The organism is Actinoallomurus iriomotensis (genome assembly GCF_030269445.1).
GTDB classification, from domain to species: Bacteria; Actinomycetota; Actinomycetes; order Streptosporangiales; family Streptosporangiaceae; genus Actinoallomurus; species Actinoallomurus iriomotensis.
In genome coordinates, this window is record NZ_BSTJ01000003.1 from 280972 (window position 1) to 511657 (window position 230686).

General features: G+C 70.1%; 211 protein-coding genes, 1 tRNA gene and 4 pseudogenes (1 of these 216 cut by a window edge). 109 read left to right on the top strand and 107 right to left on the bottom strand.

The genetic code is table 11. The features are described 5' to 3' along the window. The first annotated feature begins 625 nt into the window (after positions 1–625). From QSK37_RS14375 to QSK37_RS14395, 5 genes and pseudogenes are all read left to right on the top strand, one after another. Positions 626–1222, top strand: coding sequence for a hypothetical protein (locus QSK37_RS14375; RefSeq protein WP_285620585.1), 597 nt, complete (start codon positions 626–628; stop codon positions 1220–1222). Between the two features lie 440 nt (positions 1223–1662). Beyond that, positions 1663–1818 carry a hypothetical protein gene (locus tag QSK37_RS14380; protein ID WP_285620590.1) on the top strand — a complete coding sequence of 52 codons (156 nt, stop codon included), beginning with the start codon at positions 1663–1665 and terminating at the stop codon, positions 1816–1818. Between the two features lie 2008 nt (positions 1819–3826). Further along, on the top strand, positions 3827–4051 hold the full coding sequence (locus QSK37_RS14385; protein WP_285620592.1) for a hypothetical protein: 225 nt from the start codon (positions 3827–3829) through the stop codon (positions 4049–4051). Positions 4052–4111: 60 nt separating this feature from the next. Further along, on the top strand, positions 4112–4540 hold the full coding sequence (locus QSK37_RS14390; RefSeq protein ID WP_285620594.1) for a hypothetical protein: 429 nt from the start codon (positions 4112–4114) through the stop codon (positions 4538–4540). Positions 4541–4755: 215 nt separating this feature from the next. Then, positions 4756–5242 (top strand): annotated as a pseudogene (locus tag QSK37_RS14395) (IS5 family transposase); the annotation flags it as partial. 673 nt (positions 5243–5915) lie between these two features. Here the strand turns inward: QSK37_RS14395 and QSK37_RS51735 are convergent. After that, positions 5916–6110: a tetratricopeptide repeat protein gene (locus QSK37_RS51735; RefSeq protein WP_432705572.1), complete on the bottom strand. Its 195-nt coding sequence runs from the start codon at positions 6108–6110 to the stop codon at positions 5916–5918. Here QSK37_RS51735 and QSK37_RS14400 point away from each other — a divergent pair. Further along, positions 6065–6820, top strand: a pseudogene (locus QSK37_RS14400) (IS5 family transposase); the annotation flags it as partial. The gene QSK37_RS51735 and the pseudogene QSK37_RS14400 sit on opposite strands and share 46 nt — an antisense overlap. A gap of 80 nt (positions 6821–6900) precedes the next feature. Here QSK37_RS14400 and QSK37_RS14405 read toward each other — a convergent pair. Next, a complete protein-coding gene (locus QSK37_RS14405) occupies positions 6901–7935 on the bottom strand; it encodes a helix-turn-helix transcriptional regulator (RefSeq protein WP_285620597.1) in 1035 nt (344 codons plus the stop codon). A gap of 102 nt (positions 7936–8037) precedes the next feature. Between QSK37_RS14405 and QSK37_RS14410 the strand changes: the two genes are divergently transcribed. Together QSK37_RS14410 and QSK37_RS14415 are read left to right on the top strand one after the other, a co-directional pair. Beyond that, positions 8038–8442, top strand: a complete 405-nt coding sequence (locus QSK37_RS14410; protein ID WP_285568351.1) for a hypothetical protein — start codon at positions 8038–8040, stop codon at positions 8440–8442. A gap of 281 nt (positions 8443–8723) precedes the next feature. Beyond that, a complete protein-coding gene (locus QSK37_RS14415; protein WP_285620598.1) occupies positions 8724–8945 on the top strand; it encodes a hypothetical protein in 222 nt (73 codons plus the stop codon). A 108-nt stretch (positions 8946–9053) separates the two neighbouring features. Here QSK37_RS14415 and QSK37_RS14420 read toward each other — a convergent pair whose 3' ends face one another. After that, positions 9054–9680 (bottom strand): TetR family transcriptional regulator, encoded by a 627-nt coding sequence (locus tag QSK37_RS14420; RefSeq protein WP_285568347.1) that lies wholly within the window; start codon positions 9678–9680, stop codon positions 9054–9056. 65 nt (positions 9681–9745) lie between these two features. Between QSK37_RS14420 and QSK37_RS14425 the strand changes: the two genes are divergently transcribed. Further along, positions 9746–10378 (top strand): hemerythrin domain-containing protein, encoded by a 633-nt coding sequence (locus QSK37_RS14425; RefSeq protein WP_285620600.1) that lies wholly within the window; start codon positions 9746–9748, stop codon positions 10376–10378. A gap of 163 nt (positions 10379–10541) precedes the next feature. Here QSK37_RS14425 and QSK37_RS14430 read toward each other — a convergent pair whose 3' ends face one another. The 3 genes from QSK37_RS14430 to QSK37_RS14440 form a co-directional block, all read right to left on the bottom strand. Beyond that, positions 10542–11546, bottom strand: coding sequence for an IS481 family transposase (locus QSK37_RS14430; protein WP_285620602.1), 1005 nt, complete (start codon positions 11544–11546; stop codon positions 10542–10544). 728 nt (positions 11547–12274) lie between these two features. Continuing rightward, a complete protein-coding gene (locus tag QSK37_RS14435) occupies positions 12275–12469 on the bottom strand; it encodes a hypothetical protein (RefSeq protein ID WP_285568344.1) in 195 nt (64 codons plus the stop codon). Positions 12470–12952: 483 nt separating this feature from the next. After that, on the bottom strand, positions 12953–13465 hold the full coding sequence (locus tag QSK37_RS14440; protein ID WP_285568342.1) for a cupin domain-containing protein: 513 nt from the start codon (positions 13463–13465) through the stop codon (positions 12953–12955). Positions 13466–13635: 170 nt separating this feature from the next. On the opposite strand from QSK37_RS14440, the gene QSK37_RS14445 reads away from it, so the two are divergent. Then, positions 13636–14469: a helix-turn-helix transcriptional regulator gene (locus tag QSK37_RS14445; RefSeq protein WP_285620606.1), complete on the top strand. Its 834-nt coding sequence runs from the start codon at positions 13636–13638 to the stop codon at positions 14467–14469. Positions 14470–14527: 58 nt separating this feature from the next. Here the strand turns inward: QSK37_RS14445 and QSK37_RS14450 are convergent, their stop codons facing one another. Next, complete coding sequence (locus QSK37_RS14450) at positions 14528–14767, bottom strand: hypothetical protein (RefSeq protein ID WP_285620609.1); 240 nt, start codon at positions 14765–14767, stop codon at positions 14528–14530. Between the two features lie 203 nt (positions 14768–14970). On the opposite strand from QSK37_RS14450, the gene QSK37_RS14455 reads away from it, so the two are divergent. Then, the gene (locus QSK37_RS14455) at positions 14971–15387 is read left to right on the top strand and encodes a tyrosine-type recombinase/integrase (RefSeq protein WP_285620612.1); all 417 of its coding nucleotides are present in this window, start codon (positions 14971–14973) and stop codon (positions 15385–15387) included. Positions 15388–15912: 525 nt separating this feature from the next. Here the strand turns inward: QSK37_RS14455 and QSK37_RS14460 are convergent. The 4 genes and pseudogenes from QSK37_RS14460 to QSK37_RS14475 form a co-directional block, all read right to left on the bottom strand. After that, positions 15913–16422: a hypothetical protein gene (locus QSK37_RS14460; RefSeq protein ID WP_285620615.1), complete on the bottom strand. Its 510-nt coding sequence runs from the start codon at positions 16420–16422 to the stop codon at positions 15913–15915. Between the two features lie 66 nt (positions 16423–16488). Continuing rightward, the gene (locus tag QSK37_RS14465; RefSeq protein ID WP_285620617.1) at positions 16489–17298 is read right to left on the bottom strand and encodes an ArsR/SmtB family transcription factor; all 810 of its coding nucleotides are present in this window, start codon (positions 17296–17298) and stop codon (positions 16489–16491) included. A 233-nt stretch (positions 17299–17531) separates the two neighbouring features. Next, positions 17532–18710 (bottom strand): annotated as a pseudogene (locus tag QSK37_RS14470) (IS3 family transposase). Positions 18711–18875: 165 nt separating this feature from the next. Continuing rightward, on the bottom strand, positions 18876–19634 hold the full coding sequence (locus tag QSK37_RS14475; protein ID WP_285620618.1) for a hypothetical protein: 759 nt from the start codon (positions 19632–19634) through the stop codon (positions 18876–18878). 754 nt (positions 19635–20388) lie between these two features. Here QSK37_RS14475 and QSK37_RS14480 point away from each other — a divergent pair. Together QSK37_RS14480 and QSK37_RS14485 are read left to right on the top strand one after the other, a co-directional pair. Next, positions 20389–21390 (top strand): pentapeptide repeat-containing protein, encoded by a 1002-nt coding sequence (locus QSK37_RS14480; protein ID WP_285620621.1) that lies wholly within the window; start codon positions 20389–20391, stop codon positions 21388–21390. A gap of 45 nt (positions 21391–21435) precedes the next feature. Next, positions 21436–21753: a tyrosine-type recombinase/integrase gene (locus QSK37_RS14485; RefSeq protein WP_432705573.1), complete on the top strand. Its 318-nt coding sequence runs from the start codon at positions 21436–21438 to the stop codon at positions 21751–21753. Positions 21754–22526: 773 nt separating this feature from the next. Here QSK37_RS14485 and QSK37_RS14490 read toward each other — a convergent pair. Continuing rightward, complete coding sequence (locus QSK37_RS14490; RefSeq protein ID WP_285620624.1) at positions 22527–23777, bottom strand: WD40 repeat domain-containing protein; 1251 nt, start codon at positions 23775–23777, stop codon at positions 22527–22529. Positions 23778–24109: 332 nt separating this feature from the next. On the opposite strand from QSK37_RS14490, the gene QSK37_RS14495 reads away from it, so the two are divergent. From QSK37_RS14495 to QSK37_RS14505, 3 genes are all read left to right on the top strand, one after another. Then, positions 24110–25297, top strand: coding sequence for a Clp protease N-terminal domain-containing protein (locus QSK37_RS14495; RefSeq protein ID WP_285620627.1), 1188 nt, complete (start codon positions 24110–24112; stop codon positions 25295–25297). Between the two features lie 587 nt (positions 25298–25884). Beyond that, entirely contained in the window at positions 25885–27156 is a 1272-nt protein-coding gene (locus QSK37_RS14500; protein ID WP_285620630.1) for an MFS transporter, read from the top strand. Between the two features lie 1212 nt (positions 27157–28368). Next, on the top strand, positions 28369–29187 hold the full coding sequence (locus QSK37_RS14505) for a S1 RNA-binding domain-containing protein (protein WP_285620632.1): 819 nt from the start codon (positions 28369–28371) through the stop codon (positions 29185–29187). A 181-nt stretch (positions 29188–29368) separates the two neighbouring features. Here QSK37_RS14505 and QSK37_RS14510 read toward each other — a convergent pair whose 3' ends face one another. Together QSK37_RS14510 and QSK37_RS14515 are read right to left on the bottom strand one after the other, a co-directional pair. Then, positions 29369–29698 (bottom strand): helix-turn-helix domain-containing protein, encoded by a 330-nt coding sequence (locus QSK37_RS14510; protein WP_285620634.1) that lies wholly within the window; start codon positions 29696–29698, stop codon positions 29369–29371. Then, a complete protein-coding gene (locus QSK37_RS14515; RefSeq protein ID WP_285620636.1) occupies positions 29695–30069 on the bottom strand; it encodes a type II toxin-antitoxin system RelE/ParE family toxin in 375 nt (124 codons plus the stop codon). The genes QSK37_RS14510 and QSK37_RS14515 overlap by 4 nt, the downstream gene beginning before the upstream one ends. 506 nt (positions 30070–30575) lie before the next feature. Between QSK37_RS14515 and QSK37_RS14520 the strand changes: the two genes are divergently transcribed. Further along, the gene (locus tag QSK37_RS14520; protein WP_285620638.1) at positions 30576–30941 is read left to right on the top strand and encodes a hypothetical protein; all 366 of its coding nucleotides are present in this window, start codon (positions 30576–30578) and stop codon (positions 30939–30941) included. Next, positions 30938–31375, top strand: a complete 438-nt coding sequence (locus QSK37_RS14525; RefSeq protein WP_285620640.1) for a hypothetical protein — start codon at positions 30938–30940, stop codon at positions 31373–31375. The genes QSK37_RS14520 and QSK37_RS14525 overlap by 4 nt, the downstream gene beginning before the upstream one ends. A 268-nt stretch (positions 31376–31643) precedes the next feature. Here QSK37_RS14525 and QSK37_RS14530 read toward each other — a convergent pair. After that, a tRNA-Thr gene (locus QSK37_RS14530) sits at positions 31644–31716 on the bottom strand. A 114-nt stretch (positions 31717–31830) separates the two neighbouring features. On the opposite strand from QSK37_RS14530, the gene QSK37_RS14535 reads away from it, so the two are divergent. From QSK37_RS14535 to QSK37_RS14545, 3 genes are all read left to right on the top strand, one after another. Further along, positions 31831–32430 (top strand): TetR/AcrR family transcriptional regulator, encoded by a 600-nt coding sequence (locus QSK37_RS14535; protein WP_285620642.1) that lies wholly within the window; start codon positions 31831–31833, stop codon positions 32428–32430. Then, a complete protein-coding gene (locus QSK37_RS14540) occupies positions 32427–33335 on the top strand; it encodes an SDR family oxidoreductase (RefSeq protein ID WP_285620644.1) in 909 nt (302 codons plus the stop codon). The genes QSK37_RS14535 and QSK37_RS14540 overlap by 4 nt, the downstream gene beginning before the upstream one ends. Positions 33336–33566: 231 nt before the next feature. After that, positions 33567–34286, top strand: coding sequence for a hypothetical protein (locus QSK37_RS14545; RefSeq protein WP_285620649.1), 720 nt, complete (start codon positions 33567–33569; stop codon positions 34284–34286). A gap of 62 nt (positions 34287–34348) precedes the next feature. On the opposite strand, the gene rlmB is transcribed toward QSK37_RS14545, so the two are convergent. From rlmB to QSK37_RS14565, 4 genes are all read right to left on the bottom strand, one after another. After that, positions 34349–35260 (bottom strand): 23S rRNA (guanosine(2251)-2'-O)-methyltransferase RlmB, encoded by a 912-nt coding sequence (gene rlmB, locus QSK37_RS14550; RefSeq protein ID WP_285620652.1) that lies wholly within the window; start codon positions 35258–35260, stop codon positions 34349–34351. A 46-nt stretch (positions 35261–35306) separates the two neighbouring features. Beyond that, positions 35307–35888 carry a Clp protease N-terminal domain-containing protein gene (locus QSK37_RS14555; protein ID WP_285620656.1) on the bottom strand — a complete coding sequence of 194 codons (582 nt, stop codon included), beginning with the start codon at positions 35886–35888 and terminating at the stop codon, positions 35307–35309. A 75-nt stretch (positions 35889–35963) separates the two neighbouring features. Further along, complete coding sequence (cysS, locus tag QSK37_RS14560) at positions 35964–37355, bottom strand: cysteine--tRNA ligase (protein WP_285568325.1); 1392 nt, start codon at positions 37353–37355, stop codon at positions 35964–35966. Between the two features lie 79 nt (positions 37356–37434). After that, positions 37435–38199 (bottom strand): DUF6585 family protein, encoded by a 765-nt coding sequence (locus QSK37_RS14565; RefSeq protein ID WP_285620659.1) that lies wholly within the window; start codon positions 38197–38199, stop codon positions 37435–37437. A gap of 270 nt (positions 38200–38469) precedes the next feature. Between QSK37_RS14565 and QSK37_RS14570 the strand changes: the two genes are divergently transcribed. After that, on the top strand, positions 38470–40119 hold the full coding sequence (locus QSK37_RS14570) for a DUF2637 domain-containing protein (RefSeq protein ID WP_285620661.1): 1650 nt from the start codon (positions 38470–38472) through the stop codon (positions 40117–40119). Positions 40120–40221: 102 nt separating this feature from the next. Beyond that, complete coding sequence (gene fahA / locus QSK37_RS14575) at positions 40222–41427, top strand: fumarylacetoacetase (protein ID WP_285620666.1); 1206 nt, start codon at positions 40222–40224, stop codon at positions 41425–41427. Between the two features lie 37 nt (positions 41428–41464). Here fahA and ispF read toward each other — a convergent pair whose 3' ends face one another. Together ispF and QSK37_RS14585 are read right to left on the bottom strand one after the other, a co-directional pair. Further along, positions 41465–41926, bottom strand: coding sequence for a 2-C-methyl-D-erythritol 2,4-cyclodiphosphate synthase (gene ispF / locus QSK37_RS14580; RefSeq protein ID WP_285568319.1), 462 nt, complete (start codon positions 41924–41926; stop codon positions 41465–41467). A gap of 25 nt (positions 41927–41951) precedes the next feature. Continuing rightward, positions 41952–42434 (bottom strand): CarD family transcriptional regulator, encoded by a 483-nt coding sequence (locus QSK37_RS14585; RefSeq protein ID WP_285568317.1) that lies wholly within the window; start codon positions 42432–42434, stop codon positions 41952–41954. Positions 42435–42719: 285 nt separating this feature from the next. Here QSK37_RS14585 and QSK37_RS14590 point away from each other — a divergent pair, with 285 nt between their 5' ends. Then, positions 42720–43442: a hypothetical protein gene (locus QSK37_RS14590; protein ID WP_285620669.1), complete on the top strand. Its 723-nt coding sequence runs from the start codon at positions 42720–42722 to the stop codon at positions 43440–43442. A 203-nt stretch (positions 43443–43645) separates the two neighbouring features. Beyond that, positions 43646–44494, top strand: coding sequence for a hypothetical protein (locus QSK37_RS14595; protein WP_285620671.1), 849 nt, complete (start codon positions 43646–43648; stop codon positions 44492–44494). A gap of 103 nt (positions 44495–44597) precedes the next feature. Here QSK37_RS14595 and QSK37_RS14600 read toward each other — a convergent pair whose 3' ends face one another. Both QSK37_RS14600 and QSK37_RS14605 read right to left on the bottom strand, forming a co-directional pair. After that, a complete protein-coding gene (locus QSK37_RS14600; RefSeq protein WP_490246480.1) occupies positions 44598–45275 on the bottom strand; it encodes a response regulator in 678 nt (225 codons plus the stop codon). A gap of 5 nt (positions 45276–45280) precedes the next feature. Then, positions 45281–46462, bottom strand: coding sequence for a sensor histidine kinase (locus QSK37_RS14605; RefSeq protein ID WP_285620673.1), 1182 nt, complete (start codon positions 46460–46462; stop codon positions 45281–45283). Positions 46463–46630: 168 nt separating this feature from the next. Between QSK37_RS14605 and phoU the strand changes: the two genes are divergently transcribed. Further along, positions 46631–47296, top strand: a complete 666-nt coding sequence (gene phoU, locus QSK37_RS14610) for a phosphate signaling complex protein PhoU (RefSeq protein ID WP_285620675.1) — start codon at positions 46631–46633, stop codon at positions 47294–47296. Positions 47297–47380: 84 nt separating this feature from the next. On the opposite strand, the gene QSK37_RS14615 is transcribed toward phoU, so the two are convergent. After that, the gene (locus QSK37_RS14615) at positions 47381–47758 is read right to left on the bottom strand and encodes a VOC family protein (RefSeq protein ID WP_285620677.1); all 378 of its coding nucleotides are present in this window, start codon (positions 47756–47758) and stop codon (positions 47381–47383) included. A 194-nt stretch (positions 47759–47952) separates the two neighbouring features. Between QSK37_RS14615 and QSK37_RS14620 the strand changes: the two genes are divergently transcribed. Beyond that, positions 47953–48600: a hypothetical protein gene (locus QSK37_RS14620; RefSeq protein ID WP_285620679.1), complete on the top strand. Its 648-nt coding sequence runs from the start codon at positions 47953–47955 to the stop codon at positions 48598–48600. 164 nt (positions 48601–48764) lie between these two features. Here QSK37_RS14620 and QSK37_RS14625 read toward each other — a convergent pair whose 3' ends face one another. The 4 genes from QSK37_RS14625 to mshA all read right to left on the bottom strand — a co-directional run bounded on the left by QSK37_RS14625 (position 48765) and on the right by mshA (position 52294). Further along, positions 48765–49511: a phosphoglyceromutase gene (locus QSK37_RS14625; protein WP_285620681.1), complete on the bottom strand. Its 747-nt coding sequence runs from the start codon at positions 49509–49511 to the stop codon at positions 48765–48767. Positions 49512–49583: 72 nt separating this feature from the next. Then, positions 49584–50396 (bottom strand): SAM-dependent methyltransferase, encoded by an 813-nt coding sequence (locus QSK37_RS14630; protein WP_285620683.1) that lies wholly within the window; start codon positions 50394–50396, stop codon positions 49584–49586. Between the two features lie 93 nt (positions 50397–50489). Further along, complete coding sequence (locus tag QSK37_RS14635) at positions 50490–50981, bottom strand: type III secretion system chaperone family protein (RefSeq protein ID WP_285620685.1); 492 nt, start codon at positions 50979–50981, stop codon at positions 50490–50492. Positions 50982–51031: 50 nt separating this feature from the next. Beyond that, entirely contained in the window at positions 51032–52294 is a 1263-nt protein-coding gene (mshA, locus tag QSK37_RS14640; RefSeq protein ID WP_432705565.1) for a D-inositol-3-phosphate glycosyltransferase, read from the bottom strand. Positions 52295–52397: 103 nt separating this feature from the next. On the opposite strand from mshA, the gene QSK37_RS14645 reads away from it, so the two are divergent. Next, a complete protein-coding gene (locus QSK37_RS14645) occupies positions 52398–53159 on the top strand; it encodes an SDR family NAD(P)-dependent oxidoreductase (protein WP_285568293.1) in 762 nt (253 codons plus the stop codon). A gap of 16 nt (positions 53160–53175) precedes the next feature. Next, positions 53176–54309, top strand: a complete 1134-nt coding sequence (locus QSK37_RS14650; RefSeq protein ID WP_285620689.1) for a class I SAM-dependent methyltransferase — start codon at positions 53176–53178, stop codon at positions 54307–54309. Between the two features lie 409 nt (positions 54310–54718). Here QSK37_RS14650 and QSK37_RS14655 read toward each other — a convergent pair whose 3' ends face one another. Next, positions 54719–55228 carry an O-acetyl-ADP-ribose deacetylase gene (locus QSK37_RS14655; protein WP_285620691.1) on the bottom strand — a complete coding sequence of 170 codons (510 nt, stop codon included), beginning with the start codon at positions 55226–55228 and terminating at the stop codon, positions 54719–54721. A gap of 113 nt (positions 55229–55341) precedes the next feature. On the opposite strand from QSK37_RS14655, the gene QSK37_RS14660 reads away from it, so the two are divergent. The 8 genes from QSK37_RS14660 to QSK37_RS14695 all read left to right on the top strand — a co-directional run bounded on the left by QSK37_RS14660 (position 55342) and on the right by QSK37_RS14695 (position 67257). Continuing rightward, positions 55342–57471 (top strand): protein kinase domain-containing protein, encoded by a 2130-nt coding sequence (locus QSK37_RS14660; RefSeq protein ID WP_285620695.1) that lies wholly within the window; start codon positions 55342–55344, stop codon positions 57469–57471. Next, positions 57471–59576: a serine/threonine-protein kinase gene (locus QSK37_RS14665; RefSeq protein ID WP_285620697.1), complete on the top strand. Its 2106-nt coding sequence runs from the start codon at positions 57471–57473 to the stop codon at positions 59574–59576. The genes QSK37_RS14660 and QSK37_RS14665 overlap by 1 nt, the downstream gene beginning before the upstream one ends. A 600-nt stretch (positions 59577–60176) precedes the next feature. Continuing rightward, positions 60177–61472: a nucleotide sugar dehydrogenase gene (locus tag QSK37_RS14670; protein ID WP_285620699.1), complete on the top strand. Its 1296-nt coding sequence runs from the start codon at positions 60177–60179 to the stop codon at positions 61470–61472. Continuing rightward, positions 61469–62785 (top strand): glycosyltransferase family 2 protein, encoded by a 1317-nt coding sequence (locus QSK37_RS14675; protein WP_285620701.1) that lies wholly within the window; start codon positions 61469–61471, stop codon positions 62783–62785. Before QSK37_RS14670 ends, QSK37_RS14675 begins: the two co-directional genes overlap by 4 nt. Continuing rightward, positions 62778–64307 (top strand): polysaccharide deacetylase family protein, encoded by a 1530-nt coding sequence (locus QSK37_RS14680; RefSeq protein WP_285620704.1) that lies wholly within the window; start codon positions 62778–62780, stop codon positions 64305–64307. Before QSK37_RS14675 ends, QSK37_RS14680 begins: the two co-directional genes overlap by 8 nt. A 14-nt stretch (positions 64308–64321) precedes the next feature. Next, positions 64322–65653 (top strand): polysaccharide deacetylase family protein, encoded by a 1332-nt coding sequence (locus tag QSK37_RS14685; protein ID WP_285620706.1) that lies wholly within the window; start codon positions 64322–64324, stop codon positions 65651–65653. Beyond that, on the top strand, positions 65650–66378 hold the full coding sequence (locus tag QSK37_RS14690; RefSeq protein ID WP_285620708.1) for a polysaccharide deacetylase family protein: 729 nt from the start codon (positions 65650–65652) through the stop codon (positions 66376–66378). Before QSK37_RS14685 ends, QSK37_RS14690 begins: the two co-directional genes overlap by 4 nt. 21 nt (positions 66379–66399) lie before the next feature. Next, the gene (locus QSK37_RS14695) at positions 66400–67257 is read left to right on the top strand and encodes a hypothetical protein (protein WP_285620709.1); all 858 of its coding nucleotides are present in this window, start codon (positions 66400–66402) and stop codon (positions 67255–67257) included. On the opposite strand, the gene QSK37_RS14700 is transcribed toward QSK37_RS14695, so the two are convergent. Continuing rightward, on the bottom strand, positions 67244–68653 hold the full coding sequence (locus tag QSK37_RS14700; protein WP_285620711.1) for an FAD-binding oxidoreductase: 1410 nt from the start codon (positions 68651–68653) through the stop codon (positions 67244–67246). The genes QSK37_RS14695 and QSK37_RS14700 overlap by 14 nt on opposite strands. A 70-nt stretch (positions 68654–68723) precedes the next feature. Between QSK37_RS14700 and QSK37_RS14705 the strand changes: the two genes are divergently transcribed. Further along, positions 68724–69683 (top strand): LysR family transcriptional regulator, encoded by a 960-nt coding sequence (locus QSK37_RS14705; RefSeq protein ID WP_285620713.1) that lies wholly within the window; start codon positions 68724–68726, stop codon positions 69681–69683. A 54-nt stretch (positions 69684–69737) separates the two neighbouring features. Here the strand turns inward: QSK37_RS14705 and QSK37_RS14710 are convergent, their stop codons facing one another. Together QSK37_RS14710 and QSK37_RS14715 are read right to left on the bottom strand one after the other, a co-directional pair. After that, complete coding sequence (locus QSK37_RS14710; RefSeq protein WP_285620715.1) at positions 69738–70934, bottom strand: ABC transporter ATP-binding protein; 1197 nt, start codon at positions 70932–70934, stop codon at positions 69738–69740. A 103-nt stretch (positions 70935–71037) separates the two neighbouring features. Next, on the bottom strand, positions 71038–71586 hold the full coding sequence (locus QSK37_RS14715; protein WP_285568273.1) for an ATP-binding protein: 549 nt from the start codon (positions 71584–71586) through the stop codon (positions 71038–71040). Between the two features lie 331 nt (positions 71587–71917). Between QSK37_RS14715 and QSK37_RS14720 the strand changes: the two genes are divergently transcribed. Further along, positions 71918–72424, top strand: coding sequence for a PadR family transcriptional regulator (locus tag QSK37_RS14720; RefSeq protein ID WP_285568272.1), 507 nt, complete (start codon positions 71918–71920; stop codon positions 72422–72424). A 117-nt stretch (positions 72425–72541) separates the two neighbouring features. Here QSK37_RS14720 and QSK37_RS14725 read toward each other — a convergent pair whose 3' ends face one another. The 4 genes from QSK37_RS14725 to QSK37_RS14740 all read right to left on the bottom strand — a co-directional run bounded on the left by QSK37_RS14725 (position 72542) and on the right by QSK37_RS14740 (position 77572). Beyond that, the gene (locus tag QSK37_RS14725; protein ID WP_285568271.1) at positions 72542–73462 is read right to left on the bottom strand and encodes a carbohydrate ABC transporter permease; all 921 of its coding nucleotides are present in this window, start codon (positions 73460–73462) and stop codon (positions 72542–72544) included. Continuing rightward, positions 73459–74820: an ABC transporter permease gene (locus QSK37_RS14730; RefSeq protein ID WP_432705566.1), complete on the bottom strand. Its 1362-nt coding sequence runs from the start codon at positions 74818–74820 to the stop codon at positions 73459–73461. The genes QSK37_RS14725 and QSK37_RS14730 overlap by 4 nt, the downstream gene beginning before the upstream one ends. 11 nt (positions 74821–74831) lie before the next feature. After that, positions 74832–76154, bottom strand: coding sequence for an ABC transporter substrate-binding protein (locus QSK37_RS14735; RefSeq protein WP_285620717.1), 1323 nt, complete (start codon positions 76152–76154; stop codon positions 74832–74834). A gap of 146 nt (positions 76155–76300) precedes the next feature. Further along, a complete protein-coding gene (locus QSK37_RS14740) occupies positions 76301–77572 on the bottom strand; it encodes an ABC transporter substrate-binding protein (RefSeq protein ID WP_285620718.1) in 1272 nt (423 codons plus the stop codon). A gap of 158 nt (positions 77573–77730) precedes the next feature. Between QSK37_RS14740 and QSK37_RS14745 the strand changes: the two genes are divergently transcribed. From QSK37_RS14745 to QSK37_RS14755, 3 genes are read left to right on the top strand one after another with little or no spacing between them, the layout of a single operon-like run. Continuing rightward, on the top strand, positions 77731–78018 hold the full coding sequence (locus QSK37_RS14745) for a hypothetical protein (protein WP_285620720.1): 288 nt from the start codon (positions 77731–77733) through the stop codon (positions 78016–78018). Continuing rightward, positions 78015–78773: an ABC transporter ATP-binding protein gene (locus tag QSK37_RS14750; RefSeq protein ID WP_285568264.1), complete on the top strand. Its 759-nt coding sequence runs from the start codon at positions 78015–78017 to the stop codon at positions 78771–78773. The genes QSK37_RS14745 and QSK37_RS14750 overlap by 4 nt, the downstream gene beginning before the upstream one ends. A gap of 4 nt (positions 78774–78777) precedes the next feature. Next, positions 78778–81081 carry an ABC transporter permease gene (locus QSK37_RS14755; protein ID WP_285620724.1) on the top strand — a complete coding sequence of 768 codons (2304 nt, stop codon included), beginning with the start codon at positions 78778–78780 and terminating at the stop codon, positions 81079–81081. Between the two features lie 2 nt (positions 81082–81083). Here the strand turns inward: QSK37_RS14755 and QSK37_RS14760 are convergent, their stop codons facing one another. Together QSK37_RS14760 and QSK37_RS14765 are read right to left on the bottom strand one after the other, a co-directional pair. Continuing rightward, entirely contained in the window at positions 81084–81677 is a 594-nt protein-coding gene (locus QSK37_RS14760) for a hypothetical protein (protein ID WP_285620726.1), read from the bottom strand. Between the two features lie 23 nt (positions 81678–81700). Further along, the gene (locus tag QSK37_RS14765) at positions 81701–82219 is read right to left on the bottom strand and encodes a hypothetical protein (protein WP_285620728.1); all 519 of its coding nucleotides are present in this window, start codon (positions 82217–82219) and stop codon (positions 81701–81703) included. 106 nt (positions 82220–82325) lie between these two features. Here QSK37_RS14765 and QSK37_RS14770 point away from each other — a divergent pair, with 106 nt between their 5' ends. The 7 genes from QSK37_RS14770 (at position 82326) to QSK37_RS14800 (ending at position 95870) form a co-directional block, all read left to right on the top strand. Further along, entirely contained in the window at positions 82326–83210 is an 885-nt protein-coding gene (locus QSK37_RS14770) for an SseB family protein (RefSeq protein ID WP_285620730.1), read from the top strand. After that, the gene (locus QSK37_RS14775; RefSeq protein WP_285568253.1) at positions 83207–83602 is read left to right on the top strand and encodes a hypothetical protein; all 396 of its coding nucleotides are present in this window, start codon (positions 83207–83209) and stop codon (positions 83600–83602) included. The genes QSK37_RS14770 and QSK37_RS14775 overlap by 4 nt, the downstream gene beginning before the upstream one ends. Positions 83603–83675: 73 nt before the next feature. Then, a complete protein-coding gene (locus QSK37_RS14780; RefSeq protein WP_285568251.1) occupies positions 83676–84116 on the top strand; it encodes a YbaB/EbfC family nucleoid-associated protein in 441 nt (146 codons plus the stop codon). Between the two features lie 5 nt (positions 84117–84121). After that, the gene (locus QSK37_RS14785) at positions 84122–84460 is read left to right on the top strand and encodes a hypothetical protein (RefSeq protein WP_285568249.1); all 339 of its coding nucleotides are present in this window, start codon (positions 84122–84124) and stop codon (positions 84458–84460) included. Between the two features lie 70 nt (positions 84461–84530). Further along, a complete protein-coding gene (locus QSK37_RS14790) occupies positions 84531–94514 on the top strand; it encodes a WXG100-like domain-containing protein (protein WP_490246500.1) in 9984 nt (3327 codons plus the stop codon). A gap of 85 nt (positions 94515–94599) precedes the next feature. Further along, on the top strand, positions 94600–94959 hold the full coding sequence (locus tag QSK37_RS14795) for a BlaI/MecI/CopY family transcriptional regulator (protein ID WP_285568922.1): 360 nt from the start codon (positions 94600–94602) through the stop codon (positions 94957–94959). Between the two features lie 5 nt (positions 94960–94964). Further along, entirely contained in the window at positions 94965–95870 is a 906-nt protein-coding gene (locus tag QSK37_RS14800) for a M56 family metallopeptidase (RefSeq protein WP_285620733.1), read from the top strand. Positions 95871–95874: 4 nt separating this feature from the next. On the opposite strand, the gene QSK37_RS14805 is transcribed toward QSK37_RS14800, so the two are convergent. Genes QSK37_RS14805 through QSK37_RS14815 form a run of 3 tightly spaced genes read right to left on the bottom strand, consistent with a single transcriptional unit; the run spans position 95875 to position 99575 of the window. Continuing rightward, entirely contained in the window at positions 95875–96315 is a 441-nt protein-coding gene (locus tag QSK37_RS14805) for a hypothetical protein (protein ID WP_285620735.1), read from the bottom strand. Between the two features lie 35 nt (positions 96316–96350). Further along, positions 96351–97283, bottom strand: a complete 933-nt coding sequence (locus QSK37_RS14810) for a DUF5996 family protein (protein WP_285620738.1) — start codon at positions 97281–97283, stop codon at positions 96351–96353. Positions 97284–97313: 30 nt separating this feature from the next. After that, a complete protein-coding gene (locus tag QSK37_RS14815; protein ID WP_285620741.1) occupies positions 97314–99575 on the bottom strand; it encodes an MMPL family transporter in 2262 nt (753 codons plus the stop codon). 72 nt (positions 99576–99647) lie between these two features. Here QSK37_RS14815 and QSK37_RS14820 point away from each other — a divergent pair, with 72 nt between their 5' ends. From QSK37_RS14820 to QSK37_RS14835, 4 genes are all read left to right on the top strand, one after another. After that, complete coding sequence (locus tag QSK37_RS14820) at positions 99648–100277, top strand: TetR family transcriptional regulator (protein WP_285620744.1); 630 nt, start codon at positions 99648–99650, stop codon at positions 100275–100277. A gap of 153 nt (positions 100278–100430) precedes the next feature. Beyond that, a complete protein-coding gene (locus QSK37_RS14825) occupies positions 100431–100958 on the top strand; it encodes a hypothetical protein (RefSeq protein WP_285620750.1) in 528 nt (175 codons plus the stop codon). Positions 100959–101360: 402 nt separating this feature from the next. Further along, positions 101361–101624, top strand: a complete 264-nt coding sequence (locus tag QSK37_RS14830) for a hypothetical protein (RefSeq protein ID WP_285620752.1) — start codon at positions 101361–101363, stop codon at positions 101622–101624. Continuing rightward, positions 101621–102325 (top strand): Clp protease N-terminal domain-containing protein, encoded by a 705-nt coding sequence (locus tag QSK37_RS14835; protein ID WP_285620756.1) that lies wholly within the window; start codon positions 101621–101623, stop codon positions 102323–102325. The genes QSK37_RS14830 and QSK37_RS14835 overlap by 4 nt, the downstream gene beginning before the upstream one ends. Before the next feature lie 228 nt (positions 102326–102553). On the opposite strand, the gene QSK37_RS14840 is transcribed toward QSK37_RS14835, so the two are convergent. Continuing rightward, entirely contained in the window at positions 102554–103273 is a 720-nt protein-coding gene (locus QSK37_RS14840) for an alanyl-tRNA editing protein (RefSeq protein ID WP_285568235.1), read from the bottom strand. Between the two features lie 50 nt (positions 103274–103323). On the opposite strand from QSK37_RS14840, the gene QSK37_RS14845 reads away from it, so the two are divergent. After that, positions 103324–104043 (top strand): SGNH/GDSL hydrolase family protein, encoded by a 720-nt coding sequence (locus QSK37_RS14845; protein ID WP_285620757.1) that lies wholly within the window; start codon positions 103324–103326, stop codon positions 104041–104043. A 60-nt stretch (positions 104044–104103) separates the two neighbouring features. Here QSK37_RS14845 and QSK37_RS14850 read toward each other — a convergent pair whose 3' ends face one another. The 5 genes from QSK37_RS14850 to QSK37_RS14870 all read right to left on the bottom strand — a co-directional run bounded on the left by QSK37_RS14850 (position 104104) and on the right by QSK37_RS14870 (position 107897). Then, complete coding sequence (locus QSK37_RS14850; RefSeq protein ID WP_285568233.1) at positions 104104–104436, bottom strand: DUF2516 family protein; 333 nt, start codon at positions 104434–104436, stop codon at positions 104104–104106. Between the two features lie 188 nt (positions 104437–104624). Next, positions 104625–105005, bottom strand: a complete 381-nt coding sequence (locus QSK37_RS14855; protein ID WP_285620759.1) for a hypothetical protein — start codon at positions 105003–105005, stop codon at positions 104625–104627. Then, entirely contained in the window at positions 105002–105409 is a 408-nt protein-coding gene (locus QSK37_RS14860) for a helix-turn-helix domain-containing protein (RefSeq protein ID WP_285568230.1), read from the bottom strand. Before QSK37_RS14860 ends, QSK37_RS14855 begins: the two co-directional genes overlap by 4 nt. Before the next feature lie 84 nt (positions 105410–105493). Continuing rightward, the gene (locus QSK37_RS14865) at positions 105494–106921 is read right to left on the bottom strand and encodes a serine hydrolase domain-containing protein (RefSeq protein ID WP_285620761.1); all 1428 of its coding nucleotides are present in this window, start codon (positions 106919–106921) and stop codon (positions 105494–105496) included. 10 nt (positions 106922–106931) lie between these two features. Then, positions 106932–107897: a neutral zinc metallopeptidase gene (locus QSK37_RS14870; RefSeq protein WP_285620763.1), complete on the bottom strand. Its 966-nt coding sequence runs from the start codon at positions 107895–107897 to the stop codon at positions 106932–106934. A gap of 166 nt (positions 107898–108063) precedes the next feature. Between QSK37_RS14870 and QSK37_RS14875 the strand changes: the two genes are divergently transcribed. Both QSK37_RS14875 and QSK37_RS14880 read left to right on the top strand, forming a co-directional pair. Then, the gene (locus tag QSK37_RS14875; RefSeq protein WP_285620768.1) at positions 108064–109719 is read left to right on the top strand and encodes a DUF2207 domain-containing protein; all 1656 of its coding nucleotides are present in this window, start codon (positions 108064–108066) and stop codon (positions 109717–109719) included. Positions 109720–109749: 30 nt separating this feature from the next. Next, positions 109750–110322: pseudogene (locus QSK37_RS14880) on the top strand (RNA-guided endonuclease InsQ/TnpB family protein); the annotation flags it as partial. Positions 110323–111081: 759 nt separating this feature from the next. Here the strand turns inward: QSK37_RS14880 and QSK37_RS14885 are convergent. The 3 genes from QSK37_RS14885 to QSK37_RS14895 form a co-directional block, all read right to left on the bottom strand. Beyond that, on the bottom strand, positions 111082–112005 hold the full coding sequence (locus tag QSK37_RS14885; RefSeq protein ID WP_285620770.1) for an asparaginase: 924 nt from the start codon (positions 112003–112005) through the stop codon (positions 111082–111084). A 200-nt stretch (positions 112006–112205) separates the two neighbouring features. Further along, positions 112206–113666 carry a serine/threonine-protein kinase gene (locus tag QSK37_RS14890; protein ID WP_285620773.1) on the bottom strand — a complete coding sequence of 487 codons (1461 nt, stop codon included), beginning with the start codon at positions 113664–113666 and terminating at the stop codon, positions 112206–112208. Between the two features lie 111 nt (positions 113667–113777). Then, the gene (locus QSK37_RS14895) at positions 113778–114602 is read right to left on the bottom strand and encodes a beta-keto acid cleavage family enzyme (RefSeq protein WP_285620775.1); all 825 of its coding nucleotides are present in this window, start codon (positions 114600–114602) and stop codon (positions 113778–113780) included. An 88-nt stretch (positions 114603–114690) separates the two neighbouring features. On the opposite strand from QSK37_RS14895, the gene dtd reads away from it, so the two are divergent. After that, positions 114691–115125, top strand: coding sequence for a D-aminoacyl-tRNA deacylase (dtd, locus tag QSK37_RS14900; RefSeq protein ID WP_285568921.1), 435 nt, complete (start codon positions 114691–114693; stop codon positions 115123–115125). A 16-nt stretch (positions 115126–115141) separates the two neighbouring features. On the opposite strand, the gene QSK37_RS14905 is transcribed toward dtd, so the two are convergent. From QSK37_RS14905 to QSK37_RS14920, 4 genes are all read right to left on the bottom strand, one after another. After that, a complete protein-coding gene (locus QSK37_RS14905; RefSeq protein WP_285620777.1) occupies positions 115142–115591 on the bottom strand; it encodes a hypothetical protein in 450 nt (149 codons plus the stop codon). A 120-nt stretch (positions 115592–115711) separates the two neighbouring features. Next, complete coding sequence (gene ygfZ / locus QSK37_RS14910) at positions 115712–116674, bottom strand: CAF17-like 4Fe-4S cluster assembly/insertion protein YgfZ (RefSeq protein WP_285620779.1); 963 nt, start codon at positions 116672–116674, stop codon at positions 115712–115714. A 10-nt stretch (positions 116675–116684) separates the two neighbouring features. After that, a complete protein-coding gene (locus tag QSK37_RS14915) occupies positions 116685–117101 on the bottom strand; it encodes a Fur family transcriptional regulator (RefSeq protein ID WP_285568210.1) in 417 nt (138 codons plus the stop codon). A gap of 479 nt (positions 117102–117580) precedes the next feature. Beyond that, on the bottom strand, positions 117581–118066 hold the full coding sequence (locus tag QSK37_RS14920; RefSeq protein ID WP_285620782.1) for a heme-binding beta-barrel domain-containing protein: 486 nt from the start codon (positions 118064–118066) through the stop codon (positions 117581–117583). Between the two features lie 140 nt (positions 118067–118206). On the opposite strand from QSK37_RS14920, the gene QSK37_RS14925 reads away from it, so the two are divergent. Together QSK37_RS14925 and QSK37_RS14930 are read left to right on the top strand one after the other, a co-directional pair. Further along, positions 118207–118848, top strand: a complete 642-nt coding sequence (locus QSK37_RS14925; RefSeq protein ID WP_285620784.1) for a GIDE domain-containing protein — start codon at positions 118207–118209, stop codon at positions 118846–118848. A gap of 10 nt (positions 118849–118858) precedes the next feature. Continuing rightward, positions 118859–119221, top strand: coding sequence for a DsrE family protein (locus QSK37_RS14930; RefSeq protein WP_285620785.1), 363 nt, complete (start codon positions 118859–118861; stop codon positions 119219–119221). Here the strand turns inward: QSK37_RS14930 and QSK37_RS14935 are convergent. Both QSK37_RS14935 and QSK37_RS14940 read right to left on the bottom strand, forming a co-directional pair. Further along, positions 119215–119715 carry a thermonuclease family protein gene (locus tag QSK37_RS14935; RefSeq protein ID WP_285620787.1) on the bottom strand — a complete coding sequence of 167 codons (501 nt, stop codon included), beginning with the start codon at positions 119713–119715 and terminating at the stop codon, positions 119215–119217. The two genes, QSK37_RS14930 and QSK37_RS14935, sit on opposite strands and share 7 nt — an antisense overlap. 44 nt (positions 119716–119759) lie before the next feature. Further along, positions 119760–120623 (bottom strand): NAD(P)H-binding protein, encoded by an 864-nt coding sequence (locus QSK37_RS14940; RefSeq protein WP_285620790.1) that lies wholly within the window; start codon positions 120621–120623, stop codon positions 119760–119762. Between the two features lie 116 nt (positions 120624–120739). Here QSK37_RS14940 and QSK37_RS14945 point away from each other — a divergent pair, with 116 nt between their 5' ends. After that, positions 120740–121696 carry an Lrp/AsnC family transcriptional regulator gene (locus tag QSK37_RS14945; RefSeq protein WP_285620792.1) on the top strand — a complete coding sequence of 319 codons (957 nt, stop codon included), beginning with the start codon at positions 120740–120742 and terminating at the stop codon, positions 121694–121696. Positions 121697–121720: 24 nt separating this feature from the next. Here QSK37_RS14945 and QSK37_RS14950 read toward each other — a convergent pair whose 3' ends face one another. Beyond that, on the bottom strand, positions 121721–124582 hold the full coding sequence (locus tag QSK37_RS14950; RefSeq protein ID WP_285620794.1) for an ATP-binding protein: 2862 nt from the start codon (positions 124580–124582) through the stop codon (positions 121721–121723). A gap of 197 nt (positions 124583–124779) precedes the next feature. Here QSK37_RS14950 and QSK37_RS14955 point away from each other — a divergent pair, with 197 nt between their 5' ends. Further along, a complete protein-coding gene (locus QSK37_RS14955; protein WP_285620797.1) occupies positions 124780–125169 on the top strand; it encodes a hypothetical protein in 390 nt (129 codons plus the stop codon). 50 nt (positions 125170–125219) lie between these two features. On the opposite strand, the gene QSK37_RS14960 is transcribed toward QSK37_RS14955, so the two are convergent. The 8 genes from QSK37_RS14960 to eccB all read right to left on the bottom strand — a co-directional run bounded on the left by QSK37_RS14960 (position 125220) and on the right by eccB (position 133895). Further along, positions 125220–127148, bottom strand: coding sequence for a hypothetical protein (locus QSK37_RS14960; protein ID WP_285568191.1), 1929 nt, complete (start codon positions 127146–127148; stop codon positions 125220–125222). Positions 127149–127307: 159 nt separating this feature from the next. Further along, on the bottom strand, positions 127308–127700 hold the full coding sequence (locus QSK37_RS14965) for a hypothetical protein (RefSeq protein ID WP_285620800.1): 393 nt from the start codon (positions 127698–127700) through the stop codon (positions 127308–127310). Positions 127701–127903: 203 nt separating this feature from the next. Then, positions 127904–129184, bottom strand: coding sequence for a S8 family serine peptidase (locus QSK37_RS14970; RefSeq protein WP_285620803.1), 1281 nt, complete (start codon positions 129182–129184; stop codon positions 127904–127906). A 73-nt stretch (positions 129185–129257) separates the two neighbouring features. Continuing rightward, a complete protein-coding gene (locus QSK37_RS14975) occupies positions 129258–130685 on the bottom strand; it encodes a hypothetical protein (protein WP_285620805.1) in 1428 nt (475 codons plus the stop codon). Positions 130686–130695: 10 nt separating this feature from the next. Next, entirely contained in the window at positions 130696–131238 is a 543-nt protein-coding gene (locus QSK37_RS14980) for a hypothetical protein (RefSeq protein WP_285620807.1), read from the bottom strand. 274 nt (positions 131239–131512) lie between these two features. Continuing rightward, positions 131513–131830, bottom strand: a complete 318-nt coding sequence (locus QSK37_RS14985; RefSeq protein WP_285568183.1) for a WXG100 family type VII secretion target — start codon at positions 131828–131830, stop codon at positions 131513–131515. A 64-nt stretch (positions 131831–131894) separates the two neighbouring features. Beyond that, positions 131895–132206, bottom strand: coding sequence for a WXG100 family type VII secretion target (locus QSK37_RS14990; RefSeq protein WP_285568181.1), 312 nt, complete (start codon positions 132204–132206; stop codon positions 131895–131897). 237 nt (positions 132207–132443) lie between these two features. After that, positions 132444–133895 carry a type VII secretion protein EccB gene (eccB, locus tag QSK37_RS14995; RefSeq protein WP_285620809.1) on the bottom strand — a complete coding sequence of 484 codons (1452 nt, stop codon included), beginning with the start codon at positions 133893–133895 and terminating at the stop codon, positions 132444–132446. A gap of 102 nt (positions 133896–133997) precedes the next feature. On the opposite strand from eccB, the gene QSK37_RS15000 reads away from it, so the two are divergent. Together QSK37_RS15000 and QSK37_RS15005 are read left to right on the top strand one after the other, a co-directional pair. Beyond that, the gene (locus QSK37_RS15000; RefSeq protein ID WP_285620813.1) at positions 133998–135632 is read left to right on the top strand and encodes a hypothetical protein; all 1635 of its coding nucleotides are present in this window, start codon (positions 133998–134000) and stop codon (positions 135630–135632) included. Further along, positions 135622–136329 carry a hypothetical protein gene (locus QSK37_RS15005; protein ID WP_285620816.1) on the top strand — a complete coding sequence of 236 codons (708 nt, stop codon included), beginning with the start codon at positions 135622–135624 and terminating at the stop codon, positions 136327–136329. Before QSK37_RS15000 ends, QSK37_RS15005 begins: the two co-directional genes overlap by 11 nt. A gap of 43 nt (positions 136330–136372) precedes the next feature. On the opposite strand, the gene QSK37_RS15010 is transcribed toward QSK37_RS15005, so the two are convergent. Further along, positions 136373–136819 carry a YbaB/EbfC family nucleoid-associated protein gene (locus tag QSK37_RS15010; protein ID WP_285620818.1) on the bottom strand — a complete coding sequence of 149 codons (447 nt, stop codon included), beginning with the start codon at positions 136817–136819 and terminating at the stop codon, positions 136373–136375. An 83-nt stretch (positions 136820–136902) separates the two neighbouring features. Further along, positions 136903–138315, bottom strand: coding sequence for a type VII secretion integral membrane protein EccD (gene eccD, locus QSK37_RS15015; protein WP_285620820.1), 1413 nt, complete (start codon positions 138313–138315; stop codon positions 136903–136905). Between the two features lie 135 nt (positions 138316–138450). Here eccD and eccCa point away from each other — a divergent pair, with 135 nt between their 5' ends. After that, positions 138451–142377 carry a type VII secretion protein EccCa gene (gene eccCa / locus QSK37_RS15020; RefSeq protein WP_285622010.1) on the top strand — a complete coding sequence of 1309 codons (3927 nt, stop codon included), beginning with the start codon at positions 138451–138453 and terminating at the stop codon, positions 142375–142377. Between the two features lie 42 nt (positions 142378–142419). Here eccCa and QSK37_RS15025 read toward each other — a convergent pair whose 3' ends face one another. The 3 genes from QSK37_RS15025 to QSK37_RS15035 all read right to left on the bottom strand — a co-directional run bounded on the left by QSK37_RS15025 (position 142420) and on the right by QSK37_RS15035 (position 145392). Then, on the bottom strand, positions 142420–143715 hold the full coding sequence (locus QSK37_RS15025; RefSeq protein WP_285620822.1) for a S8 family serine peptidase: 1296 nt from the start codon (positions 143713–143715) through the stop codon (positions 142420–142422). Positions 143716–143804: 89 nt separating this feature from the next. Beyond that, a complete protein-coding gene (locus tag QSK37_RS15030; protein WP_285620823.1) occupies positions 143805–145028 on the bottom strand; it encodes an RNA polymerase sigma factor in 1224 nt (407 codons plus the stop codon). A 7-nt stretch (positions 145029–145035) separates the two neighbouring features. Continuing rightward, positions 145036–145392, bottom strand: coding sequence for a YciI family protein (locus tag QSK37_RS15035; RefSeq protein WP_285568168.1), 357 nt, complete (start codon positions 145390–145392; stop codon positions 145036–145038). A 248-nt stretch (positions 145393–145640) separates the two neighbouring features. Between QSK37_RS15035 and QSK37_RS15040 the strand changes: the two genes are divergently transcribed. The 5 genes from QSK37_RS15040 to QSK37_RS15060 all read left to right on the top strand — a co-directional run bounded on the left by QSK37_RS15040 (position 145641) and on the right by QSK37_RS15060 (position 148784). After that, a complete protein-coding gene (locus QSK37_RS15040; protein WP_285620825.1) occupies positions 145641–146009 on the top strand; it encodes a YbaB/EbfC family nucleoid-associated protein in 369 nt (122 codons plus the stop codon). Between the two features lie 222 nt (positions 146010–146231). Continuing rightward, the gene (locus tag QSK37_RS15045) at positions 146232–146837 is read left to right on the top strand and encodes a hypothetical protein (protein WP_285620828.1); all 606 of its coding nucleotides are present in this window, start codon (positions 146232–146234) and stop codon (positions 146835–146837) included. Between the two features lie 72 nt (positions 146838–146909). Continuing rightward, complete coding sequence (locus tag QSK37_RS15050) at positions 146910–147536, top strand: hypothetical protein (RefSeq protein ID WP_285620830.1); 627 nt, start codon at positions 146910–146912, stop codon at positions 147534–147536. Further along, positions 147533–148117: a hypothetical protein gene (locus tag QSK37_RS15055; protein WP_285620833.1), complete on the top strand. Its 585-nt coding sequence runs from the start codon at positions 147533–147535 to the stop codon at positions 148115–148117. Before QSK37_RS15050 ends, QSK37_RS15055 begins: the two co-directional genes overlap by 4 nt. Positions 148118–148181: 64 nt before the next feature. Then, on the top strand, positions 148182–148784 hold the full coding sequence (locus QSK37_RS15060; protein ID WP_285620836.1) for a hypothetical protein: 603 nt from the start codon (positions 148182–148184) through the stop codon (positions 148782–148784). On the opposite strand, the gene QSK37_RS15065 is transcribed toward QSK37_RS15060, so the two are convergent. The 10 genes from QSK37_RS15065 to QSK37_RS15110 all read right to left on the bottom strand — a co-directional run bounded on the left by QSK37_RS15065 (position 148696) and on the right by QSK37_RS15110 (position 154997). Then, on the bottom strand, positions 148696–149961 hold the full coding sequence (locus QSK37_RS15065; RefSeq protein WP_285620839.1) for a hypothetical protein: 1266 nt from the start codon (positions 149959–149961) through the stop codon (positions 148696–148698). The genes QSK37_RS15060 and QSK37_RS15065 overlap by 89 nt on opposite strands. 114 nt (positions 149962–150075) lie before the next feature. Next, a complete protein-coding gene (locus QSK37_RS15070) occupies positions 150076–150384 on the bottom strand; it encodes a DUF1416 domain-containing protein (RefSeq protein ID WP_285620841.1) in 309 nt (102 codons plus the stop codon). Next, positions 150381–151220, bottom strand: coding sequence for a sulfurtransferase (locus QSK37_RS15075; protein WP_285568150.1), 840 nt, complete (start codon positions 151218–151220; stop codon positions 150381–150383). Before QSK37_RS15075 ends, QSK37_RS15070 begins: the two co-directional genes overlap by 4 nt. Before the next feature lie 94 nt (positions 151221–151314). After that, positions 151315–151737 (bottom strand): DUF4395 domain-containing protein, encoded by a 423-nt coding sequence (locus QSK37_RS15080; RefSeq protein WP_285620843.1) that lies wholly within the window; start codon positions 151735–151737, stop codon positions 151315–151317. Positions 151738–151795: 58 nt separating this feature from the next. After that, a complete protein-coding gene (locus tag QSK37_RS15085; RefSeq protein WP_285568146.1) occupies positions 151796–151984 on the bottom strand; it encodes a putative leader peptide in 189 nt (62 codons plus the stop codon). A gap of 9 nt (positions 151985–151993) precedes the next feature. Further along, positions 151994–152419, bottom strand: a complete 426-nt coding sequence (locus QSK37_RS15090; RefSeq protein WP_285568144.1) for a thioredoxin family protein — start codon at positions 152417–152419, stop codon at positions 151994–151996. 37 nt (positions 152420–152456) lie between these two features. Beyond that, positions 152457–153173: an anti-sigma factor family protein gene (locus tag QSK37_RS15095; protein ID WP_285620846.1), complete on the bottom strand. Its 717-nt coding sequence runs from the start codon at positions 153171–153173 to the stop codon at positions 152457–152459. Beyond that, positions 153170–153679: a sigma-70 family RNA polymerase sigma factor gene (locus QSK37_RS15100; protein ID WP_285620847.1), complete on the bottom strand. Its 510-nt coding sequence runs from the start codon at positions 153677–153679 to the stop codon at positions 153170–153172. Before QSK37_RS15100 ends, QSK37_RS15095 begins: the two co-directional genes overlap by 4 nt. Positions 153680–153759: 80 nt before the next feature. Beyond that, entirely contained in the window at positions 153760–154455 is a 696-nt protein-coding gene (locus QSK37_RS15105) for an LmeA family phospholipid-binding protein (protein ID WP_285620850.1), read from the bottom strand. Positions 154456–154742: 287 nt separating this feature from the next. Then, positions 154743–154997: a MoaD/ThiS family protein gene (locus tag QSK37_RS15110; protein ID WP_285620853.1), complete on the bottom strand. Its 255-nt coding sequence runs from the start codon at positions 154995–154997 to the stop codon at positions 154743–154745. A gap of 142 nt (positions 154998–155139) precedes the next feature. On the opposite strand from QSK37_RS15110, the gene QSK37_RS15115 reads away from it, so the two are divergent. After that, complete coding sequence (locus QSK37_RS15115; protein ID WP_285568135.1) at positions 155140–155841, top strand: winged helix-turn-helix transcriptional regulator; 702 nt, start codon at positions 155140–155142, stop codon at positions 155839–155841. Between the two features lie 6 nt (positions 155842–155847). On the opposite strand, the gene QSK37_RS15120 is transcribed toward QSK37_RS15115, so the two are convergent. The 3 genes from QSK37_RS15120 to QSK37_RS15130 form a co-directional block, all read right to left on the bottom strand. Further along, complete coding sequence (locus tag QSK37_RS15120) at positions 155848–156309, bottom strand: LppU/SCO3897 family protein (protein ID WP_285620856.1); 462 nt, start codon at positions 156307–156309, stop codon at positions 155848–155850. 280 nt (positions 156310–156589) lie between these two features. Then, positions 156590–156844 (bottom strand): hypothetical protein, encoded by a 255-nt coding sequence (locus QSK37_RS15125; RefSeq protein ID WP_285620859.1) that lies wholly within the window; start codon positions 156842–156844, stop codon positions 156590–156592. Between the two features lie 12 nt (positions 156845–156856). Further along, on the bottom strand, positions 156857–157375 hold the full coding sequence (locus tag QSK37_RS15130; RefSeq protein ID WP_285620862.1) for a hypothetical protein: 519 nt from the start codon (positions 157373–157375) through the stop codon (positions 156857–156859). A 146-nt stretch (positions 157376–157521) separates the two neighbouring features. Between QSK37_RS15130 and mshD the strand changes: the two genes are divergently transcribed. The 5 genes from mshD (at position 157522) to pstB (ending at position 162452) form a co-directional block, all read left to right on the top strand. Beyond that, positions 157522–158400: a mycothiol synthase gene (gene mshD / locus QSK37_RS15135; RefSeq protein ID WP_285620866.1), complete on the top strand. Its 879-nt coding sequence runs from the start codon at positions 157522–157524 to the stop codon at positions 158398–158400. 226 nt (positions 158401–158626) lie between these two features. Then, positions 158627–159715 carry a phosphate ABC transporter substrate-binding protein PstS gene (gene pstS / locus QSK37_RS15140; RefSeq protein WP_285620868.1) on the top strand — a complete coding sequence of 363 codons (1089 nt, stop codon included), beginning with the start codon at positions 158627–158629 and terminating at the stop codon, positions 159713–159715. Between the two features lie 85 nt (positions 159716–159800). Further along, entirely contained in the window at positions 159801–160778 is a 978-nt protein-coding gene (pstC, locus tag QSK37_RS15145; protein ID WP_432705567.1) for a phosphate ABC transporter permease subunit PstC, read from the top strand. Further along, a complete protein-coding gene (gene pstA, locus QSK37_RS15150; protein ID WP_285620869.1) occupies positions 160775–161662 on the top strand; it encodes a phosphate ABC transporter permease PstA in 888 nt (295 codons plus the stop codon). Before pstC ends, pstA begins: the two co-directional genes overlap by 4 nt. A 13-nt stretch (positions 161663–161675) precedes the next feature. After that, positions 161676–162452, top strand: coding sequence for a phosphate ABC transporter ATP-binding protein PstB (pstB, locus tag QSK37_RS15155; protein ID WP_285568126.1), 777 nt, complete (start codon positions 161676–161678; stop codon positions 162450–162452). 62 nt (positions 162453–162514) lie between these two features. Here the strand turns inward: pstB and QSK37_RS15160 are convergent, their stop codons facing one another. Together QSK37_RS15160 and QSK37_RS15165 are read right to left on the bottom strand one after the other, a co-directional pair. After that, positions 162515–163513, bottom strand: a complete 999-nt coding sequence (locus QSK37_RS15160; protein ID WP_285620871.1) for an inorganic phosphate transporter — start codon at positions 163511–163513, stop codon at positions 162515–162517. A 46-nt stretch (positions 163514–163559) separates the two neighbouring features. Further along, positions 163560–164177, bottom strand: a complete 618-nt coding sequence (locus QSK37_RS15165; RefSeq protein ID WP_285620872.1) for a DUF47 domain-containing protein — start codon at positions 164175–164177, stop codon at positions 163560–163562. A gap of 222 nt (positions 164178–164399) precedes the next feature. Here QSK37_RS15165 and QSK37_RS15170 point away from each other — a divergent pair, with 222 nt between their 5' ends. Beyond that, a complete protein-coding gene (locus QSK37_RS15170; protein ID WP_285568123.1) occupies positions 164400–164681 on the top strand; it encodes a metal-sensitive transcriptional regulator in 282 nt (93 codons plus the stop codon). Positions 164682–164754: 73 nt separating this feature from the next. Here QSK37_RS15170 and QSK37_RS15175 read toward each other — a convergent pair whose 3' ends face one another. The 3 genes from QSK37_RS15175 to QSK37_RS15185 form a co-directional block, all read right to left on the bottom strand. Next, positions 164755–164925, bottom strand: coding sequence for a hypothetical protein (locus QSK37_RS15175; protein WP_285568121.1), 171 nt, complete (start codon positions 164923–164925; stop codon positions 164755–164757). 210 nt (positions 164926–165135) lie between these two features. Beyond that, a complete protein-coding gene (locus tag QSK37_RS15180; RefSeq protein ID WP_285620875.1) occupies positions 165136–172011 on the bottom strand; it encodes a hypothetical protein in 6876 nt (2291 codons plus the stop codon). Between the two features lie 49 nt (positions 172012–172060). Next, positions 172061–172588: a gamma carbonic anhydrase family protein gene (locus QSK37_RS15185; RefSeq protein ID WP_285620878.1), complete on the bottom strand. Its 528-nt coding sequence runs from the start codon at positions 172586–172588 to the stop codon at positions 172061–172063. Between the two features lie 262 nt (positions 172589–172850). Between QSK37_RS15185 and QSK37_RS15190 the strand changes: the two genes are divergently transcribed. Together QSK37_RS15190 and def are read left to right on the top strand one after the other, a co-directional pair. After that, positions 172851–173804 carry a DivIVA domain-containing protein gene (locus QSK37_RS15190; RefSeq protein ID WP_285620880.1) on the top strand — a complete coding sequence of 318 codons (954 nt, stop codon included), beginning with the start codon at positions 172851–172853 and terminating at the stop codon, positions 173802–173804. Between the two features lie 91 nt (positions 173805–173895). Continuing rightward, positions 173896–174438, top strand: a complete 543-nt coding sequence (gene def, locus QSK37_RS15195) for a peptide deformylase (RefSeq protein WP_285620883.1) — start codon at positions 173896–173898, stop codon at positions 174436–174438. A gap of 3 nt (positions 174439–174441) precedes the next feature. Here the strand turns inward: def and arfB are convergent, their stop codons facing one another. After that, positions 174442–174870, bottom strand: coding sequence for an alternative ribosome rescue aminoacyl-tRNA hydrolase ArfB (arfB, locus tag QSK37_RS15200; protein ID WP_285568109.1), 429 nt, complete (start codon positions 174868–174870; stop codon positions 174442–174444). 98 nt (positions 174871–174968) lie between these two features. Here arfB and QSK37_RS15205 point away from each other — a divergent pair, with 98 nt between their 5' ends. Further along, positions 174969–175772: an oxygenase MpaB family protein gene (locus QSK37_RS15205; protein WP_285620885.1), complete on the top strand. Its 804-nt coding sequence runs from the start codon at positions 174969–174971 to the stop codon at positions 175770–175772. A gap of 37 nt (positions 175773–175809) precedes the next feature. On the opposite strand, the gene QSK37_RS15210 is transcribed toward QSK37_RS15205, so the two are convergent. From QSK37_RS15210 to QSK37_RS15220, 3 genes are read right to left on the bottom strand one after another with little or no spacing between them, the layout of a single operon-like run. After that, on the bottom strand, positions 175810–176574 hold the full coding sequence (locus QSK37_RS15210) for a crotonase/enoyl-CoA hydratase family protein (RefSeq protein WP_285620887.1): 765 nt from the start codon (positions 176572–176574) through the stop codon (positions 175810–175812). Positions 176575–176584: 10 nt separating this feature from the next. After that, a complete protein-coding gene (locus QSK37_RS15215; RefSeq protein ID WP_285568102.1) occupies positions 176585–177358 on the bottom strand; it encodes an SDR family NAD(P)-dependent oxidoreductase in 774 nt (257 codons plus the stop codon). A 57-nt stretch (positions 177359–177415) separates the two neighbouring features. Beyond that, positions 177416–177871 (bottom strand): hypothetical protein, encoded by a 456-nt coding sequence (locus QSK37_RS15220; protein WP_285620890.1) that lies wholly within the window; start codon positions 177869–177871, stop codon positions 177416–177418. A 31-nt stretch (positions 177872–177902) separates the two neighbouring features. On the opposite strand from QSK37_RS15220, the gene QSK37_RS15225 reads away from it, so the two are divergent. Both QSK37_RS15225 and QSK37_RS15230 read left to right on the top strand, forming a co-directional pair. Next, positions 177903–178583: a response regulator transcription factor gene (locus tag QSK37_RS15225; RefSeq protein ID WP_285568098.1), complete on the top strand. Its 681-nt coding sequence runs from the start codon at positions 177903–177905 to the stop codon at positions 178581–178583. An 18-nt stretch (positions 178584–178601) separates the two neighbouring features. Next, complete coding sequence (locus QSK37_RS15230; protein WP_285620891.1) at positions 178602–179891, top strand: HAMP domain-containing sensor histidine kinase; 1290 nt, start codon at positions 178602–178604, stop codon at positions 179889–179891. 311 nt (positions 179892–180202) lie between these two features. Here the strand turns inward: QSK37_RS15230 and QSK37_RS15235 are convergent, their stop codons facing one another. After that, on the bottom strand, positions 180203–181588 hold the full coding sequence (locus QSK37_RS15235; protein ID WP_285620893.1) for an NsdA family TPR-like regulatory protein: 1386 nt from the start codon (positions 181586–181588) through the stop codon (positions 180203–180205). Positions 181589–181812: 224 nt separating this feature from the next. Between QSK37_RS15235 and QSK37_RS15240 the strand changes: the two genes are divergently transcribed. Genes QSK37_RS15240 through QSK37_RS15255 form a run of 4 tightly spaced genes read left to right on the top strand, consistent with a single transcriptional unit; the run spans position 181813 to position 187613 of the window. Beyond that, positions 181813–184131 carry an MMPL family transporter gene (locus QSK37_RS15240; protein ID WP_285620896.1) on the top strand — a complete coding sequence of 773 codons (2319 nt, stop codon included), beginning with the start codon at positions 181813–181815 and terminating at the stop codon, positions 184129–184131. A gap of 4 nt (positions 184132–184135) precedes the next feature. Beyond that, positions 184136–185485 (top strand): WS/DGAT domain-containing protein, encoded by a 1350-nt coding sequence (locus QSK37_RS15245; protein WP_285620899.1) that lies wholly within the window; start codon positions 184136–184138, stop codon positions 185483–185485. An 8-nt stretch (positions 185486–185493) separates the two neighbouring features. Next, complete coding sequence (locus QSK37_RS15250) at positions 185494–186474, top strand: AurF N-oxygenase family protein (RefSeq protein WP_285620902.1); 981 nt, start codon at positions 185494–185496, stop codon at positions 186472–186474. Beyond that, on the top strand, positions 186471–187613 hold the full coding sequence (locus QSK37_RS15255; RefSeq protein WP_285620905.1) for an SDR family oxidoreductase: 1143 nt from the start codon (positions 186471–186473) through the stop codon (positions 187611–187613). The genes QSK37_RS15250 and QSK37_RS15255 overlap by 4 nt, the downstream gene beginning before the upstream one ends. 43 nt (positions 187614–187656) lie before the next feature. Here QSK37_RS15255 and QSK37_RS15260 read toward each other — a convergent pair whose 3' ends face one another. Beyond that, positions 187657–188625 carry an RNA-guided endonuclease InsQ/TnpB family protein gene (locus QSK37_RS15260; protein WP_285620907.1) on the bottom strand — a complete coding sequence of 323 codons (969 nt, stop codon included), beginning with the start codon at positions 188623–188625 and terminating at the stop codon, positions 187657–187659. A gap of 92 nt (positions 188626–188717) precedes the next feature. Between QSK37_RS15260 and QSK37_RS15265 the strand changes: the two genes are divergently transcribed. From QSK37_RS15265 to QSK37_RS15340, 16 genes are all read left to right on the top strand, one after another. After that, the gene (locus QSK37_RS15265) at positions 188718–189032 is read left to right on the top strand and encodes an acyl carrier protein (protein WP_285620910.1); all 315 of its coding nucleotides are present in this window, start codon (positions 188718–188720) and stop codon (positions 189030–189032) included. After that, positions 189029–190249 (top strand): beta-ketoacyl-[acyl-carrier-protein] synthase family protein, encoded by a 1221-nt coding sequence (locus QSK37_RS15270; RefSeq protein WP_285620913.1) that lies wholly within the window; start codon positions 189029–189031, stop codon positions 190247–190249. The genes QSK37_RS15265 and QSK37_RS15270 overlap by 4 nt, the downstream gene beginning before the upstream one ends. 55 nt (positions 190250–190304) lie before the next feature. Continuing rightward, positions 190305–191084, top strand: coding sequence for an enoyl-ACP reductase FabI (gene fabI, locus QSK37_RS15275; protein WP_285620916.1), 780 nt, complete (start codon positions 190305–190307; stop codon positions 191082–191084). Between the two features lie 117 nt (positions 191085–191201). Beyond that, on the top strand, positions 191202–191807 hold the full coding sequence (locus QSK37_RS15280; RefSeq protein ID WP_285620918.1) for a hypothetical protein: 606 nt from the start codon (positions 191202–191204) through the stop codon (positions 191805–191807). Between the two features lie 392 nt (positions 191808–192199). After that, the gene (locus tag QSK37_RS15285) at positions 192200–193006 is read left to right on the top strand and encodes a glycosyltransferase family 2 protein (RefSeq protein ID WP_285620921.1); all 807 of its coding nucleotides are present in this window, start codon (positions 192200–192202) and stop codon (positions 193004–193006) included. Then, positions 193006–194085: a GNAT family N-acetyltransferase gene (locus QSK37_RS15290; protein ID WP_285620924.1), complete on the top strand. Its 1080-nt coding sequence runs from the start codon at positions 193006–193008 to the stop codon at positions 194083–194085. The genes QSK37_RS15285 and QSK37_RS15290 overlap by 1 nt, the downstream gene beginning before the upstream one ends. Beyond that, complete coding sequence (locus tag QSK37_RS15295) at positions 194082–195059, top strand: glycosyltransferase family 2 protein (protein WP_285620927.1); 978 nt, start codon at positions 194082–194084, stop codon at positions 195057–195059. The genes QSK37_RS15290 and QSK37_RS15295 overlap by 4 nt, the downstream gene beginning before the upstream one ends. Next, on the top strand, positions 195056–195823 hold the full coding sequence (locus QSK37_RS15300; protein ID WP_285620930.1) for a polysaccharide deacetylase family protein: 768 nt from the start codon (positions 195056–195058) through the stop codon (positions 195821–195823). The genes QSK37_RS15295 and QSK37_RS15300 overlap by 4 nt, the downstream gene beginning before the upstream one ends. Before the next feature lie 50 nt (positions 195824–195873). Continuing rightward, positions 195874–199293 carry a lipopolysaccharide biosynthesis protein gene (locus tag QSK37_RS15305; protein WP_285620935.1) on the top strand — a complete coding sequence of 1140 codons (3420 nt, stop codon included), beginning with the start codon at positions 195874–195876 and terminating at the stop codon, positions 199291–199293. A 2-nt stretch (positions 199294–199295) separates the two neighbouring features. Next, the gene (locus tag QSK37_RS15310; protein ID WP_285620938.1) at positions 199296–199682 is read left to right on the top strand and encodes a hypothetical protein; all 387 of its coding nucleotides are present in this window, start codon (positions 199296–199298) and stop codon (positions 199680–199682) included. A gap of 234 nt (positions 199683–199916) precedes the next feature. Further along, positions 199917–200246 carry a hypothetical protein gene (locus tag QSK37_RS15315; protein WP_285620940.1) on the top strand — a complete coding sequence of 110 codons (330 nt, stop codon included), beginning with the start codon at positions 199917–199919 and terminating at the stop codon, positions 200244–200246. A gap of 1405 nt (positions 200247–201651) precedes the next feature. Then, a complete protein-coding gene (locus tag QSK37_RS15320; RefSeq protein WP_285620944.1) occupies positions 201652–201936 on the top strand; it encodes a hypothetical protein in 285 nt (94 codons plus the stop codon). Between the two features lie 285 nt (positions 201937–202221). Next, complete coding sequence (locus QSK37_RS15325; RefSeq protein WP_285620948.1) at positions 202222–202896, top strand: hypothetical protein; 675 nt, start codon at positions 202222–202224, stop codon at positions 202894–202896. A gap of 222 nt (positions 202897–203118) precedes the next feature. Next, entirely contained in the window at positions 203119–203418 is a 300-nt protein-coding gene (locus QSK37_RS15330; RefSeq protein ID WP_285620951.1) for a hypothetical protein, read from the top strand. Positions 203419–203761: 343 nt separating this feature from the next. Further along, entirely contained in the window at positions 203762–204064 is a 303-nt protein-coding gene (locus tag QSK37_RS15335; protein WP_285620953.1) for a hypothetical protein, read from the top strand. Positions 204065–204288: 224 nt separating this feature from the next. Continuing rightward, positions 204289–204810 carry a hypothetical protein gene (locus QSK37_RS15340; protein WP_285620955.1) on the top strand — a complete coding sequence of 174 codons (522 nt, stop codon included), beginning with the start codon at positions 204289–204291 and terminating at the stop codon, positions 204808–204810. A gap of 111 nt (positions 204811–204921) precedes the next feature. On the opposite strand, the gene QSK37_RS15345 is transcribed toward QSK37_RS15340, so the two are convergent. Beyond that, the gene (locus QSK37_RS15345; RefSeq protein ID WP_285620958.1) at positions 204922–205671 is read right to left on the bottom strand and encodes an aquaporin; all 750 of its coding nucleotides are present in this window, start codon (positions 205669–205671) and stop codon (positions 204922–204924) included. Between the two features lie 24 nt (positions 205672–205695). After that, positions 205696–206952 (bottom strand): SLC13 family permease, encoded by a 1257-nt coding sequence (locus tag QSK37_RS15350; protein ID WP_285620961.1) that lies wholly within the window; start codon positions 206950–206952, stop codon positions 205696–205698. Between the two features lie 1101 nt (positions 206953–208053). Between QSK37_RS15350 and QSK37_RS15355 the strand changes: the two genes are divergently transcribed. Together QSK37_RS15355 and QSK37_RS15360 are read left to right on the top strand one after the other, a co-directional pair. Beyond that, positions 208054–208266, top strand: coding sequence for a hypothetical protein (locus QSK37_RS15355; protein ID WP_285620963.1), 213 nt, complete (start codon positions 208054–208056; stop codon positions 208264–208266). Continuing rightward, positions 208263–209699, top strand: coding sequence for a CNNM metal transporter family protein (locus QSK37_RS15360; protein WP_285620967.1), 1437 nt, complete (start codon positions 208263–208265; stop codon positions 209697–209699). Before QSK37_RS15355 ends, QSK37_RS15360 begins: the two co-directional genes overlap by 4 nt. 78 nt (positions 209700–209777) lie before the next feature. On the opposite strand, the gene QSK37_RS15365 is transcribed toward QSK37_RS15360, so the two are convergent. The 5 genes from QSK37_RS15365 to QSK37_RS15385 form a co-directional block, all read right to left on the bottom strand. After that, entirely contained in the window at positions 209778–211568 is a 1791-nt protein-coding gene (locus QSK37_RS15365) for an ABC transporter ATP-binding protein (RefSeq protein WP_285620968.1), read from the bottom strand. 79 nt (positions 211569–211647) lie between these two features. After that, the gene (locus QSK37_RS15370; protein WP_285620971.1) at positions 211648–213003 is read right to left on the bottom strand and encodes an SLC13 family permease; all 1356 of its coding nucleotides are present in this window, start codon (positions 213001–213003) and stop codon (positions 211648–211650) included. Beyond that, entirely contained in the window at positions 213000–213623 is a 624-nt protein-coding gene (locus QSK37_RS15375) for a hypothetical protein (protein WP_285620973.1), read from the bottom strand. The genes QSK37_RS15370 and QSK37_RS15375 overlap by 4 nt, the downstream gene beginning before the upstream one ends. Continuing rightward, positions 213623–213847: a hypothetical protein gene (locus tag QSK37_RS15380; RefSeq protein ID WP_285620975.1), complete on the bottom strand. Its 225-nt coding sequence runs from the start codon at positions 213845–213847 to the stop codon at positions 213623–213625. Before QSK37_RS15380 ends, QSK37_RS15375 begins: the two co-directional genes overlap by 1 nt. A gap of 334 nt (positions 213848–214181) precedes the next feature. Continuing rightward, positions 214182–214469 carry a hypothetical protein gene (locus tag QSK37_RS15385; RefSeq protein ID WP_285620977.1) on the bottom strand — a complete coding sequence of 96 codons (288 nt, stop codon included), beginning with the start codon at positions 214467–214469 and terminating at the stop codon, positions 214182–214184. A gap of 175 nt (positions 214470–214644) precedes the next feature. Here QSK37_RS15385 and QSK37_RS15390 point away from each other — a divergent pair, with 175 nt between their 5' ends. Continuing rightward, a complete protein-coding gene (locus tag QSK37_RS15390) occupies positions 214645–215898 on the top strand; it encodes a helix-turn-helix domain-containing protein (protein WP_285620979.1) in 1254 nt (417 codons plus the stop codon). A gap of 60 nt (positions 215899–215958) precedes the next feature. Here the strand turns inward: QSK37_RS15390 and QSK37_RS15395 are convergent, their stop codons facing one another. After that, positions 215959–218205 carry a fused MFS/spermidine synthase gene (locus QSK37_RS15395; RefSeq protein WP_285620980.1) on the bottom strand — a complete coding sequence of 749 codons (2247 nt, stop codon included), beginning with the start codon at positions 218203–218205 and terminating at the stop codon, positions 215959–215961. A 533-nt stretch (positions 218206–218738) separates the two neighbouring features. Between QSK37_RS15395 and QSK37_RS15400 the strand changes: the two genes are divergently transcribed. Together QSK37_RS15400 and QSK37_RS15405 are read left to right on the top strand one after the other, a co-directional pair. Beyond that, positions 218739–219029, top strand: a complete 291-nt coding sequence (locus tag QSK37_RS15400; protein ID WP_285620981.1) for a hypothetical protein — start codon at positions 218739–218741, stop codon at positions 219027–219029. 946 nt (positions 219030–219975) lie between these two features. Beyond that, positions 219976–220392: a hypothetical protein gene (locus QSK37_RS15405; RefSeq protein WP_285620984.1), complete on the top strand. Its 417-nt coding sequence runs from the start codon at positions 219976–219978 to the stop codon at positions 220390–220392. Between the two features lie 263 nt (positions 220393–220655). On the opposite strand, the gene QSK37_RS15410 is transcribed toward QSK37_RS15405, so the two are convergent. Both QSK37_RS15410 and QSK37_RS15415 read right to left on the bottom strand, forming a co-directional pair. Beyond that, complete coding sequence (locus QSK37_RS15410; RefSeq protein ID WP_285620986.1) at positions 220656–221891, bottom strand: cytochrome P450; 1236 nt, start codon at positions 221889–221891, stop codon at positions 220656–220658. 224 nt (positions 221892–222115) lie between these two features. Then, positions 222116–223171, bottom strand: coding sequence for a sulfite oxidase (locus QSK37_RS15415; protein ID WP_285620989.1), 1056 nt, complete (start codon positions 223169–223171; stop codon positions 222116–222118). 130 nt (positions 223172–223301) lie between these two features. Between QSK37_RS15415 and QSK37_RS15420 the strand changes: the two genes are divergently transcribed. Genes QSK37_RS15420 through QSK37_RS15430 form a run of 3 tightly spaced genes read left to right on the top strand, consistent with a single transcriptional unit; the run spans position 223302 to position 226030 of the window. Beyond that, positions 223302–223775: an RrF2 family transcriptional regulator gene (locus tag QSK37_RS15420; RefSeq protein WP_285620991.1), complete on the top strand. Its 474-nt coding sequence runs from the start codon at positions 223302–223304 to the stop codon at positions 223773–223775. 43 nt (positions 223776–223818) lie between these two features. After that, positions 223819–225285, top strand: coding sequence for a sensor histidine kinase (locus tag QSK37_RS15425; RefSeq protein WP_285620993.1), 1467 nt, complete (start codon positions 223819–223821; stop codon positions 225283–225285). 31 nt (positions 225286–225316) lie between these two features. Beyond that, a complete protein-coding gene (locus QSK37_RS15430) occupies positions 225317–226030 on the top strand; it encodes an MgtC/SapB family protein (RefSeq protein WP_285620996.1) in 714 nt (237 codons plus the stop codon). Between the two features lie 33 nt (positions 226031–226063). On the opposite strand, the gene QSK37_RS15435 is transcribed toward QSK37_RS15430, so the two are convergent. The 3 genes from QSK37_RS15435 to QSK37_RS15445 all read right to left on the bottom strand — a co-directional run. Beyond that, on the bottom strand, positions 226064–228457 hold the full coding sequence (locus QSK37_RS15435; RefSeq protein ID WP_285620999.1) for a thioesterase domain-containing protein: 2394 nt from the start codon (positions 228455–228457) through the stop codon (positions 226064–226066). 188 nt (positions 228458–228645) lie between these two features. Then, positions 228646–229560 carry an RICIN domain-containing protein gene (locus tag QSK37_RS15440; protein ID WP_285621002.1) on the bottom strand — a complete coding sequence of 305 codons (915 nt, stop codon included), beginning with the start codon at positions 229558–229560 and terminating at the stop codon, positions 228646–228648. 140 nt (positions 229561–229700) lie between these two features. Further along, positions 229701–230686, bottom strand: the 3' end of a protein-coding gene (locus tag QSK37_RS15445; RefSeq protein WP_285621003.1) for a scabin-related ADP-ribosyltransferase. Its footprint extends 17710 nt past the window's final position; only the last 986 of its 18696 coding nucleotides appear in the window; its start codon lies beyond the right edge, outside the window — the gene reads right to left on this strand; the stop codon is at positions 229701–229703.

The window sequence follows — 230686 nt, forward strand, 5'->3', positions numbered from 1 at the left end:
GAAGGCTGAAACATAGGGGCAGCCGGCCCACTGTTTCAGCACGGCAAGGTGTCCCCCAGGTCTGCGCAGGTCAGGCGCAGCTGGGGGACAAGGGGATGCGCGCGCGCCTGTTACGCCGAGGCCAAGATCACGGCTTGCCTACGTTCTGGTTCCCTGTCCCCAGCGGTCCCTCTGCACGCGACAACATGATCACGGTCAGCGGTATCGGCGCTGACGCAGATGGTGGCCGACACCGATCGTTTAGGAAGAACGCTAGTGAATACCGACTTGCCGTCGGCTCTGGCACGTCGCCGCCCGAGCGTACTCCTGGTCCTGGCCTCGGCGCAGCTGGTGGCGGCCGTCACCAGCCTTGTCTGCGCCGTCGTTCAGGGGATCCGGGAGCAGCCGTTCCTTCCCGTGCTCGGACAGTGGGGCGGTGTGCCTGCGCCCCTGGTGATCATCGGGTCTGCGGTCGCCGCTGTCATCCTCATCAAGCGGGGCCGTTTCAGTTGTGCCGTGACGGCGGCGGGCCTCCCGCTCGCGGTTCACATACTGGCGATGGTCTCCTACCTCCCCTTTCCCAGGCGGATTCCGCTGGGCCCCTGGGTGCGTCAGGCGCTGACATCGCCGTTCGGACAACTGCAAAGTGCTGCCGACTCCGGTGCTGTTGAGGATCAGCGCTTGGGTTTCCATGGCCGCCATCGTCCTCGGTGTCGTGGTCGCGGTCGGCCTCGCCGGAGCGGTGCCGCACCAGGAGCGGCGATCACCAGTGCGACCGGGAGCACTGGTGGTGGTCGCGGTGACGTCGGTGCTGGCGATCGCTGCGTACTGGACAGGTGTGCGGCTGGTGGGGCCGACGCAGCCGGCGTTCGTCGCGCTGGCCGCCGCGACGGTGACGGCGCTGATCGATGTGCACACCCGCCGGGCCGCCCGCGAAGGCATGATCGCGGTTGCGGCGGTGTCGGCGGGCGTGTCCGGTGCGGTGCTGATCGTGCCGCTGGGGTGGCAGATGTGGCCGTTGGTGCAGCGTTGGCTGAGGCCCCCGGAACGCCTGCGTGTCATCGGCATCGGGCGAGTGGGCTTGACCCGCTGGCAGGGCCTTTCGGAAAGCCTCATCTCCCTTGGCTCGGTGCTTGTTCTGGCCACGGTGGCGGCGGCAGCGCTCACAGCGGTGCATTCGAGCAGCCGCCGTCCGCGGAACGGCCCCCGTACCAAGGCTGAACCGGGAGCGCCGTCACAGTGAACCGCCTCATGCCGTACGGCGAGCAACTCGCGGCAACTACCGATCATGAAGACTGGCCACCGGCAAGGCGACTTATACCGATATTCTGCCAGCACCCTTGGCGCTGATGGCTGCTCTGGCAGTCCCACACCACGCGGGAGCGTCCGTCGTCGTTCGTCGCGGTTGTCACGCAGTTAGTCACCCACGACAAGAGAGCTGGAACAGAGCGCGCAGCGCCCCCCGCTGTTCCAGCCTCCGGCGTACGCGGGTACAAACAAGGCAGCGTGTCCCCCACCGTATCCCCCAAGTTTGCACAGGTCAGGAATAGTTGGGGCCATAGGGGCCGTGGGGGACACATACCCCTGACCGCCGAACATGAGAGCCTGCGCGTCCGCTGGCCACTGATCTGCACACGAGCGGTTGTCTTCGGTCGTTACCGGTCCCAAGCGACCGTGAGTGCGGTGACGATGCCGAGGCTGCGCCCGCCTTCCTTCTGCGTGCTGATGGTGGATCCGAACTTGGATGGTCCGCCGTTGTCCTGGACCTCGATGCGGATCGTGTTGTCCGGTCGGCGGCAGGCTTCGACGGTGAAGGTGCCGCCCGGTGTGCCGGTGTGACCGGACCGGTCCCATTGGGGAGGACGTTGTGGCCGCACGAAGCTGCGGAAAGTTGAGTATTACGACTCATGTGGACGACGTCGCACGAGCTGACGATTTAGGTATGAGCACAACGATCAAACCAAGTACCACGGCCACGTTCCTACGCGTCGGCTCGGTGGTGATCGGGCTGACATGCCTGCTTGCCGCTGCCGCGTTATCGGGGTGCTCCTCGCAATCCGCAGAGGATAAGGCGGTGGCTGATGCGACCAAGCTCGCTCACGGCGACATCGAACGGACCGCGAATCGCATGAGCTCCTGGTTGCGGTCGTCGGCTGGCGGGCGCAGCGGTTACGAGCTCGCGAAAAAGAACCTGTCGGAAAGAACGTTCGTAGCTCAGGTGACTCTTCTCGGGAGCCATTTCTCGAAAAGCGTCCAGACATACGATGTCACGACGACGGAACGAGGAGGGGGAGATAATGGGTTCGGTGGAGGGCACACAGAGAAAACAGTGCGCATGTGCGCCCGGTTGACCGCCCATTTCTCTCCCCGGACCCTCCGCGTCGAAATCTCCGGGCTTCATTGCCCTCCCGGACTTCCAAGCAGAGGGGACGGTGGTCCGGTCGACAGGATCATCCCCTGGAAAAGGTAGTCAGGCCACGAGCCTGGCGCACGGACCGCCAGTTGGGGAACGGAACCGCCGGTGTCGCTGGCAGCGTCACTCAGTTGGTCACCTGCTTATGACGGCATCTTCCGCGTAGCCTGGACGGTTCCGGACTTGCGTAGGGCGGGGCGTCATAGCCTTGTCGGCCGGCTGGGCTGGCACCTGCCTGCCGCCGAACCCGTGATGTTTCGGCGCGTCATGGTCCGCCCCCCGAAGTGCATCCAGCGGTGCGGAGCGCTCGCTGGGGCCTATCCATCCTTGCCGCCGGGCGGCTGGTCGTGCTCGTCGAGCATCTGGCGGGCATGGTTGGGGTGCGTACTCACAGGTGAGCGCTCCTTTCGTGAGGTGCCACCGGAGGCGTCCTCGAACCGGCCCGGCACCGGTTCGCTCGCGGGCCGCCCAGGGGGCCCGGCCAAGCGCAGCCTCCGACCTCAACCCGTGGGGGGCGTGGGGGGCGGCAGCCCCTCACATCGGGGGGCTCCGGGGGCGTCCCCCGGGCCGGCACTGAGCCTCCGGCCGGATTCGAACCGGCGACCTGCCGCTTACAAGGAATGCGGACACCCCAGCTCCCGCCGCGTCCGCCGAGGTATGCGGTGTTGAACGTATGCCGGTGGCTGTCCCTGGTTGCCGTCGTTGCCGTCAGCCTCCCTACCGGCGACGGCTTCACAGAGGATCGGGTGATCCTGCGCTCGCTCCCCCACTGGCCTGGGTTTCCATCCGGTCGCTGGTCCATGCGCGCAGGTTCATCCCGCTTATATTCCGGGCCGACAGCGGCTCGGCTCACCCGTCAGTCGCAACTCCTTCTACGAAATAGAGGAGCCCTTCTTCTGGTGGCGGACAACCAAGAGTCTCGATGATGCGGGGCCACATCTCGGGTTTACCTCATAGCAGTAGACCATCAAGTGATCGGAAGGGTCGTCCGCAACCACTCATCTTTGCTGTCGTAGGCAGCGAGCCGCCATCCCATGCGGCGCTCCGTTGGTAGCCGACGGCGTCGTATCTGTGCTTCTGTGCTTGGAAACGGTAACGATGCTCTCCTGCACTGTCAGCTTGGGAAGCCGGTACCACTGATTGTTGATCACCTGCGTCACTGCTGAGCTGCACCTCCCGCCGTTCTTCCCGTGAGCGACGGTCGCAACCGTGATCGTCCGTGCTGACGGGCACGCAACGGGCACGGCATTGACCGAGCTGAGACGAGTCTCTTGCGCGTTCTCGCACAGTTCGCCCTGCGCCTCATCCCCGGGCCTGAGTGTCCCCGCCGGAGGCATATTCGGTTAGCACCTTATAAAGCGTTCATGTCCACGAGGGTGATGTATAGAGATCCGTGCCCTCTCGTCCGGTTTCTTCCTCGATAGGCGAATCGCCGTGTCGCGAGACGGCCACTCCGCGATCCTTCTCGATGCGAATCGTCAGTCGAAGGAGAGCGAAGTGGCCGCAGGGGACATTGCGCCGGTGACGGGCGAGCGGTTCGAGCAGACCCTGGCCTCGGCGTCGCCGTCCGCTGCAGCCCCACCAAAGCCGGCCAGCCATCTCGTCAAGGCCATCGCCGTCCTGCAGAACCACCGCGGCACTCAAACCGACCGCAGATGAAATGGGTTCATTTGTATACTCTCGCATGTTTCGTGATGGATCATGAAAGCGAGAAAGTCTTTGCGCAAGTTCAAGCAGAAAGCAGTGCTCGCACTGACCACTGCGGCAATGATTGCCGGTTCCGTGGCTGTGAGCAGCCCGGCAAGCGCGGCGTCATCACCGATCGCCGCATGCGGTGGCGGCAGCTACCACGAAATCGACCACCAGCCCCTGCCCGGCTACGGCACCATCTACCTGATGTACGACGGCAGCACCGACTGCGTGGTCACCTGGAAGACCGCCTACGTGGGCACCCCCACCCTCGTTGGTGCCTATGTCTGGAGGGAAAGCCCCAGCGCTGAGGATGCTGACGCCGACAACTACTCCTACTACGCCGGTCCGGTGAAACTGAACGCTCCGGGAACGTGCATCATGTGGGGTGGCTACGCCTACTCGCCGAGCGGCTCGGCGTACTCGGCGTGGAGGTCCCCCTGGGAACACTGCCTCTGATCATGTGGGCACCGGGAAGCTCGAGGGTCGTGTCACCGGCGCTGGCGCGCACGGGGCTCCGGGTCCGCTGCCCGGCCGACCGTGCCTATCTTCATCTCCGGTCGAACCCTCTCAGCCGCCAGCGGTCTTCATAGCGCACCCCTTGGCGTCCCTCCAGGGTGTCAGGGCCGGACGGGACCTGTGATCGTAGGACTGTCCGGCCCTGGCGCGGCCTGCGGGGACCCAAGACCGGACGAAGCCCAGTCGATCGGGGCAAGACGGGCAGCAAACATCACCTGATCGCCGACGCCAGCGGCATCCCGCTCGCCGCCACGCTGACCGGCGGCAACCGCAACGACGTCACTCGACTCATCCCGCTGCTTCAAGCGACACCAGGCGTGCGCGGCAGGCGCGGCCGGCCTCGACGCCGCCCCGATCTGGCGCTCGGCGACCGCGGCTACGATCACGACAAATACCGCCGCCTCGTCTGGGACCTCGGAGTGAAGCCAATGATCGCTCGACGCGGCACCGAGCACGGCTCCGGACCCGGCACCCAGCGCTGGGTCGTGGAACGTGCCTTCGCTCACCTGCATTGGTTTCCGCCACCTGCGGATACGTTGGGAAATCCGCGACGACATCTGCGAAGCCTTCCTCGTCCTCGGATGCGCCCTTATCTGCTGGCGGTGCCTCTCAAAGCCGACCCAAGGCGCCTCCACTCATTAGCCATTCCCTGACGCTCGGGGTGCTGTTCAAGAGCCGGCTGACTTGCGTTCCCTCATCACGTGCGGTCACTTTCGGCAGAGGGGTGAAGTCATCGGGCAAGACGTCCAGCAGGCCCCTCACACGATCTCCCGCACGAAGCGTGATCAGGATCTCGCACCGCAACTGACGAGGGACATCGGGACAACAAGTCGTGCCACAAGGCCGGCCACAGGTAGTGAGCTCCATCAGGAGCCGCGTTCGCCTGCACCCACGCCGGGTCCAGCCGCTGACTGAGGCTAAGTTCGCATGCCCGCTCCTCCAGCCTGAGCAGCGAGGCCGTATTAAAGACCTTCAACTCCCGAGGCACCGGCTGATCCGAGTTCATCGCCCCATGCTGCCCGGCAGGATCCCAAGACCAGGAACCGCCCCATTAAAGATCAATTCGTTAGAGGTTTTAAGCCCCTCCCCCGACACCAGCCCCTGGGGGGCGTGGGGGGCGGAGCCCCTCACATCGGGGGGTCCGGGGGGTCGTCCCCCCGGACCGGCACTGAGCCTCCGGCCGGATTCGAACCGGCGACCTGCCGCTTACAAGGAATACGGACACCCGTGCTCACGCAGCGTCGGCCGAGGTCAAGGGTGCTGACCGTGCGCTAACGGCTGTCTCCGGCTGCCGTTGTTGCCGTCACCGTTGCCGTCAGACACTTCCGCAGTGTCGGCCGATCACCGCTTGCCTCACTGTTGCCAGGTTGCCCCGCACCGTCTTGGTGGCCGAGTGGCTCGCGCCCAGCACACGCTCGCAGTCGGCCAAGGCCTGCTCATACAGCGAGATGGCCCTACCGAGATCCCCCGCCGACTCGTACGCGTAGGCGAGGTTGTTGCGTGAGGTCAGAGTGTGGGGGTGCCGCTCTGCGGGGCATCGTGTATGTGCTGTGCAAGGGTGTGAGCTGGCGGGACGTTCCCGCGGAACGAGTCGGCTGCAGTGGGGTGACGGCCTGGCGCCGTCTTCGGGACTGGACCGAGGCGGGGGTCTGGCCGCAGCTCCACGAGGTCCTGCTGGCGGAACTCCGCAGAGAGGGCCTGCTGGAGCTGGACGATGCCGCGATCGACGGCTCGCACGTCCGGGCGCTCAAGGGGGGGCTCACACCGGACCTTCGCCGGTCGACCGTGCCCGGCCCGGCAGCAAGCACCACATCATCGTCGACCGGCTTGGAACCCCACTTGCTGTCTCGCTGACCAGCGGAAACCGCCATGACGTCACCCAGCTCATGCCACTGCTAAACGGCATCCCCCGCATTCGCGGCCGGCGCGGACGACCCCGCCACCGGCCCCGGCGCCTGTTCGCCGACCGCGGCTACGACTACGACAAGTACCGGCGCCTCGTCCGAGCTCGAGGAATCACCCCCAAGATCGCTCGACGCGGCGCCCCGCACGGCTCTGGCCTGGGCAAGACCCGCTGGGTGGTAGAGCGGACGTTCGCCTGGCTCCACCAGTTCAAACGACTCCGCATCCGCTACGAGATACGCGCCGACCTACACCTCGCACTACTCCCTACTCGCCTGCAGCATCATCTGCTTGAGACGACTCAGAACCTCATCCTGAAATGATCAGTAAGAGCCGGCGGGCGGTGCAAAGGATTCACACGAGTTGGGTCGTGGCAAGCGGAACCGTGGAACGTTCGCTCATAGGTCCAGCATGGTCGCTTCCAGCTCGCGGCGGCTGCGGACACCGGTCTTCGCGAAGACGCTCTTCAGGTGGTCCTGCACGGTGGCTGCGGTGATATGCAGTTCCATGGCGATGGCCCGCGAGGGCAGGCCGGCGACGACCCTCGCCAGGACGTCCCGCTCGCGCGGCGTGAGCCCGTACACGAGCAGCAGCACCTCGGCCACGTCGGCGGCCGACGCCGGGTGCATCGTCACGGCGAGGGGCGCCGGGTACTGGCCACCGCTCAACGGCGAGGCGTGGACCGAGAGCCACCGGCCCGACCGGCCACGGATCCGCCCGTAGGCCGGCAGCGCCGTGCCTCTCCCCCGTGCGGCGACCTCCATGACCGCGATGGGCAGCTCCGCCCCGGACCAGGCCAGTTCGTCCCGCCAGAGTTTCGCGGCCGGATTCTCCGAGAGCAGCCGCAGGTCCTGATCGAGCAGGAGCACACCCGCCTCGGCCGGGCCGGGAGCGGAGTCGGTGGGCGCCCGGTGGGCGGCCCGGCGCAGGGCCGCACCGACCGGGGCGGACAGCCGCCGCAGAACGTCGACGGCGGCCGGGGTGAAGTCGGGCCGCCCACCGCCGCCGAACAGGGCGATGGCGCCCCAGCACCGGCGGTCCACCACGAAGCACGCCCGCAGCTCGTGCCGCGCGTCGATCATCGGGAGCACAGCACGGTACCGGTGGCTGGACTCCGGGTCACCGCCGGTGGCCGCACCGAGCGTGCCTGCGGGCACCTCGGAGCGGGCGAGCGCCGCGAACTTCAGTACGTCGTCCACCAGGTACTCGTTGTGCGCGGCGGCTGCGGCCGCGGCCGGTGTGAGCCCGGCACTCACGTCGTCGGTGATCAACAACGTTGTGGGGTCGATCGTGCCGAAACAGTAGGAGTCGGCCGGGACAAGCCGCGTCAGCCGCTCGGCGATCCGGCGTCGCAGCTCCCGGGAGCCGAGATCGAGACGGCAGATCGCCTCGATATCACGCCCGGTCTCGCGCCGGGCCATCGGGGAACTCACCGGCCGAACGGTACCCCAGAAGTGTGGGATGCCCGCGCGGCTGCCCTGATGCCTACCCTCAGTCCGGAAACCGGAAGACAAAGGCACAGGAGGTATCGCGGCATGTCCCCGTCCATGCTCACCGTCGGACTTGATCCCGCGCTGGTAGACGACGCGCCCTCGTCGCGGGCGGCGTTCCCCGAGATCGACGCCGAAGCGGTCCGGGCAGGCGTGGCCGCCGGGCGGGCCCGGCTGGAGGAACTCGGCTTCACAGTCGACGTCTGCCTGCTCGACTACGGCCGCACGGCCGAGGCGGTCTACCGCGCCGCGCTGTCCCGGAAGGACTACGACATCGTGATGATCGGCGCCGGCGTCCGGCTGGACCCGGCGCTGACCCCGCTCTTCGAGGCCCTGGTCGACGCCACCCACGAACTGGCACCCGGTGCGAAGCTCTGCTTCAACGTGAGCCCATCGACAACCGTCGAGGCCGTCCAGCGGTGGTGGCCCGAACGCAAGCCACTCGTCTAGTACTTCGACCTCGGCCGCGACCGCGTGATCTGTGTCTGCGCCGTCGGCTACCGATCGCACTTCAAGCCGCTGACCATCCGCGTCATACAGCGGACGCAAAGTGGCCGGCTCCCACTGACCTCGCTGTTCTACGCGGACTCCCGCCTCCAGCAGCCGCTGGCCGTCGACGCCCCGCCGTTCGCGTCGTTCGGCGTACCTACGAGGCCTGCCAATGGTCGCCTTCGGCCTTCAACGGCCAGACCACGCGCGGCGTCGCGGTCACCGACGACACCGGACTGGTGATGAAGCGCCTGGACTTCTTCACGACCACCGCGTCGCGGTTCTACGCCCCGGCGGCGCTGGGGATCTGGTGCGCGAACTGGGAAACCGGCTGCGAGGCGCTCGGCATCCCGGGGAGGTTCCAGGTTCTGACTCCCGAGGAGCGGGGCGTACGTGATGCTCCGGACCTGCCGCGGTACCACGTGAGCTGGATCGGCAGGGCAACCGACGCCGTCGCGGCCTGAACCCCCGAAGCGCTGCTGTACTTCCCTGCTGTAAGGCACGCACGAGCTCCGTCCGGTCATCACCGAGGGAGCCGAGATCATCGGCAAGGCGTTCGAGTCGATGCCGGCCTAGCGAGACGCGTCGGAATCGCGCAGCAGTGCTCGGCGGGCGGAGGCGGCCAGCCACTCCTCGGCCCGGTCGAAGTCCCATCCGCGCTCGCCGACGAGGAGGAACCACGAGCGCTGGCCGAGGTAGAACCAGAGGAGGTCGACGGCCAGCGTGTGGTCCACGTCCGGCCGCAGGGCCTCCAGCTTCACGAGCCGGTCGGCGACCTTCGTCAGCGTCGCGACGAAGGCGTCGACGCCTTCCTTTTGCACCTGTGTCGCGGCAGGTTCGCCGAGGCCGTCGTGCAGCAACCCGAACAGGACATCCCAGTGCCGCTCGTGCGTCCGGCGGACGCCCGCGGCCGTGATGTCGATGACCTCCTGCGGGTCTGTCGCCGCCGCCATCGAGTCGAGGGACTCGTCGACGATCGGGTCATGCACGGCGCGGGCCAGCAGGTCGGCCAGGATCGCCGTCTTGCCCCCGGCGCTGCTGTAGACCGTCTGGACGGCGACACCTGCCGCGGCGGCGATCTGCGCCACGGTGACCGAAGAGTATCCCGAGGCGAGGAACAGCTCCCGCGCGCTGGACAGGATCGCCGCACGAGTCTGCGCGGCCGCGTCCGCACGACGCTGGGAGCGGTACTTGGTCACGCCGTCATTATGGCATCATCGTGACTGGTTCATTAAAGACGTCTTTATTGAATAGGGGAAGTTCCATGCAAAGTGCGCACACCGAACCCGTGGCGGTCATCGAGACCCGTCTCTCCCACGACATGCACCGCGCGGCCACCTCGCTGCTGGTCGAGGTGGCCGGACGGCCCGCCGTACCGAGCGCGGCACTGGCCGAGCTGCGCGACTTCCTCGTCGCGAACCTGCACCACCACCACGAGAGCGAGGACGGGCTGCTCTGGCCGATGATCACCACGACGGCACCGGAGGTCGCCGAGTCTCTCGCCGCCCTCAGCACCGAGCACGACCGGCTCGACGCGGCCCTCGACGTCCTCGCCGCCGCGCCGATCGGCGACGGAGCCGACCGCGCCGCGCTGACCGAGGCCGCAACCGCCGTACGCGACCTGATCCGGCATCACCTGGAGCACGAGGAGCCGCTGCTCTTCCCGGCGCTGCGCACCCTCGTGTCGCCGGAGGCATGGGACGACTTCTCCCAGAAGGTCATCGCGACGTCGCCGCCCCAGGGGGCGCACCTCATGATCGGGTTCTTCGACGAGACCGGCACGCCGGACGAGGTGGACCTCGTGCTGGACCGCCTCCCCGAGCCGGTGCGGCCGCTCATCCCAGAGATGCGGCGGCAGGCGCGGGAGGCGCTCCGCGTGCTGCGCGTAGCCGCCTGACGGCGCACGCCACGGCACGTGCGCCGACGCGTTCCGCCCGGATACGGCGGCTAGCCAGAGGCGATAGGCAGCCCTTGAGGCGGCCTAGCCCAGAGGCCCTGTACCGCACGGTACAGGGCCTCTGGGCTGGTCGGGGTGGCGCTGTGCATCTGCCGGAGGGTGGTTACACCGGGGTCTGGGTTTTCTGCTTGAGGCGTTCGTAGGGGGTTTGGCCGTCGAGGGCGCCGTGGGGGCGATGGTAGTTGTAGTAGTCCTCCCACTCGCGAAGTTTGTCGTTGAAGACGCCGGTGTCGTCGATGACGATGCCGTCGAGCATGCGGTAGAACTCTTCGGCGTCGATGCGGTGGGAGCGTTCGACCTTGCCGTTGAGGTGCGGGGATGCTGGCTTGATGTAGGAGTGGGCGAGTCCCTTGTCCAGGGCGTGCCAGTGGAAGCCGGATTGGAATTCGGCGCCGTTGTCGGTCTGGATGGTCTCGACGCGGAACGGCAGGCGTTCCAGGACGTAGTCCAGGAACTGGATCGCGGTCTTTTGATCACAGCGGGGGTAGACGCGCAGGATGCGTAGCCGTGTGCAGTCGTCGATGGCGGTGAACTGGTAGTACTTGGCGCGTCGCCGGATCTTCGGGGCTTTGGTGATGGGTCTGGTGTCAGAGGTCTGCCCTGTGGTCTGGTCGTCCTCGGTGGGGATGCCGATCGGTTCGATGAACTTCACATCGATCTGGATCCGGTTGCCGGGCAGCTGTTTCTCATAGCGTTTCCAGCGTTTGTCGCAGCGGGCGTAGCGCTGGGAGGCCGGCAGGCGGTTCAGGCCCAGGCGTTTGAGGATGTTGTAGAAAGCGGAGTGGCCAATCTGGATGTCGTGGTAGCGCTTGAGGTACATCGCGATCTTCAGCGGTCCGAAGTGATAGTTCTGCCGCAGGTAGACGATCTTGTTGACGATGTCGGCCTGGGTGGCGTTCGGGCTGTGGTGTGGCCGGCTGGAGCGGTCCCGCAGCCCGTCGATGCCTTCGTCTTGGTATCGGCGTAGCCACCGGTAGAAGCAGGTGCGGCTGATCCCGTAATACCGGCAGGTCAGTGCCACGTTGCCGGTGACTTCCTCGGCGTGGCGAAGGACCGCCAGACCTCGCTGGGCCTGGCGGTCGAGCTGTTGTTGCGGTGATGGGGGCATGGCAGGTCTCCGTAGTCATCGGAGACCCCGAGTGTCAACAACGTCCGACAGTTTTAGAGCTAGGCGTGGCCGAAGGTCCAGCCGCGGGCTCAGTTTCGGTCAGCACCGATGCGAACTCATCACCCGCGCCCCGTGGACGGCCACGAGAACGGCCGATCCGACGTCGGGTCACGGCGCCGGGCTGTCGAGATCGCGTTCCGGGTCGAGGTCTCGACCCGGACGCTCCCCCGCTGGCTGCCGACTCCAACGACGTCTACCACGTGGACTTCTCCCCGCGCCGTCGTACGGCTCCGCCCGCACGGTACGGTCGCACGCCACTAGCCGCCGCGATCCGGATCGGGAAGGCGCTCTGCGCGTCGGCCCGCTGGGACTATACCGGGCGGCGATGCACCTGGACCGTTCGATCCGGCCAGCTCGGTGGGCCGGCGGTCACCGGCCGCGCCCCGCCTGACCGCAGTCGAGATCTCGCACCACATCCGGCGGCACTGGGGCACTGCGAACCTCACCCACCACCCCCGCTACACCGTCGGGCGGCAAGACGACCAGCAGGCCTATCTCGGCAACGGCCCCCGCGTAATGGCGACCTTCCGGAACCTGAGATGGACGTATCCGGAACCGTCCGGGTCGGCCAAAGGTCGGCAAGGAGATCCGTGTCTTGGTGCTCCAGCTGGCGCGGGAGAACCCGGCTGGGGCTACCGGACGGTGCACGGCGAGTTGGTTCGGCTCGGTTACCAGGTCGGTGAATCGATCGCACCGGCGAATCCTGCGGAGCCGCCGGTGCGGTCCGGCGCCGCGAGACGTGGATACTTCCTGGCGGGCGTTCCTGCGCGCTCAGGCAGCACTCGGCTCACGGTTTGCTGGCCTGCGACTTCATTCGGTGTGGAAACGATCGTGTTGAATCGGTTGTACGTCTTGTCCGTCATGAAGGTCACCGCAGCCGATGAGGTTTTCTCGATGAGGGCATCGAGATAGTGAAGACTCCTCCGCGGACGCCACGGGCGAACTGTTATGCCGAGCGGTGGGTACGTACCGCGCGGGCCGGGTGCACCAATCGGATGCTGATCTAAACGAGCGGCACCTGCGATCGGTAATCGACGCGTACACGGGCCGTTACAACGGCCACCGGCCTCACCAGTCTCGGCGACAGCGACCGCCCGACTCCGAACGGCCAGTCGTCATCTCGCTAGATGCACCGATCCGGCGGCGGAAAGTATACGGCGGCATGGCCAATGAGTGATCACAGGGCCGCATAGATGATCTTATGAACCACCAGGTCAGTCCACCGTGACGAGTTTTGGACCACTACACCGCCCCGGGGAGCGTCCGGACCGAAGGATCCTTCTCCGGGATCGGCTCGACAGGCGTTTCGACCTTGTGGGCCCATGCTGGAACAGTGGCCCGTCGGATCAGCTCTCTGGGAGTGCGTTGTCGTATTTCTCCAGCAGGCTCAGCAGGTGCTCGTCGAGGCGTTCAGGGCCCCATGGCTGCACCTGTACGCCCGGTTGCGGTGTGTCGCCGGCCTCGATGAACAGGCCTTCCGCGCCACCCGGCGTGTAGATGAAGATCATCCTTGCTGGCTGGATGCCGGTGTTCGTGAACCGGTGCGTGATGCCCCGCGGGCAGAAAACGAGTTCTCCCGTACCCGCGGTGAGCACTCGCTCGCCTTGGAGGAACTCCAGTTCACCGGAGATCATGTAGAAGGTCTCGTCGGTGTTGGGGTGCACGTGCGGTACGGGCCCGCCGCCCGGCGGAACGGTCGCCTCGATGAGGCCCAGTGCTCCGCTGGACTGCTCGGCGGTCAGCTTCGTGGTGAGGATGTCACCGTTGAACCACGTCGTAATTCCTTCTCCGGCGCCGATGTGGAGACCTGACCGTCCGCCGGGTCCGCCGAGCCCTTCGGGTGCTGCGGCAAAGCTCATGGCACTACTCCGAACCTGTCTTGGGGATAAATAAGCGGCGTGATCGGATGCCCCGCTTCCGCCGCTCGGACAGTCAATCAGCGTTCAAGTGGCGTATCCTGGCCCCGATATGGCCAGGATTGATCACCTCACCATCCTCAGCCGCATGACGGCTGGGGCCGGGCACGCCGATGGGTGAGCGGCGCAACGCCGAGCTGGGTGAGTTCCTACGGACCCGTCGATCTCGACTCGAACCGCACAAGGTCGGGCTTTCGGTCACCTCTCGTCGTCGGGTTCCGGGACTGCGCAGGGAAGAACTCGCCGAGATCGCCGGAGTCAGCCCGGACTATTACACCCGGCTCGAGCAAGGCCGGCATCCGACTGCCTCCTCGGGTGTGCTGGACGCGCTGGCGAGGGCGCTGCGCCTGTCCACCGACGAGCGCGAGCATCTGTACAACCTGGCTCAGGTGGTCGACGCGAAGCCGTCCCAGATCCCATCCACAACGGATCCCAGCGCACTCGATCACATGCTCGATGTCTTCGGCCATACCCCCGCCGTGCTGTGCGGACCGTTCAGCGACATCCTTGCCGCCAACGACGCGGCGTGTTTCCTCTACGACACCGACTTCGGCGGCCTTCCGGCCGCCGAGCGCAACAGCATCCACTGGATCCTCACGACGCCGACGGCCCGTGCGCTGTACGGGGAGTCGTGGGAAGAGGCGGCCACGGAGATGGTCGGAAAGCTCAGAATGGAAACCGGCCAGCGTCCGTCGCACCCGCGGGCCCGTGCGCTGGTGGCGCAGCTGAACCGAGAGAGTTCGCTGTTCCGCCATGTCTGGCGGCAGCACGAAATCTCCACCTGCGTGCAGGGCGTCAAGACTTTGCACCACAGACTCGGCGGCGAGCTGCGGTTGCGCAGTGAGGCGATGACCGTCCACAGCTCACAGGGCCAGGTCTTCTATCTCATGCTGCCAGTCGACGCAGCCTTCCAAGTGGCCTACGCGAGCTACGCGGCGGGCCGGTGAGAGAATCCCCGACGAGCGCTGTTGCGACGCCTTGAACCGCTTTATCCGACGCGCGGCTTCACCGTCGCACTCCCGCCGTGTAAAGGTTGACGGACTCCCTCGGTGAGAAGCCACCGGCAACGTCAAGGGTCCGTGCCCTGTCCGCAAGCGAGCCCAGGGGCGAGACGATGACGTCGGTGGCGCTGGCGTCGCGGAACCGGGCCAAGGCATCGACGATGACCGACTCATCACCGACGACCACAGTGTCGGCCGGGCCGGAGAGTCCGGCACGGTCGAGAGAGGCACGGTAGGCGGGCATGTCACCGACTGCCGTGAAGTCGCGGGCGATGGTGTCTCGCGCCCGGTCCGGCTCGGTGGTCAGCTGCCTGCGGGGACGCCCACGCCGCAAACCCCGGCGCCTCTACGCCGACCGGGGCTACGACTTCGACAAATACCGCCGCCTGCTCTCGGCTTCATCACCCCGACGTATGGCGGTCGGTCCGGAAGACGGGCGACACCAAGATGGTCAAGTCGCGCCGCTCGCTCCTGCTGCCTCAGCGATGCGTCGAAGTCCTAAGGGCGCTCAAGGCGGAGCGGGACCGCGCCCGTGAGGCGGCGGGCACGGCGTGGCACGGCAGCGACTTGGTGTTCTGCACGAAGAACGGAACCGCGCTCAGCGCCGAGAACGTGCGCCGCGACCTCCGGAAGGTTCTCGACCGCGCCGGCCTGGTCGCTACGGACTGGACTCCGCGCGTGCTGCGGCACAGCTTCGTGTCTCTGCTCTCGGCCCATGACGTGCCGCTGGAGAACATCTCCCGGCTGGTCGGCCACACGAACACCATCGTGGCGGAGACGGTCTACCGGAAGCAGATTCACCCCGTGATGCAGGAGGGCGCCCGCGCCATGGACGCCATCTTCCCCACGGAGCCGGAGGGGTAGTCACCCAGTTGGACACTCAGGCCCCGTCTCCCCCCGTCGGAGGCGGGGCGTCTTGCCTGGTAGGGATGGAGCCTCCGGCCGGATTCGAACCGGCGACCTGCCGCTTACAAGGAATACGCACACCCCTGCTCACACGACATCCGCCGAGGTAGACGGCGCTGGACATGTGCCGGTGGCTGTCCCCGGCTGCCGTGGTTGCCGTCACCGTTGCCGTCAGCCGCACCTGCATTGTTCGACAACAAGCCGACCTGGACCGCAGGATCTGCCAGGCACCAAGGCACGACCTCCGAAGCGGCGTGTTGCCGCACCGTACAGCAGCCGGGCGGGCCTCCCCTCATGTGGCGGACACGCTGATACTGGATCTTGCTTGATCCGGAGGAAGCGAGAAGACCGCCGATCGCGATGAAGGGCGACTCGGAGGAGTTCAAGGCCGATGCCGTGGCCATATACGAGTCCAGGCCCGGGGCGACCTACAAGGGCATCGCCGCACTGGCCGCATGACACAACGAACGCGAACGGCGATGATCAGGCCGTGGTGTCGGCTGGTGCGCGGACTGGGAGGAGGGCCAGGAGCTGTTGCGTGTGGCCGGGCAGTTCTGTCTCGGCGAGGCCCGCGAGGAGGTCCCGCAGCGGCATGGGCTGATCGACCAGGCAGGCGTCGTTAGACAGCAGCCGGGTGGGCACGGGGGTGTCGAGTTCGGCCTCGCTCAGCGCCGTCCCGCCGAGCGCGCATAGGGCGCCTGCCTGGTGTTGGATGCGCTCGAGGAGCCCGGCGGTCCCGCCCGCAAGCGTGATGACGCGGTTGATGGTCCAGGCGTCGAGCGCGATGCGGTTGTCGTATGTGGCGTGGGCGCCGGAGGCGATGGCCGAGGCGGAGGCGATGCTAGTCGCCGTGATGAGCGAGACGTGCGCCAGGATCTGGTCGGCGGTCCACTCGCCGGGTGGCGGGACGATGCTCGCGCCGCCGGAGTCGGCCACGGTGGTGGCGGCGTCGAGCAGCGCGCGATAGGCCGCTTGGAGCTGGGTGGATTCCATGGGAGGGCGTTCTCTTTCTGCAGGTGGGCGTGGAGTCACGCGCGCAGGGTGGCGGCGAGGGCCGGTTCAAGCGTGCGGACGGGACATGTCCCAGGGCGCCTGCGGGAGGACCTCGCCGGTCTCGAGCAGGGACTTGAGGTTCGCTAGGACGGCGGGCCAGCCGTGCGAAATCCCGTTGAGCATCTCCTGGTTGGGGAGGTTCTCGTGGGTCACGGTCAGACGGACGATGTCTTGGTGCGGCTCGATGAGGAAGGTGACCACCGACGGGTCCCGCAGTGATGCGGCGTCCGGCTTGTCCTCGAAGGTGATCACAAGACGGGTCGGAGGCTCCGCGGCGAGCACCCGACCGACGACGTCGACGGCCTCTGATCCATCGGCGCGCCGGTGTTCCCAGGACGAGCCCGGCTGCCAGTCGGAGAGGTTAGCGTGCCCCCAATAACGCGCGGTCAGATCGGCGTCCGTCAGAGCACGCCACACCTGCTCGGCGCCCGCACGGATGTAGGTGACGTAGACGTAGGTCGGCACGGAGACGGATGTCTCGGTCATGGCGTACTCCTCGGCTTGACTCCGGATGGCGCTGAGCGCCAGTAGTCGTGGCCTGTCGAACCCCGCGATCCAGCGCTGTTCGATCTCGTGGATCGGTGCCGGGTTGAGGTAGTGCAGCCGTTGCCGTCCGCGCCGTACCACGGTCACGAGGTTGGCGTCGACAAGGACGTCGAGATGCTGCGTCACCGACTGGCGCGCCATCTCCAGGCGTTCGCACAGCTCGCCCAGCGTCTGGCCGTTGCGCTCACGCAGCCGGTCGAGCAGCAGGCGCCGGGTGGGGTCGGCCAGTGCTTTGAAGGCTGCGTCCATCGCTTTGGCTTCCAGGCTCACCGTAGCATTATGCAGGTAACTACCTGCATAATGTCAAGCGGGTGCACCACCGCTGGTCAGGTCGGTGGCCGTGGTCGTCGTACCGCGAGCGGGCAGCTCAGCCCATCGCCTGCGAGCACCAGCACCAGCAAAGATCAACTGAGCTGACGCGCTGGCCGCATGACAAAACGAACGCGTGTCCACACTCGCGGGGTGATGTTGCCCCGGTTCTGTGGACATGTCGGGGCTTGTGGCTACGCGGCAGCGTGGCCCGGTGGTTGGTCGTTCCTCCGTTCGTATTCGGCAGGGCTGAGCATGCCCAGGCTGGAGTGACGGCGGCGGGGGTTATAGAAGCCTTCGATGAAGTCGAAACAGGCCGCCTTGGCCTGGGCGCGGGTGGTGAAGTGGTGCCGGTCGAGCAGCTCGGTCTCCAGCGTGGCGAAGAAGCTTTCGGTGACGGCGTTATCGAAGCAGTCCGCGACGCTGCCGGTCGAGGTGCGGATACCCGCTGACCTGCACCGGCGACTGAACGACAGTGACGTATATTGCGTCCCCTGGTCGCTGTGATGAATCAGCCCAGGGCCCGGGCCGACGGTTCCAGATCGCCATCTCCAGCGCCTCGATGACCAGTTCGGTGCGCAGGTGGCCGGCCATCGCCCAGCCCACGATGCGGCGCGAGAACACATCGAGCACCACCGCCAGATACAGGCACCCCTCACCGGTCGGGACGTAGGTGATGTCTGCGGTCCACACCTGGTTCGGCGCCGGAGCACTGAAGTCGCGGTTCACCAGGTCTCCTGGCGGCACCGCCTCCGGGTCGCGGCGGGTCAGCCCGCGCCGCCGGCGCCGGTGCACGCCCTCAAGTTGAGCGGTGCGCATCAGCCGGGCCACCCGCTTGCGGCCCACATGCACGCCGAAGTCATCACGTAGTTCAGCGTGAATGCGCGGGGCACCGTAGGTGTGCCGCGACCGGGTGTGGATCTTGACGATCGTTTCGGTCAGTGCCTGGTCCTGACGCGTCCACCGGGACGGGCCGCGGGTCTTCCAGGCGTAGTAGCCCTGGCGCGACACACCCAGCACCCGAGCCAGAAGGGAGACGCCATGGTGTGTCTTCTCCGCGTCGATCAGCCGGTACTTCACTTCGGCCGATCCGTCTCCCGCGCGAAGAAAACCGCCTCCTTCTTCAAGATCTCCCGCTCCTCACGGAGCTGCCGGACCTCACGGCGCAACCGGGCCAGCTCATCCTTCTCAGCGCTGGTCACCCCATCGGCCCGGCGGCCGGCATCACGATCGGCCTGGACCACCCAGTTCCGGATCGATTGCGCGGTCGGTTCGAACTCCTCGGCCAGCTCCTCGGGCGTGCGGCCGGCCCGCACCAGCTCCACCATCTGCCGCCGAAACTCCGGCGGATACGGCGGTCGTGACATCGGCACTTGTGAACTCCTCCCGGGACCCATCGTCCCAAGCGATCAGCTGTCCACAAGACCGGGGCAACTTCATGATCATCTCCTCGGCCCCTGCTCCTGGACCGCTTTCGACGGCCCATCCCATCCACTCGTGGTGGTGCGGGTCCACTCATTTACCGCCGCCGCGTGTCGTCAGTGTTCGCTGGCGTTGCGAAAGGTGAGGGCGAGGCTCGCCAGATGTGGCGCGTCGATCTTCGGGGCGACGAGCAGGCCCAGGGTGGAACCGTCGGCCCAGACGCACGTCGAGGACGGGTTGGACTTCGACTTGCTGGTCGCGCAGCGGAGGACTCCCCCCAGAGGGCCGGCGGCGAAGTCGCTCGTGCCCGTGAGACCGCCCTCGGCATGGAGGACCCGGTCGGCTCTGGCCAAGGGGGAACGCGACCGGAATTCCTCGGCCACCCCGAGGTCGGATCTCCCGGTCACGCCGAAGAAGGCGAAGCGCTGGTCGAAGTCGTGGTTCTTCTCGTACACGGCGATGATCGCCTTTTGGGCGATCGATTTCTGCGTGGTCGACTCATCGCCCGCAGACGTCCGCATGCTCGTCATGAGCTTGTCGGCGACTTTATCGGTCGCGCGCTCGTACTCGCCCGTGTAGGTGTCGAGCGAGGGCGGCGGTGTGATCTCGCGCTGTGGTCCGATGGCGTGGGAGGCCTTGTCGGCCTTCTGCCACGCGCTGACCGCGCCGCCCACGGCGAGTATCAGGAGCGCGACGACACCGACGAGGATGCGCGGCCAGATCTCCCGCACGACGTCGCGCTTGCGCGGGCGCTGGGGGAGGTCCCCGTACGGAGGCTGAGCCGTATGTGGCGCGGAGCCGAGGTACGGGCCCGGGGACGACCGGAAACCGGCGGACGGCTCGGGGGCCTGCGCCTGCTCGTTCTCTGAATTCATCTTCACCTTGCACGTTGATCGACAGTTTGTGCCCCGCGCGTGAGGGGCGGGCGAAGTGGGACGACGAGATCGGCCCGCTGGACACACCGCGAGCGAAACCGGGAAGGGTCGATCGGCGCGCGGGGGCACATCGGATTGACGCCGTGCTCAGGGAATGCGTTTACCCCTACTTGGGAGAAACAGGCAAATGCGTCCGTGTAGAGACCGGACGGCCCATGCGATAAGCAGGTCGTGACGAAGACCGGGGGTGAGGGACACAGACAGCCGCAGGTGTCCACGTGGATCTCGGGGGGCCTTCGGCGATAGGAATGTGCCTGGATGAGCTCCAGTGCGGAGAGCTGTTCGGCGAGCAAGTGAACCTCTGGCCGGAATCGAACCGGCGACCTGCCGCTTACAAGGAATACGGACCCCTCGGCTCTCGCCGCATCCGCCGAGGCAGACGGTGTTGAGTGTAGGTCGATGGCAGTCCCCGGTCGCCGTCGCTGCCGTCAGCCTCCCTCGCGCCGACGGCTTTACACAGAGTCGGCGATCGGTCCTCCACTCGTTGGTTGACCTGCGCTCAAGCCGTCAGTCCTGCCGTGCGTGTCCGGCGCCATCCCGCGTATATCCCGAAAGCCACCTGCGTCCCTCGCTCGCCAATCGAGGCCGCGTCCGATGCAATAGCGGCATGGCTCGGATCCGTCGGCGTCGAGGCTCGCGTGGCACCCATCGCTCGTTGGTCCGTATCGGAGTGGCGGTCTTAGCGGCGGTGGCCGTGGTCACGATTCTGGGACTGCTGCTTGGGCCGGTGACGTCGTGGGCTGGTGGGGCAGTCGTGCGGCATCTCCATGACAAGGAGAAGGCAGACGCGATCAACGGAGTGCGGCAGACCTTGCTGCAAGCCGCCGCCGGCACAGTCGCGCTGACGGTGCTGGTGTTCACCGGCCTCACATGGAGCCTGAACCGTCGAGGCCAAGTCACCGACCGATACGTAAAGGCCATTGGCCTGCTCTCCTCGGAGAAGCTGGACGAGCGCATCGGTGGCATCTATGCACTCGAACACATCATGATCGAATCGGAGCGCGACCACGAAACGGTGGTTCAAGTCTTGGCCGCGTTCGTCCGCGAACACGCCGCTGCCGCTCCGACACGGCCTGACCTCTGGATCGACCCGCCGCCGAAGGCGCACGCTGGCCAAGTGACGCGTGAGCCTGAGCCGGCGACGGACGTGCGAACTGCGCTGACCGTCCTCGGCCGTCGTCCAAAACGAAAAGAGAACCAGCCTCTCGATCTTCGCCGAAGCGACCTTCGAGGTGCGGATCTGCGCCGAGCGCATCTCGAAGGCGCGGACTTGGGCGAGGCGTGTCTTGACGGCGCGAACCTGCGCGAGGCGCATCTCGCAGGGGCCAACCTGACGCGGGCGCGTCTCGCACGAGCCAATCTGACGCGGGCACATCTCGAAGGCGCGACCCTGTGGCGAACGCATCTCAAAGGCGCGGACCTGTGCGAGTCGCATCTCGAAGGCGCAGACCTCTGGCAGGCGCAGTTCGAAGACGCGGACTTGCGCGAGGCTCATCTCGAGGGTGCGGACCTGTGGCGTGCGCATCTCAAGGGCGCGGATCTATGGCAGGCGCATCTCGAAGGCGCAAAGCTCTCGGACGTCGAGAACTTGGTGCAACTACAACTCGAAGGTGTGTTCCTTGACGCACATACTGAGTTGCCTGCGCAGCTGACGCCCAGGCAGGCCAATGGCTCGTCTAAGAAGTCACCGTCATAGGGTCTGTCTCATCTCCGCGCACCTGCGCAAGCGTTCCGCCGGGGCATCCCCTCTGCCGTCGTCCTCCGGCGGAGCTGGGGCCGGATTCGCGAGAAGGCGGAGCTGAACGCCGTACGCTTCCACGACACCCGGCACACCTGCGTGTCACTGCTGCTCGACCTCGGCGTCCCGCCTCACATCGTCCGCGACAGCGTCGGCCACAGCGACATCGAGGTCACGATGGCGATCTACGCGCACGCCGCGCTCGACGAGAAGCAGCCTGCGGAGGCTGGGGAATGCGCTCAGCTGAAAGGTCCAGCTGGGAGGATGCCTCGGACGATTCGGCTCCGGGGCCTTCCTTCAGTGGTCTGCGCGTCCGGCTGATGCTCGGGCGCACCGTACTGCCGGTACACGCAGCCGACCTCTGTTTCCGGTGATGAATGCGTGCGCTGAGAGGGCCTTGGCGACACGCGAGCCTGTTTGGACATGTGACGGATCGTTCAGTTGCCAGGAGTAGCAGGCTACGAGGCGGACGATGACCCAACCCCCACGGTCGAACTGCATGCTTATGCCGGCCTTGCCCCGCACGGTCGGTCAGACGCGTTCGTATGCCCTCCGGTTACTCGGACGTGACAGTTGGAGTCGATGGGCAACACCGTCGAACTGGCACATCCTCTCCAGTACGCGGCAATGGCGGGCGTACGGCAAACCCTTTGAGGTCGCCAGACAGCCAGCGTAGAACTGGGCACGGCACGGCCTGCTGCCGAGCAGCTCAGGGTCGCCTCGCAGAACAACCCCTGACTGCGAGCGGCCACAGGCCCCTCATGTCCACGCAAGTCGACTCATGCGTGCACGAGGCGCTCGACCAGCCCCTCCTCAGACACCAGCCCGTGGGGGGCGTGGGGGGCGACAGCCCCCCACATCGGGGGGCCCCGGGGGGTCGTCCCCCCGGGCCAGCACGAGCCTCCGGCCGGATTCGAACCGGCGACCTGCCGCTTACAAGGAATACGGACACCCCTGCTCCCCCAACATCCGCCGAGGTAGACGGTGACGGGCGTATGCCGGTGGCTGTCCACGGCCGGCGTCGTTGCCGTCACCGTTGCCGTCAGCCCCGTTGTCCGAGGAGAAGCCGACCCCGACCGCAGGACGGCCACAGATCACCATGCGACGCCCGGTGCGTCGCCCTTGCCCTGCCGCTGCCCGGTCGGAACGGGGAACGACACCGTACGTCCGGTCGTGAGGTCGACGCGGTGGATGCGCCAGCTTTGGGTATACAGCGCGAAGCGGCCTGAACCGTCCAGGGTCAGACCGCCGAGGCCGTCGGCGCTGTTCCTCAGGCGCGCGAGTGTCCGTGCGGCCCCGCCCTGCAGGGGTCGCCGTTCGATGCGCGACCCATTGAAGACGATCATCGCTTGGTCGTCCGGGGTGACCACTCCGTCGAACGCTCCGGAGAGGGTGGCGACCGCTCGTACCACGTGCGTCAGTTCGGTTCCGGGAAGCGTCGTGTCCAGCACCTGCAGCGTCTCCCCCGTCCTCAGCCACAGGCGACGCCCGTCCTTCGACCACTTCAGGCCGTCCACGTGCGATCCGCGACCGGTCCACGTGCGCCCCAGGCCCGTGACGATGTCCATCACCGTGATGCCGCCAGAGGCCATCGAGGTGTAGGCGAGCCGCCGGCCGTCCGGACTCAGCGCGCACACGAGCCCGCCGTCAGCGGAGCTCGGACCGACCTCCGGCATCCTTGCGGCGATCTTGCGGGCGGTTCCCGGCCGACCCTTGTCGTCCAGCCGCACCGTGTAGAAGGCGAAGCCGGCGCTCGGTCCGGTCGTGCCACCGATGACGAAGGTCCGATCGTCCGGGGCCGCGGCGACCGCCGGCCACGAGGAGAAGATCCCCCGCGGTGCCGTGATCGTGTGGAGTACCCGCCCGGTCTCCGCATCGAGTACGACGGCATGCGCGGGAATAATGGATGTCGCGTCTTTGGCACTCGGCGGGTCGAACACCGCCACCGGCGCCGCAGCCGCGACGATGAACTTCGGCGTCCTCGACGGCCGCAAGGCCGGGTACACGCGGAATTTCCGCTCGGCCGGTGTGTTCTGCGCCGCCACCGGCGTCGACCCTGAGTGCCCCGGCGGTATCGCCGGCTCAGTGGGATGATCACTGCAGCCGGTGAGCACCGATGCCACAGCGATGACGGAGAAAACCGAGAGCCGTGCGGCCCGACCACCTGAATTCGACGATGTCATCGTCTCTGCCGCCTCCCCGCGACCGGCGGACACCTTATGAGCCTGAGACGGATCATCGTCCGGCGCGGAGCCGCATCGCAAGCACGGCCTGTCCAAATGACCCTCCTTCCGCCGCCCATAAATCGACCTCTCTCGCCTCCGACGCCGCATCGGCGGACTCACATCGGCGACTCTACGGAGAGACGACTACGACGGCGTCCAGGCCAGCAGTTTGCTACATCACCGCGACCTGTTCCTCCGAGTGAAGCTAGCCATGTCCTTGGCGGTCCAGATCTGACCGCCGACCTGGCCGCCCGCCTCTGACGAGTCCATGTGTGTCCATCGTTGTCCATAGCAGCTATTAGCAATCGCGTTAGCAACGCGTCGGCGCCAACTCCGACCTTCTGAACGTTTCCCTGCGCCGGACAGGGCGACTGGAAAAGAAAAAGGGTAATCTGATCGCGGAAGTGAGATGGCTGGTCCGCGCGCTACACCACGTCCGGAAAGGACGCGAGATGGCAACTCGGCCCCAATCCGCTCCACGGCTGTCGAAGGGCGCGGGCACATGTCTGAGCGGAGCACTGGCGTTCGCCTGGTATCGCGGGTCCGCCGTCGTCGGCACCCACCAGCTGCTGCTGGCGCTCATCGCCCGCGGCGACCCGATCTCCTCGCGGGTGCTGGCCGAGTCGGGTGTCACCTACCGTGCGGTGTGCGATGTGCTGGAGGCGGCGGGCCAGTGGGAAGACGGCGGTATCGGGACCGCCGAGAGCGCCGCCGCGCGCACCCTGGCCGAGGCCGCCAAGGGCTTTCGCCCTCCAGGCCGGTTGGCGCGCCTGCTGGGGACGTACGGGTCGCCGTCGCGTCGGCCGCTGCCGCCATGGAGCCGAAACATCGAGACGGTCATCGACGAAGCGTTTTTCTCGGCTCAGGCCGCGGGGCGGGACGCACCGTGCCGCGCCGACCTGACGGTGGCGTGGTTGTCCCAGGATAACGGCGCGGCCGCCGACGTCCTGGAGCGGCTCGGGGCGGATCGCGAGTGGCTGCGAAATCGGCTCGCCGAGGCGTTCGCACCACAGGGCCCGGCACCGACGAGCGCGACGGATTCGGAGATCCGCCCCTCCGGGTGGGTTCTGGGATACCTGCTGAGACAGGGCACCTGTTCCTTGCCCGGCACGTACGACTCCACCCCCTGGCGTGGCGGACTGACGGCAATAATGCTGGAAAAGCTCTTGCAGGTCAGCGCCGACCTTGAGGTCGCCGAGTTGCGACCGGAACACGTGCTGCTCGCCATCATCGCGACCTATGAGGATCTCGCCGCCGACCGTGAGCAGTTCGGCCCAGGGTGGGAGGCGTGTTTTCCCGCCGGACGGGCGCTGGCAAGCTACGGCATCACCTACGAACGTGCCCGGCAGATGACCCTCGCGCTCAGCCCGGAGACAAAGACCAGCGGCCCGGACGACCAGCGTGGCTTCGTGCAACGGGCCCGAGAGCTTTTCCTTTTCACTCCCACCATGAAGGACGGCGTCGACGAAGCCGTACGCCTACTCGGCCACCGGCCACGAGGGAAAGGGGCCATGGCAACCCCCGAGGTCAATCTGCTCGGCGTCATGCATGAAGAGAATGAATTGGCCAACCGGATCCTGGCCGGCTTCCATGTCGACCGAGAGCGATTGCGCCACGACCTCATCGACGCGTTGCGCTGAGCGCGGACCATGGCGGTCCGCGTTTCACCGGCCACGAGCACCGCGCCCTGGCGCAGGACGCGTCCACCGATCACCGCACTGCGGTAGCCCACACGGACCCTGTCAGACCCCCGCCGCAAACCCGCGCTGCCAGCTTGGGAATCGTCTGGTTCCGCGCCGTCATGGGCGCTGACCTGGGCTTCGGCATGACACCGAGTGACCGCTGTTGCCCCCTGTTCACCGGGGCTAACGGCCCGGACCGCCGAACCGGACGGGACCGGTGGGACCTTCTAATCCGTAGGCACCCAAACGATCTCCGAAGCCGTTCGGATCAGTTCGCACGCTCGGACGACGTCATCTGGGCCGTCCGCATCCGTACGGCCGCAATCAAGATCGTTCGCCCGGGTGGCTCCTGGGAGCCACGACGGATCACCAGTTTGGAAAATTTCGGAACGCGGTCGGCTATCTGCGCCGTGCGGGCTGGCGCGTCGAAGGCGAGACGGCGCTGGTATGCCCCAGCTGCCGCGGCTGACGGCTTCGCCGGCGGGTCACGGGAAGATGACGCTCGTGCGCGTGGTCTGATGGTCCCGAGCCGAAGGGAGTCTGAGGTGGGCGGGACTTCATCGGTGGCGGCTCGCTCGATGCCGTTTGCCCGCTACTGGTGCGCAGCGACCATAAGCTCCTTCGGCACCGCCGTGACGGCTGTTGCGATGCCTGTGCTCGTCGTACGGACACTCGCCTCGACGCCGGTAGAAGTCGGAATGGTCAACGCAGCCCAGTTCGTGCCCTATGCCCTCCTCGGACTGATTGCAGGCGTCTACGTCGATCGCTGGCGTCGTAGGACCGTCCTCGTCTGGTCGAGCGTCGGCCGAGCGCTTGCTCTCGGAGCGATACCCGTGCTCTGGGCACTCGGTTCGTTGCATGTATGGATGCTGGTCATCCTTCTGCTGGCCTTCGGGGCCTTCTCGGTCTTCGGCTTCGCCGCGACGCAATCTCTGCTTCCACGGCTCGTTCCTACATCCCAGCTCGTCATTGCGAACGCACGCCTGGACCAGACCGACACAGCCGCCCAGACGCTCGGCCCTGTCCTCGGCGGCGGAATGGTCGGTGTGCTCGGTGCACCCGTCACGATCGCTGTCGATGCGGTCAGCTACGTCGTCGACGCCGCCCTGAACGCCGGCTTGCGGGTCGAGGAGCCACGATCCTCAACTGCTGACCGGCGCGACCTTCTCGGCGAGGTCCGTGAAGGCGTCAACTGGACCTACCGTCATCGCACGCTCGGTCCACTCGCGGTATCGACGCATGTGTGGTTCCTCGCCAACTCGGCGAGCTTCACGGCACTTGCCGTCATCGCATTGCGAACGCTCGGCTTCTCGTCGCTGTCCTACAGCCTTCTGTTGACCACGAGCGGACTCGCCGGCTTGGTGGGGGCAACGCTCGCCCCCAAGATCGGACTCCGTTGGGGCGCCGGCCGTACGATCATCTGCGCTCGTGCCGCCTATCCCGTCGCGTGGCTCGTCGTCGCACTCACGCTGACCACCTCTGCTCACACGGCAGCTCTCTTCGTCGCGCTCGCGGTGCACGGGCTCGCAGCAGGTGTGGAGAACGCCAACGAGATGGGCTATTGGCAAGCAGCCACGCCCGACGGTCTGCTCGGCAGAGTGAACGCGACGAGGCGCTCGGCGAACCGCACCGTCGCAGTGCTCGGCTCACTTCTCGGCGGTACGGTGCTGGCCACCGCCGGCGACCGAGCTACGATCTTGAGCGTGGCGACAGTGTTCGGCGTCGCTGCAGCTATCGCCGCGTTCTCTCAGCTGAGAACCAATCCGGAGACGCAAACATCAGCTGCCGCGGCGCACGGTCCTTCCCCGAGCCCGTAACGCTGGCGCGGCAATTACTGCCACTGACGCCGAGGCACCGAGTCCGCGCCAAGAACAGGCAAGCTGCACGCGCCGTCGGAGCACTGTGGCTGGAGGGCCTGCACTTCCACGACCTTCGGCACACCGGGAACACCCTCGCTGCACAGAGCGGGGCAGGTCTCTCATGGTGCCGGATCGGGCAGAAGCCGAAGAAGGCTTCCTGGCTGTTGAGGACGTACAGCTTGAACAACGGCGGGACACCGTGAACCCGGATCTCCGCACGGGCGTTCCGACCATGCCCAGGTCGGACAGCTCCTCCACTGAGTCCAGGATGGCTGGGCTTGGCGGAGCATGATCCGGCCGGCGCGTTGGCGGAACTCCGGGTCATCGGACAGGTCCTCACTGCTGCACGGGACGGCCATCGGTTCGGAGGTGTCGGGGACCAGCATCCGTACGATCAGGCTGCGGGGCTTGAGTGTCGCGGAGCCGGCCGACGCGGATCTTGTCCAGCGGCTCTTGGATGACGCGGCCGCCTCAACATACGGGCGGATGCTGATCGGCGACAAGGCGATCGCCGTCTCTGGCAGGCCCATGGCAGCGGGCACAATCGGACGGGCCTCGCCCGCGGGCGGTTCAGCGCCAGTGCCACCCGGCTCGAAGAGCTGGTCGGCGGTCCACCCCAGGCACATCTTCTCCAGCACCCGGCAATGATGCGGGTACGGCATGCCTTTGACCTCGCCGGACAGCCAGCGGTGGAACTGGGAGCGATCAAGCCCTCTTCCGACCTCAACCCGTGGGGGGCGTGGGGGGCGGCAGCCCCCCACATCGGACTTCGGTTCTAGGAGTCGTCCCCCCGGGCCAACACGAGCCTCCGGCCGGATTCGAACCGGCGACCTGGCTTAGAAGGAGGAGCGCCCACCCTGATGGCGATCCATCCGTCGAGGTGGAGGCCAGTCGGCGTGCGTTTCGTGGCAGGCGGTGGTTGCCGTCGTTGCCGTCACCATTGCCGTCAGGTGTCGGCGTACGGCTTCCAGCGCAGAGCCAGGTACGGGTAAACGTGCAGAGTGATCGGCATGTCTGCTGCTACGACGAGTGGTGATCTTGAAGCCTGCCGAGTGTTGGCGATCTTCCTTCGCTGCACGCATCCATACGCCAGCCCTGCCCTTTAAGGAAGTATGCCGATCTCAAGAGCGACTATGTCCGATTTTGGCGGCTCGTGGGAGTCTTGGAATCATGGGGACAGCGGAAGACGATCAGTCCCTCGCCGCGTTTCTCGCGACCGTGAGCGTCGGCGACATCCTCACCGGGACCCTGGCGGGGGTCACGCGATCGCAGACAACGGTGCTCTTGGACGACTTCGCTGACGATCCGATCGGCATCATCGACTCGCTCGATCTTTCCTGGCGGTCCTTCCGACGATCGGACCTCAAGGCCGGCGACCGGATCTCCGCCGGAGTCATCGCCCTCGATCCGCCAGGACGGCGGGTCTGGCTCTCCCGGTCAGCGACCGAGAACCCGCAGTTGTGGGCATACCTCAAAGCGCTCCTTCCGGGACAGCGGTTGTCCGGCACCGTGGCGGCCATTGAGCGCTTCGGCGTCTTCGTCGATCTGGACGAGGGACCGAACCATCCCGTCTTCCCCGGCGTCGGCTTTATCACCATGCCCGAGCTGTCCTGGCAGTGGTTCGAGGACCCGGCTGAGATTGTCTCCGTGGGACAGCACATCACCTGCGAATTCCTTGCCTTCGACACCCACAACGGCGAAGCTCGGCTGTCGCTGCGTGCTACCCAGCCTGATCCGTTCCAGCAGTTCGCCCGGGACGTTCATGTGGGGCAGATCCTGCACGGTCCGGTCATCAAACTGGTGCCCTTCGGTGTCTTCGTCCGTGTCGCGGACGGCGTCGAAGGCCTGGTCCACCTCAGCGAGCTCGCTGCATCGCCCATCGAGACGCCAGACCAAGCAGTGCAGATCGGCGACGAGGTCACGGTCGTCATCACTGACATCGACGCACCACGGCGCCGACTCTCCCTATCACGCCGCCAAGCCCGATAACAGACCTCGGCCGCAACGGCCCTACAGCGCCAGCACCAACCAGTCCCGGCCAACACCCTCTGCACGTTTATCCGTACTCAGCTCTGCACTCCAAGGAGTACGCCGACAGTCAGGCGACGTGACAACGACCCGGTCCGATTCCGCTAGCCGCCCCACGTCATATGAACGATCCGGCCGATCATCAGGCCACCTTGACGGAGTGAGGTCCGACACTGACGGTGATGTCCAGATGTCCGCCCAGCGCGATCGCATAAGCTCGCAGCGTCTCAAGCTCCATCGCTTCGATCTTGCCGTTCTCGATCTGCGAGATGCGAGACTGGGACACACCGAGGACTTTGGCAAGCTCAGCCTGCGTCTTCCCGACGGCCTTGCGCAGCTCCCTGAGATGATGGCCTGCAACGTAGGCATCGAGTTCGGCGCGCGCCTTCGCCTGCCGCTCAGGGTCGGCCAACTCAGGATGCCGGCGGTGGGCCTCAGCCTTGACGTCTTGCCAGTTGCGTCCAGTACTCATCGGCCGCCCTCCTTGTCCTTCTCTGCCCGGTAGTCGGCATACCGGGCTTCAGCGAGTGGGATCGCTTCCTCATACCAACGCGACCATCGCCCCGCCTTGTCACCGGCGACCAGGAAGATCGCCGCGCGATCTGGGTCGAAGACGAACAGCATCCGGATCTCCGAACGACCGCGAGAGCCGGGCCTCAACTCCTTCAGGTTGCGCAGTGCACTGTGCTCCAACGTGTCGACGAGCGGCCGACCCAGCGCGGGGCCCACAGCGGCCAACCGGTCGATGGCCTGCTCGATCAGCGCGGCCGAGTCCGGCTCGGACTCGCAAAGCTTCAGGAACCACGTCTCGACGGGCTCTAAGAGGATGACGTCCCACTCCACTGGGCCAATATAACCCCTGGCTCATACCCGCAGCACCTGGCCCCGAATCCACGTGCCTGAACAAGACCCCGAGCGTCCGCCGTAGCATCCTCGCCGTTGCCGTCAGGGACGAGCCTCAAGGAGTAGCATTCGAATCCCGCTACCTGGGAAAACGAGAGCCTCCGGCCGGATTCGAACCGGCGACCTGCCGCTTACAAGGAATACGGACACCCCAGCTCGCGCACCGTCCGCTGAGGTGGACGGTGTTGAACGTATGCCGATGGCTGTCCCCGGTTGGCGTCGTTGCCGTCACCGTTGCCGTCAGCCTTCCCTATCGCCGATGGCTTTACAGGACGCCATGGATCTTGGCGCCGCTCCCCCGCGGACCTGCACGGAGCCCCGAGCAGCTCCCGCAATGCCGCCGACGCATTCCGCGCATACTCCGGATCTTGAAACAGGCGCGCGGGTCTCACGGCTGTCGGCAAGTGGGGCCGCACGGGTTGCTTGACCTGATGCACCATATGCCCATGGCGCACCCTGCCCAGCAGTACTACAACCCAGACCTCACCGAAGAGGAGGAGCGAGCACTGCTTCGGCGGAACTACCTCCTTCTCCAGGCCGGTCAAGCCGCGCTGGGACTCATCAGCGCGGACATGCTCGCGCTAGCGGTAGAGCCTCGACCTGATGCTGTGGTGATCCATGTCGCGGTCAGCCGGGAGACACCAGAACTCGCAGAGGACATCGACGACATCGTGTCCGATCTGAAAGCGTTCCTCTCCGGCGGCCCTGATCAGAACTCGACTATCACCGCGCGAGTCCATCTCGGCCCACCCGACGCCACCTGGCCCGGCTCCACCCAGGCGCTCCTATATGTGGCCAAGCCAGCGTCATGAATCACTCGCTGCGCCGAATCCTGGCCGTCAAGCCCACAGGCCCCTGGTTGGCGGTAGTCGACGGAGCCTGGCATGTCGAGTCGCCCGCCGGGGTCACTGATATCCCCTGGGAAAGATCACGCATGTGGCTACTCCCACTCCTAGAACGGCCACGTCCCGAAGCGGAGAGCGAGGCCAGAAAGGTCCTCGATCCCGGTGATCCAGACCTCGCCGAAGCGCTGCGAGCGATCGTGCACAGGGGGCTGACGGCATGGTCGGACTACTGGATCTTGCTCGCGCTGGATTGGATGAACAATGACGAGGTCGAGCGCTTCGCAGAACAGTTGCACAAGATCGCTCACGACCAGCGCTGGTCGCAGGCTTCGCGGCACACTGCGAAACGGCTCTTGAAGCAGCGTGGGCTCTGGCCACCCGAACATCACCGACTTGCTTAGCCGACGGCTGGTCCCGCGCACGCGACGGATCCCCCTACCTGGTCACCCCGTCTGCCGACGGCCAGTATTACTTCGAGCTCAAACAGATCGAGGTCTTCAACCGCTGAGCATTACGGCCGCCGGTAAGCCAAGAAGGAAACGCGGGCCCCCTCTTTTCGCCAGGGGGATCGGCTAAGCGCCTCCTCCGACCTCAACCCGTGGGGGGCGTGGGGGGCGGCAGCCCCTCACATCGGGGGGCTCCGGGGGGCCGCCCCCCGGACCGGCACTGAGCCTCCGGCCGGATTCGAACCGGCGACCTGCCGCTTACAAGGCGGACGCTCTGCCAGCTGAGCTACGGAGGCTTGCTTCTTACAGCGTCACAACGATAGCGCGTGCGGCGGGGCCGGTGGGCTGGTCGGCGATCACGTCGGCTCGCCCCGGTGCCGCTCATTAATGAATCGTGGTTCAATAATGCCGTGGCACGTCCCAGGGAGATTTCGGATGAGCGGTTGCTGGATGCCGCCGCTCTTGTCATCAGTCGGCTCGGGCCGGCGTTCAAGCTCGCCGACGTCGCGGCGGAGGCTCGGGTGGCCGTGGGGACGGTGGCTCAGCGGTTCGGGTCCAAGCACGGGCTGCTCGTCGCCATGACCAGGACGGCCATCGAGCGGATGCGTGCCGGGACGCCGGACGAGAGTTCGCCCGTGGAGGCGCTCGTCTCCTCGTACGCGCCGCTGGACGATCCGCACACCGCCGCGCATCACCTCGCTCAGCTCGCCTTCGATCTCGCCGACGAGGAGCTTCGGGCGCTGATGGCCGAGTTCTACGCGGTCATGGAGGCCCGGATCGCCGTCCTGGTGCAGCGGGCAAAGGACGACGGGCGGCTCGGCGAGGCGCCCCCGGCCGAGGTCGCCGCTCGGATCCTCACCGCGACGGCGGACGGCACGGCCGTTCACTGGTCCGCTCGGCCGCGCGGCAGGCTCACCGAGCGCATGAAGGCCGACCTCGGCGCGATCGTGGCCGGATGGCGCACCAGAGAAGAACACGACACCGGGAACGAGCAGAGGAGCGAGACATGACGCTGGACGGACAGGTCGCGGTGGTCACCGGTGGCACGCGAGGCGCCGGGCGCGGGATGGCGATCGAGCTGGGGGCGGCCGGGGCGACCGTGTACGTCACCGGGCGGAGTACGCGGCGGGAACGGAGTCCGCTGGGCCGCCGGGAGACGATCGAGGAGACCGCCGAGCTCGTCACCGAGGCCGGTGGCCGCGGCGTCGCCGTGCGCTGTGACCACATGGATCGGCAGGACGTACGGGCGCTCGCCGCGCGGATCGAGGACGAGCAGGACGGGCGGCTCGACATTCTCGTCGACGACACGTGGGGCGGGGACCAGTGGATCGAGTGGAAACCGCTCTGGGAGCACGACCTCGACAAGGGGCTCCAGGCGGTGCGCAACGGGCTCGAGACGCATCTGATCACGCTGCACACCCTGCTTCCGCTGCTCGTACGGCGGCGGGGCGGCCTGGTGGTGGAGATCACCGACGGCGATGACATGTTCAACGAGCGCTACCGGGGCTCGATGTTCTTCGACATGGTCAAGGTGGCCCTGACCCGGCTGGGCAAGATGCTCAAGGACGAGCTCGACCCGCACGGGGTCACGTCCGTCGCGCTGACGCCCGGCTTCCTGCGCTCGGAGGAGATGCTGGAGCATTTCGGCGTCACCGAGGAGACCTGGCGGGACGGCATCGCCAAGGACCGGTGGTTCGCGATCTCCGAGACGCCTCGCTACATCGGGCGGGCGGTCGCCGCCCTGGCCGCCGACCCCGACCGGGCCCGCTGGTCCGGGCAGGCGCTCTCCTCCGGCGTCCTCGCCAAGCACTACGGCTTCACCGACCTGGACGGCTCACAGCCGGAGGCGAGCCGGTACTTCGCCGAGGTCTACTTCGGCGACAAGAAGGACGCCGACGTCGCCGACTACCGATGAGAAGAACTGTGACACCGCTCGACTAATGTGACGGAGGCATTCCACCGGCTCGCCGGCTCATACGTAGTACGCGAAAAGAGATCCCCCAGCATGAGCATGCCCCCCGGTCCCCCCGGCCCCCAGGGCCCCTGGCAGGGACCCCCACCTCAGGGACCGCCGCCTCAGGGACCGATGCCCCAGGGACCGATGCCTCAAGGACCGATGCCCCAGGGACCGATGCCTCAAGGACCGATGCCCCAGGGTCCGCCTCCGGGACCGCCCGGCGCCTACCAGGGTCCGCCGGGACCGCCAGGTTTCCCCGGCCCCCAGGCGCCCTGGGCGGGGCCGGGAGCACCCCCGTACGGGATGCCCCCGCGCCGGAACAAGCGGGCCAGGATCATCGTGGCCGTCGCCGCGCCCGTCGTGATCCTGTTGCTCATCGTGGTCGCCAACCTGCTCCCCAACACCTCGGCGCCGACCGGCGAGTGGAAGGCGGGACAGTGCGTGTCGCCCGCCGGGCAGGTGGGAGACCAGGAGGGCAAGGCGTTCCACCGCGTCGGCTGCGACGCGTCCGACGCCGCGGCCAAGATCACCAAGATGACGTCCGCCGGGCTGACCGGGTTGGAGCCGACCGACTGCCCCGACGACACCGACGCCATGGTCAAGGTCGACCAGTCCGGCGGCCACCTGGACCTCACGCACAATGTCGCGTGCATCCGCAACATCAAGGCGCCGCACCCCGGTGACGTGGGGCAGGGCGGCGGGCTGTTCCGGGCCGGCGACTGCATCTCCGATCCGGCGGCCTCCTCCAGCCTGAAGGAGGTTCCCTGCGCCCAGTCGCACTGGGGCACGGTCGTACGGTGGGCGGACAGCGCCTCGGCCTGCCCACAGGGCGCCGACTACGACGCCGTCCGTACGCTCGGCGGCTCACGGGCCCTGTGCGTACGCCGGGCCTCGGGCCAGACCAGCTGAGGCCTGTCCCGAAGTCCCCGCAGGGCAGCGGGGCGGCGAGACAGGCCCGGCCGGCACCGGCCCTATGACGCGCGGTGGCGGGCGATCTCGTACAGCGCGATTCCGCCCGCCACGCCGGCGTTCAGCGACTCGGCCTTGCCCGGCATCGGAATGTTGACGAGCAGGTCGCAGGTCTCGGCGACCAGGCGGGACAGGCCCTTGCCCTCCGAGCCCACGACGAGCACGAGCGGGCCGGTCGCGGCGTCCAGGGAGTCGATCCCGTTCGCGCCGCGCGCGTCGAGGCCGGCCACGAACACGCCCGCCTTCTGGTACGCCTTCAGCGCCCGTACGAGGTTGGTCGCGCGGGCGACCGGCACCGAGGCGAGCGTGCCCGCCGAGGTCTTCCACGCTCCGGCGGTGACTCCGGCCGCGCGCCGCTCCGGTACGAGCACGCCGTGCGCGCCGAAGGCCGCGGCGGAGCGTACGACGGCGCCGAGGTTGCGCGGGTCGGTGACGCCGTCGAGGGCGACGATCAGCGTGGGCGAGCCGCGGTGCAGCAGGTCGTCGGGGTGCGCGTAGTCGTACTCGGGCACCTGCAGGGCGATGCCCTGGTGGACGGCGCGGTCGGTCAGCCGGTCGAGCTCGGCCTTGCCGGTCTCCAGGAGCGGCACGCCGGCGTCGGTCGCCAGCTTGATCGACTCACGGATGCGGTCGTCGGCGGCGCCCGTCATGACGTAGAGCGTGCTGGCGGGGATGCCGGCCCGCAGGGCCTCGACGACCGGGTTGCGGCCGGTGACGATCTCGGGGCCGTCCGGCGCGGACCGCCGGGACGGACGGTCGGCGGTGGCCGTGGCCGACTCGCGCCGGGGGCCGGTCGTGGCCGTCCCCGTCCGGGTGGCCGACTTGGCGGCGCGCGCCGTCTGACGCTGGCCGTACCAATGCCGGTCCTCGGCCTTCGGGGTGTGGCTCGACCCCTTCTTACGACGCTTGGCCATCCATGTCCTCCGCTGGTGCGCGGGGCGGTCTCGCCCCCGGCCCAGACTACGCGGAGTCGCGGCCCGAACCGTCCCGCAAAAGGCGTTCGATGCGCTCCAGGCGGTCCTCGATCGCGGTCAGGCGGCTCTCCATCGCGGACATGCCTCCGCCGCCGAAGACACCCGGCGACGGCCGCGTCTGCTGACCGGCACGGAGCACGGCCAGGATGCCGTGCCGCACCTCCTCGGTGTCGACCTTGAGCCGGCGGAGCACCTCCACGCCGCCGTCGCCCTCGCGTTCGCCCTCGCGGAGCAGGCCGAGCAGGATGTGCTCGCTGCCGATGTAGTTGTGGCCGAGCTGCAGGGCCTCGCGGAGGGAGAGTTCGAGCACCTTCTTCGCCCGCGCGGTGAACGGGATCTCGGCGGCGGGCGGCTGCTCGCCGCGGCCCAGCATCTCCTCCACCTGGTACTGGGCGGGCGCGAGCCCGGCGCCGAGCGACGTGAGCACGCGTACGGCCGTCTCGGTGTCATCGCGCAGGAGGCCGAGCAGGATGTGCTCGGTGCCGATGAAGTCGTGGTCGAGCAGCAGGGCCTCTTCCTTGGCGTAGACCACGACGCGGCGGGCGGTGTCGGTGAACCGCTCGAACAACTGGACCACCTCGGATGCGGTGGGGTGTGAAGCCTCTCGAACGTTACGTCCCCGGACTCCTGCCCACCAACCGTCTCAGGAGCGCTTGAGTTCCCATCGCGGACCGCGCGGGGTGTCCTCGATGATGACGCCGGCGGCGGTGAGACGGTCGCGGATCGCGTCGGCGGCGGCATAGTCCTTGCGGGCCCGGGCCGCCTGCCGCTGTTCGAGCGCCACCGAGACGAGCGCGTCGACGACGTCGCTGAGGTCGTCGCCGGCACTCTCCCACTGCGACGACAGCGGGTCGAGACCGAGCACGCCGAGCATCGCCCGCAGCTCGCCGAGGACGCGGACGAGGCCGTCCTTGTCGCCTGCGGCCATCGCGGTGTTGCCCTCGCGTACCGACTCGTGGACGACGGCGAGCGCCTGCGGCACGCCGAGGTCGTCGTCCATCGCGTCGGCGAACGCCTGCGGAACCGTGCCGGGCTCGACGCGTCCGGCCATCTCCACGGCGCGTACGACGAACGCCTCGATGCGGCGGTACGCGGCGGCGGCGTCGTGCAGGGCCTCGTCGGTGTAGTCGATCTTCGAGCGGTAGTGCGCCGAGCCGAGGTAGTAGCGCACCTCGGCCGGGCGCGCCTTGTCGAGCAGGTCGGACAGCAGCACGACGTTGCCGACGGACTTGCTCATCTTCTCGCCGGCGACCGTGAGCAGCCCGTTGTGCATCCAGTACTGCGCGAACGCGTCACCGGCCGCGGTGGACTGGGCCAGCTCGTTCTCGTGGTGCGGGAAGATCAGGTCGACGCCGCCGCCGTGGATGTCGAAGGCCGGGCCGAGGTACTTGGTGGCCATCGCCGAGCACTCCAGGTGCCAGCCGGGACGGCCCGGACCCCAGGGCGTCTCCCAGCTCGGCTCCCCCGGCTTGGCGCCCTTCCACAGCGCGAAGTCGCGCGGGTCGCGCTTGCGGTCGTCGCCCACCGAGTCGCCGGCGGGCCGCATGTTGTCGAGCTTCTGGTTCGACAGCGAGCCGTACCGGTCGGCCCAGGACAGCACGTCGAAGTAGACGTCGTCGCCGACGTTGTAGGCGTGCCCCTGCTCGATGAGCCGCCGCATCAGCACGATCATCTCCGGGACGTGCCCGGTGGCGCGCGGCTCGACGGTCGGCGGAAGGCAGCCGAGCACGTCGTACCCGCGGTTGAACACGCGCTGGTTGGCCTCGGCGACGGCGAACCACGGCACGTCCGTCTGCGCGGCGACGTTGATGATCTTGTCGTCGACGTCGGTGACGTTGCGGACGAAGGTCACGTCGTACCCGGAGGCGACCAGCCAGCGGTACAGCAGGTCGTACGTCACGCCGGAGCGCATATGGCCGATGTGCGGCGCGGCCTGCGGCGTGGCACCACAGACGTACACACCCGCCCGGCCCGCCGTCAGCGGGGCGAAGTCGCGGATGGTACGGGTGCCGGTGTCGTAGAGGCGCAGGCTCACGCGTAAAAGGCTATTCGATGACGGTCGGCGTCCGGCACGGAAATCGACTTTGTTGGCTGATCCCGGCCGCCGGCGATGCTCATTCCGTACGGGCCTGCCGTACGTAACGCGCCAATTCACTGAAGGCCACGGCATTCGGGACCTCCCCGGCCGTGGCCGTCATGCCGGCCAGCCGGTCGCGCCGGTCCACGCGGACCATGCCGTTGCTGATCTCCACCTCGGCCACGTCGTGCCAGGGCACCTTGTCCCCGTCCTTGGCGATGCCCTCACGGGAGAGCGTGAACGGGCCGAAGCGCACCTCGCCGCCCGTCTCGATCCGGGACATGTACCTGGGCAGCAGGCGCTCGGTCACGGCCGCCGACACGGTCTCCACGACGTTTTGGATGTCGGGGAACTCCGGGCCCATGACCACCTCGGTGCCGTCGTCGCGCACCAGCGCGCAGCGCCAGCTGACCGCGTCCGCCGACCCCATCCGCACGCCGGAGACGCGCAGCTCGCGGATGGCGTCCCAGGCGAAGGCGTTCGCCTCGCGGCCCGCGACCAGGATCAGGCCGCCCTCGTAGAGGTACAGCATCCGGCCGTAGCCCGGAAGGACGTCGCGGACCAGTACGCGGCCGGCGGCGCCGAGATAGCCGACGGTCAGCAGGACGCTGAGCACCGTCGCCCAGCCGAACCCGTGGATCAGGAACCGCACCGCGAACGGCAGCAGCACGAGACCGGGCAGCCCGAGGAACACCAGCCACCTGCGGGAGCGGGGATTGACGATGCGCGGATCGTGCACGCTGTGCAGTTCTCCGAGCCGTTCGTCCTTCGCGAGGTCGTCGATGGGGGAAGGGGGAGTCACGTCTCTCAAGGGGGACACCAGATCAGGACCGTGGCCGACAGAACAGCACGAATGGCCGCATACCAACTAGCGTCCACCCGAAGCGACAACATCCTTCCGGTCGGCTTCCCCGTGCCGCAACAGGGGTATGCCGTGCGTGGCGAGCGTGACCGGCGAGTGGCCGTCATGCGGGTTCGGACGGCGACACGCGGCCCGCGCTCACCCCGAGATCCGTTGGTTACGGCCAAGATGGTGTCACCCCGTACGCCCTGATGGTTGGCTGCCTCCCAAATGACAATCACCCCCGCGCAATATTCGAAGGCACAGCGACGGCTCCTCACCACGCTCGGCGGCCTCGGCGTCGCCGCGCTGGCCGCGGGCACGTTCGTGCTGTCCTATGACGACCTGCGGCTGCTCGCGCTCCGCGGCGGTGCCGCCCGGCACTGGGCGTTCCTGTACCCCGGGATGCTCGACGGCCTGGTCGTCGTGATCATCCTGGCGATCCTGAGCGCCCGGCGGTCGGGCTGGTTCTCCCGCGCGGTGCGCTGGCTGCTGCTGGTGGTCCTGATCGCCGGCGCCGGCGCGGCCGGCGTCCAGCGTGCCGTCAAGGGGTACGCGGTCCTGGCGGACACCCCGGTCGACGTCGGCGTCGCCGTGGCGCCCTGGGCGATCCTGATCCTCGCGGTGTGGCTGTGGATCGGCATGATCAAGCAGGTGCTGAGCCGTCGGACGCGACGTGAGCGGCGCGGCGATCCGGCCGAGCCCGTCGAGCCGGCGGCGGCCGCGCCCCAGGCGGAGCCGGTGCCCGCGACCGTCGTGGACGGCTCGATCATTCCGGGCCTGGACGGCGAGACGCGTCCGCTGCCGCGCCCGGCGTCGGTACGGGAGCTGGGGCCCGTACGCGAGCCCGCTCCGCCCGAGGAGAACCCCTGGGAGGCCGCGCGACTCAAGCCTGAGCCGTGGGAGGAGGACACCGAACCGGTGCCGGCGGCGTCCCCGGCCGGCAAGCCGACGGCGTGGGACGCACTGTCGGGCTCCTCGCCGGAGGCCGAGTCCGGCGAGCGGTCCGCTGCGGCCCGGCCTGAGGAGGAGAGGTCCGGCGCACCCGCACTCGGTGGGACCTGGCAGGACCCCGAGCCGGCACCGCACGCGGAGCCGGGCGAACCGGTCCCGGCGTCGTGGCGCGCCGCGGGGCCGGACGCGGACGACGACGGGGGCTCCTCGCCGGGCGACCCGGCCGCCGGCTCCCGGAAGCCCGCCGAGCCGGCCCCGGACGCGGACGACGGCGTGGACTCCTCCTCGAGCGGCCCGGCCACCGGCTCCTGGAAGGTCGCGGAGCCGGCCGGCCGTGAGGCGGACGAGCCCGCCGGCGGAGAGGCGACCGGCGCGGAGCCGGACGGCTCCGTTCCGCCGTCGTGGGGCGGCGGGGAGGCCGAGCACGGCCGTGAGCCCGCCTCGCCGGAGGCGCGCCGCGATGAGCACGACGACGAACCCGATGACGAGCCCGCTCCCCTGCTCCCGCCGACCCCCGGCCGGGCCGCGCCGCGTCCGGAGACGTCCGCCGGGCGCGCCGGGTCGTCCGGTGAAGGCGCGGCCGAGCCCGAATCCGACGTGGAGGCACCCGTGAACGACAAACCCGCCCAGCCCGCCGAAGAGGAGCCCAGACCCCGCTACGTCGCCCGTACCTCGCTGCCGACCGACGTCCGGCTGGTCGGCGGCCCGAAGACCCGTACGCCTCTCGCCGACACCCAGCCGGACGGGATCAAGCTGCCGGACACCCAGCCGGACGGCATCCCGATCGTGACCGCGTCGTCTTCAACGTCCTCGGACGAGGAGGACGACGCCTACCCCGACGAACGCGCCGAGGACCCGGACGCCGGCATGGAGTCCACCCCGCCGTCGAGCAAGTTCCGCAGCGGTCCCATGCCGCCTCGCGGCTGACCCGCCGGGTTCCGGGCGTCGCCCAGCGCCCGGGGCACGAGCATGTCCGGAATGCGCCGGGGCGGCTTGGTGAAAGCCGGTCTGAGAGGGAACGCTGAGGAGATGAGAACCTGGGTGCCCGTGCCTGAGGGCAGCGGCTTCGGCGTGCACAACCTTCCGTACGGTGTGTTCTCCCAGCGGGGCGAGCTGCCACGCGTCGGTGTGGCCATCGGTGAGCAGGTGCTCGACCTGGCCGAGCTGGCGTCGTCCGGGCTGCTCGCCGACCGGCGGTGGTTCGCCGCCGGATCGCTGAACGCCTTCATGGCCGCCGGGCGCGCGGTGTGGCAGCCGACGCGGGACCGCGTCATCACGCTGCTCACCGACATGTCCTACCGCGACGAGGTCGAGCCCGCGCTCTATCCGATGAGCGACGTCGAGCTGCACATGCCGTTCGAGGTGGCGGACTACGTCGACTTCTACTCCTCGCGCGAGCACGCGACGAACCTCGGGCGGATCCTGCGCCCCGGGGGCGAGCCGCTGCTGCCGAACTGGACCCGCCTGCCGGTCGGCTACCACGGCCGCGCCGGCACGGTGGTGCCGTCGGGCACGCCGATCGTACGGCCGCGGGGGCAGCGCAAGGGCGAACCGGAGCCGGTGTTCGGGCCGACGGCGAAGCTCGACGTCGAGGCCGAGGTCGGGTTCGTGATCGGGGTGCCGTCGGCGCTCGGGCAGTCGGTTTCGACGGGCGCGTTCCGCGACCACGTGTTCGGCTTCGTGCTGGTCAACGACTGGAGCGCACGCGACATCCAGGCGTGGGAGTACCAGCCGCTGGGGCCGTTCCTGGCCAAGTCGTTCGCGACGTCCGTCTCGCCGTGGGTGGTCCCGGTCGACGCGCTGGGGGCCGCCCGCGTACGCCCGCCGGAGCAGGACCCGGAGCCGCTGCCGTACCTGCGCTGCGACGAGCCGTGGGGCCTGGACCTGACGCTGCGGATCGAGCTGAACGGGCAGGTGGTGAGCCGCCCGCCGTTCGCCGGGATGTACTGGACGGCGCCGCAGCAACTCGCCCACGCGACCGCGAACGGCGCCGCGCTGCGCACGGGCGACCTGATGGCCTCGGGCACGGTCTCCGGCCCGCGGCGCGACCAGCGCGGCAGCCTCATCGAGCTGACATGGAACGGCACCGAGCCGCTCGAACTGCCCGACGGCACGAAACGCGTCTTCCTGGAGGACGGCGACACCGTACGCATCACCGCCACGGCGCCTTCGCCGGACGTCGACCCGATCGGCTTCGGCGACGTCATCGGCACGGTCTACCCGTCGCCCGCCTGACCGGCGTACGGTCCGGGCGCGGCGGCCCGCCGCGTCGTTACCGGTAGACGAGAGCGGTGGCGACCGCGGCGATGCCCTCGCCGCGACCCGTCAGGCCCAGGCCGTCGGTCGTGGTGGCCGAGATGCCCACCTCCGCGCCGCCCAGGGCCTCGCTGAGAGCCTTTTCCGCCTCCGGGCGGCGGGGTGCCAGCCTGGGGCGGTTGCCGATGATCTGGACCGCGACGTTACCTATGGTGTATCCGGCCTCGTCCAGGCGGCGGTGGACCTCCTGGAGCAGAGAGACGCCCGAGGCGCCCGACCAACGACGGTCGCTCGTGCCGAAGACGGCGCCCAGGTCGCCCAGGCCCGCGGCCGTCAGCAGCGCGTCGCAGATGGCGTGCGCCGCCGCGTCTCCGTCGGAGTGGCCTTCGAGCCCGTCGCCCTCACCGGGCCAGTCGAGGCCGGCGAGCCTGAGCGGGCGACCAGAACCGAACGGGTGGACGTCGACACCGACGCCCACCCGTGGAAGATGCGTGACCAAGCCTTCAGCCCGCGAGGACTTCGTCGAGCAGCGCCTCGGCCTTGTCCTCGTTGGTCTTCTCGGCCAGTGCCAGCTCGCTGACCAGTATCTGCCGCGCCTTGGCCAGCATGCGCTTCTCACCGGCCGACAGGCCGCGTTCCTTGTCGCGCCGCCAAAGATCACGGACAACCTCGGCGACCTTGTTGACGTCGCCGGACGCGAGCTTCTCGAGGTTCGCCTTGTAGCGTCGCGACCAGTTGGTGGGCTCTTCGGTGTAGGGTGCCCGCAGCACCTCGAACACCCTCTCCAGCCCTTCCTGGCCTACCACGTCACGAACGCCGACGAGCTCGGCGTTCTCCGCAGGGACACGAACTGTGAGATCGCCCTTGTCGACCTTCAACACCAGGTAGGTCTTGTCCTGACCCTTGATGGCACGAGTCTCGATGGCTTCGATCCGAGCAGCCCCATGATGGGGGTAGACGACAGTGTCGCCGACCTTGAAAGTCATGTGACAAGTACCCCTTCCGCTATGGATAGGGTAGCACGCTGCACGGACCCTCTGAACCGCCGTTCTCGGCATATGCGCAGGTCAGCACGGTTATTAGGGTATTGACAAAGGTTGAATCGCGTGCAATAGGCACCCTCGTGGATCGGATTGGCCCGCACCGCGCACACAGCGGGGGAAGCGGCTCATACTGGAGGTGGACGGATCCGCAGCGGGTCGCCCGCCCCCGCGTCGCGGGGGGCCCGGCTCCCGCGCGCGATCACGGCGGTCCGAGAAGGTAGGTGTGGCGTGGGGCTTCACGGCGACCATGACGACTACGGGCTGCCCAAGGTCGACGTCGTCGTACCGGACGACGCGCGGGAGCTCGATCGTGACGTCATCGCATACCGGCGCGAGCAGCGCCAGCGGCGCCGTCGCGAGCGCTGGCAGCGCATCGGCCGACCCTTCACGCGTTACGGCATCGCCGCGCCCTTCATCGCGAGCGCCGTGCTCGTCGCCCTCATCAGCGGCGTGCTCATGACCGTCATCTCCCCCCGTCCGGGCCCGCGGACGATCCAGGTGCCGCCGACCGGGCCGCAACGCCTGCGCCCCGGTGACGTCGGCGGCGGGCTGCCCGCCGGCAACGTGATCTACCGTCATAAATCCGTCCCGGTGACCGAGCTCATCAATGTTGCCGGAGTCGTCCTGGTCGTACCCCGTGAGTGCGGATGTGACGCCGTTGTCCAGGGCATCATCCGGCAAGCCGGAGGCCAGCGGCTCCAGGTGTGGCTCATCGCCGACGACCGCGCGGACAAGGACGACGGCGACGTGGCGCGCCTGGCCGACGGCGCCGCTCCCGGCACGGCCCTCCTCGCCGACGATCCCGGCCGGGTGCTCTCCTCGACCTACAAGGCCTCGGGCCTGACCGCGGTGCTCGTCCGTACCGACCGCATCGTCCGTAAGATCCTGAGAGGCCTCCAGACGGGCCGCGACCTCACCGCCGACCTCCGGCCCCTCCAGACGCCGAGCTGACCCTGAGCCGCCTCTGAGCCGCTCCTGGGCCGGGGCCCGCGGAGCGGGCGCGAAACCCCGAGGCTCGCGGTCCCGGCGGTCCGCCGGAGGCGCCCTCGTCGGCCCCCCGCGTTTCTCCGTCACGGCTAGCGCTACGCTTCCGTGTGGCGTTTCGCGCGCCTGTCGAAACATCCCGGAATAACCCGCAAGGAGAGTAGGCCGCCGTGAGCCGCAACAGCCGCCGGGCGCTCGCCACCGCCGTCGCCGGCGTCTTCGCCATCGCCCCGCTGGTGACCGCTTGCGCCGCCGGACGGCATCCGCAGAGCGCGATGCCCACCCGCCTGGCCGAGGGCGTCAACGCCTCCGTGCACGCGGTCGACGTCCGCAACGCGTTCGTGCTCGGGCCCGCGCCGGGCAAGAAGCTGGCCGCCGGTGCCGACGCGCCGCTCTACGCGTGGTTCGTCAACAACGCCGCGACTCCGGACCGGCTCGTCGCGGCCGAGGCCCCGGGGGTGGCCCAGTCGGTGCAGATCGCCGGTGGAGCCCTCGCCCTGCCTCCGAACCAGCTCGTGGACACGGTCGAGAAGACCCCGCCGGCGCCACCGTCGGCGCCCACGCCGAGCGTGAGCCCGAGCCGTACGCCCAAGGCCCGCACGCACACCCCCACGGGCGGCGACGCCCCGAACACCACGAGCACGCCGCCGCAGCGGCCGCTGGCCAACCGGAGCCGCGCGGTCGCCCCGGCCACGACGCCGGCCGCCGCCCCCTCGTCGTCCTCGAAGCTGATCATCAAGGGCCTGGCGAAGGAGTACTCCGGCGGCGAGACGGTGCACGTGATCCTGCACTTCCAGCAGGCCGGCACGCTGAACGTCGACCTGCCGGTCGTGCCCTGGAACGGCTACTACTCGACGTACTCCCCGGCGCCGGTCGCACCGGCTCCGCCGGCCACGCCGACCATGACGCCGCAGTCCACGCCGTCGGCCTCCAGCCCGGCCTCGCAGCCGACCGCCACCTCTTCCAAAGCGCACAAGGCGAAGACGCGGAAGAAGGCCTCGGCCACTCCGTCAGCCTGACACACAGCCTGAGACACGACTGGAAAACCCCGCCGTCGCCGAGCGACGCGCGGGGTTCTTCATGTCCACGGGCGCCGGCGTGGAGCCGGCGCCCGTGAGGGGCTCACTCGTCGGGCTCGAACTTGTAGCCCAGTCCCCGTACGGTGATGATGAAACGCGGTGTCGAGGGGGCCGGCTCGATCTTGGCCCGCAGCCGCTTGATGTGGACGTCGAGGGTCTTGGTGTCCCCCACGTAGTCCGCGCCCCACACCCGGTCGATGAGCTGCATGCGGGTCAGCACCCGGCCGGCGTTGCGGAGCAGCACCTCCAGCAGCTCGAACTCCTTCAGCGGGAGCGGCACCTCGCGGCCCGAGACGGTGACGACATGGCGTTCGACGTCCATGCGCACCGGCCCGGCCTCGAGCGTAGGCGGGGCGAGCTCCTCGACGTCGCCCCGGCGCCGCAGGACGGCGCGGATGCGGGCCACGAGCTCACGTGAGGAGAACGGCTTGGTGACGTAGTCGTCCGCGCCCAGTTCGAGGCCGACGACCTTGTCCACCTCGCTGTCCTTGGCGGTCAGCATGATCACTGGGACGTTGGACTTGGTACGCAGTTCCCGGCACACCTCGGTGCCGGGCAATCCGGGCAACATCAGGTCGAGGAGGACGAGGTCGGCACCGGCGCGGTCGAAGGAGTCGAGGGCGTCGGGTCCGGTCGCCGCGACGGCGACCTCGAAGCCCTCCTTCCGCAACATGTACGACAGTGCGTCGCTGAACGACTCCTCGTCTTCCACGACGAGCACTCGAGTCACTGGGGGGCCTCCCGTACGGTGGCTGGCTCAGGGATTTCCTTCGCGGTCGCGGAGGTTGTCAACAACGGCAGGCGGATGGTGAACGTCGATCCGGAGCCTTCCTTGCTCCAGACGTTGACCTCGCCCCGATGCCGGGTCGCGGCGTGTTTGACGATGGCGAGCCCGAGGCCGGTGCCGCCGGTCTGGCGGGACCGCGCCGGGTCGACCCGATAGAAGCGTTCGAAGATGCGCTGCAGGTCCGCCTCCGGGATGCCGATGCCCTGGTCGGTCACGCTGATCTCCGCGTGCCGCTCATCGGCGAGCCGGGTGCAGACCACCACGCGTGTGTGCTCGGGGCTGTAGGCGACGGCGTTGTCGATGAAGTTGCGCACCGCGGTGATGAGCAGTTCTTCGTCGCCGTGGACGTTGAGCCCCTCACGGCCACCGATGGCGAGGGTGATGTCCTTGGGTTCGGCCTTGAGCCGGCAGCGGTCCACGGCTTCGTGGACGACGTCGTCGAGGGACACCACCTTGGGTTCGGCCACCGGCTCGCCGCCCTGGAGGCGGGAGAGGGTGATCAGGTCCTGGACGACGTTCGTGAGGCGTACGGACTCGTGCTGCATGCGCTTGGCGAAGCGGCGCACGGCCTCGGGGTCGTCGGAGGCGTCCTCGATCGTCTCCGCCAGGAGCGAGAGGGCGCCGACCGGTGTCTTGAGCTCGTGGCTGACGTTGGCCACGAAGTCGCGGCGGATGGCCTCGACGCGGCGGAGCTCGGTCAGGTCCTCCGCGAGCACGAGGACGAGCCCGTTCGTGCCCATCGGCGCGACGCGGACCGCGAACCAGCGGCCCTCCCGCCGGCCGTGGATGACCTCGATCTCCTCCTCGCGGATCTCTCCGTCGCGGCGTACGAGGCGGGCCATGGCCAGGAGGGCGTCGACGACGAGCCGATCACCGCTGACGAGGCCGAAGGCACGCGCGGCCGAGCTGGCCCGCAGGACGCGGTCCTCACGGTCGATCACCACCGCGGACGAGCGCAGGACGCTGAGCACCGAGGCGACGCCCGCGGGAACTCCCCCGGCCTGCGCGGGAGCGGCGGCTGGGCGCTGGGCACGCTCGCTGACGCGCACGGCCAGGGCGGTCACCAGACCGGTCACCAGGCCAGCGGCGCCGGCAAGAGTCGCGACAACCTCCACATCCACATCTTGGATCGTAGGCGGGGCCGTGGCCAGCTCTGGCCCCGCATGCGCCTACCTGCAAGTACGTTCGCACAAAGTTAACCTGTCCCTCCACAGCCGTTCACGGCCGACGACCATCCTGCTATCCGGATAAAACTGCCTACTGAGCCGCCAAAAACCGTAAGGAATCAGATGCGAGACGCTTACCACGAGGAGCTGGACGGTCTCTCCGACAAGCTCGTGGAGATGACGCGGTTGGTGCGGTCGGCGATGGCCCGCGCCAGCACCGCCCTGCTCGACGCCGACCTGCGCCTCGCCGAAGAAGTGATCAGCGCCGACGAGCACGTCAACAAGCTCGAGACGGACATCGAGGAGACCGTCTTCGAGCTGATGGCCCGCCAGCAGCCGGTCGCCAGCGACCTGCGGACCCTCATCACCTCCCTGCGCATGAGCGGTGACCTGGAGCGGATGGGCGATCTCGCCGTCCACCTGGCCAAGACCGCGCGGCGGCGCCACCCGGAGTCGGCCATCCCGCCGGAGCTGCACGCGACCGTCCTGGAGATGGGCCAGATCGCCGAGCGCATGATCGCCAAGGCCGGCAGCGTGATCGCCTCGCAGGACGTCCAGATGGGCCTCGAACTGGACGCCGACGACGACCAGATGGACCGGCTGCACCGCCGGCTGTTCGACTCGATGCTGTCGCCGAAGTGGCGGCACGGCGTAGAGCCGGCCGTGGACATCTCGCTGGCCGGGCGCTACTTCGAACGCTTCGCCGACCACGCGGTGCACGTCGCGGAGGACGTCGTCTACCTGGTCACCGGGCAGCACCCCGAGGACATCGGCGAAGTCGCGGACTGACCCGCCGCCCGTACGCGAGAGGCCCCGGCGATCGCCGGGGCCTCTTCCGTCGCGGAGTCCCGCCCCGGCCGGGGATCGCGCCGCTCACCAGCCGAGCAGGAAGAGGCAGAACAGGTGCCCGTGCGGGTCCCGCATCACCCGGACGCCCTCCGGCGTGGGCTGGTGCTCCTCCACCGTCGCCCCCAACGCCACGGCCCGCGCCACCTCGGCGTCGAGGTCGTCGACGAGGACGTCGAGGTGCGCCTGCATCTGAGGGGTCCCGGGGCGCGGCGGCCAGACCGGCGGGACGTGGTCCGGTTCGAGCTGGAAGCTCAGGCCGGGCCGCTCCTCGTCGGCGAAGCGCAGCCGGACCCACTCCGGCTCGCGGCTCACCTCGGTCATGCCGAGCAGGTCACGGTAGAAGTCGGCGAGCGCGGGCGGATCCGGCGTGCCGAGGACGAAGGCCCTGAGTGTCGTGCTCATCGCGGCATGCTTCCAGCCGGAAACCGACGGCACAACACGCCCACGTCCGGTACGGACACGCGGCGCCGGCTCGGCGGAGGGGCGGCCGACCTCGGCCGAACGGTGGCGGCGATCGATCTTCTCGGGGTGAGATCGTCCGGGTGAGGGCGGCGCCTGACGCGTCGCCGGGTAATGACGGGGAGCGAGGCGACGCCATGGTCAGCGGACGAGAGCCGGTCCGCCGCCGGACGGGCGGGTGGTCCTGGGCCGGACCGGCCGTCGTCGCGGGCCTCGTACTCGCACCGGCGGGCGGATGCACGACGGAAAGATCCAGCGTGGCGAATCCGCCCAAGGCCCACGAAGCGCCGTTACCGACGGTGCACTACTCGTTCGGGACACAGCCCCCGCCGTGGACCAAGCCGCTCAACGAGGCGGGTGGCGCCGACGCCGCCGGGCTCGCCATGGGCCCGGCGGCGGGCACCGCCCGGCGCTTCGACAGCCATCTCGACATCTTCGCGAACGGCAGGCCCATCCGGGTCACCCCCGGTCTGGGGGTGGATGGAAGGCTCCTCTCCGAGGTGCGCACGCGCGGCAAGGGCATCCTGGTCGTCGCGTCCTCGGACCCCGGCAAACGCTTCACCCTGGGGCAGGTGTTCATGGAGTGGGGCGTGCGCCTCGAGCCGGCGCACCTCGGCGGGTTCACGGCCGACGCGGAGCACTCGCTCACCGCCTACGTCGACGGCGTCGAGCGGACCGGCGACCCGGCGATGATCGCGCTTCTTCCGCACCGTGAGATAACGCTGGTCTACGGAGCGCCCCCGCGCAGGATCCCCACGAGCTACGCCTTCCCGCGAGGGGAGTGAGGATCGCGGCGCCCTCCCGGGAGAGGTGGTCACCCGCGATGGCGGCCGGTGCGACGAGGGGCGAGGCCGCGAACGCCGCCGCGACGGCCGTGGAAACCAGTCGCGCACGCGGCCCTCTCATCTGCGGAAGATACGCAGGTGAGAGGGCCTTTTCATGATCAGAACTACTTCTTGCCCTGGTTCTTGACCGCCTCGATGGACGCCTCCGCGGCCGCCGGGTCGAGGTACTCGCCGCCCTTCTTGCGCGGCTCGAAGTCGTCGTCGAGCTCGTACAGCAGCGGGATGCCGGTCGGGATGTTCAGGCCCGCGATGTCCTCGTCGGAGATGCCGTCGAGGTGCTTGACGAGCGCCCGGATGGAGTTGCCGTGCGCCGCGAGCAGCACGGTCCTGCCTGCGGCGAGGTCCGGGACGATCGCGTCGTACCAGTACGGCAGCAGCCGGTCCACCACGTCCGCGAGGCACTCGGTGCGCGGGATGAGCTCCGACGGCAGGAGCGCGTAGCGCGCGTCGTTGACCTGGGAGAGCGGGTCGTCGTCCGCGATCGGCGGAGGCGGCGTGTCGTAGGAGCGGCGCCAGGTCATGAACTGCTCCTCGCCGAACTCCTCGAGCGTCTGCTTCTTGTTCTTGCCCTGCAGCGCGCCGTAGTGCCGCTCGTTGAGCCGCCAGGACCGCCGGACCGGGATCCACAGCTGCTCCGCCGCGTCGAGCGCGATGTTGGCCGTGCGGATCGCGCGCTTGAGCACCGACGTGTGCACGACGTCGAGCTTCAGGTCGGCGTCGAGCAGCAGGTCACCCCCGTTGACCGCCTCTTCTTCGCCCTTCTCGGACAGGTCGACGTCAACCCAGCCGGTGAACAGGTTCTCGGCGTTCCAGACGCTCTCTCCGTGCCGGAGAAGTACCAATGTCGCCATAGCCAGCGAGCCTACTGGGTGGACCTTCTCCGCCGGAAAACGCGGGTCGCCCTCGGCGTACGCGCCGCGGGCTCAGGCCTTGCGGGCGACCCCGGCCAGGAAGTACGGACGGCGGTACTTGTCGGCGATACGGCGGGTCTCCACCGAGTCCGGGCGCCACTGGGCGACGTTGACCACGCCGGGTTCGAGGAGTTCCAGATCGCCGAAGAAGCCGCGGATGCGGTCCGGCGTACGGGCCACGATGGGCATCGTGGAGTGGCGGTAGACCTCGGTGACGCCGGGCACCGAGTCGGGAAGCGCGTCGCCGCAGACATGGCTCAGCACGAGGTGACCGCCCGGCGGCAGCGCTTCGCGGAACCGCGCCACGACCGCCTCGGGGTCGTCGGCGTCCGTGAGGAAGTGCACGATCGCCAGCAGCAGGATCGCGATCGGCTGGTCGAAGTCGAGGCGCTTGCGCACCTCGGGGTCGTCCAGGATCTCCTCGGGGTGGCGCATGTCGGCCTGGACGATGTCGACGTTCTGGGCGCCGCCGAGGATGGCGCGGCCGTGGGTGAGCACGACCGGGTCGTTGTCCACGTAGACCACGCGGGCGTCCGGAGCGACGCGCTGGGCCACCTCGTGGACGTTGTTCTGGGTCGGCAGGCCCGTGCCGACATCGAGGAACTGCCGGGTGCCGGTCTCGGCCAGGTGGCGTACGGCGCGGCCCATGAACGCCCGGTTCTGCTGGGCCGCGAGCCGGATCTGCGGCGCGAACTCCAGGGCCTTCTCGGCGGCCTCCCGGTCGGCGCCGAAATTGTCCTTGCCGCCCAGGTAGTAGTCGTACATCCGGGCGACGTTGGGGGTGCTCAGGTCGACCTCGCGTGGCTCCCCGGCCCGGTCATCCATGACGTACCCCCGTTCGATCCGAGCTGCCGGACAGAACTCAACCACCACTCGCCACGATCAGTAACGGAACCGTACAGAAAACTGAAACGCGTTTCAATCGCCCGCACCGAGGATGATCCGGGCGAACGGCTGGAGGTTGGCGAGGCTCTCACCGCGCTTGACCCGCCAGTCCCACTCCCGCTGGATCGAGCCGGCGAATCCGATCTCCAGCGCGCGGTCGAAGTTGTCGTCGGAGTAGGTGAGCACGCAGCCGAGGATGCGGTCGATCTCCTCGGGCGTCACCGCCGACAGGGGCAGCCGGCCGACCAGGTAGACGTCACCGGTCTCGTCCAGCGCGAACGCCACGCCGTACATCCCGCCGTTCTTGCGGAGCAGGAACCGGTAGAACTCCTCGTGGTTCTCGTCCGGCTGACGGCAGAAGAACGCCTCGACGTGCAGGCTGTGCCCGCCGACGATGAGCCAGGTCATCGTGGCGAGCTTGTGCTGCCCGGGCAGCTTGACCAGGTAGGCGCCGGCGCGCGGCCGTTCGTACTCCAGCCCCTGATCGTCCAGGATCGCCTTGAGTGACGTGTCCGCCTCGCTCATCATCGCTCCTCGGGTCGCTCTGGAAAGCCTCCATCATGTACGACGGGCGCTCACGCCGACGCGGCCATCGCCCGCTCCCCCACCGCCTGGGTGTAGACCTCCAGCAGCCGGTCGACCGTCGTCTGCCAGCCGAACGCCCTGCTGTGCCGTACGGCGGCAGCGGACATCCGGCGCAGCCGGCCCGGAGCGCCGAGCAGGTCGGCCAGCACGCGGGCGTAGTCGACCGGGTCGTGTCCGCGGACGAGCACCCCGGACTCGCCGTCGCGCACGGCCGTGCGCAGGCCGCCGACCCCGGCCGCGACCACGGGCGTGCCGCACGCCTGCGACTCGACCGCGACCAGCCCGAACGACTCGCTGTGCGACGGCACGACGGTGACGTCGGCCGCGCGGTACCAGTCGGCCAGCTCGGCCTGGGGACACGGCGGCTCGAAGCGCATGACGTCGGCGACGCCCAGGCGCGCGGCGAGTTCGACCAGCTCCGTGGGCCGCGTACGGCCCGAGCCGCTGGGGCCGCCCACGACGGTGACGAGCAGGCGCTCGCGCAGGCGCGGTTCGCGCTCCACCAGCGCGGCCGCGGCGCGGACGAGCACGTCCGGGGCCTTCAGCGGCTGGATGCGGCCGACGAACAGCAGCATCGCGCGGTCCCGCGGCACACCGAGGCGATGGCGCGCCTCCTCGGTGTCCTCCGGCGTGAACGTCCGCAGGTCGACGCCGGGCAGGACGGTCTGCACCTGATGCGGATCGGCGTCGTACAGCGTGCGGAGCTGCTCCGCCTCGTCGGCCGTGTTGGCGATCAGGCGGTCGGCGCTCTCGACGACCCGCTGCTCGCCCAGGACCCGGCCGAGCGGCTCCGGCGCGTCGCCGTCGGCGAGCGCGGCGTTCTTGACCTTGGCGAGCGTGTGCATCGAGTGGACCAGCGGGACACCCCAGCGCAGGCGCGCGGCGTGGCCCGCCTGCCCGGAGAGCCAGTAGTGGGAGTGGATCAGGTCGTAGTGGCCGGGCTCATGGGCGGCCTCGGTGCGCAGCAGGCCCGAGGTGAACGCGCACATCTGGCGCGGCAGCTCCGACTTGTCCAGTTCCTCCAGCGGTCCGGCGGTGACGTGCCGGACCATCACGCCAGGTGCCAGCTCGACGTCCGGCGGCAGCGCCCGTGAGGTCGCCCGCGTGAACAGGTCGACCTCGATGCCGCGTTCCGCCAGCCGCTTGGCGACCTCGACGATGTAGACGTTCATTCCCCCGGCGTCCCCCGTACCCGGCTGGTCCAGGGGCGACGTATGAACACTGATCGTCGCCACCCGGGCAAGACGTGACACGGACACCACCTCCGATAAGAGAACCTATCCACCGCAACGCGACATTCCCCCGCCGGGTGTCCCCGGTCGGCCCGGCCGCAAACGGGCTGCGATGATGGCTCCCGTGCGTAAGACAGCAGTGGTGACCGGGGCGAGCAGCGGCATCGGCGCGGCGACCGCACGCCGGCTCGCCGCCGAGGGATTCGACGTCGTACTGGCCGCGCGCCGGCTCGACCGCCTCGAGAAGCTCAAGGTGGAGATCGACGCCGCGGATCCGGCCGGGCGCCGTCCCGCCACGGTTCACGCGCTCGACGTGACCTCGGCGGAGTCGGTCGCCGCCCTGGCCGAGGCCGTGCGCGGCTGCCACGTGCTGGTCAACAACGCCGGTGGGGCGTTCGGCCTGGACCCGGTGTCGGCCGCCGACCCCGACGACTGGCAGCGCATGTACGACACCAACGTGCTCGGCCTGATGCGCATCACGAAGGCGCTGCTGCCGAAGCTGGTCGAGAGCGGCGCCGGCCACATCGTCAACATCACCTCGCTCGCCGGGCACGCGGTGTACGAGGGCGGCGCCGGCTACACCGCCGCCAAGCACGCCGCCGCCGCGGTCAACGACACGCTCCGCCTGGAGCTGTACGACCAGCCGGTCCGCGTCACCGAGATCGCGCCCGGCATGGTGGAGACCGAGGAGTTCTCGCTGGTCCGTTTCAAGGGCGACGCGGACAAGGCGGCCAAGACGTACGAGGGCGTCGCCGAGCCGCTGGTCGCCGATGACATCGCCGACTGCGTCGCCTGGGCGGTGACCCGGCCCGCGCACGTCAACATCGACCGCATCGACGTGAAGCCGCGCGCCCAGGCCGCCCCGCACAAGGTCCACCGGGTCTGAGGGACCGCGCCGGCGCATGCCTCGGGCACGGCGTCCCGAGGGGACGATCACACGGGGGAAGACGGCGCCCAACCGGCTGCGCCGCGTCGACCGCTGGATCGTCCGCGTTCACGGCCCGCAACTGCGCCGCCAGGAACGGCCGCTCGTCGTGGACCTGGGGTACGGCGCGTCACCGATCACGACCGTCGAGCTGTTCGGCCGGCTCCGCGCGGTGCATCCGCGGGTCGAGGTCGTCGGCATCGAGATCGACCCGGACCGCGTCGCGGCGGCCCGGCCGTACGAACGGGAGGGGCTGTCGTTCCGGCTCGGCGGCTTCGAGCTGCCGGTGGAACGGCCGCCGGCGCTGATCCGTGCGTTCAACGTGCTGCGGCAGTACGAGGAGGCCGAGGCCTGGCAGGCCTGGGACCGCCTGTGCGCGGGCCTGGCCCCCGGCGGTGTGCTCGTGGAGGGCACCTGCGACGAGATCGGCCGCCGCGCGGTGTGGGTGTCCCTGCGCCGTACGACCGGTGAGGCCCCGGCCCGCGCGGACGTGCCGGCGGCGCGTGGCCCGGTGGAGGCCGGCGGCCTGTGGGGACGGAGCGGCAGGTGGGAACAGAGTGCCCGGCGGGAGCCCGGAAGCTCGTGGGAGGCGGAAGGTGGGCCAGCGGCGGCCGGCCCGTGGGAACCGAGCGGCCGAGGGGAATCCGGTAGCGCGCGGGAGGCGGGAGGCAGGCCAGAGACGGCCGGCCCGTGGGAGTCCGGCAACGCGCGCGAGGCGTCCCGGCGTCGTGGGCCGGGCGGCCGGCGGACGGTGCCGCGCCCGCGCGACGGCGAGCCGGCCGGCGTACCGCAGACGATCACGTTCGCGGCGCACCTCCCGACGCTGTCCCGTCCCTCGGACCTGACCGAACGGCTGCCCAAGACGCTGATCCACCGCAACGTGCCCGGAGAGCCGGTGCACGCGCTGCTGACCGCCTTCGACCGCGCGTGGGCCAGTGCGGCGCCCCGCTCGGTGTTCGGCCCGCGCCAGCGGTGGATCGCGGCGGTGGAGTTGCTCTCCCGCGAGTTCCCGGTGCACACCACCCCGCCACTCGGCGGCCGGGGACGGTGGCGTCTCGGCGAGGTGACCGTCCCCTGGCCCACCGTCGCTCCACGACCAGGTGGCCTTTGACCGGCCGCAGGAGGCCGCCGGGCGCGGGCCCCTCCCGCTCCGGGGCTCCGCGTCATCGTCAACGGCGGGGACGCCCCCTCGATCGGCGAGGGCGACTTCTCGTCCGCTCCGGCGATCACCTTCGGCTCGGCCGGCTTCGCAGGACGGCGCCGACTCCTCGTACCGGCGCGGCGCCGTCGCACCGATCAGCGGCGCGTACGCCTTCCGCGACGCCGAGATTCCGGCTCTCCTCGCCGGCCGTGGGATCAACCCGAAGACGGCCGTTGCGTACACGACCTACCTGCTGGTCGCGTGGAACCGCCACGACTACGAGGGTTCCCGGCACCTCGGGACCGCGGTCCGTGGCACTGCGGCAATCGTTGACTGGTTCGCCCACCTGCCCGCCTGCCCTATGAGGGCCTGAGGCAGGTCAGCCCTTCAGCGCGCGGGCGAAGGCCGCGTACACGTCGTCGCTGAACAGCACGAAACGGGCCTCCTCCACCGGGGATTCGGTTTCGCGGACGGTGCCGACCGCGATGCGGGCCGCGTCGTCGAGGGGCCACCCGTAGATGCCGGCCGAGACCGCCGGGAAGGCGACCGTGCGGGCGCCCAGTTCGGCGGCGACCCGGAGCGACTCGCGGTAGCAGGAGGCGAGCAGCGCGGACCGGTCCTCCGACTTGGCGTACACCGGGCCGACGGTGTGGATCACCCAGCGGGCGGGCAGTCGTCCGGCGGTCGTGGCCACCGCCTGTCCGGTCGGCAGGCCCTTGCCGTACTTCGACGCCCGCAGTTGCCGGCACTCCGCCAGAATCTCCGGTCCGCCCCTGCGGTGGATCGCCCCGTCCACCCCACCGCCGCCGAGCAGCGAGGAGTTCGCCGCGTTGACGACCGCGTCGGTGTCCTGCTCCGTGATGTCCCCGAGGACCAACGTGATGCGCATGTCCCCAGCCTCCCAGTGACGCACGCCCACGGGCCCGTCCTCCTTATAGACAGCGGTATCTGTTTGCTTGTTAGGCTGCTCCTCCAGGCCTGACCTTCGCTGGAGGACGTGCGTTGCATCCGCTTCAAGCCGGAGATCCGGCCTGGGTCGGCCAGTACCGGCTGCTCGCCCGCCTGGGCGCCGGCGGCATGGGAACGGTCTTCCTCGCCCGGTCGCCGGGCGCCCGGCTCGCCGCCCTCAAGATCGTACGGCCGGAGTACGCCGAGGACGAGGGTTTCCGTGCGCGGTTCCGGCGGGAGATCACCGCCGCCCGCAGGGTCAGCGGCCTCTACACCGCGCCGGTGCTGGACGGCGACGCCGACGCGCCGCTGCCCTGGCTCGCCGTCGGCTACGTGGCCGCGCCCACGCTGGCCGAGGCCGTCAACGCCCTCGGCCCGATGCCGGAGGCCGGGCTGCGTTCGCTGGGCGCCGGGCTGGCCGAGGCGCTGCTGGCCGTCCACGCGGCGGGCCTGGTCCACCGCGACCTCAAGCCGGGCAACATCCTGCTGGCCGACGACGGCCCCAAGGTCATCGACTTCGGCATCAGCAAGGACCTCGACGCCTCACGGCTCACCGGTAGCGGCGGCATGGTCGGGACACCGGCGTACATGTCGCCCGAGCAGATCACCGCCCGCGCGGACGTCGGCCCGCCGTCCGACGTGTTCTCGCTGGCGGGGGTGCTGGTGTACGCGGCCACCGGCGTCGGTCCCTTCGACTCCGCGGACTCGGCCTCCCTGCTCTACCAGGTGCTGTACGGAGAGCCGCGGCTGGACGGGGTGCCCGCGCCGCTGCGCGGGCTGCTGGCCGCCTGCCTGGACAAGGAGCCGGCCGGCCGCCCGGAGCCGGCGGCGCTGCTGGAGGCGTTCGCCCCCTCCGATCCGGCGGCGCTCATCTCCCCCGCGCTCCGCCGGGAGGTGGCCGTACGGGAGGCGGAGGCCGCCGCGGTGTCGAACGCGCCGGTCACCACGCCTCCGCCGCGGGTCGAAGAAACGGCCGCGAACCACCCGAGCCGACGACGCGTCCTGCGCCTGGCGGCCGTCGCGGCCGTCGGCGTGGTGGGCGCCGGCGGCGGCGCCACGGCGTGGGCGCTGACGCGCCGGAGCGCGAGGCCCGCCGAGCCGGCCCCGCGAGCGACCGGCCTCGTGGCGGCGCCCGGGCCCGCCTGGTCCCTGGCCTGGCCCGGGGACCTCGCCGACGGCCTCGATCTGGGTCTCTCGGTGGCGGGCGACGTGCTGGTATGGCGCGGACGCGAGGGGTTCTGCGGGATCGAGGCCGCCTCGGGGCGCCGGCTCTGGACCCTCAGCCGCCCGAACGGTGACACGTTCGGCCCCGGCTATCGGGCCTTCGGAAGCACGGTCCTCGGTCTCGGCGCGCGGGACACCTCCGAGGCGGACGTCGTTCACGTCATCGACGCGAGGACGGGGGACGCCAGGCCGGTCGAGCTGCCCGGCGAGGTCACCGACGCGTACGGGATGACCGGTGACACGGCGTTCGTGGGCGTGCGCGGGGACGGCGACCGGACGACCGTGCTCGCCGTGGACCTGGGCGACGGGCGCGTCCGGTGGCGCCATCCGAGCGACGCCGAGTCGGTCACCGGCGTCACCGACGGCGGCTCGCTGTACGTCATGACTCCCTCGAAGATCATCGGTCTCGACGCCGCCACCGGGGCGCGGCGCTGGACCCATACCTGGTTCACCGGTGAGGCGAGCAGATCCAAGGCGTACCCTCTGACGCTCGGCGACGGCCTGCTGTTCTTCGGCGCCTCCGGCCAATCCAGCTTCCAGGCGATCAGCACTCGCGACGGGACCCCGGCGTGGAAGAAGCCCGCCGACGACCTTCAACGCCCCGTGCTGCCCCTGGCTCCCGCCGTGTACATGGCCGGGCAGAAGGGGTTCTACGCCTATGACCAGGCCACCGGGGCCCTTCGGTGGCAGCAGACCTCCAGCCCCACCGACCTGGACTTCCTGCCCGGCGCCTCCGCCGGTGGCTCCTCTCGCCTTCTCGCCGCGACGTTCACCGGCAGTTCGAACTCGGCCCACGTCACCGAGCACGCCGGCTTCTTCGTCGCCGGCACCGGCGGCGGGCCGGCCTGGGCGCACTGGGGGCCGTCCTACAACGCCGGCGAGTGGGGTCTGGCCGTGTCCGGGTCGGCGGTCTACGCGACCGACAACCGGCGGTTGTACTGCTTCCGGGGCGCTTCCTGATGGCGGCTCTGAAGCCTGGCGATCCCGGCCGGGTGGGCCGGTACCGGCTGCTGCGGCGGCTGGGTGAGGGCGGCATGGGCCGCGTCTACCTGGGCGTGTCCCCCGCGGGCCGGGCGGTGGCGGTCAAGGTCGTACGGCCCGAGGTGGCGGACGACCCGATGTTCCGGGCCCGGTTCCGCGCCGAGGTGGAGGCCGCGAAAATGGTCAGCGGCGCCTTCACCAGCCCGGTCGTGGACGCCGACCCGGACGGGACCGTGCCCTGGCTGGCGACCGCGTACGTGAACGGGCTCAACCTGAAGGACGCCGTCGAGCGGCACGGCCCGATGCCCGAGCAGGTGCTGCGGACGCTCGGCGCGGGGCTCGGCGAGGCGCTGGTCGCCATCCACCGGGCGGGGCTGCTGCACCGCGACCTCAAGCCGGCCAACATCCTGCTGGCCAAGGACGGCCCACGGGTCATCGACTTCGGCATCAGCAGGGCCGCCGACCGCACCCGGCTCACCTCCGAGGGCCAGTTCATCGGCTCGCCGGGTTACATGTCGCCCGAACAGATCCGGGGAGCGGACCTGTCTCCGGCCGGCGACGTGTTCGCCTTCGGCGCGGTGCTGGCCTTCGCCGCCACCGGTCGCCCGCCGTTCGGAACCGGGCCCGTGCACACCGTCATCCACCGGACCCTGCACGAGCCGCCCGACCTGGACGGCGTGCCGCCGTCGCTGACGGCGATGGTCACCGCCTGTCTGAGCGCCGACCCCGGCCGTCGTCCGCCCGCCGCGCTGCTGCCCCGGCTGCTGGCCGCTCGGCCGCTCGCGGACGGCTGGCTGCCCGACACCATCGACCATGAACTCGGGCAGCGCGAGCACACGCTCGTCCTGGACCTGCGAGCGGTCACCCGCGCCCGGGCGCGGCGCCGGCTGCTGCTGGGCGGGGCCGCGGCGGCCGGTCTCGCGGCGGCCGGCGGCGGCACCGCGGCGGCGCTGGCGGCGACGGCCCGGGGCGGGCGGGCGACGCCCCCGCCCCGGTTCCTGTGGCGAGCCACCCTGCCCACCGGCGGCGACATCATGACGCCGCAGGTCTTCGCCCGCGCGGTCGTCGTCTTCGGGTCCGTCACGACGTCGTCGGCCTACGACGCCGCCACGGGACGGAGCCTGTGGTCGGCCCCGATGCGCGGCGTCGCCACCGACCGCACTCTCATCTACACGGTCCAGGGCGACGAGATCGTGGCGATGGACCCCTCCTCACGGGCACGGCGCTGGAGCTCGTCCCTGCCGTCCGGCTTCACCGTGCACGGCCTGTGCGGCCCGGCCGGCGGGCTGCTCGCGCTGATCGACCGGGACGGGACGATCATCGGCCTCGACGCCCGTACCGGCAGGCGGCGGTGGACCCACCACGCTCCGGCGGCGACCGAGCTCCGGGGGATCCAGAACGGCGGCCTCATCGCCGCGTCCGGCGAGGGCACCGACAACGAGCAGCACCTCTTCGCGCTCGACGCCGGGACCGGCGCGGTCCGCTGGACCCGCGCGTACGCCACGTCGGGAATGACCTTTCCCGGCACGGGAGACCTGGTCTTCGCCGGCACGACCGCGAACGCGCTCGAGGCCCTGTCGGCCGCCACCGGCCGGACGGTGTGGACCGGTGATCCCGGCGGCGAGAACGGCACGATCACGGTGGCGAACGGCACGGCCTACGTGGGCGGCGCCGTCCTCCACGCCCTGGACCTGGCCACCGGCCGGGAGAAGTGGCAGTACCGGCCGGCCGTGCCGGGAGGCCAGGACCGGACCTCTCTGGTGAGCGGCGGGCGCGCCTACGTTCTCGACAACCGGCGCCTGATCGCGCTCGACGCCCGCACCGGACGCCGTCTCTGGTCGGCCGGCACCCCCGCCGACGACACCGCTCCCCTGGTCGCCGCCGGCGGGCTGGTCTGCACCGGCGTGGCCGGAACCACGGGCCCGGGCCTGTACGGCTGGAACGCGGTCACCGGCGAGCCGGCGTGGAACCGCCCCATGGCCTCGCCGAACCTCACCGACCAGTGGACCCTGACCACCGGCGGCACCGTTCTGGCGGCCGTGCAGAACACCACCGTGGCCGTCTTCCGCTTCTCCCGCGCCTGAGGAATGTTCTGACGCGGAGGGAATTCCGTTCGGCATATAATCGGTCACCGAAGATCGGCAAGCGTTTTCCATCGACGCGAATCGTCTTACCGATAACGCCCGAAAGTCATTTCCTCAAGACGGCCGCCGTCACGATCAGGCATTGGCCGCAGACGGCCATCCTGCGCACGACGACGGCGCCCGCACCGGCGGTGACGGGCGACGCGACCCCCGGACGGACGGCCCACCGGGCCGCCGGCGTTCAGCCGACCCGCAGGAGATATCGCCTGACATTTCGCAGCTCACCGGGTTTCGGTCGCCACGCCAAGGTGGACATAAGTTAATTTTCGTTTACCGCAATAACGCGAAATTTGGTTTCTACCACCCCACACGTCAGGTGATTTAGCCCCAGCAACCGTCACAGGCATCCCGAATCGGACGTAGTGGTCTGCGTCGAGTGACGGATTTCGCGTACCGGCGGCCCCACGCACCATTCCTAAGGCGCCACGCACCGGTCCGGTGGTGGGCGCGGGGGAACCTCTCGAAAAAAGCGGGGAGAACACCAATGCCGGTCAAGCGCATCGAGTATGTCCTTGCCGAAAACGCTGGTCGGGTGAACGCGTGACCGCGGCGGGGCCCGAGACGACATGGCCCGCGCCGGCCTGCGGCACGTACGACGTGGCGATCATCGGTCTGGGGTACGTGGGTCTGCCGACCGCTCTGGCGTTCCACGCGGCGGGGGGCCGGGTGCTGGCCGTCGACGTCAGCGCGGAGCGGCTCGCGAAGGTACGGGACGGCGCGGTCGACCTGCTCGAGTCGGACCGCGCGCGGCTGGAGGCCGCCCTGAACGACGACGGCTTCGCGCTGGTGACGGATCCGTCCTACGCCTCGTGGGCGCGCGCCGTGATCATCTGTGTGCCCACGCCGGTCACCGCGCAGCTGGTGCCCGACCTGCGGGCGCTGGCGGTGGCCTGTGACGCCGCGGTGCGGCAGGCCGTACCCGGACAGGTGATCATCCTGACGTCGACCAGTTACGTCGGCTGCACGGAGGACCTGCTCGCCGCGCCGCTGGCCGCCCGCGGGCTGCGCGCCGGGCAGGACGTGTTCGTGGCGTTCAGCCCCGAGCGCATCGACCCGGGGAACGACCGGTACACCCACGAGGTCGTGCCGCGGGTCGTCGGCGGGACCACGCCCCAGTGCACGGCCGCGGCGGCGAAGGTCCTCGCGCACTGCACCCGCAACGTGCACGAGGTGTCCTCCACGGGCGCGGCGGAGCTGACCAAGCTCTTCGAGAACACCTTCCGCGCGGTGAACATCGCGCTGGCCAACGAGATGGCCGAGGTGGGCCGGACGCTGGGCCTGGACATCATGGAGGTCATCAAGGCGGCCGCGACCAAGCCGTACGGGTTCATGCCGTTCTTTCCCGGGCCGGGGGCCGGCGGGCACTGCATCCCGTGCGACCCGCACTACCTGCTCTGGCAGTTACGCGAGAAGCGGTTGCAGACCCCGGTGGTCACCGAGGCGATGGCCGCGATCGCGGGCCGCCCCCATCGGGTCGTGGAGCGGGTCCGCGAGGTGCTGTCGGACGCCGGCCTGGGCCTGGCCGGGGCGCGCGTGCTCGTGCTGGGCGTCACGTACAAGCCGGACGTGGAGGACGTGCGCGAGTCGCCGGCGCTGGAGATCATGACCAGCCTGCTGGCGGGCGGCGCCACGGTCGCCTATCACGACCCGCACGTGCCCGAGGTACGGGTCGGTGACCGGGTGCTCCACAGTGAGGATCCGGCGGCCGCGGCCACGGATCTGGTGATCGTGCACACCCGGCACCGCGCGATGGACCTGGGCTGGCTCGGCGAGGACCGGCTCGTCCTGGACACCACCTACCGGCTGTCCGGGCCGATCCGCCGGGCGGTGCTGTGACGGCCCGGCTCGCGTCCCTGGCCGCGCTGGCCGGGACGCTGCTGATCTGCGTGCTGATCGGCTGGCACGTGGGAGTGAAGGTCGCCTTCCTGCGCGGCAACATCGTCACGCCGCTGTACACGATCCTCGTCAGCAGCTACGTACTGAGCAGGTTCGTGCTCGCCGCCTTCTACCGGGCGCCGCGCGACGCGGGGCTGACCCCGTACGTGGCGATCGTCGTCCCGGCGTTCAACGAGGGCGCGGCCGTGGCGCGCACGATCCACTCGTGCATGGCGCTGGACTACCCGGCGGACCGGATGGAGCTCGTCGTCGTCAACGACGGTTCCACCGACGACACGTGGGAGCGGATGCTCGCGGCGGCGGCCGACTACCCGCGCGGCGCGGTCCGCTGCGTCGACCTCGGGGAGAACCTCGGCAAGCGGGCCGCGATGGCGGCCGGCATCCGCGCCACCTCCGCGGAGATCCTGGTCTTCGTCGACTCGGACTCGATGCCGGCGCCCGGCGCGGTGCGCAAGCTCGTGCAGGGCTTCGCCGACCCCCGGGTCGGGGCGATCTCCGGGCTGACGTACGTGCGCAACGCGGAGACCAACACGCTGACCCGGATGCAGGCCGCGCGGTACTACGTGTCGTTCCAGCTGCTGAAGAGCGCCGAGTCGGTGCTGGGCGCGGTGACGTGCTGCTCCGGCTGCTTCGCCGCCTACCGGCGGGCGGCGGTGGCGCCGCTGCTGGACCGCTGGGAGCACCAGCGGTTCCTCGGCACGGCATGCACGTACGGGGACGACCGGGCCCTGACCAACCGGGTCGTCAAGGCCGGCTGGATCACCCGGTACGACTCCGAGGCCGAGGCGTGGACCGATGCGCCGGACCGCTACCGCAAGTTCTTCCGGCAGCAGCTCCGCTGGAAGAAGTCGTGGAGCCGGGAGGGGCCGCTGCTCCTCTCCCACGTGTGGCGGAGCCGCACCCGCGCGCTGCCGTCGGTGGCGGTGCAGACCTGCGCGGGCCTGCTCAGCCCGATCGTCATCGGGCTGACCCTGGCCAGGACCGTGGTCGGCGGGCACTCACCGCTGATCTACTTCCTCGGCCTCTACCTGGTGTCCATGGGATACGCGCTGGTCTACCGCACGCTCCGCAACGACGGGATGTGGCTCTACGCCTTCCTCGGCACCTTCTTTTACATCGCCTTCTCACCGCAGCTCCTCTGGGCGATCGCCCGCATCCGGGACGGCAAGTGGGGCACCCGGGCCGTCGACGAGGACGCCCCGCCCGCGTACCCGCGTGTGGTGGCGCCGACCGGGGCGGTGCGAGATGGCTGAGCCACGGCAGCTGGTCCGCCGGCCGTCCACGGGCGTCCGGCTGGCCCGTACGGTCACCGGCGCGGTCTTCGTCGCCTCGCTCGCGGTGGTGGTCCTGGTGTGGATCGCGGTCAGCCGCCCGTTCGACCCGCACCAGCGCCCCCCGGTGCCCGCGGTCATCGACGCGGCGACCACACGCGCGGCGGAGGAGCTGCCGGCCTACCCCGGCACGGTCGTCGCGCTGACGTACCACGCGGTGTCCGACGACGACCACGCCGGCAGCACGCTGACCCGGCGCCTGTTCGGCCAGCACATGGCCGCGCTGGCGGCGGCGGGCTACCACACGGTCCGCCTCTCGGACGTGGAGAAGCTGATCTCGCACCAGCCGGTGCGGCTGCCCGCCAGGGCGCTGCTGCTCACCTTCGACGACGGCACGCTCACGGACTGGACGACCGTCGACCCGGTGCTGAAGAAGTACCACTTCAACGCGGTCGCGTTCCTCACCACGTCCAAGATCGTCTCGGCCGGCACCCCGTCCTACTACCTGTCCACACGGCAACTCCGGGGTCTGCGAGCGAACGGCCGCTGGGAGTTCGGCTCGCATTCCTACGCGCTGCACTCCCAGACCACGGTGCCCGGCGACCTGGCGCCGCCGATGAGCAACCGGATCCTGGTCCACGGGCACGAGGAGTCGATGTCCGCCTGGCGCTCCCGGGTCGCCGCGGACCTGGCGAAGAGCCAGGGTTTCTTCCGCCAGGTGTTCGGCCGGCCGGCGAGCGCGTTCTCCTACCCGTTCGGCGACACCGGCAGCACCGGCAACACCCCGGCCATCGCCACGGCGATGCCGGGGGTGCTCAGAGACGCCGGCTTCGGCGCGGCGTTCGTCGGCGAGAACGTGCCGACCGAGCACGTGAACGCCATCTCCGCGCAGTCCGCGCGCTGGACGCTGGAGCGCATCGGCGTACGGGCCACCACGTCGGTGGCGGACCTGCTGGAGATGATCCGCGACGCCGTGCCGGTGGCCCCGCCGACCAGGCTGGCCGGACTGCCGTGGCTGGGCGACCTGGCGACCTGCCACCACGGGCCGGCGGCACTGGCCGTCAGCAGCGACACCTACGGCACCTGCCTGCTCAGCGGCGTCAACACCAGCCAGTGGGTGGACTACACACTGGTCACCACCGTGCGCGGCATCTCACGCCACGCCTCCGCCGTCATCGCGGTCCGCGACGGCGCGGGCGCCGGCCACCGGGGCCGGCTGGAGATCGTCCTCGGCGAGGGCTCGCTGGTCGTCCGCGAACAGATCGGCGACGCCTCCCGCGTCGTACTCGCCCGGACCAGGCTCGCCCCGGGCGGCGCCGTACGGGGGATCCGCATCCTCCTGCGGCGCGACACCGCCGATGTCCGTGTCGGGAGCACGCGGCATCTCAAAGTCGTCTTCGACCGCCGGCTGCACGAAGGCGGCGTGAAGTTCGCCGTCGCCGCCGACGGCGGACGGCACACGCTCGTCTACGGCTCACCACATCTGATCACCGGCACCACCTGACAGGGAGACCGTTCATGTCCCCTCCGGCATCCCTTCGACTCGCGACACTGGGCGCCCTCGCCCTGCTCGCGTTCCTGATCCCCTGCCTGCCGCGCGCGGCGCACGCGGACACGCACACCACCGTCTCGCTCACCTTCGACGACGGCATCAAGGACCAGTTCACCAACGCGCGGCCGCTGCTGCAGTCGCACGGCATGCACGGCACCTTCTACATCATCAGCGGCCAGACCAACCTGAGCGGCTACATGTCGAAGGACGACATCTCCGCGCTCGCCGCCGACGGCGACGAGATCGGCGGCCACACGGTCGACCATCCGGACCTGACCACCCTGTCCTCCGACGACGTCAAGCGTGAGATCTGCAACGACCGGGTCACCCTGTTGAACTGGGGCTTCACGGCCAAGAACTTCGCCTACCCGTTCGGCTCGGCCAACACGTCGGTGGAGCAGGCCGCCGCGTACTGCGGCTACAACAGCGCCCGCACGGTCGGCGGAGTGGTCTCGCCCGGCTCGTGCGACGGCTGCGGGTACGCCGAGACGATCCCGCCCGCCGACCCGTACTACACGCAGACGCCCGACTCGATCCAGACCAGCACGAGCCTCGCGCAGATGAAGGGACTCGTCACCCAGGCCGAGCAGCACGGCGGCGGCTGGGTGCAGCTCGTCATCCACCACGTCTGCGACGGGTGCGACAACCAGTACGCGGTCTCGCCGAGCGAGCTGTCGGACTTCCTGGACTGGCTCGCGCCCCGGTCGGCCGCCGGGACGGTCGTCAAGACCGTCGACCAGGTGATCGGCGGCACCTTGAAGCCCGGCGTGAACGGGCCGCCGCTCAACCCGCCGACCAGCGGGAACCTGGTGCAGAACCCCTCGCTGGAGAGCGCCGTGGGCAGCGTGCCGCGCTGCTTCCAGTACGGCGGGTACGGCACGAACACCTTCGCCTGGACCCGGTCCACCGACGCGCACACGGGCGCGTACTCCCAGAAGCTCGCCGTGACCGCCTGGACCAGCGGTGACCGGAAACTGGTCACAACGCAGGACGCCAACACGTGCGCGCCGGTCGCCACTCCGGGCCACACCTACACGTCCTCCATCTGGTACAAGGGCAGCTGGGCGGCCGGCGTCGAGGTCAAGCTGACGCTCTACTACCGCACCACGGCGGGCACCTGGGTGTACTGGACGAGCGGCCCGGCCGTGCCGGCCACCACCACCTGGACCAGCACGCCCGCCTTCACCAGCCCACCGGCGCCCGCGGGCGCCACGGGCCTCAGCGTCGGACTGTCCCTCGCCGGCACCGGGACGATCTACACCGACGACTACAACGTCACCGACACGGCGAATCCATGACCGGACGGAGGACTCTCGTAGAGCTCGGGGTGGGGGTGGGCTTCCTGGCCCTCACCTCGGCGCTCGCCGTGAACGTACTGACACCACCGGCCAAGCCCGTCGAACGGGCCCGCCGGATCGTGACCAACGCGATGCTGCAGCAGGCGAGCACCGGCAACCGCTGTGCCCGCGGACGGGTCGCGCTCACCTTCGACGACGGCCCCGATATTTACACTCCGCAGATCCTCCGGGTCCTCGCCGCGTACCGGGTGCATGCCACCTTCTTCGTCATGGGCAAGAAGGCGACCGCGCGGCCCGACCTCATCCGGGCGGAGATCGGGGCCGGGCATCTCGTGGAGAACCACAGCTGGGACCACCCGCACATGGCGGACCTGGATCCGGCCCAGATCCGGTGGCAGCTCGCGGCCACCCAGCACGCGGTCACGGCCGCCGGGGCGCCCGCGCCCGAGCTGTTCCGGCCACCGTTCGGCAACACCAACGCCCAGGTCGACACGACGGCCAAGACGCTCGGGATGCGCGTCATCCGCTGGTCGATCGACACCAACGACTGGCGCGGCCGCGCGCCGGGCGACATCGCGGCCTCCGTCATCGACCAGGTGGTCCCCGGTTCGGTGGTGCTGATGCACGACGGCGTGCGTCAGTCCGCGGCCACCGTCCAGGCACTGCCCACGATCATCCGCAGTCTGCGGGCCCGTGGGTTCTGCACCGCTCTCGCCACCGGCTGATCAGGGGAACGTGAGACCAACGTGAGACCACAGAGCCATGGAGCCGACCAGCCGCCGCGGCTCCGGCTGGCGCCCGCGCCTCCCGCGTCGCCGGACCCGCCACGCCGGGGGCGGGGGCGCGTCCTGGTCACCGCCGCCGCCGCGCTCGTCCTCGCGGGCACGGCGGCCGGCGTGGCGTTCGGCCGGCCGCGGCCGGCGCTCTTCGCTCCCGACCTTTCCGGGCCGGACCGGCTGGTGACCAACGAGTACACCCACTGGAACCCGGGGGCGCGGGACGGCCGCAGGTCCAAGGACTGGGACGTCACCAGCGGCTCGCTGTTCGTCCGCGACGGCGTGGCCTGGTCCGGCAGTCCCGACCGGGCCACGCCGAACGCCGCCTCCTCCAACGGGAGCGGATCGAGCGTGTTCCGGATGACCACCCGCCGCCACGACTTCGGCGACGTGACGGTCTCGCTGAACCTGCGCAACCTCGGGCTGACCTCCTCCGGGCGCGCCGCCCCGTCCGAGATCGACGGAGTGCACGTCTTCCTGCGCTGGCAGAGCCCGGCCGAGCTGTACGTGGTCTCGCTCAACCGGCGCGACGACCTCGTCGTGATCAAGAAGAAACGGCCCGGCGGGACCACGAACGGCGGCACGTACGTCACGCTCGGCCAGACGCGTTACGCCGTGCCGTACGGCGCGTGGCAGCGGTTCGCCGTGCGGATCCGGACGTCCGGCGGCGACCTCGTCGCCATCAGCGTCCGGCACGGTGACCGCGAGGTGCTCTCGGCGGTGGACGACGGCGCCGAGGGCCCGGCCATCCTCGCCCGCGGCGCGGTCGGGCTGCGCGGCGACAACTGTGACTTCGAGTTCAAGGACTTCCGCGTCACCCACGCCTGAGGGAGGCCGTCGCCTCGGCCGGTGGGATGTTGTGGTTCAGGCGGAACAGGTTCGCCGGGTCGTAGCCGGCCTTCAGCTCGGCGAGCCGCCGGTGGTCCGCCGGCTCGTACGCCTCGCGCACCTGGTCCGCGGTCCCGTCGCCGTAGATGAAGTTGAGGGAGCGGCCGCCGGCGCTCCACGGCTCCATCGCGTCGAACACCCGCCGGTGCGCGGCGCGTACGACGTCGAGGCCGGCCCCGGTCAGGGGCGACAGGACGCGCAGGATGAACCGCGCGTCCCGGTACCCGACCGCGTTCGGCACGCCGGGCGTACGGGCGAGCGCGCCGCCCAGGTGACGCAGGTCGACCACGCACGGCACCGGCGCGCCCGGACCGGCCAGCTCGTGCACGGTGCGCACGGCCCGGTCGTCGAGGTCGCGCAGCAGAAGGTTGGACCCGGAGTACCCGTGCGGCTCGGCCGGGTCGTTGTAGATCGAGCCACCCTCGGCGTACGGCAGTTCGGCGAGGGTGTCGCGCAGCGGCGTGCCGGCGGTCCGCAGCGGCGCGACGAGCCGCTCCCCCTCGGCCGCGTCGCCGAGATGGGCGATGCGCACATGCGTGATGTGCCGGCCCCGCATCGGTTCCGGCACGCCCGGCACGTCCGGGAACGGGATCATCCCCACTGAGGCGGTCATCGTCTCGGGCACCGTGGCCGTCCAGCTCCGGAAGGCCTCCAGCACGTCCACCGCCTGGTCGGCGGGGAAGAACAGACCGCCGCCGTACAGCCGGTCGACCGGCACGAGACCGACGCGCATCCCGGTCACCACGCCGAAGTTGTCCCGGCCGCCGCGCAGCGCCCAGAACAGGTCCGGCTCGCTGTCGGCGGTGACGTGCCGCAGCCGGCCGTCGGGCGTGACGACGTCGAGCGCCCGTACGTGGTCCGCGGCGTACCCGTACGCGCGGGCCAGCAGCCCGAGCCCGCCGCCGAGCGTGTAACCGACCGCGCCGGTGTGCGGCGCGCTGCCGTTCAGCGGCGCGAGCCCGTACGGGGTGGTCGCGCGCAGGACCTGGTCCCAGCGGGCGCCCGCCTCGATCCAGGCCGTACGCGCGCCGGGGTCCACCGTGACCCCGGTCATCCGGCGCGTGCCGATCAGCAGGCCGCCTTCGGCGGGGACGGACAGCCCGTGCCCGGTCGCCTGCACCGCCACCGGAAGCGCAAGGGCGGCGGCGTACGCCACGGCCGCCTGGACGTCGGCCGCTCCCGTCGCACCGACGGCCACGGCGGGCCGGTGCCGCCAGGCGGTCTGGAAGCCGTTCCGTTCGGCGTCGTACGCCTCGTCGCCGGGCACCAGCACCGGTCCGCGCACCCGCTCCCTGAGCGCGGCGAGCATGTCGATGGATCCCTCTGGATGAGTCACCCGTCCACCGTGGCCGTCCGCGAGCCATAAGTCCAAGAGCTGGTTCGTCTGGCGGCTAGCATCATTCGTTATGGAGCTTCGGCAGCTTGAGTACTTCGTGACGGTGGTCGAGGAGGCGAACTTCACGCGTGCCGCCGAGCGGCTGCACGTGGCGCAGCCCGGCGTGAGTGCGCAGATCCGGCGGCTGGAGCGGGAGCTCGGCGAAGAACTGCTCGACCGCTCGGGCCGTACGGTCCGCCTGACGGAGGTGGGGGCCGCGGTGCTGCCGTACGCGCGGGCGGCGCTGGAGGCGGTCTCCGGTGCCCGCGACGCGGCGGCGGAGTTCACCGGGCTGGTGCGCGGGCACGTCACCATCGGCATGGTGTCCTCGGCCGCCACGCATGACGTGGACCTGCCCGGGCTGCTGGCGGAGTTCCACCGGCGTCACCCGGCGGTGGAGATCACGCTGTCCGAGGCGGGCTCGGGTCCCCTGCTCGGCGCGCTGCGCGCCGGCCGGATCGACGTGGCGTTCGCCGGCCTGGCGGCGGACCCGCCTCCGGGCGTCGACGTCCAGGTCATCACCGACGAGCCGCTCGTCGCCATCGTCGGCCGGGACGACCCGCTGGCCGGTACGGAGACGATGACGCTGCGGTCACTCGCTTCGCGGCCGCTCATGTGCCTGCCTCCCGGCACCGGCATCCGCGCCTGCGTGGACGACGCCTTCGGCGCGGCGGGGCACCGGCCGCGCTTCGTGTTCGAGGCGGGCGACCCGCGGTTCCTCGCCGCGCTGGCCGCCCAGGGGCTCGGCGTCGCCGTCCTGCCGGAGTCGATCATGGGTGGCCGGGAGGACGCGCTGCACGCGATCCGGCTGCGGCCCGCGGTCCGCGGGCGCCTGGTGTTCGCGTGGCGGTCCGAGGGCCCGGTCGGCCCGGCGGCGCGGACGTTCGTGCGGCACGCCCGTACGTCGCTGGCGGCGCGCTTCCCCCTAAGGCCTGTCTCGAAGTCCCCGTCCGTAGTAGGACAGCGGGGCTTTGAGACAGGCCCTGGATGAGCCAGGGCCCGCCGGAGCGTGGTCGCGTCCGGCGGGCCCTGAGATCGGGGGTGATCAGTCGGTGATGGACAGACCCGTCTGGGGGTCGAAGAAGTGCAGGCTGCGGTTGTCGACGGCCAGCTCGATCTTCTGCCCGGCCTCGACGCGCGCCCGGGCGTTGACGCGGGCGGTCCACAGCGCCTTGTTGTCCGACAGCGGCAGTGACGCGCCCTCGTCGCCGTCGGTGGCGTCCTGCGCGAGGTCGGCGGCGTCCTTGTGCTGTACGGGCGGCGCGTCGATCGAGAAGATGACGTTGATCTCGCTGCCCAGCTCCTCGGTCAGGTCGGCCGTGGCCTGGATCCGCGCCCGGTCGTTGCTGGCGTGGGCGGAGTCCTCGAAGTCGGAGGGACGCACGCCGAGGATGATGTCCCGGTCGAAGTAGCCGTCGAGGCCCGGCCGCGCCGACAGCGTCTCCTCCGGAATCGGCAGCTTGTACCCGGCGAAGGTCACGTGCGGACCGTCGTCGCGGACCAGCTTGGCGCCCACGAAGTTCATCGCGGGCGAGCCGATGAAGCCGGCGACGAACAGGTTCACCGGGTTGTCGAACAGCCGCTGGGGCGTGTCGACCTGCTGGAGCTTGCCCTCGCGCAGCACGCAGACGCGGTCGCCCAGGGTCATGGCCTCGACCTGGTCGTGCGTGACGTACACCGTCGTGACGCCCAGGCGCTCGTGCAGCTGGCCCAGGGAGGCACGCATCGAGACGCGGAGCTTGGCGTCGAGGTTGGACAGCGGCTCGTCCATCAGGAACGCCTGCGGCTCGCGGACGATCGCCCGGCCCATCGCGACGCGCTGCCGCTGACCACCGGACAGGTTGCGGGGCTTGCGCTCCAGGAACTCGGTGAGGCCGAGGACCTCGGCGACCTCGTCCACGCGCTTGCGGATCTCCGCCTTGGGCACCTTGCGGAGCGTCAGCCCGAATCCGATGTTCTGGCGCACCGACAGGTGCGGGTACAGCGCATAGCTCTGGAACACCATCGCGACGTCGCGGTCACGCGCCGGCGTCCGGTTCATGACCCGGTCACCGATCCGGAGCTCACCGCCGGTGATCTCCTCAAGTCCGGCGACCATGCGCAGTGCCGTCGACTTGCCGCACCCGGACGGCCCGACGAGCACCATGAACTCACCGTCCTTGATCTCCAGGCTCAATGAGTCCACGGCCTTGTTGCCGGCCGGGTAGGTCTTGTCAAGGCGATCCAGCGTGATCGCAGTCATAGGGACGGTCTCCTTTCGAGCGGGCCGCGGCCGAGATACGAGTTGGGGGTGGCGGCCCAGAAGCAAGGCGGATAAATAGGGGTGTCGGCGAATGACGTGCCGACTACTTTCGATCAACAGCGTTGAAACGCGTGGGCCCGGCGCCGGGCGGGACATCCCAGTGGATCTCCGCCCAGGACACCTGGCCGCCGTTCTCCGGCCCGCGGCCGGATCGGTCGGCGAGCATCTGGATGATGCCCAGCCCCCGGCCGCGTTCGTCCTCCGCGGCCGCGGGCCCCGGCTCGGCCCAGGAGGGGCTGCCCAGGTCGGCGACCTCGACTCGGGCCCATCCGGCGCGGCCCCGGATCCGGAGGGTCACCAGGGAGCCCGCCTCACCACTCGGTGTGTGGCGGATGGCGTTGGTCATGAGCTCGCTGGTGACGAGCTCGATGTCGTCGCAGCGAGGCGAGTGCTCGAGCGCCGCACGGACGAGTCCGCGCGCGACCGCCACGATGGCGGGAACGCCCGGGACCGAGATGCGCCAGTCGATGACGGCGTCCCGGCCACGAGAGTCGTCGTTGGGTGCGTCGGTGGGTTGGGTCCGGCTCATCGGGATCGATTCCTGGGCCGCCGGACGTCGACCGGCCGCCCGTACGCGGTGGTTCGCGGTCACTCGCCCTCCTTCGTCGGAGGTGACCACTGGGGCCGTGCCTTCGATTCCCTCGCTTCGCTCGGTCACGGGGCCACCTCCGTGGCTCGATCGCAGGCCCCGGAGAACCCGGAGTCCGTCCCCCCGATTCGGGCAGACCGTCGTCATGGGGGTTTTGATCATGGAACGCATCTCGACTACTCCCATGGCGGCCGCCTATACTCGATACATGCTTGTTATATATTGACGTTATCTAGTAGTCAATAGAGGATGCCGAGTTTGTGGGCATCGCAGGCGCTTGACAGACCGACCTAACATGGCTGACATGTAGGTAGGAGAAAGGGGGTGGCGCTAGGTGCGACCGCTGTTGTTGGCGCTGCTGGCCAAAGAGCCGGCTCACGGGTATGAGCTCAAGCAGGCGCTCGAGCAGACCTTCGGAGGCGCTTACCCCTCGCCGAACATCGGTCAGATCTACGTGACCCTGGGACGGCTCGAGAAGGACGGCCTGGTCCGCAGCCAGGACGTGGAGCAGACCAGCCGGCCGAACAAGAAGGTCTACGAGCTGACCCCCGCCGGCCGCGACGCCCTCGCCTCCTGGGTCGACGAGCAGAGCGACGGTCCCAAGCTGCGCGATGACTTCTTCGTGAAGCTCGCGCTGGCCCCGATGACCGGGGCCGCCGACCGGATGACGCTGATCAACCGGCAACGACGTCACCTCTTGAACCTCATGCGCGGCCTGTCCGACCTCGCGGCGACGACCGACCGGAACAACACCGTCGCGCTCCTCCTCATCGAGGGTGCCCGCCTGCACCTCCAGGCCGACCTCGAGTGGCTCGAGCGCTGCCAGGAGGAGCTCACCTGAGCCTGCCGCGTACGGCACGGCGGACGAGCCCGGCGCATTCTCTTTCGAGAGCACGCCCCCTTGACTGAATGTCACGCGAACCGTGTTGCGATTCGCGTGACATTCAGCCTGCCATTCTTATTTGACGGATCCGGCGAGGACGCCCTGCACGAAGTACCGCTGAAAGGCGAAGAAGACCACCAGCGGGACGACGAGTGAGACGAACGCGCCCGGGGCGAGGATGTCGATGTTCCCGGTGAACTGCCGCATCTGCGACTGCAGCCACTTGGTCATGGGCTGGGAACTCGTGTTGGCGAACACCAGCGAGACCAGCATGTCGTTCCAGACCCACAGGAACTGGAAGATCCCCAGCGAGGCGATCGCGGGCCCGCCGAGCGGGAAGATCACCTTGATGAAGATCGTCCATTCCTTCCCACCGTCCATCCGCGCGGCCTCCAGCAGGTCACGCGGGATCCCGGCGAAGAAGTTCCGCAGCAAGAAGATCGCGAACGGCAACCCGAACGCCACGTGGAAGGCCACGACACTCGGGATCGATCCGAAGATCCCTATCCACCCGTACAGCTTGGCGACCGGGATCAGCCCGACCTGGACCGGCACGACCAGCAGCGCCACCACGATCAGGAACAGCCAGTCCCGGCCGGGGAACTCCAGCCACGCGAACGCGTACGCCGCCAGCGAGGCGATCCCCACCACCAGCAACGTGGCCGGCACCGCGATCAACACGGTGTTCCAGAAGGAGTCCACGAAGTCCGGCTTGGCCAGAAGGTCGCCGTAGGCCTTGAAGGTCAGCTGCGAGGGCGCGGTGAACACGTGCCACCAGCCGCTGGAGTTGTCATCCTGCTGCGAACGCAGCGACGCCACGAACAACCCCAGCGTCGGCACCAGCCAGATGACGGCGACCAGGATCAGCACGACCTGGACCACACCGCCCCCGACCTTGGAGACGATGCGAGAGGCGATGCTGCGCCGGGGTGCGCCGCTGTAGTCCGAGCGGGATTCGTCGATCGCGGCCGGCGCGGCCGCGGTGTCGGTGCTCATCGGTTCTCCTGTCGAAAGCGCCGCAGGTTGAACAACATCGCGGGCACGACCAGCAAGAACAACAGGATCGCGACCGCCGAGCCGGCCCCTTGGTTGTTGCCGCCGCCAAAGGACTCGGTCCACATCCGCATCGCCAGAACACTGGCGTTCGGATCACCGCCGCCGATGATGAACACCAGGTCGAACACCTTCAGCGCGTAGATCAGCAACGTCACGAACACCACGGTCAGGACCGGCGCCAGCAGCGGGATCGTCACCCGTCTGAACACCTGCCACTCGGTGGCGCCGTCGACCCGCGCCGCCTCCAGCGCGTCCCGTGGGATCGCCGCCAGCCCGGCCGCGATCAACACCATCGCGAACCCGGCCCACACCCACAGATACGACGCGATGATCGCCGGAGTGATCAACGTCGACCCCAGCCAGTCCACTCCCCCGTACGCCGCCGTGAAATTGTCCTTCGGCAACTTGAGGGTGTAGGCCCCGGCGGGGAGTTTCTTGATCAGGAACGATCCATCGTCCTTGGTGGTGGTCGACCCGACCACCTTCCCGGAGGCGGAGACGGCTTGGACCTTCATCCCGCCCAGGCCGGCCTCGGTGGCGTCGGGGCTGTTGAGCGTGCCCCCACCGCCCTTGGTGAAGTCGAACCACACCAGCCCCGAGATCCCGCCCGCGGCGGCCTGCGGAGCCTTGGCCGGGGTGGGCTTCTTCGGAAGGTTCTCCGGCTTGACCCCGACCAGGGGAAGAAGCGCGGTCTGGCCGGCCTGCACCGGGGTTCGGGTCGTCACCGCGCCCGCCTGCGCCACATCGGGGCTCTTGTCCCCGTCGCGGACCGAGGCGCCGGGATAGCGGGAGCCGCCGTCGAAGGTGTCGTGCACGCTCGTCACCACGGCGTTCGCCACACCCATCGAGGGGTCCTGCTCGTACACCAGGCGGAAGATGACACCCGAGGCCAGGAACGAGACGGCCATCGGCATGAACACGACCATCTTGAACGCCGTCGACCAGCGGATCCGCTCGGTCAGAACAGCGAACAGCAGGCCCAGGATCGTCACGACGGTCGGGGCGACCACCACCCAGATCGCGGTGTTCCGCACCGCGGTCAACGAGTCGTGGTCAGTGAAGATGGCGGTGTAGTTGTCCAGCCCCACCATCTTCTTGCCGGTGGCGTCGAAGAGGCTGCGGATCGCGGTGTAGATGATCGGGTAGACCACCAGCGCACCCAGCAGCAGCAACGCGGGAAGCAGGAAGCCCAGCGCGAGCCAGGACGGCGGGCCGAGCCGGCCCGAGCCCTCGTCGGGGGGCGTTCCGGCCTCGCCGCCGTCTTGCGGCGAGGCCATCTCTTCGGTAATCGCGGTCATGATCCCAGCGCCTACTTGAACGCCTTGGCCGCGTCGGACTCCAGCTTGGCCTGGGCGCCCTTGATGTCACCGGGGTTCTTCACCAGGGCCCGCAGGTCCTCCCACTCGCCCTGACCCGGCGTGCCACCGAACGCGGCCGGCGTCTGGTCGGACATGTCGTACCGGGCCGAGTCGCCGGCCGCCTGCAGCTGGGAGACCAGCTGCTTGGTCAGCGCGTCCGGGTAGGCGTCCGGCTTGACGTTCTTGCTCGGGGAGATGTAGCCGCCACCCTTGGCCCACACCGTGCCGGCCTCCGGGGAGGCCAGGTACTTGATCAGCGCCATCGCGCCCTTGGAGTCCTTCATCGCCACCGCGGTGTCACCACCGAGGACGGCCGGGGTGGTGGTGCCGGCCTTGGGGAACGCGAACACCTTCGCGTCCGTGCCGACCTTCGCCGAGGTCGTGCCGATGTTCGCGGCGGCGAAGTCACCGCCGTAGACCATCGCGGCCTTGTTCTTGCCGAACGTGTCGGTGACCGAGGCGTCGAACTTCTGCTGCAGCGCGCCCGCGCTGCCGCCGGCGATCATGTTGGACTTGCCCCAGATCTGCACCAGCGCCTGCAGCGCCTTGGTCACCGAGGGGTCGGTCCACTTGATCTCGTGCTTGGTCAGCTTGTCGTACATGTCCGGGCCCGCCTGGGACAGGTACACGTTCTCGAACCAGTCCGTCAGCGTCCAGGAGTCACCCGACCCCGCCGCCAGCTCGAACGGCGTCGAGCCCGCGTCCGACAGCGTCTGCGCGGCCTTGGTGAAGGAGGCCCAGTCCGCCGGCGGCTGCACGCCCGCGTCGTCGAACGCCTTGGTGCGGTACCAGATGATCGACTTGTACGCCGCCTTCACCAGCACGCCGTAGGCCTTGCCGTCCACCGAGCCGAGCTGCTTCCAGTACGGCGTGTAATTCGCATCGATCGTCGCCGTCACATCCGCCGACAACGGCTTCAGGTCGTTCTTCTTCGCGTACTGCGCCACCAGACCCGGCTGCGGAAGAATCGCCACATCCGGCGGCTGGTGAGCCTGCAGGCGTGGCCCAAGGTAGGCATCCGTATTCTCACCGGTCGAGGCGTAATTCACCTTCGCGCCGGTCTTCTTCTCAAAGGCCGACAGCACCTTCTGGAAGTTCTGCTGCTCAACGCCCGTCCACTTGGCCGCGACCTCGATCGTCACGCCCTTCAGTTCCTGACCGCCAGCGCCGGAGCTGGACGAGTCGGAGGTCTTGTCATCACTGCCACCACACGCGGCGGTGGCGACGAGCAGGCCCGCGGTCACCGCGGTCGCCCAGAAACCTCTTGCTTGCATCTGCGTACCTTTCTGCATTCTTTCGGGCCCCCGAGTCGGCCGTTCAGGTATTCAGGGCATGCCACGAAGAACTCCTGGCGTTGCCTTTTGGGTCCCCCTGAAAAAGGCCAGGGGGTACCCCGGTGAATACCGTCGTTCTAAGAAAATCAGCGGTTGGTGATGACGCTCCCGAGGTCTCCGGCCATCTGGGAGATGGCCGCGTCGGGCGTTTGCCGGAAGGCGAGAGCCCCGCTCACGGCATTGGAGATCGCGAGACTCACCTGGTTGTAATTCGGACTCACCGGCCGTGGCTTGGCGGCGAGAATGCTCTGCTTGAGCACCGGGAGGTAGGGAAAGCGTTTGATCAGCGCGGGATCGTCATAGAGCCGCGCCCATACGGGCGGGAACGACCCCTGGGTGAGGACGGCCCGCTCGTTTTCGAGACCCGTGAAGTACTTGATGAATGCGATCGCGGTCTTCTGGTGCCGCGAGTAGGCGCTGACGGCGAGGTTGGCGCCGCCGAGCGAGCTGGAGCCCGGGCCGTCCTGGCCGGGCAGGAGGGTGACGCCGAACTTCTTCCTGACCTTGCTGCCCGGACGGGTCATGAGCCCGTACGCGTAGGGCCAGTTGCGCAGGAAGAGCAGCCGCCCGTCCTGGAACTCCTTGCGGGACTCCTCTTCCTTGAAGGTGAGGGACCGCTTGGTGATCCAACCCTCCCGCAGGCCCTGCACCAGGAAGTTCAGACCCTGCCGCGCCTGCGGGGAGTTCACCGCGACCTTGGTGCCGTCGTCGGTGAGGATCGCCCCGCCGGCGGACTGCACGGCCTCGGCGAAGTTGACGGTCAGCCCCTCGTAGGGGAAGAACTGGCCGGCGTAGCCCTCGAGTCCGTACTTGGGCGCGAGGGTCATGGCGAGCTGGCGGAGCTGAGCCCAGGTCCTGGGCGGCTTTTTGCCAGCTTTATCCAGAATGTCCTTTCGGTAGTACAGCAGGCCGGCGTTGCTGGTGTAGGGAACGCCGTACAGTTTCCCGCCGTACACCGCGGTGTCCACGACCGGCTTGAGGAACTGGTCCAGAGGGAACTGCCGCCGGTCGAGCGGGATGATCCATCCCGCGTCGGCGAACTCCGCCGTCGACACGATGTCGAGGTTGAGCACGTCATACCGGTCACTCTTCGCCTGAAGGTTGGTGACCATCTGGGCGTGCTGATCGTCGGCGGCGTCCGGAAGAGTGAGCAGGGTGACTTTCTCGGACGGATGCACCGCGTTCCATTTGTCGACCAATGGCCGCATGTAACCCGTAAAATCCGGGCCGGTGGCGAGCGTGATCGGACCACTGGTCGCCACCGTCGAGCCATCACTCGCCGCGTGGGACGGACTCGACATGCCGCAGCCCGCGACGAGAACCATCGCAAGGAGACCGCCTGCCAACGACCGCACCATCGTCAACCTCTCTGTGACCCCTCACTGGGGTACATGCATGTTATGCACACCCGTAATCCAGGTGTCAACGACAAGTTTCAAGTTCGTTACCTATGTCCAGGCATCACCATGACCCCTAACATGCCTGACATGCAGGGTTTCTGAGGAGGTGGTCGGGGGTGCGATCGGTGTCGTCGGCCCTGCCGGCCAAGGAGACCGCTCACGAATATGAGCTCGACCAGGAGTTCCTCTCCAAGCTCGCCCTCGTCCCGCTGACCGGAGCCGCCGACCGTATGACCCTTATCAACCGGCAGCGCCGCCACTGCCACAATCCGCGCGGCCTGTCCGACCCCGGCCACCCAGGACAACGTGGCAGTCTCGTCGCGTCCCTGCTCGTCGCGGGCGCCCGGCCGCATCTCCAGGCGGACCTCGAATGGCTCGACCGCCGCCAGGAGGCGCTGACATGAGCCCTGCCGAGAAACCGGAGCCGGACGCCGCGATGATCCGGACCAAGGACCTGGTGAAGGTCCACCATTCCGACGGCACCGACGTACACGCGATCCGGGGCATCGACCTCCGCGTGCGTCCCGGGGAGTTCGTCGCCGTGATGGGGCCCTCGGGCTCGGGGAAGTCGACCGTGCTGCACCTGCTCGCCGGGCTGGTCCCCGCGACCAGCGGCGAGATCTGGGTGCGCGGCAACCGCCTGAGCGACCTCAGCGAGGCCGACCGGGCGGTGCTGCGCCGCCGCCACATCGGCGTGGTGTTCCAGTTCTTCAACCTGATCTCGAACATGTCCGTCGCCGACAACGTCGAGCTGCCCGCCCTGCTGGCCGGGGCCAACCCCAAACAGGCGCGTGAGCGCCGGGAGTACCTCCTGGAGGAGCTGGGGCTCAGCGACCGTGCCGACGCCTCGCCGGCGCGGCTGTCCGGCGGCCAGCAGCAGCGCGTCGCCCTGGCGCGGGCCCTGTCCAACGAGCCCAGCCTGCTGCTCGCCGACGAGCCCACCGGCAACCTCGACAGCACCAACACGCGCGACGTCGTACGACTGCTGGAACAGGTGCACGACCAAGGCCAGACCATCCTGCTCGTCACGCACGACGCGCGAGTGGCGAGCTCCGCCGATCGGGTGATATCCCTGTTCGACGGCATGATCGTCGACGATGCCGACGTACGGCCCCCGACCGACAGTAAGAACGCCATCGGCTCGATCCTGGACCTCTGACACAGTGCACGCCACCATCCGCTGGATACGCGCCGACCTGCGCACCCGTCCCGGCCAGGCCGTGCTGTCCGTGAGCGTCGTGGCCGGCGTCGTCACGGCGCTGATCCTCGCGACCACGATGCTCGCGGGCGCGATGGACCCGTGGAAGAGCGTGTTCGCGCGCTCGAACGGCGCGCACGTGTGGATCCACGCACGCGCCGGCACCGACCTCTCCTCACTGCCGGACATGAGCGGCGTCACCGGGGTCTCCGGGCCGTTCCAGACCGCGGTCGCGACGGCGGTGCGCGAAGGGCAGCGGGCACCGCTCGAGCTGCGGGCGATGGGCAGCGCACTGCCACAGGTCGGCCGGCCGGTGGTCGCCAAGGGTCGCTGGCTCGACCCGTCCCGGCCCGACGGCGTCGTCCTGGAGCGCACGCTCGCCCGGACCCTGCGCGCCGAGGTCGGTGACAGCCTCAGTGTCCGCGGCCTCGACGGACGTCGGCACGACCTGCCGGTGATCGGCATCGCGGACGCGTCCGACCAGGGCCCCTACCCCTCGGTGACCCCCGGCATCGCCTGGACGCTGCCGGGGGTGCTGAACAGCGTCGAGCCGGGTACCGCCAGCACCGAACTGTTGGTCGGGCTGAAGCTGTCCGACCCGAGCGCGAGCGCCTTCTTCGTCCAGCACGTGGTCACCGTCCTCGGCGGCGACCACGTGGACCGGGTCTCGACGTGGCAGCAGGTGCGCGCGTCGATGGAGACGGACAGCCGCCTGCTCGGCCTGCTGATGGGCATGTTCGGCGTCGTCGCGCTGATCGCCGCCGCACTCGCCATCGGCAACGCCACGGGCGGGCGCATCCTCTCCCTCCTCCAGGACATCGCCCTGCTCAAGGCCCTGGGGTTCACCCCGGCGCAGATCCGGCGGATGCTGCTGCTGGAACAGACCTGCCTGGGGCTCGCCGGAGTGGTGGCCGGCAGCGTGCTCGGCTCGATACTGACCGCCTCCTCGCTGTCCCAGCGCCTGTTCGGCTCGGTCACCGGCGTGGCCACGGCGCCCCTGTCGTTCGGCCGCCTGGCACTGATCGCGATCGCCACTCTCCTGGCCGTGGTGGTGGCCACGCTGCTGCCCGCCTGGCGGGGCAGCCGGGTCTCCCCCACCAGCACGGTCACCGCGGAGCCGCCGAGCGGCCGGCTGTCCCGGTTCGCACGCGTCGCCCTGCTCGTACGCCTGCCTCCGGCGCTGGTCCTCGGCGCCCGCGACGCGTTCACCCGCCGGATGCGGGCCGCCATGACGATCGGCGGCCTGGCCATCCCGATGGTGATGGTGACGATCGCACTCGGCTGCTGGTCGACGCTCGACAACTTCGAGAACCACCCCGAGCAGATCGGCCTGGCCGGCGCGCTGGTCGCCCACCCCGTCGGCCTGGTCCCGTACGAGGCCAGCGCGGTCATCGCCGCCGACCAGGACGTGACCGCGGTCTACCCCGAGGTGCAGATGGACGCGCTGCTGCCCGGGCAGACCCGGACCATCCAGGCGCGGGCCCTCGGCACGTCCAAGCAGCCCTACCCGTTCCCGGTACGGGAAGGGCGGATGTACGCCAAGCCGGGCGAGGCGGTCGCGGGCCAGGGACTGCTCGACCTCCTGCACGTCCACGTCGGCGACCGCGTACGGCTCACCATCGGCGGCGCCCCCGTCATCGTGCACATCGTCGGGCGCACGATCGAGCCGTCGCTGAGCGGCGAGGTGCTGTCGTTCGGCATGGACACGCTGGACCAGGCGGTGCGCACGACCCCGTCGCCGTCGTACCGGATCGTCCTGCGGCAGGGCGCCTCAGTGGACACCGCACGCCGGCGGCTGCTGCGCGAGTCGGAGGACCGGCTCGACATCCAGGCCGCCCAGAACCCGGCCCAGCGCCTCTTCGTCGTCCGGGTCGTGGTGTTCGGGCTCGTCATCGTGCTCGCGTTGATCTGCGTGGCGAACCTGCTCACCGCGGCCTCGGTGGGGCTGCGCGACCACATGCGTGACATCGTCGTGCTGCGCGCCATGGGCCTGACGCCGCGGCAGGTGACCACGACGCTGGTGTCCGGAACGAGCGTGCTGGCCCTGATCGCGGTGATCGCCGGCATCGGCGGCGGCCTCGTGATGTCGACTCGCCTCATCGACCTGCAGGGCCGTACGAGCGGGATCGGTGCGGGGATCGGACGGGCGCCGACCGTGCTGGAACTGGTCGTGGCAGCCGTCGTCGCCCTCGCGCTCGCCGCCCTCATGGCCTTCATGCTGGCCCGCAAGGCGACGAGCATCGACGTACGCGAGGTGTCACGCTTCTAGCGTCAGATGTCGGCGTAGAGCGCGGTGAAGGTGTCCAGGCTCTCCTGGTAGAAGGCGATGTCGTCGTTGAGCCGGGACCGGGTGAACCGGTCCGGCTCGCGCTCGTGCGCCGCCCGGCCCATCTCGGTCCAGAACGCCGCGGGCGGCACCTCGTCGACTCCCGGCGGCATGAACTTCAGCACCTCGGCCGCCGCGTCACGGGCGTACTCCCACCCCTTGACCACGCTCTCGTACCGGTCACGGCCGGTCGGATCCTCGGCGAACCGCAGGTCCTCGTCCACCACGCGCCGCGCGTAGCCCGCGCTGACGATCTGCCACTGCCCCGGATCGAGCACCTCGGAGATGCCGACCCCGAAACGCGCTCCCTCCTCGCGAGCCTCGGCCTCGCTCGCGTACGGGACCTGGAGCTCGATGGGCTCGCCGGCCCCGGCGTCCGGAGGGCCGTCGAACCGCAGCGTCCAGGAGTCCTCCCCCTCGGTCAGCGTGGTCCACCGCTCATGGTCGCGGGCGACCTCCTCGGACGCGGTGCCGCCGGCCAGCGTCAGGTTGATGAAGAGGTGGGCCTCCACCAGGGTTCGGGCGTGCAGGTCGGGCACGCGATCACTCCTTCGTCCCGGGATTACGCGGACCGGTATTCCGCCGCAAGGTCACGATATGTGTCTCGGACGATCACTAGGCGTTCGCGGTGGAACCGGCCCGGCTCCTCGGCGCGCATCCGCTCCCCGCGCGCGGACCAGAACGCCTCGTCGGGCGCCTCCTCCCGGCCGTCGGGGATGAACTTCACGACCTCATCGACCGCCGCGCGTGCGATCGCCAGCGCCCGGAGTGCGGCGTCGGGGTCGTCTCGCGGCACGTTCCCCGCTGTCATGTCGGCCACCCACAGCCACTCTCCCGCGTCCAGGAGCTGCGACGGCTCCGGGCCGCCGAAGGTGGGGAACCCCTCCGGCATCACCTCGCGCTCCGGAAGGGCGAACGCGAATTCGCGTTCGGCGCCGCAGGCCGAGCACGTGCCCGCGTAGACGGTGCCCAGCCCCGGGCCGATGGCGACCACGCCGCTCTCCCACGCGGTCTCCACCGAACCGCATTCGCAGGGATGCAGGTCAAGGTAGAGATGGGCCTCGTCCCGGGTGCGTGCCACCGGAAACTCCATGAGCGAAATCCCCCCGTCGTCGCCCTCGCCCCGTGAGTCCGTTCGGCACTTCGGACCTGTCCGACCGGGCGAAACCGAGGTTAATGTGTCCGCCATGGGGTCGGCCAGCGCGTTCGATGAGCATCTCGCGGAGGCCCATGCGGCCGGCGACCTCGCCCGGTGTCTCGGGCTGCTGCGGCTGGCCGACTTCGCGCTGCCGCTCAGCGACGCCGCGGCGAGCGGCGCGGAGCCTGCGACGTGGCCCACTCTGACCTTCGGTGAGCGCACCTGGCTGATGGCCTACACCTCGGCCGACGGGCTGGCCACGGCGATGGAACGTTCCGATCAACGGTTCCGCGTCGTGTCGCTGGCCGAGCTCTGTGCCGGCTGGCCCGACGCGAGCTGGGGGCTGGCCGTCAACCCCGGCCTGGAGGTCTCCTTCCTCCTCGAGCCGGGCACGGTCGCCCGGCTGGGTGTGCCCACGCTGGCCCAGGACCAGGCCGCGGAGCCGGAGTCCGGTCCGGCGATCGTGCAGAAGCTGCTGCACCCGGACGAGATCCATGCCCTGCTGGCCGCCGAGGACCCGACCGTGTCGGGCTACTGCCACCACGCGCTCGACGTCGCGCACATCGCCACGCCGACGGTGCTGGCCGAGGCCCTGACGCGCTCCGACGTGATCAGTGCCGCCGGCTCGGTGAACATCCTGCGCTGGCCGGCGCTCGGACCCGCCCTCTACCGGACGCCGTACGGCGGAGTCGACGAGGAGAGCCGGGCCGCGGTCGAGGGCTGGGTGATCGAGGAGCCGCCGTTCATCGGCATGGGCCTCGTGCCCAACGTCGACCAGACGATCCGGGAGTACAAGATCGACGGCATCGGGCTGCCGCACGGGTCGGAGATCGTCGAGCTGGCCGCCGACGGCGTGGAGCGACGCCGCGCGGTCTACGACGGAGATCTCGGCCGATGGCTCTTCATCGAGGAAGCGACCGAGGAGGCCGGATGACGTACCGGGCTCGATGGCACGACGCCGACTACGACGCGAGCCCCGAGCTGCGCTCCGGCCGGCTGTGGATGCGCCTGCGGAGCGCCGAGCCGGCCCCGGGGTTCGAGGAGGTCCGGCCGGGCCGGTACGTCCGGGCGGTGCCGGCCGATGAGTGCGCGATGGCCTGTTCCGTCGCGGTCGTGTGCCGCTGGCGCGGCGCGCCGTTCCGGGTGCACGACCAGCGAGAGGGCGAGTTGCTGCTGGAGTACACCGGCGGCCGGGTGACCGTCGCCCAGAGCCTCGGCCTCGACCGCGTCGAGCGCGGGGTGTACCGGCGGTGGGTCGCCCGGGACGAGGTGAGCGACCTGGCGGAACACGTGACACTTCTCGACGAGGAAGCCCGCGGCGTGTAACACGTATATCTCAGACCCTTACGGCAACGCATCCGGGTCTGTTACATTCCTATGAACTCTGCACGTCGCGTTCGTGTCGCTCGATCGGCACACTTTGATGGGTGGTGGCGAGCCGTTGTCCGAAGAGATGGAAACGGCCGGCTTGCGGATCTACGCCGACGAGTTGCGCGACGCCTTCATGCGCATGAACGCCGAAGCGCTCGATCTGCACGCTCAGGGACGCGCCATCCAGGTGACTGAGAAGTCAAGCGATGGTTTGGTGGCCGCGACGGTCGGCGCGCGTGGCGAGCTCATAAGTCTCGACATCGACCCTCGGATCTTCCGGCGGCCGGATTCCCGGGAGCTCGCCGACGCCATTGTCAAGGCCGTCAATCAGGCGGCGAGCAAGGCTCAGGAGAAGGTCGTGGAGATCTTCGAGCCGCTCATTCCCGCCGATCAGATGCGGGCGCACCTCGCCGGCGACGTGGAGAGTGTGCTGGAGCAGATGGTCCAGCAGATACGCGGGGAGAGGTGACTGCAGTGACAGAGCTTCAGGGCGTGCAGATAGACAACACCACGGTGGGACGCGGCCTGTCCGCGTGGGACACGATGTCCTCCGAGCTGCAGAGCATGTGGAGCAAGGCCGTGGACAGAGTCCGCGCACTCAACGAGGAAGCGCCCTGGGGGGACGGCACGGAGGGCGCGTCCTTCTGGTCGGCCTATGCGGCCAATGGCGGACCCGAAATGCTCTGCGCCGAGGGCACCCGGCTTGTCAACGAAATCGTCAACGTCGGCCCGACCCTGCGCACGTCGGTCCAGAACATCACCTCGACAGACCACTCACTGACCCAGACGATCAACAACAACATGTCGGTGTGACGCTTTACGAGGTGGGGTCATCACAGTGATCAGGTGTGCCGGGCGCCGTTCCCGTCGGGAACAGTAGACCATGGCCGGGGGCAGGTCGACTGACACGCATGTCAGCCACAACATCAATGATGATGTCAACAGTCAGATTCCGGCGCTTCCGGATCCCGCCGGATACTCGACGAAGGACGTACAGCCGGCCTGGGAGACCGAGGCGCTGCCCGACTGGGTGGTCTATTGGCTGATTCCGATGCTGACCTCCGGGCAGACCTGGCCGAAGGCGAGCGAGAGCAAGCTGTGGGAGCTCAGGCTCGCGTTCGAAGAAATGGTGAAGGTGGGGGCCGCGGCGTTCGAGCCGGCCGGCACCTCGGTCCGTACGATCTCGACCGGATACGAGGCCGTCTCCGCGATCATGGCCAAGGCCCGGGTCTCCGAGCTGTTCGGCGACCAGGCCGGCATGCTGGAGAAAATGGTCTCGGCCTTTCTCTACTCCCGGCAGACCGACAGTTTCGCGCAGAACACTCAATATTCGAAGATTTCTTGCAACGTCGCTTTCTGGGTCGCGGTGACCGCCGCTTTCATCGCCCTGATAGCGGCCTACTTCACCGCCGGCACGACCGTTTCCCTCATCGGCCCGTACGCCCAGGCGGGGCGCACCGCGATGGCCCGGATCCTCGAACGCCTGGGCATCGCGGCCGGACGCTCGTTCGGGGCCAATGGGGCGGCACGGATCACCGCCCTGGCCGGCAACTCCGCCGCCGGCCGGTTCGTCTCCCACGCCCTGATGCACGAACTGATCGAGGAGCTCGGCGAAGAGGGCTTCACCGACGCCTACAGCCAGTACCTGCAGATGAAGCAGGGCACGCGGAGGAACTTCGACTGGCACATGGCCGCGGCGACGGCCATCGGGGCGGGCACCGGTGCGTTCGTGGGCATGAAGCTGCACGGCCCCGTCTCCGGCATCGCCGACAACCTGCCGGGCATCCGCGCCCTGAACCGCATCGCCGGGGACGCGCCGGGGGTCGGCAACGCGTTCCGGCGGTTCCCGGGCCGGGCGATGAACACCGGCCTGAACAACGTCGCGGCGTCTCCCGCGGGCAGTTTCCTGGCCAACGGGCTGGTCTACGGCCAGTGGGAGGCTCCCACCGGGGAGTCGATGCTCGGCGGCTTCATGGGAGGCGTCGGCCGTACCAACACGATCAGCCCGTTCAACCCCGGCGTCTTCCACGCGGTGACCAGCCCGGGTGTCAGCCTCGCCAGTGCCTTCCACACCTCCATGGCCAGCGACGCCGCGCATCTGGGGATCAACCTGACCGGTGGTCCGGACTCCCCGGACGGCCCGAAGCCCGACTCCCAGCAGCCGCAGAACGGGCAGAACGGCACGGCGCCGGTCGGCACGTCGCCGGTCGCCTCGAACGCCCCGACGGGCGACGTGAACGGCCAGACGGTGAACGGGCAGGCGGCGAACGGCACGCGGGCGGCGGGGGCGGGCAACACCCGCGTCAACGCCGCCGCGAACGTGAACGCCGACCCGGACAACTCCGGCGACCCGGCGGCGCCCCACGACTCGACGCTCCAGAACGCAGCGCCGCAGAACGCGGTGGCCCCGGATCCGACCGCGGCCAACGTCGACCCGAACGCGGTCCAGCAGGGCGACCAGAGCGTTCCGGTCAACACGGATACCTCGCAGGGCACCGGTCCCACGCAGCCGGACGGGACGGCGAACCCCCCGGCGACGAGCAACCCCACGGCTCCCGCGCCCGCCACCGCCACGGGCCAGAACACCAGCCTGGACGGCACGGCCCCGGCGACGTCACCCGTCAACGGCTCGCAGACCACACCCGTCAACGGCTCGCCGACCGCGCCCGTCGACGGCTCGCCGACCGGGCCTGTCGCCGGGTCCGGCGACACCGGCACCGGGCAGCCCGGCTCCTCCCCGTCCAACCCGAACTCGACGCGACCCGACGACGCGGTCGTCGGCGCGCTGGTCAACCACTGGATCGGCCGGTCCGACGGCACGCCGAACGCGAACCAGAACGGTAATGCGCAGACCGGCAACACGCAGACCGGGAACGCCGACACCCAGACGCCCGCGCCGCACCACGGCCGCCAGAACGACTTCGGTCTGGTGGCGGCGGGGCGGCTCAAGGGCACCGCGTTCGTCGCCAACGGGCGGCAGGGGCCGATCATCCTGTCGCTGGCCGAGGCGCACGCGCTGTTCGACGCCGACCTGCGGCCCACGGACTTCGGCCCCCAGGTACGCGGCTGGAACTGGTCCGCCGACGGCACGACACTGATCATCCACTTCCAGGACCACCTGAACCGCGCCCCGCAGCACTTCCGGTTCAAGGTCGAGAACAAGGCGGAGGGGCGCCGCGACCGGGCGCGTTCGGTCACCCCGGCGGGTGTGCGTCACCCACGGCTGGGGTTGCGGGGCCGCCGTCTCGGCCGCACCCGGGTGCGGTCGGGCACCGTGGCCGATCCGCATGCCGTGACGCTGGCGCCCGGGCTGGCATCCGGCCAGGTGGCGCGGGTGATGCTGCACGAGATCAGCGACACCTTCCAGCGCCAGACGGCGGACCAGGCCCGTTCCGGGCAGGGCGCGATCCGCAGGTTCCTGTCCCGGCTCGCCGAGCGGCGCGACGGCTGCCTGTCCGCCCGGCTCAACGAGCACTGGTACCTCTCGCGCAAGTGGCACGCGGCCGCCACCGACGCGGAACGGCAGGCGTACGCCAGGGAGATCGAGGGGGTCGCGCGCTACCTGCGCAAGCACGGCCACACGCCGCCGACCCCGCCGTGGTCTGGCGAGGGACGGCCGACGACGGGACCGAACGCCGACCTGTCCGACCTGCGCGCCAACCTCAACGGCGCGGTCACGGACACCGCGCAGGCCGTCGCCGGGCTGCGGCAGGCCATCGCCGACCAGCTCGCCGCGCTCGACCAGACCGACGACGAGCTGCACCGGCTCACGATGGAGAACTACGACGCCGCCTTCCGGCTGGGTCAGCAGGCGGCCGACGCCATCGCGCGCGGCGACCTCGGCCACGCACGCGAGCTGCGTGAAGCCTCGCTACGCCACTACCAGGCGGCCGAGAAGTTCAGCGACATGCGTGGCCCGGCGACACAGGTGCACGACGCCTACCGCAGGGCCGCCGGCCTGGCCGACGAGATGGCCAATGGCAGGCAGGTCGACGTGGACGACCTCGCCGCGGCGGTCCAGGACGCCGACCGGCAGCACGAGCAGTACCAGCGCGGTCTCGCCAACGCCGGGCAGAGCCGGCCGTCGGGCGACCCCACCGCGCCCGGCCGGCGCCACGCCGAGCTGGCGGAACAGCTCATCGCCCGGGCGGCGGCCGCCACCGACCTCAGGCAGGGTCTCGAACGGCAGGCCGCCTCGGCCGCCCAGGCCGCGGCCGACCAGCATCGGGTGGCGGAGTACCACCGCCGGGCCGCCAACCAAGCCTTCGACCGCGCCCAGCAGCTCGCCGCCGGCGGGCAGGCGCAGCTCGCGCAGCAGTACCACGACGCCGGCACCGGGCTGAACCGCGAGGCGAGCGCGTACGACGAAGCTTCCCGGCTGGCCGGCCAGGCCGCCGCCGCGTACCGCGAGGCCGCGAGCCAGCTGGAACAGCTGATGATCGGCGGGCCCGTCGACCTGACCAGGCTCGGCCAGAACCTCGACCAGGCGCAGGCGCACCACGCGGGGTACCAGGACGTGATCGCCGACCGGCCGGTGCCGGCCCACATCGCGCAGGCGATCCGCGAGGCCGAGAACACCCCCGAGCCCCCGCGGCCGGAGGTGACCGACCTGCGTGCCGGGCTGGCCGCGAGCATCACGGTCTCGGGCCGGACGGCCATGGCGCTGCAGCAGGAGATCGGCGGCCAGCTCGCCACGCTCGACCAGGCCGCCGACGAACTGCAGCGCCTCGCGACGGAGAACTACGACGCCTCCCTGCGGCTGCTCGCGGAGGCGGGCGACGCGATCGACAACGGCGATCTGAATCGCGCGCGTGAGCTGCGGCTGGCCGCCCAGCGTCACCGCCAGGCCGGCGACGCGTACAGCGACATGCGCATCCCCGCGGTGCAGGCCCGCGCCGCGTACCGGGAGGTCGTTGACCAGCTCACCCGGCTCGCGAACGACCGGGGGGTGCGTCTCGGCGACCTGGCCCAGGCCGTCCAGGACGCGCAGACCCACCACTACGAATTCCAGCGCGCACTCGCCGCCGCCGGGCAGAGCCACCCGTCCGGTGACGCCACGGCCACCATCCGCCTGCACGCCGCGCTGCAGAGCCAGCTCGCCGAGCGCAACCGGCTCGGCGCCGAGCTCGCGGTCGAACTCCAGCGGCAGATCGGCGCGCTGAACGAAGCCGGCGAGGAACTGCACCGGCTCGTGATGCAGAAGTACGAGTTCGCCGTCCGGCTGTCCGGGCAGGCGAGGGACGCCTTCCAGGCCGGTGACCTGGAAGGCGGCAGCGAGCTGCGCGCGGCCTCCCTGCGTCAGCGCAAGGCGGGCGACGCGTACGACGACATGCGCATCCCCGTGATGCAGGCCCGCAACGCGTACCAGAAGGCCGTCACCCAGCTGAACGCCATGGTGTCCGGCACTGACTTCCAGCGGGGCGGCCTCGCGCAAGATCTGGAGGAGGGCCGGAAGCACCAGGTCGCCTACCGGGAGGCGCTCGACGAGGGGACGGTGCCGGACGGTTCCGTCACGGTCCTCCAGGAGGCGGCCTCCCGGCTGGCCACCGACACGCGACCGCCGGACGCCGCGATGCCCGCCGCCGCGGCGGCCGGGAACCTTCCGGTCGGACATCTCACCCGCCTCGTCAACCAGGTGCTGTCCCGCGTCGGCATCGACCACCGCTTCACCGTGGAGGACCTCGATCGCACTCTGCGGGGTGACTTCCGGCGCCTGGTCTCCGAAGACGGCGCGATACTCCCGGTCGGCGACGGCGAGATACGCGTCAAACTGCGGGTGCCCAACCTGCGCATGGTCACGGACACGGACGTGGAGGCGTCGGAGACCATGGTCGGCACGCTCCCGCAGGGTGGCGCGTCGGTCGCCTCGGCCGCGAACCGCAGCACCGACCTGTCGGCGTCGCTGGACGCGGGGGCCCTCGCGAAGCTGACGCCCTGGGAATGGGCCAGGACCGTGGCGCAGTTCGCCATCCTCAAAGGCGGCGGCGGGTACACCTGGAGCAGCTCGGACACGCACCACGCGTCCGAGTTCGCGCTGGGCGGCGCCGTCGAGGACGACCGCAGCCCGCACACGATGTTCGAGACTCCCTGGTCCGAGGGCCAGGCGGCCGGCAACGCCGTGTTCGAGGTCCAGGTACGCCGGACGGCCGACGGCCCCGGGCACGGATGGAGCAACACCCAGTCCGTCAGCACCGACGGCCCGGTACGCGTGTGGGTGTCGCACACCTACACCGACAGCGCCCCGGCGGAGAAGGCGCAACTCCCCGTGGCGGACCGGCAGCAGACCGCGTTGCCCGAGAGCTCGGTCACCGGGATGACCGGGCTGGACGAACTCACCGACCGCACGGCCGACGAGATGGGTCTCGACCCCAACCTCGACGACGTGGCCCGGCGGCAGGTGCGCACTCTTTTCAACGACGAGCTGCCGAGCCGGCTCGGGGAGGCGGTCGACGACCCGCACGGCCTGCAGCGGACGATCGTCAAGGACGGCAAGGAGATCGGCACCGTCCAGATCAAGTCGGAGATCGTGCTCGAGCCGGACGAGGACCCGCGGGTCGGGCCGGCCAGCAACAAACGCTGGCTGGAGCGGCTCCGGATCACCTTCTCGGGCGCGTCCCGCGAGTCGTCGAAGGGCCGCGCGCGGCACTTCAACGTCACCGGCGGCGTGCAGGTCGGCCCGGACCACCTGGGCGCGCTGAACGAGGTCGGCGGCGTGACGCCCAAGCTGTCGGGCACCTACGCGCGCACCCGGTCGCGCTCGAGGTCCACGAGCTCGGGTGGCACCTCCATCCACCCGAGCGTGCAGCGGTGGAAGGGGCACACGCAGGGCTACCACCTGCGGGTGAAGCACACCGTCACGATCCACATGGCGAGCGAGCGGCGGGCCCGGCCGGCGATCGACGGCGAGAGCAAGGCGCTCTTCCGCATGCCGGAACCCCTCGCCTACCGGTACGGCCTGCCGGTGGACCCGGCGGCGATCGTCCGCGACGACAGCGGAGCGATCAAGTACAACCCGGACGGCACGATCAGGCTGCGGGACGATCCCGACCCCGATCCGCCCAAGGGCCGGAAGGGCGAGCTGCCGAAGGTGTTCGGCAAGAACAAGCTCCGCGGTGCGGGACCGGCGCTGGTCCAGGACGTCACCGGCGTCGACAAGCTCCGCGAGCAGGTCGAGGAGCGCCTGCGGAAGCTCGGACTGCTGCCGAAGATCAAGAACGGGCAGAAGGTCTACTCCCGCGACCCGATCAAGCGCGCCAGCCAGATGGCCAACGAGCGGGAGGTGGACGAGCAGTTCACCATGAGGGTCGGCCGGAACGGAAAGGCGACCGGCCCGCGGTTCGAGTCGGGCTATGACCAGCTGGCGCAGGAGGGCCTGCACCTCGACCTGATGCACGCCAAGACCGGCCACTCCCCCAAGAACTTCACGCTCCGGGTCAAACTCGAGCAGGACTTCGAGCACGCGAAGTTCAAGGGCGTGAGCGACGCCGAGTCGGTCGTGAACCTCGACATCGGCTCCGACACCACCAGCATGACCGAGAGCCAGTCGACGACCAACAGCGGCACCGGCGCGGCCGCCGTCGACGCGCCGAAGGGCCCGGGTCTCACGCCCTCGGGCGGCGAAATCGACGTCGGCTACAACAGCACCGAGGGCGCGAGCACGGCCGAAGGCGACACCGCCAACCAGGTGATCATGGGGGAGAACGTCGGACCGGTGGCGGTGTTCGAGATCCCGCACAAGCTGCGGGTCGACCTGCTGACGGCCAAGGGCAAGGCGATCACCATCGCCGAGGACGTCGACGGGTCGGCGCGGGTGGTGCTGCCCGCCGACATGCTGCCGTCGAGTGAGAATCACCCGGCGGCGCCGGCGCACCCGACCTCGGGCGAGGCTCGGCGGACGGCCAAGCTGCTGCACGCCGACGCCGGGGACGAGTTCCTCAAGAAGGCCGTGAAGCTTCTTGGCATCAAGGTGAACTCCCCCGAGTTCCACGAACTCGCCGCGGCGCTCAACGTGCGGGGGCTGCTCTCCCACCCCGAATGGATGTACAGCTCGTACCACACCGGCCAGGCGACGGTGACCGCCGAGCTGGGCGACTCCGAGTTCGTCGAGGAGTCGCACATCGTGGACGGCGACATCAACCTCACGCTGGCCAGCCACGCCGTCGGCCACAACGAGAGCCACGGCTGGACGGTCAAGGGGTCGGGCGGCGTGGGAGTGAACACCTCCACCGATCCCAACGGCAATGCGGGCGTCAGCCTGTCCCGGTCGTCGTCCAGGTCGCGGTCACGGACGGAAACCGACATCTGGGGGACCGAGCAACTCGCCATCGACACCGGCAAGAAGTACGTCTTCCAGGCGCACGCCAAGTTCCGTGTCTCCACCGCACCGGACGCCAAGGGACACACACGGTCGGACAGCGCCGAGGGCGGTTCGGTTCTGTACACCCTCGCCGAGCGCGACGCCCTGAGCATGTGGGCGCGCGGGGAGGTGTCGCTGCCCCTGCACCAGGTCGCCAAGGCCATGGAACGCCTGCTGCGCGGCGAACTCAGACTGGACCGGCGTACGGCCGTCCCGTTCGCCCGCAAGTACCTCGGCGAACTCGCGCTGGCCCGCTACAAGGTGAGCCTGGACGAACGGCGAGGCCAGCCGGTCGGAGTCCCGGCGCTGCCCGTCACGAAGGGGCACAGCCGCGAGACCATCACGAACCTGCTGACGCAGTTCTTCCCCTCCGATGTGGTTCCGCGGGCGGACGCGCCGTCACGCCGGATGGCCAACATGCTGGCGGAAGTACGCCGGTTGGAGCTGCATCCGGACACGATGGTGATTCCGGATCACTACCGGAAGGACGTCGGCATCAGCACGTTCCAGCGGACGTCGCTGCACACCGCCGAGGCCCCGGACACCGAGGTCGAGGTGGTCGACCAGGTCGCCGCCGCCGTCAACGCGGTGGCGCCCCGGGCGCTGGCCGACAATCCGGCGCTCTGGCGCGCGCTCTACGTCGACTTCGCCGGCAAGCGCTGGTGGGGAAAGATGCGGAACATGCTGAGCCCGGCCGGCTACACCAAGAATTTCGGCGACTTCACGGTCCGGGTCACGGCGAGCTTCGACGGCGATCCGACCCTTCTGCGCCATATGTACAGCCACGGCCAGATCCTTCAGCACTACACGTACGAGCAGGAGGACGTCTCCGAGAGCAAGAACGTGACGTACGAGGGCTCGGTCAGCGGAGGCGCCGCCAAGAAGGGCGTGCCGACCCCCTTCGGCAACGTCGACGGCAGCGTGCACGGCACTGTCAAGACCCACCGCTCGCACACCTCCAGCGGCGGCCACACCCGGCAGAAGACCCGGCTCCAGGGCGAGGGCGTGTTCCGGGACGCCGAGCCGGTGATCCAGCACGGACTCACCCTCAAGATCGAGGTCGTGCGCAACTCCGTCGACATCCGGGCCGCTCTGGAGGGCGCGAGGCGCCGCCACGAGGTCACCCTGACCGGAACGGCCGAGCGCGTGCTGCCCGCCGGCATGGCCGCGCCGGTCGGCAAGGCCTCGGCCTCTCCGGTCGGTCCCGCGGACGCGCGACGGCTCGTACCCCCCGCGAAGTCCAGCCCGGAACACGTGGAGATCGACGACCTGCCCAAAGCGATCATCGACGGGCTCGTCCGCCACAAGGTGATCAGCCGGTCCGAGGCCCGTGCGCACGAGGCCTCGATCAGGAGGGTCACGACCGGAGACTCGCTGACCGCACGCTTCGAGCGGGCGACCGACGCGAACGGCCACCGCATGATCACCCTCCAGCTCGGTAACAACAAGGTCGTGGAGGTGTGGGTGCGGCACAACATGTCCGAGCCCAAGCGTTCGGCCACCGGTCTGATCGAGACCGAACTCCGCGACGTCAACCGCCAGCAGGAGCAGGCGAAGGTCGAAGCCGACCGCAGCCACCTGGGCCCGGCGACCGTGAGCTTCGGCGGCGGCCCCGACACGTTCGGCGTCGGCGCGGACGCCACCTTCGGCGCCCAGAGCACCGAACACCGCTCCGTCAGCGGCGGCAACCGGAACGAGACGAGCGCCTTCGAGAAGGGTTCCGCCGACAAGGTGCAGTTCCGCGTCGACAGCGACATCACGTTCGTCGAGAAGAAGATCACCTCCGTGGACGAGGTCGAGGTCGTCGGTGAACCCGTACGCATCGCGCACGCGGCCACCGGCAGCGCGACCCTCACGCTGTTCGGACACCAGCTGGACGAGATGCTCTCCCGGGCCGAGGTCGGGGCACCGGACCGCCCCGCCTGGCACTCCGGCGAGTCCGCCAAGCCGGGCCGGCGCCGCCCGTACGACGTGCAGAAGCTCATGGACCAGGCCGCGAAGCGGCCCGACTTCGATCCGGCCGAGCCGCACCACGCCATGGCGGAGATCCTCAAGGCCGGTGGCGCGCGCCGTGGCGTGTCCGTCCGCCTGCGGGCGCACTTCGACCGGGGCGCGCCCAACGCCCAGATGAACCAGGCTCGCCTGCTCGCCCGCGCGCTGAACACCGAGGTCCACCTCGACATCCGCAACACCGACGGCTCCGTGACCTCCTACTCGGCGACCTTCGACGGCGATTTGCACATGGCGGCCGACGAGGGTTTCGCGGAGCAGTTCAACAACCTGCCGAACGACCTCATCGTCCAGGCCGACCGGTTCGGCCGCGACCTGTACGAGCTGTACCTTCGCACCCGGACGCAGCCGGGCACCTTCGCCGAGAAGGTCAGGGACGAGCTGAGGCGCCTGGCCATCCCTGGCCACGTGGCGGACCAGCCGAGCTGGCCGACTCAGGCGCCTCCGGACGAGTCCGAGTGGCACGGCCAGAGCTACATGGGCGGTGTGACCACGGCCTGACGCCTCTCCGGCGACGGCGCCGGCGATGGCTACCACCGGTCGTAGTACTACGGCTCGTAGTACTACAGTGGATAGCATGGGGGATGTGAAGGGTCTGGGAGAGCTTGAACGTACGGTCATGGAGGTCCTGTGGCACCGCGACAACGGTGCCACCGCGCGTGAGGTGAGCCGTGCGCTCGCCGACGACCGCGATCTCGCGCACACCACGGTGATGACGGTGCTCGACCGGCTCGCCAAAAAAGGTTTTCTCGTACGGGAGCGCGAAGGACGCGCATGGCGCTACCGTCCGATCGCGACCAAAGAGGCGTACGTGGCCGAGCTCATGCTGGGCGCGCTCAACATGACGGGCGACCGCGACGCCGCTCTGGCGCATTTCGCACGCTCGGTGTCCGGCGACGAGGTGGAACTGCTCCGCCGCGTCCTCGACGAGGTGGAAGGGACATAACCGGGATGACCGGCACGGCCCTCCTTGCCCTGGTAGCGGCCGGGAGCGCCCTCGGGGCGCACCTGCTGACCCGCGCCCGGTGGACCTGGCGCACGCCCCGTACCGCGATCGTGCTGTGGCAGGCACTCGGCCTGGCCTGGGGCCTCGCCTCCATCGGCACCCTGCTCGGCTTCGGCGTCGCGCCGTACGACGATGGCGTCGTCGCCGGTATCGGCCGTTCTCTCCGCGACCCCCGGCCGCTGTCGCCGATCCACCTGGCCGCGCTCGCGGCCGGCCTGACCCTCGCCCTCATGCTTCTCGGCGTGCTGATGGTCGCCATCGCCGGCGTCGTCCGCGCCCGCCGGCGCCACCGGGCCCTGCTGGCCCTGGTCGCGCACGGCGACCCCGAGGTGCCCGGCACCCTCGTGGTCGATCATCCGGTCGCCGCCGCCTACTGCGTTCCCGGCGTCCGCTCCCAGGTCGTGGTCAGCGCCGGCACCCTGGAGCTGCTCGGCCCGTACGAGCTGGCCGCGGTGCTCGCCCACGAGCGTGCGCACGCCCGCGAGCGGCACGACCTGGTGCTGCTGCCCTTCACGTCGCTGCGCCGGATGCTCCCGCAGTCGCGCACGGTCGCCCGCACCCTCGACGCGGTCGAACTCCTCATCGAGATGGCGGCCGACGACCGCGCCCGGCGGCACCGCCCGGCCAAGGAGCTGGCGACGGCGCTGCTGCGCTTCGCGTCGGCCGGCTCGGCCCCGTCGCCCGTGGGCACGCTCGGCATCATCGCCGCCGACGAGACCAATCCCATCCTCGTCCGGGTCCGCCGGCTGCTCACCCCGGACCCGCTGCCCCGCCGCGTGCGCGGCGCGATGCTCGCCGGCGCCACCCTCGTCGCCACCCTCCCGCTGATCCTCTACGCCCTCCCGGCGTGAGGGATCACAGCGCGATCGGGCGGTGGCTCAGCAGGGCGTCGACGATCTGCTCGGCGTCGCCGGGCCCGGCCTGGTAGATCAGGTCGCTCACGCCCGGGTGCGCGACGTTCGCCCGCAGGAGCAGCAGGTAGAAGTCGGTCTCCGGATCGGCGGCCAGGAGCCTGCGGACGATCTCGACGAGCTCGTCGCGGGTGACGTCGGGCACCTTCGGGTACGCCGGGCGGGCCGCCTCCACGGCGAAGTCGTCCAGCGAACGCCAGCCGTGGTACTCCGCGAAGTCGGAGGCGTCGTAGGCGTGCCCGGTCTCCGCGTTGAACGCGGCGATCGCCTCACCGGCCGGCTCACCGGCGTACAGCAGGCCCGAGATCCTCTCGATCTCCCGGCTCAGCTCCTCCAGCCTCGACCGGCCGACGGGAGGGGGCGACAGCTCCGGTCGCAGTTCCATGGCGCCCATTCTGGCCCTTCTCGGACCGTCCGGGTTCAGGGCAGGCGGGGGTCGGTGACTCCGCCCGGGCAGGCGAGCCCGGCGATGTCCCAGCCCGCCCGGCCCGCGCCGGCCTGGTAGGCGCTCTCGTAGAAGGAGAGCACCGCGGCGCGCGGATCCGCATCGGCGCGCGCGTCGTCGTAGCGCAGGACGGCCAGGTGACCACCGCGCTGCTCGATCCACTGGGCGGACGCGGGCAGCAGCGGCTCGGTCGCCAGCCCCTCGGGCTCCGGCGCGGTGTAGGAGTAGAACGCCGGCTCGGGAAAGGCGTCGTCGCCGAACCAGAAGCCGAAGCTGACCACCTCGCGGGAGTACGCCTCACGCGTCACCGGATCGCTGGCGGCCGGCTGCTCCACGACGCGACCGGAGAACCTCGTGCAGGCGATGTCGAAGGTGTGCCAGAAGTGGTGAACCGGGCTGGTCTTGCCCGAGAAGCGGGCGGCGAACTCCTCCAGCAGCAGGTTCACCTGGCTGAGCACCTGCCAGTACCGCATGACCATGACCGGGTCGTAACTCGCGTGCTCAGTGTCCTCGGCGAACGGCCGGTCCGAGTCGGGCAGGTCGAACGGCCACGGCCGGGCCAGGTCCACATGGACGCCGACGCCGTCCAGCGCGCGCAGCGTCTCCTCGTAGAACGAGGCGACCGACCGGCCGGGCAGTGCGAAGGAGGCCGCCCGCCCGTCGGCCGTGGCGACGAGCAGCCGGTGGCCCACCAGATCGAAGTCGACGCTGAAGATCGGATTTCCGTCCACCTGCCCCATCGGGCGGGTGGTGAGCCCCCGGCCGGTGACGTGGAACGGCGCGTTCCACCAGTGGTTGCGCCGGACGCTGGCGGCGAGGCGGATCTTGCCGACGATCTGGGCGTACCGGTGGAGGGTCTCCTTGGTGTCCTGCCAGTCCGCGAGCGGCATGGCGGGGAAGGTTTCCATGGGGCTCATCCTTCCCCGCCGGAGGTCGCGTCAGCCGACCGGCTCGAACCGGCGCTCGGCCGGCTCGTGCTGAGGCGAGGACGGCCGGCGGCGGCCGGGGAACCACCAGTTGGCATGGCCGAGCAGGCTCATCAGCGCCGGTACGAGCACGAGGCGCACCACCGTCGCGTCCACGGCGACCGCCGAGGCGAGGCCGATGCCCATCATCTTCACCATCGAGTCCGGCTGGCCGAGGAAGCTCAGGAAGACGAAGATCATGATGAGCGCGGCCGACGTGATGAGCCGGGCGGTCGAGCCGATGCCCTTCACGACGCTCTCGTGCGGATCGCCCGTGCGCAGGTACTCCTCGCGCACCCGGGACAGCAGGAAGACCTCGTAGTCCATCGACAGCCCGAAGATCAGCGCGAACATGAACAGCGGCACGAACGACACGATCGGCATCGGCTGGTCGAGGCCGATCAGGCGGATGCCCCAGCCCCACTGGAAGACCGCGGTGACCACGCCGTACGAGGCGCCGATCGACAGCAGGTTCATCAGTGCGGCCTTGAGCGGCACCAGCACCGAGCGGAACGCGATGACCAGCAGGACCAGTGCCACGCCGACCACGACGACGACCACGTAGGGCATGCGCTGCTTGACGATCGTGGCCATGTCGATGATCGCGGGTGACTCTCCCCCGACGTACGCGCGTGCCCCCGGATGCGCCCTCATGATCGGCGGGATGACGTTCTCGCGTAGGTTCCGCACCAGGTCGGCGGTTGCCGCGGTCTCCGGCCGCGACGTGGGCACGACGGTGAGGATGACGCTGTCGCCGGCGACGACCATGTTGTCCACCGCGGCGACGTCGTGGACGCCGCGGAACCGCCGTTGCAGCTCCTCCCCGAGCCGCCGCGCCCGCGGGTTGGGCGCCGGCCGGTCGTCGGGGCTGACGTTCAGCCGCCCGCCCGGCTCGCGGCGCAGCGCCGACCAGCCCTTCGCCGTCTTGGTCGACTCGTCCGCGCGGGGCGGATCCGCCGGCGAGGGCACGGACGCCACGACGGCGAACGGGCTGTACCAGCCGGGGCCGAAGTTCTCGGCCGTCACGTCGTACGCCCGGCGTGCGCTGTTGGAGTGCGGCAGCGTGCTGTCGGCCATGATGCCGAAGCGCAGGCTGAGCACCGGGGTCGCGAGGAAGAGCAGGAAGGCGGTCGCGGCGATCGCGTACGGCCAGGCGTTGCGGTCCACGTGCCGGCCCCACCGCTCCCAGCGGTGGGTGGACTTGTCGGGCCGCACCCGCGGCAGCCGGTACCGGTCGATGTCCGTGCCGAGCGCGCCGAGCACCGCGGGCAGGAGGGTCAGCGCGCCGGTCACCATGAGGAGGACCGCGATGGCGCTGGCCAGGCCGATGATGCCGATGAAGGTGATGCCGGAGAACCACAGCCCGCAGATCGCGAACACCACCGTGCCGCCCGCGAAGACCACGGCGTGCCCGGACGTGGCGAGCGCCTGCCCGACGGAGGCCTCCACGTCCATGCCGTCGGCGAGTTGCCGCCGATGTCGCGTCACCACGAACAGCGAGTAGTCGATGCCCGCGCCGAGGCCGAGCATGGCGGCCACCATCGGCGCGGTCGGATGCACCTGCACGAGTGACGCGCCGAAGTGGATCAGCGAGTACGCCACCGCGAGCGCCGCGAGGGACACCACGATCGGCACGCCGGCGGCGAGGAACGAGCCGAAGGCCAGCAGCAGCACGCCGAGCGCCAGGACGACGCCGACGCCCTCCTTGGGCCCGGCCTTGGGCTGGTTGAGGATCATGGAGGCGATGCCGCCGAAGTCGACGTCGACCCCGGCCAGCCGGGCCGGCTCGGTGGCCTCCTCCAGGGCGTTCATGTCCTCGGGCCGCAGATCGCGCGCGGTGCCCTTGAGGTGGGCGACCGCGACGACGGCGTTCGGGCCCTTGGCGCCGCCCGTACCGCCGTAGGGGTTCTCGACGGTGGCCACGCGTGGCAGCTCGCCGACCTGCTTGATGGCCTGGCCGACCTGCACCGCGACGCGCCAGTCGCTCAGCGAGACGCCGCGCTGCGGGTGGAAGACGATCGTCGCCGTGGGACCGGTGACGTCGGGGAAGTTCTTGCGGAGCAGGTCGATCGACGCCTGCGTCTCGGTGCCGGGCAGCCGGTCCTGCTGCACGAACGTGCCCCCGTTGGTCACCCCCAGGATGACGGTCGCGACCGCGACGGCGCCCCAGACGGCGAACACCCACCGCCGGTTCCGGGCACAGAACCGCCCAAGCCGATCCAGTATCCGTGCCATGGTGCAAGGACAGCACGCCACGGAAAAAGGTGCAACGGCTGCAACTTCGCATCGAGTGTATATATTGGTGAAATGGATCACATGGGGCTGAGGGAGCGCAAGAAGCTCCGCACCCGCAGGGCCATCGCCTCCGCCGCCCTGCGCCTGTTCGACGAGCGCGGCTTCGAGGAGACCACGATCTCCGACATCGCCGCCGCCGCCGACGTGTCGCCCCGCACCTTCTTCAGCTACTTCCCGTCAAAGGACGACGTGGTGTTCGCCGAGATGGACGAACGCCTGGCCGACATCCGCGCCCGCCTCGCCGAACGGCCGAGCGGCGAGAGCCCGCTGGCGACGTTCCGCCGGGTGGCCGACGCGCTGGTGGAGGCGATCTCCGCCGAGGACGAGGACGGCGCGATCCAGGTCGCCCTCATCCGCGACCGCCCGTCCCTGCAGGCGCAGGCCCTCAAGCGTTTCGCGGACGCGGAGGAGGGCTTCGTCGAGGTGCTCCGCGGCATCGCCCCGGACCTGGACGAGGTCACCGCGGCGACGGTCATGGGCGTCGCCTTCGGCGGCCTGCGCGCCGCCATCACCTACTGCCGGGCCCAGCGGTACGACGCCGACCGCACCCGCGAGGCGACCGCACGCGCCCTCGCCATCGTCGAGCAGGTCCTGGAGTCGGTGCCGGCCCTCACCCGCCCGGCCACCGACGACGCCTCCTGACCGGCCTGCGCCGCGACCTCCGCAGGCCCGGGCGCAGGCGACGAACGTGAAACTTACTCATGAGTCAGTTGACCTCTTACCCGCTTGTTACGGATAAGTAAGGGACCCGGGTCAACCAGTCGCACCCGCCGGCCCGGGTGAAAGGAGCCCCCGATGACCAGGTCCCTCGCCAGGCGTGTCGCGGCCGCCTCCACCGTCTTAGCGCTCGGCGGACTCGGCACGCTCGCCGTCCAGGCGCCCGCCCACGCCGCCGGCTTCTCGGCGGCCTACACCTGCAGCGTCCCGCTGTCCGGGTCGCAGACGGTCACCATCACCGGCACGCTGACCGCGTCCCCCAACCCGTCGACCGTGGGCACCGCCACCCACTTCGCGCTGCACATCTCCAACCTGAGCCTGTCCTCGCCGCTCGCCATCAACTCCTGGAGCGCGACCGCCGCCCTCAACGTGAGCGGGGCGCAGACCGCCTCGTTCTCGGTGACCGGCAGCGGCGGGTCCGTCCCCGCCAACCAGCCCATCACCGGCGACCTGAGCGGCGACTGGACGCCGACGGCGGCCGGCACGGACCAGATCCAGGGCGGCAACGTCACGGTCAAGGCATCGGTCTCGCTGCTCGGCACCCTGACCATCCCGTGCACCCCGAACAGCCCACGCCCCGTCGCCGAGACCCTGACCGTCAACTGAGCCCCACTCCCCCGGACGGCCCCACGGCGGCACGCCGTGGGGCCGTCCTTTGCGCACAGAGGCATTCCCGCGACGACCCGCGCATACGGTTCGGCGCGCCCTCGGCATGGGCGGATTGGCGGGAGCGGGGCTCGCCGGCACCGCGCACGCGGCGGCGGGCGCCTCTCCGGCGGCCGCCGCCGTCGCCGCGCACAAGTGCCGCAAGACCCCGGCCGACGATCCTCAAGCACGGCAAGAGCCGGGTCACGGCCAAGGTCCCGTACTCCCAGACCGGCACGTACCGCAACACCTACGGCCGGTACCGCAGGGACTGCTCCGGCTTCGCCTCGATGGCCCGGGGCCCGCACACCTCGTACTGGACCGGCAGCCCGCTGGGCGTCTCCGAGGGCTGGAAGGACGCGCATGTCCACGCCGCACGGCGGCAGTCACGCACAGAAGCAGTACTGGTCGTGGCGCTCCATGGTGACCGGCACGGTCGACGCGATCACCTTCACGGGCGCGCTCGCGGTCGCCGCCACCCTGACCGTCGCGGCGGTGCACGCGAGGTCACGTCAGCCGCATGCGACCACGCGGCCCGGCACGGTCGCCGTCGCCCCCCACCGCACGGCCGCGTGCGTCAATTTCAGATTGACGAGCGGCGATCGTCAATCTACGATTGACGCATGAGTCCACTCAACATCAGCCTGGCCGACCTGATCGCCCGTCTCGACGAGGAACTCCCCGACGCCAACGACCTGGCCCGCATCAGCGAGGCGCAACTGCGTGCCCAGACCCTGTCCGACCTCGCCGACCAGCTCGTCGGCCACTACGTCGGCAAGGCCAAGCAGTCCGGTGCGTCGTGGAGCGAGATCGGCGAGGCCATCGGGGTGTCCAAACAGGCCGCCCAGCAACGCCACGCGCCCGCCGCGTTCGAGCGGTTCACCGACCTGAACCGGCACACCATCGTGCTGGCGCAGGAGGCCGCCCGAACGCACAAGCACGACCTCATCGGCACCGAACACATCTTGCTCGGCCTGCTCGGCGAACCGCGGGGCCTGGCGTACGAGGTGCTGACGGCGAAGACCGAGTCGGAGCAACGCATCCGCGACGCGATCGAGGAAGCGATGCCGCCGGCCGGGAAGAAGGCGCTGCGAGGCCACATCGCGTTCGCGCCGGCGAGCAAGGAGGCCATCGAACAGGCACGCCGCGCGTCGGCCGACCTCGGCCACGGCTGGGTCGGCACGGAACACACGCTGCTGGGCCTGATCCGCAGCGAGGAGAGCCCGGCCGCGCGGATCCTGCGCGACCTCGGCTTCACGTCGGACGAGCTGCACGAGACCGTCAGGACCGAGATCACCGAACGGCTCGCCGCGCGCGACACACAGTAACGAAACAAGCAGTCGCCGCGGCCGCATCTCCCGGTGCCGCCGGTCGACGGCCACGGACGACAGATCTCGTCCGAGCCGGGCACCGACCTGGTCGCGGCTGTGGACGCGCGGTCGGCGAGACTCGCCGGAGGAGGAGCGGAGAACGCGGCCACGTCGATCGAGGTCTTCTTCCCCACCGCACTGTTCGCTCAGAGCCTCCGCGGCACCCCACCCTGCGGCGCGGCCGCGTCAGTCCTCGATGCGGATGCGGACGCGCCGGAAGCCCTTGCCCTTGTTCTCCACCTTGGCGACGCGCAGCCGGCCGATCTGGCGGGTCGACGCGACGTGGGTGCCACCGTCCGCCTGGGTGTCCAGGCCCACGATGTCGACGATGCGGACCTCCTCCACCTCCGGCGGGACGAGGTTCGTCGCGGTACGGATGATGTCGGGGATCTGGAACGCCTCCGCGCGCGGCAGCGACCGCACGTCGATGCGCCGGTCGGCGACGATCTCGGCGTTGCAGGCGTCCTCGACCGCCTCCTTGAAGCCGGGCGGCACCTCGGGCAGGTTGAAGTCCATCCGCGCGACGCCGGGCTCCATGTTGCCGCCCGTGACGAGGCAGCCGTAGTCGCGGAACACGACACCGCACAGAACGTGCAAACCCGAATGTGTCCGCATGAGGCTGGTGCGGCGTTCGTCCTCGATCGCGCCGTGCACCGTGATTCCCGCAGGTGGCAGCGGGTCGCCCTCCTCGGGAATCAGATAAAGGTCGTCGCCCTTCCGCACGCCGGCGATGCGCGTCTGGACTCCCTGCCACAGCAAGACTCCAAGATCGGCCGGTTGTCCGCCTCCGCCTGGATAAAATGCGGAACGGTCGAGGACGATTCCGTCGGGACCGGACGAGAGCACTGTCGCATCCCATTCGCGAAGTGTCTGGTCGGTCAGCTCAAGTCGGTGCGTCGTCGCCATAACAAGGACCATAGGACGCCCGCTCGCCGGGCGCGGGTACAGGGGGCGGGATGAGACGACGCGTGATGAACAGCGTCGCCGCCGTCACCGCTCTCCTCGCGACGGCGGGGTGCGGTGGTGCGGCGGGCAGGGCACGGGCTGACAGTGCCCCGACCAAGGCGGCGCCACGTCGCGCGCCGATCGTGATGTTCCTCGGTGACAGCTACACGACCGGACGGCTCGGGCAGGTACCCGAGCTCACCTACGCCGCCGACACCGCGCGCACGCTCGGCTGGCAGGTGATCCTCGGCGGCTACCGCGGCACCGGGTTCGTGGCCGTGGGCAGCGTCCACAAGAACTTCGCCGACCTGTTCACCGAGCAGCTCGCCTGGCGCCCGGCGCCCGACCTGGTGATCGTCTCGGGCGGCCACAACGACCGCAACCACCCGCCGGCGACGGTGGCCGGCGCGGCCCGGCAGCTGCTGACGACGATCCGGCAGACCTGGCCCGACACGCGCATGCTGCTCATGGGCCCGCTGTGGGGCAGCGGCGATCCGACGCCGAAGGTGGAGCGCATCCGCGACGAGCTGGCCAATGTCGCGAGCGAACAGAACGTGCCGTTCGTCGACCCGCTGCGCGAGCGCTGGATCACCGGCGACCGCGTGCAGGGCACCGGCAACGCGCCGCTGTACATCCTGAGCGACGGCGTCCACCCGAGCACGGCCGGCGCCCGCTACATCGCCGGCCGTTTCGTGGCCGACCTCCGCGCGCTGAAGCTCGCCAAGCCATAGGGTCAGCGCCCGGTTTCGAGACGGGCGCCGTGGTGATCCGCGGCGGCCCGGCTCACCGGCTTACCAGGGCCCGTACGGCCCGGAGGAGGACCCGCCCCGGCCGTACTGCCGGACCGCGGGACGCACGTCGGCGAGGTAGACCGCCGCCGCGATGAAGCCGATGATCGGCAGCATCTGGATGATCGACACCAACTGCACCGCGCCGGCCAGGCCGAACAGCAGCGCGATCCCCAGAATGATCAACCAGAGCTGCTTGGTGAGCTTGCCCGCGGCCGAGTACGCGGCGGCCGGACGTCGTACGGCGTCGACGAACGCCCACACCTCGACGACGAACGCGGCGATCGCCACGGCCCAGAACAGGTAGGCCACGACCCCCTGGGCTCCACTGATCACGGCTGACTCCCTGCGGTGGACGGCGCCGGAACGCCGCGACATTGCTTGACAGGCCCCAGCGTATGCGTTTTCCCCCGCGTCACGCCTCCCGTCACGGACCGGGAGAACGCGCGACGGCCCGGGCGGGTCGCCCCGCCCGGGCCGTCGGTGACGCGGTCAGGACCGCGGTGACGTACGGCGTGGCGTCGTCAGTTACCGACCTTCTTGGAGGCGTCGCCGGCGGCCTTGGTGGCGGTACGCGCCGTCTGGCGCGCGGAGCCGGCGGCCGCACGTGCCTTGCGGACCGTGGCCTTGGCCGAGGCCTCGAGCTCCTGCGTGGCCTTCTGGCGGTCGACCCGGCTGACGATGCGCTTGCCGCGCTCGGCCAGCCCGTCGTACACCTCGGCGGCGCGGGCGCCCACCTGGGTCACGTACGCCACGGCGGCGCCGCCCAGGTCCTTGGGGTCGGTCTTCTCCTGGAGCCGGTTGATGCGGTCCGGCACCTCACGGATCTTCTCGACCGCGAAGTCGCCGGCGCCCGCGGCGGCGTAGAAGGCCTTGCTGTCCCGCAGCCTCTCGGTGATGGTCATGTGCTCGTTCCTTCCGTCGGTGGGGTCGTGCGGATGACGGCTTCGGCGTCCGGTGCCGCCGCGCTCCCGGTTTCGTTGCGGAACGACTCGTAGATGTCGAGCAGGACCTGCTTCTGTCTCTCGGACAGGCCCACGTCCGCGCGGATGGCGGCCTGGACGTCCGTGTCGGACTCACGCTCATCGAGGATCCCCGCCTGGACGTACAAGGCCTCGGCGGAGATGCGCAGACCCTTCGCGATCTGCTGCAGGATCTCCGCGCTCGGCTTTCGCAGCCCCCGCTCGATCTGGCTCAGGTACGGGTTGGAGACACCCGTGGCATCGGCCAGCTGCCGCAGCGAGACCTTGGCCCGCTGGCGCTGCTCCCGGATGTACTCCCCGATGGAGCCGACTTTGGAAGTCGCCATGCCTCTACTGTGCGTCGCCCTGCTTGCTATTGCAAGCACGCTTGCAAGCAGAGCGGCGTGAAACGAGTCACATCGCGTTCCCTGTCAGGTCGCGTGCCGGTGCTTGCGGGCGCGGGCGGCCTCGGCGGCGCCGAGCCGCCGTACGCTCAAGGTCTGGATCTTCGGTGGGTCCTGCGGGGTGAGCCGGATCTCGCAGCGCAGCGATCCGCGTACGCCCCTGACCTCCCACACCGCGTGGGCCGGGGAGTCGGTGCGCAGGAGCGCGTCCGACGGTTCCAGCAGCGGGCCCACGTCCTCGATCAGGGTCCCGATCCGGTTGCGGCGGCGTGCCAGGTCGAGGTCCATCGCCACGTTCTCGGCCAGCCAGGCGCCGGCCAGCGCGCCGTCCCACTCTCGCAGCAGCCGCTCGACGACGGTCCTCGCCTCGGACGTCTCGGGCCACAGCTCCGCCGGGCCCGGCGGGTCCACGGCGGCCGCCAGGACGGTCCGCAGCGCCTCCTCCACCTTCTCGTGCGCCGAGACGTACCGGGCGTTCGTCAGGTTGATGACGCCGAGACCGGTGGCCGGGTGCCAGCGCATGTGCGAGCCGAAGCCGGGGTATCCACCGCCGTGCGAGACGACGGTCCCCCACTCGGGCTCATGGTGGATCACCAGGCCGTAGCCGTACCCGACCGGGCCGTGGGGCGCCGGCGGACGGGCACACTGGACCTGCTGCATCGCGCGGCGCGACGCGCGGCTCAGCGGGCCGGGGTCCTCGCCGTCGCGGGCGGGGAACGCGTCGGCGAGCCAGCGCACCCACAGGGCCAGGTCCTCGACCGTGCTGAACAGCCCGCCGATGGCCGAGAACACGCCCGGCTCGGAGAACGGCAGCGCCTGCCAGCGCCCGTCGAGCCGTACGTGTCCGGTCGCGACGCCGCCCGGGGCCTTCACCGACGTGTCGTAGCCGGTCGAGGTCAGCCCCAGCGGGTGGATCAGGTGATCCCGCACGAACCCCTGGAAGCACTCCCCCGAGGCGGCCTCGACCACGCGGCCCAGGATGGCGTACCCGAGGTTGGAGTACTCGTAGGCGGTGCCCGGGGTGCTGACGAAGCGGAGGCCGCTCGCCAGGAGCCGCCCGAACTCCTCCCGGCTCATCGACTCCTGCCGGTCCGCCCACGGGTCGTCGGTGGGCAGCCCGGCCGACATCGACAGCAGCATCTCCACGGTGATCTGCGGGGAGTCCGACGTCGGCAGCCGTACGGCGGCGAACTCCGGCACGTGGCGGCTCACCGGGTCGGCGAGGCACAGCGCGCCGCGCTCGGCCAGCAGCAGGACCGCGGCGGCGGTGAAGCTCTTGGACATCGACGCGATGCGGAACGCCGTCGACGGGTCCGGACGCCGGCCGCCGTCACCGATCACGCCGTGACCGGCCGCGTGCACGAGCCCGGTACGGTCCACCACGCCGTAGGCGATGCCCAGGGCGGCGTCCTCGTCCACCACCGAGCGGAGCAACGCGTCGACGTCCTCGATCATCCGTTCCCCTTCACGAAACGTCGGCGGCCGAGACCGTCCAGGTGTTGCACGCCGACAGCACGCCCTGGCGATAGCCGCGGACCACCCAGCCGGCGTAGTGCCGCCCGGAACCATGGTCACGCAGGTCGGGCCGTGACTCGTCGTCGCCGCGCGCCCGGTTGTCGTCGATCATCGCCTCGTACTGCTTGCGGGTCATCGGCAGGGTGCGGCGCTCGGCGGACAGGAAGGCGCCCGCGAAGCACTGCGCCTGCAGCTCGATCCGCCGGCTCGCCTCAGCGCGGGCGTCCGTCTCGTCCGACGCCATGAGCTCGTGGCCGTACTCCAGGATCCCCGCGTCCTCCTGCACGTGGTGACCGTACTCGTGCGCGATGACCCGGGCGTACACCGCGTAGTGCGACACCGGCTCGCCGCCCGCGGTGTCCACGACGTTGCTCAGGCCGACGTACATCGTGTCGTTGGCCGGACAGTAGAACGCCGATGCGCCGGGCGCGGGGTACGAACCGCACGGGCTGCTGCCGGGCAGACTCCAGAAGACGCGCTGCGGCGCGGTGAAGCCCGGGACGCCGGCCTTGGCGAACTGCCGCTCCCACGCCTGGTCCAGGCAGTCGGACAGAGTGTCGAGGAACCGCCGCATCGACGCCTCGTCATGCTCGGCGATCTTGGGCAGCCGGCACTCGATCCGGGGCAGGGTCCCGCTGACGTACAGGGGGCCGGAGAGCGCGGCGGTCCGGCTGCCCGACCGCAGGCGTGACCTGTCGCCGCCGGTCCCGGCCTTCGAGTCGCCGCCGGCCAGCGAGTACCCGAGGACCGCCACGACGAACAGCGCCGCCATCCCGCCCAGAGTGGCGAGGACGACCCCCGTCGCCGTGCGCCGCGGCCGGCGGGCCGGCCGGTGGTACCCGTAGTCCGGTGCCTGCGTGGACGGCCCGCGGGACGCCTGGCCACTCTGCGAAGGCGATCGACGAGGATCTGCCACTCGCTTCCGTCCCTTCTCCCGGCCGTCCCCGGCGTGCCCAGCTCCCGTACGGGCAGGAGGCGACCGCGACCAGAATCATCGCATAGCAGAGAAAAAATGCATCACGGCCTACCCGCGCAGGTCATCCCTGTATAGGACCGGCCGTTCCCCGGTACGCTGTGCGCCCATGCTGGTACGGACCCGGCTTCTCACCACCGTCGTCGCCGTCGGTGGGCTCCTCACCTGTGCGGTTCCCGCGTACGCGGGACCGGCGGGCCAGGTCGTCTCCGACAACGTCGCGCTCACCACGACGGACGACGGCGTCCTGCACGCCAAGGAGACGGTGACGTTCGAGGGCACGGGGGTGCGACGCTCCCTCGTCCGCCTCAAGCACGTCGACGACCGCCGGGACCGGCGGTTCGACATCCGTGACGTCCACGGCGGCGCGGTGACCGTCGACGGCGACCGTACGATCCTCACGCCGTCGGGCGGCGGGGGTTCCGGCCGGCGCACCGTCACGCTGACCTACACCGTGCACGGCACGATGACGCCGCTGCGGGGGCGCCAGCAGCTCGACTGGGTCGCCGCGGGCGGCTGGAACGTCCCCGTCGCGCAGACCCAGGTGACGGTCGAGGGCGGCGCCGCAGTGCAGGACCTCAACTGCTTCGCCGGCGAGCTGGACAGCACGGTCGGCTGCACGCAGTTCTTCACCAACCACACGCACGTTCAGGCGGAGTTCCGGCAGGAGAGCCTGCAGCCCGGCGAGTACCTGACCATCGTGATCGGCTATCCGCCCGGCACGACGTCCGGCACGCCCGCGTACGACGAACGGCACACGCTGGCGACGGCGTTCACGGTCAACGCCGTCACGGGCGCGGCACTGCTCGGCCTGCTCGTGCTGCTGCTCGGCGGCGTCGCCCTGCTGTACTCCACCCGTGGCCGGGACGCGCGCATCGTCAGCAGGAAGGCGGCCGAGGGCGACCACGCGCCGCTCGACGACGGGGAGTTCTCGCCGCCGGACGGCGTACGGCCCGGTCAGATCGGCACCCTCATCGACGAGCAGGCCGACGTCATCGACGTCACCGCCACGATCATCGATCTCGCGGTCCGGCGCTACCTGCTGATCGAGGAGCTGCCCCGTGAGACGTACGGGCGGCTCGACTGGCAGCTGCGGCGGCTCGACCGGCCGGCCGACGAGCTGATGCCGTACGAGCGGGTGCTCTACGACGCGCTGTTCGCCGGCCGCGACGTGGTCCGGCTGTCGGAGCTGGGCGGCACGTTCGCGGACCAGCTGGCGGCGGTGCGCGGCGCCCTGTACGAGGACGTCGTACGGCAGGGGTGGTTCACGCGGCGGCCGGACTCCGAGCGCACCCGCTGGACCACCGCGGGCACCGTTCTCGCGGGCCTCGGCATCATCGGCACGATCGCCCTGGCCCTGTACACGAACCTGGCGCTCATCGGCCTGGCGCTGGTCATCGCGGGGGCGGCACTGGCGATCGGCGGGCAGTACATGCCCGCCAAGACCACGCGCGGGGCGACCGTGCTCGCGCACACGCTGGGCTTCCGCGCGTACCTGTACCGCGGCGAGACGCCGGACGCGCCGTCGGGCGACCGGGTGGCGATGTTCTCCCGTTACCTGCCCTACGCGGTGGTGTTCGACTCCGTGGCCCGCTGGGCCGGAACCGTCGCCGACATCGGCGGCGAGGGCGAGCGGGCCGACAACCTCTACTGGTACGAGGGCCCGGCCGAGTGGGACCTGTCCAACTTCGCGGAGTCGATGCGGAGCTTCACGCTGGCGACGTCCGGGGCCATCTCGGCCTCGCGACAGTTCAGAGCGATCTAGTGAGGAACCCCGGTCCCTCAGCTTCAGGGCCGGGCGAACATTCGCGCCGGGAACCTCGGCAAGCCGGGCTCTCGTCGTCGCGTCAAGGCCGAGGCCAAACCGATCGCCTTCCGTGCCGAGGCCGCGCAGCCCTATGACGACCGGTGCCTGTCGTGGCAGTACGACGCCGGGACCGTGTCGGTGTGGACCGTCGAGGGCCGGATTGGACCGCCCCGGCGAAGTTGGAGCGTGACCGAGGCTGAACGCACCTCGTCCGGGATCTCCCTGGAAGACCTCAAGGGGATCCGGCAGAGGGTACGGCTCCGCGAGCCCCAGCGGGTCGCGCTGCACTCTTGGGCCTTCGCCCAGCTCGCAGACTTCATCACCTACAAGGCCAAGCGGGCCGGTGTGCCCGTGGTCTTCGTCGATCCGGCCTACACCTCACAGCAGTGCTGCGAGTGCGGCCACATCGACAACAAGAACCGGGTCAGCCAATCGGTTTTCCTCTGCCGGAACTGCGGGGTCGTTGCCCACGCGGACCGGAACGCCTCCCGCAACATCGCCCGTAAAGGCGAGGCTGTGTGGACCGCGGGGCGTGAGTCACGCGTCCCTGCCACCCCATAGGAGTGTCTGAACGGAGGAGCCCACCCAGCAGCCGGCTGGGCAGCTACCTCCAAGCCCGGTCCTTCCCTGCCGGGTCAAGTTGACAACTCTGTCCTGACTAAGGAGTCATGAGCCGGAAATGTCCGGCTTTGTGATGACCTTACCTGCGCATTGTGTGACGCGGATGGTACGCCGGGATACTGGAACTGTAGAGGACCACGAGAGCGCGAATAGTCGATGTGTCTCGTGCCAATCCCCGGCAACCAAGGGAGACGATGTGCGAAAGAAGTTCAGCGCCGCCGCCGGCCTCGTCACCATAGCGACGGCCGGCGCCCTGTTCGCGAGCACGCCCGCGTATGCCATGGAAGACATCGCCTCGGTCACACCCGCCGTGACCGCCGGCACGGCTCCGGCCGGCGTTCAGCAGACGACGTCGACCAGCGCGCGTACAGTCGCCTCGGACCACCACCGGCGTCGCCACCGCCACCGCCGCCGTCACCACCGGCGTCACCACAGGCACCACCGGCACCACAGGCACCACAGGCATCACCGGTACCACCACCGGTACTGAACCGGGGCGGTCACGGATTCGGCGAAAGCAGGGACAAGGGCCGTCGGAAAATCCATGGGTGTGAAAGGCGAACAGCCATCGGCCCTGCCGCACGAATCGGGCGGTTGATCCCTCCGACCGGGCGCCGGTATCACGGCGCCCGGATCACCTTGACACGGTGTCGATGACCAAAAGCGATGTCGGCGACTAAAAGCCGACCGCGTCGGTGGCTAAAAGCCGACCGCGCGGATTTCGCCGACCACCGAATCGCCGCCGTGGACCGGCAGCGTGGCGAGCTCGCCGAGCGCCCCGTCCACGCCGAGGGCCCGCAGCGTCGCGACCGTGACCGGCGTACGGGCGCGCATCGCACCGTCATCGATCTTGATGGCGCCCGCGCGGCCGTCCGCGAGGGCGAACGCGTCGATGCCCTCCGCGCCGCACTTGACCAGCAGGCCCGGCACCGCGTCCATGAGGCGGCGTTCCTCGCGGTCGGTGCCCGAGGTCCACTCCGGGTAGGCCCGCATCGCGTCCGCGACCCGCCGTTCCGGTGTGCCCGGCTCGGCGATGACCAGCGCGCGGAACGCGCGGGACAGCCCGGTCAGGCCGATCGCGAACAGCGGGGCGCCGCAGCCGTCCACGCCCGTGGCGACGATCCGGTCACCGGTCAGCTCCTCCACCGTCTCGCGCACCGCGACCTGCAGCGGATGCTCCGGCGACAGGTACGACTCGGTGGGCCAGCCGTTGATCACACAGGTCGCGAGCATGGCCGAGTGCTTGCCCGAGCAGTTCATCCTCAGCCGCGACTTCTCCCGTACGACGGCGAGCTCGATGTCGAGCGGCCACTGCGCCGGGCACCGCAGCGCGTCGGCGGTCAGGCCCGCCCCGGCGAGGATCTTCTCCGCTCCCGCGACGTGGAAGTCCTCACCCGAGTGGCTGGCCGCCGCGAGCGCGAGCAGTTCGTTCTCCAGGCCGAGACCGTGCCGCACCATCGCGACCGCCTGCAGCGGTTTGTTCGCCGACCGAGGGAAGACCGGTTCGTCAGGATCGCCGAGGCTCAGCGCCGGGGAGCCGTCGGCGTCCAGAGCGATCACTGAGCCGCGATGCCGCGACTCCACGAAGCCGGAACGTTCCACCTCGACGAGGACCGGATTCATCTTCCCCCTTGAGAGCGTTGCGGGCTCGGCGGTGGCTCGTGACGACCGCGCCTCGTCCGGTGGACTCACACCAGACGGCCGTCGCCAGGGCCGTCACGCCCTCAACGAGCTGGGCGTTCGCCGTAGCAGGGCGATATTCGGGCGAACATCAGCCTATCCACCCCACCGGCCGGGGATGACGGCGCCGATCCGCGGAGGCGTCACTCGGCCTGGCGCCAGCGCGCCTGGTCCTCGCCCTCCTTGCGCACGCACTCCATCGGCGTTCCCGCGTTCGTGACTCCCGTCGCGCCTTCCGGTGAGCAGAACGCCCCCGGCGTGACGGTCCGCGGGGACTCGGACGACGTCGGCCGCGTCGTGCCGGGGTTCGGCCGTGACCTCCGGGGCGTCGACGTCGTGGCCGGAGTGTGCCGTGTCCCGCGGTGCGATGGCACGCTCGACGGCGATGTTCCGTCATGACGATCGGCCGGGCTCCGCGGTACCGCCTGGCCCGGCACGGAGGGCCGGCGCGACGCTTCGAACGAGGGCGTCGCCGAGGGGAGGTCGTGCGCGGTCGCGGTCCCGTGCGTGACCATGCCCTGGAGCGCGACGCCTCCCGCGACGAAGCCGGCCACCAGCACGACTCCGGCGACGGCCAGCGGCCACTTCCGTCCGGACCGCGCGTCGCGCCGGCGCCCCGATGACGACGGTGACGAGAGGCGGGGATCGCGAGGGCCGGTGGGGCGTCGCTCCGGCGTGACGGGCGGACGCGTGGGGGCATGCCGCTGCTCCGGCAGTGTGGACGGACGCGTCGGCGCGGGCGGCGGCGTCGCCCGGTTCCGGTACGGCGTCTCGACGTGCTCCGCCGTGAGGGCCGTGCCGTCGCCCAGAGCGGCCACCGCCTCGACCAGCGCCGCGGCGCTCGGCCGGCGCGCCGGGTCCCGGTTCAGCGTCGGGTGCAGGAGGGGCAGTAGCCACGAGGGGACCCCTTCCAGGTTCGCCCTGCCCTCCACGACGTTGAGGATGACGGACTGGAAACCGCCGGTGCCGTAGGGCGGGCGGCCGGTGGCGGCGAACGCGACGGTGACCGCCCACGCGTGCACGTCCGTGGCAGGCGACGGCGGCAGGTCGTCGAAGACCTCCGGCGCCATGTACGCAGGGGTGCCGGTGACCATGCCGGTCTGGGTGAGCCGTGCGGAATCGGGGGACTGCGCGATCCCGAAGTCGATGACGACCGGTTCGCCCTCGACCATCATCGTGTTGCTCGGCTTGAGGTCACGGTGGACGACCCCGGCCTGGTGGATCGCCACCAGGGCTCTGGCCAGGCCCAGCGCGAGCCGTCGCAGCGCGTCCCCGCGCAACGGCCCGTCCTCGGTGACCACCTTGTCGAGCTGCCGGCCCTCGATGAAGCGCGTCACCACGAAGGGGCGGACGGCGGTCACATCACCGTCCAGGACCTCGGCCACGTGCGGGCTGCGCACCCGCCTCATCGTGTCGATCTCCCGTGCGAGCCGCTGCCGCGCCGTCGGGTCCGCCGCCAGTGCCGGCCTGAGCACTTTGATCGCGACATCCCTGCCGGCCGGATCGACCGCGCGATAGACCACTCCCATACCGCCGGACCCGAGCCGGGTCAGCCGACGGTAAGGTCCCAGCTTCTCCGGCGGCGCCTCTTCGTTGTTGACCATGGTCCGGATGACCCTACACAGAGTGGTCACCGACTCGCCCGGAGTGTTCGTTATGTGGCTATTTTCAAGTTTTTTGCCGTTTGGCGTAGATGATGCGCCTCGTAACAGGCGTCACGATTCCTTGACGCCAAGGAACGACCGCGCCTCCGCCGGAGACATCGGCGCCCGCTGGGCGATCTTGGTGAGGGTGACCGCGCGCTCGACGAGCTGGGCGTTGGACGTCACCGGCTGCCCCTTGGCGTACGTCAGCGTGTCCTCCATGCCGACCCGCAGATGGCCTCCGGCCGACAGGGCCGCGTACATCACCGGAAGGCTCGTCCGGCCGATGCCCGTCGCCGACCACGTGGCGCCTTCGGGCAGCGCCGCGACCGCGGCCACCAGCGACCGGGTGTCCCCCGGCATGCCGCCCGGCACCCCCATGACAAGGTCGCAGTGGACGTGGCCGCCGTACGGCGCGCCGTAGGTGTCGAGCAGGCGGTGCAGCGCGGCGACGTGACCGAGATCGAACAGCTCGAACTCCGGCACGACCTCCCTGGCCTGCGTGAGCTGGTACAGCTCGGCCATGAAGGGCCAGGGGTTCATGAACACGTCGTCGCCGAAGTTGACCGTGCCGCACGTGAGCGAGCAGGCGTCCGGCATGGCGTCGAGGACCTTGAGCCGGTGCTCGTACGGGTCGGTGACCGCTCCGCCGGTGGACAGCTGCACGATCAGGCCGGTGCTCTCGCGTATGGCGGCCACCGTGTCCCGCAGCCGGGCCGGGTCGAGCGTCGGCCGGGCCTCGGCGTCGCGGATGTGGACGTGGATGACGGCCGCGCCGGCCTCCTCGCACTCCTTCGCCGTCTGGACCAGCTCCTCCAGCGTCACCGGGAGCGCCGGCGCGGCGACCTTGTCGGCCTCGGCGCCGGTGGGCGCAACAGTTATCAGTGTGCTGTCCATGGACAACATGATTTCAAGCGCACACCCGACTTGGCGAGAAAATCTTCGTAATTATCGCGCTGAGCGCGGATGAGGCAGAATGCGGTCCGTGCGAGCGGTGGTGCAGAGGGTGAGCCGGGCGAGTGTCTCCGTCGACGACGAGGTCGTCGGGGCGATCGACGAGCCGGGCCTCATGGTCCTCGTCGGGGTGACCCACGACGACACGCCCGCGCACGCGGCCAAGCTCGCCGCCAAGCTCTGGGGCCTGCGCGTCTTCGACGGGCCGCAGGCCGAGGCCTCCTGCTCCGACCTCGGCGCGCCGCTCCTCGTGATCAGTCAGTTCACCCTGTACGGCGACACGCGCAAGGGCCGCCGGCCGTCGTGGCTCGCCGCCGCGCCCGGGCCGGTCGCCGAGCCGCTCGTCGACGAGGTCGTCGCCGCCCTGCGGCGCCTGGGCGCACGCGTCGAGACCGGCCGGTTCGGCGCCGACATGAAGGTCACCCTGACCAATGACGGCCCGATCACGCTCATCCTGGAGGTCTGACCGGCCTCCCGCACGGTCAGACGACGCCCACCACGGCGGTGAGGATGACCACCAGGCCGACGACGCCCGCGATCGTCAGGATGATCCGGTCGTTCTGCGCCAGCCGCGCGCGTACGGCCGGCGAGTAGACCACCACCCCCGTGTCCCGGTTCGGGTCGTGGGGAGTGGCGCGGGCGAACGGGTTGGGCAGGCCGGCGGCACGCCATATCGCGTCGTTCTTCACCCGCTGGTGCGCGGACGAGCAGGCGAACAGCCGCCCGCGCACCGGCTCGTGGCAGGCGAACCCCTGCCGCGTCATCACCCGGCACACGGTGGGGTTGAGCGCGAACTCGTAGACGCACCACATCAGCAGAGCCAGGAGCGCGAGCCGCCACGCGCTCAGCAGCACGGACGCGAGCATTAAGGCGGCGATCGCCACCCACCAGACGTAGACGGGCTCCCGCCACCGACGCCGCCGTCGCCCCATGTTCCCTTTCCTCGCCGAGGTCTCCGGCGCACCCTCAGGTGCACCATCCGACGGAGAGAACCTTCCCATGAGCGCCGCCCATTATGATCTTGTTCTGCTGCTATTTATCGCATTATCGGCTTATCGGCGACGAAGGTCGATCTTGACGGTGGATCCGGTGTCCGGGGACACGATGACCTCCTGCGTCGCCGCGACACCTCCGGCGAGCAGCGTCTCGTCGACCGGGACGTTCCGTTTCACCATGCCGAGCGCGATCGGCCCGAGCTCGTAGTGCCGGGCCGCCGAGCCGACGAACCCCACGGTGCGCCCGCCGGACTCGATCGGGTCACCGTGCGCGGGCAGGTGGTCGACGCTCCCGTCGAGATGGAGGAAGACCAGCCGGCGCGGCGGACGGCCGAGGTTCTGCACCCGCGCGACCGTCTCCTGGCCCCGGTAGCAGCCCTTGTCGAGGTGCACGGCGACGTCGATCCAGCCCGCCTCGTGCGGGATGGTGCGATGGTCGGTGTCCAGGCCGAACCGCGGGCGGTGCGCGGCGATCCGCAGCGCCTCGTACGCCCACAGGCCGGCGAGCCGCGCGTGCCAGTCACGGTCGAGCGTCTCGCGCGGCACGATCAGCCCGTCGGTCGTGACGAGGGCGTCCTCGGGCGGCTCGACACCGGAGAGCGTGACGACGGCGTACGAGGCGGTCTCGTCGGTGACCTCGACGCGCATCATGAACCGCATGCGGTCGAGGAACTCCGCGAGCCCCGCGGCCGCGCCTGGCTCGACGTGCGCCCAGACCGCCTCGCCGTCGTCGACCAGGGCCAGGTGGTGCTCGACGTGGCCGTTGGGACTGAGCAGGAGCGCCTCGGTGGGCGTGTACGGGGCCAGCCGTTCGAGGTGCTGGCTCATGAGACTGTGCAGGAACCGCAGCCGGTCGGCGCCGGCCACGCGTACGACGCCTCGGTTTCCACGGTCGACCACCGCGGCACCCGTCGCGAGCGCCCGTTGCTCGGCGGAGGGTTCGCCGTAGTGCGCCGCGACCTGCGCGTCGGGGGGATCGGCCGGTACGGCCCCGTGGGTGCTCAGCAGCGGGCTGTCCATACGGGCAAGACTACGTCTTACGGCAGTCGCGGCAGCGCCCGTAGACCGTGAGGTGCTGCACGTCGGTCTCGAACCCGAAGTCGTCCTCCAGCCGTTCGACCAGACCGTCCGCCACGGACGGGTCCACGTCGTAGACCGCCTCGCATCCGCGGCACACCAGATGGACGTGCTCGGCCTCGGCGGCGAGATGGTACGTCGGCGGCTTGTGCCCCAGATGGGTGTGCTTGACCAGGTCGAGCTGCTCGAGCAGTTCGAGCGTGCGGTAGATCGTGGAGATGTTCACCCCGCGCGCGGTGCGCTGCACCTCGGCGCAGATCTCCTCTGGAGTCGCGTGACGAAGAGCCGTCACCGCCTCCAGCACGAGCTGGCGCTGGGGTGTCACGCGGTAGCCCCGCGCTCGCAGCTCCTTGTGCCAGAGTTCCGTCACGGATCGAGTCTATGCCGCCGGTCCGCACCGGTACGCGCGGAAAACCCACTTGTGCCGCAGACCCTGGCGGTGCGCGTCACCACCCGCCCGCCACCATCGGGATCGTCACCCCGAGACACCCCGCGATCACACCGAGTGCCTACGGTAAAAACCCCTTGCCTCGGTGCGTGCGCTGATCTAGCGTGCGGGATAAGCGGGAAAGGAGGTGGTCCGAAACTTATGCATAGTACGAGGACTCGTGAGGTGGCTGTCCGCTAGTCGCCGTCCCGCCTACGCCTCCTCATAGGAGGTAGGCAACCGGCCGAGGACGCGGCCGGCGAATACCAGGCAGACACCCGACCCCCGTGGCCGGTCGACCCAGTCCTGTCGACCCCTGCTCCGGCAGGAACAGCCCGGGGGTCGTTTCATGCCCGGACTCTTTCACCGACGCGTGCCGGCCCCCGGGACGCCGACGACGCCCGGGAGCCGAAAACGGCCTGTTACGCGACCCGTTTGAGCTGCGCGGACAGGTGCGACTGCAGGCTCTGCCCCTCCGCCGCCATGTCGTAGGCGTATCCGAGGTCCTCGCCGATCAGGCCGTACAGGCGGTGGCCCGCGGTGTACTCCTTGGCGGTCTCCGTACGGGCGACCACGTCGGTGCGCAGCTCGACCCGCGTGCTGATCACGTTGCCGATGTAGATCTCGGCGATGCCGGTCGGGTGCGCCAGCACCAGTTCGATCCGCCCGCCTGAGTGGGCGCGCCAGTAGCCGCTCTCCTGCGCCAGCGGCGCACCGAGGTTGCCCTCGTCGTCGAGGCGCCACGTACGGCTGGTGTAGATGAGGTACGGCTTGCCGATATGGCGAAACGAGATCTCCTGCCCGAAGCGGAAGCTCTCGATGTTGGGGTAACCGCCGACCCCCGCGCCCTCCCAGTCTCCAAGGAGGAACTTCAGCGGCTCGAGGTCGGGGTGCAGCTCAGGCTCCATGTACGGCCAGCGTAGTCGGCTTTGCACGCGATAGCCTGATCAAACCCGCGATCAGGACTTCACCGGTGAACTGAACCGATCCGGCCGGCGTCACGTCTGATCTTCCTAAGGTCGAGGAAGGACAACGGTTGTACGCGCTCATGACTTTGCTGTCCGCCGGGCTCGAGGCGAGTGCCGGCGTGGTGTCGAAGAAGGTCGGCACGGCTCGGCGGCGGCGGGTGATCCACAAGGCCGAGCCGATCACCGGTGACACCGCGGGTCTACGCGAGATCAACGGGCGCGTCGCCGCGGGGCCCGGCGGGCCGGTCACCGCGCCGCTGTCCGGCCTCGCGTGCGCCTGGTACGCCGTGACCGTGTACGAGCGCTACCGCGCGTGGCGGCCGGGTCCGCTCGGGCCGACCGACGTCATCCGTGACATACGGGTCGCCCAGCAGCTCGCCGGCCCGCTGCACGTGACGGGCGACACCGCGGCGGTGCGCGTGGACCCGCGCGGCGCCGACCTGGAGCTCGGCGACCCGGTGTTCTCCGAGTTCGAGGACAGCCCGAGCGGCGCGCTCGCCGCCCGCCTCGCCACGATGCTCGGCGACCGGCTGCGCCCCCGGCATCGCGACCGCACCGTCGGCTTCCTCGTCGAGGAGCACGTCGTCGCCGTCGACGACCCGGTGTACGTCGTCGGGCAGGCGCGTACGGAGCTCGGTGACCTGGTGATCGGCAAGCCCGCGATGCAGCCGTTCATCATCACGCGAACCTCGGCCATGCGGGTCCCCACCGGACAGGACTAGTCTGCCGGATATGGCACGATCACTCGTGATCAAGGTGACGGCGGGCGCGGAAGCGCCCGAACGATGCAACCAGGCCTTTACGGTCGCGGCGGCCGCCGTGGCGAGCGGGGTGCACGTGTCTCTCTGGCTGACCGGGGAGTCGTCGTGGTTCGCCCTGCCCGACCGGGCCAAGGAGTTCGAGCTCCCGCACGCGACCCCGCTGGAGGATCTGCTCGGCATCCTGCTGTCCGCCGCCCAGGTCACGGTCTGCACCCAGTGCGCCGCACGGCGCGACATCACCGACGACGAGGTGCTGCCGGGAATCCGCATCGCCGGGGCCCCGACGTTCGTCGAGGAGATCACCACCGAGGGTGTGCAGGCGCTCGTCTACTGACGCGGAGCGCACCCGGCCGGAGCCGGACGCCACATGCCGGCATGCCCGCGCCGGGCCGTCTCTTCGGCGTCACGCAGGACGCCCGCACGTGCGGTGTCCGGCGGTACGGGTAAGGCCCGCGCGAACCCGGCCCGTACGAGCGCGGCGTTGACGAAGACGCCCCGGCTCGTCCACACGTAGAAGAGCCGCCGCCCGTACCGGTCCCGCGGCCGGACATCGCCGGCGACGCGTACGGCCCGGCCGGGCGGCGTCAGGCGGCGCAGCGCCCGCGTGGCCTCCGCCCCGAAGCAGTCGTGCCGCCGCCAGGTCTCGGGCGCGTCGACGCCGATGAGCCGCACCCGGCCCCGCCCGCGCACGATGAGCGTGTCTCCGTCGACCACACGGGTCACCACCGCCGTCGTCGTCGCGGTGCGCTGCCGGAACCGTACGGGCTGCGCCGGAACACAGCCCGCGGCCAGCAGGCATCCGGCGGCGAGCCACCTCCCCAGAGTCACGGCCGCATCCTCCCCGGTGCCACCGACAGCCCGGAGGCCGGGGTCTACTGCCGGGAGAACTGTTCAGCGTGGTCGAGCGCCCACTGGTGAAAAGTGCGCGCCGGGGTTCCCGTCACCGTCTCCACGGTCCGGGTGAGGGTCGGTGCCGGGGCGTCGAGCATCTTGGCGTAACCGTCGAGGAGGACGTCCACGAAGGAGTCGGGGAAGGACTCGTCGTCCAGCAGTCGCCGCCTGGCCTGTTCACGGGACAGCTCCTGCCACCGCAGCGGCCGGCCGAGGGCCTGGCCGATGATGTGGACCTGCTCGGTCTGGGTCAGCAGCTCGGGCCCGGTCAGCTGGTAGCACGCCCGGTCGTGCCCGTCCTCGGTCAGCGCGGCCACCGCGACGGCGGCGATGTCGGCCTCGTGCAGCATCGCCATCGGTACCGCACCGTACGGCCCGGCGACCGTGTCACCGGCGCGGATCTGGTCGGCCCACCACAGCGCGTTGGCGGCGAACGTGCTCGGCCGCAGGACGGTCCATGCCAGGCCTGACTGCCGGAGGAGGCGCTCGACCTCGGCGTGCGACCGGCCCACGGGGTCGGTGTGCCGGTCAGGGGCGAGCCCGTCCTGCACGGCGCCCGATGACAGCAGAACCACGCGACGGGCATGCCGGTTGATCGCCTCCAGGACCGCCGTCATGGGCCGGGCGTCGTGGAAAGGCCACATGAGGAAGACCGCGTCCACACCGTCCAGGCACTTCTCCAGGCCCTCCGGATCGGCGAGGTCGCCACGCACCACCTCGGCGCCCTCGGGCAGCCGGACGAGTTCGGGGGTGCGCGTCATCGCCCGCACGCGGATCCCGCGTTCCAGAAGCGGGGCCAGAACCTGGCCTCCGACGTTTCCGCTGGCCCCGGTAACAAGGATCATCGTTCCTGGCCCTTTCAGTCGTTGTCGTAGCGGACCAAGGCTCGCTTCCGTGGGTGTCGCCGTGCCAGCCACCGGCCGAGATCTGGCGGACTCCTCCATCTCGGTAGCCTTTGCCGGTGGATTCGGTTGATCGAGGATTGGTGCACGCCCTTCAGCTGGATGGCAGGGCGCCGTTCCGCCGGATCGCCGAGGTGCTGGGGGTGTCCGAGCAAACGGTCGCCCGGCGCTACCGGAAACTGCGGTCGACCGGGGCGATCCGTGTGGTCGGCGGCGTCGACGGTACGCGGCTCGGCTACACCTCGTGGACCATCCGGCTGCGGACGACCCCGGACGCGTCGGGTGCACTGGGCGCCGCGTTGGCCCGCCGACCCGACACCTTCTACGTCCACCTGCTCTCCGGAGGCACCGAGATCTCCTGTTTCACCCAGGCCCGCCTGGAAGATGGCGAGGCGTCGCTCCTCGACAAGCTGCCGCGGACCGGCAAGGTGCTGGCGATGAGCGCGCACTCGCTCCTACGGGGCTTCGCCATCCCCAGCGGCTGGGCGGGGCTGGCCGCTCTGGAGGAAGAACGCGCCGCGCGACTCCGGTACACCGCCGACCCTGAGAACCAGGTCGCCGTCGACGCCACCGATCACGCGTTGCTGGCGGCACTGGCGGCCGACGGTCGCACCAGCCATGCCGACCTGGCCACCGCGACCGGCTGGTCGGAGTCGACGGTCCGGCGACGGCTGGACCACCTGCGCCGGTCGGGCGCGCTGCTGATCCAGTTCGAGTTCGACCCCCGCGCCCTGGGGTACCGGGCGCAGGTCAGGCTCTGGATGTCGGTCCGGCCCTCGGGGCTGGTACCGGTCGCCGAAACGCTGGCCACTCACCCCGAGGTCTCCTTCATCGGCGTCACCACCGGCACGACCAACCTCATGGCCGAGGTGATCTGCCGGGACAACGCCCACCTCTACCGTTACCTGACCGAACGGGTGAGCACTCTGGACGCCGTCCAGACGCTGGAGACGGGCCCGGTGATGCGCACCCTCAAGCGGACCGGCACCATCCTGCCGCCGGCTCCGGCTCGCTGAACGGCCGGGCCGAGAGATCCCCTCTCAGGCATCGAAGAACGGCAGTGCCGGGTCCTCGAACGCGGCGGTGAAGCGGTCGGGCCAGTCGAGCACGTCCTCAAGCCAGCCCGCCCGCATCCGCTCGGCGGCGTACGCGATCCGGTCGGGCGGCTCGACGCCGAGGCCCGCCACGGCGAGGTCGGCCATGACGCTCGCGTGGTCGTCGTCGCCGAGGACGGCCGTGCGCACGATCGGCCGGTTCGACGCCAGGGCCATCGACAGCGGGTGGCGGCGCAGCGCGCGCACCCGATGGCCGAACAGCGGCTCCGGCGGCTCCTTCAGGCCGGGCAGTTCGTAGTCCATCGGTGGGACCGGATCGCGCTTGTCCGGTACGCCGGGACCGGGCGGGAACAGCCGGCTCATCTCGTGCAGCCACCGCAGCTGCGGGATCACCCAGTCGGGCCCGGGCGATGAGTCCGGCCGCGCGCCGTCCAGGAGCCGCTCGGCGACGCTCGCCACGCGTTCGGTGAGCTCCTCGGGCGCGTACGCCACGCGCAGGGCGCCGGACCGCCGCCCGACGGCGCGGTCGAGGACGGTGGCGAGCAGGCACTCCCGGAGCCGTACGGGCCGGTCCGCCCAGGAACGGGCGAGCTCGTCCGGCACCCGCGGCATCGGGCGGTCGACGAGATGGGACAGCACGAGGGTGTCCGCCCACACCCGCAGCCACGCCCACTCGGCCGCGGAGGCGAGCAGGTCGGCCTCCCGCAGCTCGTACAGCGTGCAGGCACGGCCGTGGCGGCACTCGCCCCCGCAGGCGGCGGACCGCCGTCCGTCGAGCGGCGGCACCGGCCCGGGCAGGACGCGCTCGCGGTCGCGCCCGAGCGGTACCCGGATCCGCAGCGGGCGGTCCATGCCGTCCGCGAAGACCGCCGCCACGCCCGGCGGCAGGGACACGACCTCGCGCGACTGGTCCTCGTCGAGGTTCATCGCGGCGCCCACGAGCCGGCGGTCGTCGTGGGCGGGCAGCCGGTGCACCACCTTCAGCGCGGTGTTCTTGATGACGTCGGGGACGAGCTTGGTGGGGATCTGCTCGGCGACGACGATGCCCTCGCCGTACGCGCGGATCTCGGCGAGCATGCCCGCGAACAGCTCGACCGCGTGCGCGCCGGCGCTGCCCTCGCCGCGGTTGCGCAGCAGCCGGTGCGCCTCCTCGATGACGATGACGTGCTCCAGGTCGCGCGTGCCGGTCTCGCGGCGGGCGCGCAGCCGCAGGTGCTCGACGATCCGGATGATCAGCGTGCCCATGAGGAACGCCTTGTCCTCGTCGTTGGCGACGTCCTCGATGGCGAGCACGACGTTCTTGCCGAGCAGTCCCTCGATGTCGGCCGGGTGCCCGCCTTCGAAGAACCGGCCGGCCGAGCCGATGCGCAGCGACCGCAGCCGTACGTCGACGAACCCCTTGACGTCGGCCATCAGCTCGTTGCCGTAGCCGACGTCGCTGATCACCTGGAGGGCGGCCTTCTGCAGCTGTTCGAGGGTCGGCACCGCGGGCTCGATCGCCGAGCCGGGGCGGCCGCGCCCGGTGACGACGTCCCAGCCGTTCGCCTCGTACACCCGCTGCAGGGCCTGCGACATGATCTGGGGAAAGGGCTCCTCGGCGTCGAAGGCCGCCTGGAACAGCGCGCGGACCATGTCGATGTGCGCCTGCACGGGATAGCCCGGCGCGGGCGCGAGCGGGTTCACCGACAGCGGCACGGCGCCGGGGTCGGAGGGGTTCACCACGGTGACGGGCGCGTCGATCCGGCCCGCCATCGTGGCGTACTCCGACTTGGCCGGCTCGATGGCGAGCCACGGGATGCCCGCCTCGGTGAGCTGTTCGAGCAGGTGGCGTACGGTCTGGGACTTGCCCGCGCCGGTCGAGCCGGTGACGAAGACGTGCCGGTTCAGGGTCTGCAGCGGCGCCGTGAACGTACCGACCTGGCGGTCCTGCCCGTCGAGGACCGCGCCGAGGGCGAGGCTTTCGTCCGCGGCCCCGCCCACCTCGGAGGTCACGTCGAAGTAGCCGGCGTCGAGCACCCGCAGTCCGGGCACCTCACGGCGCGGCAGCCCGGCGAGGGCGGCCAGCGCACCGGCGGTCGCGACGAACGGCGAGCGCAGGTCCTGGTCCTGCGTGTCGACGTGCACGGCCTCGTGGAAGCGCACGGCGCGCTCCCCCGACCGCAGGCGGTACGGGTGGTGGCTCATCTCGACCGAGCCCACGAGGACGGGCGCGATCTGGTCCAGCTCACGCGCTGACGCGGCGCCGGCCAGCACGCGCACCCGCCACAGGCCGGCCTCCTGGAATGCCTCGAGCTCGGCCATCCGGCGTTCGAGGCGCGCGACCGCGAGCTCGTCGTCGCCGCGGCGCTGCACCTGCAGTTCGTACTGCAGGTCCGTGACCTCATCCTTGAGCACCTGCTCGCCGCACTGTTCGGCGATGACCAGCCAGCCGAACGGCCGGCCCATGAGAGTCACCAGCGTGGACTCGAAGAGACCGGGCCCGCCGTCCGCCCGCGTCGACATGAGCGGCGGCGCCAGCCGGGCCGGACAACGGCTCCAGGTCATCGCGGCGGCGTCTTCGAGCCAGTCGTCACCGATCTCCACCCCGCGCGCGCCGTTGGGGAAGAGCAGGCCCTGCTGCGGCTCGGCGGAAGGAGTGAGCGGCCCGGCGTTGGTGATCAGCTCGAGCGGCGCACCGCCTCCGCGGGACATCCATCCGACGACGAACGGCCGGCCGTTCTGCGCCGCCGACAGCACCGCGGGCAGCACCGTGACGAAGTCCCATTCGGCGGACGCACCACGCGCCGGCGACAGAATCGCCTGAACCCGGTACCACGGCCCCTGAAGTCCCCCAGCAACCCCTGCCACGCATGAAGGTTTACCGCCCTGCGCCCGTTCGTGCCAGAGGAAGCCCGAACCCGGACCCACCAGTACGAAACCCGGCAGGTCACCGTCCCGCACGACTCGCGATACCCCCACTTAACTTTCTGTAGCGAATCGATTGCACTCCGCATTTACGGGGGCTAGCGTTCCTGCTGTCTCGACCCCGACCGAAAGGATTCTCGTTGCGAAGCGATATCGAAGACCTCTGCCTGCGGGTGGCCGCCGTGGAGGAAGAACAGGCAAGGCTGCGCGAGCGGACCGAGCGGGCCGAGCAGGTGACCGACTTGTTCGGCGCGCTCGACAAGGACGTGGCGGACACCCGCGTCGGCTTCAGCAAGCAGCGGCAGGTGCTCAACGCGATCGGCATGACGCAATCGGAGCACGCCGCCCACCTTCAGCGGCAGTCCACCATCCTCTCTGGCCTGGTACTCGAGATGGCCGCAGTCCGCAGCACGCAGGTCGACCACGGCATCGTGCTGAACGAGCACGGACAGATGCTCACCGAGCATGGGCAGATGCTCAAGGAGCAGGGCCGGATGCTGCGTGAGGTGCTCGACCGGCTGCCCGCATAGCCCGACCGCTGAATCGGGTGTCCGCTTGAGCGGGCACCCGATCCGGCGGGTCAGCGCTTCTTCTTGCGGAAGTCGAGACGCTCCGGTGGCGGGCCGAGGTTCGGGGCGGTGCGCGGCGAGCCGTCCGGCGGGGTGATGTCCGGTTTCGCGTGGCGGGCGCGGGTCGGGCCGGTGGCCTCTTCGTACTCCTGGATGTTGGCGGTGGGCAGCGTCATGATGCCCGGGTTCGCGTCCACGAGGATGATGCGGCGGCCCGACGGCTCCGGATGCGTGAAGATCATGGCGGTCGGCGGCAGTTGCTGGAGCTCGTGGGGCTCCACCGCCAGTTCGCGCGAGCCCTTGCCCGCGTCGGCCGCCCGCGAGGTGCTCTGGCCCCACGCGGTCGCGCGGCCGATGCCCTCCGGCAGCTCGTCCTCCGAGGTGCCGGTGCCCTCGAACACCGTCGGCACGGAGCGCCCGACCGTGCTCACGTACGCGCCGTTCTCCGCGTCGGCCGCCACCGCCTCGCTCATCTTGTCGGTGAGCTCGGCGATCTCCAGGAGCTTCTCGGCGCCGATCTGCTCGGCGGCGACACGGGCGTCCTCGGCGTTGCCGAGCCGCATGAACCCGACGGCGGCGTCGCCGCGGCCGAGCCGCTCCTTCACGTGCGGCGGGATGGACCGGTACATCAGCACCAGACCGGTCGAGGTCGCCTCACACGAGTCGATGAGGCGGTCCAGCACGTCGCCGCGCAGCTTCTCCGCGCCGCACAGGATCAGCGTCTGGGCCCACGGCTCGCCCTCCTTGGAGGCACGGAGCACATGGGTGAGCGCGGCGGCGACGTACGTGCCGAGCACCCGGTTGGTGAGCACGCCGGCGCGACGATCGGTGGTGATGACGCGCAGCCGGCTCGGCGGGAGCAGCGTCGGATTGGACCCGAGCTTCTCCAGCTTGCGCAGCTGCGACTCCAGGGCCCAGGCGCGTTCGATGACGACGCGGTCGGCGGCGCCGCGGCCGAACATCGTGGTGATCTTCGCGAGCTCCTCATCGGTGATGAGCCCGCTCCGCAGGTCGTCGCGCGGGTCGCCCACCTGGGCCAGGGCCCGCAGGGCCGCAGTGATGCGCGGGATCGGGGCCCGGCCGCCGAACACGCCCAGGACCCGCTCGAGGATCGCGTTGTCGAAGGACAGATCGCGGGTGCTCGACTGTTCTTCGCTCACGCTCACCACGAGGGAGAGCACGTCGGCGAGCTCCTCCGGACCGAGCCCGTGCGTCAGGTCGAGCTGTGGCAGGTCGCCCGGCAGCACCCAGACGAGCGGCCGCTCGGCCTGGTCGTGACCGAGCTCGATCAGTTCCTTGGCGACCGCGCCCTCCGACAGGTCCAGGACGGTCACCTGCGAGCCGCTGGCGAGCCGCGCCGCGCCCATCATGGTGACCATCGCCGACCACCCGGAGAGCGTGCCGCCGGCCACGTCGACCCGGCCCACGCCCTGCGGCACGGTGACGGCGTACCACTCGTGCTGCGACTCGAAGGCCTCACGCCGGTGCTGCCATTCCTGGTACGCGCGGGCGTGCGCGGCGTGTGCCGCCTCCAGGCGGCGGCGCCGCTCCTCCTCCCGGCGCTGGTACCGCTCGTGCTCCTCGGCCAGCCGCGCGCGCAACGCCTTCTCGCTCTGCCACATGGAGTAGCCGGTGATCCCCGCGATGGCGGCGCACGCCGCGAGGCCCGCGATGGAGAACGCCCACGGGAGCGTGCCGGTGACCCCGAACACGATGAAGAGAAGCGCTCCCACCGCCGTGGCGACACCGACCATCCGCAGCGGCCGGTTGAAAAGGTTCTCCTTCTGCCGTTGCGAGGCCAGCCACTCGTGGTCGACCTTCTCCGACTCGGGAGGCGTCGGGCGCTTCGGTGGAGGCCCCGGGTCGTCGTGGACCTGGGCATAGCGCCAGCCGACGTAGACGCGGCCCGGTTGCAGTAACCGGGCTTCGCGGGCTGTCACATCCACCACGTCCCGTACTTCGTCGGCTTCACTAGGGGCACAGCGTAGAAAGCTTCGCGTGAAGTGGGGTGCGGTTTCAACCGACTAGAGGGGGTGTCGAGTGACCAGGAGTGGCATTACCGGACATAGGGCGACAGATGGCAACAATCATCCCGATTCTTACCACGGCGGCTGCTGGTATCCCTGTTGCTGAGGAGGCTGGTCGTAGTTCTGGGGCACCTGTCCCTGAGGCGGGTATCCCTGCGGGTAGCCCTGCTGCTGGGGGTATCCCTGCTGGGGATACCCCTGCTGCGGGTAGCCCTGCTGTTGAGGGTATCCCTGCTGGGGATAGCCCTGCTGCTGGTTGGTCCAGGCGCCGTACGGCGAACCCGGCGGCGGGGTCTGCTGCTGCCACTGGCCCGGCACCTGGCCATACTGGTTCATGTTCTTCCGTCTGGACCGGCGCGCGATCGCCCCGATGGTGGCGACGATGCCGAAGATGACCAGGTAGATGATCAGCCTGATCGGCGCGTAGTAAACGCCGTGTACGTACGCGAGCGGCATCTGCCTCACCAATCTCCTGAGAACGGGAGCGTCCAGCCTGGAGGCTCACCAATCGTGTTGATCAGACCGTCGACCACGGCGACCGGTTCCCCTGATAAGCCACATCACCGCGCACCCTACGCCGACGCGGTCACGCGGTACATGCCGCGCCATTCTCCCCGATAATCGCCGGACGAAGGAGCGCGAACGGCCGACGGCTCTCCCGCTGGCCGTCAGTGGCCACCCGGATCCCGTCGATCCGGCCGGCCGAAGGACTGGGGCGCGGCGTCCTGTTCCGCGTCGGGCGTACGGTCGCCCGGCGAACCGCCGTCCGCCCGCTGTCTCCGCGCGACGCCCACCGCGACCGCCAGGCCGATCACCAGGACGAACACCACGACGGCGACGATCGGCCCGACCGGCACGCCGCCGCCGGACTTCTTCTTCTCCGCCTGCCCGGACGTGGCCGGCGTGGACGACGGCGCCTGCTGCCCCATGACCCGGTCGAGCCGCTCGTACGGAGGGTTCGGCGCGGTTCGCGGCACCGCGAAGCTCAGGTCCATGGCCCGGTGGATCCGGAACGCGCCGTACCCTGTCTGGTCGTCGCGGCCGGGAGTGCCGGAGTCCAGCGCGGTGGCCATGGCTCGCTGAACGACCTCGCGGGCGGTCATGCTCGGGTTGGCGGCGCGTACGAGGGCCAGCCCGCCCGCCGTCAGCGCGGTGGCCTGGCTCGTTCCGGAACCCGTGCGTCCCGGCTTTCCGTCTTTGCCCACCCAGCCGACGGTGCCACCCGGTCCTGCGACCGCCGTGAAGGGCACCTGCTGGGTGAGCTGCCACGGCCGCGTGTCGGCGTTGACCGCCCCGACGGCGAGCACGCCGGGGCAGGAGGCCGGTGCCTGCGCCGGGTTCCCGGCGCCTCCGTCGTCACCGGTGGCCGCCGCGATCACCACGTCGTGCCGCGCGGCGTACTCCACCGAGTCGAGAATGTCCGTCGGGCAGGACTCCGGATAGCCGCTCGCCGGAAAGGCCTGGGAGATGCTGATGACCTTCGCCCCGTGGTCGACCGCGTAGCGGATTCCCTTCGCGATGCGGACGTGGAAATCCTCGGCGGTCGCCGTCCCGTTGCCGACGGTCACCGGCAGCACGCGCGCCTGAGGTGCCACGCCGAGCACTCCCGTGCTCCGGCCCTTGCTGACGATGAGGGCCGCCATCGCGGTGCCGTGGCCGCCCTTCTGGGTGTCGGTGTCGGTACGGCCGTCGGTCCCCGCCCCGGTCATGTCACCGCCGGGCAGTACCGACCCGGCGAGGTCGGGAAGCCGGGCGTTCACGCCGGTGTCGAGAACGGCGACCGTGACGCCGTTCCCCTGAGTGATCGGCCAGATCTTGTCGATGCCCCAGGACGAAAGCCACCACTCGGAGTGTGGTGTCGGCGTGTTCGCCGCTCCGGCGGGCGCCCCGGCTGCGATGACGGCGGCGGACATGAACACCGCCGGAACAATGAGCCTCAGCGAACGCACGCGGTCCTCTTTCCTACCGAGAAGCGAAAGGGCAGGGCGAGCGTACTCGCCCTGCCCGACGTCGCGGTATCGGTCAGCCGATGAGCGGCGGAGCCACGTCGTCGTCCGCTCCCCAGATGTCCTCGTCCTCCGTCAGCCAGGCGCTGCGCTCGCGGTCCCCGTTCTGCCCCTGCTGCCCGCCCATCATCGGCGGCATCATCGGCATGTAACCGTTGCCGCCCTTGGCGGCGTTCGCCGCCGCGGTGCCGGCCGCCGCCTCCTCGGCCGCCGTCGCGGCGGTGTTCACCGCGCCGCGGGCGCCGATGGTGTTGCCCGGTGTCGTGACACCCGGCCCGGTCTTGCCCAGGCCGCCGTTCCCGAGGCCCGGAGTCTTGAACGAACTCGGCGTGTACGGCGTGTACGAGTTACCCAGCTTCGGCCCGGATCCCGTATTCGGGTCGAGGTTGGTCCCGCTGTCACCGAGTTTCGGCGGGTTGGTCAGATTCGTGCTGCCGGTGTCGGGCAGAGTCGGATTCTGGATCCCGGACAGATCGGTGCCGGTCGGGCTGTGGGTCCCGGACAGATCCGTGCCGCCGTGGTTGTTCAGGCCGGTCGGGTTGTTTAGGCCGGTCGGGTTGTTGAGCCCGGTCGGGTTGTTGAGCCCGGCCGGGATGGCAGAGTTGCCCGGTATCTTCGGCGTGCCGGGACTCGCCAGTTTCGGCGTCGGGGACGTCGTGGTGCCCGGTCCGTTGTATCTCTTTTTCGGGTCTTTGTTGGGCGAGCCCGTGTCCGGCAACCCCGGCGGCAGATCCAGGGTCACCGACTGCGGGAAGCCCTCCCACGTGCGGATGATGCCGTTGTTGCCCTGCTTCAGCAGATACTGCGCATACAGCCCACGTTGTTCGGCCGGGGTGTCCCGGTCGATGGAAATGGATTTGCCGTCCGACGTCGGAACGGAGAGATAGACGAACCCCGGCGTGATGTTCGGAATGATCGGGGCGACGTCCTTTCCGGCGAAGTAGTCGGCGTTCGACGTCACCATGCTCTTGAACTGCGCAAGCGAGCTGTGCCCGTTCTCACCGTAATCGGTAGGGGTGACATTCCCGAGCGGTGTAGGGGGCGGGTCGGCAGCGGTGACCATGCCGAAAGGCCCGCTTTCAATGGAGGCCTGCTTGGAGAAGTCCGGCTGATCGGAGCCGAGGTTCTTGAGGACACCACCGATTTGCTTGGTGATGGTCTGCATGTTCGACGCCGCGATGAACAACAGAGCGAGCTGACGCGACGCCTCCACCGAGCCGTCCTCACCGGTCCACGCCTCACTCAACCGCTGAGCCATGTCCTTGAACACCTGCAGCGAGCCACCGAAGACACCCCCGATGCCTTCGTAGGCCGCGCCGACTCCCTGGATCTTCGCCGGGTCGATGGTGTTCGCGAAGCCGACAATGTCGTTCGGATGGTACTTCGACGCATTGCCCGTGGGCTGTTCGCCCTGGAAGTCAACCGTCTTCTTGGTGTCACCCATCGCCACGACCTCAGTAAGTCTGGTTCGGAAGGTTGTTGGGGTTGTTCACGGCCGCCTGGCTCTGGTCCTCGGCGTCCTGGGAGATTCCGGCGGCTATCTCGATCCGCCGGATCACGGCCTGGTACGCGGAGACGAACGCATTATTCGCGTCGATCACGGCTCGCTGGGTCTTGGTGAGAGTACTCCCGTGGAAGGTGCTCGGGACGTCCCAGGCGCCGATCTGCTGCTCCGTGACACCGAACGTGTCGGACAGCTGCTGCTGAACGCTCTTGGTCTTGTTTCCCGAGCCGCTCGCCGGCAGACCTTCACCGGTGTAATTCGCGAGATCCTGCCGGAGAGCCTTGGCGATGTTCACCAGCTCCGGCCGGTAGATGTATTTATTGTCGCTCTTGTCGGTGCCGGGCCACTCGCTGTTCCCCCAGGGATAGCTGGTCTTGCCGACGTTGGCATTGCGATGCGATCTGGCCCAGTAGTCCGACCAGCTCTCGTCGGGCTTCTGTGGCGACAGATCGGGGGCAGGCGGAGTCTGCGGGGTCTTCGGATCTGGCGCCATGACTCTTTCCCCTCACTGCAATCCGGCCGAGAGACGGCCTCCAGGTCTCAAGGGTACGACGGCGACCGGGTCCGCCCGGTTCCGCCGCCGCAACCAGAATCCATCTTTACAACCAGGCGCCGGGCGTTCCACCCCGGACCCGGATAACTTGTCGCCCACCGGCCATTGTCCCCGTAACGGGCGATGACCCCTGCCGCGACCGGCGCACGGCCGCGGCTGGGGTCGGGGAGGTCGGCCTCGGCTGGTCGACAGCCGAGGCCGGACCAGGACAGGCTCAGTGAGCCCACAGGTCGTAGCTGGCCTTCTCCGCGTGCGAGTAGTTCGTGTGCACGTCGCGGACGGTGTTGGTGATCCCGTTCAGCGTGGTCGACATGTCGTTCGCCGCGCTCTGCCACTTCGTCCGGTTGGTCTTGTACGCCTCACCCGCAGCGCCGCTGAAGCCGTTCACCGGATCCGCGGGGTCCAGCAGCTTCTCGATCTCGGTCTGGAGGTTGTCCAGCACCTCCTGCAACGCCTTCTGAGTCGTCCTGAAGTCTTCCTCGACCTGCTGCAGGGTCGTGAAACTAGCCCTGGTGTAGTCTTTGTCCGCCATCCCGGCCCTCCGTTTTAATTATCGCCGACTTTACGTATCGACTCGTGAATCGAGCCTTCTACGATTAGCGATTGATCAGCGCAGCCACCGCGTTAACAGCGTCGTGCTGCTCCTGGATCATGCTTTCGTACTTGATCGTGCCCTGACCCAGCTTCTGATGCATGTCCTGGAGCGCGTTCAGGACCGCGGTGAAGTCCTCGTCGTACTTGGTGAACATCGTCGTGAACGCATCCGCGGCGGTGCTGTCCCAGCCCGAGCGCAGATCAGTGTGGATGGTCTGGGTGTGCATCTGGAGCCCCTTGATGGTGCTCGCCGCATGGTCGATCTTCTGGGCTGCGATCTTCGCATTGGCAATGCTGATGCCGGACTCGGACACTGCTCACCTCCGGTGAGATGGTTGACACGCGGCCCGACACCCCCGCGGCCACCCCCGCTCACCATGGCGCGCGGTGGGCAACCTTAGGTCCCTCGGGGACCGCCAAATCGGTTGCAACAATACGAGGCTTTAGACGCCCTTGTCCAGTAGATAGGAAGAAGTCAAGGGACATGGCCAACGCAACCGAATTGTTATCAGGAAGCGACCTCCGGAAAGAGGCACCGCAGCGGTCGCCAATCACCCACCTGACCTGGGATAAGACAAAGGTTCCATGGCCTGCTTGGGATCCAGCGTCGGCCCTTCCGGGATCAAGTGGAGCAGGTTTCCTGGAACCGGCGCGACCTTCTTACCGTCCAAGCCGAGTTTGGCCGCGATATCGGCCGACGGAACGGCGAACCGGAGCCCCTGATCCGTTAGTACCGAGTACGAGCTGATGGACTTGACCTGACCGGGCGCGGGCAGCAGCCCGAGGAGCGCGCCGTCTCCCGGCGGCAGCACGACCTGGTCCACCACGCCCTTGGCGGCGCCGGTGCCCGGCGTCGTCGAGGAGGGCCCGGACGGCGTCGGGACGGTGCCGCCGACCGCCACGCGCGCGTCCTGGCTGCCGGACGCGGTGTCGGAGTAGACCACGCACAGCGGCGTCGTCGCGTCGTAGGAGATCATGCTGGGCATCACGTCGGGCAGCCCGTCCGCGGACACCTTGTCGGTCGAGCGCTGCATGGCGTTCGCTGACGCCGGCGGGATCGGTACGGGCTGGACCGGACGTCCCTTGTAGGCGCTCCTGCTCGCCGGGTCGTTCTGCAGGAGCACGCCCTCGGTCTGCTTGATGGGAGCCAGTCCGTCGCTCATCAGGACGTACCAGCGGTCCTGGCCGCCGACCGCCCGCGCGACGTAGATCGTCCCGACCGCCGCCTTCCCGCCATCGGGCCCGGTGACCTCCGTGCCGCGGCTCGGGATCGGCGGCGGCGCGAAGTCGGGGCCCGCCGGGACGGCGTTCAGCCAGGTCGCCGACACCTCCGGAGGATGGTCGGTGCCGCTGAGCGGACGCACCTCCTCGGCGGGCAGCTTCATCCGCTGGTTGCGCCACACCACCCACGACGCGCCCGCGCCGTGCACGATCACGGCCTGCCGGTCGCTGAGCGACTGCCCGCCGACGCCGCTGCCGACCACGAGAGAGGCGTACGAGACGGTGCCGCCCGTGGAGTTCTCCGCGCTGTGCCCGCACACCGACCACGGACCGGTCACCTGGTGGTCGGCGGTGGGAAGGGAGTCGGGCGCGCCGAGGATGCCGACCGGTTGCGCGCGGTCGTACTTGCCGAGCGACGACTGCGAGACCAGCTTGCGCTTCACGTCATTGGTGTTGAGGATCAGCCGGGCGGACGCGTAGTTGGCGACCGGGTACATCTTCTTGGCCTGCTGGCTGTAGACGTACTTGGTGCCGGTCTCCTTCTCGATGATGAGCGTGCCCGGATCCTCCAGGCCGGTGGCGCCGCCGGGCGACAGCAGACCCCAGACCCCGAACCCGGCGACGATGAGCACGCCGATCATCAGCCCGGCGAACGCCGAGACGGTCATCCGGCGAGTGGGCGGCTCGGGAAGGTCGGGCTCACCGGCGAGAAGTGCCATGCCGACGCGTTGCATCATCAAACGATGCGCCTGATACAGGTCACGACGGGTCTGCACCGGCACCTCCCGATATTTCAAACATTGCGGAACCCCCGGTCCAGCACCGTAATCTAATAGGCGCCCGGTAAGTAATGGAACGTGTCGGTCCAGCTCGGTGGAGGACGGATGAGCACGCAGCAGAACACCATCGCCGCTTTGCTCAATCCGAGTACGAACACCCAGACCAGCGCGACCAGCGCCGCGGCCACCACGGACACCGGGAAGGCGGAGACGGTCAGCTACGACGTCGCGGCCGGAAAGCACGCGACTCAGTCGCAGCTCGGCATCGACTCGAGCCCGAACGCGCTCATCACCGTCGACGGGCACAAGGTCGCGTCCGGCGACAACGGCCTCAGCATCGACATCGCACCGGACGGCTCCGCCCACGTCGTCCACGGCCCGCAGGATCCGTCGCAGACCGCCACGCAGTCGGCCAATGGCCAGTCCACTCAGGTACCCACGCAATACAGCCAGGCGGGGTACGACCCGACGGGACAGGGCCAGAACGGCACGCAGAACGGCACACAGCACGCCGACGGGACCCAGGCGAACGGCACGCAGCCGACGGGCACGCAGCCGAACGGCACCCAGTCGACCGGCACGCAGTCGACCGGCGACGGCACGCCGCTGACCGGGCAGCTGAGCCATACGGGGATGACCCAGAACGGCACCCAGCCCGCGGGCTACACCGGCGGCGACGGCACCACCGCGAGCGGGCAGTACGGCCAGACCGGGACGACTCAGAATCCGTCGCAGGACACCACACCGGTCGAACACCTCCAGGGCATCGGCGACCACGCCGCCAAGATCGACCTCGCCCTGCACGGGCCGAACTCCAGCCTGCCGGCGCCGGTCATTCACACGAAGGCCGACGGCAGCCAGGACATCGTGATCCCGAAGGGCCCGGACAACCCGCACGCCATCACCCTGCACGTCCACCCGAACAAGGACGGCAGTTACGACCTCACCGTCCCCAAGAGCGACACCAACCCGCATGAGGTCAAGATCCACGTGCAGCCGGACAAGCACGTCGATCTGAACGTCACGCAGGACAAAGACGGGCATATCAAGATCGATGCCCACGACCACCCGGCCGACCAGAAGGACGACTGGTCCGGCCTCCAGGGGCCGGCGGGCCAGAACCCCGGCTACGGCAACGGCACCCCCGTACCGGGGCAGACGGACCAGCCCGGCGAGTCCGGACAGAAGCCCGGCGCCGATGGTCAGCCGCAGATACCCGACATCCCGACGCCCAAAGCCGACACACCGGGTGCCGGGACCGGTGGCGGCGGCGGCGACGTACCGGGCGGCGGGACCGGCGGCGGCGGTGAGGTACCGGGCGGCGGGACCGGCGGTGACGACGGAAAACAACAACAGCAGCAGCAGCAACAACAGCAACAGCAACAGCAACAACAACAACAACAGCCAGACGGCACGCTGGATGTCGACGGGAAGACGATCAAAGATCGTGGCTCGAAACTCGTGAATGGTCCGGTGAAGACTCTGGACACCGCGGTCTCGCAGGCCCGTGACATCGGTGTCGGTTTTCCCGGCTTCGGCCTGCTGGGCAGCCCGCTGCAGATGATTCATTCGTCGCTGGCGGAGACGGCCGCGACGGAACTACAACAGGGAAGCGCCACGCTCAGCGCCAACTCTCAGGGCATGGTGGCAACCGGCCAGATCTACGGGAACGCCGAGCAGACGAACAAGGCCACAGTTCAGAACACGCCTGGAACAGGGAGCCAGACCGATGGGAATTAGTGCACGAGATGCACTGGCGACGCCGAGCATACTTGGATTCGGCGCCTCGACCTTCGCGGCAGGGGTGATCCCGGCGGCCATTCCCATCGCCGCGCTCGCCGGCACGCTCATCTCCGACCCCGGCCAGATACGGCACGCGGGTGACAGGCACGCGACTGTGGCCGAAACCGCCGGAAAGGCCAAAGACGATACCGATGCGATCGTCAAACCCACCGACGGCTTCAGCACTCCTGCGGCGAGGCAGGCCTACGACACCCGCATGGGCCAGTACACCAAGGCACTCGGCGAAACCACGGACCAGCACAGCACTCTCGACACGATGCTGAAGATCGCCGGTGACGTGTGGATCGCTCTGGGCGCCGCGTCACTCGCCGTCGGCACGGCTCTGGCGCTTCAGGCGGCCGGAGTCATCAGCGTTTCCTGGATTCCCGGCGTGGACGCCGCGGCTTTCGCGGAGGCCAACGGTTTCGCCGGAGCCATGAACGTCGTGCTGAGGGGCATCGTCACGGGCCTCCGGGGGATCATCACCAAAATCATCACCATGCTCAAGGGGATCAAAGATCTGTCCCTCAAGAGGAAACTGCTACTCGGCGGCCTGGCGGTCGGCGGGGTAATGGGCCACTCGTATATAGGCAACGCGGTGTCCTCGATCGTGCCGGTCACCAAGCCGAGCTGGCCGACGAACGCCCCCGCCTAGCGTGTCCCTCCGCCGCCGCGCGGGGGACACGATCGAACGCTGATCACAGGCCGAGCTGTTTGCTGATACGCGACAGCTCGGTCATCGCGTCTTCCAAGGTCCGGTCGAACATCGCCGCGGCGGCCTCGACCCTCTCGTGGGCCTCCTTCTGGTTGTCCTTGAAGGACAGCGGATTCGCCTCCGCGCCGTAGGTCTCGGTCATGAGCTCGCTGAGCTGCCGCTGCAGGTCGGCGTTGGCCTCGTGGATCAGTGTCTTGAGGGTCTCGGCGAAGTTCGCCGCCGACATGCGCATGGCACGCGGGTCGATGTCGATGTCGGTGATCCCGCCGTCGACCGTGCAGGTCACCTTGATCCTGCGATCCTTGCTCTCCGCATGCCCTTTCAGGTCGGCGGAGCGCTCCTGCATCTCCTGAACCTTCGCCGAATACTCCTCCGAGATACGAAGGAGCCGATCGATGTCCATATTGGCCAGGTCACCGAACTCGCTCATGCTGCACCCCCTTGTTCAGAATTATGTAGGAAAGCGGTAGCCGACACCACCGACCACCGGAAGGACGGCTTTCCGGCGGCCGCTCAACCTCCGATACCGCGCACCTTGGCGTAGACGTTCAGAACGGCGAGGGCCAGCGGCACGAGCGCGATGATGAGGAACATGTCGAGGATGTCCCCGGCCCGGCCCCAGAACGGGCTGGGCCGGTGACCGGGCAGCCACATCGCCATCGTCAGGGTGATGGCGGCGACCGCCAGCATCGCCGGCAGCACCAGCGCGAGGGTCTCCACGGGCGTGGCGCGCAGCGAGAGCGCGACGTCGAGCAGCCCCAGGCCGCCGAGGCCCACGACGAGCATCCAGCTGCGCTGCGAGCGCCCGCGGAAGATGCGCGCCCGCAGGAGCAGCGAGAACGACAGCACCGCGGCCATGATCGGCCCGAACCGGCCCGGGGCCATGACCAGGAACACCAGCGAGGCGGCGGCGACCAGCGCGACCCCGGCGACCAGCCCGGTGGCGAACCGGTCGGCGACGCCCGCGCGGCGCAGGAGCTTCTTGCCGTCGACGACCGTCGACTCGCTGCGCAGGTCCTCGGCGCTGGTCGGGATCGGCGGCAGCGGCAGGCGCGCGAAGCGGAACGACAGGGTCGGGATGAGGGCGCTCAGCGCCATCACGACCACGACCGCGCACGCGGCCACGCCCGCCGGTTTCACACCGCCGAACAGGAGGGTGACGGCCGTGGCGACCGTACCGATCAGACCGGCGAATCCGACGCCGATGAACCACGGCAGGCCGTCGGCCACGCCGAACCCCGCGAGCGCGGCGATCACGGCGGTGGCGGCGAACGCCGCCAGCAGGTGCGGGCCGCCCAGATCCGTGAGCGGCAGGTGCGTCCGCGCGGGCGCGAGCAGGCCGGCCAGGAACCCGTACGGAAGCGCCGCGCAGCCGAGGGCGGCGCCGCCGACGGAGTCGCCGACCGCGCGTGACAGCGTCACGCCCATCGTCAACAGCACGAACGCGACGATCGCCGCCGCGATCGCCGCGGCGTACCACTGCGGCCCCGCCCGGAGGATCGGGATGACGCCGAGGACGAGAGCCCCGGCCCCGGCGAACAGCCCGAAACGGCGTGTCGTCTCCGGGCGCCAGCGGTCGGCGCGGTCCTTCTTGCCCGTCGCGACCACGTCCGCGACGTCGTCGTAGACGAGTTCGGGAATCAGGGTCATGCGCGGGCGGAAGTACAGCATCTCGCCGTCGCGGATGTCGAGCTGGGAGAGGCTGAGCCCGGTCTCGAGAGGGGGGCCGTCGAGCCGCTGCAGCGCCCAGCCGGAATGCGCGAGGCCCGCGTCGGCCAGGTCGCGGCCCGCGGCGCGCAACAGCGTCGGCAGCATCTGGACCAGTGGAACCTCGGCCGGCAGCGACAGGTCGATCCGCCGATCCGGTGCCACGATCGTGATCCGGCACAAGTCGGCTCCGGCTTTCGGGCTCACGGTCTCCCCCATCGGCGAATTCGTACGGAACATGGTGAACCGGCTTTATAGGATGGCGTCAACTCACGCTTTATGCCAGCGGCCCGTGGAGGTACTCCGTTGAGCACGGTGATCATCACCAGACAGGAACGCCGGCCTCCGCCGGAGATGCCTCGAGGTGAGATCCTTCTCGAGTCGCCACCGGAAATCCCGGAAACGCAGTCGGCGGGTTTCCAGGCGATGCTGACGTACATCCCGATGCTCGCGGGCGGCGGGGCGATGGCCTTCATGCTGGTCGCCCCCGGCTCGAACCCGACGATGTTCCTGTCCTCGGGCATGATGTCGCTGTCGATGATGGGGATGATGCTGGGCCAGATCTCCCGCGGCACCGGCGAGCGCAAGCAACGGCTCAACGGCGCCCGGCGCGACTACTTCCGCTACCTTTCCCAGGTCCGCCAGAAGGTCCGCCGGGCCAGCACGCAGCAGCGCGAGGCCCTGGAGTGGAACAGCCCCGACCCCGCCTCCCTGTGGTCGCTGGTGATGAGCGCCCGTCTCTGGGAACGCCGGGCGAGTGACGCCGACTTCGGCAACATCCGCATCGGCAGCGGCCCGCAGCGGCTCGCGATCCAGCTGATCCCGCCGGAGACCAAGCCGGTCGAGGACCTCGAACCCATGACCGCGGGCGCGCTCCGGCGATTCGTGCGCGCGCACTCCACCGTGCCGAACCTGCCCATCGCGGTGTCGCTCTCGTCGTTCGCGCGGATCCTGCCGGTGGGCGAGCCGCGCGCCGTACGCGAGCTGATGTACGCACTGATCGCCCAGGCCGCGGCGTTCCACTCCCCCGACGACCTGCGCATCTCGGTGTGCGCGTCGACCGAGCGGATGCCGTACTGGGACTGGATGAAGTGGCTCCCGCACACCATGCATCCGGAGGACACCGACGCCGCGGGTCCGGTGCGGCTGATGGCCAAGTCGATGTCCGAGCTGGAACAGATGCTCGGGGCCGAGCTGAAGGACCGTCCCCGGTTCACGCCCGGCCTGTCGGCCGATGACATGCCGTACCACATCGTCATCATGGACGGCGGCGCGGTCAGCATGGACAGCCAGATCAGCGCGGACGGCATCGACGGCGTCACGGTCATCGACCTCACCGGCGCGATCACGCCGACACCCGAAGCGACCATGCTCCGGCTCGATATACGGCCCGACCAGCTGAGCATCGTGAAGCGGGACCGGACCGGCAAGGACGTCCACCAGCGCCTCGGCAAGCCCGACGCGCTCGACTTCATGTCCGCGGACGGGCTCGCGCGGCATCTGTGCCCGCTGCGGACCAGCGGCGCGAGCGAGCCCGAGCAGAGCGCGCTGCACGCGAACCGCACCCTGACCTCGCTGCTCGGCCTCCACGACCCGACTCGCATCGACACCCGCGTCGTGTGGCGCCCGCGGCCGCCGCGCAACCGCCTCCGGGTCCCGATCGGCGTCGCCGCCGACGGCCGTCCGGTCGAGATGGACATCAAGGAGTCGGCCCAGGGCGGCATGGGCCCGCACGGCCTGGTCATCGGGGCGACCGGCTCCGGAAAGTCCGAGCTGCTGCGCACCCTGGTCCTCGGGCTGGCGGTGACGCACTCCTCCGAGGTGCTCAACTTCGTCCTCGTCGACTTCAAGGGCGGTGCGACCTTCCTCGGCCTCGACGGCCTCCAGCACGTCGCGGCGGTCATCACCAACCTGGAGGACGAGCTGCCGCTGGTCGACCGCATGTACGACGCGCTGCACGGCGAGATGGTGCGGCGGCAGGAGTTCCTGCGGTCGGCCGGCAACTACGCCTCGCTGCGCGACTACGAGGCGGCGCGCGAGCGCGGCGCCCCGATCCCGCCGATGCCGACGCTCTTCGTGGTGCTGGACGAGTTCTCCGAGCTCCTGTCCGCCAAGCCGGAGTTCGCCGAGCTGTTCGTGATGATCGGGCGTCTCGGCCGGTCGCTCGGCGTGCACCTGCTGCTCGCGTCGCAGCGCCTGGAGGAGGGCAAGCTCCGCGGCCTCGACACCCACCTGTCGTACCGCATCGGTCTGCGGACCTTCTCGGCCATGGAAAGCCGTGTCGTCCTCGGTGTGCCCGACGCGTACGAGCTGCCGTCGCAGCCCGGCAACGGCTACCTCAAGTTCGACACGACCGGCATGACGCGGTTCAAGGCGGCGTACGTCTCCGGCGCGTACAAGCCGGAGGAGGGCGTGGACGAGGACGGCGGTCCGCGCGTCGTCCCGCAGATCGTGCCCTTCGTGCCCGACTACCTGGCGCCGCAGGTGATCGCCGACCCGGAGCCGGAGCACACCCAGGACGCGAGCGAGTCGAGCGTCGAGGACAGCCTCTTCGACATCGTGGTCCGGCAGCTCGCCGGGCAGGGGCCGCCCGCGCACGAGATCTGGCTGCCGCCGCTCGACGACCCGTCCACGCTCGACCAGCTGATCCCCGGGCTCCAGGCCACGCCGGAGCACGGCTTCACCTCACCCGGCTGGGAGGGCCGGGGCCGGATCTGCGCGCCGGTCGGCATCGTCGACCGGCCGTTCGACCAGCGGCGCGATCCGATGTGGGTGGACCTGAGCGGCGCCGCCGGAAACGTCGCGGTCGTCGGCGGCCCGCAGAGCGGCAAGTCGACGATGCTGCGAAGCCTGATCGGCTCGCTCTGCCTCCTGCACACGCCGCAGGAGATGCAGTTCTACTGCCTCGACTTCGGTGGCGGCACGCTCTCGTCGCTCTCGGGACTGCCGCACGTCGGCGGCGTCGCGTCCCGCCTCGACGGCGACCGCGTCCGGCGTACGGTCGCCGAGATCAAGACCCTGCTGACCCAGCGGGAGCGGGAGTTCACCGAGCGGGGCATCGACTCGATCGCGACGTACCGCCGGCTGCGCGCCCAGGGCAAGGTGCCGGGCGACGGGTTCGGCGACGTCTTCCTGGTCGTCGACAACTGGATGTTGCTGCGCCAGGAGTTCGACAGCATCGAGAGCAGCATCACGGACCTCGCCGCTCGCGGCCTGGGCTTCGGCATCCACGTCATCGCCTCGACCAACAAGTGGTCGGAGTTCCGGATGAACATCCGGGACCTGTTCGGCACCCGCGTGGAGCTGCGGCTCGGTGACCCGTACGAGTCGGAGATCAACCGCAAGCTCGCCGACAACGTGCCGCAGAACTCCCCCGGTCGCGGGCTGACCCGCGACGGCCTGCACTTCCTGGGCGCGCTGCCGCGCGTCGACGGCCGCCAGGCCGCGGACGACCTGTCCGACGGCGTCCGGTCGTTCGTGGAAACGGTGGCGGGGGCGTGGACCGGTCCGTCCGCACCGCCCGTACGGCTGCTGCCCGCCCGGCTCGAACCCACGGCGCTGCCGACCCCCGAGGTGTCCGGCAAGCGGATCCCGATCGGCATCGACGAGGACACCCTGTCGCCGGTCATGCTGGACTTCGAGAACGACGCGCACTTCATCGTCGTCGGCGACACCGAGTCGGGCAAGTCCAACCTGCTGCGCCTCATCGCGGAGGGCATCATCGCGCGCAACACCCCGGAGCAGGCGCGGCTGATCTTCCTCGACTACCGGCGTTCGCTGCTCGACACCGCCGACACCGAGCACCGGATCGGGTACGCCGCGGCGAGCACGTCCGCGACCACGCTGCTCAAGGACGTCCACGGTGCGCTGGTCACCCGACTGCCGACCTCGGACCTGACGCCGGAGCAGCTGCGGAGCCGGTCGTGGTGGCACGGCTCGGACCTCTACCTCATCATCGACGACTATGACCTCGTCGCCACGTCGAACAACCCGTTGATGCCGATCGTGGAGCTCCTCCCGCAGGCCCGCGACATCGGCCTGCACGTGGTACTGGCCCGCGCGATGGGCGGTTCGGGACGCTCGATGTTCGACCCGGTGATCCAGCGCATCAAGGACATGGCCAACCCGGCCCTGATCCTGTCGGGCACGAAGGACGAGGGCGCCCTGTTCGGCAACGTACGACCCGACCCGCAGCCGCCGGGCCGGGGCCACTTCGTCGAGCGGCGCACCGGCAACCGCCTCATCCAGACCGCGTACCTGGGCGGCGAGGAGAACGGCTGACCCGGTCCGGTCTTTCCCGTACGGGCGGACCGGACCGGAATATCAGGTGCCGGTGTCGTTCGAGCCGGCGGAGCGGCGGCCCGGCTGCCAGCCACGGCGGCGGCCCATCGGCACGAACACCCCCGCGGCCACCGCCACGGCGACTCCGCCCAGTGCGATGCCCGCCACCACCAGAGCGACCGAGCGCGTCTGCTCATCCGCCGGCTTGCGGTACGCGACGCGGATCGCCTGTCCGCTGCCCGGCTGTGTGGCGTCGGGCGGTGCGCCGGCCGAGCCGGAGTCCTCGCCCGGCAGCAGCTCGGTGACCGCCTGCATCGGGTTGATCATGCCGGCGCCGGAGCCGGTGCCGACCGAGCCGTCGGCCGTGGCCTCGAGCCTGGCCTTGACCTGCTTGTAGTTCAGGTTGGGATGGTAGGCGCGCACGAGAGCCGCCGTGCCGGAGACGAACGCCGCGGCGAAGCTGGTGCCCTCCTCGTTCGGCGCGTACCCGCCGGGCCAGGTCGTGGCCACCGCCTGACCCGGGGCGCTGACGCTGACCTTCGTCACGGTGTTGGAGGAGTCGGCCACGGCGCCGTTGGAGCTGAGCGAGCCGACGCTGATGACGTCCGGGTACGCGGCGGGATAGGCGGGGCCGACCGTGCCCCGGTCCTGGTCGGTGACGTTGCCGGCCGCGGCCACGACGACCGCGTCGCGCGACTGGGCGTACCGGACCGCCGACTTCAGCTGGGGGGTGTCCGGTGCGGTCACCGAGACGTTGATGACCTTGGCGTTCAGCGCCGCGGCCTCCCGGATCGCCTTGGCGAGGTTGGGGTCGGCTCCGTCGGTGTGGTCCTCGTTGGTGAACTTCACCGAGAGCAGGCGCGCGCCCGGCGCCACGCCGACGAACGGCATGTTTCGCGACCGGTGGTCCTGGGCGACGATGATCCCGGCCACGGCGGTGCCGTGCCCGATGCAGTCGGTGGTATTCGTGTGCGTGACGTCCACCGAGGTCACGTGTCCGGCGAGTTGCGGCTGGAGCCGGTCGACGCCGCTGTCGACGACCGCGACGGTGACGCCCTTGCCGTTGGTCAGGCTCCAGACCCGGGTGAAGTCCAGGCGTTGCTGCGCCCACGGCTCGGTGGTCAGTCCCGCGACGGCCTGCGCGGGGTTGCACTGCACGGTCGGGGTGGGCGCGACCGTCGGCGTGGACGGGGACGTGGACGGAGTCGGACGGCTCGGCGCCGTGGAGCGGGGCGAGGTCTTGGGCGTCGGCTTGACCGCCACGGCGGGAGGCGCGGTGAACGCCACGAGGCCCAAGACTCCCGCGGCGACGAGGCCGCCCAGTTTCGCTGCCCTCACGGCCGTCCCCCTCAAGCCGGTCCGAATTCGGTACCCGCCGGTGACCCAGTGTCAATTCCGCACCGGCAAAGGTGGCACAAATGGTGATGTTACTGCGAATAAAGCGTCCGTTGTCGACGCTGCAGGAACGCGCGTTCGGTCGCGTTGCCGGTACGGGCGATCGCGGCTTCGTACGCCGACGCGGCCTCGGCGCGCCGGTCGAGACGACGGAGCAGGTCGGCGCGGATGGCGTGGAAGAGGTAGTAGCCGTCGAGCCGGAGGTCGTCGACCAGCATGAGCGCCGCGTGCGGTCCGTCGACCTCGGCCACCACGACGGCGCGGTTGAGGGCCGCGACCGGGCTCGGGGCGAGCGACAGGAGGTGGTCGTACAGCGCGAGGATCTGCGGCCAGTCGGTCGCGGCCGCGGTCGGCGCGTCGCTGTGCACCGCGTTGATCGCCGCCTGGATCTGGTACGGGCCGGGCCGGCCGCGCCGAAGGCACCGCCGGACGAGGTCCTGTCCTTCGGCGATGAGGCCCTGGTCCCACCGGCCGCGGTCCTGGTCGGCCAGGAGCACCAGTTCGCCGTCCGCGTCGGTGCGGACGGCCCGGCGCGACTGAGTGAGCAGCATCAGCGCCAGCAGTCCCGTGACCTCTGGCTCGTCGGGCATGAGTTCGGCGAGAAGGCGTCCGAGGCGAACGGCCTCCGCGCAGAGGTCCGCGCGGACGAGCCGCTCGCCGGAGCTCGCCGTATGGCCCTCATTGAAGATCAGGTAGATGACGGCCAGAACGGCGCGCAGGCGGTCGGGCAGGTCGGCCTCCACCGGGACGCGGTAGGGGATCCCCGCGTCGCGGATCTTGCCCTTCGCGCGGACCAGCCGCTGCGCCATGGCCGGCTCGGCCACCAGGAAGGCGCGCGCGATCTCCGCGGTGGTGAGCCCACCCAGCAGCCGGAGGGTCAGCGCGACGCGCGCCGCCGGGGCGAGGGCGGGATGACAGCAGGTGAAGATCAGGCGCAGCCGGTCGTCGCGCACCGGGCCCTCCTCGGACGGTTCGCCGGGCTCGTGCAGCAGTGCCGCCTGGGCGTGCCGGTCGTCGCGGGAGGCCTCCCGGCGCAGCCGGTCGAGCGCCCGGTTACGAGCGGTGGTGATGATCCAGCCCGCCGGGCTCGGCGGCATTCCGGCGGCCGGCCACCGCCGTACGGCCTCGGCGAACGCGTCCTGGACCGCCTCTTCGGCGGCGCCGATGTCACCGAAGGCCCGGACGAGGACGGCCACCGCGCGCCCGTACTCCTCGCGGAAGACCCCTTCGATCGCCGCCGTGGTCACCTGCGCCATGCCCACCTCAGCCGCACGAGCCGTCCCGCAGCGGCCTGACCTCGATGGGAAGGGTGGTGGCCCCGGCCAGCTTGCGGCCCCACTCCAGGGCGGCGTCGAGATCGGGCGCCTGGATGATGGTGAACCCTCCGAGGTGCTCCTTGCCCTCGATGTACGGTCCGTCGGTCGTGAGCGTCTCATCGCCCTTCCCCCGTACGACGGTGGCCGTGCTCGGAGCGTGCAGACCCGCGGAGAACACCCAGGCACCGGCCGACTTCATCTCGGCCCGCACTGCCTCGACCTCCCGCATGATCGGCTCCAGGAACTCAGGCGGCGGAGGAGTGTCGGAGTCGGGCTGGTAGATGCTGAGCAGGTACTGCCTCATGATGATTCTCCCTACGTCACCACCGGCGCCGTGCCGGTCTCTCACCCTCCACACGAACGACCCGGTCCCGATTCGACATCTCGACCCGAGAATGTCGCGGGTCTTCTTCGCCAGGGGCCCCCGGTGTCTGCTTTATGCTCGGTGCACCCCTCTTGTCCGGATGAAATCACCGGAGAGGAACCTGCCGTACGCGTCGAGCGTCCCACCTATTCGTGCCGATGAGGAAGCATGTGCCCCGGAGGTGATGGATGAGCACCGAACCCGACGCGCCCCTCGGCACTCCCGGCGATGAGTACGCACGGCGTACCGAGCAGCTGAAGAAGATGCGGCGCGAACTCGCCGACGTGGGTGCCACGGCGAAGCGACCGGACGGGCTCGTCACGGTGGTCGTCGGCGCGCAGGGTCAGGTCAAGGACATCAAGCTCGACCCTCGCGTCTACCGCAAACTCGACAGCGGCCAGCTCGCGGCCGCCATCATGGAGCTGATCTCTCAGGCCACCACCGAGGTCGCGGAGCAGATGAAAACGATCATGGCCCCCTTCGTCCCGGGCGAGGGCATGGACCTCACCGGCTTCCTGCCGGACGCCCCCAGCTTCAAAGACGGCCTCCAGGACTGATCTCCACCCCCGAAAGGACTGATGGTGAGCCACCGGCGGCCTGCTGAAGCTCGGCGGACTTCGGCCTCCGAGCGACCATCGCCAAGCGCGCGTACGACATGCTGAGATCAGCGATGGGCCTGCCGGCCCGGCATGCCTCCCCACCACCGGCTCCACCACCACCTGCACCGCCACCGCCGCCCCGACCACCACGATGACCGTTCACCGACAGGAGAGCCGCTGATGTCCGAGCACCCGCCCGGCGCCCGCGCGGAGTGGCATGACGTGTTGCTCCGGCTCGCGGGGTGGCTGGCCGACGACGACCTGACCCGGGCCCGTGAGTTCCTCGCCGCCGGGCGGCTGGACGAGCTCGCCGCGTTGATCGCCGGGGCCGTCGACACCGGGCTGGTCCCCTACTCCCCGGGGGACGCCGAGCGGCTGCGGCGTCTGCTGGCCGGGTACGTCGACGACCCGTCCGTGGTGGACGCGGGGATACGGCGCCAGATGGAGCAGCCCCCGGGCGATTTCGCCCCCGTGCCCCCGTGGGGCATCGGTCCGAGCGTGGTCGACGAGATCGACCAGGCCGCGGTGGACGCCGCGCGGAAGACGACGGTGAGCGGTCTGCGGCGTGTGTGGCGGTACCCGCCGACCGGTCTGCAGTCGCCCCGGCGGGTGTACCTCGCCGAGACGCCGGCCGGCGCCGACCCGGTGGAGGTGACCGGGCTCCTGCAGCAGGCCCTGGCCGAGGCGGGAGAGGCGGCGCCACAGGTCGAGGCGTACTCTGCCGGAACCCCGCTGCCGGACTACCACCGGGCGGCGCTCGCCGGCGCCGAAGCGCTGCCGATCTGACGTGGTGATCACATGAGCGAGCGAGGCGGAAGACACAGCGCACCCGGGCCCTTCCCCGAAGGAGGAGGGCCGATGAACGTCTATTACGACGAGCCGGTGGCCCCGCCCCCGCCGGGCGAGGTGAAGCCGCGCCGGCGGATGCGGGTGACACTGATCATCATCGGGGCTCTCGTGGTGCTCGCCGCGGCCACGTGGGCGGCCGGCGGGTTGCGGGCGCAGCCCGGCGGGCCGGCCCAGAGCGTCGCGGGACGCACCGTGAACCAGGGACTGTTCGACGTGCAGATCCTGGACGCGCGGTCCGGGCGGATGAAGCTGAGCTCCTTCGACCCGGCGGCGAACCTCCTCGTCGTGCGGATGCGGGTCACCGACCTGGGCGACCAGTCGTACGGCGTCAGCTCGTTCATCAGCGGCGTCGCCGCCGAGCCCAAGCCCGGCAAGTACGTCGAGCCCGACCTCATGGACTCCGTGGGCGTCGTCGACGGGCAGGTCACCAGCGAGATCCATCCGCGGCTGCCCGTCGTCGTGCAGCTCGTGTGGAAGCTGGGCGACGCCACCGCGCCGCGTACGCTGACCGTGGCGCTGCGCCTGTGGGAGTACGGCCAGAGCTTCACCACCGACGAGTTCTACTGGAGCGTGAGCAAGCAGTCCCCCGTCAAGGCCGAGGTGAAGGTGCCGGTGCGTCTGGGAGCGACGTCATGAGCGTGGCGCGGAAGGCCGTGGCGGCCGTGCTGACCGTCGCTCTGGCGGCGCTGACGATGTGGCTCCACACCGTCGAACCGCACATCGAAAGCCGTGTGCAGGACCCTCTGGCCAGCAAGGGACGCATCGGCGCGGCCGTGGACACGCCGGACTTCAGCGTGAAGGTCACCAAGGTCGACGTGGCCGCTGCGATCAGCAAGCCGTCGTTCCTGGACAAGAGCAAGGTGATGAAGAGCCTGGGTCTCTTCGTGATCGTGCAGACGCAGATCAGGAGCAACAAGAAGCCGTTCACCCCCGGCCACGTGCGGCTGGTCACGCGAGGCGGCGTGACGTACGCCGAGAGCGGCCGGGCGGACCTCCCGGACACCAGCGGTGGCTTCGAGCCGATGCGGTGGGCTCCGGCGACGTTCATCTTCGAGATCCCCAAGGACCGGCTCGCCGGTGCGCGCCTCGTGGTCGGCACCGCCGACCTCCTCAACACCCTGAGCGGTGAGACCTGGATCGACCTGGGCCTCGACGGCGACCAGGCCGCACGGCTGGCCGCCCACCCCACCGCCGACTACGTCCTGAAGACCTCATGAGCGAGCTCTTCGAAAGAGTCGCGGACTCGCCTCAGTGGCAACGCCCTCCGACGAAGGAGGACTCATGACGTACGACCCGATGGAGTGGACGATCCGGGACCCGCTCGAGGAGACGGTCCCGGATCCGCTCGAGCGGCGGCGGGGTCGCGTGGGCCACGACACGCGACGGGCGATCGAGGTGGCGGCGGTGATCCTGCTGATCCCCGGCTTCCTCACGGTCCAGTGGATCGACATGGAACACCAGTCGCGAGGGTTCCAGACGAAGGAACACGTGACCGTCGTACCCCGCGGCGGCACCGCCACCCTCGGGCGGGTCCGGCTGCGGCTGCTCGGCCGCGACGCGACCGGTTCGTCGAAGAGCGGCAGCGCCGCCAACGGGTCGGCGCTGCTCAAGCTCGTCGTGGACGCGCAGCCCCTCGACGCCCAGGGCGTGAAGCAACTGCCGGCGATCGCGTACACGGTCCGCGACCGCGCGGGGCACGTGTGGTCGGCCGGCGGTGAGACCGACCCCGATCTCAAGCCGGCCGTCGGCACCGTGTCGCAGGTGTCGGTCACCGCGACCGTGCCCGCGGGCCTGGTCAGCTCGGTTGTACTCGAGGCTCGGCCCGGCGGGCTGCTGACGCGGAAGCCGTCGGGGCCGACGCAGGTTTTGCGCTTCGCTCACTGACCCGGGCGACGACCATGTCGAACGCCGCGGCCATCAGGCAGACCCGCAGAATCTGGTGGAGGAGTTCGGCGAAGAAGGAGATGACCTGGAGCGCCGGCATCCAGAAGACGATGGGGTGCGGCCCGAGCAGGTGGTAGACGCCGCGCTTGAGCAGCAGCGCACCGTCGTCCAGCCCGGTGAACAGGACGCAGAACACCATGAACGGCAGGAGTCCCGAGCGGAAGACCATCCGGAACCCGTAGACGGTCGGGAGCCACTTGTCGCGCCACTCGCGCGTGATGACCTCCCACGGCGTGTGCGGCCGGTCCATGCCGCTGGCCGAGGCGAGCCCCCGGCCGACCCGGCCGCGCCCGAGCTGGGTCTCCTCGTCGGCGTCCACGCCGAGGATGACGCCGGCGATGACCAGCCAGACGAGTCCGCCGAGCACCGCCTCCTTGAACGACGGCCACAGCACGTCGAACCAGCCGAACGCCGGTCCGGTGATCTCTCCTAGCCAGTGCCAGAAGACCCGGTTAGTGATCCAGTCCGTCAGGTCACCGCGGGCCTTGTTGATGGTGAACAGGCCGAACAGCGTCCAGTTCACCTCGAACAGCGCGACCGTGATACCGCCGACGCGCGGCCATCGCGGCTCGACGAAACGCTCGGCGATGAACTTCAGCACCAGGAAGGCCGCGGTGAGCGCGATCGCGACCCAGATGTGGTCCTCGATGGCGATGGTCAGCTTCATCGCCTGGATCTGGCCGGAGAGGCCGCCCTGCGCGTTGCCCCGGCCCGCCGCCGACTGCTCGAAGGCCTGGGCGTCGTCGGTGAACCAGTTCCAGGCCAGATAGAAGATCATGAACGGCAGCAGCGCGCGCGTCACCGCGTCGAGGATCGTCTCCTCCTCCGCGGCCGTCCAGGAGGTCAGGGACTCGTCGAGCTCGCGCTTCCTGACCGCGGGCAGGCCGTCCTTGACGCTGTGCAGCATCGCCACGGTGACGCCGAGCGAGACCATGACGATCAGGCTGATGACGAAGATCGGCACGGGCGCGTGGTGCAGCCCGAAGTGATAGCCCCCCAGGAACAGCAGGTAACGCAGGACCTGGCCGATCGTGAACCAGAGCGCCAGCGGCACCGCGAAGCGCCCGGCCAGCCGAAGCGTGTTCCAGGGCAGAGTCACGGGGGACGAACGCAGCACAATACGCGATCGTAGCGGCTGTCCCCTGGTCGGCCGGGTCACGATTTCACGGGATTAGAAGTAAAAGGTCCCGCCGTCCGGGCGGACGGCGGGACCTTCTCGTGTGCTCAGGCCCTAGATGGCGACCTCGAGGTTGGCGACCTCACCGGTCTGCGCCGTCACCGCGGAGTCGATGCTGACCCCGCCCGGCGCGAGCACGCGCACGGTCCAGTCACCGGGCGCGGCGAAGAACCGGAAGACGCCCTCGTCGCTGGTCACGACCTCGCCGGTGAACTCGCCGGTCGCGTCGAGCAGCCGTGCGTACGCGCCGGAGACGGCGTCGCCTCCGCGTACGACGGTGCCCTGGATGACCGCCTCGTTGTTCAGATCCACTGTGGCGGGCAGGCTCGCCGTCTGAGCCGGTGCCCCGCAGCCGTCCGTCATTTCGCCTCCCCCAGCTCGATCGGTACACCGACGAGCGATCCGTACTCGGTCCAGGATCCGTCGTAGTTCTTCACGTCCGGCAGGCCCAGCAGCTCGTGCAGGGCGAACCAGGTGTGGGACGACCGCTCGCCGATGCGGCAGTAAGCGATCGTCGGCTTGGACAGGTCGACGCCGGCCTCTTCGTACAGCTCGCGCAGCTCCTCGTCGGAGCGGAACGTGCCGTCGTCGTTGGCCGCCTTCGACCAGGGAATGTTACGCGCCGTCGGGATGTGGCCGCCGCGCTGCGCCTGCTCCTGCGGCAGGTGCGCCGGGGCGAGCAGCTTGCCGGAGAACTCGTCCGGCGAGCGCACGTCCACGAGGTTCTTGTCGCCGATAGCGTCGACGACCTCGTCGCGGAGGGCGCGGATCGCGGCGTCCTGCTCCTTGGCCGTGTAGTCGGTCTTCGGCCGGGACGGGGTGTCCTGGACGAGGTCGCGGGAGTCCAGCTCCCACTTCTTGCGGCCGCCGTCGAGCAGCTTGACGTTCTGGTGGCCGTACAGGCGGAAGTACCAGTAGGCGTACGCGGCGAACCAGTTGTTGTTGCCGCCGTACAGCACGACCAGGTCGTCGTTGGCGATGCCCTTCTCCGAGAGAAGGTTCTCGAAACCGGTCTTGTCCACGAAGTCGCGGCGTACCGGGTCCTGCAGTTCGGTCTTCCAGTCGATACGGACGGCGCCACGGATGTGACCCTTGTCGTACGCGCTGGTGTCCTCGTCGACCTCGACGAGAACGATCCCGGGGTCATCGAGGTGCGCCTGCACCCAGTCGGCGTCGACCAGGACGTCGGAGCGGCTCATGCTGTGGTCCTCCCAGTTGGAGTGGCAGTACGGGTCTTACGGGCACTCGCGGCATGGTCACGAGCCTGGCGAAGACGTACTTAGGCGAACTCGCCTAGGACGTCGCTCGCCCAGGGGTGAGCCGGCGGAAGAGCAGATAGGCCTCGCAGCCCAGACACAGCCCGAAGGCGGCGTTGAGAAAGGCCGCGACCAGCGCGAACGCGGTGGCGGTCATTCCCAGCGCCGGGATACCCAGGGCGTACCCGACCACTCCTGTCAGGGCGAACACCGCACCCACCCCCTGCGCGAAGCGGGGCGGTGCCTCCGGCTCCAGCTCCTTGGGCGAGCCGAGCCGAGGGCGGATGAGCGCCTGGTAGATCAGGCCGTACGGTGCGCTCCGGAGACCGAAGAGGACTCCGATGAGGAACACCGCGGCCTGTACCGCCAGCAGCAGCCAGCTGCTGGTCACCAAGACGACGATCAGGACGATGGATGTGAGAACCGCGGCGAAACGCTGGCCTCTTGGGTCGACCTGCATCGGAAGATGCTCCTGATGACGGCGGCGAGTGAGACGGGCTACGAGAGGGCCAACCAGCTCAGGCCGTACGACAGAGCGCCGTCGCGACGCGGCAGAAGTCAACCGCCCGCCGCTTGGTCAGCAGCTCTGTCCAGGATCGCACGACACGATAGTAAGCGGCGTCTCGCTCCGCGTAAAATGCCATCTCGCCCATCGAGATCACAATTTCCTCATCGACCTGCGACGGCGGCGTCATGGACTTCGTCATCGGCCCTGCTCAGGCGACGGTCTGGCCGAGAGCGGCGACGATGTCGGCCTTGCGAGGAAGGCCCGAGCCACGGCGGACGATCTCTCCATCGGCGTTCAGGACGAACACGGTCGGAGTGCGCAGGACGTTCAGCCGGCGCACGAGGTCCAGATGGGACTCCGCGTCGATCTCGACGTGGGCCACGCCGTCCACCAGGTCCGTCACCTCGGTCAGGATCCGCCGGGTCGCGCGGCACGGAGCGCAGAACGCCGAGGAGAACTGCACCAGCGTCGCCCGCGGGCCCAGTGCCGTGCCCAGCTCCGTCTCGCCGAGACGCTCCACCTCGCCGTCCTTCCGCTCCGGGCGTTCGCGCAGCACGCCGTTGCGGCTCCGCCACACCAGGCCGAGCGCGGTGGCGAGGACGAGTGCCGCCAGCGCGACGTAAAGACCGATCATCACCTAGTCCAAGGAGTGTGCCGTCCCCGGCATTCCCTCAGAGTCTCACGAGTACCAGCCGGCGTCCCTCGGTGGTGAGCACCTCGACCGACGCCAGATCGCTCTTCTGGATCATCGACGAGCCGGCGAAGCTGGCGGCACCGGCCTCGTACTGCGTCTCCCAGCCGCCCGCGATGTCCTTGCGGCCCTTTTTGTCCGTCGCGACCAGATGGCAGTGAGAGCCCGGCGGCGCGCCGCTCAGCCGTACGTTGAAGGCGGTCCCCCACAGCTTGGGCTGCATGTCGATCTGGGCGCGGACGCCCGTAGCCGGATCCTTGGTGCTCACGGTCGTGATCGGGCCGGTGGCCGGGGCGGTGGTCGCGGCGGGCGGGCGGGGGGAACGTTCGGCGACGTCGCCGCCGCCGTCGCTCCCCATCATCGCCCGGACGCCGACGCCCAGCACGACGATCAGTGCCGCGGCGGCGGCGATCCACAGGGCGCGTTCGCGACGGCGCCGCGCGCGGCTCTCGTCCGCGGCCTTGCTCAGGACCGACTCCAGGAGCTCCGCGGGTGGCGGGGCGAGCTGCTCGATCTGCTCCTCGGTGACGCGCCCGAGCATGGCGGGCAGGCCGGCCAGCGACGCGAGTTCGTCCCGGCAGCGCCGGCAGACGGCCAGGTGCGCGTCCACTTCGGAGCGTTCCGCGGGCTCGATGGCGCCGAGGACGTACACACCGAGCGACAGCCGCAGCCGCGAGCATTCGGTGCTCGATGTCATGGCGCCAACCCCCGTTCTTCCAGTGCGAGTTTGAGCGCGCGCAGCGCGTAGTAGGACCGCGACTTGACCGTGCCGGGCGGTACGCCGAGCGTCGCCGCGGCCTCGGCGACCGACCGTCCCCGGTAGTAGGTCTCGATGAGCACCGCCCGGTGCTCGGGGCTCAGGGTGGCGAGCGCCTCGGCGAACGTCCACGACTCCAGCGCGCGGCTGATCTCATCGGTGGCCGGAACGGCGGCGAGCCCGGCCTCACCGGCCTCGGGCGGACGCGACCGGCGCGCCCGGTGGGCGTCGACGACGAGGTTCTTGGCCACCGTGAACAGCCACGGCCGGATCGGACGGCCGTCCAGCGCCTCCGGATGTCGCCAGGCACGCAGCAACGTCTCCTGGACCACGTCCTCCGCCTGATGCCGGTCACCCTCGGTCAGGCGCAGGACGTAACCCAGGAGCGGCCCCCCGTGTTCGGCGTACAGGGCGCGGAGAAGGCCCTCGTTCGCAGTCGGTCCCACACTTCAGACACGTACCGAAACGGCCGTAGGTTCACCGTAAGGCGCGCGGTTTCGGACCGGTCTGAACGGGCCGGCGCCCGTCAGTGCTCGGCGAGGCTCTCGAGGTTGACGTGCTGTCCCGTGGTCGTGACGCGCAGTCCGTCCGGCTGGACCTGGACGTCGCTGATGGTGGTGTTCGCCGGGAGGCCCTTCACCGGCATGGTGAAGGTGAACGCCTGCTGGACCAGCGCGACGGGGATCGTGGCGCCACCGGCGTCGACCGTCTGCGGCAGCACGCGGATCTTGCGCCCGGAGGGCCGCACGGTGACGGTGGCGCTGAGCGTACGGCTCATGCCGAGGACGGTGACCGGGCCGCGCACCTGCAGCGCGCTGCCCTTGGCCGAGACCTTCATGCCGTGCGGCGCCTGCTTGTTGACGTCGTCGTACGAGACGGTCGCGGTGGAGGTCGCCGTGTCGGCCACCATCTTGGAGGCGTCACCGTGCAGAGCGTCGGACAGCGGCGCGTCGACGCCCTTCAGCGTGACCATGGTGTTGGTCAGGTGCACCCCGAGCTGGGTCACGTCGCCGACGTTGACGTCGATCTCGCCGTACCTGCCGTTCAACGCCTGGTTCAGGAACGGGAAGCCCTTGATCTTGACCTTGGGCTTGTGGTCGAGGCCGTACTGCGACGCGACCTCCTTGGCTATCTGGTCCTGCGCCACCCACAGCCCGATGCGATCGGCGGCGATGACCACCCCGATCAGCAAGATCAGGAAGATCACCAGTACCTTGCGCATGTCTCTCCCGTCGCCGATTCGTGATCACATTACCGGCGCCCGTGCCCTGGCGAGTCACCTCCGGTGATGACGTTCGCGGGCACGGAATCGCTCCACCGGATTACCGGCATCACCGCCGGTGGGGCGGCCGGGTGACGCCTCGCGGCCCCCTGATGGCGGCCGGTGCGTTCGCCGTCGCGACGCGATTCTTCCGCGGGTTGCGGGTCGGTCCGCCGGCCGCCGCTCCGGCCGGCGGATCGCCCGCCCCGCCTGCACTTCCGCCCGTCCTGACGAGCCGGAGGGCGGGGCTATCCCCCGGCGAACGGGGGCAGGACCTCGACGGTGGCGCCGTCGGGCAGGTCGATGGAGGCCGGGTCGCGCGTGCCGGCCGGGTCGCCGTCGACGAGGAAGGAACTCCGGGCGAGCACCCGCTGGAACTCCTCGCCGCGGCCGGCCGCCGCCGTCGTCAGCGCCTCCCCCAGAGTCACCGCGTCGTACGGCTCCTCCTCGACGCCCGCCGCCGCCCGGGCGGCGGCCCAGTATCTGATCAGGCCCTTCGCCATCGGTCCCCCTCTTTTCGTGGTCTACACCACTCGGTAGTGAGCTGCCGACCGTCATTGGATATCCTCCCGTAGTAGGGATCCGGGCAGCGCTGCCCTCGGATCCTCGACGTCTTTCTGGGGGCCGCCAAGCGAGGAGGCCGTATTGAGCACTCTGCTTCTGCTGACCAACGTGCTCGAGCCATCCGACGAAGTACTGCCGGCGCTCGGGTTGCTACTGCACTCGGTCCGCGTGGCTCCTGCCGAGGGGGTGGCGTTGATGGACGCGCCCCCGTCCGACGTGGTGATCGTTGACGCTCGCCGCGATCTCGCCCAGGCCAAGAGCCTGTGCCGGCTGCTGCGCACGACCGGACTGGACGTACCACTGCTCGCCGTGGTGACCGAGGGCGGTCTCGCGGCGCTCACTCCCGAGTGGGGTCTGGACGACGTGCTGCTCCAGACGGCGGGCCCGGCCGAGGTCGAGGCCCGGCTGCGGCTGGCCGTGGGACGCTCCACCGCCGCCGAGCCGGACGACGTGCCCGGCGAGATCCGCAGCGGCGAGCTGACCATCGACGAGGCCACCTACAGCGCCCGGCTGCGCGGGCGCGTCCTCGACCTGACGTTCAAGGAGTTCGAGCTGCTGAAGTACCTCGCGCAGCATCCGGGCCGGGTCTTCACGCGCGCCCAACTGCTCCAGGAGGTCTGGGGCTATGACTACTTCGGCGGCACCCGCACCGTCGACGTGCACGTGCGACGACTGAGAGCGAAGCTCGGCCCGGAGTACGAATCGCTCATTGGAACGGTCCGTAACGTCGGTTACCGTTTCGTCCCCGACCACCGCGCCGAGGAGGCACCGGCACACCACTGAGTCGCCTCAGACCTCCCGCAGGCACAACACGTACTTCGGATCGGTGAACCAGACCGCGTACGTGTAGTCGGTCTTGTCGCACCGCTTGATGTTCGTCGTGCCGTCGATGCGGTTGAGGATCTTGTAGTGGCCCTTGGCACACGTCGAGATGTACAGGCGCGGCCTGCTCGCGGTCCCGGTGTTCTTCACGCACTGCCCCGGCTGCGGATCGAACACCGTCGCCGCCGTGGACGGCTCGTCGGACGGTGAGTCCGGCACGTCGGACGGGCTGTCCGCGGGGGTGTCGGAGGGGACCGGCGGCGGACTGTAGGCCGGCGGGTCGTAGGCCGACGGCGTCAGGGTGCCCGGCCGGCCGCCCGAGGGCAGGGCCGCCTTCGGTTTCTTCGGATCGTCGGCCCCGTACAGGAACGCCAAACCGAGTACACCGCCGATGAGCAGCACGAACGCGACGATGACGACGACGATCACCAGGGCCGCGCCGTTCTTCGGCTTGGGCGGGCCGGGCGGCGGTCCCCATCCAGGCGATCCGGGTGGACCAGAGGAGCCGGGCGGGCCGCCCGGGGGACCGAAACCCGAGCCCGAGGACCCGCCGTATGGCGGCTGCGGGGGTTGCACAGAGACCCACTCCCCAGAGGGCGCGCGTTGGTTTCCGGATCGATCGTAGCGACTGAAGATCCCTACGATCGGCGGTAAGACGCTCGACCCAACAGATCGGTTCCTCTGACCGCGAGGGCCCCTGTTCGCCGCGTTACCGCGGCCCGTAACCGCCCTGCCACGGCGGCGGCCACTCCTGGCCGGGCGGCGGCCCGTACCCCTGCGGCGGCCCCGGTGGAGGCGGCGGCCCCTGCCACCCTTGCGGACCGTACGGCGGAGGCGGGCCGGGCGGGTACGGGCCAGGCGAAGGCGTGTCGTTCCTCTTCCGCGCGGCCAGCACCACGATCAGGAACACACCGACGATCAGGGCCAGCGGGATCAGGATGACATAGAGCTCAAGGAGGGGCATTCCGTCGCTTCCTCAGTGGTGCTGGTACGGACCGTGGGGGAAACCGCGCCGCGAGGAGTCGTCCGGCGCGGACTCCCCCTGGCGCCCGTACGGGTCGCGCTCGTACGAACGGCGGTACGGATCCGGCCGTTCGGACCGGCCGTAGGACTCCGGCGGAGGGGACGGGTACGCCGGTCGCGCGGGCGGCAGGGCCAGTGGGCTTTCCCCCGGCGGTAGCGCCGGCTGCCGGCCGTACGACTGAGGCTGAGGCTGAGGCTGAGGCCGTGGAGCCGGCAGCGGAGCGCGCCACTGCTCGGCGGGCGCGGGACTCTGGGCGGGCGGCGCCGGGGCCGGCGCGCGCGGCGGCTCGTAGTACCCCCACGACTCCGCGTACGGCGTCGGCTCGTCGAAGTCGTCCTCGTACGGCGCGGCCGCGAGCGCGGCGGGCGTGACCCACCGGCGGCCCATCAGCGCCAGCACGATCACGAACAGCAACACGCCGACGGGCACGGCGAGGAGCCCCGCCATGATCGGCATTCCGGGATCGCCCACAACGACCGCCTTCCCCGCGCAGCCAGTGCGCCCAGATGCTATGGCACCGGCCACTCGCGCGGGAGGAGGCGCATACAGCCTGAAACCACATCGTGACAGGCGACCTCGGATCAGGCCTCGCGAAGCCGGATATGTAGGCTCCCGGCATGACCCTGGTCGTACGGAACGAACTGACGAACGACGAGGTGGCGGCGGTGCTCGCCCTCACCGAGGAGGTCGCCGGCGCCGACGGCGTGCGGCCGGTCGGCGAGAGCGCCCTGCTGCGCCTGCGGGACGGCGCCGGCGCCGTGCTCGCCTACGACGGTGACACGCTGGCCGGAGTGGCCGTCCTCGACGGCGACGCGGGCGAGCTCACGGTCCGGCCGGCGTTCCGGCGGCGCGGTCACGGCCGCGCGCTCGCCACCGCGCTGGCCGCCCAGGTGGAGACGCTGAACGTCTGGGCCCACGGTGAGCTGCCCGGCGCCGTCGCGCTCGCCGAGGCGCTCGGTTTCGAGCGGTTCCGTGCCCTCTGGAAGATGCAGCGTCCGTCCGGTGCGCCGCTGCCCGAGGCCGCTCCCCCGCCCGGCGTGCGCCTGCGCACGTTCACGCCCGGCCGGGACGAGGACGCCTGGGTCCGCGTCAACGCGCGCGCCTTCGCCCACCACCCGGAGCAGGGCCGGTGGACGCGCGCCGACCTCGAACGCCGTGAGCGCGAGCCGTGGTTCTCCGCGGAGGGCTTCTTCCTCGCCGAACGCGAGGACGACCAGGAACCCGGTGGGCTGCTCGGCTTCCACTGGACGAAGGTGCACGATGACGGCCCGATCGGCGAGGTGTACGTGGTCGGCGTCGACCCGTCCGCGCAGGGCCTCGGGCTGGGCCGCGTGCTGACGGTCACCGGCCTGCGGCATCTGGAGAGCAGGGGCCTGCCCGCCGTCATGCTCTACGTCGACGAGTCGAACACGGCGGCCACCGCCCTTTACCGAAAGCTCGGCTTCGAACTCCGCTCGACCGACGCGATGTACCGCAACACCCGGTCAACCGAGTAGTCACCGGAGCGTCACCAGCCCCGACACGCCCGGATGTGAGGCCGTTAACCGTACGGTCGCCTCACGTAACACCTACTTTTCCCAGACGTCACATCTGAGTTCATTCTCCGTTCACCTAGATCAGAGTGAGTGGACACCTCTTCTCCTTAGCGTCGGGCATCGATGGTGGTCCCAACCTGGATAAACGCCCGGAGGACCGCCCGACTACCTTTGAGGAGAAGTTTCGGTGAAGATCGGCACACGGCTGGCCGCCCTCGGCGGCGTGGCCCTTGCGGGTGCGCTCTCGCTGACCGCGTGCGGTACCGACGACAACGGCGGGGGCAACGCCGCCGCCAGCGGTGACTGCGTGAAGTCCACGGTCAACGCGGCCGGATCGAGCGCTCAGGCGAACGCCATGAGCGAGTGGATCAAGGGCTACCAGCAGAGCTGCCCCGGCTCCAACGTGAACTACAACCCCAGCGGTTCGGGGGCGGGTGTCCAGGCGTTCACCGGAGGCCAGGTCGCCTTCGCCGGTTCGGACTCGGCGCTCAAGCCCGAGGAGCACGGCCCCGCCGACGCCCGTTGCAAGAGCGGCAAGGCGCTCGACCTGCCCATGGTCGGCGGTCCCATCGCGCTCATCTACAACCTCAAGGGCGTTGACAACCTTCAGCTGTCGCCCAAGACGATCGCGAGCATCTTCGCCGGCAAGATCAAGACTTGGAACGACCCGGCGATCGCCAAGGACAACTCGGGCGCGAAGCTGCCGTCCACACCGATCAAGCCGCTGCACCGGTCCGACGACTCGGGCACGACGGACAACCTCACCAAGTTCCTGCTCGCCACCGCGCCGGACGTGTGGAAGTTCCCGGGCGGCAAGACCTGGCCGTCCGCGGCCGGCGGCCAGGGCCTGAAGGGCTCCGACGGCGTCTCCACCGGCGTCAAGCAGGGTGACGGCACCATCGGCTACGCCGAGCTGTCCTACGCCACGAACGGCAAGCTGCAGACCGCCAAGGTCCAGAACGGCTCCGGCCAGTTCAGCGAGATCAGCTCCGACACCGCCTCCAAGGCGATCGCGGGCGCGCAGGTCTCCGGCCAGGGCAACGACCTGGCTCTGACGCTCGACTACAAGGCCAAGGACGGCTACCCGATCGTCCTGGTCACCTACGAGATCGTCTGCGAGAAGGGCCTCCCCGACGAGCAGGCGAAGTTCGTCAAGTCCTTCCTCAACTACACCTCCAGCCAGCAGGGTCAGTCGATCCTGAGCGGCCTCGGGTACGCGCCGATCCCCGACGCGATCCTGACCAAGGTCCAGGCGGCCGTGAAGGGCCTGTCCTGACCGAGACGGTCTCTGAGCCGGCGCGGATCGACCGCGCCGGCTCGGTGGCATACACAGCCCTCTTGAGAACGAGGAGTGCGAACGAGTGACCAGCGAGACCCTTGAGCAGGGTGCCACCGGCTCCCTGGGCGAACGGGGACGCAGACTCAGCACCGGCCGCCTGGGGGATCGCCTGTTCGGCATCTCTGCCCGCGGTTCCGGCATCCTGCTGCTCCTCATCATCGCGGCGATCGCGGTGTTCCTCATCGCGAAGGCCGTGCCGGCGCTGAAGGCGGACAAGGCCAACTTCCTGACCTCACAGGAGTGGAACCCGGACGCGGCCCAGCCGCGCTTCGGCGTCCTGCAGCTCGCGTGGGGCACGCTGCTCTCGTCCTTCATGGCGCTGATCCTCGCCACCCCGGTGGCGATCGGCATCGCGCTGTTCATCGCCTACTACTCGCCGCGCCGCCTGGCGTCCGGCCTGGGCTACGTGGTCGACCTGCTCGCCGCGGTGCCGAGTGTGGTGTACGGGCTGTGGGGCCTGCAGTTCTTCGTGCCGAAGATGGCGAGCGTCGCGAACTTCCTGCACGACCACCTCGGCTGGATCCCGCTCTTCGGCGGCGACAACGTGGGCGGGCAGTCCATCCTGACCGCCGCGATCGTGCTGGCGATCATGATCCTGCCGATCATCTCCTCGATCTCGCGTGAGGTGTTCCTGCAGGTGCCGCGCGCGAACATCGAGGCGGCTCTGGCACTGGGCGCGACCCGCTGGGAGGTCATCCGGATGGCCGTGCTGCCGTTCGGCCGCTCGGGCATGGTCAGCGCCGCGATGCTCGGCCTGGGCCGGGCGCTCGGCGAGACCATCGCGGTCGCGATGGTGCTGTCGACCGCTGGCGGGATCTCGCTGCGGATCCTCAAGCCGGGCGGCAACACCTTCGCCGCCAACATCGCGAACACCTTCGGCATGGCCGGGAACCTGGGCCGTGGCGCGCTCATCGCCTCCGGCCTCGTGCTGTTCGTGATCACCCTTCTCGTCAACATGCTCGCCCGGGCGATCGTGGCCCGCCGCAAGGAGTTCGTGTGAGCACTCTGAACCAGGCCTCGTTGCGCGGGGTCTCCGCCGGTCGCAAGGTCAAGGACCGGATCGTCCAGGTTCTCGTCTACGTCGCCTTCCTGCTCGCGGTCATTCCACTGCTGTCCGTGCTGTGGACGGTGGTGTCGAAGGGCGCCAAGCGGTTCGACCCGGATTTCTTCACCCACTCCCTGAACGGCATCGGCGCCAACGACGCCGGCGGCGGCGCGTACCACGCGATCATCGGGACCGTCGAGCAGGTGGCGCTGGCGAGTGTCATCGCCATCCCGATCGGGGTGCTGACCGCCGTCTACCTGGTGGAGTACGGCCGCGACAGCAGGCTCGCCAAGCTGGTCAGCTTCTTCGTGGACGTCATGACCGGTCTGCCCTCGATCGTGGCGGGCCTGTTCATCCTGGCGTTCTGGCTGCTGCTGCTCGGCTTCAGCTACTCCGGCTTCGCCGGCGCGATGGCGCTGTCGATCCTGATGATGCCGACGGTCGTCCGCGCCGCCGAGGAGATGCTCAAGCTGGTCCCGAACGACCTGCGCGAGGCCTCGTACGCGCTGGGCGTGCCCCGGTGGCGGACGATCTGCTTCGTCATCCTGCCGACGGCCTTCACCGGGATCATCACCGGCATCATGCTGGCCATCGCCCGCGTCATGGGCGAGACGGCTCCCCTGCTGCTGACGGTGTTCGTGACCTCGGCGATCAACAACAACCCGTTCCAGGGACCACAGATGGCGCTGCCGCTCTTCATCTTCGACCAGGCGCAGCGGCCGAACGACGTCGCGATCAACCGGGCATGGGCGGCCGCGCTCACCCTGATCGTGATCATCATGCTGCTCAACCTGGTGGCGCGCGTCATCGCCCGCCTGCGCAAGCCCGTTTCCCGATAGGAGTAGTGCCCCCATGGCCAAGCGGATCGAGATCTCCGGGCTGAACGCCTACTACGGCAAGACCCGGGCCATCGAGGACATCTCGATGACGATCGAACCCCGCTCCGTGACCGCGTTCATCGGCCCCTCCGGGTGCGGCAAGTCGACACTGCTGCGCACGCTGAACCGCATGCACGAGGTGATCCCCGGGGCGCGGGTCGAGGGCAAGGTGATGCTCGACGACCTCAACCTGTACGGCTCGGACGTGGACCCGGTCGCGGTCCGGCGCGCGGTCGGCATGGTCTTCCAGCGGCCGAACCCGTTCCCCACGATGTCGATCTTCGACAACGTCGCGGCCGGCCTGAAGCTGAACGGCGTCCGCGGCCGCAACCGGCTCGGCGAGATCGTGGAGAAGTCGCTGCGCGGCGCGAACCTGTGGAACGAGGTCAAGGACCGCCTGAACCGGCCCGGCGCGGGCCTGTCCGGCGGTCAGCAGCAGCGGCTCTGCATCGCACGGGCGATCGCGGTCGAGCCGCAGGTGCTGCTCATGGACGAGCCCTGCTCGGCGCTCGACCCGATCTCCACCCTCGCCGTCGAGGACCTGATCGCGTCGCTCAAGGACCAGTACACGATCGTCATCGTCACGCACAACATGCAGCAGGCCGCGCGGGTGAGCGACCGGACCGGGTTCTTCAACCTGGCCGGCCAGGGTCAGCCGGGCCGCCTGGTCGAGATCGACGACACGAACAAGATCTTCACGAACCCGGGCGAGAAGGCCACGGAGGACTACATCACCGGCCGCTTCGGGTGACGTTCGCGGGGACAGGAGTGTCCGGACGGAGCGGGGGCACCGTCCGGACACCGGCGTACGCGTCAGTGGAAGAGGCTGATGATCCCGTACGCGGCGGCCGCGACGATGCCGGCCGCCGGAATGGTCAGGACCCAGGCCACCACGATGTTGCCGGCGACGCCCCAGCGCACCGCCGAGAGCCGCTTCGTGGAGCCGACGCCCATGATGGCCGCGGTGATCGTGTGGGTCGTGGAGACCGGCGCCTGCCAGATGAACGCCGTGGCGTACAGGACGCTCGCCGCGGTGGCCTCGGCCGCGAACCCCTTCGGGGGATCGAGCTCGATGACCCGCCGGCCGAGCGTCCGCATGATCCGCCAGCCGCCGGCGTACGTGCCGAGGGACAGCACCGCCGCGCAGACCAGGATTACCCAGACCGGCACGTGGGAGTCGGCGGCGTCCTGGTAACCCGTGGTGACCATGGCGAGGACGATGATGCCCATGGTCTTCTGCGCGTCCTGGAGGCCGTGCCCGAGCGCCATCGCCGCCGCGCTCAGCGACTGGGCGATGCGGAAACGGCGGCCGACCCGGCCCGGGTAGGAGTTACGGAAGATCCACAGGAAGCCGGTCATCACCAGGTAGCCGAGGATCAGGCCGATCACCGGCGACAGGACCATCCACAGGACGACCTTCTTCAGCACGTCCATCCACAGGACGCTGCCGTGCGCCGCGAGCGCGGCGCCGATCAGCCCGCCGACCAGCCCGTGGGTGGACGAGGACGGCAGGCCGAAGTACCAGGTGATGAGGTTCCACACGATCGCGCCGATCAGCGCCGCGGCGACGATCGTGAGGCCGTGCAGGTCCTTCGGCGGATCGATGATGCCGCTGCCGACGGTCTTGGCCACGCCCGTGCCCAGGAACGCGCCGACGAGGTTCATCACGGCGGCCATCGCCAGCGCCGCGCGCGGGGTCAGCGCGCGGGTGGAGACCGAGGTGGCGATGGCGTTCGCCGCGTCGTGGAAGCCGTTGGTGTAGTTGAAGAACAACGCGATGGCGACCACGACGATGAGGGCGGTCAACTCCACTCTCGCGCGTCCTTCCCTGCGATGGCCGCGTCGGCCCGGCGCGCGGTCACGATTCCTTGACCGCGATGGACTCGACGGTGTTGGCCACCTTCTCGAATGCGTCGGCCGCCGCCTCGAGCTGGTCGACGACCTCCTTGAACTTCAGGACGGTCAGCGCGTCGTACTCGCCGCCGAACAGCTCGGCGAGAAGGCGGCGGTAGACCTGGTCGCCCTGGTTCTCGAGACGGTTGATCTCGATCCAGTACTCGCTGAGGTTCTTCATGCCGCGCAGGCGCGGCATCGCCTCGGCGGTGAGTTCGGCGGCGCGTTCGAGCACCTCGACCTGGTCGACGACCTCGCCGGGCAGCTCATCGATCTTGTAGAGCACCACGAGGTCGGCCGCCGCCTCCATGAAGTCCATGACGTCGTCGAGCGACGACGCGAGCCGGTAGATGTCCTCTCGGTCGAAGGGCGTGATGAAGCTCTCGTTGAGCCTGCGCATGATCGCGTGAGTGAATTCGTCGCCCGCGTGCTCGCAGGCGCGCATCTTCTCCGCGATCCCCTCACGGTTGCCGCCGTCGCTGATGAGCTCCACGAGCAACCTGGCGCCGGTGACCAGATTGTTCGCGGAGTCCGCGAACATGTCGTAGTAGCTGTCCTCACGCGGCGTGAGTCGGAATCGCACGTCCTTCTCCTGAAGTGCGGGAACAGTCCGGAGAGGATGCTACGGCTAACCAGCGGGAAAGCGAACCTTCGCCCCCACGCTACCGAGCATCGGCCCCTCCGGACGGACACGTTCATCCTGGTCCGGGGTGATCACTGATCGTGCCCGCCCTGCTTTACCCGAAATAGTGTCGAATCAAACGGTCTGTTGCCAGTTACCCCATAGGGGTATACCCTGCGCCTCATGCACGGCTACGCGAAGGACAAGGACGCCTACCTCACCCGGCTACGGCGGATCGAGGGTCAGGTGCGTGGTCTACAGCGCATGGTCGCCGAGGATGAGTACTGCATCGACGTGCTGACGCAGGTTTCGGCGGTGACCCGCGCGCTCCAGTCGGTCGCGCTCGGACTGCTCGAGGACCACCTCGGTCACTGCGTGGCTCAGGCCATCGACGAGGGCGGCCCCGAGGCGGACGCGAAGGTCAAAGAGGCCTCGGCCGCGATCGCCCGGCTCGTTCGTTCGTGAAAAACGTCACACTTCACACTGGTCGCCGTGGCCGCCTCCGCGCCCCCACGGAGGCATCCGGCCACGGCGGATCTCACGACTGGGCTGTGTGACCGATCCCGAGCACCATGTCGATCTCGTCGACCGTCAGCGGCCGCTCGGCCGAAGCGACGGCACTGAGCATCTCGGAGTAGAGCTCGATCTCATCAAGCGCGACCCGGTCGTGGACGCGCAGATCCACATTTGCTTGACGCACCGCGTCCACCTCCGCTCGTCCCCACCTGCCATCGAGGCTACGCGTCACCTGCGGATCGGGACATGACCCAAGAGGGCCATTCGGCGGCCATCTCCCGAGTGGTCCCCATGGTCTAGTCGCATGGTTCTCCTCCAAACCGGCCCCGGCGACCCGTACGGCGTGCTCCAGCCGCCCGTACCGACGATCTCGTGGACGGCCACGGTCAGAACACGCGGGACGTCAGACGCCTCCAGGAGGCCGCGGGTGAGGGGGCCGGCGCCGGTCGAGGTGCAACTCGTGCAGCAGCTGCCCGGCCTGCGCCTCCGGCAGGTCGCCCACGGTCAGCCGCGCCACCGCCGCCGGGTCGACCCGCGACCCCGCGAGCCGCGCCGCCTGACGGGCGACGATCTGGTCGAACAGGCGGCGCACGGTGTCGGCGAAGGCGAACTCCGGGTACCTCCGCATGCCCGCGAACCGGTCGATCAGCTCCACCCGCAGCTCTTCGTCGAGCATGTAGAGGTCGCGCTCGGCCAGCCGGGAGAACAGCTGTACGAGCTGCCGCTCGGTCGGCTCACCGAACTCCACGATCGCTCCGAACTCCGCCCGGAAACCGGGGTTGGCCCGCAGGAAGTCCTCCATCTCGCCCGGCGGGCTCGCGCAGATGACCATGAACCTGTCGCGCCGCTCCGCCATGAGACGCGACAGGTGCTCCACCGCGGCCGGCAGGTGGGCCAGCAGGTGGGCGTCCTCGATGAACAGCACGCCGCCCGTGGCCTGGTCCACCGACGCCACGACCTTGGCCGCCGTGTCGCCGCCGGCGAGGTCGCGCGCGCCGCGCACGACGAGCTGCCCGGTGTCCAGGAGGTTCAGCGCCGCGTAGATGCCTCCGATCAGCCCGGCGACGGTCGCCTTCCCGGTGCCCGGCCGGCCGAGGAAGACCAGATGACGGCCGGGGCCGCCGTGCCCGCGCACGCCCCGGCCGGCGGCCACGCGCGCCTCGGCGACCAGGCCGCCGACGGTCCGCTTGACCTCGTCCAGCCCGACCATCTCCTCCAGCCCGCGCAGGTAGCCGTCCACGTCGCGGGGCGGCCGGAGCGCCGGCTCGATCTCCTCCGCCACGCCGACGAAGTCGACCGGCACGAGGACCATCCGGTCGCGCGGGGCGCCGGCCCGGTCGATGTGCCGGGCGACCGCCCGGTCGAGGTACGCCTCGACGAGCCGGGCGCCGACGAGGTCGCCATGGCCGGTGAGCCGCGTCAGGTCCCCCCGTACGACGTCCAGCCCGGCCGCGGTGATCGTCACCCGCCGCTCGTCGGCCAGAACGTGCAGCAGGGCCATCCGGGCCTGGATGTTCGTCAGGTCGGGCAGCCGGAAGACCTGGAAGACGCGGGTCAGCTCGGCGGGCAGCCGCGCGTACGAGGCGGGGTCACAGGTGGCGATGAGCGCCGCCTTGTTCTCCCGCGCGCCGGTGACCGCGGCCACGACCCTCGCGGGGTCGGCGGCGTCCAGGACGGCCCGGTCCAACCGCTCGAACAGCAGCGGAGGCCCGGCCCCGCGCAGGATCGCGGTCACCGCCGTCACGTGGTCGCCCCGCAGCTCCGAGCCGTCGGCCGTACGGACCGAGCCGTCACCCACCCCGGCGCCGGCGAGCGAACGGGCGACGAGCCGGGTCAGCCGCCGCTGCCCGGTGTGCGGCTCGCCGACGATGAGGAGCGCCAGGCGCTGTCCAGGCTGCTGTCCGGGCTGCTGTCCGCGGCGGTGCAGCCCGTCGAACAGCTCGGTCGCGTCGTCCGCCCCGCACAGGAACCGGATGCCGAACCGCTCGGCCACCTTCGGCATCGGTGCGGGAGGCGGCGGCGGGGCGATCTGCTCGACGGGACGCTCGGGCATCGGCGCGCTGCCGAACAGGTCGGCCTCGGACATGATGCGGGTCCCGGGCCGTTCGGGCGGCTGGGGGTCCTGCTGCTCGATCATGCGGGTACGCGGCGGCCCGGGAGGCACGGGCGTGGGCGGCAGGACGATGGGGATGGACCCGGCGTCGGCCCGGGTACCGGTGATCCAGTCGAGGTAGGTGGCGTTCTTGGCCTGCTCGAGCGCGTCCAGGCTGGTGGCGTGGTTCACGTGCTCTTCGAGCGAGTCCATCATCGTGACGCCGAGGGCCCGGTCGTCGACGGTGTCGTCCTCGCCTTCGGCGTCCACGACGGTGGCGTCGTCGCCCAGGTACTGAAAGGCGATGGGATCCGCGATCGTCTGATTGTGGAACGCACCGCCCGCGAAGGGACCGGAACTCGCCGCGGGAGCGCCCTGGCCCCCACCGGCCTGAGCGGCGACGGCTCCGGGCTGCGCGGCAGCGGCGTCGGAGACGCCGGGCTGGGCGGCGGGGACGCTCGGCCGCGCGGCAGCGGCATCGGAGACCCCGGCCTGAGCGGCGGCGGCTCCCGCCTGCGCGGCACCGGAGACCTCAGCCTGGGCCTCAGGAACACCCGGCTGCACGGCAGCAGCGTCAGAGACGCCGGGCTGGACAGCAGGGACACCTGCCTGCACGGCAGCGGCATCAGAGACACCCGCCTGAGCGGCGGGGACGCCCGCCTGCGCAGCAGCGGCATCGGAGACCCCGGCCTGAGCGGCGGCGGCTCCCGCCTGCGCGGCACCGGAGACCTCAGCCTGGGCCTCAGGAACACCCGGCTGCACGGCAGCGGCATCAGAGACGCCCGCCTGCGCAGCAGCGGCTTCGGAGACGCCGGGCTGGGCAACGGAGGCGTCGTCGGAGGCAGACGACGCGATACGGGCGCCAGAAGGGGCATCGGAGGCGTCTTCGGCGGTGTCGTCGCCGGGGTCGGAGTCGTCGCTCGCCCGGTCGACGCCAACGGCACCGGCGACAGGAGAGCCACTCTCGGTACGCACCTCTTCCGGCGCGACGGCCGAGTCATCGGACGAGGGAGACCCGGTCTGCCCCGCTCGGTTTCCCGAGTCGGGGGCGGCGGTCGGCGAGTGGCCGCCGCCGATCCCCTCGGCGTGGGAAGACGTCCGGACCCTGGACGGCGAGCCCTCGTCTCCCCCACCGGCGCCTGCCTGCTCGGCGGCCACGGCCGAGCCACCGCCGGCGTCGGAATCCTCCACGCCGGCCTGGTTTCGCGGCGACTCCGCGGACACACCCTCGGCCATAGGCCGCCCGGCGATCGGCGCGCCAGGCCCCGTCGCACTTTCGCCCGTTCCGGCCTGTGCCGCAGGCGGTGTTCCGCCTACGCCGTCCTCTCCCGCCCCGGACTGTACGGCGGGCACCGACGTCCCGTCGGAACCACCGGCAGAAGCCCCGCCCTCGCCCGGGGACACGTCCGCCGCCGAAGGCGAGGTAAGGCCTCCCGAGTCCTCATCCCCTCCGACCGCCCCAGCCTGCGATCCCGAACCACCACTGTCGCCGCCCGACCACGCCACGGCAGAAGACGACGAACCACCGCCCACACCGCCATCTGCCCCGGCCACACCGGCCTGCGCCCCAGAGCCATCACTGTCGCCGCCCTGCCACACCACCGCAGAAGACGACGAACCACCGCCCACACCGCCATCTTCCCCGGCCACACCGGCCTGCGACCCGGAACCGTCACCATCGCCGTCCGACCACGCTCGCGTGGCGGGCCGTCCCGATGCCTCAGCCTGGTGTTCACCCGTGTCCGGCCGCGCGGCGGACGAGGTCAGGCCGTTCGCGTCCCCTCCGCCGGAGGTCGCACCTCCCTGCGGTCCGGAGCCCTCACCGGCCGCGTTCGGCGCTCCGGCGAGTGGCTCCGACGCGCTTCCCTCATCCGCCTGCGTGGCGGACAGGGACGCCGGACCGCCGGCGCCCACGGCCTCCGACGCCGAACCGTCCACGCCCGCACCCGGCCCCGCCGGAGCCGAGGACAGACCCGACCCACCTACCGCAGCCCCACCCGCTCCGACCTCCGAGGCGCGCGGGGACACCAGCGCACCGCCATCAGCACCCTCGATCTCCGCCCGCGAGCCACGCGGGGACCCCGAACCGTCCACGCCCACACCCGGCCCCGCCGAAGCCGAGGACACGCCCGACCCACCTACCGCAGCCCCACCCGTCCCCACCTCCGAAGCGGGCGGGGACACCGGCGCACCGCCATCGGCGCCTTCCAGCTCCGCCCGCGAGGCACTCGGGGACCCCGGACCGCCGGCACCCACGGCCTCCGACGCCGAACCGTCCACGCCCGCACCCGGCCCCGCCGGAGCCGAGGACACGCCCGACCCACCTACCGCAGCCCCACCCGTGCCCGCCTCCGACGCGGACGAAGAAGCAGACGCACCGCCGTCGGCGCCTTCCGCGTTCAGTTCGGACGTGGAGGTGGCCGTGTGCCCGCCGGGCTGTGCCTGGGGGGCAGGTGGTGGGCCTCCCGTCGCATCGTCGGTCGACGGCCGGGCCTGCGCCGCGTGGGGTGGAGTCAGGCCGCCCGCTGGTGGCGGCTCCTCGCTGGGCTCGGTCGATGAGGTGAGAGCGGCCGGATCAGGGGACTGGGCTTCCGTACCGGACGCACCGGCGTGTTCATCGCCTGTTCCCGGCCATGCCTGAGTGGCGGGCGGCGGCGCGGGTGTGTCCGCGCCGGTTCCCGGGGCGGCCGCCGGACTCGAACCGGAATCATCCGAAACCGGCTCCACCAGCGTCGCCGGCGGGACCGTCCCGGCCTCTCTCGACTCCGAACCGGAGCCGGGCCCGACCTCCCCCGCCGGAGCCGTCTCTCCCCGACCGGCAGGACCGAGACCCACGCCCGAACCGGGATCGGTGCCCACGTCCGCCTGTGTCGTCGGAGGCGACCCCACACCGCCAAAACCCTGACCTGCGCCCGAACCCGGGTCAGCGCCCGGCCACGCCTGGGTGGCCGGGGGCGAACCCGCCTTCCCCGCGCCGCCGGAACCCTGGCCCGAACCCGGATCCGTACCCGGCCATGCCTGCGTCGCCGGGGGCGAACCCACCTCACCCACGCCGCCGGGACGGCGATCCGAACCGGGGTCCGTACCCGGCCACGCCTGCGTCGCCGGGGGCGAACCCGCCTTCCCCGCGCCGCCAGAAGCCCCGCCCGAACCCGGATCCGCACCCGGCCACGCCTGCGTCGCCGGAGGCGAACCCACCTCACCCACGCTGCCGGAACCCCCGCCCGAACCCGGATCCGTACCCGGCCACGCCTGCGTCGCCGGAGGTGGGGATGGTTTCCCGGCGGGATCCGTGCCCGGCCAGGCCTGCGTACGTGGAGGGAGCGGTTGGGCGCCGGGTCCGTACCGCTCATGTGCGGCCGGGTGCGGGTCCGCGCCTTCGGTGGCGGACCATGCCTCGGTCGGCGGGGGGCTGGACGGTGTCTCGCCGCCGGCCGTTCCCGGTGGTGACGCCGGTGCAGGATCCGTGCCCGGCCAGGCCTCGGTCCGGGGTGGTGTGTTCGCGGGGAGACCCGACGCTCCCTGCCACGCCTCGGTGGGCGGCGGGCCGGACTTCGGGGTCTCGCGGCCGGGGTCGGCGGGCCATGGCTGGGCGGCGTCCCATGCCTCCGTGGCCGGCGGCGCCCCCGCCGCGCCCCCGCCCGGCGCAGGGGGCGTCCAGGCCGGGGCCTGGCCCGGCGGGCCGGTCGGAGGCTGCTGGGCCAGGGGTACGCCCGGCGTCTGCGGTGACGCGCCCGGGTTCGAGGGGTACTGGTGGGCCAGCGGCGCGATGCCCGGCGTGTGGGAGACCGGCTCGGACGCGGTCGCCGACGTGGCGCGGCTCGGGCCGATGATCTCGGCCAGGATCGCCACCGAGGACGGGAAGCCGCGCGGTCGTGCCGGGATGCCTCCCCCGAGCCGGCACCACGCGAGGTCCGCGGCGTACATGGTGGCGAGGAGCGCCCCGCGTACGGCCGGTTCGGCGGCCTCGATGCCGTCGCGCAGCGACCGGGGCAGCCGGTCGCCCTCGGGCCAGAACGGGCGGAGCGGATGGTCCCGCTGGATCAGCATCGCCCGCATCGCATCGCTGACCTGCGGGTCGAGCCAGCCGATCACCTGGCCGGAGACGTCCTGACGCACGACCGCGAGGTCGGCGGCGAGCAGGGCGGCGGCGATCAGCCGGGGTTCGACGTAGCCGCGCGAGCCCGGGTCGCCGGCGATCGGGGTGACCGCGAGCGCGAGGTCGTAGTAGCTGTTGCGGAAGTGTTCGCCGGTCGACGCCTCGACGCGCAGGGCGGGGGCCAGGGCCGGCGGGCAGCGGGTGAGCCACTGCTGGACGACGGCCTGGTCACCGTACGACAGGGCGCCGTAGTCGACCGTGGGGTTCTGCAGGGTCACGCCGAGCATCGCGATGAGGGCGTCGGCGCGCGCCTGGAACCGTGAGTCCTCGCGCAGCGCGCCCGCCATCGCCCACATCGTGCGGAGGATGACCACGGCCGCGTCGACGCGGCCCGAGCGCAGCCGCTCGGTGTAGAGGCCGACCAGCGCCTCCAGCGGCGGCGGGGTCAGCCAGCGTGGGCCGTCGATGTCCGGCAGCGGCCGCGTGCGGTGGGACGACCACAGGCTGAGCAGTTGCGCGTCGATGCGCGCGTCGAACACCGGTGCGGTGGCGCACCACAGCATGACGCCCCAGGTGACGGCGACCGTGCTCGGGACGCCGGAGGAGAACAGCCCCCACCAGTGCGGGTAGTCGTGCGTCGGGAGGGCGGCGGCCGACTCGACGATGGCGCGTACGCGGGAGGTGACCTCGGGCCGGATGCCGGCGTCGACGAAGGCCAGCGCGGGCGGTGGCGCGTACGCGAGGTCTGGGCCGGTCGGGACGACGTGCGGGGGGACCGGGGGCACGGGCATGCCCTGCTGGAGCGGGCGCGCGGACCTGCGGGTCATCGCCAGTTGCGGCGGCGGGCAGAGGTGCCACTGGGCGTCGGCGGGGGTCAGGCGGTACCAGCGGCCCCAGGCGCCGAAGATCCACCACGAACCGTCGGGGAGGGCGAGCATGCGGCCGGCGATGAGGTGCTGGCGCTGCTGCGGCGGCGTGCCGGACCACCATCCGGAGGACACCATGGCACGGGTGTCCCGCTCGGCCACCGCGAAGGGATCCTGTGCGGCGGACGAGGGAACATCCCCATATGCCTGCCCCCAGACCATCACGCAATGGTAAACGGACCACCAGCGTGAAGGCGATCACGAGCAAAACTCAGATCCAGCGCGCCCCGCGGTGGAGCCGGGCCTTCTCGACGTACGCGCCGGGCGTGTAGGCGAGCACGGCACGGTCGTCGTCGGTCAGCTCCCGTACGACCTTGCCTGGTACGCCGGCGACGAGGACCCCGGCGGGGATGGTCTTTCCGGGGGGTACGACCGCGCCCGCGGCGACCAGCGAGCCGGCGCCGATCCGCGCGCCGCCGAGCACGATCGCGCCGATTCCGATGAGCGACCCGGTCTCGATGTGCGCGCCGTGCACCATCGCCTTGTGCCCGAGGCTCACCCGGTCTTCGAGCACCGCGGGCTCGCCGGGGTCGGCGTGCAGGCAGGACAGGTCCTGGATGTTGCACTCCTCGCCGACGACGATCTCCTCGTCCTCGCCGCGCAGCACCGAGCCGTACCAGACGTTGGCGCGCGCCCCGAGCGTCACGCGGCCGACGACGACCGCGCCGGGCGCGACCCACGCCTCCGGGTGGATCTTCGGTTCGTGTTCGCCGAGCGCACCAAGGAAGAAGTCAGCCACGATCGACGAGTCTAGAAGCGACCGGGGAAGGCCCGGCGGTCCACCCCCGGCGGCGGACGGCGCAGCGGTTCGACCGAAACATTGCCTGCGGATGGACGAGTTCTTCCACCTGAAACGGTCATTTGGCGATATAAATCGTCTGCAAACTCCCGCCGCGCGACAACGGAGTGTCACCGATTCTTACCAGACGCCGCGTTCCCCTTGCGCGAAGGGATAGAAGCGTCGAGAGTCGTCCGAGACCTACCTTCAACCCCTTGGGCCTATGAGCAACGAAGCCGAGATCCTGCCAAACCTCCTCCGGGAGGAGTCGTTCGAGATCGTCATGCGCGGCTACAACCGCCGCCAGGTCGACGAATACATCGCCCGCACTCGTAACCAGATCCGCGAGCTCGAAGCACGGCTGTCCCGGGCCCTCGACGAGGTCGAGCGCACCCGCCGCGAGATGGCCGAGGTCCGCGAGAGCCGCCGGCCCACCGGTGACGACCTCAGCGAACGCCTGCGCCAGATCATCAACCTGGCGGAGGAAGAGGCTCAGTCGAAGCTGGGTGACGCCGACCAGAAGGTCAACCAGATCCGCCAGGACGCCGAGAGAGAGGCCAAGCGCGTCGTCGACGAGGCCCAGGGCAAGTCCGAGCGGACCATCGCCCAGGCGCAGGACAACGCCAACCACATGATGACGGCGGCCAAGCAGGAGGCCGAGCGGATCCGGTCGAGCGCCAAGCAGGAGGCCGACAAGCTGCTCCTCGACACCCGCAACGAGGCCGAGCGCACCCTGACGAGCGCCGAGCGCCGCTCGTCGGCCATCAACGAGGACGCCACGGAGCGGCTGACCCAGCTGACCCGGCACCACTCGCAGGCGCTGGGACGGCTCAGCGAGATCAGTGAGACCCTCTCGGTGCTGCTGCGCGCGGAGGAGAACGCCGGCCCGCTGGAGAAGATGGTCGAGGAGATCGCGCAGGCTCCCCGCCGCGACCGGCAGGAGCGCCCGGACCAGCAGCCCGACGCCCCCCGCGCCCAGGCTCAGGCCCAGGCACAGGGACAGGGACAGGGACAGGGACAGCACCCCCAGCCTCCGCAGCCGTCGTTCCCGCCGCCCGCACCGCCGCAGGCGCAGCCACACGGCCAGCCGCAGGGCGCGCACGCGATGCCGCAGGCTCCCCCGCCGGAGCCGCCGCACGTGCTCCCGATGCCGCCGGCCGGCGAGCCGGCCGAGTGAACGACCCCGACATCACCTCGGTGGCCGCCCGGCCGCCGGGGTGATCGCTTGTTCGGCGTTCGCGCCCCGGGCGCACTAGAGTCTTGGTTCCGTGGGAGCTGAACGACGTCGCCGCCCGGGCGCGGGCACGGTGCGCCCGATCCGCTACATGGGCGATCCCGTGCTACGCGCCGAGTGTGACAAGGTCACGACATTCGACGCCGACCTGAAGCGGCTGATCGACGACATGTTCGCCTCGATGTACGCCGCCGACGGCGCCGGTCTCGCGGCGAACCAGATCGGGGTGTCGCTCCAGGTCTTCGTCTACGACTGCGCCGACGACACCGGACGGCGGCACGTCGGGCACGTGGTCAACCCCACGCTCGTCACCGCCGACGGCGACCTGCTCGACGAGGATGAGGGCTGCCTGTCGCTGCCCGGCCTGCGGTTCGCCACCCCGCGGCACGCGCACGCCGTGGTCGAGGGCGTGGACCTGACGGGCGAGCCGCTGCGGATCGAGGGCACCGGCTACTTCGCACGCTGCCTCCAGCACGAGTCCGGCCACCTCAAGGGCCAGCTGTACGTCGACACGCTCAAGGGCGCCACCCGCAAGGAGGCGCTGCGCGCCGTACGCCAGGCCACCTGGAACTCTTGAGACTCAGTCGTCGAAGCGGCCTGAGCGGCCGCGTTTGAGGTCGCCTCGGCGGCGTTTGTTCTCCAGGCGGCGGGCCTGTACCCGGCGACTCGGCTTGGTCGGGCGGCGGGTCTTCGGCGGCGGGGCGGTCGCCTCGGTGAGCAGCGCCGCCAGCCGTAGCTTGGCCGCCTCGCGGTTGCGCAGCTGCGAGCGGTGCTCCTCCGCGCGGACCGTGAGCACTCCGCCCACCAGCCGGCCGCGGAGGCGGTCCAGCGCTCGTTCCTTGTACGTCGGCGGCAGCGCGTCCGAGCCGGCCACGTTGAAGGACAGCTCGACGGCGGTGTCGCTCGTGTTGACGTGCTGCCCGCCCGGCCCCGACGAACGCGAGAAACGCCAGCTCAACTCGGAGTCGGGGATCACCACCGAGCCGCGCACACGTACTGGACCGGACATAGCGTCGATTATCCCCAGTCCGCGACCCGGATGTCGTCTGGTTTTACCGTCCCTGCACGCTCTGGCGACTCAAGCAAGTGGTTACTTACAATGGGGCCATGGACCCCGACGACGCCGGTCTCTTCCACGACGACGACCTGATCCGCGTGATCGGCCGTGAGGGGTTCCTCATCGCGGCCGGCGGCGCGGCCTCCCTGCTCCAGACCGCCCATCCGAAGATCGCCCAGGGCGTCTTCGACCACAGCTACACCGCCGAGGACCCACTCGGCCGCCTGCGCGGCACCATGCAGTGGGTGTACGCGGTCGGCTTCGGCACCCGTACCGAGGCCGAGCGGCTCAGCCGGATCGTGCGGAGCATGCACGACCGGGTCACCGGCCCCGGCTACACGGCCGGCGACCCGGAGCTTCAGGTGTGGGTGGCCGCGACGCTGTTCGCCACGGCCGTGCACGCGTACGAACTGCTCTTCCGCCGGCTCTCCGACGACGAGCGGGCGGCCTACTACGAGCAGACCAAGGTCTACGCGACCATCCTCGGCTGCCCGTACGCCATGATGCCGGCGACGTACCGGGACTTCCGGGAGTACTACGCCAAGACGCTCGCGTCCCTGGAGATCAGCGACGCCTCACGGGCCATCGCCCGGCAGGTGCTGCATCCGAGCCTGCGGGGCGGCGTGCTGAACGAGCCCGGCCTCGCCGCCATCCGCATCATCACCGTCGGGCTGATGCCCGAGCCGATCCGCCGCCAGTACGGCTGGCGCTGGGACCGGGCGCGGCGGGCCCGTTTCCGTCTCCTCATGGCCGCCCTGCGGCTCGCCTATCCACGCCTGCCGCTGCGCGTCCGCACCTTCCCGCGCGACTACTACCTGAGGGACCTGCGCCGGCGTATGTCGAAGAACGCCTGAGGGCGGCCCGGAAGGGACCGCCCTCAGGAAGTGAGAATTACTCGCCGGACCAGGACGGACGGCGCTTCTCCGCGAACGCGGCGGCGCCCTCCATCGCGTCCTTGGACCCGAACACCGGGTTGATGATCTCGCCCTGCTTCGCGAACTGCTCCGCGCCGTCCCAGTCGGGCGACTCGACGATGACGCGTTTGGTGGCCGCGAGGGCGAGGGGCGCGTTCTCAGCGATCCTGGCGGCCAGCTCGCGCGCCGCGGACAGGGCCTCGCCCGGCTCCGCGATCCGGTTGACCAGGCCGAGCTCGGCCAGGCGGGCCGCCGGATAGTGGTCGCCGCTCAGCGCGAGCTCCATGGCGGCGTGGTACGGGATCCGCCGCGGAAGGCGGAGCAGGCCGCCGGCGCCGGCGACGAGGCCGCGCTTGACCTCCGGGAGCCCGAACTTCGCCTCCGAGGACGCGACGATCAGGTCGCACGCCAGGGCCAGCTCGAACCCGCCCGCCAGGGCGTACCCCTCGACGGCGGCGATGATCGGTTTGGCCGGCGGGCGCTCGACGATGCCGCCGAAACCACGGCCCTCGGCGAGCGGGCTGTCCCCGGTCAGGAAGCCCTTGAGGTCCATGCCGGCGCTGAACGTGCCGCCCGCGCCGGTCAGCACCAGAACGGACACGTCCTTGCGCGCGTCGAGCTCGTCGAGCGCGCCCGCGATGCCCTTGGCGACCGCGCCGTTGACGGCGTTCCTGGCCTCGGGGCGGTTGATCGTGATGACGGCGACGCCGTCGCCGACCTCGGTCAGAACTGCATCCGACATGGCGCGGACCTCACTTGGGCTGGAAGCGGATACCGCCGTCGAAGCGGATGGTCTCGGCGTTGACGTAGTCGTTCTCGACCAGCGAGCGCACCAGGTGCGCGAACTCCGACGCCTTGCCCATGCGCTTAGGGAACACCACCGGCGCGGCGAGCTTCTTCTTGAACTCCTCGGCCTGCTCGCCCTGCCCGTAGATCGGCGTGTCGATGATGCCCGGGCAGATGGTGTTCACGCGGACGCCGATGGCGGCGAGGTCGCGCGCGGCGGGCACGGTCATGCCGATGATGCCGCCCTTGGAGGCGGAGTAGGCGACCTGCCCGGTCTGGCCCTCGAGACCGGCGACGGACGCGGTGTTGATGACCACGCCACGAGTGTTGAACTCGTCGAGCGGCTCGGTCTTGGCGATCGCCGCGGCGCCGAGGCGCATGCCGTTGAAGGTGCCGATGAGGTTCACCGCGATGACCTTCTGGTACGACGCGAGGTCGTGCGGCGAGCCGTCCCGGCCGACGGTCCGCGACGCCCACCCGATGCCGGCGCTGTTCACCACGACGCGCAGCGGCGCACCGGTGGCGACGGCGGCGTCGACGGCGGCCTGCACCTGGGCCTCGTCGGAGACGTCCACCTTGACGAACACTCCGCCGATCTCGTCGGCGATGGCCTTGCCGCGGTCCTCGTTGAGGTCGGCGATGACTACCTTCGCGCCATGTTCGGCCAGGTCGCGGGCGGTGGCCTCACCCAGCCCGCTCGCGCCGCCGGTGACGATGGCTGCAGCTCCGTTGACATCCATAAGCAGGAGGTTACCGGAGCCGACCGAACCGTATTCTGGTGACGTCGGTCACTTGGTTCAGCCGCCGAGGACGCGCACGTCCGGGGCGTGGCCGTTCCAGGTCGCGAACAGGCTGGAGGCCCGGAATCCCTTGGTGAAGTCGACCCGCAGCCAGCCGTCGCCGTGCCAGGTCCGCATCTCGTACCCGGGGTTCGGGGTGGCGGAGACGAGACGCGCCGTCGTCGCCGTCACCGACAGCACGACCTTGCCCCCGTGGACGACATAGGTACGGTCGCGCGGCGTCGGTGAGGCGCTCGGCGACGGCGTCGCGACGGTGGAGGAGTCGGCGGGCGGCGCGGCGCTCGCCGACGGCGGCGGACGCACCGGAGGCTGCTCGCCGACGAGGGGCCGGGCCGCCGGCGGTTCACCGAAGACCGCGTTGTGCAGCACCGGGCGGGCACCGAACCAGACGAGCAGCATGGCGAGCGTGGTCGCTCCGACCCAGACGGTCACATAGGTCATCACACGCCGCACGGGTGCCATGATGCCCCTTAGGCTACGGAATATGGCGAATGTACTAGTCGTCGAAGACGACCAGTTCGTACGCTCTGCACTCATTCGTGAGCTCACCGAGCGCTCCCACACCGTCCGCAGCGCGAGCACGGCACTCGACGCCCTGCGCGAGGTGTCGCAGGACGCGCCCGACGTCGTGGTCCTCGACCTGGGATTACCGGATCTGGACGGGGCCGAGGCGCTGAAGATGCTGCGCGCGGTCTCCGACGTCCCCGTAGTCGTGGCGACCGCCCGCGACGACGAGACCGAGATCGTACGGCTGCTCAACGCGGGCGCCGACGACTATCTCGTCAAGCCCTTCTCCCCCGAACACCTGATCGCCCGGCTGTCCGCCGTCCTGCGCCGTGCCCGTGGCCGGTCCGCTCCCCCGCGTACCTGCCAGGTGGGCGGGCTGCGCGTCGACCTCGAGGCGCGCGAGGCGTTCCTGGACGGCGCGCCGCTCGACCTGACCCGCCGCGAGTTCGACCTGCTCGCGCACCTGGCGTTCCGCGCCGGTCAGGTGGTGCCCCGGCGTGAGCTGCTCACCGAGGTCTGGCGCCAGTCGTACGGCGACGACCAGACGATCGACGTCCACCTGTCGTGGCTGCGCCGCAAGCTCGGCGAGACCGCGTCCCAGCCCCGCTACCTGCACACCGTCCGTGGTGTCGGCGTGAAGCTGCTGCCGCCCGGATGAGCCCGTGACGAGTATCGGATGAGACGGTCACTCGCGCTGGTGTCGGCCGCCGTCACGTCGATGGTCGCGCTCGCCTTCCTCGTACCGCTCGGGCTCATGGTGCGGGAGATCGCCCGCGACCGCGCGCTCGCCGACGCCGAACGGCAGGCGGGCTCGCTCGCCCCCGCGCTGGCCATCTCCACGGACCGTGCCGCGGTCGAACGCGCGGTCGCGAGCATCCAGGCCGGAGAGGCCGGCCGGGTGGCCGTGCACCTGCCCGGCCGCCCCACCATCGGCACCACGCACGCGCACCTGGTGGACCTGCAGACCGCCATGGCGCGGGGGCGGTCGTTCTCGGCGCGCGCGGCCGGCGGGTACGTGCTGCTCCAGCCGGTCGCCCTGGACCACGGCCGTACGACGGTGGTCGAGGTGTACCTGCCGAAGGAGGACCTGACACGCGGGGTGCGATCGGCCTGGATCGTGCTCAGCGGCGTGGCGGCCGCGCTCGTCGTCGGGTCCGTCGTGGTCGCCGACCGCCTGGCCGCCCGCGTCGTCGGCTCGGCGCGCATCCTCGCCAAGGCGGCCACCATCCTCGGCGGCGGAGACCTGCGGACCCGGATCGACCCGCAGGGGCCACCCGAGCTGCGTGAGGCGGGCCGCGCCTTCAACACCATGGCCGACCGGGTCGAGGCGCTGCTCGCCGCCGAACGCGAGCTGGTCGCCGACCTGTCCCACCGGCTGCGCACCCCGCTCACCGCGATGCGCCTGAACGCCGCCGCCCTCGGCGACGAGCCGGCGGCCGAGCAGACCCGCCTCGCGGTGCAGCGCCTGGAGGAGGAGGTGGACCGGATCATCGGCGCGGCGCGTAGGCCGAAGCAGCAGCGCGCGCTGTGCGACGCCGCCGAGGTCCTGCGCGACCGGATGGCCTTCTGGTCGGCCCTGGCCGAGGACCAGAACCGCGACTGCGACCTGGTCGGCGCCGAGCACCCGGTCCCGGTCCCGGTCGCCCGGACCGAGCTCAGCGCCGTGCTGGACTCCCTGCTCGGCAACGTGTTCCGCCACACGCCGCAGGGCACGGCGTTCGTGGTGACGCTGTACGAGGGCGTCGGCCGGGTCGCCATCCTCGTCGCCGACGCCGGCCCGGGGATCGACGACTCCGACACGGCCCTGCGCCGGGGCGCCAGCGGCGGCGGCTCCACCGGGCTCGGCCTCGACATCGCCCGCCGCATGGCCAACGCGGCGGGCGGTGACGTGCGCATCGACCGCTCGACACTCGGCGGCGCCCAGATCCAGGTCTGGCTCCCGGCGGCGGGCGCGCGACGGCGGTGAGCCCGATCTCTCGCTTAGGTCCTCCTTAAGGGACGCTTAAGCACGCGGGCGAAGGCCGCCGACGGCCCTAACGTGAAGACCGTTCACAAGGGCGTTCACATCCGGGGAGGTGCGTCGGCGATGAACTCCCCCCAGGGCAACGCTCACCCGCCAGAGCGTTCGCCGCGTCATCGCCGACGCACCTCACAGTGACCCCCTCCGGGCCGTACGCGATCCCTCGCCGGCTTCCGAGCCAACCCGGATACCGCCCCCGGGGCGGGCCGTGCGCTGACCCACGCACGGCCCGCCCCCTTTAACGCCCGCTCGTGAGGTCACGCGATGATCGCCGGGTCGGCGGTGCCGTAGAAGTCGAAGAACTCACGGGCGGCTTGGCAGGATCGGTGGCCGGCCAGCGCCATGGCGAGGCGGGTGAGATCCGATCGGACCCGTTCCGAGCGGAGGCCGCGGGAGAGCGTTAAGGCCTGCGTCGCGGTGTGGCATGCCTGCTCCACCTCTCCGGCGAGCAGGTGGGCGTGGGCGATCCGGATGAGGTAGATCGCGTGGTCGCGCGGGAAGTCCTCGGCGGAGTGTCCCTTGCGCAGTGCCGCGTCGAAGGAGTCCAGTGCCTCATGCGGTCGGCCGAGGCTGAGCGCCGAGGACGCCGCGAGCATCTCCAACTCGCTCTCGGTCATCCAGTAGAGCCACGCCGGGTCGTCGTCGTGCGGTCCGAGCGCGTACTGCCGGCGAGCCTCGTCGAGGTCGCGAAGGCACGCGGTGAGCCCGTGGGAGGTCCTGGAGTGGGCCCGGGCCCTGCGGCTGTAGAGCATCGCCCGTAGCCGAGGCGTGGCATGCCCCTCGCAACGGTCCAACGCGACGCTGACGAGCTTCACGGCGTCGTCGGCGTCACCCTCCGAGTAGGCCTGGATGGCCATGAACGCGAGTGCGTTGGCTCCGGCCATCGCGTCACCGGCCATGGCCGACGCGCGCAGCGCCGTCACGTAATAGGACTGGGCGGCCGAATGCAGGCCTGAGTCGAAAAACAACCACCCACAGATCCTGGCCGCTTCGCCGAGCGCCGAAAAAAGGCAGCGCCCCGTCGCGTCGTCGTAGGCGGCATCGCGGGCGATGGAACTGAGCACCTCGAAATTCGCCAACGCGATGCGCCGGGTCATCTCTCCACCGAGAACGTCGTCGAGGCGACCTATCCGGAAAAGCGGTTCGGCGAATGTGCCGATCATGTCCCGGGTGACACGCCCCCTTCCCGCCCGGATCACGCGGATGGGCTCCGACAGCGCGACGGACCATTCGCCGACGATCGCGTCGAGGGTGGAGCCGGCGGCCCACGGCGACTGTCGGCGGTCGGACGGCCGGGCCTGCGCCGGGCCTGGGAGCGAGCCGAGCGTGCCGTCCAGGTTCCACGGCGCCCGCAGCAGCGCCCGGTCGGCGGGAAAGGCCAGCAACAGCCAGGAGGGCCAGCCCAGGTCGTACACGGCGTCCTCCGGGACACCGTGGAGATCGGCCATGGCGAGCTGGGCCGAAAGCTGAGGCGTGGAGGCACCGGACTCCCAGCGTATGACCTTCTCCCTCCGTATCGCCATCGCGCCGAATCCGAGGGCCTGGTGCCGGCGATTCACCTGGTTGAGGTATTCCACGGCGGACAATCCACCCAACGCGGCACGGAGCGCGGTCAGCGAGTGACGGTAGGTGGGATCGACCATGTCACAGGGCTCCCTTCAGCCACAACGATTCGACGACATCACATTATGTCACCACAAGCATCCCCACCGTAACGAGGCAACGCTACGCAACATCTGTCTTGTGGATTTTTATTTCGCGTCATGCTGACATGTTGTTCGTTGGCCGGATATTCGCACCGGTAGCGGAAAACGACACCGCCCACTTCTTTCACGTTTCGCGTGCGCCGGGAAAGGTAATCGACTGAATGAAAGAGTCACAACCCAGGACGGCGGACCGCTCCCACTTCACGCATTCGGCGCTGTTCCGCTGCGGCGTGGCGGCCGCGGAGAACCGGTGGGCGGTCCTTTCCATCTGGGGATTTCTCGCCCTGGCCGCACTCGCGCTGTTGCCCTCGCTGCTGCACTCGCTCGGCTCGCCTCCGCTCAGCGTCCGCGGCGCCGAGTCCGCCCGTACGACCAAGGCGCTCCAGCGGGACATGCCGGTGCTGGGCACCGAGCAGTTACTGCTCGTCTTCCACTCCGACCGGCTGACGGCCGGCGAACCGATCTACCGGTCGACGGTGGACGGCACCCAGGAGACGCTGATGAGGCAGCCCGGTGTGATCATCACCAAGGCGTTCCCGGCCGCCGGCGGCGACGTCTCGGCTCCTCATCCGATCGGCCTGTTCGAGGTACGCGGGCTGTCCTACCGGGATCCCCACAACAGCTACGTGTTCGTCTCGACGTACGGCGACGACCGGGAGCGACTCGCCCGCTACCCGGCACAGCGGGCGGCGGTGGAGCGGGCGGCCCGGCAGGCCTCGGGCGGCCGCGTCTCGGCCTTCCTGGTCGGTGAGACTCCGGCGAACGCCGATGTCAGGACGCTGGAGATCTCCTCCGTCCGCGTCGTCGAGGGCGTGGCCATCGTCCTGTCGTTCCTCGTGCTGTGGATCGGGCTGGGCGCCCTGGGCGCCGCCGCCCTGACTCTGGTGCTGTCCGCGGCGACGATCCTCACGGCCCTCGGCGTCATTCGTGTCCTGGACCAGGTGACGACGTTCGACGTCTTCGTGCTGACGGCGGTGTCGGTCGTCGGCCTGGGGATCGGCATCGACTACGCACTGCTCATCGTCAGCCGCTTCCGGGAGGAGATCGCGGCCGCACCGGCGGCACGGCGTGGCGGTGCCGACTGCGCACGAGCGGCGGGCATCGCGGTCGCGACGGCAGGCCGCACCGTCGTGTACTCGGCGGTGATCGTGGCGGCCGCGGCGGCGAGCCTGTTCATCGTCAAGGTGTCGATCTTCGCCGAACTCGCGCTGGCGACCCTCATCGTGATCGTCGTGGCGCTGGCGGGCTCGGTCACCCTGCTGCCCGCCGCCCTGTCCGTCCGCCCCGGCCTGCTCGACGCCGGCACGCTGCCGTGGCGGCGCGGGCGGCCGTACGAGGCCACATTCTCCGACGACGGGCGCTGGGCCCGCTGGGCCGGACACCTCATGCGGCGCCCGTGGCCGTATCTGATCGTCATCACGGCGCTACTGCTGCTCTGCGCCGCCCCCGCGCTCCGGTTGAGACTGGGGGCCGACCTCCAGCGGAGCGCGCTCTCGCGGACCCCGACCGGCACCGGGATCGCCGTGCTGGAGGCGGACTCCTTCGCCGGGGCGGAGGGCACGCTCATCGTCGATGTCCGGCGTCCCCCGGGCGGGCCGGCCCCCGACGTGACCCGGCTGGCGGCCGCCCTCGAACGCGACCGGCAGGTCGATGCCGTCGCCGTGGGCGGTACCCGCTTCGCCTCGGTCCTGCTGGTCGTCCCCCGGGAGGCTCCCGACTCGCCGCGCACGGCGGCCCTCGTACGGCGCGTCCGCGGTGAGATCGCGCCGGCGAACGTGCCGCGCTCGTCTTCCGTGCTGGTCGGCGGCGTCAGCGCCCTGCTCGTCGACGCCCACGACGAGCTCGTGCGAAAACTGTGGTGGGTGCTGGCGTTGGTCCTGGTGTCGACGTTGCTGATCTTCGCCGCTCTGATGCGGAGCGTGCTGATCCCGCTGAAAGCGGTGGTCATGAACCTGCTGACCTGCGGCAGCACGCTCGGCCTCCTCGTCGTGACATTCCAGTTCGGGATGGGTGAGCGTGTGCTGGGCTTCCACGGCGACGGGATCATCCAGGTCTATCTGCCTCTCCTGCTGTTCGCGATCGTGTTCGGGCTCTCGACCGACTACGAGGTCTTCCTGGTCCGCCGTATTCAGGAGATCCATCGCCGCACGGGGGACAACACGGCGTCGGTCGCCGCCGGCGTACAGCGCACCGCCCGGCCCATCTTCGTCGCCGCGGCCGTCCTGGTCGCCGTGTGCGTCGCACTGCTGCCGTCGCCCGTGGTGGAGCTCAAGGAGTTCGGCTTCGCGCTGCTGGTCGCCATCGTGATCGACGCGACGATCGTCCGTCTGGTCCTGGTCCCCGCGCTGATGCGCGTCCTCGGGCGCTGGAACTGGTGGTGGCCGCGTCCGCCGCGCACCGCACCGCCGGACCGCCCGCCGGTTCCGCCGCGGACGGTGGCGGCCGCCTCCCCGGAATCCCGATCACTGACCGAAAGGTGATGAGATGGCAAGCCGCGAGGTCCACGCGACCCGGGACAGGCTCCCGACCGGCCCCGTCCCGCCGCTGGGCCCGGTCGAACGCGCCTTCCTCGCCTATGACGCCGCCCACCCCCGGGTCAATCTGGCGATCGGCGGCCTGGCGCTGTTCGACGGGCCTGCACCCGCGATCGACGAGGTCCGCCGGTGGTTCGGGGAACGGCTGCCCTCGCTCCCCCGCCTCGGCAACGCGCCGACACCGGCCGGTCGCCGCCGGAACGCCTGGCTGCCGCTCGCCCCGCACACCCTCACGGCTTTGATCGGCGAGCGGGTCGTGGCTCCCGAGCAGGGCCGGATCGGCCTGATCTCGGCGGTCGACGACCTGCTGCGGGAGGGCGTCCGCGACGGCGGCCCCCTGTGGCGGGCCTGGTTGCTGCGCGGCCACGCGGAGAACGAGTTCGCGCTGCTGTACCTCGGGCATCACGCGCTGCACGACGGCATGTCCATCCCTCACCGGGTCGCGGGAAGTCTCCTGAGCCCCGACCCGCCGGGCCCGCCGCAGGGCGAGCACCGCACGCCACGGCACGGGCCGGCGCGGGCGAGGCCGGGCCTCGGGGAGATGACACGTGGCGGGGTCAACCTCGTGCGCGGCTTCTGGCCTCCCGCCCGACCGGTGACAGGCGGCGACCTCACCGGTGACCGCAGGCTCACCTGGACGTTCACCGACCTGAGCCTCCTGCGGCACGTCGCACACGAACACCGCACCACCGTCAACACGGTGTTCCTCGCCGCGCTCACCACGGTCCTCCGGGAGTGGCCCGGCTCGCCCTGGCACAACCTCTCGAACCCGGACAGACGACCGTGGGCCCTGGTTCCGATGAGCACCCGGAGCCGGCCCGGCGGCGGAGCGGTGGGCAACCGGTTCATCCCCTTCCGTGTCGGATTGCCGTGCGACGAATCCTCACCCGCACGGCAGCTGGCGATCCTGCACGCCGCCACCGAGCGAGGCAAGGGCGACGGCCGTACGGCGGCGGAGAGCCGGCTCGGCGCGACCATGCCGCGGTGGCTGGCCAGGCTGCTGGTCGAGGCGATCCAGAGTCCCCGGCACAGCCACCTGCTCGCCACGAACGTGCCCGGCCCGGACCGTGCGCTGGAGCTCGCCGGCAGACCCGTCACCGGGTTCGTTCCCGTGTCGTACCTGCCCGCCGGACAGCCTCTCGGCGTGGCGCTCACGACCTACCGGGAGCGGACGTGCGCCGCGTTCATCACCGACAGCGGCTGTCCCGACCCGGGGGACCTCGCCGACCGGTGGCTCCGCGCCGTACAGCGGCTCGTGCCGCCGGGGCGGCGCCCCCCATCACCCTCCACACAGCGATGAAAGGGGTCATGTTGACCCAGCCGCCACCGCCGACGCCCGGCACTCCGATCGTCGACGACCGCTCCTACACGCACGTCGTGGACCGGCTGTCCCGATCGTCGGTCCGCAAGAACTGGTCCCCCTACCGCGACATTCCCTGGGACGACCCGGAGTTCGACATCGATCCCGCCGACCCGCGGTGGCGGCTCCCCGACGCCGACCGGCTGAGCGCCACCCGCTGGTACCAGGGCCTGAGCCCGGCGGTACAGGCGCGGCTGGGCCTCTGGCGGGTGACCGCGATGATGCAGACCGGCGTGCAGTTCGAGAACGTCCTCAAACGAGGCCTGCTCACCTTCGCACGGCGCCTGCCGGCCGGCTCTCCCGCGTTCCGGTACGCGTACCACGAGGTCATCGAAGAGGCCAACCACGGCATGATGTTCCGGGAGTTCGCGACCCGCACGGGCCTGCCCGTCCCCGGCCTGCCGGCCGTCCGCGGAGTCCTCGCCGAGCTCGTGCCGCTCCTGCCGTGGCTGTCACCGGAGCTGTTCCTCATCTTCGCGCTGGCCGGTGAGGAGCCCATCGACCACGCTCAGCGCCAGGTGCTGCGGGAGGCCTCCCGCACGCACCCGCTCCAGGTGCGGATCATGAGAATCCACGTGGCGGAGGAGGCACGGCACCTGTCGTTCGCCCGGCATCACCTCCGGCACCGCGTTCCCCGGCTCGGCCGCCTTCACCGGACGCTCCTCGCGCTGGCGATGCCGGTGGTCGTCCGGATCGTCGCCGGGCTGGTCCTCGGCCCGCCGCGCTCGATGAACCGCGAGTTCGCCATCCCGCGCCGCGTCCGGGCCCAGGCCTACCGCGATCCGGCGTGGCGGGCGGAGTTCCGCGCGGCCGTGGCGGGCCCACGCCGCCTGGCCGTCGAGCTGGGACTGATGACGCCCGCCTGCACCCGGCTCTGGCGGCTGCTGGGCCTGAGCGACGCGGACCCGCGGAAGGAGGAGGCGCGATGACCGTCGTCGTCACCGGTGGCACCGGATTCACCGGCACGTACCTGCTGCGCTCGATGCTGTCACGTGATGTGGGCGACGTGGTCGTACTCAGCCGCGACGAACCCGGCAAGGCGCACGCCCGTCTCCTGTCCGCGCTCGAGGCTCTCGGCGCGCCGCCCCCCGTGTTGGACGCTGCACGCCGGCGGGTCAGCACCGTCCAGGCGGACATCGGACGTCCCGGGCTGGACCTTCCCGACGACCGGTTCCAGGCGCTGGCGGACTCGATGACCGAGCTCTGGCACTGCGCCGCCGACACGACCCTCCAGGCCGATCCGGCACGCCTGCGGCGGGCCAATCTCGACGGCACGCGGAACGTGCTCGCCCTGGCGGAGACCGCGGCACCCGGCACTCGTGTCCGTCACCTCAGCACCGCGTTCGTCGCCGGCCGCCGCCGGGAGGGGCTGATCCTGGAGGGCGACCTGGACGGCTCGGCGGGCTTCGAGAACGCGTACGAGCAGTCCAAGTACCACGCCGAGGTCGCGGTACGCGACTGGTCGTGCCGCACGGGCCGGCCCGTGCTCGTCCTGCGTCCCAGCCTCATGATCCCCGACGGTCCCGTCCCGGCGGGCGCACCGAGCCACCAGCTCGCTTCGCTGGTCAGCCTGCTGGTACGGATGCGCGCCGTACACCGGCGGCCGGGCGCGGCGCCGATGACGGTCCGGCTGCCGGGCCATCCCGACGCACGGCTCAACATGGTGCAGGTCGGCTACGCGGCCGAAGCGATGCTGGACGCGTCCGCGCGGATGGCCGCCCGGCCCGCCGAGGGCACCGTCACGACGCTGCACCTCGTGCATCCGCAGGACACTTCGGCCGAGCACCTGTGGCGGCTGGCGGCCGAACACGTTCCCGAGTTCCGCTTCACGCTCGGCCCTCCTCCGGCCGATCCGAACTTCTTCGAGCGCTTCGCGGCCAAGTACTTCCAGCCGTTCCTGCCGTTCGCCTGGCACCGGCGCTCCTATGACCGGTCCCGGCTGCTCTCCCTGCTTCCCGGCGGGCGCGAGCCGGGCCCGCCGAACCTCGACTTCCTGTTCGCCGATTTCCTCCCGACCCGGTTCGAACGGCGGCCGGTGGCCACGGCAGAAAGGCTCTCTCCTCGTTGACGTCCACCCCCGCCTGAAGGCGGGGGATTCCAACCCGATCCCCCTACACAGAGGAGAGAACAGGTTGAGGTTCGCGGTTCATGGCCCCGCCCAGCGGCTGGAGGGCTCCCCGCACGGGCGGTCGGTCGGGGTCGGTTGGTCGGGGCAGGCACGTCACCGCACGTCCTGCCGCGATGTTCTTGGCCGCGTTCACATCCGCGTGATCGACATGCCCGCAGGCGCGACAGCGGAAAACCGCTTGGCCCTCACGGCTGTCCGCTGCGCAATGCCCACAAACATGACAGGTCTGAGACGTATACGCCGGATTGATCTTCTCCACCCGGCCGACCGCTTTGTGCTCCAGACGCCTTGCCAGATGACCCCATCCGGCTGCGTGGATCGAACGGTTGAGTCCGGCTTTGGCCCGCACGTTCACACCCGGTGCGGCGATGGCGCCGCGTGCGGAACGGACCATATTGCCGATCTTCAAATCTTCGATGCGGATCAGGTCGAAGCGGCGGGCCAAATCGGTGGAGGTCTTCTCCACCCAGTCCTTGCGCCGATCGGTTTCGCGGGCTTTCAACCGGGCGATCGCGGTCTTGATGCGTTTGTGCCGGTTCGACCCACGCGCGGCGCGCGCCAGCCGGCGGATCCGAACCTCACCGACCTTGCGAGACAGCCGCCGAACGTCCCAGTGAGCGCCACGGCGGCCGACGATCCGGAACCCCTCGTGCACCCCCGCCTTACGCCACCTCGGACGCCGATGCATGCCGGCGAAGAAACGCGCCATGGCCTGAGCGAAATCCCGCAACGCCTGCTGCCGCACCGTCTGCGAACCCGCCGCCAACCACCCGAACTCTCTCCTGGCCTCGGTCAGCTGACGGGACTGTTCGGCATAACCCGGCACACTCACCCGCTCCGGCCGCCAGTGCAGGTGCTGTTCCACCGCGAGATTCCACACATACCGGGCATGCGCACAGTGCTCCAGCAACGCCGCCTCCTGAGCGGACGTGGGCCGAAGCCGAAATCGCATGCCACGACGCTAACCACCACCACCGACATTCTGAGGAGGGAGCGGCGTGCCCACCCCGGCCTGCAGGCCAGGGCCTCCACGCCGCACAGCCGATGAACCCCGTCTACGACCTCGTCTCCGAGCGCCTCGTCTCGTACTTCGGCGTGCCTGCCGACCTCGTACGGCCGGAGGCGACCATGGAAGACCTCGAGATCGACTCCCTCGTGCTCGCCGAAATCGCCGTCATCCTGGAGGACGAGTGTGGTTTCCGCGTGGAGGACGCCGTCGCCGGCGCCACCGTCGACATGACACTCGGCGAGATCGCGGCTCGGCTGGACCGGGAGCGCCTCCGCACCGAGTCCGGCAAGCCCGCCGAGTCCGGTGAGTCCGGCGAATGGCGGGCCGAAGCCGCGGAGCACGCCTCATGAACCGCGCCGAGATAGCGGTCACCGGGCTCGGCCTGGTCACACCCGCGGGAATCGGCGTGCCCGCGACGTGGGCGGGCCTCTGCGCCGGCCGGTCGACCGCCGCACGCGACGAGCGACTCGCCGGCCTCCCCGTGGACCTGTCGTGCCGCGTACCGGGATTCGATCCGGTCGCTCGGCTGGGACGGAGACTCATCTGGCGCATCGATCGGTTCACCCAGCTCGCCCTGGTCGCCGCCCGCGAGGCCGTGGCCGACGCGGGCCTCGATCCGACCGGTTGGGACGGCACACGTGTCGCCGTCGTCATCGGCTGCGGCGGAGGAGGGGACCACCTGACCGACGAGTACGAGAAGTTCCGCGCCCGTCGTATCCGGGCCATGTCGCCGCTGGCCATCCCCCGCACCGCCGCCAACATGGTGGCCGGCGAGATCGGCATGGACCTCCAGGCGCTGGGCCCCAACCTCGTCACCTCCACCGCCTGCGCGTCGGGTGCCACCGCCATCGGGGTGGCCCGCGACCTGCTGCGCGGCGGAGCGTGCGACGTGGCCATCGCCGGTGGCACGGAGTGCGCGTGCGTTCCGCTGGTGACGGCGATGTTCGCGCAGATGCGTGTGCTGTCCGATCGCCACGACGACCCGGCGACGGCCATCCGGCCCTTCGCCTCCGACCGGAACGGATTCGTCCTCTCCGAGGGAGCCGGGATCCTCATCCTCGAACGTGCCGCCGACGCGGCGGCTCGCGGCGCCTGCGCCCACGCCTACCTGGCCGGCTACGGCGCGACCGCCGACGGCTACCACCAGACCACGCCCGATCCGTCGGCGCAGGGGGTGACCAGAGCGATGCGCGAGGCTCTGCGCGACGCCGACATCGACCCGCGCGACGTGCACCACGTCAACGCCCACGGAACCGCGACGCCGCACAACGACCTGGCCGAGGCCCGCGCCCTGCACGCGGTGTTCCCCTCACCGCCGCCGGTCACCGCGACGAAGAGCATCATCGGGCACTCCATCGGCGGCGCCGGGGCGATCGAGGCGGCCTGCACCGTGCTCGCGCTGCGGCACCGGACGATTCCTCCCACCGCCAACCTCGACCGCCTCGACCCGGCCATCGACCTCGACGTCGTCACCGGGAGTCCTCGGCGACGGCCGATGGCGGCGGCGATGAGCAACTCTTTCGCCTTCGGCGGCCAGAACGCCGTCCTGGTCTTCCGCGCCGCCTGACGGCGGCCGCCCCTCCGTCCTCCACGCCGTACGTCCGAAAGGCCGGTGTCCTCCCTTGCCTGGAATCGTCGCGGGGAAGAGATTCCTCATCACCGGCGTCATCACCGACGCCTCGATCGCCTTCCACGTGGCCGCGCTCGCCCAGCGGGAGGGCGCGCGGGTCGTACTGACCGGCCACGGCCGGATCGGCCTGGTCGAACGGATCGCCAGACGGCTCCCCGAACCCGCGCCGGTGATCGAACTCGACGTCGCCGACACGCGGCATCTCGACTCGCTCACCGACCGGGTCGGCGAACATCTCGACGGCCCGCTCGACGGTCTCCTGCACTCGATCGCGTACGCCCCGCCGACCGCGCTCGGCGGCAACTTCCTCACCACGCCGTGGGAGGACGTGGCCACGACCCTGCGGGTGTCGGCCCACTCCCTGCACGCCCTCACCACGACGCTGCTGCCGGTGTTCGCACCCTCCGTGTCGGTCGTCGCCCTGGACTTCGACGCCGGTAAGGCGTCGCCGGGTTACGACTGGATGGGGGTGGCCAAGACGACGCTGGAGTCGTGCGCCCGTTACCTCGCCGCCTCGCTCGGCAGCCGGGGCGTACGGGTCAACCTCGTCGCGGCCGGGCCGCTGAACACCATGGCCTCGCGGGCCATCCCCGGCTTCGACGGACTCGGCACCTGGTGGGAGAACCGCGCGCCGCTCGGCTGGAGCACCAAGGACCACGCCAGTGTCGCCCGCGCATGCGTCGCGCTCATGTCCGACTGGCTCCCGGCCACCACCGGGGAAATCGTGCACGCCGACGGCGGCGCCCACGTCGTGGCGCAGGCGATCGGCTGAGCCCACCCGGGCGGCGGGCCGCTCGCCGCCCGCCCGGGGCAGGTCCCCGCACCCGAAGAGGAGGTGATCACACACCGCACGACCGGCCCACCCGATCAACGGATCAAGGAGGAAGACATGGATCCCACCGAAAACGTCGCCGCCGACGCAGGCGGCCGGCGGCGCACCCCGAACCGGCGCCTGCTCATCCGGCTCGGCGTTCCGGCCCTGGCGCTGGTCACGCTCGCATCGGCTTTCATGCTGCTCAGACCCACGCCCGCGCACGCCGCCGCGTCGGTCGAATGCGCCAACGCGAGCCTGACCACCGCCACGCTGAGCGCGACGTTCCCCCAGCCCGAGGGCGTCACCTGGACGGCCGGCGGAAAGCTGGGAAGCTGCACGGACGTCTCGGTCGGCAAGGGCGCCAAGGTCAAGGGCGGCTCGTGGAAGGCGTCGGGCCGCGCCACCGGCAGCTGCACGGCCGCCGATGTGACCGGTTCGGCCACCTTCACCTGGAACCTGGCCGACGGCGGCACCGCCACGAGCACGACCGGCGTCGAATCGGGCACGGTCGCCGCGTCCTCCGTTGGCGTCAGCCTCGGGAGTATCGACTCCGGCAAGTTCCACGGGGCGTCGATCGTCGTGGCCGGCTTCGAACCCACCATCGCATCGATCCTCTCCCGCTGCCCGATCGAACCGAACGACATCGTGGGCAGCAAGGGGACTCTCTCGATCATCGGTTAGCGACCGCGGGTGAACGCTCGACGAGCGCGATGACGGCTCTCCCTCGGCCGGTCAGGATGGCCGGCCGCGTTCCCGGGTCCAGCCCGGGGCGCGGCCGGCGTCGCGAACGGGGTGGCGTCAGCGCCACCCCTTTTTGGCGCGTTTGACCCAATAGGCGACCGTACGCCCGAACTGACGGCGCTCGACGTTCCCACAGGTCAGCGAACGGGCCATAACACTCCGCAATAGGACGATTACATAGCGGAACCGTCCGGGTGACGTAGGGCGGTTGCGTCAGCCGGGGGAGGGTTTTCCGCACCCCGCGCCCGACGATCGATGGTGTCAGCCCGCACGAGCCTCGGCTGGAGAACTCCGGTTCTCCGAGCATCGATCTGCCAAACGGGGGCACCCAAATGCACGAGCCGGACTCTGTCCAACTCACCGACGGCATGCAATCCGGCGCGGTCCTGCACCACCTCGACGCCGCACGCCACCGCGCTTCCTGGCCGACGGTCTCCGCTGTCATCCCAACGCTCAACGAGGCCGAAAATCTCCGATGGCTCCTGCCCCGGCTCTCCGGGGTGGATGAGATCGTCGTCGTCGACGGCGAGTCCGACGACGGCACCGCCGACCTCGTCCGCAAGCTGCGCCCGGACGCCGTCATCATCGAGCAACCCCCCATCGGCAAGGGCGCCGCGATGCGCGCCGGTTTCCAGGCCGCCACCCGCGACGTCATCGTCTCGATCGACGCCGACGGGAGCATGGACCCCAAGGAGATCGACGCGTTCGTCGCGCTGATCTGCTGCGGGTTCGACGTCGTCAAGGGGTCCCGCTACTGCGTCGGCGGCGGTTCGGACGACCTGACCCTCATCCGCCGGGCCGGCAACCTCTGGCTGACCCGGCTCGCCAACGTGCTCTACGGCGTGCGCTGGACCGACCTGTGCTACGGCTACATCGCCCTTCGCCGCTCGGTGGTCGACCGGCTCGGCCTCGAGGCCGACGGCTTCGAGATCGAGACCGAGCTGTGCGTCAACGCGATCACCGCCGGCCTGCGCGTCGCCGAGGTGCCGAGCCACGAGCTCGACCGCAGGTCGGGCGAGTCGAAGCTCAACGCCCGCCGCGACGGCCTGCGGGTCCTGCGCACGATGATGCGCGGCCGCCGGACGCCCCCGCCCCCGGTCCTCCCGCGCTACGAGCCCGGCTTCGAGGAGGCGGGCTGATGAGGATCGAGGTCATCCGTCCCGACGAACTCGGCGAAGCCGAGCTGCGCCGATGGCGTGGCTTTCAGGCCTCCACCCCCACTCTCGCCAACCCCTTCCTGTCCCCGGAGTTCACGCTGGCCGTGGGCCGGTTCCGCGCCGGCGCCCGGGTCGCGGTGCTCAGCGACGGCGACGGGGTCGCGGGTTTCTTCCCGTACGAGCGGCACGTGCTCGGCATCGGCCGCCCGATCGGCGCCGGGCTGACCGACTGCCAGGGCATGGTGGCCCCCGCCGACCTGGAGTTCGACGTACGCGCGCTGCTGCGCGCCTGCCGCCTTTCGGTGTGGGAGTTCGACCACCTGCTCGCCGAGCAGACCGCCTTCGCGCCGTACCACGCGGAGACCCGCGTCGAGCCGGTCATGGACCTGAGCGGGGGCTTCGCGGCGTACGCCGAACAGGCGCGGGAACGCTCCCCCAAGACGGTCAAGACGGTGCGCTACAAGGAGCGCAAGCTCGGCCGGGAGGCCGGCGAGGTCACCTACACGTTCGAGGAGAGCGACCCCGCCGAGCTGCGGCGCCTGATGGCGTGGAAGTCCGCCCAGTACCGCCGCACCGGCCGTACGGACCGGTTCGCCGAGTCGTGGATCGTCGCGCTCGCCGAGCACCTGCACGCCACCGGCACCGGCGTGCTCAGCGTGCTGCGCGCCGGCGGCCGCCCGATCTCGGCCCACCTCGGGCTGCGTACGGGCACCGTGATGGCCGGCTGGTTCCCCGCGTACGACACGGAGTTCGCCAAGTACTCTCCCGGCATGATCGGCCACCTGCGGATGGCGGAGGCGGCCGCGGAGTCCGGCGTCACGCAGATCGCGATGGGCCGCGGCGGACGCGAGTACAAGGACTGGCTGAAGAACGGGGAGTTCCCGATCGCCGAGGGCCGGGTGGCCCGCGCGTCGGCGGGCGCCGGGCTGCACTGGGTCAAGGGCGCCCCGGTGCGCCGCGCGCGCAGCGCCGTGCTCGCCCATCCCGCCCTGTACGCGCGGGCCGACCGGGTGCTGAAGACCTACGCGCGGCTGCGCGGTCACGCCGGGGACGCCGCGTGAAGATCTCCGTCGTCATCTGCGCCTACACCGAAGACCGCTGGGACGACGTGCTGGCCGCCGTCGCCTCCGTACGCGCCCAGAGCCTCGCGGCGCACGAGGTGATCGTCGTGGTCGACCACAATCCGGCGCTGCTCGGCCGTCTCCGGCCGGCGCTGCCGGACGTCAAGGTCATCCCCAACTCCGGGCCGCGGGGACTGTCCGGGGGCAAGAACACCGGCGTCGCGGCGTCGGCCGGCGACGTCGTGGCCTTCCTCGACGACGACGCGACCGCCGAGGCCGGCTGGCTGTCGGCGATGGCGGGCGGCTACGACGACGCGAACGTCGCCGGGGTCGGCGGCCTGACCCTTCCCCGGTGGGACGGCGTGGCTCCTCGCTGGTTCCCCGAGGAGTTCGCCTGGGTCGTCGGGTGCACCTACCGGGGCATGGACCGCGGGCCGATCCGCAACCTCATGGGCGGCAACGCCTCGTTCCGGCGCGAGGTCTTCGACGTGGCCGGCGGCTTCCGCAGCGGCATCGGGCGTACGGCGGGCGGGCGGCCGCTCGGCTGCGAGGAGACCGAGTTCTGCATCCGCCTGCGGCAGGCCGCCCCCGAGACCGTCCTGCTGTACGACGACAACGCGGTGATCTGGCACCGGGTCCCGGCCGAACGCGCGCGCTTCGCCTACTTCCGCAGCCGCTGCTACGCCGAGGGACTGTCGAAGGCGCTGGTGACGCGGAGCGTGGGAGTCGGCGACGGCCTGGCCAGCGAACGCCGGCACGCCGTGGTGGCGCTGCCCCGCGGTGTCGCCCGCGGACTGCGCGCCGCGGTCACCGGCGACCCGTCGGGGCTCGGTCGCGCGGCCTCGATCGTCGCCGGGCTGGCGTTCACGACGTTCGGCTACGCCGCCGGGTCGCTCCTGGCGCGCGACGGCCACCCGCCGTCGATGAGCATCCGCACCGGCCGGGGGGGCCGGCGCGAACGGGAGGCACAGTGAACGACGCGACACGAGCCGGCGTGGTGCCGGTGCTGATGTACCACTCGATCGGCGGCTCCGACCGCCTGGCCGTACGGCCCGAGGCGTTCGCCGAGCAGCTGGCCTGGCTCAAGGAGCGCGGCTACACGCCGCTGCCGTTCGGCGAGCGCACGCGCCCCGCCGTACGCCCCGTGGTGATCACTTTCGACGACGGCTACGCCGACTTCCACGAGCACGCGCTGCCGGTGCTCGACCGGTACGGCTTCGCCGCGACGCTGTTCGTGACGACGGGCTGGCTGCACGACGCCGGACCACACGCGGCGGGGGCGCCACCCGGACGCATGCTCACCTGGCGGCAGACCGCGGAGGTCGCCGCCACCGGAGTGGAGATCGGCGCGCACGGGCACAGCCACGCGCAGCTCGACCAGCTCGGCGAGGAGGCCCTGCGCGAGGAGCTGCGGCGCAGCCGCGGGCTCCTGGAGGAGCGGCTCCGCCGCCCGGTGCGCACGATGGCCTACCCGTACGGCTACTCCAGCGCGCGGGTGCGCCGCGAGGTGCGCGCCTGCGGCTACACCTCCGCCTGCGCGGTGGCCAACGCGGTCATGACCGGGCGGCACGAACGCTTCGCCGTGCCCCGGCTGACCGTACGCGCCACGACCACTCTCGACGGTTTCGAACGGGCCCTCGAAGGCCGGGGATACCGCGCCGATCACGTGCTGACCAAGGGATACGCCGTCGTACGCCGGTCCCGGTACGCCGCCCGGCGGTTGCGGGGAGTCGCGTGACGCGGCCGCGGGTGCTTGCGCGTTCGCGGGAGGACACGAGACTGAAGCGCATGATGGCGCTCCGGGGTGAGCTGTCCAACCCGCTGTTCCGCAACGCGTACGCACTCATGATCAACGGCGGCCTGACCGGCGCCCTGGGCCTCGGCTACTGGCTCCTCGCCGCGCGGATCTACGACCCCGCCGAGGTGGGGCGGCAGTCCGCGCAGAACCAGGCGATGATGTTCCTCGGCGGGCTGACCGCGCTGAACTTCATCCTCATGCGGTTCATCCCCGAGATGGGCCCGCGCACCCGCGCCCTCGCGCTGCGCACCTACCTCGCCGGCGTGCTGGCGGCGGCCACCCTCGCCGTGGGGTTCCTGCTGACGCTGCGCTGGTGGGGCCCGTCGTTCTCGCGCCTGGCCACTCCGCGCCACGGGCTGTTCTTCGTGCTGGCGGTCGTGTCCTGGAGCCTGTTCACCGCGCAGGACGGCCTGCTCACCGGGCTGCGGCGGGCGACCTGGGTGCTGGGCAAGAACACCCTGTTCGCGTGCCTGAAGGTGATGCTGCTGGTGGCGCTGGCGAGCGCGCTGCCGGGCGACGGGATCACGGTGTCGTGGGTGGTCTCCGCGGTCGCGCTGCTGCTGCCGGTCGAGGCGCTCGTGCAGCGGCGGCTCATCCCCCGCCACGTCGAGGAGACGAGCGGCGACCGGCCGATCCCCTCGGGCGGGCAGATCGGGCGTTACCTCGCCGGCGACTACACCGGCACGCTCTTCTACTACGCGCTGTGCAACCTGGTGCCGGTCGTCGTCGCGACCACGCTCTCGGCCAGCGACAACGCGTACTTCTACATGGCCTGGGTGCTCGGCGCGACGGTCGACGTGCTCGCCGTGAACATGGCGATGTCGCTGACGGTCGAGGGCGCGTTCGACGTCGACGGGCTGGCCGTCGCCACCCGTTCCGCGATGCGGCGGATGGCGCTGATCCTCGTGCCGATCACCGCGGTGATCTTCTTCGGCGCCGGACCCGGCCTGTCGCTGTTCGGCCCCGGTTACGCCGAGCAGGGCGCCCCGCTGCTGCGCCTGCTCGCGCTCGCGGCGCTGCCGAAGGCCCTGATCGAGCTGTTCATCGGGGTGTTGCGGGTGCAGCGCCGGGCCCGCCTCATCGCCCTGCTGCAGGCCGTGCGCTTCGCGGGCGTCCTGGCGCTCGTGCTCCTGCTCAGCGACCGGCACGACGTCGCCGGTCCCGGTTTCGCCGTGCTGGCCGTCACCGTCGCGATCGCCGTGGCCGTGCTGCCCGCGCTGCTGCGCGCCGTCAAGCCGATCCCGGTCGCGCCGGTCGTCCTGCACGAGGACGACGAGGACACGCTCGCCCGGCCGGTGCCGCTCGCCCAGTCGGGAACCTCGGTGAGCATCGTGCGGGACGAGCCCGGCGAGCCGGGCGACCTGCCGGAATCGGTCGAACCGGCGGGCCGGCGGCCGTGGGGCGCCGCGCTCGCCTGGGTGCTGTTCCTGACCGGCCTCGGCCTCTACTGGGTGCCGCTGCGCCACGTGAACATGCTGCGCATGGACGGGTACGGCCTGGTGTCCGTGCTCCCGGTCGCGACGTTCGTCGGCGGCGGGCTGCTCGTCGTGGCGTTCATGTTCACGCTCTGGCTGCGCCGCCAGTACCGCGTGCTGCTGTTCCTCCAGCTCGTGGCGATCATCGTGTCGCTGCACGGCCTGGCGCCCGCCCTCGAGACGTACGCCCGGCCGGAGACGGCCTGGCAGCACAACGGGTTCGTGGAGTACATCGGCCGCACCGGCGCCGCCGACTACGCGCTCGACGCGCGGTTCAGCTGGCCGGGCTTCTTCGCGCTGATCGCGTTCGTCACGCGCGTCGCCGGGGTGCACAACCTCGAACCGCTTCTGCACTGGGCGCCGGTGGCGAGCCAGCTGCTCTACCTCGCGCCGATGTACCTCATCCTCCGGGTGATGCGGGCGAACTGGCGGGCCCAGTGGCTCGCCGTCTGGCTGTTCGCCGCGGCGGACTGGGTCGGCCAGGACTACTTCTCGCCGCAGGGCTTCGGCTACCTGCTGTACCTGGTGTTCATCGGCATCCTGCTCAACTGGTTCCGCCCGCAGAGCCGGCGGTCGGCGTGGGCGGCGGGCGGAGGGCGGCTGCGCTCGTTCTTCCGCGGCCCGTTCGCCCCCGGTGAGCGCCCGCCCGCCGAGAGCTCGGTCGGTGAGCGTACGGTCCTGCTGTTCATCCTGGTCGTGGTGTTCGCCGTCACGACCGCCAGCCACCAGCTGACCCCGTTCCTGATCCTGTTCGTGTGCGGCGCGCTCGTGCTCGTACGGCGGAGCACGCTGCGCGGCCTGCCGATCCTGCTCGGCGTCATGGTGGCCGCGTGGGTGAGCTTCATGACCACGGCGTACTGGGCCGGGCACGTCGGCGACCTGTTCTCGGGCATGGGCGCGCTCCTGTCGAACCTCACCGGCGGCGTCGCGGGCCGGGTCAGCAGCGGCAGCGTGAGCCTCGCGACGGTGCAGACGGGCCGGATCCTGATCGCCGCCACCGTCATGATCGTCGCCGCGCTCGGCCTGCTGCGGCGCCGGCTGCGGCGGATCGACGACCGGGTGGCACTGGTCCTGCTGGCCGTGCCGTTCCTCGCGGCGGGCCTGCAGAGCTACGGCGGCGAGATCGCGCTGCGGGTGTACCTGTTCGTGATCCCGGGCGCGTGCATCCTCGCGGCGTACCTGTTCTTCCCCACGACGTTCACGGCCCCGCGTCGTACGCTCGCGGTCCTCACCGCGACCGCCTGCGGGCTCGTCATCGCCGGCGGCTTCCTGTTCGTACGCTTCGGCAACGAGAACTTCGAGGAGGTGCACCCGGCCGACGTCCGCGCGTTCAACGCGATGCTGAGGGAGACGCCGCACAATGTGATCAACGTGGTGTGGCTGGCCGACCCTGAGGACGACGCCGGATACTTCCCGATGATGCCGTGGGGCGCCACGAAGATGGAGCACTTCGACTACTCCGCCGTACGCGCTCCCGCCGACCCGTCCAACCTGACGGACATCGTGCAGGCGTTGCTGGACCGGCCGGGCGGCTACTTCATCACGACGAGCGGCAACGAGGCGTACAACCACTTCAACTACGGCCTGCCGCTGTCGTACGCCGACCGGATGCGCGCCGCGCTGGCGTCCTCGCCGCAGCTGCGCCCGGTCACGGTGAGCGAGGACGCGGCCGTGTACGCGCTGCGCCAGCCGCCGCCGGGCGCGTCACCGCCGCCCGCGCGCGCTCCGCACTTCGGTGTCCGGCACACGACGTGGACCCCGATCGGGCTGTGCGCGCTCCCGCTGCTGATCGTCATCCTGGTCGCCCGCGAGGTGCTGCGGATCCGGATCCGCCCGAATGAGACGTGGCGCCTGCAGCCGCTGACGGTGTGGTCCGGCTTCCTGGTCATCGTCCTCGCCGTCGTCATCGTCGAGCGATTCCTGGTATTGGGGTAGTGATGCGCGCTCTGCTGCTGCTCGGCACTCCGGTGGTCGCCGGCCTGACCGGAGCGGCCCTCACACTGGCCGGGGTACGGTCGCCGGTGACCGGGCCGCTGACGCTGGTCTTCGTCCTGTACGTCCCGGCGCTCTGCGTGGCGCTGCTCCTGAGCGGCCTGGACCCCCTCGCACGGGCGATCGTGGCGGGCACGGCGGCCGTGGCGCTCGCGGGGGCGATCGCCGAGGTGATGCTGGTGACGGCGGGCTGGTCGCCGAGGGGCGGCGTCGTCGCGACCGCTCTCGCCTGCGCGGCCCTCGGCGTCGCCGCCGTCGTTCCGCGCCGCCGCTCCCGGCCGGTGGAGCCTGCCGCCGCCCCGTCCTCCACCGGCGCCGCCGGGGAGTCCTGACCACAAGGTTTCGTTCATAACGCTCAATTTCGGACATTGTGCGCTAGCTCGTACGATAAGCGGCTAGATCTCTCATTTCAGCAATTCGCTGCCCTTTATTGTCATCTTACCTTGTGATTATCTTGCCGAGAAAGGGGCGGGGAATGCTATAAAGCACGGCACCGTTCCTGGACATTCAGGGAGTGCCGGCTCGTGAGGGCCATTGTGCCATTCCGACCAAAAAAGGAGACCGACGTGCTGAAGAAGACGTGCGCCATCGGTGGTCTGCTTCTCACCACCGCCGCCGGCGCTCTGCTTACTAGCTCGCCCGCGTCTGCTCAGGTTCCAACGTGGGGCGGTGGCTGCTGTGGCGCCCACAGTTCCTTCCGCCACTTCTCTCGGCACCACAACCGTAACTGGAACGGCAACGAGAACTCGAACCTGAACCACATCCGGCTCCATCTCAACAACCGGAACAACAACATCGCCGTCGCCACGACCGGCCGCGGCCGCCGTGGCGGTGACGACGACGGTCTCGGCCTGGGCCTCGGCGGCGGTCTCGGCGTCGGGGGCTTCGACGACTGACCCAGGGACGGCGGACGCCGCTGTCACTCCAGCCGCGTCGCGACTCCTCACATGAGGCGGCGGACCAGCCGCTGAGTCGCCGAGTCGCCCGCGAACATCGGGCGCCGGGGTGACGACTCCGGCGCCCTTCGCTCGCTACCGCGAGCACCGAGGTAAGGGGGCAGACGTGCTCAAAAAGACAAAGGCCTCTATCCCGCTGGCCGTCGCCGCAGCCGCCGGCGCTCCGCTCACCAGCACACCGGTGTACGCCCTGACGAATCTCCTGCAAGGCCGACCCAGCCACCACCGTCACGGCCACCGCCTCCACGACGGAAACCGACACCACCCCCGCGCGTACGGCGGGAACGGCAACCGGCTGCAGTCCCTGATCGTCCGCCTCAGCCCCCGAGAAGCCCGGCCCACGACGGCCTCCAGGCCCACGATGCCGATCACGGGTAACCGGCCGAAAACCGGCGCAGACGCTCCGCCCACGAACGCAAGCCCAGCCACGGCCACCGACACCCCACCCAGCGGGCCCACAGACCCAGGCGCCACACGCCCCGACACCACAGGTGCGGGCACTGCCCACCCCGCCACCACGACCACCCCACCCGGCGAACCCACAGACCCAGGCGCCACACGCCCCGACACCCCAAGCACGGGCACTGCCCACCCCACCACCACGACCACCCCACCGAGCGAACCCACAGGCTCAGACCTCGCACAACCCGGCACCGCATACGCGGGCAACACAGAGCTGGGCACCGCAGGTGGACGTAGCAGGCAGCCAAGCGCCGACAGCGCGCACCCCGACATTGTGGTCACCCCGGCCAGCGGGCCCACCGACACAAGCCCCACGCATCCCTCCACCACACGCGCGGGCAACGCACGCCCCGCCGCCACAGACAGAGCCAACACACGGCCAAGCACCGGCAGGGCACATCTCAGCATTGCGGCCACTCCGGTCAGCGGACCTACCGGCCCCGTACGTGCAGGCAGCGCGCGGGTAAGCGTCACAGGGGGTGGCCGTACAGATTCCGGTACGGCGGGTGTGGGCGTGGGCGGGCTCGACCCGGGAACCGCTGGAGCGACGCGGGCGCCGGCCGGGGACCCGTCGGGTCACCTTCCCCCTGAAGTGGGCTCGGTCGGTCCTGGAGCGGCCTTCGCTCCCTCGCCGGCTCCATTTCGGCGGCGGCCACAAAAGCCGCCAAATTCCTAGAATCCGCGTATTTCGGGCGTCGGAGTAAATACTCCGGAGCCCGCTCACTTAGCACTACGTAAGCTCTTTATAAATATCATCTTACCCGTCGATTATCTTGCCCAGAAATCACCGGGGAATGTTAGAAAGCGCGGCACTCCCGGAAAGATCCGAGAGCGTCTATTCGCGAGATTCATCGCGCCGTTCCGACATAGAAGGAGATCGAACGTGCTGAAGAAGACGGCCGCAGCTGCCGGCCTGATGATCACCGCGACCGCCGGCGTCCTCGCTACCTGCGCGCCCGCGTTCGCCGCGCCCGCGCTCGCCGGGCACTCCCAGACCCATCTGGTCGCGAACCACAACCGGAACTGGAATGGGAGCGAGAACGAGAACTTCAACCACATCCGGCTTCGCCTCCACAACCGCAACAACAACATCGCCGTCGCCCGGACGCGCGGCAACAACCGCCGCAACGATGGCGCTGAATTCATCAGGCCCAACGAAGGTGACTGATATCAGCACCGCTAGGGACAAGTCGGACATCTCGGGGTAACAGTCCGTGTATTCGCGGGCCGCTCCAGCCAGTGACTCGCCCGCCTCGGAATTCGGGCACGGGCGCCACTTTCCCAAGCTCTCTTCGACTTTAGCGGTACGCGGCCTCCGCGTCACGCGCCAAGCGTGGCCGTACTACCGCTAAAGCACGAAGAGGACAGAAGAAAAGGCGGCACTCCTCGCGCCATCCAAGAGTGCCGGCCCGCGAAAGCCATCGCACCATTCCGAGAAAGAAGGATATCGATCATGCTCAAGAAGACGCTAACAGCTGGCGGTTTTCTAACCGTCGCAGCAGCCGGCGCCCTCATCGGCGGCAGCCTGCCCGCGTTCGGTCAGACCCCGATGTGGGGCGGCGGCTGCTGCGGTTCTCACTCCCGCACTCACATCTTCAATCACCACCGCAACCGGAACTGGAACGGGAGCGAGAACGAGGGCTTCAACCGAATCCGCCTCCACATCCACAACCGCAACAACAACGTCGCCGTCGCCCGCACCAGTGCCAACCGTGATCCACTCGACGGTGTCATCGGTCGGTTCGGCGACGACGCGGCCGGTCCGCCTCCTCCGCCTCCTCCGCCCCCCGCAGGCGGCGGCAACGGCGGCGGTAACGGGCGCGGCAACGGCGGTGCCAACGGCCGCGGCAACGGGGGCGACAACGGCGGCAGCAGCAACGCCGGAGCGCCGAGCGACAGCGGCATCGGAGCGCCCGAGGGCACCAATGGCGACGCGTCCGGCGACACCCGCGGACGTGGCGACAACGCCGGCCGCAACGACGACGCCGGCCGCAATGACGACGCCGGCCGCGGTGACGACGCCGGACGTAATGACGACCCCGGGCGCAATGAGAACCACGGCAAGAGCGCCGGCCATGGCAAGAGCGGTGGGCACGGTAGAAACGGCGGCCACGGCAGACGCCGCTGACACCGCGAAGCCGCCCGACGAGGTCCAGACACTGGATCCAACGCCGACAGCGTCGGCCGAGAATTCGCGCCACTTGACCGATCCTCGATCTTTATCGCCTTACGCGGCGGCAATCATTTGCCGCGAGCACAGTTCACCTGTGATGGCGGATATGACACTCCAACACATCTGAGCGCCCGTCCGTCAAGCCATCACGCCATTCCGATGAAAAGGAGAGACAACATGCTCAGCAAGACGACTCTGGCCAGCGGTATGTTGGTCGCCACGGCCGCCGGCGTCGTGATGACGAGCGCGCCGTCGTTCGCGCAGGTTCTGACGTGGGGCGGCGGCTGCTCGAGTTCCTCCTGCTCCTCGTTCGGTCACGTCAACCGGAACAGGAGCTGGAACGGAAACGAGAACGAGGGCTTCAACCACATCCGGCTCCACATCCGCAACCGGAACAACAACATCGCGGTCGCCCGCACTCGGCAGGACGACGAGCGCCCGCTGATCCTGGAGCGCCAGCGCGAGCGGGAGAAGTGATCGACGCCGGCGAATCCGTCGGAGCCCGCCTGTCGCATGGTCGAATAGACGATCTCTCTGATGCGCGGTCCGCAGGTCACCGGTCAACCTGACCGACGGCCCTGCCGCCTGGCAGAGGCATGGCGGCTTGGGCGGCTTATCCAGAATCAAGGAGTTAGGGCGTCGGAGGTTCACTCCGACGCCCTTCAATTTATCCCCCATCGCTCTTTGTTGTCATCTTACCCGGCGATCATGTTGCCGCGTAGGAACTAGGGAATATTAGAAAATGCGGCGCTCATCGGAACAATTAGGAGCGCCGGCTCATGAGGCTATCGCGCCATTCCGATCAAGAAGGAGACTCAAGGTGCTTAAGAAGGAAAGCATCGTCACCGGGTTGCTGATCGCCGCAGCCGGCGGTGCCGTCGCCACCAGCGTGCCCGCGTTCGCGTCCGTTCCCACGTGGGGTGGCGGTGGCTGCTGCGCCAGCTCGCACTCCAGCTTCTTCCACCACGCACGGAACCGGAACTGGAACGGCAACGAGTCCGACAACCTCAACCACATCCGGCTCCGCCTCCACAACCGGAACAACAACATCGCGGTCGCCCGCACTGACGAAGAGGACCGGCGCCCGCTCGTCATTGAGCGCCAGCGCGAGAGGGAGAAGTAAATCAATTCTGACGGCAGAACGACCGACGTCGCCGTCATACGGCCACGTGAGTGACTCGGGCCAAAGGAGCGGCCATGTGCCGCTGAGTCGCTAAGCCGCCCACGTGAACTGGGCGCCGGGGTAATGACTCCGGCGCCCTCCCCGGAGCCTACCGGAGGGCGCCTTCATCAAGGGGCGCCGATTCACCAGCCCCAAGGGCGGATCGAGCAATAAGGAGAACCGACGTGCTGAACAAGACAAGCGCCTACATCGGCCTGGTGGTCGCCACAGCCGCCGGCGCCCTGCTCGCAAATTCGCCCGCGAATGCTCAAGTCGATCTCGTGTGGGGTTCGCATCACCACCACCGTTTCTACCACCGCTCTCACAACCGGAACTGGAACGGGAACCACAATCGACCCCGCATCTTCATCCGGATCTACATCTACAACAAGAACAACAACCGCGCGATCGCGATAGCGCGCCCGGAGCGCGACCGTTCGCGTCCGGAGCGCATCGTGGCCCGACGTGACCAGGACGCGGCCCCCGTCGCCGGCGCGGCCCGCGGCCGGGGCGACAACTCGGGCCGGGGCGACAACTCCGGCCAGCGCGACAACTCCGGCCGGCGCGCGGCCTCCAGCGACGACGGCAGCACTCGCGCGGACACCGGTGCCGATCGACAGACCGCCCCGCGCGACTACCAGGGCGCCACCGGCGGAGGCGGCCGGGGCAACGATGACAGTTTCAGTGACGGGTCTCCGACGTCGTGACGACGCCCCGCGCCGCCGTACGACCGCCGGCGCGCTGAGGAGCACCCGCGGAACCAGCTGATATTCGGGCGCCGGAGAGGACTCCGGCGCCCTCTCTCGCCCCCAACCCGCTCAGGCGGAGTCACCGCGAGACGGACCGTCGCCCTCCGAATCGCCGTGCGGGACGAGTACGCCCGTGTCGCCGACCGCGGCCGGGTAGAGCAGGACGACCAGCACGCCCCCGATGAGGGCGCCGACTAGCTGGGCGACGATGAAAGGTCCCACCGAGCACGGGGAGATGCCGGTCGACGTGTCGCTGAGGGCCCGGGCGATGGTGACGGCCGGGTTGGCGAACGAGGTGGAGGACGTGAACCAGCCGGCCGCGCCGATGTAGACGCCGACCGCCGCGGGGGCGAGGTTCGTACGGCCCGAGCGGGCCAGGGCGAAGATCAGGGCCACCAGCCCCGCGGTGGCGACCACCTCCCCCAGCCACAGGTGTCCGCTGAAGCGCTCCTTCGACGAGGCGCTGACCGCGCGGAGCGCGAACATCACGTTGGCCAGTATCGCGCCGGCGATCCCGCCGCCGACCTGGGCCGGCAGGTAGGCCAGTAGCTCCAGGCCGGACAGGCCGCCGCGGGCCTTGCGGTCCAGCGCCCAGTCGGCGATGGAGACGACCGGGTTGAAGTGGGCGCCGGACACCGGCCCGAGGAACAGGATGAGCGCTGTCAGCCCGGCGGCGGTGGCCATGGCGTTTTCCAGCTGCGCGAGGCCGGCGTCGGACGACAGCCGTGCGGCCATGATCCCGGAGCCGACGACCACCGCGACCAGCAGTCCCGTACCGAGGAACTCGGCCAGCGCCCTCCGCCACAGCCCTCCGTTCACCGCGCGCCCGTCCTCACCGGCATGTCAGTGCCTGCCCAGAAGATGCAGGCTGAGCCATAGCGTCAGCACCCCGGCGACCAGGCAGGCCGGTACGGTCAGCGCGCCGAGCCGTAGGAAGTCCCTGACGTCGGGCGGGTGATCGTGCGAGCGGAGCAACTGGCGCCACAGGAGCGTGGCGAGGGAGCCGACATAGGTCAGGTTGGGACCGATGTTGACGCCGAGCAGCACGGCCAGCACCAGAGTCGGCGAGTTCGAGACGAGCGGCACCAGGACGAGCGTCGTCGGCAGGTTGTTCAGCAGGTTGGCGAGGATCGCGGCGATGACGGTGACCGTCAGCAGGCCGAAGAAACTGGCGTGGTGGGGCACCATCCGGGCGATCAGGTCGCCGGCGCTGCTACGCCGCACGGCGAGGACGACCAGGCCCAGAGCGATCACGAACAGCAGAAACGCCGGATTGGCCGAGGCGGCCATGGACCGTACGACGGCCATGCGCTCGGCGACCCGCAGCCCGCGCAGCCGCCGGACGGTGAGCACTCCGGCACCGGCCAGGGCGACCAGGCACGGATGTACGCCGAAGGGCTGCAGCAGACCGAACCCGAGCAGAGTGAGGACGAGCACCACGATCGCCACCGTCGGCGCCTTCGTGCGCACCAGCGTCGATGAGTTCTGCCGGGTGTCGAGATCGCCCGCGAAGTACCAGCGGAAGATCAGATATTCGACCCCGACGACCGCGAACCATGGAGCGACCATGAGCAGGCTGTAGTCACCGAAGGTGAGACCGCTGGCGTCGAACGCCAGCAGGTTCGTGAGGTTGGAGACCGGCAGCAGCAGTGATGCCGAGTTGGCGAGGTGGATGCAGGCATAGACGTACGGCCGAGGCCGAACGCCCGCCGTGGCGGCCGTCGCGAAGATGACGGGGGTCAGCAGGACCACCGTGGCATCGAGGCTGAGCGTCGCCGTCACCGCGGCGGCGATCGCGAAGACCCTGGCCAGAAGGCGTTGCGGGGAGCCCCGGCTCCAACGTGCCGCCATGGCTCCGGCGTAGGCGAAGACTCCCTCGCCATCGGCCAGGTAGGCGAGGACGAGGACCGCTGCGAGAAATCCCACCGTGGGCCCGAGTGCGCCCACCTCGTGCCAGGCCGCACCCGCCGGAACCAGCCCGAACGTCAGGACCAGAGCGGCCGCCGGCGCCGCGGCGACGGCCTCCGGGAGCCCGCCGGGACGGGCCACGACGAAACCTAAGACGGCGATCAGGAGCACGATGGAAATCGCGGTGTTCATGTGGACCTCACGATCAGTCTGGTCTCTGCATGCACCTGCCGCCCGAGTGGCTCCGAGCCACCGTCCTGCGGCGACCGCTGCTGACGCGGGCAGGCTCGTAACGCACCTCGGGGTGTATTCGTTGGGAGGCCTGCGTAAGCCGCGGCTCCGGCGCGTAACGGAGCTCTTATTGAGTGCCATTTCAAGCACCCACGCGACTTACGCGATAACCGTACGTCTCCTACGGCGATGAACGCCCGTTTCTCTTCTTTGATCGCCACACCGCCCTCGGATGACGATCCTCAGCGTGTCCTCCAATACCTTTCAGGCTGCGGCCAAGTCTCTCACCTGCAAAGATCCTTCGAAACGGGATGTCCTACTCCGTGAAAACCACATACGCCTCGCCGCACCCATCGACCGGGCCACCATATAGGGCGTTCCCCGCGAAATCTGCCTTCGGTCGCGATGTCACGTTAAACCACACCGACCGAAGACCCCGATCCGCCATATAGCTCAGGTACCGGCCGGACAATCGCCCCACCGGAAGGCGACAAAAGGGACTACCCGCTCCAGTCCAGCCGGCGACTTTCGACCCGCCGCCTTATTTGACCGGTGACGCGCTTCTGACTGATCTGGTCATGTAGTTGTCGACTATCAGTCATTGGCGACCGCGCGTCCGAGCCGGCGACCCGGGTCGATCCGCCTCACAGCGGGTCCGTACGCCGACGCGAGGGTAGCCGACGGCGCGGGGCTTGATCCCGGCGCGGTCTCCCCAGAATGCTCAGGGCGGCTCATAATGCCCACTTGGGTCAGGCGATTAACGGCCACTACAAGGCCTTCCGGTGCGCACGATGCCCCTTTTGTTATGAGATGTTCGGCCACTAGGTTTGATTATTCCAGGTGTTCTCTTGCATTCACGGCGATTGATGTCAAATTGAAGGTATGCCAAGGCAGGAGTCGCCACCCCTCCGACGACTCGGAGCAGCGGCAACGGGGGCGCGACAACCATGGTCTTCAAGCCCGGCCAAAGATCAACCCGAATGATCGACCGCCGACCGGGCGTCTCCCCAGGCTGAACAGCCACCATGACGGGTTCGTCGAATTGTCATTCTCGGAGCGCAGATGACTCACTGGAAAGCGCCACGTGAATCGGAAAACCCCGGCCCCCGGTCCGGACAGGTCCACGTCGGGCCGCCGCCCAAGCAACCCCCACCGCACTTCAAGACCTACGAAGGGCTGGAACACATCAGCCGGCAGCTCGAAGAGCTGACCACCCAGGTGAGACGGCTGGTCGAGGAGATCGCGAGCATCAGACTCGACAGGAGCGACGGATGAGCTCAGGGGAGACGGCAGGACGAATGCTGTCCTACGGGCGTTCGCTCATCCTGTGGGTCGCGTGGGTGATGCTCCTGGTGATCTGGCTCGCGACGCTCATGCGGCACCTGGACCGGCACGACTCGGCACCCCTGCTGCTGGCCGTCACGACCGTCGCCCTCCTCGTGCTCCTGTCCTTCGCGGAGGGCATGGAGCTGGCGGTCGCGGACCTGCTCGACAAGGACGCCTCTCAGGTCAGTGACCGGCGAACCCGGGACCTGCTGAGCGCGATACAGCGGCGTTCCGGATTCTTCTTCGCCCAACGCCAGGTGTTCGTGGTGCTCATCGTGTCGTTCGCGAGCCTGGCGACGTCCTACGACTGGATCTATGTTCCGTTCTACGGCGAAACACATGACTCCTCGGTGACCTTCTGGTTCAGCCTGTGCTTCGTGACGCTGACCGTACTCTGGTTCTCCCAGGTCACGCCCAAGAGGCTGGCGGTCGCGAATTCGGAGGCCTTCCTCGGGTACAGCAAATTCGTCTGGACCGCGATCCGGGCCATCTCCCTGCTCGGCCTGCCCGGCCCCACGGACCAGCTGTTCGCCCTCGCCAGGAGGATCCCGGCGTTCCGCCACGAGAGAATGCTCCTGCCCAGCCGATCCGCGCACTACAACACCTCGGCCCATCTGTACGGGTTCGCCCTGGACAAACTGTCGACGGACCTGTCGATCGGGCGAAGCGGAGCGGCCACGGTCCGCAAGAAGTTCCTGATCCTGTTCCTGTACGGACGGCACGCGCACGTGTACGGATACGTCGACACCAACTCGGTGTTCAGGAAGCCACCGGTCATCACCCTGAAGTCCATGCATGTGCTTCCGACGCCGGAACGCCTGGAATCCATGACCGGCACGCTCGACGCGATATTCGACGAGGACACGAGTGTCCTCAACCGGCTCGGGCTGAAGAACAGGATCTCCGAATGGGTCGGCAGCGTCGAGGTGTCGATCGAAGAGTCGGACTGGGAGGGGAACGGCCAGCACGCGATCTGGCTGATCCAGGGGCAGCCTCTTCCGGAGAGCTGCTGGCCCGAAGCCGAGGACGACATGCCGGTCCGCCCCCTCGTGGCCTTCCTGTACGAGGTCGAGGCCGAATCGGACACGGGAGCGTTCGCCGAGGTCGACGGATGTTACATGTGGCAGGAGACCATCGGCCTTCCGTGCCGGGAGTACGACATCTCCATCGTGTCCGACCGCGAGGCGGACCTGGGCATCGCCATTCGCGAGTGCAGAGTCGCCCTGGTCGGTCCGGGCACGGAGATCCCGGAGGAGACGCACAAACTCACCCGCACCGCGGTCTCCGGAAAGGACCGGATGAGAGTCATCTACCCCGTGCAGGGAGCGGAGTACTCACTCCTGTGGTGGGAGTTCAAGAGAGAGCCGGAGAGTTCGTGGTGATCCGTCATCGTCCTCCTTGGAGCGGGCGGTACGCGCGCGCCCCCGCGGGCCGGCCCGCGGCGTACGCCCGCCCGGTCGTCAGCCGTGCAGATCCTCATCGTGAGAGCTGCGCAGGAGCCGTGCGAAGACTCCGTCGGAAGACGCCAGTTCGTCGTAGGTTCCCTGCTCCGCGAGCCGGCCGTCCTCGAGCACGCAGATCCGGTCGGCGCTCCGCAGGGTGTCGAGCCGGTGAGCGACCTCGATGATGGTGATCCCGTCGAGTTCCTCGATCGCCCGTTGCACCGCTCGCTGTGACTCGTTGTCCAGCGCCGACGTGGGCTCGTCGAGGAGGAGCAGGTCCGGCCGGCGCAGCAGGGCGCGGGCGAGGCAGATGCGCTGTGCCTGACCGCCCGAGAGGCTGTCGCCGCGCTCGTGGACGAGTGTCTGGTAGCCGTCCGACAGGTTCTTGATGACGTCGTGGACGTTGGCGCGGCGTGCGGCGTCCTCGACCTGTGCGGGGATGACCTCGTCCTCAAGACCGAACACGATGTTGTCATAGATCGTGCCCCGGTAGAGGAAGTACCGCTGGCTCACGTAGCCGACGCGTCTGGCCAGTTCCGCCCGGCTGTAACTCGACAGCGGCATGCCGAACAGCTCGATGTCGCCGACGTAACCGTGCTGGAGCCGGTCGATTATCTTCAGTAACGTCGACTTGCCGCAGCCGGACGGTCCGGCCAGCCCGACGCGTTCGCCGGATCCGACGGACAGGGAAACGCCGTCGAGCACGCGGCCTCCGTCGCTCCCCGGGTACGAGAACATCACGTTGCTCACCCGCACGACCTCGTCGCGGAACGCACCGGCGTTCGACGCCCGCATCCCCGCTCCGACCGGTACGGGCTCGCGCGCGGTTTCGCGCACGACGGCGCGGGCCGGGCGGTTGCTCACGCTGAAGCTGACGTCCTGGGGCCGGTCGAGGAGGTTGGCGAGGTCGCGGGCCTGTTGCGCGCTCTCGGAGACCTCGTCCAGCATGCGATGAAGGTCGCGCAGCGGAGCGATGATGTTGTTGAAGAGCAGCGCGTAGGCCAGCACTTCACCCGGCCCCATCTTTCCCACCGTCACCAGCCCGATCGCGAAGCTCAGCACGAGGACGTACCACAGCGCCTCGTTCGCGTACTTCGCCGCGTCGAACCATGCCATCGCGCGGTGGTGCCTCATCTCCGCGCCGCGCAGCTCGCCCGCCGAGGTGGCCACGCGCGCGCTGAAGTAGTCCTGCGCGTTGTAGGCGCGCACCGTCTCCAGCGCGGGGAGCAGCTCGACGACCTGACCGTCGATCTCCTCTTTGTGGTTGCGGACCTTCACCCGGATGCCGGCCTGGCTGCGGATCTGCCACTGCACCAGCAGCAGCCCGGTCGGGATGACGCACGCCATGACCAGCGCCACGCTGACATTGCGGCTGAAAGAGATCGCCACGGCGGCGAGCGCCAGAGCACCGGTCGGCAGGAAATCCATGAAGCTCAGTTTCAACAGCCTGGTCGAACCCTCGATGCCCCGGTTGATACGGCCGTAGATACCGCCGATCTTGCCCTGCTGAACGTAACTGAGGTCCTGGTGCAGAACGTGCTTGTACGCGAGCTCTCGGGTGTCGCGTTCAAAGGCCGTCGATACCGCTTCGACCAGCTGCCTGCGGATGACCTGCAGAAGCTGGGTTATCAGCAGCACCGCGGCGACGGTGATCAGTCCGGTGAGGAGAGCCCGATGGATGACGTGCGGTTGCGCCACGACCTTGTTCACCAGCTGGCCCAGCACGACCGGCACGATCGCGGTGAGAAACGCGGAGGTCAGCATGGCCACCGCTGCCAGCGCGAGAAAGACGCGCTGTCTCGCGTGCAACTGATGCAGCGCACGCAAAGCCAGCCGGGCTGCGCTTATGTCCGGTGATCCTCTACTCTTGCGCATATAAATGCTCCCCTCAAATGCGATACATAATGAGCACATATATGACGGCGACTACGAATTGAATCGATGCGTTGAGCAGGCCCCATGGCAGGTACGCCCGCGCCGTGAACGCGACCGGCCGTCCACTGTCGTCCCGCAGCCCGGCGCCCTGCACCTTGCGTGCGATCAGTGGTCCGGCGGTCGCGGACCACAGCAGGGCACTGGAGCCGGCGCAGATCGCCCCGGCGAAGGCCACCGCCAACAGGTCGCCCCGGCCCGCGAGCACCGCGCCGGGCGCGACCAGGGCCTGGCAGAGCGGCAACAGCGTGGCCGCCGTCGGTCCGGCGGACAGGAGCGCGGTCATCACCGCCACGACCGCCATGAGCGCCACGATCATCATCGTCGGCGTGTGCAGATGATCTTGTAGTAGGCGCGCCAGGAACTGGAGGAGCCCCGTCGTCGACAGATAGGTCGCGCCGGCCAGGAACGCACCGATCTTCAGCGCCGGATACAGATCCGCGGCGTCCACCCGCGCGGCCGACCGTACCCGGGGGGCGACGACCGAGCCGACGGCGGCGCCGGCCCACGCGACCACCCACGGCGGTACGGAGTGCAGGAAGACCCAGCCGCCGAACATCCCGCCGAGCACGGCGAGCAGCGCCAGCAGGGAACGACGGTCGACCCGCGCGTGCCGGTACCGCGCCTGCAGGAGGATGACCCCCGCGTCCCGCAGGTCGGTGTCCGCGCCGGCCGCTCCCGCCCTCGGCCGGAGCAGCACCAGGTAGAAGGCCAGAAGCGTGCCGGCCGTCAAGATGGCGAACAGCGGGAACGCCAGCACCAGATAGGAGTTGAAGCTGGTGATGCCGGACGCCAGGATCGTCAGCGCCGGGAAGTCGCCGACCGGCGTACTCGCTCCCGCGAGGTTCACGACCGTCATCACGCAGGCGAAATAACCCACGAGATACCGGCGGTCCGCGCTCAGAGTGCGCAGCAGCACCAGGAGGATGGGCAGAACCAACCCGACGTGCGTGAGGTTGTTGCCCATCGCGCACGTCGCGATCAGCACGATCACGCTCGTGACGAGCGTCATGCCACGGCTCGCCCGCCCCCATCGGGCGAGGCGGACGGCGAGCGCGCTGGCGACGCCGGTGCCGATCACCATCGCCGTGTAGAACTCGAGCGCGATGAAGATCGCCAGGATCTCGAACGGGAACCGTCGTGCCGCGTCGGCGACGTGGCCGATGTGCGCCGCCGAGAGTCCGGCGATGAGCACCGTGACCACGGCAAGTGGCAGGAAGGGGTTCTCCAGGAGAGCCGAGAGCCGTCCGCTCCGCGGTGAGGCGTCCTGTGCGCGCGGTCGCCGTTCCGATGGCAGAAGGGTCACCGTCATGACGCTCGCCTTCCGCTCTTCGGGTCCGCCGGCGCGGCGGAGTAGACGTGGGTGAAGTGCTTGTGCGTCCAGATGGCCGGCCAGCCGGCGGGAACGGCGACCGGATCGCCGTCGGTGGGATCGATGAGCACCACTTCGCCGCGGACCCGACCGTCGAAGTAACTGAGGAGCGGGCGCACGGCGGGCGCCACGTAGCTGAGGCCGGACACGTGAAGTCCGAGCGTGAGGAGAGCGGGGCAGGACCCGCGAGGTGTCGGCAGCTCGGGCGCCATCACCACATTGGCGTCGAGCCCGCGGGGAATGTTGCCGCGGACACCGGACGCGACCTCATGGGTGCACCCGGCGTCGAGCCAGATCGTCACGGGTGGCGGTGACGCCGTGTCGGCGAGGGCCTCGAGCAGGACCTGTTCGGGACCGGCCACGAGAAGGTGGCCGATCCGGCAGTCCGCCATGAGCTCGGCGAGCACGCTCGTGATCCGGAAGCGGAAGTCGCGGCCGGCGGCGGGATGCGAGGGAAGGCCGGTCTGGGGCCTTCCCTGCAACTCGTAGGCCACGGTGAACGGTCCCAGGTGTTGAACGTGGTCGACCAGGCTCTGGGGAACAGACGTGGCCGGGAACATCAGAAGGTCGCCGCGTCGTCAGGTGGGCGCTCCTGCTCGGGGGCCTCGTGGCCGCCGGCCTGCCAGCGCTCGAGCTGAAGCCGGACGAGCAGATCCACGATCACGCGCATCTCGTCGGGCGCCCGATCGAGCACGAGACGCGCCGTGTGCGCCATGTCCTCATCGCCGAGAACGGTGACCAGCGAATCAAATGACGGCCCCGGATATCCCCATGGCGCGGCCATGCCCGGACGGAGATGAGGGTGAGGGTGCGGATCGTACTGCGGCGGGTGTACGTGACGCGGAAACTCGTGAGGCGCCGAGTAGCCGGGCCCTTGCTGCGACGGACGGGGCATCATTTCTCCTCACATGGCGGATTTCACATACCGGTTCGCTGATATCACTGGATGTTATTAGCGCGTCAAGGCAGCTGTCAACCTAATGCAGACTTTTGTCAAGTGATTGACAGGGCTTTTGTTCGCCACGATTTTCCCAACTTACGGTGATGTTCCGTTGGGGATTACCTAGCGGCGAAATGGCCGTCCCGGGCGTTGGCCGTGGGGCGTCAGGACGTCGGTGTCATCCCTGGTCGGCGGCTGCTCGCTGGTCGAGCTGGAGCCGTACGAGCAGGTCCACGATCACGCGCATCTCATCCGGCGCCCGGTCCAGCACGAGCCGGGCCGTGTGGGCGGCGTTCTCGTCACCGAGCACGGTGACCAGCGCTTCGTGGGACAGCCCCGGATATCCCCACGGCGTCGCCGTGCCGGGGTGCGAATGAGGATGAGGATCGTGCTGCGGCGGGTGGACGTGACGCGGACGAGTATGAGGCGGAGTAAAGCCGAACCATCGCTGCAACGGACGAGACATCATCACTCCTCAGATTGCCGATCCCTTCAGGTTGCCGGTGTCACTGAAGGTATGGCCGCTCGATCCACCTGCCAAACCACCGACGACGTCCATTAGTAGATTGGCAATCTCTTCTCTTGCCATGTTGCACTCGGTCAGAAGCGGGTTAGTGTTGAGAAAACATGGGGGTGAAGAAATGAAGTCCGAGATGTCCGAATGGGTCACTGTCGTCGGGGCCGCGTTGCGGGAGCGGCGGGTGAGCAACAACGCGGCGGCTCAGATGGTGGGCGTCAGCCCGGCGACGTTCGCCGCGTGGATGAGCGGCGCCACACGACCGAACGTCGAGGCCCTGCCAGCGATCGCCAAGGTCTCGGGCCTTGCGCTGTGGCGCCTGCACGAACTCGCCGGGTACCTCCCGGAGAACTACTCTCCCGCCGTCATGGCCACACAGGCGATCGAGTCGCAGCAGCGCCTGTACGCGGACGTACGACGGTGGTCCGAGCAGGCGCTCACCGCCTCCGGTCTCGGCGCGGCCGCCCGCGCGGCCGGCCTGATCCTGCAGCGGGACCCGGGCTGGCAGGTGATCATCCGCCCGGAGCTCCGCGGCATCGAGCACGCTCTGGCGCCGCACACGGTGATCGGCCTCGAACGCTCACGGCCGAGCGGCGAGTCCCTGCTCGCGCTCCGGCAGAAGATCGAGAACGATCTCGGCGCGGCCTTGGCCGCCCTGGGGGTCATCTGGCGCCATCACGACGTACCCGGATGGCGGGAACGCCCGGCGCTGCTGCTGGAGGTGCCCGAGGACGAGCAGACGCGCGGGCGGGGGCTCGCCCCGATGACCGACTTCCCGACCACCGTCGTCACTCTCGGCATCCCCTGGACCCACGCGGAGCTCGTCGGCTCCCTCATCGCGGACGCCATCGACTACGGCTACCGCAACATGAAGACCGACGCGTGCGCCGAGGCGGGCCTGCTGATGGGGGCCGACCAGGAGACGGTCGGCCGCGCCGCCGCACAGATCTTCACGGCCTCCCTGCTGCACCCTCGCAGCCGGCTGCTGGACCGGATGGTCTGGTCGTGCGCCTTCCCGGACGCGCTCACCGACGTGCCGCAGCTCCTTCCGCGCGCCGACCAGGAGACGTTCGTCATCTACGTCCGCGTCGGACCACAGCTCATCCAGCGCTCGGCCGAGGTGTCCGGCTACGACCCCGACAAGTGCCTGCTGACCGCGAAGAAGCTGGAGAGCGCCTGCGAGGAACTACCGGCCCAGCGCGGCATGATCGTCGACATCCCGGACGCCCGGGTCTTCAGCGACAACGACTTCGAGCTCTTCCAGCACCGGATGACCGACGCGGCGGTCGACGCCGCCCTCACGTGCCTGCGCCACATGCTCCAGATCCGGAACCTGCCGGCGTCCAGGAAGTGGCACGGCTACCTCGGCCGGATCTGATCGGTCGCCGGCCCGACCGACGACGCGGGCTGCCGGACGGGAGCCCGCGTCGTCACGGGATCACCGGCCGACGTTCAGGACACCGAAGAGTGAGGAGTGGGCGTCGGTCCAGACCGGGCCACCCGCCGGCGGCGTGTGCCACCGCCAGGACTTGGCACGCAGCGGCCGCAGGTCGGCGTCCTTACGGGCGATGGCGACCCATCGCGAGTGGTAGTAGATCTTCTGTGGATCCTCGGCGCCGTTCCCGGTCATCGAGGCGAGGCCGGCCGCCCGGGCGGTGGCCGCCAGCATGGGCGCGAGGTCGAGGCTCCGGTTGGTGACGTTGAACGCGAGCACGCCGCCCGGCGCGAGCTTACGGGTGTACAGCTGAAGCGCCTCGTACGTCAGCAGGTGCGGCGGCACCGAGTCGGACGTGAACGCGTCCAACACGATCATGCCGTAGGACCCGTCGGGAACCTTCTCGAGTTCCAGCCGACCGTCGCCGACGATCGCGTTCACGTCGGCCTTGCTGTCGGTCAGGTAGCTGAACCAGTTGGACGCGATCCGCAGGACCACCGGGTCGATCTCGTAGAAGTCCATCGTCTGGCCCTGATGCCCGTACGCCGCCATGACGCCGGTGCCCAGGCCGACGATGGCCACGCGGCTGCTGCGTTCGCCGTAGGCGGTGAAGAGGTCACCGAACGGTCCGGAACGCCCGAAATAGGCGACCGGAGTGGTCCGGAGGGGGCCGCCGGTGAACTGGAAGCCGTGCACCGTCGACCCGTGGCCGAACATCCGCCGGCCACTGCCGTCCATGTAGACGTGGTAGTTGCCGAAGAAGGTCCGCATCCGGATCGAGTCCGTCGGCATCCGGTACCACAGGAGCAGGGCGGTCGACAGCGCGACGCCGATCGCCATCATGCGAGGTCGCCGTATCGCGAGAACGCACCACGGAACACCGATCACCAGGACCGCGGGCAGGAACGACGACGCGCCCAGCCGGAGGACGATCGTGCCGGCCAGCAGTACGAGAGGCGCGGCGACCACGAACGCCTTGACCGAGACGGCCGCTCCGGGAAGATTCCACCGGGTGGTCGCGTCCATCCGCCTCAGCAGGATGGGCAGTACGGCGAGGCTGGTCACCACGAGCGGGAACTCCGCCGTCCAGTTGAACACCACCGGGGCGACGAGAGTGTTGAACGCACCACCGAACGCGCCGCCGAGCGAGATGATCAGGAAGAACTCGGTCAGCCGGCGCGGGTCCGGCCGGTCCTTCGCGAGGAGACCGTGACAGGCCAGTCCGGCGACGAGTACGAGGGTCAGGGCGAGCAGAATCCCGATGAAGTCGGGGCCGATGATGAAAAGGGTCCACGGAATCACCGCCGCGGAGAGCGCCGCGATGGTGACCGTGTGACCCAGCCAGCGGTGCTTCTTCGACCCGAAGGCGATGATGAACGTCGCCAGGTAAAGGGCCAGCGGCACCACCCACATCAACGGGACCGGAGCGATGTCGGTCGAGATGTGCGTGGTGGCACCGAGCATGAGGGACGACGGAATGAAGGCCAGGCCCAGCCAGCGCAGACGACGGCGCCAGGTGATCCTCTCGGCCGCCTCTTCCGTCGCCGTTTCCTCCTCGGCCGACGCCTCCGCGGGAGTCCGGGACGAACGGAATCGGATGATGAGCACGCACGCGACCACCAGCACGACGAACACGCGGTAGCCCAATGCCCACCAACGTGCCTGAGCCTCCAGGTCGGCGGCGGGTTCGATGAGGAATGGATAGGCGAGCAGCGCGAGCATGCTGCCGACATTGCTGGCCGCGTACAGGAAGTAAGGGTCCTTGGACCGCGGCAGGCCCGCCCAGGAATACCAACGCTGGATCAGCGGCCCGATCGTGGACAGCACCGCGAACGGTGCGCCGACGACCGCCGTCAGTACGAGCAGCAGCCACAGGGCGACCGGCGCCGATCCGCCCGACACCGCCCAGCCGGGCAGTGACATCGGCAGCACCAGCAGAGGCACCACCACGAGCGGGATGTGCACCAGGGGCTGCCAGCGGGCACCGAGCAGTCGCTGCGAGAGATGTGCGTAGGTATAACCGAGGAGGAGCGCGACCTGGAAGAACAGCATGGAGGTGTTCCACACCATCGGCGATCCGCCGTAAATCGGTAGCAGCATTTTCGCCACCATCGGCTCCACCGTGAACAGCAGGCTCGCGGCCATCAAGGTCGTTAAGGTGAAGACCACGACCGCGACGCCGACAGGCCCCCGCGTGGCCGGCGCCCCCTTCGCGGCATCGAGGTGTGGCTTGATCTCGGCTACGCTCATAGCTGTTCTCCCAAGGCGACCTGAAGAAATCGATGCGCCGGGCCGCGACACTTGACACGCGGTTTCCGAAGAATTCGATGCCCGCACAGTAGGCGCTGCAGCTTCCGCTATTCCCGTGCCCTGCTCAGCGGAAACTCATCTGGACAAACGTGACATCGGTCGGCTCTGCGGGAGATGACTTTTATCGTGAGACGTACCGCGACATAACGCCGAAGTCACACATTCGACTGCCTGGAGCCGCTCGCCACCACCCGCCGATGCGACCCGATATCTGCTGACACATACGCCCTTTGCGCTCATCTTACTTGGCGATTGTCTTCATCGGTGAGCGCACGGGAATGCTAGAAAGCGCGGCGCGCCTATAAACCGCATTAATTATCGCTCATACCTTCTTTGTGGCCGCCTTACCCGTTCCGTATGTTGCCGCGATGAGGCCGGGGAACATTTCCTAGCGGGCGCTCTGTGAGATACATAAGAGAGCGCCTGTTCGTGAGAGCCATCGCTCCATTTCCGAACAGCGAAGGAGACTTACCGTGCTCAAGCAAATCATCGCGGCCGCCGGTGTACTGGTTTCAGCAGCCGCCGGAGCCGCCCTGGCCGGCGGAACCGCGTCCGCCCAGACCCCGGCGTGGGGCGGCTGTTGCGCCAGCTCCCACCGCGCTTTCGGCGAAGTGCACCGCACCAGGAACTGGAGTGGTAACGAGAACGAGAATCTCAACCACATCCGGCTGCGGCTGCGCAACCGGAACAACAACATCGCCGTCGCCCGTCCGGGCGGCCGCGGCGGTGACGAAGGCCTCGGCACGACCGCCGGCGGCCTCTGATCGAACCGACTCCGAGAACGGCCGAAAAGGCCGCCCCGGCTCAGCGCCTCGAAACCCACTTCGGGGAACGTCTCCCTGAGCGCTCGAGCCGCCTGACAGAAGGTGTGGCAGAGCCTTGCCCTGCCACACCTTCTTCACCTGCGACCCGCACCACGACCACCTGAGAGAACGGCAGGGTAGCGCTCCACACGCCGGCCTCCCACCCCTCGCCCGACCGGCACCCCGCTCCGCCAGGACCCGCCCACCGTGGCCCCCTCCGCCCGACGCCCGCCAGATCATCGCCCTCGCCCTCGCTGGACCAGCGCTTCCTTCCGACCTCCACTCCGCTCCACCGGACCTGGCCGAGCGGCCTCGTCCGGCCGGCGTCCTGGCCCAGCTCGCTCAGGCACGCCGGCCGCAGACGACCAAGCACCTGCAGACCTTCGAACGCGCCGGCATCGTCACCTCCCCTCGCCCGACCAGCGCTTCGCTCCGGCCTGACGCCCGCCGGGTAACGGCCTCCTTCTCCAAGCGTCCGGACCATGCCTGGCGAGCGTCGGGCGGAGCAGGTTGCGGGTCCCTTACTGGGAGAAACCGCGCCGGCGGGCCCGGATGGAACGGGGCGCCGATCGGACGCGGGAGGGAAGATCGCCGTCCCTGGCAGGTCCCGGGCGGAGCGGAGCGCCGACACCCGGCCGGCCCTCCGCTCGGCTCCGGTTCGCCACTCGGGCGGTGAGCCGGCCACGGCAGCCGCTGGCCCGCCGGGCGCCCCCTCCACCGCCTCGCCGGCCCCCTGCGCAGGGCATGGCAGCCCCATCCCATATGCCTGAATCCACCTACTTCAGCACTCTTTGTCGGCGGCTTACCCCGTCATACCCCCGGCTCGAAACTGGGCGGGAATGTACGCCATGGCGCCCAAATCGGGCATCACTGGCCTTCGCGCCATTTCTCGCAAGAAGGAGACGACGTGCAGAAGAGGACATACGCCCTTGCCGGTCTGGCCGTTGCGGCAGCGAGCGGCGTGTTGATCACCGGCTCGCCCGCGTACGCCGGGGCGCTCGTCCAAGGACATCGGCACCACCACTATTCGAGCCACCGCAATTCCAACCGGAACCTCAACTTCAATCGCAATCACAACCGGGTCGTCGTCCGGGTGAACGTCCGGAACCGCAACGTCAACACGGCCTGGGCCGGCGGCGGGTTCAACCGCGGCTTCCGCGATTTCGACCGCGACGACGACTTCGGCCTGTTCCGGAACCGCTGCCGCTTCAGCTGCGGCCGGTTCGGGTTCGACGACGACTTCGGCCGCGACCGTGACCGCGACGACGATGACCGCGGCGACAACATCATCGTCGGCAACGACTTCGGTGGGAGACGCGGCTAGGGCGGCGCGTCGCGACGAAGGAGGGAGCCGGCCCGGCCCGGGCCGGCGACCTGCGACGAACGCGGCGGGGCGTCGCCTGAACGCCGAGCCGTAGGACGGCGGGGCCGCGCGGAACCAGGGCGGCGGGCGCGGGCAACGATCGCGTGGTGACTCTGGCCAGGAACGGCCGCAAAGGCCGCCGGGTCACCGAGCCGCCCAGAGCAGACCGGGTGCGGGGATCACTCCCTCACCCGGTCTCCCTCTTCCGGAACGACGCCGGCCCGCTACGTGCGGTAAAGGAGGCGCTTGATGCCGTTGTCGAAGTTGGACAGCAGCAGCTCCGGCTCCCCCGCCGCGCGGATGCCGGGGACCCGGGTGAACAGCTCGCGGAACATCGCGGTGAGCTCCCGCCGTGCCAGGTGCGCGCCGAGGCACAGGTGCGGGCCCGGCCCGCCGAACCCGACATGCGGGTTCGGGCTACGGGTGATGTCGAACCGGTCGGGCTCGTCGAAGACGTCCTCGTCCCGATTGGCGGACAGGTAGAACAGCACCACCTTCTCGCCCTTGCGATACGTGTGGCCGTTCATCTCGTGGTCACAGGTCAGCGTCCGCTGGAACTGCATGATCGGCGAGGCGTACCGCACGATCTCCTCGATCGCGCCGCCGATGCGGCGGTCGAAGTCGGCCAGCAGGATCGCCCGCTGGTCAGGGTGGTCGGTGAACAGCTTCAATCCGTGCGCGAGAGCGTTGCGGGTCGTCTCGTTGCCCGCCACCAGCAGCAGGTCGAAGAAGGCCCCCAGCTCCCGTACGGACAGGCGCTCGCCGTCGACGTCGGCGGTGACCAGCGCCGAGATGAGGTCGTCGCCCGGCGCCTGGCGGCGTTCGCGGCCCAGGCGGGCGACCAGCCGGTGCAGCTCGACGATCGCCCTGACATTGGCGCCGAAGAGCCGGAGCGTACGGAGCCGGGCCACGTCGCCGCGGACGCCGGAGTACTCGGTCATGGCGTCGACGCAGGCGGCGACCTTCGCGTGGGAGTGCTCGGGGATGCCCATCATGGCGCAGATGACCTTGATGGGCAGGCGGGCGGCCACGTCGGCGACGAAGTCGCCGGACCCGCCGCGTACGACGTCGTCGACGATCACGGCGGCGGTCTTGGCGATGTGCTCGTCGATCTGCTCGAGCCGGCGCGGGGTGAAGGCGCGGGACACGATGCGCCGCAGCCGCGCGTGCCGCGGGTCGTCCATGTTCACCATCGGGCGGCCGAACAGCGCGGTGATCCACGGCGGCGGCTCGGGCGAGGTCGCGGCGGGCTCGCTGCTGAACACCTTGGCGTTGCGGCTCGCGTACACGACGTCCTCATGCCGTACGAGGGCGTGGAAGCCACGGCCCGCCCGCACGAAGGGGATCCGCTGTTCGGCGAAGAAGGCGGGCCGGCCCCGCGCGCGCAGCCGGGCGAACACCCGTAGCCGCTCCTCCGGGGGCCGGGCCCAGAACTCGAGTGTGGCGAGATCGTCGCTCATCGGACCTCATCGCGTAGGGGTGTCATCTGTTGGACGCCGGTGGCCGCGGAGGTGGTCACGCGCGGCACCGGCCGGATCGCGCCACTGCCGGCGACGAAGTCCACAGCGTGACCTCACGGGTCGGCCGGGAGATCCTCCCGGCATCCTCATCGGTGACTCATCAGCATCGCGCAATCACTGAGAGTTGCCAAGTACCGGTCACGGGCCGGTCCCGGCACGGCGGGTCAGGCGACCACGACGCGTACGCGGGGCCAGGCGTTGTTGACGTAGCCCCCCGGGTTCCACACCGAGGCGGCGGACTCCGGCTGGCAGCCGCCCTCGATGTCCCAGGCCCTCGCGACGATGGTGATCTCGCCCGCCGGCAGGTCGACGACCGCGCGCCACAGCCGCCACGCCCAGCACCCGTACGCCGGATCGAGGTCGGCCGGCCGCCAGGACAGGCCGCCGTCCGCGGACACCTCGACCCGGTCGACGCCGCGGTCGTCGTCGCCGAACGCGTACCCGTGCACCATGACCGGCCCGGCCGGCAGCACCGCTCGCTCGCCGGGCGCCAGGATGTCGCAGCCCGGTGCGACCGGGCCGAGCGGTGCGTCCTGGGGCAGCAGCCGGTACGCGACGGCCTGGAAGTAGTTGTCCGAGGGCCGGTCGCGTACGGTCACCCCGGTCACCCACTTCACGCTGCGGGCCCCGATGTATCCGGGCACGACCACGCGGACCGGGCCTCCGTGCACGGCCGGCAGCGGACGGCCGTTCATGGTCCACGCCAGCAGCACCTCACCCGCCGTGGCCTTGGCCAGCGGGATCGACCCGCCGTACGGCTGCGGCGGCCGTGCCTCCGGGGAGACGTCCGGCGCGGTGAACTCCACGTGGGCGGCGCCCGGCCGGGCCACCGCGCGGGCCAGCACGTCCGCCAGGCTGACGCCGGTCCAGCGCGCGGTCGAGATCGCCCCGGACCGCCAGGGCGTCTTGCCGGGGATGGGGCGCACCGCCAGGAGGCCGGCGCGCCGGTTGCCCGCGCACTGGATGGTCGCGACCACGTCCCGGCGGGGGAACCCGGCGCGCAGATCGTCCAGCGACAGCGTCATCGGGTGCTCGACGAGTCCTCCGACCGACAGCCGCCACGCGTCCGGGTCCAGGCGCGGGATCGGGCCGTGGCCGCGCACGAAGAAGGTGTCGACGGGGGTCAGCGTCCGCCCGGCGAGAGCCTCGGGCGGCGGCTCCGCGTTGTACGGCTCAGTGGTGTGCGTGATCATGTCGTCGCGCTTGCCCCACGACGCCATAGGACACCCCTCCCCCAGCGGAGATACCCGAGCCGGCCGACCGGAGAACGCGACCCTCCACACGATCGTCGCAGGTCAGAGGGCATGCGGGGGTGGCGGGACGCAATCTGGACAGGTAATATCCAGGATTATGCGCCTGGGTGAAGGGGTGGAGTGGTCACTGCACTGCCTCCTCACGCTCGGCTGGCTCGGCAGTGACGAGCCGGTGTCCACGGCGAAGCTCGCGGGGATCTTCGAGCTTCCGCCGGCCTATTTGAACAAGCGTCTTCAAACGCTGGTCCGCGCGGGTGTGCTCAGCTCGACCCCCGGAGCCCGTGGCGGGTTCCGGCTCGCCCGGTCCCCCGAGAAGATCACCGTCATGGAAGTGGTGGCGGCGATCGAGGGCCCGGAGTACGCCTTCCGCTGTACCGAGATCCGGCAGCGGGGTGCGGGGAAGAACCGGCCGCAAGACTTCCAACGACAGTGTGTGATCACCACCGCGATGCGGAAGGCGGAGCTCGCGTGGCGGCGCGAACTCGCCTCCCAGACGCTCGCCGACCTGCTGGCGGCGGCACCGGACGCGGCGGCCGAGCGGACCCGCGACTGGTTCGCCGACATCGGCTGACCGCGCCACACGGGGAGGTGGCACGGGTGCGAGGAGAATCCGGATGTCCTGTATCTCGTCATCGCGGAGCCGGTCGGGCGGCCGCGTTCTGGCCGTGCCGGGCGAGCTGAGCCCGACGCTGGTCCTGGTCCTCGGCACGTACGCCGTCGGCGCCGACGCCTTCGTGATCGCCGGGTTCCTGCCGTCGATCGCGGGCGCGCTGGACGTGTCCACCGCCGACGGCGGCCGGGCGATCACCGCCTTCGTGCTCACCTACGCGGTTCTCGCGCCGGTGCTGGCCGCCGCGACCGCGCGGGTCCCGCGCCGGGTGCTCCTGGCCGGCGCGCTGACCGTCATCGGCCTGGCCAACCTCGTCTCGGCGCTGGCGCCGAGCCTGCCGGTCCTCATCGGCGGCCGGATGCTCGCCGCCGCCGGCGCCGCCGCGTACACCCCGATCGCCGCCCGGGTGTGCACCGCGCTCGTACGGCCCCGTGCTCGCATGACCGCACTGACCTTGATCATCGGCGGGATGGCGGTCGCCGTCACGCTGGGACTGGCGTTCGGCGAGGTCGCCGGCGGCTGGCTCGGCTGGCGTGCCGCGCTCGGCGCGGTGTCCCTGGTCTGCCTGCTCGCCGGGGCCGGCGTGGCGCTCACGCTGCCGTCGCTGCCCGCCCGGTCCCGCCCGCGGCTGCCGCGCCTGGCCGTCCTGCCCGCCGTGGTGCCGATCACCGTGCTCGGCGTCCTCGTCGCCTTCGGCGCCTACGCCTACGGCGTCCCGGAGCTGAACACGATCGGTCTTCCCGACGCCGCCGCCGTGGTCGTCCTCTTCGCGTACGGGCTGGGCGCGATGTTCGCCAACACGGTGACCGGGCTGCGCCGCGCCAGTGAGGAGCGCCGCCGCATCGCGCGTGAGCTCCACGACTCGCTGACGCACAACATCACGCTCATCAAGGTCCAGGCCGGCATCGCGCTGCACCTGGCCCGCCAACGCGGCGAACCCGTGCCGGCGAGTCTCCTGGCCATCGAGGAGGCCAGCACGGAGGCGATGCGCGAGCTCCGGGCGGCCCTGCACCTGCTCCGCGACCCCGACGGCGAGCCCGTCGGCGGCGGCCTCGACCGGCTGTCCGGCCTGCTCGACCGGGCCCGCTCGGCCGGTGTGCCCACTGCGATGACCGTCAGCGGTGAGCGCCGTACGCTGCCCGGCGAGGTCGACCGCACGGCGTACCGCGTCGTCCAGGAGGCCCTGACCAACGTCTCCCGGCACGCCGGCGGCGCGTCCGTGCTGGTGCGGGTCGCCTACCGCCCGGACCGGGTGACCGTACAGGTGGACGACGACGGCCGGGCGACCCTTGACGCGCCGCCCGAGCCGGGCATCGGCCTGACCGGCATGCGCGAACGGGTCGCCGCCCTCGGCGGCCGCCTGCACGCCGGCCCCCGCCACGACGGCGGATTCACCGTCCAGGCCGAGCTGCCGCTGGACGCCCGGGCCGCGGACTCCCTCGCGTCGATCGCCCGTACCCGGCATCCATGAGGTTCCGTGAACGCGTCGTAGCCTTGATCAGGTGATTGCGGCATTCGGCGAACCCACCGGCCAGGGGCTGACGCAGATCGGTGAGCTCCTGATCGCCCTGGCTCTGTCCGCCGCCATCGGGGTCGAACGCGAGATCCGGCAGAAGAGCGCCGGGCTGCGCACGCACACGCTCGTCGGCTTCGCCTCCGCGTTGATCATGGTGGTGTCCAAATACGGGTTCACCGACGTGCTGGACGGCCACATCGTCCTGGATCCGTCCCGGGTCGCGGCGCAGATCGTGTCCGGCATCGGCTTCATCGGCGGCGGGCTCATCTTCGTCCGCCGCGACGTGGTGCGCGGCCTGACGACCGCCGCGGCCGTGTGGCTGACCGCCGCCGTGGGCATGGCCGCCGGGGCCGGGCTCTGGCTGCTCGCGCTGCTCGTCACGGCCGGATACTTCCTGGTAATGGTCGCGCTGACGCCGCTGGCGGCGCGCCTGCCCCGGTCCAAGTACACGCCGTCGCTGCTGCATCTGACCTACCTCGACCGGCAGGGCATCCTGCGCCGGGTGATCGAGTACTGCACGGAACACGGCTTCGTCATCGGACGGCTGTCCGTCGATCGGAGCGACCCGGAATCCGGCACGGTCTCGGTGACGCTGGCCGTCCAGGGCGGCGGCTCGACCAGCGAGCTGACCGCGAGGCTGGCGGAGCTCGACGGCGTCCTGACCGTCTCCAGCGACGACACGAACGCCCCGCAGCTCTGAGCCGCGGCGGCACGCGACCTCGCGTTCCGGTGATCAGGCGGTCGCGTGTCCCGATGCCGAGGACGGCGTGCCGAGCGGGCCCAGAGAGTGCGCGGGCCACGGGGATGCGCCCGCCGCCGCGGCGTGGACTCCTTCCAGTGCCGTGTTCAGGCGGGTCAGCGCGAGATGACCGCCCTGCGCGGCGTCGTTCCCGTGGGTGGCCGGGAGCTCTCGCAACAGCACGAGGTCCGGTGTGTCCGCGTCGCCCGGCCGGACGTCGAGCACGGCGAACCGGCTGCCCGGGCCGAACACCACGTCGCCCCGCCGGGCCGCCACGTCCTTCTCCGTCTCCGCGTCGGACAGGGCGGCCACGCGGCGTGCGGTGTCGGACCAGATCACGTACACCGTCGCGGTCGGCGGCCAGCCGGCCGCGCCGTCCGCGAGGGACAGGCCGCCCACGGGGCCCGGCTCGGTCAGCACCGTGCCGGTCAGGTCCGTGCGCGCGGGAGCGTCGACGCCGTGCAGCACCGCGCCCCGGTACGTCGGCAGCCGCCCCAGTCCCGAGGCCAGGCACGCCAGGTACGGGCGCAGCGCCGCGTCGCCCGAGCGGGCCGCCGCCGGGCCGAACGCGCCGTCCGCGGGTGAGGTGAGGAAGAGGCGTACGGCGACCAGGTCCACGGCCGCGGCGGCGCGTTCGGTCGCCGCGATCGCCGGTAGCCGGGAGAACGTCCGGCGGACCGGTGCCGCGTGCGCGTCCCAGCCGAGACCGACCATCGCGCGGAAGGCCGCGCGGTCCTCGTCGGTGCTGCGGTGCTCCGGCGTGACCGTCACGGCACCGCTCTCGGTGGGCGTCCGTGTCGCGGGAGGCGTGACGGGAGCCGACCCCTCCTCGGCTCCCGGCAGGGCGACGCTCGCCTCCGTACGCACGGCGCTCACCGCGGCCGTCCCACCGACGCCGGCGTGGACCGCGTCCTCGGAGACGTGCGCCCGCGCGGACCCGTCCGACATCGTGCTCACCCGCTCCGGGCTCGCCGCGGCCTGGCCGCGATCCGGCCGGTCCGCGTCGAGTCCCGCGTCGAGGCCGGCGTGGTGACGGGTGGCCAGGCGCTGGACCGCCTCGGCGCCGTCGGGCGTCGTACGGCCGTGCACCGCGAGGTGCAGCCGGGCGCGCGGGCCGGGCGTCAGGGCGTCGAGCAGCCCGTCCAGTGGCGTCCACAGCCGGTCGTCGACGGTACGGCCGGACGCGCCGACGTCGACCCGCAGGGTGCCGGCGCTGACCGGCCAGGCGGTGGTGAGCCGGTCGGGGAAGCGGTCGGGATCGGCGTCGACCGGGTACGCCCAGACTCCGGCGCGCGTCACCGCGACGCGCCACGTGTCGTCGAGCCGGAGCACCCCGCGTGCCGCGTCGGCCACCCGCATCCCCTCGGCCGGTGACCGCCAGTTCAGCGGGCGGGGTGGCGGCGCCACGCCGTCGCGGCCGGCCGGACCGCAGAGCACGGAGGACACGAACGGCGACCAGGTGGGCCGTCCGCCGGCGTCCAGCAGCACGGTCCTCCACTCGTCCGTATCGCCGATGGAGTCGACCGGCGGCCCGGTGAGCACCTCCACCTCGACGCCCAGTTCACGTGCCACGGCCTGGCCGAGCGGCAGCAGGTCCACGTCGCCGGCCGGCACGAGCCGCACCGGCTGCCGGCGCCATTCGGCCCGGCCGACCGCGCCGGACAGGACCGCGACGAGGTCGGCGGCGCTCACCTCGGCGTCGCCGACCAGGACCGCCGGGCGTTCGGGATCGGCCGGGATCGCGTACGCCACGTCGCCGGGGTCCGGTTCCGGCGTGCCGGCCGGGCGGACCAGCGCGCCGGCGGGCACCGCCGTGACGACGACCCCGGAAGGGGCGGTCACGTCGGCGAGCGCGGCCTCCCACTCCGGCCGGGGCCAGCGAAGCCCGAGCTCCTGGGCCTCGGTCTTCGGCGCGAACCTCCACCACCGCGGCTCCGGACCGTCGTCCTCCGCGCGCACGAACAGCGCGCCGCCGGGCACGAGCAGGACGTCCCCTGCCGGGGCCACCACGGTCATGTCCCAGTCGTCGGCGATCCTTCGCGCCAGCGCGCCGCTCCCCTGCCGGTCGATGCCCGCGCCCGACATCGCCAGCACCACCTGGCCGGTCCGTTCGCGCGCCCGGGTGAGCACCTCGGCGAGCCGGGGCCAGAGCCCGTCGGCGAGATCGTCGGGAACGGCGACGACGACGAGCGTCGCGTCGCCCGGCTCCACGGCCGTGACCAGGTCGGCCTGGCCTTCGGCACGCGTCGTCTCGGCACTGAGCAGGAACCGCCCGGCCAGTTCCTCGGCCTCGACCCGGCCGGCCCGCTGGTCGGCGGCGCCGGAGGTCTCCTCCGCTCTGGCCGTACGGCCGGTCCTCTTGGACCGGCGTGCGGACGGCAGGGACATCGGCCGTCTCCCCCTCACCCGCCGTTCCCGTCCGGCAGGGACGAGACAGACTTCTCGGCAGCTACAGATCGACGTTCAGCGTACGGTTACACGCGGCATTCCGGTAACCGGTTCAATACAGTTTGTTATTCGACATTTTGCGGGCGGACCGTAACGCGCGCGTACCGTGAAATGACGCCTGCCCGGAGTCAGACGGCGCTCCACTTCTGGTTCGACGTGCCGGAGCACTGCCACAGCTGGAGGCGGGTGCCGTTGGCCGTCTTCTTGTCCGTCACGTCCACGCACTTGTCGGCGCCGCTGTTCACCAGGTCGCCGGAGCCGTTGAGGTCGAACGTCTGGGCCGGTCCGCCGTGGCAGCGGGCGAGCTGGATCGTCGTGCCGTCATCCGAGGAGCCCCAGGCGACGTCCATGCACATGCCCATCGAGCGCACGGAGCCGTCCGATTCGAACGTCCACTTCTGCCAGCGAGCGCCCTTGCAGTCATAGATCTGCAACGGCGATCCGTCCTTGGCGGTATGGGCGCTCACGCTGATGCACCGGCCCGAGGCGGCACTGGTGATCGAGCGCGTGGAGTTCGCCGCCGCGCCGGCGTGCCCTCCCGAGCCGCTCCCGGGCCGCGGCGCGTGTCCCGCGGCCTTGCTCGGGCCGGCCTTCGGGTGATGCGCGTCGCTCGCGTCCGGCTTGGCCTTGGCGGACGGCGTGGCGCTCGGAGAGCCCGTCGAGGGCGACACCGACGGCGCGGCGGAGGGCCAGTTCGGCGCCGGCGCACCGGGGTTCTGGCCGCTCTGCCCGGCGGCGCGGTTCGCCGCGGGTGAGGCGGCGTCGCGACCGGAGGAGTCGTGCGTGGAGATCACCAGCAGCGGGACGGCGGCGAGCACGGCGACGGCCACGGCGGTGAGGGCGACGACCGTGGCGCGGCGGCGCCGTGGCCCCGGTCGCACCGGCACGGACACCGCGGTCGCGGCGCGGACGGAAGAACTCCTCGTCACCCGTTCGAGCGTCCCCGGGGCCGCCTCGGGCGAGAAGATCTCCACACTGGGGATCGCGGTCACCCTGGGCAGCACCACGCCGTGCCGGATCTCCATGTCCACGGCTGCCGTCATCGGTGTTCTCCTCCCACCACCGGACCGGGCACGCCGCCCTGCCGCGTGCCGCACATGCGCGGTCTCCAGCACGGCCCCGGCCATGGCCGGGGCCGACATCCGAATTTTCTACTATCCACTTGACCGGCGCACGCATTCTGTCAAATAAGCTTACTGATCGGAATATCCTGATCCGGGAAGCCGGGATCGAAGTCGGGGTTGGGGATGTAGGCGCCGCTGGGCGAGCCGTTCTCCAGCCACTGCACCCCGCGGATGAACCGTACGTCGATGCCGCCGGGGAAGACGACCTCCTCCTGGTCGGGGAAGGGCGAGGCGATGTCCAGGGTGGCGTTGACGTCGATGCCGCCGGGCAGCACGACGTCGTAGCGCCACTGGTACCGGCCGTGCAGCGCCTCGGCCGCGCGCGGGTCGTTCCGCACCGAGTCCCGCAGGTAACCGGGGTTGCGCGAGGTGCTCACATAGCCGGTGTCCGCGGGGTTGTTGTACACGTGGTCGATCAGGTGGCCGAGCCGGTCGCCCCTCGGCCTCAGGCCGTCGCGGAACACCTCCTGCGGCCTCTTGTCGCTGAACTTGTGCAGCGGCGTCCCGCCTCGGTCCGTACGCCACTTCATCGCGTGCGGCAGCCCGGAGCCGAGCAGCCCGGGCCGGGCCGCGGTCACGGACGGGTCGACGACCGGCGTGTCCGAGACCGCGTGCGGGCTCGGACGGCTGACCGGCGCGCCCGGGTCGGCCGAGACCTTCCCCGTCGTGTCCACGCCGGGCCGGGACGAGGCCACCGGGGTCGACCGGCCGGGCAGGTACCAGTTCCAGGCCGGCCCCTCGCCGTGGAGCCGCCCCTCCGGGTCGCCGACCCGCCCGGCTCGGGGCGGCCCGGCGTCGTACTGTCCGCGCAGCCCGCCCAGTGCCGTGCTCTCGGCGACGAACACCCGCTCGCCCGGCTCGTCGGCCCCCTGCCCCCAGACCGTCCAGTGGTCGTTCCGCACGACCGTGGGGAACTCCGCGACGGTCGCGTCGTACTCGGTCGCGAAGCGGTCCTCCGGCGTACCGGACAGCGCCTGGTAGATGCCGTCGGCCAGGCTGTGGGCGTTCGGCGGGCCGTCGTCGGTGAGCGGCACCCGTACCGGGG

Excerpts from the sequence above, each read along its gene's own strand:
- QSK37_RS14410 (WP_285568351.1), top strand. The coding sequence starts at position 8,038 with ATGTCCCCGTCCATGCTCACCGTCGGACTTGATCCCGCGCTGGTAGAC.
- QSK37_RS14415 (WP_285620598.1), top strand. The coding sequence starts at position 8,724 with ATGAAGCGCCTGGACTTCTTCACGACCACCGCGTCGCGGTTCTACGCC.
- QSK37_RS14425 (WP_285620600.1), top strand. The coding sequence starts at position 9,746 with ATGCAAAGTGCGCACACCGAACCCGTGGCGGTCATCGAGACCCGTCTC.
- QSK37_RS14430 (WP_285620602.1), bottom strand. The coding sequence starts at position 11,546 with ATGCCCCCATCACCGCAACAACAGCTCGACCGCCAGGCCCAGCGAGGT.
- QSK37_RS14435 (WP_285568344.1), bottom strand. The coding sequence starts at position 12,469 with ATGACGGACAAGACGTACAACCGATTCAACACGATCGTTTCCACACCG.
- QSK37_RS14440 (WP_285568342.1), bottom strand. The coding sequence starts at position 13,465 with ATGAGCTTTGCCGCAGCACCCGAAGGGCTCGGCGGACCCGGCGGACGG.
- QSK37_RS14445 (WP_285620606.1), top strand. The coding sequence starts at position 13,636 with ATGGGTGAGCGGCGCAACGCCGAGCTGGGTGAGTTCCTACGGACCCGT.
- QSK37_RS14450 (WP_285620609.1), bottom strand. The coding sequence starts at position 14,767 with ATGCCCGCCTACCGTGCCTCTCTCGACCGTGCCGGACTCTCCGGCCCG.
- QSK37_RS14455 (WP_285620612.1), top strand. The coding sequence starts at position 14,971 with ATGGTCAAGTCGCGCCGCTCGCTCCTGCTGCCTCAGCGATGCGTCGAA.
- QSK37_RS14460 (WP_285620615.1), bottom strand. The coding sequence starts at position 16,422 with ATGGAATCCACCCAGCTCCAAGCGGCCTATCGCGCGCTGCTCGACGCC.
- QSK37_RS14475 (WP_285620618.1), bottom strand. The coding sequence starts at position 19,634 with ATGAATTCAGAGAACGAGCAGGCGCAGGCCCCCGAGCCGTCCGCCGGT.
- QSK37_RS14495 (WP_285620627.1), top strand. The coding sequence starts at position 24,110 with ATGGCAACTCGGCCCCAATCCGCTCCACGGCTGTCGAAGGGCGCGGGC.
- QSK37_RS14505 (WP_285620632.1), top strand. The coding sequence starts at position 28,369 with ATGGGGACAGCGGAAGACGATCAGTCCCTCGCCGCGTTTCTCGCGACC.
- QSK37_RS14510 (WP_285620634.1), bottom strand. The coding sequence starts at position 29,698 with ATGAGTACTGGACGCAACTGGCAAGACGTCAAGGCTGAGGCCCACCGC.
- QSK37_RS14520 (WP_285620638.1), top strand. The coding sequence starts at position 30,576 with ATGGCGCACCCTGCCCAGCAGTACTACAACCCAGACCTCACCGAAGAG.
- QSK37_RS14525 (WP_285620640.1), top strand. The coding sequence starts at position 30,938 with ATGAATCACTCGCTGCGCCGAATCCTGGCCGTCAAGCCCACAGGCCCC.
- QSK37_RS14540 (WP_285620644.1), top strand. The coding sequence starts at position 32,427 with ATGACGCTGGACGGACAGGTCGCGGTGGTCACCGGTGGCACGCGAGGC.
- QSK37_RS14545 (WP_285620649.1), top strand. The coding sequence starts at position 33,567 with ATGCCCCAGGGTCCGCCTCCGGGACCGCCCGGCGCCTACCAGGGTCCG.
- rlmB (WP_285620652.1), bottom strand. The coding sequence starts at position 35,260 with ATGGCCAAGCGTCGTAAGAAGGGGTCGAGCCACACCCCGAAGGCCGAG.
- QSK37_RS14570 (WP_285620661.1), top strand. The coding sequence starts at position 38,470 with ATGACAATCACCCCCGCGCAATATTCGAAGGCACAGCGACGGCTCCTC.
- fahA (WP_285620666.1), top strand. The coding sequence starts at position 40,222 with ATGAGAACCTGGGTGCCCGTGCCTGAGGGCAGCGGCTTCGGCGTGCAC.
- QSK37_RS14585 (WP_285568317.1), bottom strand. The coding sequence starts at position 42,434 with ATGACTTTCAAGGTCGGCGACACTGTCGTCTACCCCCATCATGGGGCT.
- phoU (WP_285620675.1), top strand. The coding sequence starts at position 46,631 with ATGCGAGACGCTTACCACGAGGAGCTGGACGGTCTCTCCGACAAGCTC.
- QSK37_RS14615 (WP_285620677.1), bottom strand. The coding sequence starts at position 47,758 with ATGAGCACGACACTCAGGGCCTTCGTCCTCGGCACGCCGGATCCGCCC.
- QSK37_RS14620 (WP_285620679.1), top strand. The coding sequence starts at position 47,953 with ATGGTCAGCGGACGAGAGCCGGTCCGCCGCCGGACGGGCGGGTGGTCC.
- QSK37_RS14625 (WP_285620681.1), bottom strand. The coding sequence starts at position 49,511 with ATGGCGACATTGGTACTTCTCCGGCACGGAGAGAGCGTCTGGAACGCC.
- QSK37_RS14630 (WP_285620683.1), bottom strand. The coding sequence starts at position 50,396 with ATGGATGACCGGGCCGGGGAGCCACGCGAGGTCGACCTGAGCACCCCC.
- QSK37_RS14635 (WP_285620685.1), bottom strand. The coding sequence starts at position 50,981 with ATGAGCGAGGCGGACACGTCACTCAAGGCGATCCTGGACGATCAGGGG.
- QSK37_RS14650 (WP_285620689.1), top strand. The coding sequence starts at position 53,176 with ATGCCTCGGGCACGGCGTCCCGAGGGGACGATCACACGGGGGAAGACG.
- QSK37_RS14655 (WP_285620691.1), bottom strand. The coding sequence starts at position 55,228 with ATGCGCATCACGTTGGTCCTCGGGGACATCACGGAGCAGGACACCGAC.
- QSK37_RS14665 (WP_285620697.1), top strand. The coding sequence starts at position 57,471 with ATGGCGGCTCTGAAGCCTGGCGATCCCGGCCGGGTGGGCCGGTACCGG.
- QSK37_RS14680 (WP_285620704.1), top strand. The coding sequence starts at position 62,778 with ATGGCTGAGCCACGGCAGCTGGTCCGCCGGCCGTCCACGGGCGTCCGG.
- QSK37_RS14685 (WP_285620706.1), top strand. The coding sequence starts at position 64,322 with ATGTCCCCTCCGGCATCCCTTCGACTCGCGACACTGGGCGCCCTCGCC.
- QSK37_RS14690 (WP_285620708.1), top strand. The coding sequence starts at position 65,650 with ATGACCGGACGGAGGACTCTCGTAGAGCTCGGGGTGGGGGTGGGCTTC.
- QSK37_RS14705 (WP_285620713.1), top strand. The coding sequence starts at position 68,724 with ATGGAGCTTCGGCAGCTTGAGTACTTCGTGACGGTGGTCGAGGAGGCG.
- QSK37_RS14710 (WP_285620715.1), bottom strand. The coding sequence starts at position 70,934 with ATGACTGCGATCACGCTGGATCGCCTTGACAAGACCTACCCGGCCGGC.
- QSK37_RS14725 (WP_285568271.1), bottom strand. The coding sequence starts at position 73,462 with ATGAGCACCGACACCGCGGCCGCGCCGGCCGCGATCGACGAATCCCGC.
- QSK37_RS14730 (WP_432705566.1), bottom strand. The coding sequence starts at position 74,820 with ATGACCGCGATTACCGAAGAGATGGCCTCGCCGCAAGACGGCGGCGAG.
- QSK37_RS14735 (WP_285620717.1), bottom strand. The coding sequence starts at position 76,154 with ATGCAAGCAAGAGGTTTCTGGGCGACCGCGGTGACCGCGGGCCTGCTC.
- QSK37_RS14740 (WP_285620718.1), bottom strand. The coding sequence starts at position 77,572 with ATGGTGCGGTCGTTGGCAGGCGGTCTCCTTGCGATGGTTCTCGTCGCG.
- QSK37_RS14750 (WP_285568264.1), top strand. The coding sequence starts at position 78,015 with ATGAGCCCTGCCGAGAAACCGGAGCCGGACGCCGCGATGATCCGGACC.
- QSK37_RS14770 (WP_285620730.1), top strand. The coding sequence starts at position 82,326 with ATGGGGTCGGCCAGCGCGTTCGATGAGCATCTCGCGGAGGCCCATGCG.
- QSK37_RS14775 (WP_285568253.1), top strand. The coding sequence starts at position 83,207 with ATGACGTACCGGGCTCGATGGCACGACGCCGACTACGACGCGAGCCCC.
- QSK37_RS14790 (WP_490246500.1), top strand. The coding sequence starts at position 84,531 with ATGGCCGGGGGCAGGTCGACTGACACGCATGTCAGCCACAACATCAAT.
- QSK37_RS14800 (WP_285620733.1), top strand. The coding sequence starts at position 94,965 with ATGACCGGCACGGCCCTCCTTGCCCTGGTAGCGGCCGGGAGCGCCCTC.
- QSK37_RS14805 (WP_285620735.1), bottom strand. The coding sequence starts at position 96,315 with ATGGAACTGCGACCGGAGCTGTCGCCCCCTCCCGTCGGCCGGTCGAGG.
- QSK37_RS14810 (WP_285620738.1), bottom strand. The coding sequence starts at position 97,283 with ATGGAAACCTTCCCCGCCATGCCGCTCGCGGACTGGCAGGACACCAAG.
- QSK37_RS14815 (WP_285620741.1), bottom strand. The coding sequence starts at position 99,575 with ATGGCACGGATACTGGATCGGCTTGGGCGGTTCTGTGCCCGGAACCGG.
- QSK37_RS14820 (WP_285620744.1), top strand. The coding sequence starts at position 99,648 with ATGGATCACATGGGGCTGAGGGAGCGCAAGAAGCTCCGCACCCGCAGG.
- QSK37_RS14825 (WP_285620750.1), top strand. The coding sequence starts at position 100,431 with ATGACCAGGTCCCTCGCCAGGCGTGTCGCGGCCGCCTCCACCGTCTTA.
- QSK37_RS14830 (WP_285620752.1), top strand. The coding sequence starts at position 101,361 with ATGTCCACGCCGCACGGCGGCAGTCACGCACAGAAGCAGTACTGGTCG.
- QSK37_RS14835 (WP_285620756.1), top strand. The coding sequence starts at position 101,621 with ATGAGTCCACTCAACATCAGCCTGGCCGACCTGATCGCCCGTCTCGAC.
- QSK37_RS14840 (WP_285568235.1), bottom strand. The coding sequence starts at position 103,273 with ATGGCGACGACGCACCGACTTGAGCTGACCGACCAGACACTTCGCGAA.
- QSK37_RS14845 (WP_285620757.1), top strand. The coding sequence starts at position 103,324 with ATGAGACGACGCGTGATGAACAGCGTCGCCGCCGTCACCGCTCTCCTC.
- QSK37_RS14855 (WP_285620759.1), bottom strand. The coding sequence starts at position 105,005 with ATGACCATCACCGAGAGGCTGCGGGACAGCAAGGCCTTCTACGCCGCC.
- QSK37_RS14860 (WP_285568230.1), bottom strand. The coding sequence starts at position 105,409 with ATGGCGACTTCCAAAGTCGGCTCCATCGGGGAGTACATCCGGGAGCAG.
- QSK37_RS14865 (WP_285620761.1), bottom strand. The coding sequence starts at position 106,921 with ATGATCGAGGACGTCGACGCGTTGCTCCGCTCGGTGGTGGACGAGGAC.
- QSK37_RS14875 (WP_285620768.1), top strand. The coding sequence starts at position 108,064 with ATGCTGGTACGGACCCGGCTTCTCACCACCGTCGTCGCCGTCGGTGGG.
- QSK37_RS14885 (WP_285620770.1), bottom strand. The coding sequence starts at position 112,005 with ATGAATCCGGTCCTCGTCGAGGTGGAACGTTCCGGCTTCGTGGAGTCG.
- QSK37_RS14890 (WP_285620773.1), bottom strand. The coding sequence starts at position 113,666 with ATGGTCAACAACGAAGAGGCGCCGCCGGAGAAGCTGGGACCTTACCGT.
- QSK37_RS14895 (WP_285620775.1), bottom strand. The coding sequence starts at position 114,602 with ATGGACAGCACACTGATAACTGTTGCGCCCACCGGCGCCGAGGCCGAC.
- QSK37_RS14905 (WP_285620777.1), bottom strand. The coding sequence starts at position 115,591 with ATGGGGCGACGGCGGCGTCGGTGGCGGGAGCCCGTCTACGTCTGGTGG.
- ygfZ (WP_285620779.1), bottom strand. The coding sequence starts at position 116,674 with ATGGACAGCCCGCTGCTGAGCACCCACGGGGCCGTACCGGCCGATCCC.
- QSK37_RS14920 (WP_285620782.1), bottom strand. The coding sequence starts at position 118,066 with ATGGAGCCTGAGCTGCACCCCGACCTCGAGCCGCTGAAGTTCCTCCTT.
- QSK37_RS14925 (WP_285620784.1), top strand. The coding sequence starts at position 118,207 with ATGACTTTGCTGTCCGCCGGGCTCGAGGCGAGTGCCGGCGTGGTGTCG.
- QSK37_RS14930 (WP_285620785.1), top strand. The coding sequence starts at position 118,859 with ATGGCACGATCACTCGTGATCAAGGTGACGGCGGGCGCGGAAGCGCCC.
- QSK37_RS14940 (WP_285620790.1), bottom strand. The coding sequence starts at position 120,623 with ATGATCCTTGTTACCGGGGCCAGCGGAAACGTCGGAGGCCAGGTTCTG.
- QSK37_RS14975 (WP_285620805.1), bottom strand. The coding sequence starts at position 130,685 with ATGGGTGACACCAAGAAGACGGTTGACTTCCAGGGCGAACAGCCCACG.
- QSK37_RS14980 (WP_285620807.1), bottom strand. The coding sequence starts at position 131,238 with ATGGCGCCAGATCCGAAGACCCCGCAGACTCCGCCTGCCCCCGATCTG.
- QSK37_RS14985 (WP_285568183.1), bottom strand. The coding sequence starts at position 131,830 with ATGGCGGACAAAGACTACACCAGGGCTAGTTTCACGACCCTGCAGCAG.
- QSK37_RS15000 (WP_285620813.1), top strand. The coding sequence starts at position 133,998 with ATGAGCACGCAGCAGAACACCATCGCCGCTTTGCTCAATCCGAGTACG.
- QSK37_RS15005 (WP_285620816.1), top strand. The coding sequence starts at position 135,622 with ATGGGAATTAGTGCACGAGATGCACTGGCGACGCCGAGCATACTTGGA.
- QSK37_RS15010 (WP_285620818.1), bottom strand. The coding sequence starts at position 136,819 with ATGAGCGAGTTCGGTGACCTGGCCAATATGGACATCGATCGGCTCCTT.
- eccD (WP_285620820.1), bottom strand. The coding sequence starts at position 138,315 with ATGGGGGAGACCGTGAGCCCGAAAGCCGGAGCCGACTTGTGCCGGATC.
- eccCa (WP_285622010.1), top strand. The coding sequence starts at position 138,451 with ATGCCTCGAGGTGAGATCCTTCTCGAGTCGCCACCGGAAATCCCGGAA.
- QSK37_RS15030 (WP_285620823.1), bottom strand. The coding sequence starts at position 145,028 with ATGGCGCAGGTGACCACGGCGGCGATCGAAGGGGTCTTCCGCGAGGAG.
- QSK37_RS15035 (WP_285568168.1), bottom strand. The coding sequence starts at position 145,392 with ATGAGGCAGTACCTGCTCAGCATCTACCAGCCCGACTCCGACACTCCT.
- QSK37_RS15040 (WP_285620825.1), top strand. The coding sequence starts at position 145,641 with ATGAGCACCGAACCCGACGCGCCCCTCGGCACTCCCGGCGATGAGTAC.
- QSK37_RS15045 (WP_285620828.1), top strand. The coding sequence starts at position 146,232 with ATGTCCGAGCACCCGCCCGGCGCCCGCGCGGAGTGGCATGACGTGTTG.
- QSK37_RS15050 (WP_285620830.1), top strand. The coding sequence starts at position 146,910 with ATGAACGTCTATTACGACGAGCCGGTGGCCCCGCCCCCGCCGGGCGAG.
- QSK37_RS15055 (WP_285620833.1), top strand. The coding sequence starts at position 147,533 with ATGAGCGTGGCGCGGAAGGCCGTGGCGGCCGTGCTGACCGTCGCTCTG.
- QSK37_RS15060 (WP_285620836.1), top strand. The coding sequence starts at position 148,182 with ATGACGTACGACCCGATGGAGTGGACGATCCGGGACCCGCTCGAGGAG.
- QSK37_RS15070 (WP_285620841.1), bottom strand. The coding sequence starts at position 150,384 with ATGACGGACGGCTGCGGGGCACCGGCTCAGACGGCGAGCCTGCCCGCC.
- QSK37_RS15075 (WP_285568150.1), bottom strand. The coding sequence starts at position 151,220 with ATGAGCCGCTCCGACGTCCTGGTCGACGCCGACTGGGTGCAGGCGCAC.
- QSK37_RS15080 (WP_285620843.1), bottom strand. The coding sequence starts at position 151,737 with ATGCAGGTCGACCCAAGAGGCCAGCGTTTCGCCGCGGTTCTCACATCC.
- QSK37_RS15085 (WP_285568146.1), bottom strand. The coding sequence starts at position 151,984 with ATGACGAAGTCCATGACGCCGCCGTCGCAGGTCGATGAGGAAATTGTG.
- QSK37_RS15090 (WP_285568144.1), bottom strand. The coding sequence starts at position 152,419 with ATGATCGGTCTTTACGTCGCGCTGGCGGCACTCGTCCTCGCCACCGCG.
- QSK37_RS15095 (WP_285620846.1), bottom strand. The coding sequence starts at position 153,173 with ATGACATCGAGCACCGAATGCTCGCGGCTGCGGCTGTCGCTCGGTGTG.
- QSK37_RS15105 (WP_285620850.1), bottom strand. The coding sequence starts at position 154,455 with ATGCGCAAGGTACTGGTGATCTTCCTGATCTTGCTGATCGGGGTGGTC.
- QSK37_RS15110 (WP_285620853.1), bottom strand. The coding sequence starts at position 154,997 with ATGGCGAAGGGCCTGATCAGATACTGGGCCGCCGCCCGGGCGGCGGCG.
- QSK37_RS15125 (WP_285620859.1), bottom strand. The coding sequence starts at position 156,844 with ATGCCCCTCCTTGAGCTCTATGTCATCCTGATCCCGCTGGCCCTGATC.
- mshD (WP_285620866.1), top strand. The coding sequence starts at position 157,522 with ATGACCCTGGTCGTACGGAACGAACTGACGAACGACGAGGTGGCGGCG.
- pstB (WP_285568126.1), top strand. The coding sequence starts at position 161,676 with ATGGCCAAGCGGATCGAGATCTCCGGGCTGAACGCCTACTACGGCAAG.
- QSK37_RS15170 (WP_285568123.1), top strand. The coding sequence starts at position 164,400 with ATGCACGGCTACGCGAAGGACAAGGACGCCTACCTCACCCGGCTACGG.
- QSK37_RS15180 (WP_285620875.1), bottom strand. The coding sequence starts at position 172,011 with ATGGTCTGGGGGCAGGCATATGGGGATGTTCCCTCGTCCGCCGCACAG.
- QSK37_RS15190 (WP_285620880.1), top strand. The coding sequence starts at position 172,851 with ATGAGCAACGAAGCCGAGATCCTGCCAAACCTCCTCCGGGAGGAGTCG.
- arfB (WP_285568109.1), bottom strand. The coding sequence starts at position 174,870 with ATGTCCGGTCCAGTACGTGTGCGCGGCTCGGTGGTGATCCCCGACTCC.
- QSK37_RS15205 (WP_285620885.1), top strand. The coding sequence starts at position 174,969 with ATGGACCCCGACGACGCCGGTCTCTTCCACGACGACGACCTGATCCGC.
- QSK37_RS15210 (WP_285620887.1), bottom strand. The coding sequence starts at position 176,574 with ATGTCGGATGCAGTTCTGACCGAGGTCGGCGACGGCGTCGCCGTCATC.
- QSK37_RS15215 (WP_285568102.1), bottom strand. The coding sequence starts at position 177,358 with ATGGATGTCAACGGAGCTGCAGCCATCGTCACCGGCGGCGCGAGCGGG.
- QSK37_RS15225 (WP_285568098.1), top strand. The coding sequence starts at position 177,903 with ATGGCGAATGTACTAGTCGTCGAAGACGACCAGTTCGTACGCTCTGCA.
- QSK37_RS15230 (WP_285620891.1), top strand. The coding sequence starts at position 178,602 with ATGAGACGGTCACTCGCGCTGGTGTCGGCCGCCGTCACGTCGATGGTC.
- QSK37_RS15235 (WP_285620893.1), bottom strand. The coding sequence starts at position 181,588 with ATGGTCGATCCCACCTACCGTCACTCGCTGACCGCGCTCCGTGCCGCG.
- QSK37_RS15240 (WP_285620896.1), top strand. The coding sequence starts at position 181,813 with ATGAAAGAGTCACAACCCAGGACGGCGGACCGCTCCCACTTCACGCAT.
- QSK37_RS15245 (WP_285620899.1), top strand. The coding sequence starts at position 184,136 with ATGGCAAGCCGCGAGGTCCACGCGACCCGGGACAGGCTCCCGACCGGC.
- QSK37_RS15250 (WP_285620902.1), top strand. The coding sequence starts at position 185,494 with ATGTTGACCCAGCCGCCACCGCCGACGCCCGGCACTCCGATCGTCGAC.
- QSK37_RS15255 (WP_285620905.1), top strand. The coding sequence starts at position 186,471 with ATGACCGTCGTCGTCACCGGTGGCACCGGATTCACCGGCACGTACCTG.
- QSK37_RS15260 (WP_285620907.1), bottom strand. The coding sequence starts at position 188,625 with ATGCGATTTCGGCTTCGGCCCACGTCCGCTCAGGAGGCGGCGTTGCTG.
- QSK37_RS15265 (WP_285620910.1), top strand. The coding sequence starts at position 188,718 with ATGAACCCCGTCTACGACCTCGTCTCCGAGCGCCTCGTCTCGTACTTC.
- QSK37_RS15270 (WP_285620913.1), top strand. The coding sequence starts at position 189,029 with ATGAACCGCGCCGAGATAGCGGTCACCGGGCTCGGCCTGGTCACACCC.
- QSK37_RS15280 (WP_285620918.1), top strand. The coding sequence starts at position 191,202 with ATGGATCCCACCGAAAACGTCGCCGCCGACGCAGGCGGCCGGCGGCGC.
- QSK37_RS15285 (WP_285620921.1), top strand. The coding sequence starts at position 192,200 with ATGCACGAGCCGGACTCTGTCCAACTCACCGACGGCATGCAATCCGGC.
- QSK37_RS15290 (WP_285620924.1), top strand. The coding sequence starts at position 193,006 with ATGAGGATCGAGGTCATCCGTCCCGACGAACTCGGCGAAGCCGAGCTG.
- QSK37_RS15305 (WP_285620935.1), top strand. The coding sequence starts at position 195,874 with ATGATGGCGCTCCGGGGTGAGCTGTCCAACCCGCTGTTCCGCAACGCG.
- QSK37_RS15310 (WP_285620938.1), top strand. The coding sequence starts at position 199,296 with ATGCGCGCTCTGCTGCTGCTCGGCACTCCGGTGGTCGCCGGCCTGACC.
- QSK37_RS15325 (WP_285620948.1), top strand. The coding sequence starts at position 202,222 with ATGCTCAAGAAGACGCTAACAGCTGGCGGTTTTCTAACCGTCGCAGCA.
- QSK37_RS15330 (WP_285620951.1), top strand. The coding sequence starts at position 203,119 with ATGCTCAGCAAGACGACTCTGGCCAGCGGTATGTTGGTCGCCACGGCC.
- QSK37_RS15350 (WP_285620961.1), bottom strand. The coding sequence starts at position 206,952 with ATGAACACCGCGATTTCCATCGTGCTCCTGATCGCCGTCTTAGGTTTC.
- QSK37_RS15355 (WP_285620963.1), top strand. The coding sequence starts at position 208,054 with ATGACTCACTGGAAAGCGCCACGTGAATCGGAAAACCCCGGCCCCCGG.
- QSK37_RS15360 (WP_285620967.1), top strand. The coding sequence starts at position 208,263 with ATGAGCTCAGGGGAGACGGCAGGACGAATGCTGTCCTACGGGCGTTCG.
- QSK37_RS15370 (WP_285620971.1), bottom strand. The coding sequence starts at position 213,003 with ATGACGGTGACCCTTCTGCCATCGGAACGGCGACCGCGCGCACAGGAC.
- QSK37_RS15375 (WP_285620973.1), bottom strand. The coding sequence starts at position 213,623 with ATGTTCCCGGCCACGTCTGTTCCCCAGAGCCTGGTCGACCACGTTCAA.
- QSK37_RS15380 (WP_285620975.1), bottom strand. The coding sequence starts at position 213,847 with ATGGCCGCGCCATGGGGATATCCGGGGCCGTCATTTGATTCGCTGGTC.
- QSK37_RS15385 (WP_285620977.1), bottom strand. The coding sequence starts at position 214,469 with ATGTCTCGTCCGTTGCAGCGATGGTTCGGCTTTACTCCGCCTCATACT.
- QSK37_RS15390 (WP_285620979.1), top strand. The coding sequence starts at position 214,645 with ATGAAGTCCGAGATGTCCGAATGGGTCACTGTCGTCGGGGCCGCGTTG.
- QSK37_RS15395 (WP_285620980.1), bottom strand. The coding sequence starts at position 218,205 with ATGAGCGTAGCCGAGATCAAGCCACACCTCGATGCCGCGAAGGGGGCG.
- QSK37_RS15410 (WP_285620986.1), bottom strand. The coding sequence starts at position 221,891 with ATGAGCGACGATCTCGCCACACTCGAGTTCTGGGCCCGGCCCCCGGAG.
- QSK37_RS15415 (WP_285620989.1), bottom strand. The coding sequence starts at position 223,171 with ATGGCGTCGTGGGGCAAGCGCGACGACATGATCACGCACACCACTGAG.
- QSK37_RS15420 (WP_285620991.1), top strand. The coding sequence starts at position 223,302 with ATGCGCCTGGGTGAAGGGGTGGAGTGGTCACTGCACTGCCTCCTCACG.
- QSK37_RS15425 (WP_285620993.1), top strand. The coding sequence starts at position 223,819 with ATGTCCTGTATCTCGTCATCGCGGAGCCGGTCGGGCGGCCGCGTTCTG.
- QSK37_RS15435 (WP_285620999.1), bottom strand. The coding sequence starts at position 228,457 with ATGTCCCTGCCGTCCGCACGCCGGTCCAAGAGGACCGGCCGTACGGCC.
- QSK37_RS15440 (WP_285621002.1), bottom strand. The coding sequence starts at position 229,560 with ATGACGGCAGCCGTGGACATGGAGATCCGGCACGGCGTGGTGCTGCCC.